This window comes from Draconibacterium sediminis, assembly GCF_000949475.1.
In the GTDB taxonomy this organism is placed as follows: Bacteria; Bacteroidota; Bacteroidia; order Bacteroidales; family Prolixibacteraceae; genus Draconibacterium; species Draconibacterium sediminis.
This window is the reverse complement of record NZ_JRHC01000003.1, coordinates 288,356-519,041: the sequence shown is the minus strand read 5'-3', so window position 1 is coordinate 519,041 and position 230,686 is coordinate 288,356. Positions and strand designations below refer to the sequence as shown.

Sequence of the window (230,686 nt, the reverse complement as noted above, 5' to 3'; positions counted from 1 at the left end):
CTGCTCCAAAGTTTCATGGCGTCATCGTCAAGCATCTTCCCTGTTACTGGGTCAATGTTAAAACCTTTATTGATACGATAGGCAACATTGCCATAATGAACCATAGCCATACTTACTGCTGCATCATCAATCGGGGCCTGTAATTTTTCTTTGCCACGAATTGTATTAAAGAAATTCTCAACATGAACGGTTGACATACCTCCGCCACCACCTAAACCAATACTACCTTCCTTGTATTTTGCTTCTACTGTTTTTACCAATTTTCCATCTCTATCATGAAGTTTGTACAATCCACGGTCTACGAACACGGTACCTTCGCTACCATAAATAATGGTTCCTCGCCCGCCACCATAGGTATTGTAACCATTTCTGCTCTTTCCATCCCATTTTATGGTTTTATTTCCATCAAACTTATATGTTGCATCCATGGCATCGTACATTTCCCAACCATCGTCAACAAAAGCTGTTTTGGCAGCATTAACCTGCACATGGTTTGGAAAATCGACCTGAAGTGCCCAACGTGCTACATCAAGTTCGTGTGTGCCATTATTTCCGAGCTCGGCAGTACCGTAATCCCAGCCATACCAATGCCAGTTGTAGTTCCATGTTTCTGATGTATAGTCGCGACGAACAGCGGGTCCCTGAAACAAGTCCCAATCCAAACCTTCAGGCACCAGAGCAGCTTGTTGGTGAGGCACTTCGCCACGTCTATTGGAAAAAAAAGCAACAGCCCGGTATGGAGTACCTATTATGCCGTTATGTATTTCCTTAATAATTTCGATGGTGTGTTCAGCAGAACGTTGCTGGTTCCCCATTTGCACAACCTTACCGTATTTTTTCTGTGCTGCCACAAGAAGTTCGTTCTCGGCCATGTTATGGCTGCATGGTTTTTCAACATACACATGTTTCCCTTCTTTCAAGGCCATTATCGATCCCGGTGCATGCCAATGATCCGGAGTTAGATTAAACAATGCATCCACTTTAGGATCCTCGATTACTTTACGAATATCGTTTTCCAGCTTAGGTTTGTAATCCATACGATCTGCCACGACTTTTCCGGCTTTAACCCTCTGACTTTCTTTTACGTCGCAAAGATACAGCAGTTCAACATTATTCCGCTGTAAAGCAATAGGCGTATATATTGCGTTTACCCGTCGTCCCAAACCAGCAATAGCAGCAAAAATACGGTCGTTTGCACCTACAATTTTACTATAACTTTTTGCCGATAAATGGCTACCCCCCATTAGAATTCCGGCTGTTCCTACAGTGGTATTTCTGATAAATTTACGTCTATTGGTTCCCATTATTTTAACTCCTTGATTTTAATATTTTTGAAAAACACTTTATTCCCGTGATCCTGTAGCAGGATATTTCCTGTTTTTGCTTCACCAAAATTTGGCCAGTCTTTGTATTTGCTTGAAGCCACCAAGTCTTTCCATTGTTGTCCGCTACGGTTATATTTTACTACTAAAATATTATTCAGATAATGCTCTACATCGGCTCCGTTTACTACTACGCGTGCACGATTCCAACCAGCCCAATTCACTCGTTTAGCAGTAAACTCATCCGGATTAAATGTAAGCGCATTTGCTGTAATTAAATCGTAAAGCGATGCAAGAGTGCGATTTCCATTGGTTCCCATTTTAGCATCAGGGTGATTTCTATCGTCAAGAATCTGAAATTCACAACCAATTGAAGAACCTTTGCCTTTGTTTAACTCGGTATCCACAAAATATTTAATTCCGCTGTTGGCACCTTCGGTAATTTTGAAGTCCACTTCCAATTCGAAATTTTCAAATTTTTTATTGGTAACAATATCACCACCGTTTTCCGATTCTTCTCCACCGGCATCGGCTACCACCAGTTCTCCGTCTTCAATCGACCATCCCTCTGACGGGAATTCGGTAAGTTTGGCACCTCTCCATCCTTCAGTGGTTTTGCCGTCCCAAAGCAATTTCCAACCTTCCGCAATTTCACGCTCTGTAAGTTGATTCTTGAGATAACTGTATTGAAGAATTGGTTCTTCAATCTTCATTTTGTTTTGCTCTAAATTAGTATTGCAAATTTTGATATTACGGAATTTCACCTGACGTCCGTTAAGTTCTTCTTTACAAGCATGCACCTGCAAACCAATAAAACCAGAGGCATCCATATTGTCTACGACGTCGGCAGTTTGAATACCATTTACCCACACTCTCAAATTGTTACCAATGGCTTCAATACGAAACTGATTCCATTGGTTTAACTTGAATGCATCTTTGGCTTCGGGGATGCGTTCCAGGTTATAGATCCATCCTCGACGGGCTTCATCATAGATTCCTCCGGTCCATTTTCTGGCTGATGGATCCATTTCCATTTGGTAACCGTGCACTCGCCCATCTTTATAATCCGGACGACTTTGTGCTCTAAACATTACTCCCGAGTTTGTTTCTTCTCCCAGGAATCCCTCGAATGTCAGGATAAAATCGGAGTAGTTTTCTTTAGTACACAGAAAGGTATTGGGAGTACCCGACATATAGGTTCCAACAATAACTCCATCCTCAACGGTAAAAGGAGCAGTACCGTTTTTAACTTCCCAGCCGTCAAGGTTTTTTCCGTTGAACAAGTCAACAAAATCGCTTTTTTCGCTGCACGAAACAGCCAAAAGGCTTATCAATAAGCCAATAAAAATTCTTCTCATTTCAATTATTTTAATTATTAATTTATGCTGAGTTTCTTTTTGACAACATCCATTGTCCCACAAAAACATTCACTACCACTCACGATATATTGTGTATCTAATACTCCTGAAAGTAGAATAATCATTTCTTAGTGTGTTTTCGTCATTATCAGTCTCATGCCAATGTTTTGTTTTTCTGATATTACAGGACATTATTTAGAACATTGTACTTTCTAATTCTGATCTATTAAAAAAATGTCTCGTTGATTTCAACCACATCAAATAGCTTAATCGACTGTTAAGTTACTTCCCCACCAATCAGCATTCGGTTGCCAGTCTTTTTTTAACATATTCCTACGCAGTGTTTCTTGCTGCTTAAGCATTTTTTCTTTCTTCTGCATTATAGCTGTTGCTTCTTTTTCTGCATCATACGTTGAATCTTGTTGAGGATATTGAGCATCAACTTCTTCTAACCATGCGAATAATTGATGTGCCATTTCAGTTGTAATGGAAGGTTGCTGTTTAGCAAGATTATGGTCCTCGTGAATATCGACCGATAGATTATAAAGTTCATTGCGACCGTCTTCCCAGAAATGGATCAATTTCCAGTCTCCACTTCGCATAATAGATACAGGTCTTCCTCCCTGGTTTCCATAATGAGGATAATGCCAATACAACGGACGTTCATCCATTGCCATACCCTTTAATAGTGGCAATAAACTTTTCCCATCGAGGTGATTTTCCGGTTGTAAAGGCAAACCTGCAAGATCTAGCAAGGTTGGATAAAAATCGCTACCTGCCACCGGTGTATTATTGCTTTGCCCGCCGTTTTTTAACCAGGGTACATGAATAATATAGGGCACACGAATACCGCCTTCCCATTGGTAACCTTTGCCCCCTTTCAAAGGAAGGCAATTAGTAGAATAGTTGTCACCGGAAGTAACTCCTCCATTATCAGAAGTGAATATTACGATGGTGTTTTTATCGAGTCCGTTTTCTTTAAGCGCATTTAGAACAATACCTACAGCATCATCCATTGTCTCAATAAGACCAGCATAGACAGGATTGTCTTGGTACATTCTCATGGGTAACAAATCCCCTTCTTCAAATCCGCTGTCTGCTATCCCTTGACTCTCAGCTTTATTTCGATACTTTGACCATTTTTCCTGCGAAGTTTGAATTGGACCATGAACTGCATAAAATGAAAGGTAGGCAAGGAAAGGTTTATCTTTTGAAGACTCGATAAACTTAACGGTTTCTTTTGCCAGACGCATGGATAGGTTTTCACCCGGCTCCTTATTGCTTAAATTGGGATTTTGCCAGGGGGAAAAGTAACCACCGTGAGGACTTCCACTATGGTAGCCACCCTTATTTATATCAAAACCGTAATTCTCAGGGTAAAACCCGGCATCGCCCAAATGCCATTTGCCAGCGAAGAAAGTTGTATAACCTCCTTCTTTTAGCGCCATTGGTAGTGTCACTACATTGGTATCCATGTGGTGTTTATATTCGGCAGGCAGTACTTTGGTAAAGCGCTGTCTTTTTTGCCACTCTTCACCTTCCGGTGCACCAATCCAATCGGTAATTCCATGTCGTGCCGTAAACTGTCCGGTCATAATGGTTGCACGTGAAGGACTGCACACCTGACATCCCGCATAACCATCGGTGAATACCATTCCGGCATCGGCAATGCAATCAATGTTGGGAGTCTCGTAATAGTCACTCCCCATACAACTTAAATCACTGTAACCCAAATCATCAGCAAGAATGAATAATATATTTGGTTTAGATTTATCCTCAACTTGTTTTGTTGTTTTCTGATTATTACAGCCCGCACTAAAAAGTACAAAAAACATGATTAAGGGTAGATATGGCGCTTTAACACTTTTCATATTATGGTTTTATTTTTGTTGATTTATGAACTTATTAATTTTTGTATTCGGGATTAAATTGCGTTGGAATAGGAGCATTCGTTTCCTTCCACCAGTTTTTTAGAAGATTTAGTAATTCCTCTTTTTTTTCAGGGTTTTCTATAGCAAGGTTGCTTCTTTCACCAATATCTTCAGATAAATTGTATAATTCTACACCATCATCCTCAAAATAGTAATGCAGTTTCCATTCTCCGTATCTCACCACTGATCCCGGGCGGGTTCGGAATAGCGGATCGCGGGTTTCGTTATCAGATTTATTATATGCCTGCAAGTATATGGGGAAATGCCAATAAAGTGGGCGCTCTAATTTATCGGTATTTCCTTCTAAAACTGAAGACAGATTGTTGCCATCCAGTTTTAAATCGGCACTATTGATGCCTGAATAATTTAAAATGGTTGGAAATATGTCCATATTAGTTATGGGAACATCGCTTTTTGTATTTGCTTTAATCCTGTTCTTGTAAACAAAGAAAAACGGCTCACGAATTCCACCTTCATAATAGCTACCTTTACCAGCCCGCAACGGTTTTTGTTTGGTTACACCGTATAATCCTCCATTGTCAGAAGTAAATACAATTAAAGTATTATCGAGCATTTGTTTTTCCTCCAATTTCGCAATCAGTAACCCAATATTTCTATCCAAATTGTCCACCATAGAGGCATATTCAGCATTTCCCTGCCCCTGCCACGAAGCCTTTTTCTCATATTTGGGTACAATGCTATCTACGGGCATAATGGGAACATGCACAGCGTAAGGCGAATAATACAGGAAAAAAGATTGCTGAACAGTATCCACAAACTCTATGGCTCTGTCCATAATTGCATCGGTTAAGTATTTATTGGAACTTCCTTCAAGATTTACATTTTTATAAGGCGGATAATAGCTACGCGGCATACCGGCATGACTACCACCAATATTTATGTCAAAGCCGTATTCTGTCGGGTTATGACTTAAATGCCATTTTCCAGCGTGGCAGGTGGTATATCCGTAGCTCTTTAAAACCTTAGGAATGATTTGATGTTCTTCGGCCAATATCTCAGTGTTTACTGTTGGTATCAGTTTTCTATCTTTTGACGCACCTCTTTCTGATGAATTAACTGTATAAATCCCATGTCGAGGTGTCCATTTTCCGGTCATAAGGCAGGCTCTGCTTGGTGCACAATTGGACGCTGCTGCATAGCCATTTGTAAAAACCATTCCATTTGCAGACAAGGCATCAATGTTAGGTGTTTCATAGTATTTACTCCCCATAAATCCGACATCTTTCCAGCCCATATCGTCGATATTGATAAGTACTATGTTGGGTTTTACCTTGTCTTTTGCTTTTGCGCCACAAGAACTGAGTGCCATTAGCAAACAAGCTGATATTATTGTTCGTATTTTCATATCCCTATTCTTTTTCATATTCAAAAGGAAACACTTCTGACGGAGTGCGTTCATTCTTCATAATATCATAAATCCTTTTAACTATTTCTGGATTTTCATCGGCCACATTGTTTTCTTCTCCCGGTTCTGTAGCCAAATTGTACAGTTTAATTAGCGCTTCGGGATTGTTGGTCATATCTAAACGGTGATCTGTCCAATCGCTCAATCGCTACAGGCCCTAACAGGCCTGAACTTTGCAGAGGTGAATCAGACTTAACATCATCAGTCTCCAACCATGTATATTTTTCGTTCTCTGGTCTGGATTTATCTCTTATTAATTGGTTTCGCCAAAGGTTAACTACTTCAATTTCCAGTCGATTTTCTCCGGTTTTGATGGCTTCTGTAATATTTAATCGGTAGGGTGACATCCATACACCTCCAACGTTTTGGCCATTCAGTTTTACCTTTGCCATTACAGATAGATTGCCCAGGTTGATATATAACTCTTGATTTTGAGGCACCTCTTCCATATTAAAGTTTTTGGTATATACCGCCGTGCCAGAAAAGTATTTGATTTGTTCATCATTTGATGTTGACCAATCTGACAGTTTATCAAAAACAACAGCTTCTATGGGGCCAATTTCTTTATTGAGAAAATTTACTGTGTATTTCCCTTCCAATGTCATCACTTTTCTAAAATCAGGGAAGTTAGCAGTTTGAGTCGCCTCCTTTTTATCCTCTTTGGAAAATACCACAAACCAACTTTGGGCTGCTTCTAAAACCAAAGGTACTTTAATCCCGGCAGCTGTAATTTCATACTCAGGTAAAGGGCGAATTTCGCCACTAACCGCATCCCACAGTTGTGGTGTAAGTTTTTTATTGGTTCGAAAGATGGGAGACAACTGAAGTTTATCGTCACTTTGGTTAGAGACGAAATAAATATCCATATCAGGAGCAGTGCGGTGTGTCCAAAGCACTGGGGCATCTTCTGGCACATCCACATCTTTAGCCAAAGCTAAATCGGCAAATACTTCTGACAACGCATAGCCATCCATAATTTTACCAGAACCATAGTCAACAGCCATTTTACCACCGGTATAATCGCCACTCCACATTTTATCGGCTAGTTCCTTAACCTGTTCATCGCAGGCCGGGTAGTTTTGTAAACTTGGAGACTTTTCAGGTTTAGGCCCTAAAACAACACCTCCTTGCTGAACCAATTGTTCAATTTTCTTCAACAACGCGGGGCGCATGGAATTAAACGGTGGTAAAACCATCACCTTATAAGACATGCCATCAGGCAACACAAAGCGGCCATCTTTTACAGATAATCTATCCATTATCACCTCAGCATTGATGTAATCGTATGAATAGCCTTGCGGGATTTCAGGTTGACGTACACCAGTCATCACAGGGGCATCCTCACCAATATAATAGCATACGTCGGCTACATATTTGCCTTGTTGCAACAGGTGCTGACAACGACGCAAATAATCGAAATACGTATCGGCCTGACTAAACCACGTATTATGACGATTAAACTCTGTGCCAAACCAAGCGTTCATACCCGGTTTGCGCTTGTCGTCGGGCTGCTGTATGTAAAGGTGCAATACAAAATGATTAATCCCTTCAGTTAAAGCCCAGTCGCCACGTTTTTTGAGCATAGCGGGGTGTCTGAGGTAGGTTCTGCGCGAAGAAGTAAAAGCCTCGGCAGATGTAATGGGCTTACCATAGGTGTGTGATGTAGATGAAGAGGCTTTACATTCAATGTTACCCAGCGTTCCTTCGTTCCAGAATTCGCCACCAATCAAATCGGACTGTCCGCCGTACATCATAAACTCACCCGGGAAACCCCAATGTCCGTAATTTTCGAGCCAGGTTTTAAGATTGTGCTTATTGCTAGCTTTACGTAAACCACCCACGTATTCGTAAGCAATATCGTCGGCAACTGCACGGCGCAAATCCCACATGAAACGCTCTGACAGTTCTACGCTACCCGCAATTCTACCCGAAAGAACGGGTAAGAATGGCACAGGGTCGTAGCCATATTTTTCTTTAAATTTAATGTCGTAGTCATCCGTCCAGTTTTGAGAACCTTGCTCATAACTATCGGCCACCACATATTTAAATGCCGACTTGCTTTCTTCGGGCACACGTTTCAGCAGTTCCCCTACAAAATTATCGAAGTGGTACTGTACCAATTCCGCATTCATTTTATCTATTTCGTAACCAACGCCCTGTGGCGCTGCTGGTGCATTTTTAGTACCCGTAGGCGTCATTCCCATACGCATAATGGTCCATTCGCCTGCGGGCGCATCCCAATTAAGTAGACCATTTTCAGCAAGTTTGTCGTCCAAATTAATTACCTCATCCGGGTTCACACAAAGGCTATTATCTGCAAGCGGTTCTTGTTGTCCAAAAATGTACGAATCCCATTGAATACCGGGGGTAGAGTTCATCTTGCCCAATTGCTTTTCAATGTACTTATCCAAAACAGGCGCTTCTGAAATATTAATTTCAGCGAAGCCATATCCTTCATTTTTAGTTCTGAAATCGGTGCATCTTAACTTAAATTGCTGTGCTGTAACATCCGGCAAATTGGTAGCAAAATCACCCGTCTCAATTGATGCCACATTTGGCGTGATGCGAAAACGATCAAAGTGAAATTCCTTTACGATGGTTTCTTTTCCATCTACCACAGCAATTAAAGTCATTTTACATTTAAAGGCCCTGCTTGGTATGATGGTAATAGAACGTGCCGTTATTGGTTCTGACAATTTAAAGTTAATTTCTAAAGTCTCTCCATTCTTTGGTTCAAAGCTGGTATCTGCTTCTTTGTCGCCGTCGGTCAAAACGCTTACATCAACATCGCTCCAATTGGCTTTTACTTTAGTCGGGATAAACTGCGTGCTCCGTTTTTCAATAGCCGACGTTTTAAATGCAAAAGTGTGGGTGTCTTGAAATTCATCTTTAGGTTTTTCGAGCTGCAGGTTTAGCATTTTCCCGCCTTCAACCTTCGTTTCGCTATAAGTAAGGTAGCGCATGGCTTTGGTATAATCAACCCAAGGACCTCCACTTTGGCTCCATCCCGGACAATTGAATACGCCAATATCCACTCCAATTCGCTTGCCTTCTACCACCGCGTGTACCATATGATTCCACCACTCTTCGCTAAGCATGGGCACTTTCCCATCCTTATGTGCCGGGTTAATATTCCCAATTAAAGCACCACCAATGCCCGCCTTTTTCATGGCTTCTAAATCTTTGGTAATCCCTTCTTTCGAGATATCATCATTTATCCAGTACCAATAACACCATATCGTGTTATCATCAGTTGGTTGAACGAAACCAGATTTAATGACTTCAAAGTTGTTTGTTCTATCGCACGCTGATAGAGCAAATAATAGAAGTGCAAATAGTAGTAGTTTTAGATTTGAAAAACTCATCGTATGTTTTAATAATTATTGATTTGCGATTATGGATACAGTCAAACTCCCATGAACTGATCCATTGTGCGGGTTTCATAAGTCTGATCTTAATTCTCCTCGTAATAACAAATCGGCATTAAGATCTTTGTCCCCTGAGTTCGTAAGCATCTATAAAGATTACAATTAATCAAATTGCAGGTTGCTTCTCATTAATTTACCGAAGCTTTCGGGTCCCCGTTTAGTCGACAAATAATTCATCAATGTACGGCCCGCTCTCTCCTGTCGTTTCCAGTTTTATTTCGTTTGCACCTGATCTGAAATTCACGATTGTATTGACAAATTTCCATTCCTTCTCCCAGCCCCCGGTTGGTTCAAATTCGAAGGTTCTAACGTACACGTCGTTCACATATAACTTCATGGGGTGTAACTGATCTGCGTTGTTGTGCATGTACCTGAAACGGATACTGAAATCGCCGGCTTCACCGTCGTTCTCTTTGAACCATTTTATGGTACCTTCTTTTCCATCAAACTTTACAAAACCAGAACCTTTATATCTGTATGCATCTTTGCTAACAGTAGCATCTCCTTCAAGAATGGCTTCCTCCGCCGCAATATTTACGCCACGCCCTTTCCATATATCGGCAGAGTGCTCGTCACCCCAAAACAGTCCTTCATTGGAACCAAAACGCTCAGTCATGGTAAGCAGAATATCATCATTGTGCATAACGGCTGCTTTAACAGTTGTGCCATCTTTCACTTTGAATGCTTTGCTGTATGGCTTGCCATTTTCAACAGGATCTGAACCATCTGTGGTGTATTTAATAGTAAGCTCCATTGCCATATTATTGCCAAATAATGAGATTTGATGTGCCTCAATCGTAATCAAATCTGAAATATAAAGTGCCTTATCGCCTAGAATAGAAGCAGTAATTAGTGATGCAGCAGAGGCCTTGTCCAGTACTTGCACAAACAAGCGGTTTTTACCAAAAAACATACTTCTGTAATCTGATTTTGTGCGACTTGTTGGATCTATTGGGTTTCCATTTTCCATGGATACTTTTTGGATATCACCCAGTAACCTGTAGTACACGCGATTCTCGCCATATGGGTAAAAATTTCCTTCATTATCCTTACTTTCCGAAGTAATTATGTAACTACCCGGGAAACCATCCTCAGCCGGCAAATGTGTAAGCTGTGTCTCCAGTTTTGAAGGCTGAGCGCTGGTACTAAAGCTTGTACGCTTTACTTCTTTACCATTTATGTAGGCAACAGCTTCAATAGTACCTCCTTCGTATGGCACCATCCAGTCACACTGCATTTCATCCCAAACAGTGCCGGGTTTATCAATACCCAATGATTTTCCGTTAAAAAAAAGTTCCACTTCATCGGCATTTGAATATACCCATACAGGTATCTCCGTTCCCTTTTCCATACGTGGATGCGTCCAATGCGGTAAAATATGTACCATTGGTGCTTCAGTCCATTGGCTTTGGTAAAAATAGAAGAGATCTTTTTTGAAACCGGCTACATCCAATGCACCTCCCATAAACAGGTTGAAAGGCAATCCACCATGCACCAAACCTGCTTCTCCGTAGTAATCAAATCCAGTCCAGCGAAAATGTCCGCTTAACCATGAATTGTCGCGCATTTGTTCCCAGTTTTTACGGGCAGAAATACGTACAGTGGCATTATCATACGATGAATTGAAACGTTGCTTTCTGTTCTTCCATTTTTTTGGATCCAAACCTTCATAGAAAAATATCTCCTTTTCGGTAAGATTTGGAAGCGGGTAAGTATTGGGTAGTTCGTTATCCCGCCACCAGGTTTGTGTGCGATAATACCCGCGTGTTTGCCATGTATGTGGTGCCTCTGTTGATATAAAAGGTTTATCAAAGCGCTTATTTTCAATGAAAGACTGGTTTTCAGATCCTCCGTTAACGCCAATTATGTCCATATCCTCACTATTAGCGGCGCCGGATGTGTATAAACGGGTAGAATCGATGCTTTTACCGAAGCGCACCAGTTCAGGTGCAATATCTCCGTGGGTTTCGTTACCTAAACTATAAACGAAAACACTAGGATGGTTACGATCTCTTGTGATCCATTCTTCAATATCGCGTTGCCACCACTCATCAAAGGCTTGTTTTCCATAGTCTTCCGCGGCTTTTTTGTGCCAGCCATCAAAAATTTCATCCATTACCAACAAGCCAATTTCATCACATATATCGTAAAACATAGGCGGTGCAGGGTTATGCGAAGGTCGGATGGCATTAATTCCCATGTCTTTAAGCGATTGCAGCTTCCACCGCAACAGGGGCTTAGTCCAGGCTCCACCAACGGGTCCACCTTCCCAGTGCTCGCAAACACCTTTAAGTTTCACATTCTCGCCATTTAGCCAGAAACCCGTTTCAGTTTCCCAGTCAATGGTTCGGAAGCCAAATATGGTTTTCACTTCATCCACCATCTTTGTCCCAACAAAAACCTGAGTTTGCAACGTGTAAAGGTTTGGTGTTTCAGGGCTCCAAAGCTTCGGATTTTCAATTTCCATTTTCAGGTTAAACGGCCCCGAAACACCGGAAAAGGTTTCTTCTGCTGTTGTAAGCGTTTTTCCATTGGCTGATAAAATGGTAGTTCTAAGGATTCCTTTCTTCCCCTCTTTTTCAACAGATGCCAAAGAAATTTCTGCATTGACCACGCCTTTATCTTTGCTAATCTCCGGTGTTGTCACAAAAATTCCATTCGGAGAGATATGTATCGGATCTACTTCGATCAAAGTGACAGGAGCATAAATTCCACAGGGATGATACCAACGTGCGGAAGGTTCAAGACTATTGTCAACCCGCACTGCTATGGTGTTTTCACCTTCATGCAGGTATTCTGAAATATCATAACGAAAACTAATGTAGCCGTAAGGTCGTTTCCCAAGGTAATTGCCATTTATCCAAACCTCGCTGTTCATATATACGCCATCAAAACTCAAATAGGTAATCTTCTGTAAACTTGGTTTATTTACATTAATGGTTTTACGATACCAGCCAATACCGCCATCATGATAGCCACCGCCTTGTCCCTGGTCTCCACCATCCCGCACCCCTTTCTGAAAGGCCCAATCGTGAGGGATATTGAGCACTGTCCAGTTGGTATCGTCTATTTCCTGACCAGAAAATGCTGAGTTATCTTCATCAAGAATAAACCTCCAATTGCTATTTAGAGTTGTTTCAGTACGTTGCGAAAAAGCACCAATAAAGCTTAGTAAAGCAATGACCAGTAGGGTTAGTAACTTTAGTCGATTTGTCATATTCTATTTTTTTAATCTTCAGATTTTTGAATGTTAATATTATTAAACGACCTCAATTGTAATCTTGATTTCGTTATTCATTTCAAAAGCAGCAACAACAGGTACCGCCTCAACTCCCGGCACCATATTAAAAGTCCGGCTGCGTGGCATTTCTTTTACTCTTAATGGTACATTGGCTAAAACTTTTACCACTCCTTCAGGCTTCTGAATAGTAATCTCGTTTGAGCTAACCTGATTTACTTGCTCGCCTGTTGGTGAAACAATGGGAAGAACAAAAGCTGTTTGCCCCTTAATTTCGTCGGTTGTTTTTGCCTGAATACGCATCATTTCTGCCGAAAAATCATATGCTATTTCAAACTTCGATGCGGTATTTTCAACCACTTCCCGGCTTTCGTTTTTCAACTTTGTTTTGGCCAGAAACGAGATATTTTCACCATCATCAGATGAGGAAAAAGTGGCTGCCAAATCGAATAAGTTGGTGAACCATACATCATTTTCATAGGTCTCAATACGAGGCGTAAGTGCAATGTCTTCGCCAGGTGCAGGTTGCTGATTATACACCTCACCCAGTTTATATATGGCCATACTTGCTGTACACACCAACCCTACCTTATTGTGGTATAACATAGCCAATGAACCACCTGTAGCTTGTCGTAAATCATTTTTATCGTAATATTCGGCATCGTAGGCACTGATGGTTCCCCGCCAATCGCCCCGTGCAAAAAGCGATAAATCCAGCTCTTCAAAATATTTTACACCATCCGCAGCTGCCCGCGGAAGTGGAATTGTTGTATTTATTTCAGGTAGCCTATCCCAATGCTCAAGTATGCTCACAAGCGGCTTTGCATGTTCAAAAGTGTGGTGAATACAGGGTTTTATACCGTGTGATACGTAATGAAGTCCTCCATGCAGTAATCCATCGGTAGTGCAACGTTTTAGCAATTCGGTATATTTTATGGCAGCGGTTCCACATGCCGGATTTTGGTTGGCTAACAACGCCAGACACTGTTGACTTCCATCGCTGGTGCGGCTACCCCAATAGGTCCATTTAAACATTCGTGTTCCCCAGCTGTTGTCCCAGCCACCATCGGGCAGCATAAATTCCAGGTGTGTATTCATTGATTTTGTTGCCAGTTCCAACAATTCTTCATCGTTTTCCTCAAGGGCATACATCACCAAACTATTCAGCGTTTCCTCTATGTTATAGCCTAAATCTATTCCGTGTAAGCCCTTGGCACTTAATTTATGTGCAGTGGGCTTAATTTCGCCATACAAAAAAGCATTTGGTTTAGTAAAATAAGCTTTTACCTCGGCTGCAAGCTCTTTACTTCGGGCAATATATTTAGGTTCATTCAATACGTGCCCCAGCAAGTTAAACACATATATGCACGAGGCACCATAATTCACATTAGTAGTATCAACCTTAGTAAACTTTTTGTAGGTAAACTCAGCTGCCCTTTCTAATCTATCCATCCAGCGCGCACGACTTTCATTATCCAATAAATCGCCATGATATTTAAGCGCTTCAGCAAGCGAAACTGCTCCGAAAGCAGTAATTCCATCCCACGATTTTGGTTTCAGTTCATTGGTCCAGGCACCATCGGGGCGGGTTACATTTTCGCTCCACTCAAAAACAGCAATACCTGCATCGAGATACTTTTTATCGCCCGTTTCTTTTGCCATATAAAGGAATGGATAAACCGCATCGAAACAGCGGGTATGAACTGTGTTGCATGCCGGACATTCCAACAAACCATGTGATTCGGGATTGCCAGGGTCAATCACCTGCATCTTAATCATACCATCACACCATTCTTTCAACAGGTCGAAAGTTAATTTTCTGAACTCTGCAGAATGTACTTGCCTTGTTGAACACCCGGTTAACAAGTTACCTGCGAAAATCGACAATCCTAAACCGGTTAAAGCTGATTGTTGTATGAAGTCCCGGCGTTTCATTTTTTTGTTATTTGTAGTTTTTAAATATGAAAAGTTAGTTCTACTAATGAGCAGCTCCAATTACCTGAACCGGTTTTCTGTCCTCTCCTGATGTTCTGGCTTTTTGCTCTACAAAATAGGGTTGAAACGTATACGATGAGAATTTGTCCCATTTTACATTGGTGGCCGGTAAATACTTTTTCATAAAATCAACTTCATCTTTGTAGGCAGGATCTTTTGCCTGGTTTGTAAACTCATTCGGGTCAGTTTTGTGATCGTACAATTCTTCACTACCATCTTCGTATTGAATGTAACGGAAATGATCGGCTTTAACGGCATGATTATTCATACCATAGGTTGTAAGGGCATATGCGTTGTTATCGGCCTTATTTTCAACCATAGTTTCCACCAGGCTCATTCCTTCATTTTTGTCGTATGCCGGTAATCCGCACAGTTCCAGCAATGTTGGATAAATCGACAACATTTCAGCCGGTGTATCAATCACTTTTCCTTTCGGAAGATTTGGAGCAGCAAACATCAAAGGTGCATTTGTTGCCGATTCCCACAAGGCATGTTTGGCAAAGGTTCCCTTTTCACCCAAACGATATCCGTGGTCCGACCACAAAACGATAACCGTGTTATCAGCATATTCACTGTTTTCAAGTGCATCAAGTACCCGGCCAACCTCATAATCCACAAAACTAACGCAAGCCAAATAGGCTTGAATAATCTTCTTCCATTCGCCACTTTCAATCGCCCATTCAGTAGAAGGCATCATGGGCAGGTCGTTTATTTTAAGCGCAACCGGAGACACATCGTCCAAATCATCAGATCTATACGGAGCCACTTCAATGCTTTCAAGCGGGTGCATATCAAACCATTTTTGCGGTACATAAAGTGGTACGTGTGGGCGTAAATATCCTACACCCAGGAAAAAAGGCTGATCATATTTTCTATTTAACCGTTCAATTGCCCAATCGCTTGACTGGTGGTCGGGCATTAAAGAATCGGCCTCAGGAAATGCCCCCCAGTCGGTACTTGTCCGCCCGAAGTGTTTTCTGTCCGAAGTTCCAAAGCCATCCCAAACAAAACGCTTCTCAGGGAGCGGGCCAAAGCCTTTAACGCGTCCGCCTGATTCATCAAAAGTACCTTCGGGCGCATGTTCATGAAACAATTTGCCAATACCCATGGTATGATATCCCTGATTTCGGAAATATTCGGGCAGAAAAACGATATCTTTCGTTGCCTCATTATCATTTCTACGAATTTTATCATCGTTAATCATGCCATAAACACCGGTTGTTGACGGGCGTAAACCCGACATAATAGAAGCTCGGGATGGGCCACACAAGGGAGCCTGACATTGCGCGTTGGTAAATAAAACACCCTTTGCAGCCAGCTTGTCCAAGTTGGGAGTTTGGGTGCCTGACCGCCCGTTTATACATCCCAGCCAGGTGTTTAAATCGTCGACAGCAATAAACAAAACGTTTGGTTGTTTTAGCACTGATTCTGTTGTTTGCTTGTTATTGTTGGTTCCACACGCCAACAGGAAAATAGTTCCAAATACAAGCATTATTTTGCTTAGTTCTTTCATTGTCATTTGATTAATGTTTTTCGTTGATTGAACTTATACCTTACTATTTCGTGATTTTTACCGAATCATTATTATCCCAATGGTAACCCCAAGCCTTCATGTACTCGGCACCATCTAAAAACTTGTCGCCACGTTCGTCCAGCATTTTCTGAAGTTTTGCCTCTAAATCCGTTTGAATTTCTCTATACTCCGGATTGTTTACCAGGTTATCTAACTGATATGGATCACTGGAATTATCGTAAAGAAGCCACGGGCCATTCAGGTCTTTTGCATAGGTGTATCGCTCTGTTCTAATTCCCCGAAATTCTTTACCGCCTTTTTTATAATTCCACTGGTGAAATGGAACAGGGCAGGTAATGAATGCTCCGTCAATATCCAAGTCTTCTGTGCCAAGTAATTGTCCTTTGTAATCTACTCCCTCAACTGTTTCTGGAATGGGAAGATTACACAAGCTTAGCAAGGTTGGCATAATATCGGGGTACGAGAACACTTTTGTTAACCGCTCACCTCCTTTAAATTTTGCAGGATATTTCAATATAAAAGGTACTAATATAGACTCTTCCCACGGCTTTTGCTTTTTAGTTTGCGCATGCGAATACAACATATCTCCGTGGTCGGAAGTAAACACAAAAATGGTATTTTCCTCCAGACCAAGGTTTTTAATCTCCGTTTGAAGTTCAGCAACGCAATAATCCAGCGCCGACATATGGGCATAGTAGCCTCTGATGGCTTCTTTTGCTGTTTCTTCCAGTTCTTCAGGAACATTCGGACGTAATTTAATGTCCATATCTTTATAAATTTCCTGGTATTTTGCAGGTGCAGTTTGGTAAGGTGCATGTGGCGGCCCATAAGACAAAAACAGTACAAAAGGATTTTCCTTGTTGACTTGCATATATTTTATGGCATCCTTGGTTTGAGCAATGGCATCGTAGCCCTCCCATTTGTGTTTCACATCGTTTTCATCGAAATATTCCGAATTATTGTAATTGTGCGTACATTCATGTACTTTCCAGTAGTCAAAACCTTGTCTTCTATCTGCAGTAACAGGCAAAAGACGTCCCTCGCTATTGCTCATGCCCGAAGGGTGCCCATTAATATGCCACTTGCCAATGTACCCCGTTTTATAACCGTTTTCTTTGTAAACTTCGGCTATGCAATATTCTTCCGATTTTAGTGGTTTATCATTGTAAAAGACACCATGACTCAGCGGGTATTTACCCGTCATTAAAGTGGCACGCGCCGGAGTACACACCGGAATATTCGATACTGCATTAGTAAAAACCACCGCCTCCTCTGCCAATTGGTCAATAGCAGGTGTTTGTACCTGTTCATTGCCCATAAAACCTAAATCCTGTGCTCTCCATTGGTCTGTTAATACAAAAACTACGTTTGGTTTTATCTCTACTTTTGTTTGTTTCGGTGTGCAGCTTGCCATTGTTGCAAATGCTAAGGCTAAACAAAACATTTTAGTTATTAGGCTCATTTTATTCTCTTTTACTTTAAGTCTGAATTATATAATACTAATTTTCACACTCACATGATTTTCCGAACTAACTTTTGCTAAAACAGGCACCGCTTCAACTCCAGGAACCAGATTGAATACCCTGCCCCTTTCTGTCGGCTTAATCGATAATGGGACATTTGATTCCAACACTACCGTTCCTTCAGGTTTTACTATTTCAATTCGATTTGCCGTTGTTTGAATCACTTTTTCGCTGTTTACAGATGCCACGGGTAATACCAAAGAAGCTTCTGTGTTATTATCTTTCAAAGCATTGGCAATTACCTCCACCGAATCATCGGTAAACTTGTATTTCAAACTGAAGTTGGAATTTACTCCCGAAAGTTTCTCGCGTTTTTCATTCTGAAGTTTTGTGGCTACTTCAAAACAAATTTCGTCAGCAGAAGTGCTTTCTTTTACTTCAGCTTCCAAATCGTATAAATTCGTAAACCAGCCGGTTTCATTTTTCACTTCAATCCGCGGAGTAAGTGCAAACTCTTCTCCATCGTAATGCTGCTGGTTATTGGTTTCAACAATAATGTACTTGGCCATGCTTGCAGCAAAAAGCAAACCTACCTTTTTATGATAAAGCACTGAAAGAGCGCCACCTGTTGCCTGTTGAACCGGCTTATCTTTAATGTAAAGCGCATCGTAACTGGTAACCGTACCGCGCCACGATTTATTGGAAATTAACCAGGTTGAAATTTCAGGAAATTCTTTAACTCCGTATGCGATTTCACACGGCAAAGCACTATTTATATCAATTTTTGGTAATTTCTTACCTGCATCCAATATACCAGCCAAAGGTTTGGCATGTGCAAAAGTATGGTGTATACATGGTTTTATACCATGCGAAATATAATGAGGTCCACCATGCAACAAACCATCGGCAGTGCAATCTTTAAGCAATTTTGTGCTTTGGTAGGCAACGCGTCCAAAGGCCGGATTTCGGTCGGCCATCATGCCAAAGCCCATTTGGCAGCCGTCTGTGGTTCGGCTTCCCCAGTAGCTCCATTTATTGTGGCGTGTGCCCCAGGTATTATCCCAGGCACCATCGGGTAACATAAATTCGGCATGGCTTGCCAAAGATTTCTCCAGTAATTCGAGCAATTCGGTGTCGTTCTCTTCAATGGCATATAACACGACACTGTTCAACGATTCTTCCACGTTGTAACCTAAATCCACACCTGGCAAACCTTTGGCACTTTTTTTATCAATGGGTTTGGCTTCGCCCCACAGCAAAGTATTGGGCTTGGTAAAAAAGTTTTTCACCTCTTTTGCCAGTTCCTTGCTTCGATCAGTATATTTGGGTTCGTGTAAAACTTTACCCATTAAATGCAGCCCATAAACCGCGGTGAAGCCATAATTTACATTGGTGAAATCAATCGAAAATGTTTTTAAAATATAATCAGCGACTTTTCTCAATCGTTCGGTCCAACTATTACGAATTGCTTCGCTTAAAACATGCCCGTGATAATGCAGTGCTTCACCCAAAGCAATTGCCCCGAAAACAGAAATTCCTTTCCACGATTTTGGATTTGGAATAACGGTCCAGCTACCATCGGCTTGCGATACATTATTTTCGGCCCATTGCATAACCAAAACTGCGGCATCCAGGTATTTCTTGTCACCGCTTTCGTCGGCCATGAATAAAAATGGGTAAACCGCGTCCATGCATCGCCCATGAATATGGTCGCATGACGGGCAGCCCAGGGCACCATGTCGTTCAGGATTTGCGGGCTCAACAATTTGGTTCCGAATCATTCCATCGCACCAGTCGGTTAACAAATCTTTCACCATTTGCTGGAATTCGCTTAATTCAATTTTAGTGTCGCCACACGCAGAAAGCAAACCAGACAGAGGTGTTGAAAATACCAAGCCGCCTAAACCTATATTCTTAACGAATTTTCGTCTTCTCATTTTCAATTACTGAAGGTAAAATCTTACAGATTGGTTATCAGCCGACGAGGTTCCAATCATTACATCGAAAGCTCCTTTTTCAGCTTTTTTCGTCATATCCAATCCGGTAAACGCAAGCATTTCCGGTGTAATTTCAAATGAAACGGTTTTCGTTTCGCCCGGTTTTAAACTAATTTTATCGAATGCTTTCATTTCCTTGTTTGGACGCGTAACAGAACCATATAAATCTTTAATGTATAGCTGCACCACTTCTTTGGCAGTTACCTCACCCGTATTTTTAATATCAACGCTAACGGTAATTTTTCCATCCATTGTTAATGTAGTATCCGATAACACCGGAGTTGAATAATTAAATGTTGCATAGCTTAAGCCAAAGCCAAAGGGATAAAGCGGTGTGAAATCGGAAAACAAATAACTCTTTTTGTAGTTGATTTCTTTTTGGCTGTAGTGGAAAGGAATTTGCCCGATGGAGCGTGGCACGGTAACAGGTAATTTTCCTGAAGGAACGGCATCGCCAAACAGGATTTTAGCTGCTGCTTTATCGCCAAACTCACTTAATTCCCAGCAATCGATTATGGCATCGGCATGTTCAGCAAAAGTATTGATGGATAAAGTACGACGATGTTTGTAAACCACAACAACCGGCTTACCCAATTTTTTAAGTTCCAATAACAATTCATCCTGATAGCTAACAGGGTCAATATTATCGCGGTCGCCCAAAGCCCCGTTAAAGAATGCCTCTTTCGATGTATATTCATCGCCACCGGCAAACAGCAAAACCAAATCACTGTTACCTGCAGATTGTATAATTTTTTCAATACCCGCTTTGCAGTCTGCTTCAGGTGTAAGCGATGGAATAGCCATCTTACCATCCGTTAAGTTGTAGCCTTTTTCAGCAACGAAAGAAAAACGGTCGCCGGCAACTTCGTTAAAATACTCTTCAGTTTCTTTACCCAACACCGGACCCACCAGGGCAATCCTCTTAACTTTACCTTGCTGAATCGGCAAAACTTTGTTCTCATTTTTCAAAAGAATTATTGACTGCAAATCAGCGTGGTGTGCAAATTCCTTTGCTTTCTCATTTCTTGTAATCGTTTTTGCATCTTCAGCCGTAGTGTAAGGGTTGTCGAACAATCCCAGGATAAACTTTGTGCGTAAAACGTGCTTTACAGAGCGGTCGATGTATTTCTCCAGTTCCGGGTCCTTTTCAACCATCTTTGGAAGAAGTGCATAGGCATCGTCGGCATATAAATCAACGTCCATACCCGCTTTTAAAGCCATTTCAACCTCAGCCTCAGGTGTTTCGGCCACTTTCATAAAATAGTGCAGACGGCCAATGTCATTGGCATCCGAAACGGTGTAACCTTCAAATCCCCACTGGTTGCGCAATACTTCGGTAAGCAACCACGGATTAGCGTGACTTGCAACACCATTAATATCGGCATGCGACGCCATTATTCCCAAAGTGTTCGCACGTTGCACCGCCGCTTTAAAAGGAGGAAAAATCTCATCGATTAAAGTACGGGGCGAGATTTCCATTGCAGCAAAATTTTTACCACCCAACACCTGTGCATAACCGGCAAAGTGTTTGGTAACCGCTCCAATGTGAGTACTTTTTAATCCATCAAAATCCCCTTGAATTCCGGTAACGGCGCTCACAATCATTTCAGTGGTTAGATGAGTATCTTCGCCAAAACCCTCTCCCATTCTCCCAAAACGTGGATCTCGGGCAATGTCAGCAACCGGCGAGTGCGTGAGGTGCAAGCCGCGCAAACGAGCTTCCCTTCCCATCACATCATATACCTTTTTTACTAAAGCTTTGTCCCAGCTCGCAGCAAGTGCAATAGGACGTTCAAAACGCGTACACCCCTCAGCATCGACACCATTATACGATTCGGTTACAAAAAATGTAGGAATGCCCAAACGGTTATTTTCAATAATGTATTTCTGAAGCTGGTTATTCAGTATTGCCGAACGCTCAGGCGAATAATGTTCTCCAGGATTTTTAATTCCGGCAATCCCATTTCGTAATCGTTTTTTTACATCATCAGATAATACCAGTTTATCGTTTTCATCCAACTCAATGCCTTTATTTGCATGAAACATTCGCATTTGAGCTACTTTCTCTTCCAAAGTCATTTTTGCCAGTAATTCATTCACCTCCTTTTCAAAGAGCTTTTCCTGTATTTTTGTTTGCTCCTTATCAGTAAACGAAACGATAAAAACTGCAAGCGCCATTAATACAACTAACTTCTTCATTATCTACTTATTTATGATTTCTATTTTTTCTGTAATTATCCGTACCGGCCCCAATAAACCCGACGGCATTAACTCATCATCAGCCTTATAAAATGATGCAGTGCAAAAGGTTGTGCGTTTTCCGGCCGGCATTGGTTCGTTGTTGGCATACCAATCCATCATAATTCCTTTTGGGAAATTGCCCTCTAGTTTGTAGCCGGTATAACTTGGAGGAAAACGTTCGTCGCCAATTAACTTATTCGACCATTGGTTGGTAATTCTAATTTCCAGTTGGTTTTCTCCTGTTTTTAAATACTCCGTGATGTCCAACTCAAATGGTGGCATCCAATCCACCCCAATGTTTGCACCGTTGAGTTTTACCTGTGCAACAATTTTCACATCACCCAAATCCAAAATGTAACGAGTATTTTCTTTGATGAAATCTTCATTAACCGAAAATGCTTTTCTATAAATAGCAGTGCCCGAATAATATTTGATGTTATCATCAGTATTTTCCTTCCAATCCGTTAGCTTATCGAAAATATGTGTTGCCTGGTAATCGTGTTCTTGTAAAAACTCCACCTCCCAGCTGCCGTCAATCTGTAATGGATTATCGGTTGACTCTGTTTCTAATTGTAGCTCATTGTTGGTGTTTAAAACAAAGTTGCCCGTTTCTAATTTTTTAACTTCAGAAACGGTAGGAACACCATCAGAAGATTCTCTGAATACCACAAAAACCGATTCTTCAGCTTCGAGGTTTATCCAAACTTTCGTATTGCCATTTTCATGGGTAAATTGTGCTGTTTTTTGTGTTTCTCCAGTCATCGGATTCCACAACTCAGGAATTTTCCCTTCAATACGGAAACTGCATTCAAAATGCTGAAATGTGGAGTCAGGATTGAAAAAGAAATAAATGTCTTCGCCGTTTAAACGGCGGTGGATAAAGGGGATATCAATTCTATCTGTAATTTCAAAATCAGAATCAATATTTTCAGACCGCATAATATTGCTCCAATTGTAATCGGTGTAAACCTTATTGTTTTCCCAAATTTTATGGCTTAGTTTTTCAAAAGCCAGTCGCTCGTCATTTGATTTTGAATGACCTGCCAGTTTTATTGGTTTTGTGCCAACGATTACCACGCCTGCTTGTGAAATTTCATAAATCCGCTGCAAAGTTTCCATCGTCAAAGTTTCGCAGTTTTGAAGCACCAATACTTTGTATTCGGTTCCCTCTGGCAAAACCATCTTATTGTTTTTTAACTGAATACGATTTTGCAGTACATCCGTGTTGGTACAATCGAAATTGATTCCTGCAGGAATTTCAGGTTCAAAATCCGTGCGTAAATAAACCGAGTTGGGCGAGCCGTCTCCAACAAAAACCAGAAAGTCGGAAACAGGTACTCCCTGACGTAAAAGATACTGACCACGTGCCATGTACTTAAACCAATCGGCACCTGCATTTTCCCACCAGGTTTGAGTTCGGTCAAAATGAAATCCCCAGCGGTTCATCGTCATTCCGGGTTTTACATGTGTATTTGCCTGGTGTGCAAAACGGTGGAACATAAACTCGTTAATTCCATGAGCCCAGGCTAAATCTCCAGAAACTTTTGCCATGGCAGGATTACCTTTCCAATTAATTTGCGGATCAGAGGTAAACGATTCGGCAGAAGTAACTGTTTTGCCATAAATGTGCGATGCTGAAACGGCAGATTGCACCATTGTTATGTCTCGGTTCATCCAGAATTCGCCCATATTAATATCGGCTTTACCGCCTACATCCAAATCGTTTACAGGCCCGAAACCGTAGGGTTCAATGTAACTTTTTATACCGTCATTATTGCATAGCTCTGCAAAGTAGCTAAAATAATTCTCTGTCATTAACTCACAATTCACATCGCGCAAATCCCATAAAACGGCATCAGAAACTTCAGCACTTTCAACAAAGCGCCCTGCAAAAAGAGGTAGAAATTCAACAATATCGTAGCCTTTCTTTTCTTTGAAAATAGTATTGTAATTCTGCGTCCAGTTTTGTCCGCCCATTTCGTAGCTATCTATTTCAATGTATTGCATGGCATTCGGTGCCACGGCTTTTGTGTTCTCAATTACCTTTTTTGCAAAGGCATTGTAATGAATTTTAAAGGCTTCGCGACTGAATTTATCACATTCCAAACCACGGCCCTCATCCGAAGCCGGATGATTAAAAGCATCGGTAGTGGTGTATCCAAAGCGCATAATGGTCCAGGAGCCTTCAGGAAGATTAGCTTGTAACTGCCCCCCGGAATCCATCTGCTCGGTAAGATTAATCAACTTGTTTTTCTCGATTATCATCTCCGATGCAGGCTTGCCGATTAGCGACATTGCAACATCCTCGGTGCGGGCCATACTTGTTCGCCCTAAAACATTATGCAAACACTGTGTTGAAAGTAATTTTGCCTCTTTAAAAGTGATCGTTTGATTTAATGACAGCCTGAAATACTTCGACTTTATTGCCTCGAAACTGTCGTTAATTGCCCACTCCCCTTTTCCCGTGCGCACTTTGTATAATTCACGAACTGAAGTAAAGTTTTTGCCGTCATCGGAAACCTGCAAAACCGCTTCTCCGTTTCGGTCATTAAAAACCAAAAATACTGAACGAATTTCGTGTGGTTTATCATATTCAAACTGAATCCATGGATTTTTATCGCCTTCTTTCTTGATCACTGAGGTTGCATCCAAACGATTATCGGTGGCAATTTTTATGTCAAAGTTTTTATCCGAAGTGGTGATTCTTGGTTGGTTTTCAAAATCAGTTATTTCTGATTGCAAAGACGGATACGCCAAAACAGCAATATCTTCGTAGTAATTTTTACGGGTTGTAGGCTGCGGTAGTTGTATATCAATTTCTCCACCGTTGGTAATGGTTTCGCTCCAAACCACCATTTTCATACTTTGTTCAGGTGTAATCCATGGTCCACCACTTGAAGACCAGCCATCGCAATTGTGTACACCAAAACTTAGGCCCAAGCGCTCACATTCGGCTGCTGCATGTTTTAACATATCGTGGTGCTCGGGCGAATTGTATTTTATAGGACCATTTGGGATTCCCTGCGTTACATTAAAAAGCAAAATGCCGCCAATACCAACTTTTTCTATAGCCTCCAGGTCTTTTGTCAGTCCGGCCTTGCTCATGTTACCACTCATGGCATGAAACCAGGTACGTGGTTTGTATTCATCCGAAGGATTTTTAAATTCTTCTTCCGATAAAAAAGCAGTTTTTTGCTGACTTTGACATGAAAAAAGTAAGCAAACAAAAATTAGCGATATCAAATGAATAAGTTTCATATTTCACAGTTTTTAGGTTTTTATCCTAAAGGTGCCTGTCATTATTCCCAGAATAAAGTTAGTTTAGAATTAAACTGGAGAGGCAATTTTAGCTTTCATTCATAAGTAATCCTATTTCAAATCCTTTGTTTCTTTTTATACCAGAACTTATGTTTTTGTCGTTTATTCGATCTTTACAGCAAATACTCCATCTTGTAGACCATCCGCACTACATCTTACTTTTAGTTCTCCTTTACCCGAAGGTTTTACGGTTAACAGTAACTGCCCTTCGTGAGCTTTCCGAACGTTTTGCTTAAACAATTCATGGCTAAACTGGTCTCCTGAATCCAAACCAATTAATTCGCCCCCTTCAACGGAAACTGTTATCTCGTTGGTTGCATAGGGTGTTCTTATTCCTTTTTTATCCTGTACTTCTGCTGTTAGAAATAAAAGTTCGTCTTCGTTGAATTTTGCATTTTCCCGTTGGTTTTTAATTCCCAGCTGAGCAGCTTCACCGGCAGTTTCAATTGTATGAGTGGCAACTACCTTTTTCCCATTGTAAGCTTTCGACTCCAGTTTTCCTTTTTTAAAGTCAACCACATAAATGCCTTTGTAAGTATCCGGATCTACTTTCTGGCGGCCAAGACTTTTCCCGTTTTGAAATAACTCCACTTCAGGCTGGTTACTGAATACAAAAACCGTATCCATATCTTTGTTTTCGAAATTCCAGTGCGAGCGCATATCGTATGGTCTCCATTTGTATGGCTCTACATCTTTTAGCAATACTGCAGTGTGCACCATTGGCTCTTCAGACCAAAAGGCCTGCCAGTAGTAATACATACTTTTTTCAAAAGTGGCCAGGTCAATTAATCCCCACTCCCAGCTGCGGCGAGGCCAGCGGTGCGATTCTCCAAGGTAATCGATACCCACCCATAAAAACATGCCCACAACATATTCGTTGTCGCGTAAAGCAAGCCAGTTTTTCAGTGTGATGTAGTTTTCGGTACCCAATAAAATGCGGTCGGGATATTGTTCGTGCTGCTCTTCGTATAAATTTGGATAATAACGATCGGGATAGTTGTAACCTGCAATGTCCATCGAATCCATAAAACCGGTTTGATTTCCCCATAGCGACCAGTCGCAGCCAACGGTTGTTGGTCGTGTGTCATCGGTTTCGTGTGCCCAGTCCCTCAGTTTAACAAGTGTTTCCGGTCCTTTTGTATAGCGCTGTTCCGGCACTTCGTTTCCTATCGAATAAATAAAAACCGCTGGATGATTCCTATCGCGTTTAATCATAGCTTTCAAATCGGTTTCTGCCCACTGGTTAAAGTATTTGTGATACGTGTATGGCAATTTTCCACTTGGACTTTCTGACAAACCAAACTCCCAGGTTTTTTCCCATTCATCAAACGCTTCCGACATCATATAAAAACCTAACTCATCACAAACTTCAATAAAAACCGGATCAACAGGTCCGTGGGTACGGATGGCATTGCAGCCCATACGTTTCAGCTTTTCTAACCGGAAACGCCAAACATCTTTAGGTACGGCGGTTCCAAACGAAGCCGCATCTTTATGCAAACAAACGCCTTTGGCAATAACCTTTTCGCCGTTTACTAACATACCCTGCGTATTGTTGAATTCGATAACCCGTATACCCACTTTATGATTTTCGGTATTAACCACTTTGCCTTCAACCAACAGCTGAAGTTTCAAATCGTATAGCGTTGGGGTTTTATCCGACCATAATTCCGGATTTTGAACGGTCATCTCAAAATTAAGATCTTTTTCTTCGTAGTCGCGTAGCCTAAATTCTGTGGATGTTTTGGCAACTATTTCTCCGGTGGCATTTTTTAAACTGACTTCCACCTTCGCATCTTTTTTAACATAAGTTGGCTCGGTGGGCAGAAGCTGGAATTTAATACGTTCGCTTTCGGGATAATTGTTGGAAACTACACGACAATCAACTTTAACTTTGGCCGTGTTTTCATCTAACGAAACGGTACGAAAAAAGGTCTCAAATGATTGGAAGTGCTGTTGCTCCGTAATGTATAAATGCACGTTGCGGTTAATTCCGGAACCTGTGTACCAACGGCAGTTGGGTTGCACTGAGTTATCTACTTCAACAGCAATAACATTCTCTTTCCCATCATAGTTGAGATATTGCGACAGATCATACTCAAAAGTAGTAAAACCGTAAGGATAATTCCCCAACATCATACCATTCAACCAAACGGTAGAATTCATATAAACGCCATCGAACCGGATTTTCACGCGCTTCCCTTTGGCCGTTTCATCTAACACAAATGTTTTGCGATAATGTCCCTTCCCCATGGGGTAAAAGCCGCCCCGAATTCCACTCGGATTATCTTCTTCACATTTCCCTTCTACCGACCAGTCGTGCGGAACAGAAAGAACCCGCCAGTCAGAATCGTCAAACTCAGGATTTTCGAAACCAATATTTTCGCCCAACTTAAATTTCCAGTTATGGTTAAAGTCCAGTTTGGTATCGACAATACGCTCTGCAGTTTCAAAACCGGCGTAAGTCATTTTCTTAATCTCGCGAAGAATATTTTCATCTTCGGTTTGGGCCCAAAGACTTACTGTTGTAAACAACGAAAGGGCGATTATCAGTTTTAAAATTCTAAAGTTCACAGTTTGTATTTTTAAATTATTATTGGTTGTCAAATAAGGTTTCGTCGAGATTATGATTGGGCAGGAATACAATTCCTGCCACAATCATTTACTAATTAACTAACTAAAACGAATCTCTCCTTATGGGTAGAGAGTTATAATAAAATCCAACTAAATCGATCGGCATTGTTGTTATTTGCCCCCAACAAGTTTATATACTTCTGAACCGGCACTTAAGAATGCACCTGTTCCGTATACTTCTGTTTTATCGGGCCATGCTTTTCCTGGCGCCGCTCCTACCGGCTGTACGTATCCCAACATTCCATCATCAGTAATATAACTCACCATGGCATTCCAGGCTTTCATCACCGGGTCTTTATAAGTCTCGGCATCTAAAATTCCGTTATTGATACCCCAGGCTAAACCAAAAGTAAAAAACGATGAACCGCTGGTTTCCGGCGTAGGATAAAATTCCTGCCCCAGCAAACTCATTGCCCAATGGCCCTGTGGTGTTTGTATTTCAATGAGGCGTTTGGCCATTTTTTTATAAATTTTCAGAAAATATTTGTATTCCTTAGTGCTTGGGTCTAACTCCTCCAAAATATTAGCAAGTCCGGCAAATACCCAGCCATTTCCACGTCCCCAAAATATTTTGGTTCCGTGGTCAAGTTCTCCTATGTAGCTTTCATCACGATAATACAGGCTTTCTTTTTTATCGAATAGAAAATCGGTGGTGGCTTTAAATTCGTCCATCATAAATTGGAGGTACTTTTTCTCGCTTGTAACCTTATACAGTTTTGCCCAAACTGGAGGCGACATAAACAAAGCATCGCACCAACTCCATCTATCCTGATTGTATGGAGTTTTCCAGTTCAGTTTGCTTTGGGCTGGATGATACATAATATAATCGAACTGTTTTATGGTTGGGGTTATCATTTCTTTATCACCATATTTCCGGTATAATTCGATATACATTTGTCCTACTGTATGATCGTCAGCATGGTATTTTCTTTCGTGTAATTGCCAATTGTATTTTTCACCTATATTTTTCATCCATTCCCAGTACGAATTGTCATCGGCCATCGCTGCCCATTTTACCATACCAACATATAAGGCTCCGTTGTGCCATGCCAATGGGTGATGCGGATTCTTAGGATTACTGTAACATTGGTCGAAATGTTCGATTTGCCAATCGGCAACTCTTTTCATTTCTTCTTTTATGTTTTTTGGAGTTGGAGTTTGCGCAAAAGCAACAATATTTAAACTAATCAATATTATTACTAAAAATAAATGTCTCATTGGTTTTAACGATTTTCTGATGATAAAATTATTTTTTTGAAAGTGTGGTTAATTTCAATAGCCGTTCCATTTATTGAACAATCCTACCAAATATGAACAGATATTGCACAATGGGTAATTTGTTCAATTTTCAGCTTAAAAAACATAGATAGGGCAGATAATCTACTGCCCTATCCTTTCATTCATCTAACCAAACTAATTCCCTGTGGGACTATTGCTAACTAATGAATTATTCTATATTAACCTGGAATGGAAATACTTGTTGGTCGTAGTCATAAGAATCGTAACCGTGGTTTGTAGCAATTACAGTTAGATCAAATGTTCCAGCTTCGGGGTACTTATATAAAGCAGCCCATCCAATCTGGTCATTTAAATTCGTTTTTAATCCTTTCGCACGCAACAAACCATAATCGCTGTAATAATTACTTTTCGCGAGAACAACATTTCCGTTAATATCTGTTGAATCGATATCGGTTCCGGATTTTTTCATTGTTACCCGTTCTCCTCCTGGCCAAATTACAACAAGATCAGCATTACTGTCAACACCAATGGTGTAGGTTACACCACTCTGCGGATTGGTTACTTCATTATATTTGTTGTTTTCATCAATGGTGTAAAACTTTACACTTTCAACAACCGGAGAAGCTATTTCTTCTTTTAGACACGATACAAGTGTTACCGATAAAAGCGACACTACCAGTGCTATATTTTTAAATTTCTTCATTGTACTAATTTTTAAAGTTGATATTAATAACCAGGATTTTGAGGTAGCGTCTGGTCCTTTTCAATTTCGCCTGTTGGAATTGGGAACAATAACTGGTATTCTTCAATTGGTTTGTCTTGCACCCCATAATCTTCGCCGGTAACCGTCATTAAAGCTTCCGAAATTATTTCGATGGCTTTTCCTGTACGTTTTATGTCCCAGAAACGATGACACTCGAATGCCAGCTCCATACGCCTTTCGTGTAATACCCAATATATATCTAAATTGAAATCGTCGGCCAGTGGCTCCATGTTCGACCTCTCGCGTACCATATTAATGTAGGTTATTGCATCGCCCGTTTTGCCATTGTTCATTAAACACTCGGCGTACATTAATAAAGCATCTGCATATCTATATACAATAAAATTATAATCAGAACCCACATCTTTAATTGCAGCTCTTTCAGCGCGCGACGGAGCCATCTTCTTAGGAAATGCCTGGAACTCCGGTGTTGCTCCTTCAACATAACCAGAATCAACTGAATGAAATAAACGATCCTCTTCTCCGTATTCCGTAAACTCCTGGAGCAAATCATGAGAAACCATAAAGATATTAGTGTATGTGGTTCCAACAATAAAAGAAATATCGTTACTCATATTTCTGAAATAGAACGAAGGCTGACCAGCTGCAACATTAAAGTTTACCTCAAAAATTGATTCTTTGTTGAATTTATTAGCATCGTCGAAAACATCGGTTAGATTTGGCATTAAGCCATATTCTCCCGACTCTTTATCGATAATTAACCTTTTCAACGTAGTCTCAGCTGAACCAAAATCCTGCATTTCCATTTGCGCTTTTGCCAGCCCCATTAAAGCACTTCCTTTATTCGCACGGGCTTCTTCGCCGTTTAACTGACTTGCTCCTTTGACATAACACATTGAGACTGCGTTCTGAAAATCGGGAATGATTACATCGTTATAAATTTCAGACACAGAAGAACGTCCTATGCCGAATGCTTCGGATGGTGAACCAAATTTTTCGGTTACTTTCGGTACGTCACCATAAGTGCGAACCAGATTCATATAGGCCAAACCACGTAAAAAGTAACATTCACCCATCATCGCATTTACCTCTTTGGTTTCTGCATCAGTGGCAGGTTCAAAAGTGGAAAGAACCCCTAAGAGAGTATTAACCCGGTAAATCATTAAGTAGTTATCCGTCCAAATTGCTGAAGCCGAATGCGAATTGGTTTTCTTAAAAATATGGTATGGGTCAGTCATCTGGCGGTCTTTACCATCATCTGAAACCATTTCAATATATTCATACATACCACCATCGTGGGTGTAAATATCTTGCAAGACCTTGTAACATCCTGCTAAGCCAGTTTTTAGCTCGTTAATATTATTATAGTAAACTGCTGGCGACAAAGTATCTTCCGGAGCTTTGTCCAAAAAGTCGTCGCACCCAAACAATGATACAAGTACCATTGCAAATAATATATTTAATTTATTCATCTTCATAATTTTTCAGTTTTAGAACTCAACGTTTACACCAATTGAAACTGTTCGTGGTAAAGGATAATCTCCGTTGCGGTCGACTCCCTGAGAAAGTGCAGAATCGCCTTGATAATTCCCCATTGGGTTGTAACCCGGGTAATTTGAGTATAACCAAACATTGTCGAGATTTACATAAACGCGTGCATTTGAAATTGCAGCTTTTTGGCATATCTTTTTAGGAATAGTGTAGCCTAGGGTAATGTTTTCGAGTAATACATAAGTAGCATCAAACAACAGGCCACCGGAAACATCACTGCTATCGTATTGTTTACGGTTTGGAGCCGGATATTTGGCATCCGGATTTTCTTCTGTCCAATAATTTTTAAAATAATCGTATGTAATATTTGCCCTTCCCTGTGCCCGGAACATGGTCAGTCCGTAACTTCCGGTCATTAGTTTTTGGCCACCCTGACGACCAGTAAATTTAATGGACATATCAAAACCTTTGTACGAAAAGGTGTTTGTTAATCCCCAAATAAAATCGGGTGTTGCTGTTCCTAAAATGGTTCTGTCCGAAGCATCCAAAATTCCATCGCCATTTACATCGGCTACTTTCGGCGATCCTGGTTGTGACCTGTTTCTCCAAGACGACTGATTGGCATTGAAGATCGGATTTGCTTTTACGTCTTCCCAATCGCGGAAGGCGCCTAACGAGTAGGTACCCCACAAACCTGCCAAAGGTCGCCCTTCGGTAGTATATCCCGAATTGTTTACGATTGGTCGTTTATCGGCACCAATATCGGTAACTATGTTTCGGTAATACGATAGGGTTGCTGTTGTATTCCATGTAAATTCGCCAACAAAATTTCGGGTATTTAACAGGTATTCAAATCCCTGGTTTGTCATCGATCCCAGGTTTAGTTTTACATTTCCAAATCCGGTAATCGATGGCAGAGGAAGGTTAAACAACATATCTTCTGTTTCGCGGTGGAAATAATCGGCAGAAAGAGAAATTCTTCCATCAACTAATGAAACATCGGCACCAATACTTAAATCCTTGGTAGTTTCCCAACCTAAAAAGTCGTTAGGAATTTTATTATCGTAATAAGCAGCCGTGGTTGTCGCACCACTTCCGAAAACATACGAACTGGTTCCAAGTGTGGCAAGCGCCAGGTAATTTGTAATCCCCGAGTTACCAATTTTACCCCAACCTGCACGCAATTTCATATCGCTGATGATTGATGAAAGCGGGCTAAAGAAACTCTCGTCGGAAATACGCCAGGCAGTAGAGAAAGATGGGAATGTTGCCCATTTATTTTCTGAACCAAACTTAGAAGAACCATCGCGACGGATAGAAGCTGTTAAGTAATATTTCCCTGCGTAATTATAACTTGCACGAGCAAAGGAGCCAATCATACTTTCGCTCGACCTGTTGGTACGTGCATCGTTTTGCTGGTCGACAACTGTGGCCCCCTGGTTAAGGGTATTAATAATGTCTTGTGGAAAATCGTATTTTCTCATGTAAGCCGATGTGTAGTTAATTTCTTCCATCGACGCACCAACCATTGCAGTAAGCGAGTGGTCACCAAAACTGCGCGCATAAGTTAAGAACGATTGTACATCCCAGTACTGACGAACACTATTGTCGTATTGCCCCCAGTTACGTTGAGTTTTTTGAGCACTTGTTGGAATATAACTTGGTAAATAAAAATTACGTTCACGCAAGCGGTAATCGTAGTGAAAAGCCGATTTCCAGACCAAACCTTTCATTGGTGTTATTTCGGTATAAAAATTCGAGTTTAATCGTGCTGTTTTACGCTCATCAGTAACGTCTTTAAAGGTTAATGGATTGGCTAAGAAAGCCACGTTCCAGTCCCATGGGCTATCCAGTTCCATTCCTGTTCGAAAATAAGTTCCATCTTCGTTATGGGTTGGAAAAATTGGCCCTAACTGAGCGGCAACCAAAAGAGGGTTATTACTACCATTGGTAGATGTTGAGTTATACAAGAAATCAGTTTTTTCAAGTGTAGGAGCTAAGTTTAAACCAACCTTTAACCAGTTGTTCACTTTTTTTTCTACATTCGAACGAAAACCAAAACGATCATATCCTGTAGCCTCAATCATTCCATCGTTTGAATACACGCTACCGGAAACGTAATAGGTTACATCATCGTTTCCTCCTGAAAAAGACAGCTGTACATCAGTTACATTTCCTGTTCCAAAAAGTTCGTCCTGCCAATCGGTTTCGTAACCATTTGCAGCCATTGCATAGGTAGTATCCGATACTGTAATCCAGCGGTAATGTTTACTGGTTGGGCTTTGCATTGCTGAAGCATGACGCGAATATTCACTCCAGTTAGCAATACGTGTTTCATTATCATCAGAGCGTGACCATAATTCTGCATTCGGATCATCAGTGCCAAGATTTGGGTCTTCAACCAAATAAGCATTGGCTCTTGAGTCTTCGTAATATTGTAAATAATCTTCGGTGTTCAACACATCATATTTACGCAATACATTTTGTACCCCATAACTCACTGATACGCTTACTTTTCCTTTACCTTTTTTACCGCTTTTTGTTGTAATCAAAATCACCCCGTTTGCTGCACGCGTACCATAAATAGCGCTCGAAGCCGCATCTTTCAATACCTCGATTGACTCAATATCGTCAGGATTGATAAAGTTAATAGGTGATTCATTTTTATTAAATCCATCGGGTAAAGGCTGCCCGTCAACAACATACAACGGTGCATTTGATGCGTTTACCGAACCAATACCTCTGATAACGATATTGCTACCTCCACCAGGTGCTCCATTAGTTTGCGAAATAGATACACCGGCAACCTGACCGCTAATACCTTGTGCAAAGTTAGCAACCGGGCGATCACGATAAGTTTCAGAATTTACCGAAGAAATTGCCGAGGAAACATCACGTTTTTTCTGTGTACCATAACCAATGGCAACTACCTCTTCAATACCAACTGCGTCAGTTTTTAGTCGGATGCTTAATTCAGTTTTTCCCTCAATGGCAATTTCTTGTGGAAGCATACCTACAAACGAAATAACAATGGTTTCATCGCCGTTGAGTCCGGTCAAACTGAAATTACCATCAATATCTGTAACGGTTCCGGCAGTAGTACCTTTTACTACAACTGTTGCCCCCGGAAGTGCAGCTCCAGTATCATCAGTAACCTTTCCTGTTACTTTATGGTCCTGATTTTGAACCATCTCTGAGTTAGTTCTTAAACTCAGCTCATTTTCGGCTGCCAAAGAAGCAAAACCTACCAAAGAACTAAGGCATGTAATACTTACAAAACGCAAAAGTTGAGAGAACCGGGAGTTCCATCTTCTCGCTTTCATCTGTTTTTTTTTCATAGATTAAATTTTAGTTTATCATTAATTTTGATTTTCGTAGAATTGCTTCCAGAAAATAGTAGTCGGCATAAATCAGTGGTACATCAATCTCCGAGTTATGGGCTTTTGAGCCAGTTGAATGCTTCAGAAGAAAGCCATGATTTTCGGTAGGATTGGCTAAAAATGCTTCGCTTAAAAGGGTATCGATAATTTTATCAGCTGCAATCAGATATGCATCTTTATTTAAAGAAAATGTACTTAGTTCGTATAAAGCCGAGGCAATAATTGCACCAGCCGATGCATCTAACGGTTCGTTTGGTATTCCTGGCGCATTAAAATCCCAGAACGGTATTAGGTTTTCGGGAAGATTAGGATGATTCAAAATATACGCGGCAATTTTCTCTGCCTGCTCCAAAAACTTTTTATTACCGGTCTCACGGTAAATCATCGTATAACCATACAGCCCCCAGGCTTGCCCCCTGCTCCATGCACTTTCATCGCTTAAGCCCTGGTGTGTGCATTTTGTTTGTACCTTACCGGTATTAGGGTTATAATCAACAACATGATACGATGAGTTATCTTCCCGAAAATGATTCTTCATCGTATTTTCAGCGTGCAAAACTGCAATTTGCTTAAAAAGCTCATTTCCGGTTTCTTTTGCTGCCCAGAAAAGTAATTCAAGGTTCATCAGATTATCTATAATAACCGGGTAATCCCATTTTTCGCTGTTAAAGTCCCACGAGCGAATACATCCAATGTTTGGTCTAAAGCGAATAGCCAAGGTTTGTGCCGATTGCAATAATATATCCTTATATTCTGAATTCTTTGTATTCTTCCAGGCTTTACCAAAACTGTAATACATTTTAAAGCCCATATCGTGAGTTCTGCCATTCCACTTTTCTTTTTCCAATGGCAAGGTGTATTCCAAAGCCATTTCTTTCCAATGCTCATCAGATGTCAATTCATACATCATCCACAGCTCTCCTGCAAAAAAACCACTTGTCCAGTCTTTTGCAGGAACCATTACAATTTTGTCATCTTCAACCGACCTTGGGGAAACCAATCTGTTGGTACGCATTTCTGAAAACATTTCAGCGGAAACACGAAGCTTATTTTCTAAAGTATTAAGGGTAGAGGATAATTCCTTGGGGGCATTGTAAGAATTGCATGACCACAATAGCAGCGATAAAAGAATAAGTTTCAGTTTACCCATTATTGGTTAAGATGTTTTAGTTCGTAGCCAAAAGTATATTTCAACCATGCTGCAACTCTTTCACTATGGTGTTATAATTTTCATTATTGTGTTACAATTTCAATATTGTTTCACCCCTGAAACAATAGTATTACTAGTATCTTAACAGGTATTATTATTTTTGGAGAATATTGAACTACAACGATGAAGAGCTTTCTAACTAATTTATGCTTACTAATATCTCTCGTATTTTTGGGGAAGTTACTCAGTGCCAATTCCGATAATATCCGGTTTCATCAAATTTCACCACCAGGTGGTTTCACCCTCGACAGAATCCAGGCAATGGCTCAAGATGACATTGGCTATATTTGGATGGGAACCAGCCAGGGCCTTATAAAATACAATTCGCAAGAAACAGAATGGTTTAAGCCCATCGCCAACGATACATTAAGTCTGCCCAGCAGAAAAGTAAACGATATTTTTTGCGATGAGACGAACCAAATTTGGATCTCTACAAATGAGGGATTATGCCTTTTTGAACAAAGCACCCAGCAGTTTAATCGTATCAAATACAGGTACGAAGATGGCTCAAAACCTGCCGATTTGGTAAATGCTGTTCTAAAAGTGAATGATGACAATCTACTTATTATTGACCAATTGTATTTTGGAATTCTCAATTTAAAATCCAATTTATTTTCACGCATTGAAAAGAATCAAATTCAAGCCCCCATGGTATTGCACCAGGATCACTCGAACCGAATTTGGATTGGGACCAGAGATGGGGATGTCTTTCGCTATAATCCCGGGAAAAATGCGGTTAAAAAAATGATATCGAACGAAGCGGCCATAAATTGTATTTATTCAGAAAACAAACAAGTATGGATTGGAACTGAAGGAGAAGGGGCCAAACTCTATGATTTGAATAACCGGCTTATAAAACAAATTTCATTTGGGAATGCAGCAGACATGGCTAACTCGGGGCATGTAAGGGTAATAAAAAAAGATACCTACGGAAGATTGTGGTTTGGCACTTACGAAGGCCTGTACATGGATGACGGAAACAAACTTTCCAGATTTAAACCTGAAGATTACCCCGGATTACCCCACAATTCTATTTACGAAATTTTTGAAGACCAGCAGGGTGGTTTGTGGTTTGGAACCTGGTCAGGGGGTGTTGCACTAATCCATCATTCCGATAATAATTTCCAAACCTACCGACAAAGCCAGTCGCCAAATTCTATTAGTAGTAACACGGCTACTGCTATTATTCGTTTAAACCGTGATGAAATGCTTGTTGGAACCGAATTAGGAGGTTTAAATAAATTCAATATAAAATCAGAGAAATTTGAAACCGTTCGCATATCTACTACTGAAAACATTAGAAACATAAAATCGCTGTGTAAAGATAAACAAGGCGGGATTTGGGTAGGTACCTTTAGAAAAGGGCTTTGGTACAAAGCTCCAGGAAGCGACAAATTCAAGTTATTTGAATATGGCCCAAATGATGGCAACCATATCTCATCCGAGAGTGTGTATTCGCTGTGTGCTGTTGATTCGGGTGTTTGGATAGGAACGTTTCATGCAGGAGTAAATTTTTACAGCTTTAAAAGCAAATCAATACGGCATTGTTTTCACGATAGAAATGATGCATTAAACTGGTCGGAAATAACTCCCCACTCCATTTTTGCCGACTCAAAATCGAACCTTTGGATTGGTACGCTTTATGGAGCCATTTATAAGCTTCACATTCCATCGGGGCAAATATCGGTTAAAGAAACACGGGAATTTAAAGAAAAAGACGAGAGCAATATAATTTACCATTTTTGGGAACATAACTCGGGCGAAATATGGATTGGAACAAACAACAATGGAATATTTATTTATAATCCCGAGTCAAACAGTTACAGGAGTTTCGATGTTGAAGGACTGTTAACCAGCAAAAGTGTTTATGCCATATCTGAGGATAAAAATAACGATATCTGGATTACATCGAATAATGGGCTTATTTTTTATAATCAGGAGAATAGTACGACACGACATTTCCTTTACTCGGACGGCATACAAAGCAACCTGTTCTATCCAAGATCCGTAGCTCACGATATAAATGGAAACATGTATTTTGGTGGCCCAAATGGAATCACCAGAATTCAGCCAGGAACGATTAAAATAAACACAAGAAAACCTTACACAATTATCAACAAAATTACCACTAATGATAATCAAAATACTTTTCCTGTGTATTCCCAAAGCCACCAGATAGAAAAAATTACGTTTCAACCCGGTGAAAATACCTTGCGCTTTAGTTTTGCCGCCGACAACTATTTTATGCCCGAAAAAAACCGCTACAAATACCGTTTAATAAACTATTACGACGATTGGATTGATATTGAAAATGAAGGAAGCGTTTTGTTTGCCAGTCTGAGCCCGGGAGAATATATTTTTGAAGTAAAAGCTTGCAACAACGATGGCATTTGGAACGAAACACCTACTCAATTTACTTTTGAAATAAAAAAATACTGGTACAATACCAACCTTGCCTACTTTGTTTATTTTCTTGTTTTAGGCTCTCTTTTCTATTTCATTATTCGTTTCTATTATAATCAGTTAGAACTTAGAAGAGCTGTTTTACTTGAAAAACAACAGCGAGAAAATGAAGAGCAGATGCACGAAATGAAATTGAAATTTTTTACCAATATATCACACGAATTCAGAACACCACTCACACTTATCTCGTGGCCAATAAAACGTTTGCTTAAGGCCAACAATCTTAACGATGAGCAACGTGAAGAACTGGAAGTTGCAAACCGAAATTCAAATCGCTTACTACAGCTTATCAACCAAATAATAGATTTACGAAAACTGGAAAAAGAAAAAAGTAAACTGAACATTTCCAGAATTGATGTTATTAGTTTTATAAAGGAAATGCAAAAAGATTTCTCTTTAGATGCTAAACAAAGAGAAATTAAATTTATTTTGGATTCTTCGTATACCAGTCTGGAGATTGAAGCAGATAAAGAAAAGCTGGACAGTATACTGTATAACCTACTTTCGAATGCATACAAATACGTTCCATTAAAAGGGCAAATAAAAATTACTATTGACGAAGAAATTAGCAATACTTCCAAATTGTATGCAAACCAGTTAAGCTATGGAGAAATACATGTAGATGATTTTATCGCCATTGCTATAGAAGATAATGGAACAGGTATCGACAATGAAGATTTATTAAAAATATTCACCCGCTTTGAACAAGGCAAACAAAGCAACAAAAAAGACATGAAAGAAACTTATGGTGGGGGGATTGGCCTTTCAATGTGCAAAGACTACACCCTGTTGCACCATGGGAAAATAATAGCACAAAGCACATCGGGCAATGGCTCATGTTTTACGATTATTTTGCCTACCAAACAAAAAGCCCAAAAAATCCTTTTTGAAAGCCACGAAGAGGTAAAAAACCTAAAAACTGATGAACCCAAGAACCTAAGCTCAGATGCTAAAGACAAAAGCAATAAAAGCAAACATATTCTGGTGGTAGAAGACAATAAAGACTTTAGCCAGTTTATAACGCGCTATTTAAGCGAGTTTTACCACGTAGAGTCCGCAATAAATGGAAAAGAGGGGCTTGAAGTTTTGAAAAAGCACAACATCGACCTGATTGTTTCGGATGTGATGATGCCCAAAATGGACGGCTATGAATTTTGCAGCATTGTAAAAACGCAAATAGAAACCAGCCATATTCCGGTAATTTTACTTACTGCTTTATCGTCGTCGGAGAATTTAATTGCAGGATTGGACAAAGGTGCGGATGCCTACCTGACAAAACCATTTGAGGAAGAAGCCCTATTAAAACAAATTCATAACATATTAGAGCAACGTAGAAGAATTCAGGAGAATTTTAGCAAACAGTTTGTGGGACAAAATACCGTTGATGCCGGAAGTTTAGATAGTTTTTTTCTTACTAAAGTTCGCCAGGTAATCGAACAAAACCTTTTGGATGAAAATTTCAACATGGAAAGTCTGGCCGATGAATTGATGATTAGCCGTAGTAAACTTCATCGTAAAATAAAGTCGCTTTCCGGGGTCACCACATCAGAATTTGTTAACCTTGTTCGTTTGAAAAAAGCCATTGAATTGATCAAAGAAAAAAACTACCGGTTTAACGAGGTAGCTTTTGAGGTTGGCTTCTCAAGCCACTCGTATTTTAACCGATGCTTTAAAAAGGTGTATGGGGTAACACCTAAAGAATATTTTATGAAAGACAAGGACTAATTATAATCATTTTGTAATACTACTACCCCATTTAAAACCGGGTAGTACCAAGCAAAGCTAATTTTTGTTTATCTCAAACTTATATTTACCTGAACCAAGCATAACGGTTAGATCATTTTCTGCACGTTCGAGAATTTCAAGCAACTCACATTCATTAATAGCCTCACCATCAAGCAGTACAGTATTATTCTCGTTAGCAGGAATGGTAACTGTAGCCTTCGTATTTACAGGTATTTTTACCTCAAATACCAATTTATCACCGTCTTTCTTCCACGATGAACCAATTTCGCCATTTATTGAATGATAGCTCGCATTTACAAAATCAATCCCGTCTTTGGCAATTTCCGGTCGAATAGTAAATGTGCGGTAACCCGGCTCACCAACTTTTATGCCAGCCATATTGCCAAACATCCACTCATTCACTGCGCCAAAAGCGTAGTGGTTAAAAGAGTTCATTCCGGCATTGTTGGTAAAGCCAACACCTTTAATATAACTGTTCCAGCGTTCCCAAATAGTGTTGGCACCATTCATTACTTCAAAACCCCATGAAGGATACTCATTGTTTAACAAAAGTTGATAAGCCACATCAGAATGCCCCGTTTCCGACAACGCTGGCAGTAAAGGTTTTAATCCTAAAAATCCGGTTGAAAGCTTCCCTCCATCCTCAGCAATTAAATCGGCAAGATGTTGCCCTGCAATGGCTTTGTTCTCGTCAGATAAAAGCCCCATGTAAATAGCATTGGCATAGGCCGTTTGTGAGTGTCCGCTGAATTTAGTTTGCCCTTCCAAAACATACCCTGCTCCATCGCCATAAGCTTCAGCATTGGTTCTTATACGTCCGTTTCCATCGGTATAATACGCCTCAAAAGCATTCTTCGATTTTTCAAAAAGGTCGGCAAAATACCCGGCATCATCAGTTTCGTTAATCGCCACAGCCATTTCCTTCATCAATTGGGCACAATATGCGAAATAAATCGATGCCAATAAATCAGGCGGTGTTTTGGCTCCAACAGAAAGCCAATCGCCATACCCCCCCTTAGGTGTCAGATCTTCAAAGCTTCGCTCTTTATAAATGTAATTTTCCGCTGTTTTTTCTTCCATAAACTTTAAATAGGCTAACATTTGAGGCCAAAATTCTTTAATCATTCGAGTATCGCCATAGGTTTTAAAAATGGTGTACGGACAAATCACACCGGCCTCCGACCATCCCGGAGAGTAGGTATCCGTAGCACGCACTTTTGGTGCCGGTGCATAAATTGGATAGGCGTCGTTTTCAAGAATCGCATCATTCAAATCAACCATCCACTTGGTGAAAAATGCTGAGATGTCGCTGTTGAATGTTGCCGATAAAATGTAAGCCTGCGCATCACCGGTCCAACCTAAACGCTCGTCGCGCTGCGGACAGTCGGTAGGCACATCAAAGTAATTGTTGCGCTGTGTCCAAACAATATTGTGATAGAGCTGATTTACCATTTCACTACTCGTTTCCAATGCACCAATCACCGGCGTAGTAGAAGTAAGCGCAAGTCCGGTAATGGCTACGGCTGTTGGTGTATATTTGAAACCTTCAACTTCAACATACTGAAAACCATGATAGGTGAAACGTGGTGTCCATGTTTCGCCCTCTGGATCGCCTTTTAAAATATAGGTATCGGTTACGCGTGCCATTCTCAGGTTTTCAGTCATTAGGCTTCCATCAGGGAACAATGCTTCACCAAATTTCAACGTAATTTTGTCTCCTTTTTGTCCTTTAACCTTTAAGCGTACAATTCCCGCAAAATTCTGCCCCAAATCAAAAATATACTTTCCACCTTCCCTGGCTTTTACTGAAACTGGTTTCAACTCTGAAAAGACCTGCACTGGATTACCCGGGTAACATTCTATTTCCCGGCCGGCCTTTTCGGGGTAAACCTGACTAGCCATCCAGTTGGTATCATCAAACCCTGCCTCACTCCAATTCCCGAATTCAAGATTGGCATCGTAGGTTTCACCGTTTAAAATATCTGCTTCCAAAATTGGCCCATGGTTGGTTTTCCAGGTTTCATCGGATACGATGATTTCCTTTTCCCCATTTTCATATTCTATCTCAATCTGTGCTTTTAAGAGCGGAACATCACCATAAAAATTTTTCACTATCGGATTTCTAACCAATAAAGCATATGCCAGATAACCGGCATACCAACCTTCGCCCAAAATAGCACCAAACGCATTCTCCCCTTCTTTTAAGTCTGAAGAAATATCATAAGTCTGGTAATAAACCCGTTTGTTGTAATCTGTCCAACCAGGGGTAAAATAATCTTCGCCAATCTTTTCCCCATTGATCTGAAATTCGTACAAACCAAGCGAAGAAACATATAAGCGGGCCTTTTTAACTTTTGATTTCAGCACAGCCTCTTTTCTGAAGAATGGTGCCGGTGGCAAATGATAAACTTTCCCTTTTCCCAGATGAGTCAGGTCGTTACCAATCCATTTGGCCTGCCACTCGTCTTTGCTCAGCAATCCCATTTCCCAGCTTGCTGTTTCACTCCATACGCCCGGATTTCCATTTTTGTCCCAACTGCGTACTTTCCAAAAACAGTGGATTTTAGAGTTCAATGACTTACCACGATACTCGATCTGATTACTTGCATTGCTTTCCACTTTTCCCGACTTCCATAAATCAGCCTTTTCCGCTGATAATAATTCAGGAGAAGAGGCAACCAAAATTTCATAAGCAGTTTGTACCTGCCCTCTTTCTTCTGACTCCAATTCCCAACTTAACCGGGGATTAAGTATATCCAAAACCGGATTTACTTTGTATTCAGTTCTTAAATTTAATGGAGTTATATCTGATGAATTTGTATTTACTTTTTCACACGCCTGGAAAACGATTAATGCAAGTATCAGTAAATAATAGTTCATTGGATTGATTGATTTCATAAAAGTTTGATCTCGTGTTATATTTCCTGAAATTTATTCTGTTAGAATAAGCAAATTGCTTAATAAATTGGCCAATCGCGAATTAAATAGCCGTCTTTTGTTACTAATTTTATATTTCGCAATGCAATTGAACCTCCAGCTGAAGCCGGTTTAATTTTTATTACACGCAAAGTATTGTCTAATTTCATTTCTGCCGAATATTTGTGCCATTCACCATCGTGAATCACTTTTATTGGTGCTGAATCCTCTTCCGAATATTCGTCTTTTGGTCCATATTTCCAGGCTACCGCTCCGTTACCGGATGCTAAAGATTTCATCTCAAATTCAATCTTAAAGTTATCTCCTGAAATATTCGGATTGTAGTAAGTTTCAATAAAAGGTTCGGTTCCGGTGGATTCTATTACTAACATATCTTGATTGGTTGAAATCCGGGTTTGGTCAGAACCAACCCAGGCATCGGCTACATTTCCTTCATAATTTTTGTTTTTGTGGGGTACAAGTATACCAGCCTCTTCAACATGAGCATCAAGCAATTTGGTCATTACCGCCACTTTTTCCGGCCTTTCTGCTGCTAAATTTTTTGTTTCGCTAATATCATCATCCAGGTTATATAATTCGTAACGATGCTCCTGATTAGGTCCATCGTAATAAAACTTATACAAACGCCAGGGCCCTTGTCGCATGGAAATATTTGCACGATTACCCGTTGCCACAACATTGTGGCAAAAAGTTGAATAGATTGGAGGACGCTCATAATTTTTTCCTTTCAATGCATTAACGTAACTAACACCATCGGTTACCAAATCTTTTGGAAATGGAACATCCAACAGTTCAAGCAGTGAAGCATAGTGGTCGACTGTAGAGGTAACTACTTTTGATTTTGAACCGGCTTTTGTAACTCCCGGAACTCGAACAATAAGTGGCACCCGAACTCCTCCTTCGTAATTATTTCCTTTACCGGCACGCAAGGGATAGTTATTGGTTGGATTTGTTCCGTCAGGGCCATCGTACATATTTCCGCCATTATCAGATGTAAATATGACAATGGTTTCGTCTTCCAGTCCCAGATCTTCAACCGATTGCAAAATCCTTCCCACACTGTTATCGAGGGTTTCAACCATGCCTCCCATGGTGGGACATCGTTGAATGTTTTCGGGTGATAATTTTTCTTCGTATTTCTTTTTAAGCGCTTCTTTTGCCTGAAAAGGAGCATGTACATCATAGTACCATAAGCACAGCAAAAACGGATCGTCTTTTTTATCGTTCATGTACTTGATGGCTTCATCGGTTAAGACATCTGAAATATGTGTGCCTTCAGGAACAACCGGTAATGTAGCACAATCCCAAGGCGCAAAAAAATGCCCGGGAGGTGGAGGTCCAGGATGTTCTCTTCCGCCAACCACAACATCAAATCCTTGATTTTCGGGCAGATAAGGCTCTCTACCCAGGTGCCATTTGCCCATAAATGCAGTAGCATAACCATTTTCCTTTAAAACTTCGGCAAAAGTTAGGTATTCATTCGGAAGACGTGTCCGTGTTTGGGGACATGCTGTTTTAAAATAAGCAGGTGCCTCAAAAGTTTCTTTCGGATCGAGAACAACATTAGGAACATGCCCTGTTGGGGTTGTGAAGCGTAAACGACCAGGCTCCTGCCCCGTTAAAATACTGGCACGTGTTGGCGAACAAAGCGGACTGGCCGTATAAGCATTCGAAAATGACACAGCCGATTCAGCAAAAGCATCAATATTGGGAGTTTCGTAGAAATCGGAACCATAACAGGCTAAGTCTTTCCAGCCTAAATCATCAGCCAGAATAAAGATTACATTTTGTTTCTTTTTTGTTTTTGTTGATTCTGTTGCCTGAACCGAAATGGCTAACAAAACAAGTAGACAGGAAATAATACGTTGATACATTTTTCTATGTTTTAATCTCTTTTCATTTCAATCAGATAACTTCCGGAACCGAATTCGCCTATGAAAGTGAAATCAAAGGAACAGTTTTCGCATTTAACCGGATTTCCATTTACCAATACATTAACTTCTTTCTTATAATTCGGAATAAAAAATTCTCCGAATGAATTTTCAGGAACTTTAATTTCCCATATAAATTTGCCATTTGCATTTTTCCACGAACTTTTAATCGTTCCATATACCGATTCATAACTAGCATTGGCATTGCTCAGTTTTTGGGTGAGGTAAGGCCTAAATACAATTTTTTTAAACCCTGGCTCATCATCTACAGGATTAATACCTGCTATTCCTGAATAGAACCATGCATCGTAACCCGACTGCATAGGATGATTGTGAGAACGAAAAGCCATTTCATCGCCAACCAAAGTGTATACTGGTAATATTTCCCATAAAGTTGTGGCATTGTAATGCTCCCACATATAAGCAAAACTATTTTCACCTTTTTTTGTCAATAATCTGTATACCTCATCCTCGAAACCATTTTCGGCTAAAACATTAAGGATGCGCGATATTCCAAAGATTCCGGTACTTATAAATCCATCATGCTTATCATGAATGTTCTCAACAAGAGATTCTGCTACTTTTTCTTTTAACGCTTCCGGTACAATTCCAATGTCAAGCGCCATAGCATCGGCAGTCTGGCTTCCATAGGTATAATTTACGGTATCTAGAAAGTGCTTGTTGAAGCTTTCTGTTGATTGAATTTTCAAATTACGGTAGTAATTGAAATCCGTTTCATTACCCAGAATATGCGCAGTTTGTGCCAATATTTTCAAATCGAGGATATGAAAAGCTGTTGAACTTAGAGAAACAGGACATTCAATATTTTCATTTCCTCCCGGCGGACACCAGTCTCCCAGTCCATGGAATATTATTCCATTTTTGTTTTTATTCTGAACGTAGTCTACCCAAACTTTCATATCGGGGTAAAAGTTTCTTAAAACCAACGTATCGCCATAGTACTTGTATAAATTCCATGGAACCTGAGCCACAGCAGTTCCCCAATCGGGTGATGCCGTACCACTGGTTCGTTTTCCGGGAACAATCATGGTTGGAATGCCTTTAGGCTTCTGAATTAGACTTCTGTCGTGAAAATTATTTCCAAAATACAGCTCCTGATTGGTGTTACGAGCCGAAGAACGCATGTCGAAAACATATTTACTCATGAATTGTTGTGCATCGTAATTATACATGAGCGCATCAATAAATGAGTGAGCATCGCCGGTCCATCCACATTTTTCGCGATGGGGGCAATCGGTTGGAATACTGTGTAAATTACTTTTAATTGTCCATTCTGCCAATTGATGCAATTTATTAATATTCTCTTCAGAACAGTTGAACTCTCCTGATTTTGGTAATGCAGAATGAACTACAACTCCGGTCAATAATTCAGGTGTTGGCTTTTCGGCTAATCCTTCTACTTCGACGTAACGAAAACCAAAATAGGTGAATTTTGGTTCCCAGGTTTCAGTGCCTTCTCCTTTACATATATACTTTTGGGTTTGAATAACTTTGGTGGCCCGCATTCCTGTTGTTCGCGGATCTATTTCACCGTTCTCGTCCAATTCTTCAACACAACGTAAAACAATCTCCTGCCCTTTTTCTCCTTTAATCTTTAGTTTTACCCAGCCGGCAAAGTTCTGTCCAAAATCAAATATATACCGGTCGCTATCATTTGTAATAATTTTTTGGGGTTGAATACTATCCATTTTCTGAATAGGCGGAGCAAATTGCTCTAACAAATTTGTTGGATGTTGATCTGCAAATAAAGCTTTCTTCCAAAATTTATCACTAGTTTCAGTATTAAACCAATCCTCAACTTCCAGGTTGGCGTCATAACTTTCGCCGGCATAAATGTTTGAAAAAGTAATAGGTCCATTTTTCCATATCCAGCTTTCATCGGTACCAATCACTTCTTTCGTTTCGTCTTTAAACGTAACCACTATTTGAGCCATAAAAACGGGTTGCCCGTAAATCATACCTTTTCCCCAAACTACATTTTGATTGTACCAACCATTTCCAAGCATAACACCCAACACATCCGAATGTCCTTTATCCGATAAATCCAAATTGTAAGCCGAATAGTAGGTATAATCTTCGTAATTAGTTTGGCCGGGGTCGAGTACATTTTCGCCAATTTTTTCTCCATTCAGATATGCTTCGTAAAAGCCAGGTGCAGCAATGTATAAACGGGCCCATTCAATTTCTTGTTTGTTCGGAATGGCAAGCACTTTTTTGAAAACCGGAAGTGCTACATCGGGTTTATAATCGTATGTAATCCATTCAGCTTTCCAGTGGTTTGGGTAGTTAATTGGCACAAAAAAAGAAACTGCTTCGCTCCAGTTGGCAGCCCTGTCCTTTTCGTCCCATACTTTCAATTTGGCCCAATACAACTCTCCATTTTTCAATTTATTGCCACCATATTTTAATTGATTGGATGTACCTGTTTTCACTTTATCCGAATCCCAAACATTTCCAACATTCTTGTTTATGTCGGTTTGATTATCGGCAATTATGAGCTGCACTGCGCTTTGTTGAAAACCAGGATTAAGACTGCCTGTTTTCCATGAAAAGATTGGATTGGTGTCGATGTTGGAAATAAATTCGGCTTTAAGTTCGTTGATTCCAAACGGAGCTTCCTTACACGCACAAAACAGAAGAAGCGTAATAAGAATACAACTTATACCAAATACTTTAGGTTTGTTATTCGAAATAAATCTTGTATGCATCTCAATTTAATTGGCTTTCGTAAATAAATCAATGGGGCTGACTAAGGAGTTTGATGGCTGCAAATCTTTACCGGCTTCAATAATCTCAGCCTCATCATAAAAATCATCACCAATTGCTTGCATCCAACTCCGGGTTTTTGCCCACAACACTTCTTTGGTTGAATCTAATTTTTCATCGTTAATTAGGTTATTTAATTGGTAAGGATCGGTGATTCTATCGAACAGGGTATTATGCAAATGGCTATGTTCTGTTTTCTGACGGGCAAACGTGTATTCTTTGGTAATTACTCCCCTGTAACCAATACTTTCATGCAACCAGATGGGAACAAAATCAACAGCATCTTCATTTCCGGTTAAAATAGCTTCCGACAAATTTTTCCCCTGACACTCTTTCGGCACTTCCTGCCCCATTAATCCAAGCATTGTTGGCATTATATCCAAGGCACTAAAAAGCAAACTGGTAGAATCGTGTTCTGTTATTACACCCGGATATTTAACAATAAACGGAATGTGCAAAGAATAGTCATGCGGATATTGCTTGGGATAAACAGCCTTATCAAATTCCAGCATATCACCATGGTCGGAGGTAAATACTACAATAGTATTTTCATCTTTTCCAATCTCTTTTAATTTATCCATAAGTTGACCAAAAGCAATATCAACACCAGTGGTCATGGCCATGTGTCCATGATACATTCTTTTTAAATCGGGCGTTGGTTCCAAACCCGGACGCACGTTAAGAGTGTCGCGGTTATAATAGGCCATTAATTCTTCGGGCGCATCATAGCGGAAGTGCATCTTTCCATCTTCTCCTTCAAATTTACCCCAATCGTGAGGCGGATGCCACGACACAAACAAGGCAAAAGGCTCTTCCCTGTTTTTTACACTTTCCAGAAAGTCTATGGCCTGGTTGGTTTGTCCGTATACTTCCCATTCATCAAAATACTCCTGTTCATCGTTCTCGTTCCAAAAGAAACATTTACCGGGCCTGAAATCGACATGACAATTGTTGGAGTAAAATATATCGTCGAATCCATAACGCATCGGGCCTGCAGGAATCGGACGTTTTCTGTCGCCGCCCAATAAATGCCATTTTCCAATGTAACCGGTATAATAACCATCGTCGCGCAACACTTCGGCAAATTTTTTCCCGTTGCCGGGAATTAAAGGGGTATCGTTCACGTAACAACCGTTGTACAGCGAATACTGTCCACTCATTAACATCCCTCGAAAAGGAGTACATATGGGGCTATTCGAAAAACAATTGTCGAAACGAAGGCCTGCAGAAGCCAGTTTGTCAATATTTGGAGTAATAATTTGCCTGTTCCCGTAACAACCAACCATATCGAAAGTTTGCTGGTCGGAAAATACAAAAAGAAGGTTTGGCTTTTTAATCTGCTCTTTCTGGTTACAAGAAACAGAAAGCAAAAACAAAAGAGACAATATTTTTACAGGAAATAGAAAGAATAATTTATTCATAACAGAACTTTTACACTAAATTTATTTATAACAATCAGACAAATTTGCTACCTATTACTTTTTATAATTTTTTATTCTGTCCCATTTTTTTATCTATTTGTGTTTTAAACTGGTTTTGTTCAGTTTATTTCAGGTTTTATAAAAAAATGAATTAGCAAAAAGATAGTATTTGTAATTAGTGCAGCATCTTTTTTACTCCACTTTTTAATTTAAGGCTTTTTCCATTCCCGACAAACGTACCTTCCAGGCCTTTCGGAAGCGTTATTGTTCCGGTTATTTTCTTATTCTTTTTTTGCTCAAGATTTATCTTAATCTCTCCCAGTCGGTGCGGAACAGTACCTTCCACCCACTCCAAATCTCCTAAATGCGGTTCAATACGTACTGTTTTAAATCCAGGTGTTGCGGGTTCGATTCCACAAACCAACGAAAAGAAATAATATGCCGGCGATGCACTCCATGCATGACAATCTGATCGGGTTGGATCCGCTTTTTCAGGGAAAGTTGTTAAACCGTTATCGATTAAATTGCTTAATGGGCTTAAAGTTTTTACGTACATATCTCCCAAACCAACTTTTTTCATTGCTTCTACCTTATAAAAGTCGAAATAGTAAGAGGTTTGCGATATTTCTTTATCACTTAAAATCCGCTTTATGAGTTCTTTTTGCTTTTCGGTATTGTATGAATTAGTTAACACGGCCAGTATATTGGCATGCTGACTAAATGTTTCCTTATCAGGGGTATCAGCCAACATTTGCTTTTCCTCATCCCAGCAATTATCCAGTATTGCTTTTTGTGTTATTTGTGCTTTTTGTGCCCACTGTTTTTTTACTCCCGGCATTCCATAGGCGTCAAATATTGCCAATGCTTTCTGAATTGTATATACATACTGCAGCCCAATTACTGAAGAGTACTGTTTTTCTTTTGTCAACGGAGGATATCCGGTTTGCCATTCGTCTACCCAATCAACAAAAAGCCAGCTTTCCAGTTTCCCCAACATGCCATTGCTTTCAACTCTTTCATCGTACCAATTAAGAATTTCAAGTATCGATGGAATCATTTTTTGAATAAACTCATCATCTTTACAATGCATCATGTAATCAGAAACCATTGTTATCCAGACCAAAGAAAACGTAGCGATAATCTGAGGCGAGCTACTTGGATAACGCGATTGAGTAAGTCCAAAAGGTAAACGTGAATCATAATAATCTAAAATAGCGTCTTTCCAAAGCAGAGTATCTCCTGAAGTATAAGCCGTAATGAGTCCCTGAATACGAGTATCGCCGGTATATTGAAGCTGTTCATAGTAAGGACAATCGAAGAAAGTTTCGCCAGCACACAAACGTTGGGTACGCCAGGCAACATCAAAAATCCGATTAAGTTGGGGATTATCGCACTTAAATTCAGATTTTAATGAAAGAGGATACGCGGTAAACTCACTTTTAAACTGTTCTAAAACCAGCGGCTCATCCTTTGTTGTTATTTCTAATTCCACGTAACGAAAACACCTCCACCAAAGCGGTTCAAAGTATCGATTGTCGCCGCCATCGGGCTCTATAACATCGGAATTCCCCCACATTACTTTCCCTTCCACCACATCGCGGTTGCCTTTATCAAAAGTAGGCTCGCCATCTTTTGGAATAAACAGGCTTTCAGCATAAGTAATTTTTATCGTACCATTAGCTCCCTTGCTGTAAATTAGTTGCGGATAAGCATTTGTTAAATGCCCTTGGTCGAGCAATATTTTAGCCGTTGTGTTAGCTGGTATTTTTACGACTTTATCTCCTATAATCAGTCCCTCGGCATTTTTAATACCCACTGTTCTTCTCACCGCTGCAAAAGTTTGCAGTTTGGCCTCCATCATTGGAATAGAACGGGGAAATAGCATCCTTTTGCCTAATCGACCTGTACCAGAAAGGCTTTTTAAGGTTGCTCCATTTGTTCCTTCTTGCGCATGTTCCCATGTACTGTACTCGTCTGACATCTCCCAATTCCAAGGATGCAGATTTCCTATGAACATCTCACCTGGTCCTGATGCGTAGTATCGTTTAAGGTGTGCTATTTTATAAAATGAATAAGCCTTATCGACTGTAACTCTCCAGCTTTTATCTGTATTGATGGCTTTTTCTTTTTCAGTATTTCCTTGTACAATTAATCCTGTTTCGTATGACATTTGAGCGGCAGGTTTTAACTGGCCCATATTCCATACTTTTGCGGCGATGTGGTTCTCACCTTGTTTTAAATAGGAAGCAATATTTATGGTTTCGAACAGCCACCGGTTTAAATCAGAGCGAGCTGGTCCCCTTGCAACGACTTTTCCATTAATGTATAAAATGTATCTGTTATCTGCCGATAAGTTGATGATATATTCTTGTGGGGCTACCTCAAATGTCAATACTTTTTTAAATAGAAATACCCCAGCTTCCTCACCGGCTATTTCTGGATGAGTAATCCATTTGGCTGTCCACTCTTCTGTTAACAAATCGGGATTAATTTCATTTCTCTTTTGGGCATTTAAGCTTAGAACAAAAAGCAAGCTTACGAATGTTAAAATACTATTTTTCATACTAAAAAGTTCATTATTAGTTGTTCTTATTCATTCTGTAAAACCTCCGACAAATTCATCCGGAAAGCATTGGCTGCAATAAGATGAATAACAAGAAATATTAGAGCAAAAAGCAGAATTACAGGAAGCGCAAACATCCAAAAATTTAAGTTGATTCGGTAAATATAAGATTCGAGGAACCAATACTGATAACCATACCAGGCCATTGGTATGGCAATTAGTACGGCTAAAATTACCTGCATCGAAACTTCTTTTACCAATAATTTGGAAACATCAACCATCTCGGAACCCAGAGCCTTACGAATCCCTATTTCTTTCATTCGCTGACTAATCGTAATCAATATTAGCCCCACTATGCCAATAACAGCAATAAGAATGGCAAGTATAGAAAACAATCCAAATACAAACGAAAATGTTTTGTCTGGTTTTAAATCAATCCTCATTTTTTCGTCTAGTAAGAAATAGTCGAACGGTTGGTCGGGAAAACTTTCGCGGTACATTGCTTCCAGTTTTGGCAATAACAAGGCAATGTTCCCCTGTGATCCAGCTACAAATTTTAGCGTTAAAAATTTCTTCTTCGAATCGTCAAGTGTAATTACAGTTGGAACCGCTTCGTTTTTAATCGATTTGTAATGAAAATCATCTACAACACCAATAATCCTAAGCTCTTTCCCACGGCTCACAACTATTTTATCAACCGCCTCTTCGGGCTCTGAATAACCGAGGCGCTCAATTGCCTGAACGTTCATTAATATATTTCCCTGTTCGTTTTTTTCACCTTCATAAAAAGTACGTCCGGCTAAAAGTTCCACATTGTAAAACTCAACAAATTGCTCATCCACAGCAATTTGAAAATAACCGTTATTGTCTGAATTATCGTATCCTTTTCTTTTGCATCCAAACCAGTTTTCAATCTCCTGACCCGGCACGTCAGACGAGAAGGTAAAATTCTCTACTTCTGGAAGTTGAATTAATTTATCTTTCAATAACAAAAGTTTACGGTGGAGATTTTCCTGCGCTTCGCCGGTTCGTGGTGCACTTATCACCAAACTCTGCCGGTAATCCACGCCCATTTCTTTTTCCATTAAATAATTGGCCTGGCGGGTGGCTACCATTGTTCCGCACAACAAAACAACCGAAATAATAAACTGAAGTGTTACCAGTCCTTTTCTGAAAAATATCGCTTCGCCTGTATTTTTAAATTTCCCTTTTAATACGGTTACAGGCTGATACGACTGAAGTATTAATGCCGGATAAACACAAGATGCAAAAATACCTACCCCAAAAACAATTAATCCGGTAGTTAAAAAAGTACTATGATGAAACAGGCTAAAATCGCCGATTTGCGTAACGGTTTTAAACAATGGATTTAAGATGAAAAACAGAATCAGGGTTATTACCAGGCAAAAAAGGTTAAACAAAAAAGCTTCGCTAAGAAACTGGAGCACCAGTTTTATTTTTGAAGCCCCGTTTATTTTTCGAATACCAATCTCACGCGCTCTTTCAATGGAACGGGCAGTCATTAAATTCACATAATTTATCCAGGCCACAATCAACAGAAAAATTGAAAAGCCCCAAAGGATAGTAATAATCTTTCCATTACCGGGTGGCTCGGTTTCATATTCAATATTCGATGTTAGATGAATATCGCGCAAAGGCTGCAGATAGAACACATCTCTTTTGTTTTGTGCATCGAGTCTGTCTTTATAGTTGGCAGCAATCATTGCAGGAAACGCCTTATTGTTAAATGCCAAATAATCTGTTCCCGGTTTTAATTGCAAGTAGGTTGTACCGTAGTCGTATCCCCAGTTAGAGCGATACCAGGGATTTTGCTGATACAAGGTTTCCATAGAAAACAGGAAATCGGTTTGAAGAATTGAGTTTTTAGGTATATTCTCGTATACTCCACTTACCGTATAATCTTCATTTCCATTCACCCGCAGTATTTTTCCAATCGGATCTGATTCTCCAAAATAACGTTTTGCAGCACTTTTTGAAATCGCTACTGTAAAAGGTTGTTGCAGACAAGTTTTTGTACCCTGAACCAAAGGAATGGTAAAAACCTCGAACATGGAAGAGGTGCCATAATAGGTCTTTACCTCCTTGTAAAAAACTTTGTTCCCTACCTCATCGGTATGAGATACAGTGATGTGGTATTTAGGGGTTATCCTTGCATGATTTTCCACCTCATTGTAATTGTCTTTCATCCATTTACCAGTAGGGAAAAAACAATTGGCAGTCTCCCACAACAATTCATCGCCGCGATAACGGTTATAAGCTACACGGTATATTTCATTCTCATTTTCGTGGTGGCTATCGTAACTGCGCTCGTAATACACATATTCGAGAATGAACAAGGAACTCAATATTCCGGTTACCAGTCCAATTACATTGATTATGGATATTAACTTGTCTCTTTTTAAGTTTCTGTAAAAAAGTTTTAGGTTGATAAAATTCATGGTTCTAGTCTATTTGTTTATTAAATTTTAGAAATCTTTCAAGCAAAATTGAAATATACAGACTGATATCTTTTGAATATTTGTTTCAATTTTTTGTCGATTTGTTTCTTCAAAAAAATAGTTATCAGAAATTGTAAAAACATTTTACACAAGCGTCAAATACTTTTACAACAAACTAATTATAAGCTACTTGACTTAACAAGTCTAATATCAGACTTTAATCCCATTTCTTCCGGTTCTGTCAATTCGATCCAACGTTTGGCCACACTATTTTCGGTTAACGAATTAGCATAATTTGCCAAAGTGGTAGTATACTTGATTTGTACTTTGTTTTCGCCTTCCGTTAAAACATTTTTAGGGATCGAATACAAATGCCTCCCCCACCAACACACGCCTAGTTCAACGTTATTGATTTTTACTTCGGTAATTTGTTTTTCAATACCAAGATCTAAAAACACCCAATTGGTTTCGTCCAATTCAATTGTAGTTTCATAATCAACTTGTCCTGCAAAAGTTGCTATCCGATTGTCAGCATGACCTCCAAACTCAAATAATTTATTGCTAGTCATCTCGAATAAATCGCCTTTAAATGGCTTAAATTTTATTTTCCACTCGTTCTCAATAATCAAGCTTGAATTCTCGTCCGGATAAAGTTGTTTATCAACTTCCCCGTCCTCGTATTTTTCCAGAACAACAACCATCGACTCAAGTGGCTGCAAGCGAACATTGACAGCTCCGGCTTGTTCTGTTGGTAAAATAAAACGCTCACCCGTTTGTGGCTCCCAACGCCATGCAGTTTTTGTGGTGCTATCAAATTTTGCATTAAACTCTTGCCCTTTTGCCTCATCCTGATTGGAGAAAAAGAATATTTCGCCACCATCACTTTGGTGCTTCAGTACATAAAGTTTTTCATCAATATTATCAATGGACACCCCTGCTTGTAAACCAAATGTGTTTTTAATATTAAGGGCCCAATTGGTTACCAACATCGCATTTTTAGGTGCATCTTCCACCAATACATTCGTAAATGCAAAAATTTTGTACATCAATTCCTGTACCTCCTTATCGCCTTTTTCTTTTTCAAAATACGATGGGGTTTCCGAGGGAAGTTGATCAACAAAAAGGAATTTAACCCCCTGTTTTGCTAACTTATAAATTGCACTTGCGGTTTCGGGCAAAATCGCCTCTGCACCTGATACAATTACCAGCTTGTAACTTGCTTCTTCGCTTTTTAATTCTTTGCCATCAACCGAAGCCCGGAGCAACACTCCCTCGTTAATGTAGTCGGCAGCAATGCCAATGCGGCTAAAGCCTTCCCATAAATCGTGGTTGTACCAAGGGTTTTTATAAAAAGGTGTACGCATAAGCCCCCACTCTTTCCAAATATCAGCTTCAGGCGTCAGAATCGCCACGTCGGTTACCGGTTTTGTATTTTGAAAAAGCGAAGATAACCTTGCATTATATTCCGACCACTTTTTAAAATAGGGCCACCAGGTATTTTGGTCGCTAAAGTAGGCACCGTAACGCACCCAGCCGGGAAAACCTGCCTCGGGTGGCGAATAGTTATACCCGTGCAGAATTGAATGATTGATACCCGAAACAAAGTTGAAGTCATCGTTCTTTTTAATAGTATCGAGTGTGGTCTGGAAAACGCCCCTTGTGTTTGTCATTGCTTCGCTGCTTACCACTTTTGCACCGGATAGGTGTGCGGCCGACGAGGTGTATTTGTTCCATATCCAGTATCCGTGCGACTTGGCATCGGGAGAATACAGCCAGTTGTTACTTTCAGGAATATCCACCATGCGATATCCATCGAGCATGCCCATCAACCATGGCATACCGTAAGCCTGGTAACGGCTTTTCATGCCGTGTTCGTTTGCCCATTTATGAAATGTATTTATAAAACGTTCGAGAAAAAGTTCAACCAGCGTTTTATTAAAATCGTAGCGAATTCGTTTTATGTCCTGAACAAATTCAGCTTCGTAATTTAAAGACTCGGTGTAGCCCTTGTAGGGATGATAATAAACCAGAGGAATAAAAGGTTTCAAATTGTAACCCCGGCGTTTTTGAAACTCTTCAAAAAAATCATCGGTTAAATTGGCGCCCGAAAGTTCAATACTATCGCAAAACAAAGAGCGGATGTGGTCGCCTAACTTGCCTCCCAGTTCCGGCTCCAGGGCATTTGCCAGTTTATCCATGTAGACCCGCACATCATCGGCATCGTAATGATTTACCACCGGTCCTTTTGACCCGGGGGCACCGTGCATTACAGTACGGTAAGCACTTTGTTTGGTTCCGATGTAAAGGTCGTGTTTACCTTTGGGGACTATAATCTCAATTGTACCGTTCGCATCAACTTCGGCCATTAAATCAACCAGCTCTGCTTCACTGTTTGCTCCGTGTGGTATTAATTGTAAAAAGAAAAGTTCGGCATCCGGTGCATCGGGATTTTTGTGAGCCCCGTCATTACCCGGCAATTGCCATTCGTTCTTAATCGTCAATGAAACCTTTTGAGTGCCATTATATTCGATTTTACGAATTCCAACCCCCTGTAAAAATTGGTCTTCCGTTAAAAACTCACCTCCAAAGGGCCAACCCGATCCCATTATCATATCCACAATAATATCGCGTTTTTTAGCCATTTCAATGGTTCCTTTTACGCGATTGTTCCATTCGGGACTGAGCCAGTCGTAACATTCACAGTCATTGGTTTCAGCATCATCGGGCATGGCAATCGGATTAATTTCAATACCACCAATTCCGGCTGCCTGCATTACATCCAACTCCCTTTCCAACTCTTCCAACTCAATACAATCGCCATTCCACCACCAACGAACAAATGGTTTGGCACTTGCCGGTGGATTGGCAAAAAGCTGAAATAAACTATCATTCGATATGGTTGCATTTTCAGCAAGCGCATTCTTTTGCAACCATTGGCAAGCGCCAAAGGGTAATAAGACACTGCTACCTCCTGCAATTAAGGAGTTTTGAATAAATTTTCTTCGGTTTATCATGGTTAATCGGTTTTAAATGGGCTATAATAATTCTCAAATTTCAATATGATCTCAATTAATAGAAGTTATTTCTAATGGCTTCAAGAACTTTCAATATCTGAAATGGCTCCATTCTTTGGGTATAATCAGGTTCCACATGCCTTGCAACAATTTTCCGGTTGGTATCTATAATAAATGTTGCAGGCACAGGTAATGTTTTTGAACCATCACCATTCAATAGCGTCAAATCACGTCGCTTATGATAATCCTCTCCCGGATCAAATTGAAGATTGTATGCCTTAATAACCTCCTGTGTTACATCGCTGAGTACTTCAAAACCCAGTTCGTTTTTTTCTGTAATTGTAAGGGCATCATCTGGTTTCTGCGGACTAATGGCCAAAACCTCAGATCCATATGATTTTATCTCAGGAAGGTGTTTCTGTATTTCCCGTAAATCGAGGTTGCATATCGGGCACCATTCTCCCCTGTAAAACTTCAAAATCACAATTCCTGATTTAAGCCTTTCGGAAAGTGTTATTTGCTCACCCAATGCGTTAGGCAGTATAAAATCAGGTGCTGTATCGCCAACAGCCAAACCTTTTATGTGCATCGCGCTATTTACAACCAGCTTTTGAAAATCCTTTAAATGTTCCATTTTATCATTTTTTTAACGACCAGCATTACCCTCTATTGATTGTTTAGTATTTGTACCGGCCCTATTAAGCCTGAAGGCAACAGTTTCGAGTTTTTGGTAAACTTTCGGATATTGGTTTGTGTGTATTTCAGAGAATCAGGCAGAAATTCATCACCAATCAACCGGTTAGGCCACAGGTTTACCACATCTATTTCCAGTTGGTTTTCCTTTTCTTTTAATGCTGAAGATATGTTCACGCGGAACGGTTTTGTCCAAACTACACCCAAATCTTTGCCGTTTAATCGTACTTGAGCAACTTCATGCACTTTCCCCAGGTCGATAAAATAAGCAGCACTATCTTTTTGCCAGTTTGCCGGTATATCAAACGTTTTATGGTAGGTCGCTTTTCCCGAGTAATATTTGATTCCGGTATTACTATTTTGTGACCATTCACTTAATTCCTGAAAAGTCACTGATTCGGGACCGCCCCAATTGGGATTGAATTGTACTTGCCAGTCGCCTTCAAGTTCCTGCACCGTTTTATAAGTTGGCCAGTCTGATTTTGTGTTTTGCAATGCAATTGGTTCCCTAAAAACAATAAAATACGAACCGCACGGATCAAATTCAATGGGGATTATTGTTCTTCCGTTTTCCACTTTAAAATTGCTAAGTTTCCGAATTTCGCCGGTTACGGGATTCCAGACTTCGGGCTGTTTGCCAGCTACCCGGAAGGTGCATTCAACCTTTTCCACCGGCTGCCACCGACTGCTTATAAAATAAATATTGGCATCATCCGTTTTACGATGAATAAAGTCAATTACGCCATGCTCGCTCACTCCCGAAACTTCGAAATCGGGCTGAATATTCATTTGCATCAACACCTCACGAATGGTTGCATTCCACACAAACCGACCTTTACCCAATCGGTACACACCATTACTTTGGTTGTTCCAGATACTTTTTACCAATTGGTTATAGGTTTTGGCATCATCGTTTAGTCCGATAAACGACCGTGAAGGCTCACCAATAATCGTAGCTCCCTGCTTGGCCAATTCAACCAACTTTTGTAATGCTTTTAACGAAAGTGGCGTGTCTTTGTCAATGGCTAATACTTTATAGTTCATACCATCGGGTAATAACAACAAACCATCTTTTACCGACAGACGGGTGAGCAGAACATCTTCGTTGCATTTATCGTAATCGTATCCATTTCCCAGCGATGCAGGCGGATTCTTCAAGCCATCAGCCCATTTGAAAGCATCGGCATCGGAGCGAATGCCATGACCTTTGTAAAAAAGTACATCGGCAGCAAAATTTCCTTGCTGTAGCATATAAGAGCAACGTGACAGATAATCAACAAAAGCCCCGGATTGATTCCACCAGGTAATGTTTCGGTCGAAATGAGTTCCGGCACTGTGGGTTAAACCCGGCACATCGGTAACCGATGGACGGTGGCTAAAGGTGTGAAAACAAATCCAGTTTAGTCCATCACAAAAAGCCTGGTCGGCAGCGGCCTTCATCATAAATGGAGAAACCTCCCAATTGGGACCCACCGAGGTGAACGATTCGGCAAACACTTGCTTGATACCATAAGTATGAGCTGACGTTGCTGCTTCGCGCACCAAAAACCGACCACTGGGTTGTTCACGATGAGGCGAAGGCATCCAGAACTCGCCCATAGCTACATCGCATTTGCTAACACATTTTTTTAAATCGGTTTGATACTGGTGCGGGCCTGCAGCCTCGGCATAGGAAAGCAACCCATTTTGGTGAGCCACATCGCGTTGATGTTCGTAGTGGTGCTCCGAAATTAAATCACTGATTGTTAGTTTAAAATCATTTTGAAAACGTTCACTTTCTTCTGCGGAATTAATTGTTTCCCCGACCAAAACTGGCAGGAAATTATTAATATCGTAACCCCTCCGATTTTTAAATTCATGGGCAAAATGTTTGGTCCAGTTCGGATCGCCTGCCTCCCAGCTGTCGCACTCCACATAGCTGAAAGCCAGGCGTTCCTCGGGGCTCATCTCGCTCAATAGTAAGCCGGCTGTATTTTTCCAGTGCATGTCGAATACTTCTTTGCTTAAATGATCGATGTAAAACACCCCATTAAGGTTTCTTCCGGTAGGGCGATAACCAAAGCGAAGGATGCGCCACTCACCTGCCGGAGCATTCCAGTGAAGTGTCCCGGTCTCATCCAACTGTTTCGTCAGATCGACCACCTCATTTTCGCGAATTATTGCTTTAGCCGGAATGGCTAAAAGGGCTATATCGGTGTAAAATGAATTCTGCGCTTTTTTCACTACTTCATTTTCGCCCTGCCTTTTAGTTTGCACCGGCTTGTGTGGTTTATCCAATCTTAAATTCAGAATTTTACTTCCTGAAATCAGGGTATCGCCCCAAAAAACTTCCTGTTGTCCAAATTCCGGCGTTACCCAGGGAGCTGCACAACCTGCAGGGCCAATAAATACGCCAAAATCGAGGCCAAGCCGCCCTGCCTCTTTCGATGCAAAACGCACCATATCACGCCATGGTTTCGACCACATCTCCATCGTTTCTTTGGGTTGATTCAAATGTCCTCCTTTGTATTCATCAGTAAATTCATACCTGATTTCAGTAGAATCAATGATGGTTTTCTTCTGCCATTTATTGGGACCGAACGGAGCAACTCCGCCATCCAACACCATACACCCCGAAAGTCCCTTAGCTTTCATTTCTTCCAAATCGAGCGTAATAGCTTCTTTTGTGGTTGGAGTTTGCAGCCACCACCACCAGGCTTGCGGGCGGGTTTCATGAGGTGGATTTTTAAATTGAGCTTCAAAATCTTTATCTGTTGATAGTGCACAATTTTCTGGAACCGATTTATTGCTGAACTTACATCCAGCTTCAAACACAAATAGAAAACAGATCGAAATAAAGTAGAGGTTCTTCATACTTTTTAAACTTGTAATAGGTTATAAATATCCTTCAAATAGCGTTAATAAATCCCAACTTCTTTCGAAATAATGATCCTCACTGGCCCGAGCAAACCCGAAGATAACAAGTCGGAATCTTTATTCCAGTGTTTAAACGCAGCAAAAGTTACCCGGGCGCCTGGGCGCTCAGTTCTTTGTAAAAGCCACTCCGGCCATTCTGCCACATTTGGCCCTTTGCGTTTATAGTTTAGAGGCAGTTGTTCATCGCCAATCAGCCGGTTCGGCCAAAGGTTGGTAATTCTTACTTCGAGCGTATTCGTACCTTCCTGTACAGCGTCATTAATATTAATGCGGAAGGGCGATTTCCAAAGGACACCCAGATTTTTGCCATTCAGAATAACTTCGGCAATTACTTTAACATCGCCCAAATCTAACTGCAAAGAATGATCGGTTTTAAGAAGACCAGCCGGAACAGTGAAGTGCTTATGATAGCTTGCCGTTCCTGAGAAATAGCGAATGTCATCATCTTGAAAAGTCGACCAAGAGATAAGTTGCTCAAAATTTTCCTTAGTGTCATTTGCCGTTTTCGATGAAAAGCTCACCTCCCAGGACCCAATCAGTTCAATAGGTTCAGGAACATATCTCACCTGAGTCGCTTCAGTTTTCCCTGATGAAGTGGTAGCTGTTAATTTGCCGGCGTAAGGTGTTACCCAATACACTTTTCCGTTTCCGGTAATAAGCTTTGATTTGGGAATGGCTTGTGCGAAACTTAGCGTACCGCCTTCATCAACTTTAACCGAGTGCGGTTCACCATTTGTGCTGTAAACCACGTGCAGTGATTTTTTGCCGCTTACAGACCTTTCATTCACCAAACGATCGTCAACCGGAATATCCAATTGTCCGGAAGAAACCTTTTCCCGAATATGTGCAGTCACATCATAAACCGGATTACCGGCAGGGATACCGGGCACTCCCCGTTCAAACTTCCCAAATACAGCTTTACGGATTTTCAACTCCTCTTCGCCTCCTGGCTCCACTACCATAAACTCGGTTTCCATTGCATTTTTCGCCAGAACAACATCGCCAAACTGGTATTCCAATCGCAACTCCTTTTTGTAACCCGGTGCCGGATCGCATGAACACAGCTCACGACTTGCACGTACCTGCAACCTGTTATTCTGAACACTGTTCGCTACAGCTTCAGTGACATCAACCAAACCATCGGGCAAAAATGTTCCGTATTCAGCTTTTACAATTTCAAGATCTGGAAGTATACGGGCTTCAAGCTTTTCAATTTTTATGTAGGCATTTACAATATGATCGGGAGAAATAACCGGTTGCGAAAACACAACAAAAACAGAACCTTCCGACTCCAATTGAAGAAGCACACTTGTGGTTCCATCGCCATTATCCTTCCATACCGGGGCTAAGGTTATTTCACCTGTTTCAGCATCCCATATTTCGGGCTGTTTGCCTGCCACCCGAAAACGACATTCATTAACCCAACTCTCTTTTTGTGCGTTTGCCACAAAATAGATATCCGCGTCTTCCGTTTTTCGGTGTATAAAACTGATTTTTTTACTGTTTCCGTTTACCACCGTAAAGTCTGGGTGTAATTCTTCATTTTTTAGGAATTCCAACACTAAACCTGTTCTAATCTTTCCTTTATCCCATAATTCGTAAGCCAGCTGCTGAACCTTCGCGTCGCATTCGGGAAAGTTATGAAGACTGGGTGATTTTTTTGGTTTTGAGCCAATTATGGTCGCTCCGTTACGTGCGAGGGTTGCCAGGCTTTTCAGAAAATCAACTGTCATCCACTCTGTTGCAGGAAGTATTAAAGCCTTATAAACATCACCAAACGGCGTATAAATCAGCCCATCCTTTACCGTTAACGAAGCCAGTTTATTGGCACCAATCAAATCGTAATCATATCCATGGGCTTTTAGCTCGGGCATCAGTAATGCATCGTTTGGCGACGATTCCCCGGTAAAGACCAGCAAATCGGCAACCGTTCTGCCCTGCTGTAGTAAATATTGTCCCCGCGCCAAATAATCGAGAAAAGCTTTGCCCTGCGTCCACCAGGTGTTCAGTCGGTTGAATTCAATTCCGAAAGGCCCCAATGTTAGTCCGGGCGCCACATCCCAGGGCTGATGAACAAAGCTATGAAAAACAAAGCGGTTAATACCTTGAGCCCAGGCCATATCGCCAATAGCCTTAAAATTGGCCGGATGCCGCAACCAGCCACCCATATCGGTAAAAGCTTCGGCTCCAACAATAGCGCTGCCATTCAATTTGGCAATAGAAGACACAAATTTTGGAGAATCGAAAAAAGCCAGTTCACCACTCCAAAATTCACACATCACAACATCGCCGGTGGCACCTACCTGCATATTATCGAAGGGCCCCCAATAGGGTTCTACAAAAAACTGCAGGTTGTTTGCATGGCATTTGTTTCGGAAATAGCCGTAGTAGTTTTCAGCAATCAAATCGCCAATGGTTCGCCTGAAATCCCAAAGGAAACGTTCGCTTATTTCTCCACTTTCTACATAATAACCAGCCAATGCTGGCAAGTAAAGCGAACAATCATATCCCCGGAGTCGTTTGAACTCCCGATCAAAACCATCCGTCCAATTGGTCATTCCTACCTCGTAACTATCAATCAGGCAATTTTTGAGCACCGTTCCAACCAGGGTATCCAGTTTTTCAAAAATAGGGCTGATGCCGCCTTTCCAAAACACATCAACAGCTTTTTTGCTCATTTTGTCGCATTCCAGTCCGTTACCACCTTCAGAACCAAATACATTTAACTTTCCAGTTGGCGTATGACCGATGCGCAGGAGTATCCAGTCACCATCGGGAGCATCCCATACCAGTTTCCCATCTGGTGAAACTTTCGAAGTTAAATCAACAATATCTGCTTTGTGTACCACTGCTGATTCCGGGATTATTTTTGCATCAGGCGCCAAATGATTACGTACCCTGCCCGACAGGTTTTTGACATCAATATCCTCAATAAGCTGATCATTTCCAGGCTTTGGAAATGCCAGTATGGCAATGTCTTTATAGTAATTTAACCGAGTCTCCGGTTGGGGTAAGAAATCATTAAACAACTGGCCACCGGCTAATGTAATTTCACTGAATACCAAAACCTGCATGGCGTATTCGGGTGTAATCCACGGACCTCCACTCGATGACCATCCGGGGCCATTGTGGAACGTTAACTCCATATTTAAACGTTGGGCTTCCAACGCCGCAAATTCAAATAAATCCAACCACTCATCACTTAAATAAGAAGCCGGTCCCTTTGGGTTTCCGAGATTCACATTAAATAGCTGCGCCTCCTGTATACCAACAGCTTTCATCGCCTCCAAGTCGGCAGTTATCCCTTCGCGCGAAACGTTACCATTTATCCAGTGCCACCAGGTACGGGCTTTTGCCTCGTTGGGTGGATTTTTAAAGCCTTGTTCAAGTGAGGTATTTTGTGCTAGCAGACCTGATAAGGACAGGAAAAACAGTAAAGCTAACGTGATAGTTTTAGTCGGCAATGGCATAAAATCATTTTTTTAGTTCATTTTCAAACTTATCCGAATGAATTCGGTTTTAATATAAGAGGCGATTCATGCTATTGAACAGCTTTGTCAATTGTGAACAATTAACTCAGATTGAAGAATCTGTTCAACTTTTTATAAACAATATCTTATCCATTTTTTCTATTTACAGTTTTGTTTCAAAAGCATAACTACCAGGTTGCACCTCCAACTCAAAACTATTTTCAGTCTTTTTCAAATGTTTTGCATCCGCATCATCAGCGAACACATTTCCATCCAAAATCAAACGCTCAGCAGTATTTCCCGGAATCACGATTTTCGCTGTTGTATTTGGAGGCACGGTAGCTGTTAGTTTAAATATTCCATCTTCTGTTTTCCATGACGAACTCACTATTCCATAAGGGCTTTTATAACTTGCGTTGGCTGAAGTCAGTTGTCCTCCCAACAAAGGAGCTATCTCTATTTCTTTGTACCCCGGTTTAATAGGTTTAATTCCTGCTATCCGTTCATACATCCATTGTCCAATGGCACCATAAGCATAGTGGTTAAACGAATTCATACCTCCTTTATTAAAACCATCTTTGTGGGTATAGCTGTTCCAACGTTCCCACATGGTAGTTGCACCCTGATTAATGGAATAAAACCACGAAGGGTATGTTTCCTTAAACAGCATTTCAAACATCAAATCGGGTCGTCCAATTTTTTCAAGAACCGGAGCTAAAAGCGGAGTACCCAAGAAACCCGTACGCAAATGATTATCGGCCTTTTTAATTTCGGCCAGTAAATGAGGGATGGCTTTTGCTTCCATTTCAGGAGTAAGCAAATCAAAACCAATGGCCATAAGATAAGCTGTTTGTGTAGATTTTCCCTTGCTCACACTTCCTTCCGCATTGAAAAACTGATTTTGGAATGCTGTCTTTATTTCGTCAAGCCATGTTTGCAACATTGCCACATCACCAGTTAATCCCAATACTTTGGCAGTTTGCAGGGTCAATTCAACCGATCGGGCATAATAAGCCGTATTAATCAATTTCTCGTCTGTTTCACCTTTACGCTCATCAGTGGGATGTTCAGAGAATGGTTGAAGCCAATCTCCATAGGTAAACATATCGACGATATGATTTTCAGACACCGACTTGTAATAATTTACCCAGCCCAACATCGTATTATAACTGTCTTCAAGGATCTTTTTATCACCTGTTCGCCAATAAGTTTCCCACGGAATTATGGTTGCCACATCTCCCCAACCGGATGAAACACGTCGTCCATCAATATCTGGCACTACTATTGGAATCGAGCCATTATCGCGTTGATCCTCACGCACACTTTGCATCCAACTTGCCCAAAAAGAATGTGCATCGGCAATAAATAATGAGGTCGGGATAAATACCTGCGCATCACCGGTCCATCCGGCACGTTCATCTCGTTGCGGGCAGTCGGTAGGAATATCCAGAAAATTACTTCGCAATCCCCATTCAATATTACTTTGTAATTGATTTAGTTTTTGATACGACGAGGAAAACGTCCCATTTTTTTCAAAATCAGAGTATTGAACCAATCCTGAAACCCAGGTTTCATCGGGCTTTTTATTTTCATCAAAACCACTTAACTCAACATACCTAAACCCGTGAAACGTAAATTTAGGTTTCCATTCAATTACGCCATCTTTTGCCGGTAAATAAAAATCAGTAGAAACTGCACTTCTATAATTCTTAGTGTATATCTCACCATTGGGCTGAAGCATTTCTGCAAATCGTATTTTTACTTTTCGCCCTTTTTTAACAGGTATATTTACTTGAGCCACACCTGCCATATTTTGTCCTAAATCAAAAACAAAACTTCCTTTCTTTGGCTCAGTGATTTTCTTTGTTGGTAAAACTATTTTTGTTTTAACAATACTGTGGCGTTTTGGTGTCAGTTGTACGCTATCAGAAATTGACTCTTCTGTTACATCAGACCAGGTTTCATCATCAAAATCGGAAGTACTCCACCCAAGCATTTCCAAATTGGCATCATAACTTTCGCCATCGTATAAACTGGAATATTTTATCGGACCATTTGCATTTCCTGTCCATGAATTATCTGTTACAAATATTTCTTCCTCTCCATTTTTATATTTCACTTCGAGCTGGGCAAGAACCTTAGGGCTAGTTTTTGCATAACCGCGAAAAATAAAACGTCCGGCATACCAACCTTCGGCAAGTTCTATCCCTAATGTGTTTTCGCCTTTCTCAAGTACCGGGCTTACATCGTAGGTTATGGTCTCAATACGTTTTGAATAGGAAGTCCATCCTGGAGTAAGCACATCATCACCGATTTGTTGTCCATTAATATGTGCCTGAAATAAACCTAAGGCAGTTATGTAAAGACGGGCACTTTCAATGTCATCCTGTATTTTTATGCTTTTGCGCAAATACTGAACCTTATGTACTTTTTTCCCAATCTCAGGTACTTCTACAGCCGTATCGTTGGGCAGGCTAATCCATTTTGCTTGCCAATCATTGTTATTTAGTAATCCTACTTCAAAAAACGCAATCTCGCTCCATTTTGATTCATTCTCATTATCGTCCCAAAATTTAACTTGCCAATAAACCTTGTCGCGCGATGAGAGTTTTTTACCTTTATAGTTCACAAATAAACACTGATCTGTTTCCACTTTCCCACTTTTCCATAAATCGGCTTTATCAGGCAGCAGTTCTGGCGAACTTGCAACTACAATATAATATGCACTTTGTGATTGAACTCCGGTTGGTAATTTCCATGAAAAGGTTGGATTATTGGTGTAAAATCCAATTGGATTTGTAAAACCTTCAGCTATTTCCAAATCATAAGGTATCTGATCCTTATGATCCTTTTGGCATGAAAAAAGAAAAGTAAGCAAAATTCCAATGCTTAAAAATCTTACAAAATAGAGTTTATTGGCCATGGTTTATTGATTTACTATTGTTGTAGTTCCTTAAAGTTAATCGACTTCTTATAAATTTGAAATCTAATTTTATAATCAGGTAGATATATAAAATAAAGGAAAATCAGCGGTTACCTAAGAATTTCTCAGGATAACCGCTGACTGGAAACTAAAACTAAACTATTAACTTAAACAATTTATGATTAAAAATTCGGACTTAAATCTGCTTCAGATGCAGGTAAACCATAAGTTAAACGAATTTCCTGGAAGCCATGAGGATAGGGATCTTCTCCTTCGGGGAAATAATATTCTCCAGGATTCGTCTTCACTCGCTGACCATAAGCAGTAATAACGTCTACTGCTCTTCCTGTTCTTACCAGATCGAACCAGCGTTTGTTTTCAAATGCCAATTCTACGCGGCGCTCTTTAAATATTGCATCACTTAAATCTCCTGCTGGCTCATTCATCAATCCTGCACGCTCTCGTACTTGCATTAAATAGTCCATAGCTCCAGGTTTCCCTTGTTCATCCAAAACTTCAGCTAATGCCAAAAGAACTTCTGAATAGCGGTAAACCGGCCAGCTCATTCCGTGATTTCCATGTAAAGCATGTGTTTTTGCGTACTTTTTAATGTACGGATAGGTACCATCTTTCCATAATACATTACTTAGTGTTATATAAGCTATGCTTGCATCTTTTCGCAAATCACCCTCTTCGTAGGCTGCAATAATATCAGGCGTTGGAATGTTATTCGCCTCATTTGTTATATTTAAGGGGTTAGAAGTTCCTGTTATTGAGCCAACTTCTTCTGCGGTAATTGGTCTTGGTATCATAGCGTAAAACCAGCTACCATGCAACCCTTCTGAACCTTCTTTATACTGAATTTCGAATAACGATTCCATATTATTTTTATTCGCAGAACTTTCAGAAAATGCCTCGGCATAGCTAGGCATTAGGACATATTCATCACTGTTTACAATTGCCATTAGTTGCGTTTCTGCATCGCTCCATTTTTGCTGTGTCATATAGGCATCGGCCAAAAGCATTCTGGCAGCACCTGAAGTTGCCCTACCCGCCTCCTGTGCAGATTTTACGGGCAGTAGTTGTATCGCTTCTTTGGCATCCAATTCAATTTGTGTGTAAAGAGCTGCCGCATCTGATAATTCCAATGCCGCTTCCTGACGATTAGTTACCGGAACCAGATGCAAAGGAGCTTTTCCAAATAAACGAACCAATTGGAAGTATGAGAAAGCCCTTAAAAAGTGTGCCTGTCCTTTGATATTATCTTTTGCATTTGCGTCAAAATCTGCTTCATCAATCGTATACAATACTTGGTTGCTACGAGCAATAATCTGGAATAAATCGACATAGGCATGTTTTACATATAAATTCGCTGTTACCCCATCGGCAGTAGGAACTGCATGTTGCGCTACATCATGCCATCTTTCGCGGGCTCCGAATTGCGCCAGCCGTTGAAATATTGTGTTATCAGAGTGCATCTCAGTCAGAACCCACATTCCACCCCCTTCATGGTTATTAAGTAAACGCAAGGGAGCATAGGCCCCGTTAATGGCTTGTGTAAAATCGGCCTCCGTTTTATAAAAGGTGGGTACACTTAATGATGTTTCTGGATAGATTGTCAGGAACTCATCACAGCTCGTTGTAAGAAGCCCAATCAACCCGAGCAATATGAATATCTTTTTCATTTTCATTGTTTTTAAATTTAATTTGATTCTATACATAATGAAGGCCATGATTAGAAATTAACATTTACTCCAAAGTTGTAGATACGAGGTACAGGATAGCCTGACCAATCAACTCCCTGGCTTAAATTTCCACCATCGTTTGAGCCACTTCTTCCAACACTAATCTCAGGATTTGGCCCCCCCCAATAATCGGTAAAAATGTAAACGTTTTGTATGGAAGCATAAAAACGTGCTGATTTGAAGATCTTACTTTTGCTATTGTAGGTATAGCCTAATGTAATATTTCGAATATTCAGGTATGATGCATCGGCAATTTCACGATCGTTGTTCCAATCGCGCTCAACACCTGTTACACGGCCGCCACCAACAGTAGTTCCATAAAATCCTTTACCCGGATTCTCTTCCGATCTCCAACGATACTTAACATCATCCACCAAATTAAAAACACCATCGAGATTGGCAGTAGTCACCAAATGACGAACCATAACTTCTGCTCCTTGCGAACCTGTCATTAAAACAGAAAAGTCCCAATTGCCGTAATTTAAGGTATTGGTCATACCATACTCAAAATCAGGAAAAGGATTTCCAATTATAGTACGGTCATCGTTGTCACCACCTTTTGTAATAACCCCATCGTTATTCACATCTACCAATTTGATGCTACCAACTGTAGAACGGCCAGGAACAACAGGCGAATTATCAAGGTCTGCCTGATTCATATAAAGGCCATCGGACTTAAATCCATAGAATTGTCCAAATGGCTCTCCAACTTTGGTAATATGAAAATCGCCATAAACCCTGTCAATTCCTTCAGCCAACGATTTTACTTCATTTCGGTTAAACGAAATATTTGCACTGGTAGTCCATTTTAATTTGCCTGTAGTGTTTATAGACTTTATACCCAATTCGTGTCCCCAAAACGCAATTTCACCAATATTATCGCTAAAATTACTGAAACCAGACTCCCATGGCACCTGCACATTATACAATAAGTTTGTAGTCTTCTTTTTATAATAGTCGTAAACCACTGAAACACGATTGTTATACAAACTTAAATCGAAACCAATGTCAAATTGTTTTGTTGTTTCCCAACCCAAATTTGAATTCGCCATTGAACTTACCGCCGAACCGGCAGCAAAATTATCGTTGAATGCCGCACTAGTCGTATTGTTAATTAAGGCATATTGCGTATAGTTACCAATGTTATTATTACCCGTTACACCATAACTTGCCCTGAGTTTCAACATGGAAACTGCCTCTGCATCAGCCATGAAACTTTCATCCGACGCAATCCACCCCACTGAAACAGAAGGGAAAGTACCCCAGGCATTTTCTGATCCAAAACGCGAAGAACCATCTGAACGAATGGCCGCGGTTAATAAATATTTTCCTTTATAGTTGTAGGTTAACCTTGAGAGGAATGACACCAAACTCCATTCATTAACAATATCCTGTGTTCCAGTGCGGTTAATATTTGTTGCTGTTTGAACAAATGGCAAACGGTCATCCGAGAAATTATCCATATTTAATTGAAAACGGTCTTGTCGGAATTTTTGAATGGTTGCACCACCTAGTAAAGAGAAATTATGATCTCCAACGCTTTTTGTATAAGTTGCTGTATTTTCGTTCAACCACGAAAAATTAGTAAACTCATCTCGTGTTGATCGGGATGTGGTTGGAATCCCCTGATTAATGCGATAAGTGGCAGTTGAAGGATTAAAGAATTTAAATTTAGAGTTTGTAATCTGAGCATTTATGCTCGATTTTAAAGTTAAACCTGCAATAGGCTTGTACTCCAAATATCCTGTGGAAAGTAAATCAAGATCTTTTGTTTCATTTACTAGCTCCTGTGCCGAACGAACCCAGTTAGGGTAGGAAAAAATATTACCAACATCTGCAGGCAATTTGTTATACAGTGTTAATTCTCCGTTGTCGTCATAAATAGGCATCATTGGCCATGTATGTAAGGCGTTAAACAAAATACCTTCATTACGTCCTCCATCTGTACGTGGTGTATCATCCTTAATATATGATGGTGCGAGATTAAAACCAATTGTAACCTTATCCGACACATCGTAGTCCATGTTTAAACGAAGTGAATAGCGTTCATAATCAGAATTAATTACAACACCATCTTGCTTATAAAAACCGGCTACAGCTGCAGTCCTCAATTTATCAGTATTTGATGTAACCGTTAGGTTGTAACTCTGCACAGGAGCTGTTTGTAATAAGGCATCATACCAATCATTGTTTTTTCCTTCGTATATTGATGGGTTCTGGAACATTTCCGGAACATCTTTCCCTGCGTCTTCATAGAATTCCTTTTTAAACTGAGCGAATTCAACTGCGTCCATCATATCAATTCGTCCACGCTCTGGTACTTCCTGAATACCATACGATACATTTAAACTAACGTTGGTTTGACCAGGTTTCCCTTTTTTAGTTGTAATTAAAATTACGCCGTTTGCAGCTCTCGAACCATATAATGATGTTGATGCAGCATCTTTTAATACAGTAATATCCTCAATTTCATCAGGATTTATTTTGTTAATTCCTCCGGTAATCGGGAATCCATCAACCACATATAACGGTTCGCTACCTGCCGCAATTGAGAACTGACCACGGATACGAACATTCATTCCCTCGCCGGGCTTACCAGTGGTTTGTTTAATTTGAACCCCGGCCATTTGGCCTTGGATTTTTTGTGTAACCTGAGAAACCGGCAGATCTTTTAATGTTTCGGCATCAACAGTTTGAACTGAACCACTAACTTCACGTTTTACTTGTGTTCCGTAACCTACTGCCACTACTTCTTCAATACCAATCGCATCGGCTAACATTGTAACCTTAAAATTACGTTGATCACCAACCTCGACTTCTTGTTTAATCATTCCCACAAAAGAGAATACAAGAACGTCTTCTGCTTTAACATTTGTTAAGTTGAACGCTCCATCAAAATCAGTAATTGTACCTTGAGTAGTTCCCCTTAAAACTACTGTAACTCCTGGTAAAGGTTCTCCGGAACTATCCGTTACCTTCCCCGAAATTGCATTTTGCTGTGCAAAAGTTATTATACTACAAAACAATAGTACCATAACGATGCAAAATTTCAAATTGTCTTTTCTTTTCATACGTTTTACTTTCATTAATAATTAAGTTTAATTCAGATTTTATTAGTATCCCTAAAAGATTGAGTTGGTTATAAATGATTTCGTTGGAAAATGATTGTATAAGAACTACACAACCACATCAAGCAAAGCTTGCTGATTATTCTACACATTTTTAAGTTTAATTCTAAATTAGTTTGAGCACGAATCTAATGTGAGTGCTTATTGATTTTTATTAAAAATGTTCATTTCTTTATTCTATTTGCAACATGATTGAACTATTGTGTCACCAATGATACAATAGTTCAACTTCAGCAAAAACACACTAATTTAAAGCACTTTAAAGCACTCTCACTGTCTTCTTTTTGCTATTTTTGATTCAGAAGCATCCTTATTTTTGAACCAGACTTTTTCTTTTATGAAAACTATCTATACCGTCGTATTTGTATTCATATTTTTTCTTGGATATTGCCAGGAATATGCAAATATGACAGATCCCAGATTTCAAAACTTAAATTTTGAAGATGGAATCTCAAATCTATCTGTTCAATCATTTGAACAAGATGAGCAAGGTTATATTTGGATGGCTACTGCACGTGGTTTAAACCGTTATAATGGAGTTTCCTTTGAGCATTTTTTGATCACAAATACTGATAGTTTGCTGTATCACAACAGAACATACAAGCTCTATAAAAACTCGAATGGACAAATATTTTGTGCCACTGCCTATGGAGTAAATATGTTTGATACAAACGTTGATAAGATGTATAACATTAAATCAAATAACGAATGGTTCTCCGACTTTATTGATTTTAATGGTAACACTTACGGAACCAGCGCTTCCGGCGGTCTGTTTATTTACTCGAAAGAAGAGTTTGCATTTACCCCGGTAACACAATTCGATACATCTCTTGAAATTAATAGCCTGATTGCTGATGAAAAAACGGGTTTATGGGGAAAAACAAGAGATAGTAATAACCTTATAAATTTCAATCCTGTTACAGGAGTGTTGCTGCAGTATACTATTGCGGGAGAATATGAACAATACAATTATGGAGATATCTTAAAAACTGATGATATACTTTTAATTGCGAAGAAAAGAATTAGCTCTTTTAGTCTTTCTTCCAGAACTTTCATAAACCTCCCTGATAAATACAAGAAGCTGGAAGAACTTGAAAATTGTGACTTTACTTTTATTGAAAAGATCGACAAAAATGTACTTTGGATTGGTACTCAAAATAATGGATTATTCATTTTTAACACTCAATTAAATCAAATTTCAAACTACAACAAAGCAAACTCCAATCTCCGCTCAAATCATTTAACAACAATTTTTAAAGACAGGGATAATAACATTTGGTTAGGGACATTTGAGCAAGGAGCCGATGTATCCTTTAACCAGCTAAACAATATTAATTATGAAACACAATTAGAAAACCTGACTAAAAATTCGTTCGTCACCAGTATTGCTATCGATAGTGAATCAAACCACTTTATTGGAACTCGTTCTGAAGGTTTATACGTCTATAATAAAAGCTCTAAGCAAAAGAAGAGGCATCTTCATAAAAATAATAGCTTTTTACGAGACAATAATATTCGGACCTTATTTATTGATTCAAGAAATCAACTTTGGATTAGTTCATCTAAATGTCTGCTTAAAACTGATTTGCAGTTTAAGCAAGTAAAAGAAATTGAATTACCCAAACCCAACATGGGAATAGTATCGTTTTGTGAACAAGCTGGAAAAATTATTGCAGGTTCAAGTTTGCAGGGAATTTTCATACTTGACTATGACGGAAAAATATTGGTACAGAATAAGAAGTATAAAAGCGGCATTGTAAAGATTATTCCATTTGGAGACGAAGAGGTTCTACTGTCGTCAATTATAGAAGGAGTTTTTTTATATAATATTAATTCGAATACTTTTAAAAACCTGAACGAGGTTATTTCCACGAACTCAAATACCCTTAATGAGGTGGTTACCATGTTGCTCGATGATGACAGTACCCTCTGGTTAGGAAATTACGACAAGGGGCTTTATAAATATAATTTCATAGATAAAAGCTTTAGCATTTTTAAAGAAATTGATGGACTTCCTAATAATGACATTGTTAGTATTGAAGAAGATAAGGACGGAAATTTATGGTTAGGAACATCTTACGGTCTGTCGCGATTTAATAAAAAGGAAGAATTTGTTAATTTCTTTCAAAATGAGGGACTACAGAACCTGCAGTTTCATCGTAATTCATCTGTAAGAGACAGCAACGGGATCTTGTTTTTTGGTGGCAATAATGGCCTAACATTTTTTGATCCTCAGCTGGTTAACAAATTTGATTACAATAAGGCTCCAAAAATTACCTTAAAGTCGATATCTGTAAAGAACAAAGAAATTAAACCAAACGATGAAACGAAACTTTTAACGCAAGTATTAAACAAAACCGAAAGCATAACCCTAACCCACAAACAAAATATATTTACAATAGCCTACCATGCCTTTGATTATGTTGCCGCAGATAAGATTAAGTATGCCTATTTTCTGGAAGGGTTAGATAAGAACTGGAATTATGTAGGAGTGCGTTCACATGCTAATTTTTCGAACTTGAGTCCGGGCACATATACTTTTAAGGTAAAAGCACAAAACAATACCGGACTTTGGTCGGAAATTAAGACATTAAAAATTATTGTAAAACCCTCTCCCTTTAAAACCCCTCTCGCCTACATCATCTATTTGTTTGTATTAGCCAATATTATTTATTTCAGTTTCAAAATAACCTTAAGGGCTAAAATATACAGAACTAAACTTGAAATTGAGCACAAGGAACGAGTAAGAGAAAATGAAATTGCTCAAATGAAAATGCGTTTTTTTACCAATATTTCACATGAAATCAGAACGCCACTTACCCTTATTAAAGGAAATTTTGATGTGTTATCTAAAAGTTTGAATTCAAGTCAAACAAAATCCGATTCCTTTAAAGGGCTTCAATACAGCACAAACCGTTTACTTACGCTCGTAAATCAGTTACTCTCATTCAAGAGTCTTGAGAACGATGCACTTGAATTAAAAGTCAGAAACGAAGATATCATTTCATTGACGAAAAACTTAATTCAATCGTTTCAGTATGTAGCCTCTATTAGGAATATAAAAATACAGGTAGAATCTGTATTGGATCAACTAATAATACCAGTTGATAAAGACAAATACGAAAAGATATTGAGCAACCTTATAACTAACGCATTGAAACATATAACAGAAAATGGAAAAGTTAGTGTTTGTATTGAGATGCTCGACAGGGAAGAATACTCAACTTATCAAAACTTCAACAAAAGCTTACCAAAAACTCATTTTGTCAAGATTACCACAGTCGACAATGGAACTGGTATAAACCCAACCGATCTACCGTATGTATTTAAGCGCTATAAACAATCAGAGAGCGACAAAAACAAACCTGACTATTCGGGAACAGGAATCGGATTAGATTTTGTAAAAAGATTGGTTGAACTGCACAAAGGGGCAATAATAGCACAAAGTATACCTAATGTAGAAACAAGGTTTTCGTTTATTCTTTCGATTGATGAGAAAGTATATGAAAACGTTTTTTATAAAATGGATGAACCTTATAAGAAAGAAGAGGATTCCTGTGTTTCAACGAAATCTGAAATGAAAGTAATATCAAATACGAACTCGGAGATGATTCTTGTAGTTGAAGATGATCCGGAACTGAATCGTTTTATTTGTTCTTCTTTACACGGCGATTTCAAGGTAATTTCGTGTTATAATGGTAGCGAAGGTTATTCGCTGGCCAAACAGCATTTACCCAGTGTTATTATTTCAGATATTATGATGCCGGAAACAGATGGTTTCGAAATGTGTAAAATGATACGGGACGATGAGAATATCTCGCACATTCCGATAATATTACTTACAGCAAAAACGGACTCGGACAGTACCATTACAGGATACAAATATGGTGCAGACGATTATGTTTCGAAACCCTTTGATTTAGAAGTTCTGAAGGCCCGGATAGTAAATCTTATTGCTCTTCGCAAAAAGCTTCAAAATAGATACAAACAAGGAATTTTTACTGAACCAAGTATTGAAATGTCCAATCCTAACGAATTAAATTTTGTAAAAAAAATAAAGGCGATTGTATCTTCAGAATATCACTCCCCAAAACTAAATGTAAATTTTATGGCAGAACAAATGAATATGAGCCGAACAAACTTTTATCGAAAGTTCATAAACATAATGGATATCTCGCCCAAGGAGTTTATTACCAAATATAGGATTAACAAGGCAATTGAATTAATAAAAGAAGGTAACGAAAATTTTGGTGAGATAAGCTTTATTTGTGGATTTGGCAGTCAAAGCAACTTTTCGGTTCAGTTTAAAAAAGAAAAAGGTGTTAGCCCATTGCAGTTTAAAAAATCACTAATCAGTATAACATCAGAATTGTAATAAAACTGTGTACTAATCAAAGGCCAGTCCCGATTGCCGGCGTATATAAAAATGATCGATGGTTCCTTTTCCTTTTCGTGTAACCAGAAACTCCACCAGCTCGGCTATTTCTTCGGGCTTTATGAGTTCGTCGGTATTAATATCCGGTCGCATTTCGCTCACCATCTCGGTATTTACCCCACCCGGAGAAATCAAATGTACTTTAATGCCATCATTTTGTACTTCTTTAGCTAAAACCTTGGTAAAACCGGCCAGCGCATGTTTCGATGATGCGTATGCAGATTGATTGATATAGCCTTTAAAATCCACTACAGATCCAATATTTATGATTACCGGATTATGGCTTGCTTTTAAAAATGGAACAGCTTCTTTACAAATAAAATAAGGCGCCCTTGCATTAACCTTAAAAAGTAAATCCCACAATTCGACAGAAGTTTCTGAAACGGGCATTGAACCCGCAAGCCCGGCGTTGTTAATCAGTACGTCGAGTTTTCCCAACATACGTATTGTTTCATTTACGACATATGCAGGTGCATTTGATTCGGATAAGTCAGCAGAAGTAATTGCACAGGATACATTTCGTCTTTCAATCTCATCTTTTACCAGGGTTAATTGATCTTTATTCCTACCAACAATCATTATATTGAAACCTAACTCAGCGAGTTTAATAGCAATTACTTTTCCAATGCCTTTTGAAGCGCCAGTTACCAGTGCTACTCTTTTCATTTTTGTTACAAATAAAAAAACCTTGTAAACACCAAACTTCTAAGGGATTTACAAGGTTCTGAAAGTTATTAATTTCTATTTTAACCTAAAAATTTCTTTCTCAAGTCTTCCACCTGCTCATCGTTAATTGGAATTAGCTTTCCAAGCGATGCGCCCATGGTTAATGATTTGGCACTAAATTCGGCTACTTCAAGTTTATCGAAAGTTCCCAGTAATTTATCGCCGGTTACCAATACAGAGTCGTTGTTAATAATTACCGCCGGAGTATTCTCAGATAGAGTGTTCAGAATGACTTCTTCACCTGCAAAATGCGCACCGAATGGCATGTTCGGAATATCTTGTAAGAAAATCCAACTTTCAGGAATGGTGCGCACATCAATTTTTTCGCCGGTAACACTGTAGGCCATTAAATAAGGCGTTTGTGTAAGAATTATTGAATTTACATGTGGAAAACGCTTGTAAATTTCCTGGTGTAACCAGGTTGATCTACTCGGAATTTTTCCCGGTTCGCGTTTACCATCTTTAATTTGCACGATGTCTTCCAATTGAATGTCCCAACGAGCAACATTTGTTGGAGTAATAAGGAAATCATTGTCTTTCCATCGCACCGAAACAGTTCCGTATGAGCTTATCATTAATCCCTGATCGCAGGCACGCAATACAATATTCTTGATTTGCTCACGAATAGCTCTTTCTTCCGAACAGTATTTCACTTCCGTCATTTCAGGAAGCAATCTTGGAATTTGATCCTCAAACTCATCAATTTGTGCATCGGTAAGATAGTTTGGTTTTCCGATGGTGTTGCCATTAATAAGTGTGCGTGCACAAAACTCCATCGTCTCAAATCGTTGATAAGCATCATTTAAGTCTGAACCACCAACTACGGTACCGTGGTTTTCCATAATTACCGCGTTTACTCCTTTCTTAAATTCGTCGGCAATTACTTCACCCAGTTCATCACTACCAGGAATCGCATAAGGTGCGTAACCAATAGGACCACAAACATTTTTTGCCTGTGGAAGTACATTCGTATTTGGTATTTGGCGCACAATACTGAATGAAACCAGTGCAGGTGGATGTGCATGAATTACAGCCTTAATTTCAGGGCGACTTTTATAAATGGCAATGTGAAACGGGTATTCAGAAGAAGGTTTGTGGCGTCCTTCAATCGTTCCGTCCTTGCGAACACAAATCATATCTGTTGGTCGCAAAGTACCTTTATCGATCGCTGATGGAGTTACCCAAACATCACCGTTATCGTCGATAATTGAAATGTTACCACCTGATGTAGTTGTTAATCCACTACGATATATCTTATCAATAATCATTGTAATCTGATCGCGTGGATGCATTAATTTGGTATCTAACTTTTTCATATTATAAAAATTGATTTTTTACTTCCATATTGTGCGTCTGTCTTTGTGCAGACCAGTATATCGCGTTACATTAACTTACTTTAAAGCGAAGTACCTTCTTCTTTCAAATATTCTTCCAAAAGCTAATCAGCAGAATTTGCAATCTGTCTGTAAATTGTTATACTGTTTGATAAAGCAACGGTTTTTCAATTACTCATGGTAAATGATCAAAAAAACGTCCCTATATGTATTCACTCTTTCGCCTTATTCTATTAACCCCAAGTCCAGCTTCGAAACATCGGCATCTGAAAATACATCGGCTATTACCATTGCCGCGCCTAAAGCACTTGAGTTATCAATTTCTGAGATCAATACTTTTTTATCAGGAAAATTTACTTTCAACAAGTGAATAAAAATTGGGTTACGCGCAAATCCTCCTGAGATGTATAGTATTTCTGTTTCATCGTTAACCGGAATTACAAGCTTTATGGCCTGTACACACAGATCTGATAAATCTATCATCAGCTTGGTGTATGCCTCTTCATAATTGGCAAAAATGTTCAAATCAGCTTTTTCCAATCCTTCTTCGAAGCTTTCTTTTCCAGCAGGGAAATAAACCGAAGCAGAATATTTTTCTGTTAAACTACTCAGCAACGCATCGTTCAATTTGACGGTCTTAAACGAATCGCCGGCAACATTAAAATGTTTTGCCAGTTTTTCGGCCCACACTTCATGGAAATGGCCCATAAACAAGCGTGATGATTTAACCTGTTGTTTATTGGGCGTTAAAAAACATAAACAATCTTGCTCCAACTGAGCCGCAGTTAATGGCTCAGTGTTATAAGGATTCATGTTAATACACCATGTTCCTGTTGATACAAGAATAAATTTATCAGCACTGGCTTTTAAATAAGGCGCCAAAGATGCAGAACTATCATGAATACCCACTCCAACACTTAACTCTCTATCGGCAACTGTTACCGGAAAAACCTGATCGTTTGTAATCGGTTCAGGCAAGGCAGTTCCTTTATCACCTAACCACTGATGGTATTTCATTTGGTCGAAATCCCACATAAAGGTATGGCAACCAATTGAAGTGGGTTCCGATGTTATTTTATGGGTTAATGAATAAGATAAGTACTGTGGAAAATGTAGAATTGATTTGGCTTTGCTAAATGTTTCTGCCTTTTCTTGTTTCAGCCATAAAATCTGGATACCTGAGTTCAACAACAATCCAAGAGCCGGACTGGCAGTTTTTCTGCAGAATTCATCTTTGCCACCATATTCAGCAAACAACGTCTCCGAAATTTCAGCAGGAATTTCCTTCAGGTAATTGTACACCGGTGTTAACTGTTTTCCCTGGTCGTCTAAAAACATGAGCGACGCACCATAGGTTGAAAAGTTAACGCCAACAAGATCATACTTTTCGTTAGTAGCTATTTCAGCAAGAGTTTCAGAAATCCAAGTGGTTATCAAATCAATATCATCGCATTCAAATCCATCCTCATCTTCCACCACAGGAAACTTTTCCTCGTGCTGATAAACTACCTTGAAGTTATTATCGAACAACAATATTTTTTTGTTGGTTTTACCAATATCGAAAACTGCTATTACTTCGGTCATTTTATACTCCTTCTAAAAAACAAACCTCCCTTGCCAGGTATCAGATTTTGAATAATCCAGACAAGGGAGGCAATGTTATAATTAACAAATTAAAATATGCCTAACCTCTTTTAGAAAGAACATCTTTTTCGTATTGCTGAATTTCAGCAATGTAATCCATACCTGTTGCAACGCCTTCCTGCAAACAATAGTAATCCCAAACTGCAGCAAACGGCATTGTTTTCAGCTCTTCCAACATGGCTAGACGTTCAAAGTTTTTACCTGCTTCTTCCAATTTTACCAAATCAGAAGTTGGTTCCAGAGCAGCAATAAGGAAAGCTTTCATTGCAGCACGTGTACCTGTTACGTATGCTCCAATACGGTTGATAGAAGCATCGAAGAAGTCTAATCCAATCTTAACTCGGTCAAGGAAATCATTACGGATAATTTCTGAAGCAATCAGCTGTACATCTTCGTTAAGCGTTACAACGTGATCAGAGTCCCAACGAATAGGACGGGTTACGTGTAACAACACTTCGTCGATGAACTGAAGACAAGAAGAAATTTTATCGCCGACCTGCTCGGTTGGGTGGAAGTGACCGTTATCCAAACAAATTAATTTGTTACGGCTAATTGCATAACCAAGGTAGAAATCGTGTGATCCAACAGTCATTGATTCTGCACCAATTCCAAATAATTTACTTTCAACTGCATCTTTCATACACTCTTTTGGATAGTCAATTTCCATTGCTTCATCCAACGATTTTTTCAAAATCGCACGCAACCCGTTACGGTCAATTGGTGTATCTTTTGATCCGTCAGGAATCCAGGTATTGTGTACGCAAGGAGTTCCAAGTTGTTTTCCTATTTCGGCAGAAATTGCACGACAACGTTTTACATGCTCCACCCAGAATTTACGGTTTTCTTCGTTTTTGCTCGACAAGGTAAAACCGTCAGCAGCTTTATCATGAGAGAAACATGATGCATTAAAATCCATGCCAATGCCTTGTGCCTTACACCAGTCAATCCAGCTCTGAAAATGCTTTGGCTCTATCTGATCGCGATCTACTTTTTCACCCTGAAAATCACCGTAAATCGCGTGCAGGTTCAAACGTTGAGTACCTGGCAAAAGCGAAAGTACTTTCTCTAAGTCGGCACGCATTTCAGCAATTGAAGTTGCTTTACCAGGATAGTTGCCTGTTGTTTGAATACCTCCACCGGATAATTCTGCATCGGGTGTCTCAAACCCACCTACATCGTCGGTTTGCCAACAGTGCAACGAAATGTTAACATTTTTCATTTTAGCGATTGCTGCATCTGTATCAACGCCAATTGCAGCATATTGCTCTTTGGCAATTTCGTATGCCTTTTTAATTAACTCACTCATTATAATATTTTTTACTGATTAATTTTTATTGACTGGTTACTCCATGTAGAACACCTCTTCAAGCTGAACAGAAACTGGTGAATTATCCGGATTGGTTTTCATAACATCTTTCATAAAAGCCCACCATTTTTGCACAATTTCGGTTTGCCCTAAATCTTGCGAACCTCCTTTGCCACTGACTTTCTGAAAAGCAAAAAGGATATTGGTTTCTTCATCCAGAAAAATAGAATATTCGCTAACACCGGCATCTTTTAAAAGCTGTTTTAGCTCCGGCCAAATTTCGTTGTGACGCTTTTTGTATTCTGCTTTTTGCCCTTCATTGAGGTACATTTTAAATGCCAATCGTTGCATGGATAAAGAAGTTTAGTTAACAAAATCGGTTTTAGCAATACCCATAATTATTACGGATAACAGAATCAATCCAATTCCCCAATAAATTGTTGCTTTGGTTTTTCCGGAAACTCCAGCCCACTCTTTACGCCAGAAACCCCAAAAGTTAGCTGTGAGAATAATGGTTGACATATGTAAAATCCAGGAACTGGCACCATTACCTATTTTTGTTTCTCCCATTCCATAAAAAAAGAATTGCAAAAACCAGGTAGTTCCGGCCAATGCGCAAAACAGGTAATTCTTTACTAATGGAGTTTTGGTATCGATAAAATCGCGACCTGTTCTATTTTTAAGAATTAATGCAACTGACCATATTATATTGGTTGTTAAACCTCCCCAAAGAATGACCAAAAAGATGATATTGTTTTCGAATAAATATTTGCCATCGCTTACGAAGGCAAAGTTGTTTGAAACGGCAATTTCACGAACGGCTTCGCCCATTTCTTTTCCTGCATCGATTCCGAAACTAAAGAAAGCGCTTAAAATACCAGAGATAACAGCAATAATTAAGCCTGTAGTCAGTTTAAACTCACTGTTTACTCCCTCTTTAACGTTGGCAAGTTCCTTATCTTTCATCAGGCCTGCTTTACCACACAAAACAATTCCAACCATAAGTACCAGTATTCCGAATATAATTATTCGACCACTGGTAGTTGAAAGCATATCGGAAAACGAATCTCCGGCAGGAAGAATTTCGCCAAGATTACCAATGTTACGAAGAATTGGCAAGCCCAAAGAACCAACCAAAGATGTAATTCCGAGTAATACCGAATTACCTAAGGACATACCCAAGTAACGAATTCCCAATCCATAAGTTAGTCCACCAATGCCCCACAATACACCAAGTATATAGGTAAGGCGTATGGTTGATGCGTCGGTTTTTGATAAAATATCTTGCCACCCAGGTGAGGTTAATACCGTTGCGATGTAAGGCATAATCATCCAGGAAAAAAGTCCCCCGACTATCCAGTAAATTTCCCAACGCCATTTTCTGACCAGGTTATACGGCATGTACCAACTACCTGATGAAGCGCCACCTAAAGAGTGAAAAAGAATTCCGAGAATTGCGTTCATATTTCAGAGTTTTAAGTTTTATTGATATTAATTAGGTTTCAAAAATATTGGTAAAAAAAATGGTATACAATAGTTATTTTGGCAGTTTTTTTATATATTTTGACACTCTTTTATGAAAGATTACTTTAAATACCTGACAACCGCTGATGAGGATATTAACTGGGGATTATATCTGAATGTTGCCGGAACCTCGACCATATCAGCCAAAACCCTATACCCACCAACAGAACATCCCTCAGAATATTTCTTCAATTGGGAATCAGGGCGTATTTTACAAGAATATCAGCTGAATTACATTACCGAAGGCACTGGTATATTTGAGAACAAACATGGCAAATTTCAAGTAAAACCGGGTAGTATATTACTAATACTGCCTAACGAGTGGCACCGTTATCGGCCAATACGTACAACAGGATGGACGGAAAATTATATTGGGTTTAATGGCAAAATCGCCAACGAATTGCTGAAAAACAATATCTTTTCACCAGCACAACCTGTAATTAATTGTGGTATAAAAGAAGAAATAATTGACACTTATTTAAAGATTTATGATTTGGTTGAAAAAGAACGCCCGGGATTTCAACAAATTGCATCGGGCATGATAGTAAAACTGCTGGGATACATTGTTTCGTTTGAAAAGCGAAAAGAATTCTCGGGTAAATATATAGCTGAAGTTATTGAAAAGGTGCGCTTCCAAATGCGGCAGAATATTGAAATGGAGTATAATATGGAAACACTGGCACAAGAGTACAACGTTGGCTATTCCTATTTTCGTAAAATGTTTAAAAAATATACTGGTGTTGCACCTGCACAATATCATCTTCAATTGCGAATTATCAGGGCTAAAGAGTTATTGGTATCTACGAATAAATCAATTACAGAAATTTCCTTTCAACTTGGGTTCCAAAATATTTATCACTTTAGTTTGTTATTTAAAAAGAAAACAGGCATGAGTCCTTCTGACTTCAGAAAAGGGCTTAATTGATTTTTTATACCATTTAGGCGACGAACCTTATACTACAGAACAAACAGAAACCTTATCAATGCGCTTGTGATGTCGACCTCACTTGAATTCTATTTCAAAAAAAGTTAGCAAGAATTCTATTCCTTCTTCACGAATTAAAAAGCGCCCGAGAATACATAAAACATTGGTATTGTCGTGTTCTCTTGCTAATTTTGCAATCAATGAAATCCTACACAGCGCTCCAACGAATTCTCTGGTGTTTATTTGCAGTAAACGATACAGTCTACCCGCTGCCAAAAAGCAAAATACCAAATTCTAATTCGCCTCTCTCAATTACATTAGCGAGTGAATGTAAATAATCCGGGAAATCTACTTATTCTAAGGAGTCGGTACCAAAATTTTAATCTCGTAGTTTCGTTTCTCCAGCCAATCTAAAGAGGCAATTCCATTTCATAACCATCGTGGTCATTTGCAATTGCTATCTTCGCAATGTATTGTATATTTATTATTTCGAATAAAACATTCCAAACTTATCACTCAACAACTTCTATTCCAGCTGGTACAGTTAAATCAGATATAATCTTTCCATTTGCCTGTTTTTCGTGTCTAACCTTAATAAGTCCTTGAGGAGTTGGATAGGTACCCTCAACCCATTGCAAATTACCCAAATTGGGTTCAATTGCAATCTTTTTACAACCCGGCTCAAGTACTTTTATACCCAACACATGTTCCGACAACCATGCTGTTGGCCCCGATGCCCAACCATGGCAAAAACTATGGCGTAAACCCTGATAGCAATAATCGCCATAAGTTGCATGTACATCCACCGATCCTTCTTTTGGCATTTCGTCTATCCTGCCAGCATTCTCCATCCATTCAATATTAAAATCTTCCCAAAAGGTCGTGGCCCCCAATTGAAGCATTCCTCCCCAATACGCTTTAATAATCTCTAATGCTCCCGAATAATTATCAGCTTTCGCCATGGCCAACAACATGTAATACCCGTAAAAGGTAGAAAAACGTTGTGCTCCGTCTTTTTCAATTACAGCATTTGCCTCCTTTTCTGAAATAGAATTGGCTAAAGCCAACAGAGCTGCTGCTTGTTTAGAATCAACATGGTCGGGTACCACTTTTTCCATAAGAGCTGCCTTATTTTGGCAAAGCTTCGCCGTTTCATCTTCTTCCAGCTCGAAACTAAGTAACACCCCTGCTTCCAAAGTCATTTTTAGCAGTGCATGGTAGCCCGCATCAATGGCTTCAGGGTATGGACTACTAGGCCAATCCAAAAACCGACGACCTGTTAGCTGCTCTTTTCCATCTTCGCCAACCATAGAAGCGAACTTTTCTAATAAGGCCAATAAATATTCTCTCTGTTGCTTCAGGTATTCTAAATCGCCATTATTCAAATACCAGTCTTTATGAATTATTACCCACCACATGGAATAAGAGGTTATTCCATTCATCCACTCTTCAACCGGCGTAATATCGCGAATTAAATCAAGGCTTTTGGGTACTACTTCGTTGTATCCAAAAACCGAATTTATTGTTTTTATTTCAGGATGTAAATCACCCACCCAAACCAATCGGTCGCGTTTAATTCCATCCCACAAATACTCTTGCATGTTTAAATGAACGGTATAGGCTCCTGTTTGCCATATCCGGTTCAATAGGCTATCGTTGCATGTAAAACTCCCCAGGTAAGGTATATCACGATAAATAAATATGCCATTGAACTCTTTCAGATTTAGCTGAGCATTGTTACTCAACAAATCGATTCGTACAAACCGAAATCCTGTATTTCCAATATCGAGTTTACCCAACCACGGCAGGGTAATTTCAAAATCTCTCATGGCATGTTCATTAGTTGCAGCTCCCGCTTCGGGTATAACTTCCGAAATGGTTTCAGATAGTGACTCTCCAAAACGGAGGTGTACTTTTTCTCCCAGTTTATTGGGAAACATATCGGTTACAATTTGCAGTCCGCCATGTATCTCTTTCCCAAAATCGAAAATTATTGAAGCATGATGCTCTTTTGAATTTTTAAGAATACAGAGATTTGTCTTGGATAAATCGGCTTGTCCATTTCCACTATTCAGCAGGTTTTCTGCGTTTTTGATGTACTCACCGGTAGTATCCGATTTCCAAACAATCGCTGCCGGGGTTATGTAATCTCGTACTCTTGAATCTCTGTAAACAAGTTTTGAGTTAACATTGCTCTGTGCCTTCAATTCAACGAAAGCAAAACAAACCAAATAAATAAATACAATCAATCTTATCATTTACTAATCTTTTTTTTGCAGAAATAAATAACTACTTATTATAAAAACACTCGTTCAACTTCTTACAGTTTTCAAAAATCGTTATTTCCCTAATAAGGTTTTATCTAAAATGTCCCAATCTTTTATAATATCGTTCAATTTCTGGCTATCTCTATAGAAAATCAGGTAGTACTTACTCTCAAACGCAATATCAAAAATAAGAGGATCACTTAACTTATTTAAGGCACAAAACTAGTTTTTCGGGGGGGGATGCTCGTGTTTTTTGCATGAGCTAAATACCACCGTTAGTATCAGCAACGTGCGCAAGTATTTCGCTGTTATCTTCATTTTATTAAACTATTTGTTTTCGAGCATTTTGTAGTTAATGCAGTAATAGATACTATTTTATTTCAAAAGTTTTATACGGGCTAACAACTGTTTTAACATCGTTTACGCTGGCAATGTGATAATCTTCACGAAATTCTTTTCTACCAAAATACCCAAACTTTTCAAGGTAATATTCGCGCGGATGAATTTCCTCCTCACCTATTCGTTTCAATTCTTCAATCAATTGTTTTTCAAGCTTTTGTTGAACTTCCTTATACTCCGGTTGATTTACCAGATTATTCATTTGATAGAAATCGTTTTTATCGTCGAAAAGCATGGAAGGACCATCAGGTGTTTGTACATAGGTGTACTGGTTGGTACGTACAGCACGGTATTCGTCTGTTGGAAATGCGATACCAAACGGGCTTAAATTCATGTATAAAGCGGCTCTTTCTTTGTCTTGTTCCGGAGACTTAAATATCGACGACAAGTCATAGCCTTCAATGGTCTCAGGGATATCGATATTACACAAAGCAAGCAAAGAAGGTAGGATATCGGGTGTGGTAATGGCTGCTTCAGCAACTTTCCCTGCATTGTTTCCCATATTGGGGTACGCCACTAAGAATGGCACGTTGGCTGATTCGGAAAAAGGCTGGTGTTTCATGTATGGTCGGAAATCGTGTCCCCCCATCATTTCGCCATGATCGGATGTAAAAACAATTATCGAATTGTCATAAATTCCCAGTTCTTTAACTTTATTAATGATATCGCCTATAGCTTTGTCGGTTGCTGTACAATGCGCGTAATACCCCTGTAGTTCTTTTAGTGCTTCCTCTTTCCAATTTTCAGGAACGTTAGGTGGCAGGCTAAGTTTTTCCGGCGGATACAAAGCTTTCAATTCTTCAGGAGCAGTTTGATGCGGGAAATGGGGTGTTCCGAGCGAAACAAATAAACAAAACGGATTGTCATTTTTCACCACATTCTCCATGTAATTATTCGCCTCATCGGCTATGGCATAGGTAGAATAGCCTTCCCAATGTTTTTTATCGGGGTTATCGTTATCAAAATAATGCTCATTCACATAATTATGGTCACATTCCGATCCTTTCCAAAATGTCCATCCCTGACGACGTTCCGGGGCAACATTACTTCCTCTTCCATGGCCGTCAAGATGCCACTTTCCCAGGTAAGCAGTGTTGTAACCTGCGGCGTTAAAAATTTCGGCAAAACACAATTCTTCCGAAGGCAAGTAGAGGTCGTTTATGAACATCCCGGTAGAGGAAGGATAACGCCCGGTCATTAACGATGCCCGGTAAGGAGTACAAACCGGAGTTACCGAAACCGTATTTTTAAAGTTTACGGCGGCCTTTGTAAATTCGTCTAAATGCGGCGTTTGCACCATATCATCGCCGGCATAACCCAACGATGATGCCCGCCATTGGTCGGTTAGGATAAATACGACATAGGGTTTGGGTGTTTGTTCATTTTTATTGCATGAACTGAATGCTATAAGCCCAATTATTAGGGCAAGTAAATAATTCGTTGTCATAGTTTTAAGGTTCAATTTTTGTTAGATACATGAAAATCATAAAGTTTTAATCGTTGTCTGGAGCATATATAAGCACATCGTAAGGCTTAAATTTGTCATAGCCATTGAGTCCATCCGGGAGAATTTTTTCCTCAAGCATCAATTCGCTTTTACTAACCATTGGCAAAGCCAGATTTACCAATTGTTTTTTGGCTCCTCCTCCGGTTATTTGTTTCCATTTCCAGTTAGCTTCTCCTTTAAAATAAGGAATTACAAAATCAAAGGCCTTTTTTATACTAGCTCCATTCTCACTTTGATAGTCCCATAAATCTACACGGGTAAAACGACGCCCCAAGTCTGCAATTCTTGCTAAAGCCCACAAGTTATTGACTGTATAGTTAACCGATTTTGTCCGAGCCAGCTCGTGGGGTTGACCCCCATCCTGATCGATCTGCGTAGCAATACGCGTAAGTTTGACTTCTTCAAGCTTAGCCTCAGCTTCTTCAAGTTTTCCCAAATAAATCATAAGTCCAATCAGCTGATAGTCGTAGTTAGTGGCATGGTTGTTACTTCTGGTACTCTCAAGAATTCCGAATTCACTTTCGGTTAACCATTTGTAATAGTCATTCAACCATTTCTCCATTACAATACTATCATTAGCACTCCACAAATTGCTCTTCTCCAATAATTGAATGGTTGTTATAACCTTGCCAAGATCGGTCCAATCGATGATGGCAAAATTGGTTCCGGAAACTTTTCCGGGAATAGCTTTTCCGTAATCAACATTGGGATTTACTTTTGTATTTTCATCGATAAACCAAACGCGAACAATCTTTCTGGCCTTTAAAATGTATTTTTCATCTCCCGAAAAATAGTAGGCCAAATTCAGCGTATTTAATGATGAGAATAATTCCTTCAATCGCGTCCAATCGGTTTCTGGTCCTTGGTTTATTGGATTGAACTCTCCGTCTTTATAAATCCATGGCAAACCATCCTCTTTACTGGAATCAGGCCAATAGTATGATCCCAGCGTATAATAGTCGTGTATATCGCCACTGGCTGGCAACACAGTTTTGTTGGTAACCGGATCGATCTTCTTTTTTAGTTCGTTATTGGCAAGAACGATTATACTCTCATATGCTTTTGTATATAAAGAATCTCCCACCCCGATCTTCTGCCTGGCTAATTCCAAGCGCTCCACATTTAAATAAATCAATTTTTGACATGTCATTCGAACAGCTTCTGAAGCCATCATTCGGGAACTACCATGTTCCGGGCTTACATCATCACTTACAAAGGTCCAGCTAAAACATGGTTCTGCAGTAGTGATTCCTGCCGGCATAATATTCAGCTCACACTTCAGGTCCTTAACATCAACAGCCTGGGCAACTGTGCACCAACACACTAAACAAATAAGTATAATCTTCTTCATTCTTCTATTTATCACGGGTTAATTCAAAATGCTGTTCCAGATTCATTTCCGGAACCATACAAGCCATGGTAGCCAATTTTGCCATCATAATGTCCGTCATCTCAGCCTTTATCATTTCGATGGTTTTATCTTCGTACAAATTGCTCCATTCTTTGGGATCGTTTCGTAGGTCGTAAAATTCGCCACCAATAATATCAGCTTTTGTATATGTTGAAGCATTCTCCTTTCGGGTGAAACACAATATCAACTTATGGTTTTCAGTGCGCACCATAAACGATGCTTCATCCTCTCGTTCGTGCAAGGCGCAAAACGAAGCTTCGCGTGTTTGTTCTTTATTTAAAAGATTTATTCCAACTGCTTTTTCAGGAACTTGTATACCAGCAGCTTTTAATAAGGTAGGATAAACATCAACCAGTTCTGCCGGACGAGTATCCTCTTTTCCTTTCCATTCAATAGGCAGGGCAGAACCCGAGATGATTATGGGCACACGAACACTGGCATCATACAAGCAATACTTATTAAAACGATAATACCTCTCGCCCAGCATCTCGCCATGGTCGGAAACATAAATGATAATTGAGTTTTCAAGCAAACCTTTTTCTTCCAAGGCTTTCAGCGTTCTGCCAAACATATCATCAATCCAGGTGCAGTTGGCATAATAACGCATGGTCATTTCTTTCCATTGCTCCTCGCTGGCATCTTTCCAAAAGCCTTCGTACATTTCGCGGCGGTTTACCCCTTCGGCATGTGGCGAATTATCTTTTTCCCATGGTGGTTGCTCTGCATACTTTGTTTCATCAAGATTATAACTGTCTTCAAATCCTTCCGGGACATTATGACCGGCATGTGGTTTTAAAAACGACAGATATAAAAACAGGGGGCGTTCATCTTCCCTTCCTTTTATATATTCCAGGCATTTTTCTGTTACCCATCCATCGCGGTGGTCTTGTTCTGGAAGTTTACTGGTTTCGCCTATATAACCCGAGGGATCTTCTTCTCCAGGACCATAGCCAATTGTTTCATCTAAATACCGTTGCTTGGCTTCAGGATTAAGATCTTTCATCATTATGGCACCTTCCTCAAAAACTTCGGCTGCGTATCGTGTTTCAAAACCACGTGTATTACAAGTAACTCCCCAATGCGTTTTGCCAAATCCTGCAGTTTCGTAACCTGCATTAGCAAATACTTGTGCCAGTGGTGGTATCGGAAGTTTATCATCGGGAATTCCTCGTCCATTTCGTAATACTCCGGTTTGGTTGGCATACAATCCAAACATCATGGAGTTTCGGCTGGCAATGCACATGGGTGCCTGGCAAACCGCTTCCGTAAAACGCACACCATTTTTTGCCAGTTCATCTAAATTAGGTGTTACTACCACACTTTTTTCAACTCCCAGGGCATCCCAGCGGTGCTGGTCGTCCATTAGGAAAATTATATTTGGGCGTTCCTTTGTTTTTGTCTCAACTTTTGAGGAACATGCACTAAGAAGTAATAAAATTCCAAGCAACAGAAAAGTTAGGATTCTATAAGCTTTTGTAATCATATTATTATTGCGTTAGATTTGTTTTTAGTTCGTTTCAAAAATAGTGTAAGGGCAGATACATTTTTTTCGACAATGTGTTAATTCTTTCAATATTGTGCCATAGTTTCATTTTAAAAATGATTTTTCCAACATAACATCTGTAAGCACCAAAGGCTGGCTGCTCCCTTTTATTGAATTACCTCCTCTAACTCTAAACCAAATACAGATAGAAGCTCACTTGCCTGGTCGGGAACTATTACCGATACAGATTTTTGTTGCTGTGACGCCTTATGTGAGGTTGCCCCTATTTTCGAAATATTTGATGAAGCTATTGCTAGAATATACATATACGTGACATGGATGAATAATACTTTTGTTGACTCCATTGATTTCCTCCGTAAAATTCATTGATTTCATGAATAAAAGTTTTTCATTTATTGCATAAAATTGAGGTTTGACATTTAAGTTTGAATTTATTTTTGGGAGGAGGCCGGACAATTCCCACATAGAAAGTTTATACCATAGGCTTTAATTGTTTTTGTTGTTCTTATAATCAGCATTAAAACTATGGTTTTATCTTTCCTTTTCAGTTTAATAAATGTGCTATTTATAGTAATATTGAATCAGTTCTGAACTCATGTCCCATCAAGACGTAATAGTTCAATAAAGATTATTCTGGAGGATTGATTTTAACATTCCATTTTATCCAATTTTAGGAATCTACTGCCTGTGAATCACGTATCGAATTTATTCAGTATTTTATGTTTATTTACCTTTAAAAATTGCACCATTTTATCAGTATCATTTGTGTATGAATGTATTTGTGCGTTTCATCCGTTAATCTGTAAATAACTTATTTCTTAGCAGGCAATTTTTACAACTTTTATCTGCATTAAATGTCCCAATTTCTCAATCTTATCGGAAATATGCCCAACGCCAATGGCACAATGGTGTGCAGGACCTTGTTTCGACCATTCATTCATAAACTCTTTAGCTCCAATGGAGAAGCGGTAACGGCTGTTGGTATTTCCGATTTGCAGGATTGGTCCTTCAACCGATTCTCCTTCTGCCACCAACAAAAACACTTCGTCTTTTCCTTCAACAACTGAAAGAATAGTTACCGGTCCGTGTTTTACCGTCATTTGTATGGATAAACCTTTACCTGGCTTGCCATGATAAATGGGCAGTGGCACCAACTGAACATTCCCTTCGGCAATGGCAAAATGGGCAGGTCCATCATGACCCAACATTACAATATCATCGTTAAAATCCATAGCATAGAATTCAGAGAATGAACCACCTACACCAAAGGAATCCATGATTTTCATAGCCTGTGCATTTTTTACTTCGCACTCGCCTGCAACCGGAATATTTTTACCCGTAAGTAAAGTATTTCCTGCAATTACCGATGTTACAATATTTTCGTATTCACTGCCTGCTTCCCCTTCGTAATAGTACGCCATAGAACCCAGCCTGTGCGCTTCCACTAATTTATCTAATGCAACAGAAGTGCGGGCTGCACGCACAATTTCCTCTTGCTCGCAGGTATCCAACACTTCAAAGGTGTTATGAAACTCTTTAATTTTATCATCAATTTCGACCTCTGTAGCTTCATCGCGGTATTTTTTCACCTCGCACATTTCAACCAGTTCTATATGGGTGCCAAAAGTAGAGGCTTGTTTGGTAAGGTCAGTATATACATCCAGCATTCCACAGTAGTAATGCCCTAAAACTCCAAGTCGGTTATTGCGCATTGTGGCGGCTACACTAGCGGCTTCAATCCAGCCTTTCATATCGTCCCAAACTGCTTGTTCGCCTATATATCCAGTTATTATTTCGTAGCTAATTCCGGCACGGTTCAAAACATTGGTAATTTCGGGTACCGAACAGGCCTGGCAATGCGCCAACCACTCGCCAGTCATTTTTCCCCGATCGCCTAATTTGTTAAAGTTTTCGTAATCGATAGCCGCCACAGGCTGAATATTCAGAATAACGATGGGGCACTTTAACTTTTGGGCCACGGGCAAAACCGTCGATGAAAGCGCATAGGTAGAAACATAAAGAAACACTATTTCCACATCGCTGGTTTTTAAATAATCGCCTGCTTCACGTGCTTTTTCTGGTGAATCTACCAAACCAGCATCCACGACCTCAACGCCAAAACTTTGTATTTTTTCTGCAATTTGTTTTTGGTAACCCACCAGCCTGTCCAACAAGCCGTCAAACTGATCCCAATACGTGTCCAGTCCTATTCCAAATAGTCCTACTTTTGTCATGTTTTTATTTTATTTAAGTGTATTGTCTTACATTTCTAATATTCTTACAGGCCCCAGCAATCCAGAAGAAAGTGGTTCAGCAAACCGAAAAGCCTCCATCGATTGTTTTGTCGTGAATGTGTACCTGCCCGTTTTGTATTCTTTGCCGCCCATCAGTCCGTTCTCAAATTTTACCGTCCGCACATTGGCATCTGGTTCTTGTTGGTCTCCCAGCAGGCGGTTCACCCAGCGGTTGGCCACTTCTATTTCCAATTCATTGACACCTTGTTTTAAGGCTGCGGAGATGTTAATTCGCCACGGAGCGCACCAGATTACGCCAAGATCTTCACCGTTCAGTATTACACGGGCAATGTCGTTTACCTCGCCCAGATCGATATAATATTGTTTCTCAGATAAAGTTTCCAGCTCAAATATTTTTCTGTAGGTGGCAATTCCTGAATAGTATTTAATCTCGCGCATTTCGTGTGTTGTCCAATCCAGCAATTCATCAAATCGAATATTTTCAGGGCCACCAAATTTTGGATTGAACGCAACATCCCAGGCTCCTTCGATGGTTTTAACTTCAGCAAAAGATGGAAAATTGGAAGTATTGTTATTTTCGTCTGCCTTGTTTTCTCCTCCTGAAAATGTAACAAAGAAACTTTCGTACGGGAAGAATTCCAAAGGAATTGTTGTCACACCATTCTCGACTGTGTAGTTTGGAATTTTCCGGGTTTTGCCGGTGGTACCAATCCACAATTCGGGCTCGCCTACCGCACGGAATGTACAGGCTGTTTTTTGGAACTCGTTGGTTCTGTTTGCCACAAAATAGATATCCTGCTCATTGGTTTTACGGTGTCCAAAACGAATGCTGTTGTTATCCGATTTAAAATCTTCATCAATATTTAGTTGAGCTAAAAGTTCTGCGGTTACTTTATAGGATGGATACAATTCATCGGTTTTAAGTTTTCCTCCCCAATACATTGCTCCCTTTCCCATTTCTTTTTTACTGAGTTCATCAGGAATCTCATACGTCCCCCAAAGTTTTTTGGCAAGTTTCTGCACCTCTTCATCACAGGCCGGATAGTTAACCAAACTCGGTGATTTTTGAGGCGGTATGCCAACAACATTAGCACCCTGCTCTACTAAAGAAATAACTTTCTCCAGTAATTCGGGAGTCATTGTTTCAAAGTTTGGCAATACCAGCAATTCGTACGATGTGGCATTTTCAAAAGCAATTTTGCCGTTTTCAACACGCGTTCTTTCCATTAAAATTTTGGGTGAACAAGCATCAAAGCTGTATCCTTTTTTATCCGGTATCGTTCCATTTTCAGTAATGGCATCGGCTGGAGGCGTAAAAACCATTGGTGCTCCTTCGGGAGTCAAATAAAGGATATCGGAAATTACCTGGCCTTGCTGCATCATATGCGAACAGCGACTGATATACTCATGATAAGCACCTACCATTGGCCACCAGGTTTGACCGCGATCCCAATGCACACCGTAGCGCCCCATAGTCATTCCCGGGCGATGTTCGTCGCCCAGTGGTTTATGTGCAAAAGTGTGGTAAACAAAACGGTTTATTCCATGTGCCAGCGCCCAGTCGCTTTGGTTTTTCATATTGCCGGGTAAAAGCTGCCATGCCTGTGTTGGTTGCGAAGTAAATACCTCGGCTCCAACAACCGGGTCTCCTTTAATGTGTGCAATTGATGTTGCCTGCAATACAGCATAAGAAGCATCAAAACCAAAGCCATCACTCCAAAACTCAGCCATAATTACATCAGCTATTGCACCTAAATCAATGTCACCGGCCGGATTCATATCATAAGGTTCAATCGTTAATTCCAATCCATTTTCATGGGCATAAGCTTTGGCAAATTCCACATGATTTTCCAGTACCAACTCTTTACAGGTTTGGCGCAAATCCCATAGGAAGCGTTCGGTAATCTCTACACTCCCCATAGCCCTTCCAGTGTAAGCAAGCAAATAAGGTTCGGGATCGTAACCGCGTCGTTGTTTAAATTCTTCAATTATGCCGTCGGTACAGTTTTGGGCACCACTTTCCCAGCTGTCGATATGAAAACCGGTCCACCCCACTCCCTCTTTTCGCGGGGCGGTTTTAGCCAATAAAATATCGGTAAAATTTCGAAGATGATTACGGAAGGCCGCAGTATCCATCTTGTTGCTTTCAAGTCCTATTACCGGTTCCGGTGATGGACGTGTGCTTGCACCGGTACCCCTTTTTCCCATTCGGATGATTGTCCAGTTTCCTAATGGTGCATCCCAAACCAGTTTTCCATCAGCTTGCAAGAATTTTGTCACATCAACAATTTCCGATTGCGCTAATACCCGATCTTCGTCGAGTTCTTCGTAATTTGCAAGCGAAGGAAGGTAAGGTTTTACATTGGGTTTCGAAGTGTACGGGTCGCGTTCATACAGCGCTTTTTCATTGATATCTTCAATAACAGGAACGGCACTGGCAGGCACGGCATAAACAGCCACGTCTTCATAATAGGGGTCCTTCATGGTATGCCAAACTGTACTTCGTTGTTTAGGAATAGGCAAGAGCACATCAACTGTTTTTCCCCCTTTAATTTCTAGCTCACTGTATACAAGATGCTTCATCGATTCCTCGGGTTTTACCCAGGGCCCACCACTGCCGCACCAACCCGGACCGGCTCCTAATAATATTTTAATACCCAGTCGCTCAGCCTCTCGAACCGCATGAACATACAATTCCTGCCATTCTTCGCTCATAAAATCGACCGAGCCTCGTGGAACTCCAATTCCAACTTCCAGAAAAATAAGGTTAGTAATACCTGCTTCTTTCATAGATTCCAGATCCTTCGTCATTTCTATGCGTGACAAATTTCCATCCATAAAATACCAGTAAACACCTGGTCTTGCAGAATCGGGAGGGTTTTGAAAGACTTGTTTTAAACCAGCAGTTGATTCTTCTTTAGCGCAAGAAAAAAGCCATCCGATTGATAAAAGTACGACAAAAAAGTATAATATAGTCCTGACACTACCTTCTCGTATTGTTTTCATAAGTTTCAGTAATTAGATATTGGTCTATTAAAAAAAAAAGCATATTTTGACTGAAAATAGCGAAGTATATATTCACAAATAATTCCATACAGAATGTTTGCTACTTACTACTTCTATTCAGACATATGCTATCATATTTATTTTATATGAGACAATTACAATTTTAATCATTAACTTCACCAGTGTAAATATCATTTATATTCAAGCGATTTACAATTGACAATTTGATATTTTTATTGCACAAATTGATATGACTTCAGAAAGTATATACCGAAAATACCTGATGACATTTGACCACGACGAGAAGTGGGGGTTTTATGTAAACAGCCTGGGAAGCACTAAAATAAAATCCGGAGATTCGTACCCATCAAAAGGTCATCCGGGGAGTTATAATTTTTCATGGGAACAGGGACGCATTTTAAATGAATTTCAGTTTGTTTTAATAACTAACGGTGAAGGTTTCCTGGAAACAAAAGAAACCGGAAAGAAAAAAATATCGGACGGCGATGGGTTTATGCTTTTCCCGGGTTTATGGCACCGTTACCGACCCAAGAAAAAAACAGGATGGACAGAGCGCTGGGTAGGATTTTCAGGCACAATTGCTAAAATGTTTTTATCCAATGGCTTTTTCAATTCAAACCGGCCTGTTATCCAAAAATGCAAGCGCACAAATATCTTGGGCTATTTCGATTCTTTGTTTCATCTGTTCAACAACGAACCGTTTGGCTATCAACGTTTGGCATCCGGAATTTGCCTGCAACTGATGGCTGAACTATACAATATTCAACAGATTAGTGATAATGAAGACTCCTTAAACACAATGGTTTCAAGAGCTAAACAAATAATGTATAAACAGATCAACGATTCAATAAATCCAGAAGAAATTGCATCGGAATTTGGAATAAGCTACTCGAAATTTAGAGCTGATTTTAAGAAACAAACCGGATCTTCGCCTTTACAATACTTTCTGCTTTTAAAGATTGAAAAATCCAAAGATCTGTTACTTCGCACAAAAAAAACACAAAAGGAAATTGCGTATTCGCTGGGATTTGAATCGGATTACTATTTTAATCGTTTGTTCAAGCAAAAAGCGGGAATGACTCCACGAGTGTTTCGAAACAATATTAAGAATTAATCTCCAGCATGGAAACATACTTCAATTATAATAAATTAAGGAAATCTTATTGGCTCACAAGATATTGAGCTCTTTGTATATGTATAGTGTAGCCATACTGGGCATATCCCAATCGTCAGGTTAACTTTTCCACCAATATCTTTAAAGTAAATACTTCTTTCAACAAAACACTGTGCTACAAATCACATTAATAGTGGTTGAATTAAACGAGACTAAATTGAGAACAAGTTGATTATCTTTTCAAAATTTCCTATTTTGAGCTCAAATAATAAAAGTTCTTTAAATGTGAACTAAACGGTGACCCGTAAAAATACGACCTTAGTAAATCACTGATATAAAGGCATTAATGGGATCAGGTTCGAATCCTGGTATCCCGACGAAACAAAAGCCTGTAAATTCAATAATTTACAGGCTTTTTTGTTCTTCCATCTCTAAATACATCCTGTTAAGGGCTCACACGTATAATCCGCTTAATATAACCGATTAGGTGCACGTTAAAAAGGCCTTATATTCAAACATACAGCCTCACTTTTAAATTTGATTTTTTTATAGAAATCTATTTGCGTTGAAATTTCTCAAAATATGAGGTAGGTGTATAACCGGTATTCTTTTTAAAGGCACGGTTAAAATTCGATAAATTATTAAATCCACTGTCAAAACAAATCTGCGACACTGTCATTTTTCCCTCTAAAAGCAATCTACAAGCGTATCCAATTCGTATTTCGTTGACAAATTCGGAGAGCGATTTTCCTGAACTCTCCTTAAAATACCGACAAAACGCCGATGGGTGCATATTGGCAACGGACGCTACATCTTTTAATTCAACTTTCTTCAGGTAGTTCGTATTCAGGTAGTGCATAACTTTAGTTAAGCGGTTACTGGTAAAATCGTGCTTCTCCAACTGATAATACTCCCCGGCCAATAAACGATACTCATTTGACTTTGCCATTAACTGTAACAACTGAAGCATGTATGATAAGCGGTCAAAACCATCAGAACGAGCGACCTTCATTACTTTCTTCCTGACTTTATCCGCAAACTCTTTTGTGAAACACACTCCCCTGCCCGACTTTTTTAAGAGCTCTTTAATCATATAAAACTCAGGATAGTTATCTAATGCTTCTCTGAAAAACTCATTCGGTAATTGCAATACAATATACCGGACTTGTTTTTTGTTATTTCCTTCATAATACGATACATCAGATTTCCAAAAGTGCGGTAAATTACAAGCAAGCATCACAAAATCACCCGCCTGAAATTCTTCAATACTATCAGCAACGAAACGTGTCCCAAACCCTTCCAACACATACATAATTTCGTACTCCGAATGAAAATGCCAGGGATACGTAAAACTCTCTCTTTCCTGAACTTTTACTTTAACAACTGATTTCCCCGGGAAATCAATTTGTTCGTGCATCAATTTCATAGTCTGACCGTTAGATTGACGCTAAAAATACAAAATTGCAAAACAAATACAAACACTTGCAAATGTAGTACTATATCCAAATCATGAAAAAATGTAGATTTACTGCTAGAACTTAGAACCTAACTTATGACTAATAAACGATGTTACTCTTTGCCATCAATTGGCAATATAAATACCTCACAAATATATTTAAGCAGCTTTATTTGCCCTCACAATGCAAAGTTTTCTTCGTTAAACAGAACTTAAATTTGCATTTATGACGATCTATTTAAAAGTTAGGCCCGAAGAGTTAATTTCGTAAGAAGCTCAATACAACGGGCTTAATAGTTTATTCAATTTTTTATTTACTAACAAAACCAACTGCGATGAAAACGGTATTACTTAGTACACTCCTTCTGCTGTCTCAAACATTATTTGCCCAACCGATTACAGAATTCAGCATCGAATTTTCGGAAGACTGTTTAAACACTCCGGTATCTTTTTCTTTAATCGGTATAAATTACAACACCGATAATAATTCACTCGTACTGTATGAAGTAATTGATGGAAAAGAAAATCCTATTCCCTGCCAGATTGAAACAGGACATTCGGCGCGTCTTTGGTTTTTGCTAAACGGAGAAACTAAAAAAGGAACTGTTCGGGAGTTTCTGTTAAAAGCAGAAGAGAAGCCGGCAAACACAAATACCAGTATAACATTAAAACGTGATCACAAAGATCTCAGTTTGCAAAAAGGCGAAAATCTCATTCTGAAATACAGACATGCCGTTACTTTCCCTCCTGAAGGTATTGATCCGCTCTATAAACGCTCAGGCTACATCCATCCATTAAGCTCACCCGGAGGAAAAGTCCTTACGCGTATTCAGGCGCCCGATCATTACCACCATTACGGCATATGGGGGCCATGGACCAAAACGCACATAGATGACAGATCTGTTGATTTTTGGAACCTGAAAGAAGGACAGGGAACGGTTAAGTTTGCCGGTTTTCTGTCAGAATCAGAAGGAGCAATATATAGCGGTTTCAAAGCTTTACAACAACATATTGATTTTGGAGCTCGTGGCGAAGACCAAATTGCCATGAATGAGATTCTGGATGTACGCGCCTGGAATATTGGCGAAGATGTTTGGATGGTTGACTACACCACCTCGCTAAACAGTCCGCTAAAAAACGGAATTATGCTTGATGCTTATCGCTATGGCGGAGGAATTGGTTTCCGCGCAACAGAAAGCTGGCACAAAGACAATTGTACTGTTCTCACATCTGATGGAAAAACAAGAGTTGATGCAGATGGTTCATATGCCCGCTGGTGTTTGGTAGAAGGTCAGTCTGATGTTGATGAAGGCCGTTCCGGGATACTTTTTATGAGCCATCCTTCGAATAGAATGCATCCGGAGCCAATGCGTGTTTGGCCACTTGATGCTAATGGCGGACGCGGTGATATGTATTTCGAGTTCGTCCCGATACGCCATGATGATTGGCAACTGAAGCCAAAGCAAACGTATACCTTAAAATACCGTATGCTAATTTTTGACGGTGAGCTTGATGCCGAAACAGCAGAAAAATACTGGAATAGTTTTGCAAGTATTCCAAAAACCAACTTAAATTAGTCACATTACTATAACCAATAAAACTTAAATATGAAACGAAGAGTATTCTTAAGAAATGCAGCAACTACAACAGCCGGTGCGATGGTAATACCAACAATTGTACCTTCTTCTGTTTTTGGCGCATCAGCCCCCAGTAACAAAATCAATATAGGTCAGATTGGCTGCGGACGTATTGCAGTAACCCACGATATGCCGGGCACCATGCAACACGATGTTGCCCGTATGGTTGCTGTTTCAGACTTAGACAGCATCCGTATGGAAAAAGGGAAAAAACTGGTGGAAGACTACTACAAGAAAAAAGGGACCAGTGTTGAAGTTAAAATGTATGCCGATTACAAAGACATGCTGGCTGATAAAGATATTGACGCGGTTGTAATTAGTACTCCAGACCACTGGCACTCGCAACCTGCCATTGAAGCAGCATTAGCCGGTAAAGATATTTACCTACAGAAACCAACATCGTTAACCGTGTCAGAAGGCCGTTTATTGAGCGACATCGTTAACCGCCAGGGAACTGTTCTCCAGGTAGGTACCCAGCAACGTTCTTCTTCACAATTCCTTCGTGCAGCCGAACTGGTACGTAACGGTCGAATTGGAAAAATTCACACCGTAAAAATTGGTCTTCCCGGTGATCCCGGCGGCCCGGTTTTCGAAACAAGCCCGGTTCCTTCAACATTCAATTTCGATATGTGGTTGGGCTCAACTCCTGAAGTGGAATACAAAGAAAAAATGGTTCATCCGCAACACGATTACAGCCGTCCGGGATGGTTGCGTAACCGAAGTTATGGTGCCGGAATGATTACCGGTTGGGGCCAACACCACTATGATATTGCAGCATGGGGTATGGATACCGAATATACCGGACCTATTTCGGTAGAAGCTGTTGCACAATTCCCAAAATCGGGCGACTGGAATGTTCATGGTGATTTTATGGTTAAACAGGAATACGCAAACGGAGCAACCGTATTTACCAGCGGTGGTTATCCAAATGGTATTCGTTTTGAAGGCGAAGATGGATGGGTTTTTGTAACCCGTGGTGCTTACCGCGCAACACCATCAGATCCGATTCCGGCAGGTTCTACAAAAGCCCTGGATGCCAGTAGCGACGATATTTTAAAATCTGTAATTGGCGACGACGAAACCAAACTTTATGTTAGTCATGAACAACACGGAAACTGGTTAGACTGTATCCAATCGCGTAAAGCTCCAATTTCTCCTGCAGAAATTAGTCACCGCACATGTACCATCTGTTTGATAAGCGATATCGCGATGCAAATTCCGGGAGTACTTGAATGGGATCCAGCTGTAGAACGTTTTAAAAACAACGATCTGGCTAATTCAATGTTAAGTCGTCCACAACGTTATCCGTACGGAACCGATTATATCAAACGATAATTAGCAGAAACTATAAAAGGGAAAAGTTCTCTATTGACCGAAATAACTTCCCCCGGTATTAATACCGGGGGAAGACATATAATTTTAATGTAGGCGTAGTCCATAAATTTCAGAAACAAAATGACCAGAATATTATTAACAGTTGTGTTACTGATTTCCGTTATTTCAGTAAAAGCACAAATCGAACAGTTTAAATGTACTCCCGAATGGGTGCAGAAAATCGAAAAAATTGCTCCGGCTAAAGCCGAAGTACAACCTCAAAAAACAAGGAAGGTATTGATATTCGACCGGTTTACCGGTTTCGACCACTGGGTTATTCCACATACCAGCCAGGTAATTAAAGTTCTGGGACAAAAAACCGGTGCTTACGAAGTAAGAATAACCAAAGATGTGTTTTGTTTTGAGAAAAATAACCTGCAAAACTACGACGCGGTTGTTTTAAACAGCGCCTGTTCAATTGGTCCGCGACGCGATCTTATCCTGGATTGTCTGGATATAGATACAAGTATGGACGATGAAGAAAAGAAAGTAAAGGCAGCAGAATTGGAAGCCAACCTGATCAACTTTGTAAAAAAAGGTGGAGGTTTAATGGTAACCCATGGTGCCATTGTTATGCAAAACAACTCAATGCCATTTAGCGAGATGGTTGGAGGTAGCTTTGATTACCACCCCCGACAACAAGAAATCAGTTTAGAATTGTGCGATCCAAATCATCCGCTGGCAAAAGCCTTTGAAGGAAAACCATTTGTACATGTTGATGAGCCGTACTTATTCAATAAAGCATACGATCAAAAGAACTTCAAACCTCTTCTGTATATGGATACCGACAAACTTGAAGGGAAAAGAAAACCTATAGAAGATAACATCCGCTATGTTTCGTGGATAAAAAAACATGGGAAAGGCCGTGTGTTTTATGTATCACCATCGCATAATGCACAAAGCTTCGAGGATGAACGTTTACTTAAATTCTACTTGGACGGAGCACAGTATGTTTTGGGCGATTTGAAATGTGACGACTCACCAATTGATTTGTAGTAACATTTTGAAAAAACAAAAACGGTCTGTTTACATTAAAAAGAAGCTACAAACCTTTATTAATGGTTTACAAACTTACATTAATAAATTATCTGGAGAAGGTATCGGAACAATCGTATTTTTTGCAAATTAAGCATCGATATTTGCTAATTCTCTATTAGGAATGTAGTTACATTTGGTCTATATTGACCCAAATTGCAATCGATTGTAATTTATAACTAAAACTAACAATATTCTCTAATTGTACTAAACAAATAACTAAACTAATTAATTATGAAAAATCAAACGATCTTTTCTTTACTCGAATCGCTAGTCAGCGAATTGAATTCAGACAAGACTAAGACTTAAATAAATCTAAAGAAAGAAACTATTTCCCATACTAATTTTTTTAACTAAAACTTAAATCTTATGCAAAAAACACTATTGTTTTTAGCCGTACTTTTCATTACGGCTGGTAGTGCCATGGCACAAAAAACTATTACAGGTACTGTAACTGGTCCCGATGATGTTCCAATACCGGGAGTGACCATTATAGTAAAAGGAACTACTACCGGAACAATTTCCGTTGCTGATGGAACCTATTCACTCGAGGTACCGGAACAGGAAAATACTCTGCTGTTTTCGTTTGTTGGAATGAAACCTCAGGAAGTTGAAATTGGTAACCGTACACTGATTGATGTAAAAATGGAGGCCGATGTTATCGGGCTCGAAGAGGTGGTTGCCATTGGTTACGGTACTGTGAAGAAAAAAGACCTTACCGGAGCTGTTGCTCAAGTAAATGCCGAGAAGCTTGAAAAAGAATCAAGTTCGAACATGACCGATGTACTTCGCGGTGCAGTGCCCGGCTTAAATGTAAGCTTTAGCAGTAGTGCTAAAGGAGTAAGCAGCGCAAGCGACATGCTTATTCGTGGTGAAACCTCAGTACGTTCAGATGCAGGTGATCAACGAAGCGCTAATGCCCCGTTAATTGTTGTTGACGGAATGATTTATAACGGTGACCTTGCCGATATCAATCCGAACGACATTCAGGCTTTCGACATTTTAAAGGATGCATCATCGGCTGCGATTTACGGATCAAGAGCTTCGAATGGTGTAATCATTATTACAACCAAAAAAGGTAAAGTTGGTAAACCAATGATTACTGCAAGTGCCAGCGTGGGTGTTGCTGTAATTGCCCACACTGCACTCGACTGGATGACCGGTGACCAATTTCTTGATTGGCGTATTGCAGGTTTCGAAAACAAAGAAAGACACCAAATTGAAAAACCAGGTTACTACAGACATCCGGATGATGCCGGTGTTGACTTACAAACCTGGAAAGAATATGATGGCTCAGGTGCCGTTGCTGATATTGACCAGATTTGGTTGAACCGCTTAGGCTTATATCCGCTGGAAATTGCCAACTACAAAAGTGGTTATCAGGAAAACTGGAAAGACATTTTGTATCAAACCGGATTGCGCCAGGATTATAATATAAGTTTAAGTGGTGCAACCAGTAATGTGAATTATTATTGGTCAATGGGATACACCAATAATGAAGGTATACGTTACAACGAAGAATTTGAAACTTATCGTTCGCGCATGAACCTTGAGGCAAAAGTAAACGATTGGTTAAAAGTAGGTACCAATACACAATTCTCGGTTAGAGACCAAAGTGATGTGGTTGCAAGCGACAACTGGGGACAAGTTACTCCGTATTCGCAAATGTACGAAAGAGATGCTGAAGGCAATTTTACCGATGTATTGGAATATGCACCAACAGGAAACATATCGGCATCGCGTAATCCGTGGTTGGATCTTGAACACATGGATAATGTTGAGACATTTACAAACCTGTACAGTAAGCTTTATGCTCAGTTAACACTGCCTTACGGATTTAGCTTCACATCTGAGTTTATTCCTCGTTTCTCCTGGGAAGAATATTACAGACACCAGTCATCTGAGCACCCAGACTGGGGAAAACAAGGAGGTATTGCTCGCAGAAGACATACCAAACGTTACCAGTGGCAATTAAATAACATTTTGAAATGGAACAAAACGTATGGAGATCACTCTTTCGATTTCACCTTCCTTCAGAATGCTGAAAAAAATCAATATTGGCGCAGTTATATGGTGCGTCGTCAGTTCCAGCCTAGTGATGTATTAGGTTATCACCGTATGCAGGCAGCTACCGAAGACGTAGAAATTTCGAGTAACGACACCTACAGTACAGCTGATGCGCTTATGGCACGTATGAATTATATTTATAAAGGGCGTTACCTTTTTACAGGGGCGTGGCGTCGAGATGGTTACTCGGCATTTGGACAAGCTAATCCTCGTGCTAACTTTGGTTCGGCTGCATTTGCCTGGACCGTTAGCGAAGAAGACTTCTTTAATGTTGATTGGTTGGACATGTTTAAACTACGGCTTTCGTACGGAGACAATGGTAACCGCGGAGTTGGTACTTACGATGCCATGTCGTCACTGGCAACCGGCAAGTATGTATTACAAACCGATGGAACTGCAGGTTATGTATCGCAATTGTATGCAAACCGTATGGCCAATGCCGACCTAAAATGGGAAAGAACAACTGCTTACAACTTAGGTATTGATTTTTCAACTTTTAACGGTCGTTTAAGAGGTAATATTGAAACATACCTGATGGAAACAACTGATCTTCTTATTCCACGTAAATTACCTTCCATTACAGGATATAGCAGTGTATTTTCAAATTTAGGACAAATTAACAACCGCGGATTCGAACTCTCGTTGACATCAATTAACATGCAGAAAAACGACTTCAACTGGAACACAAATTTTGCGGTATCTTTTAACCGGAATGAAATTGTTAGCCTGTATGGCGACTACGACGAAGATGGCAATGAATTGGACGATCCGACCAACGGATGGTTTATTGGCCATGCCATAGATGAAATCTGGAATTACAAAACCGATGGAATCTGGCAATTGGATGAAGCGGAAGAGGCCGCCAAATACTCACGTAAACCTGGTGATTATAAGATTATTGATCAATTAACCGAAGATACTGACGGCGACGGAGTTCCGGATGCACCTGACGGCTATTATACCAATGATGATAAGGTATTCCAGGGACATTCAAGACCACCATGGCGTTGGAACTTAAGAAATGATTTCAGTTGGAGAAACTGGGAAGCTTCGATTAAGATGTATGCTTATACCGGATACAAAACAGCCAATAACCATTTACGTAATAACGACGTATTTTATGACAGAGGTTCTTCTTTTAATGTTCCTTACTGGACACCTGAAAACCCAAATAATAAATGGGCAAGTGTTGAAAGTTATGAATCAGGATTTACAGTTTACGAAAACAATTCGTTCCTGCGTATCGACAATGTATCGTTATCGTATAATGTGCCTGAGAACCTGTTAGAACGCATTCAGGTTGATCGCTGCATGATATCGTTTATAGCATCCAATCCGTATGTATTTACTTCCTGGTCGTGGATGGATCCGGAAAGAAACTCAACATGGGGTTTTACTCCATCGACTTATACACTAAAACTGAACCTTACACTTTAAAAGATGAAGACAATGAAAAAGATTAATATAATTTCAATTGTAACCCTGATAATGGTTTTAATGTGGACCAGTTGTTCGGAAGATTTTCTGGAACCTAAACCACTATCATTTTATGCTCCTGAAAATACCTTTGTCAACGAAGACGGTTTAAATGCGGCATTGGTGGCATGTTTACGTAATGCCCGTCATGAGTTTTACGGTGATGGTAACCCAATGATCACCGAAAATATCTTTTCGGATGTGGCCGTAGAGGGAACCACTGACAAATCGGGACCGGCTATGGATTTACCGGCTCAAATTCTTCCGGATGCCAACCTGAATAGTACTAACTATAACCGAATCGGATGGTATTGGCAGGAAGGATTCTACCGGATTAAATATGCTAATACGGTGATCTCGCGCATCGATGTTGCAGAATGGGATAGTGAAGCTGATCGAAACAATATCTTGGGAAAAGCTTATTTCCACAGGGCGCGGGTATATTACCGTTTAACCCAACAATTTGGCGACGTGCCTTTATTACTGGAAGAAGTAACTGCTCCTAAGCTGGATTTTTATACCTGTACCCGCGAAAGTATCTTAAAAAAGATGAAAAAGGATATGGAATTTGCTGCACAGTGGGTAAAAACAGAGGCTGATGGAGTACCTATTGGAGACATTAACAAAGCAGCCTGTAATCATCTGTTGACTAAAATAAACCTGGCTTTGCACGAATACGACGATGCGATTGCTTCTGCCAGTGCTGTTATCGACGATGGCTATCATCATTTGATGACTGAGCGTTTCGGAATTGATAAAGATGACCCGGAAAAAAACGTTACCTGGGATTTACACCAGGTACCTAACAAGTCGATAGCCGAAAACCGCGAAAGAATTTATCTGTTAACATCACGCGAAGAATTAACCGAAGATGGAGCCAGTGAGCGCATAAGTATGATGCGCCAAAATGTTCCCTTTTGGCCTAAAAACATTAAAACGCCTAATGGAAACAACGGAATGTCTGATAAACCACTGGGCAGTAAAGTTAGTGGCAAGGAGGTTGAAATTGATATGGTAACAACCTATGGACGTGGAATTGGCCGTTGTCGCCAAACGCCTTATAGCCATACCGGAAACTGGGACGATCCGAATGATTATCGTCATGCACCTGGCAACTGGATGAACATGGAAGACATGGTATACAACAATCCTGACTTAAAAAACAAGAACGACGACTACTATGGAAAAAACCTCCAGTTGTATAACGACGCTGGTGGAATCCTTTGTACTGACACCATTCGTTCGTGGTTTGGATGGCCACACTACAAATTGTATGTTGCTGATCCAACCGACAATACTCCTGACGGAGGTAATGGCGACTGGTACTGCTATCGATTGGCAGAAACCTATTTATTACGTGCCGAAGCTTATTTCTGGAACGGAGAATCACAAAAGGCTGCAGATGATTTAAATGCGGTCCGTACACGTGCCAATGCTGCACCTTATTCTGCTGATCAAATAAATTTAGGAACCATCCTTGATGAGCGTGCACGTGAATTGTACTACGAAGAACCACGTAAAACTGAAATTACCCGCATGGCTTTCATGCTTGCAGAAAGTGGCAAACCATGTTACAATGGTAAAACCTACAGTATGAGTAATTTCTCAGAAAATAATTTCTGGTATGACCGGGTAATGGAGAAAAACAGTTTTTATCGCGAGAATGTAGTTGCGCCTCACTATACCTATCGCGCTGCTCCATGGATTGCACTTTGGCCGATACCTGCCTCAGCTATTAATTCAAACACTATGGGTGTAATTAATCAAAACAAAGGTTATCCGGGTGAAGAAAATTACCGCGAGCCTGTATACTGGCAAGATGGTGAAGGAGAAGGAATCATTGTTGATCCAAATGCAACTGAATAGAAAAAATAGATTTTGCATTCATTGAATGTGAAAGTTTAGTTAGATTTAATTTCAATGCGCTGTTCGTCACCCGACGTACAGCGCTTACCCCAAAAAGCTGTCCAATATATTCGCATCGTTCACTTATACACGCATTAGTGGAATAATTAACTTATTGTAATTAGGTTAATCAAAACCATTTACAATATGCTCTGTTGAGCTATTATCGCCACATATGCAAAACTCTAATTTGTATTCAAGGAAATGAATATATAACCAAGAGGATAAAAAAATTAAAACTCATAAAAGTTAAAATCACTCTCGATGACTAACGCCTTTAAAGTAGAAAATCCAAATTTTACACAAAGTCCACATACAGGAATGACCAGAGAGCATTACATCGAGTTAGCCAAATATATGCTAACCCGTGCTTTCAAATATGTTGATTCGATAGAAACACCGCTAACTTTTCCGATAATCCCCGGTAAGACATACCCCCAACCCAATGCGCCGAACTGGCGGTATCGTTCGGCCGAATTTGAAGCACTGGAAAGAACTTTCACATTAGCAGGACCATTGATCCATGTGGATCCTGAAGTAGAAATCAATAATATAAAACTGCGCGATTATTATAAGCTGCATTTTTACCGCACTTTTACTCCCGGAAATTCAAACTCTCTGCCACTTCCCGAGAATTTACCCGATTCAAATTATCAGTTTACCTGCGAATTTGGCGGTTTATTTAAAACCCTTTTGCTTTTACCCGATACGGTTTGGTCGCTATACAGCGAATCGGAAAAAAACGATATGCTTGAATGCATTACGAAATGGGCTCACCACAGAACCACGCAAAACAACTGGCGAATCTTTAATATTGTAACACTCTCTTTCTTAAAAAAACATGGCTACCCTATTGATGATGATCTGCTAAAAAGCCATTTGCTTTGGGTAGCTTCTTATCACTCAGGCGACGGTTGGTACCTCGAACAAACCTATAATTACTATTCCATTAGCCTGTTCATTGTGTATACAACTATTTGGAACAGAACTTTTGGCGATGATTATTACCCTGAAATTGGTTCTATAATAGAAGAATCGGCTAAAAAACTAATGAAATGTATTACCAGTTTCTTTGGGCGTAACGGATATATAAATATGTGGTCGAGAAGCATTTGTTATCGAACCTGGGTTTCTGGTGCTTTCCCTGTTGCATTTATGCTAAAAGAACAAACTGAACTTGATGCCGGATGGGCCAGACGACTATGTTCCGGTTCGTTATTACAGTTTGTTAGCCGCGAAGAATTCTTTTGCAACGATGTTCCAAGTTTAGGCTTTTATGGTCAGAAGGAGTACATGGTTCAAAACTACAGCTGCTCTGGCAGTCCGTTTCTTATGTTCTTACCGTTCATTTGTTTGGCGCTGCCTGAAGATTCGCCATTTTGGACAGCAACCGAAAACGAAGGAATGTGGGAGACATTGGGCGAAGACTCAAACAAAGTGGTTCTTAAGCACCCCGGCCTGATGCTGGTAAATCATGGAAAAACAGGAACTTCGGAGATTATTCCTGGAAAAGTTTATTACGATGATCCCAATTATTCAAAACTAACTTACAATACACATTTCCCCTGGGAGGATCAAAATCCGCTGGGCGGAACATCAATGGAATATAGTTTCCGCAGTCAGGATCCCAGAGACCTCAGAGGCGATGATGTAAACTTTTATTTGACCGGTTTAACGGTTGATAATGACTCAGAAGAAAACCAACGATACACCACCTCGCAGAATATGCTCTTTAATGGTGTGGAAAACGATATTCTATACCGTCAGGCCATTATGCGTCGTCCTCCTAACAATGGAGTTGGGTATATTATCGACCTGGCCGATATAACCATACCAGGTGGCGTTATCCGGGTTGACAGATCACGTTTGGCTTTCGAATACGAACTAACTTTGGGCCATTTTGGACTTCCTCACCTTGCCGGTAAAAAAGCGGAGATAAAATCATTTGAATTGAATGGTAACCAAATTATTACTGCAAAAATAGAGGGGCGGCAGGTGGCTCTTATCAGTTACTATGGCTGGGATAAACTGGACTGCATGACGCATAATAACCGAAACGCCGAAGCTGATGAAAGTTCTGTAATTTTTGCTTATAAAAAACGTATGCAGAAAAACCCGCCAATGGAGCTAATGATAACCGCACTTCTTCATAAAACTGATGATACCGAATGGACAACAGAAGAACTATCGCCAATTAAAAACTTCCAAATCAATGAAATATCGGCAACGATGTCGCCATTGGGAGCAACAATTGAGCTTAATAACGAAAAGAAATACGAGGTCGACTTCAAGGATATTGATGGGAAAAAAACATGTTAATATATCGCCTTTTATTGCAGCGTAATAGCTTTTACAAACTTTAACTAATTGCCTAAATAGCAAGATATACAAAGCAAGAAATTCAAAAACCTCGAAAGCGATCTGGAATATGTTATATGGAATAAAAAAACTTCAGCCCCAGTACTTTTCCCGATTTTTTCCTTCATGTTAACAATCAAAATCTCTCTAATAAACTTAGGAAGATTTTAATTGTCACATCCCAGGCAGTTGTTTATTCAGCATCATATTCCAGAATAAAGCCGTATTTATACGCTTGATTTCCATCAATGGTGTATTTATCCATTGTTCGTGCACCCCATGCATCGTTACCTCCTACTCCATGAATGTTCAGATCGATATTAAGATTGATAAAATCGCGATGAGGCAATTCATAGGGATGTTGTGCCTTTTCCAAATCCTCTTCGGTGTAAGGCCAAGCCCGGAAACAAAGCGCTTGCAAACCGGTAACTTTTAAGCTTCCTTTCTCCAAATTTGAAAGGGCAAACCAGCGCACATCCGAACGGTTGGCATTATCCTGTGGCGCTATATAATCAATTATAACATTTTGAGTTTCAATCTATGCTGACTACATTATAGCATCCATTTAGAACTGAACCAATATCTTCATTATTTTTCCGGGTGCTTCCGACCATTCTTTCATAGCCACGGGCGCTTCTTCAGGGCTTACCGTTTTTGAGATCAAAATGTTTTCATCAACCTGACTGCTTTTCAGGTACTTTATTACAGCTTCAAAATCGGATGGATTTGCATTGCGTGATCCCATTATTTCCAGTTCTTTTTGTACCCAGAGCTTGGTGGTGAATGCTACCTCGGTGCCGGCATAACCAATACAAACCACCCGCCCTGCAAAAGCAACTTCGTCAATTGCTGCCCGGTATGTAACCGGGTTTCCTGCTGCTTCAATCACTACATTTGGTCCATCTCCGTTTGTAATTTCCAGCAGCTCCTGGTGTAAATCCTTCTCTTTCGAATTAATGATGAAATCGGCACCCAATTGTTGTGCTATTTTTAGTTTCACATCGTCAATATCTACAGCAATTACGGTTGCACCGCGCAATTTTGCACGCACAATTGCTCCACTTCCAATCATCCCGCAACCAAATACAACCACGGTATCAATGTCGGTTACTTTTCCATTGTCGATGGCATGAAATCCAACGGTTAGCGGCTCTACCAAAGCCAGCTGCACATCCGACAAGGCCTCATCTTTTAGCACTTTTTGCCACGGGACAGCAATATATTCGGCCATTGCACCATCGCGCTGAACTCCCAGTGTTTCGTTGTAACGACAGGCATTAAAACGTTTTTGCTTACAAGAGGTACATTGTCCGCAATTGGTGTAAGGAACAACCGTTACATTTTGTCCTTTCTGAAATCCTTCAGGCACTTCATTTCCGGTTTTTTCGATGACTGCCGATATCTCGTGCCCCGGAATACGCGGATACTGTACCATCGGGTTTTTTCCGAGATATGTACTTAAATCGGAGCCGCAAAATCCAACATATTTTATCTTAAGAAGAACATCTCCTTTGCCCATCTGCGGCATTTCCCGTTCTACAATCCTTACATCTCCGGGAGTTGTTATTTCTATTGCTCTCATCTTTATTTGCTGAAATTAAATGTTGTAAATACTTTGTGCATTTTTACAGAGGATCATTTCCTGTTCCTCTTCCGTAAACTTCGAAATTGTTTTTTTAACTAAATCCAGCCAGTTGGAATAGCTTGTTGCCACCAGACATACCGGCCAGTCGGAACCATATAGCAAACGTGAAGGACCAAAAGCCTCAAGCACTGTTTCGAAATATGGTTTGAGTTGTTCCTCTGTCCATAATTTGTAGTCGGCCTCAGTAACCATCCCGCTTATTTTACACGAAACATTCTCGCGCTTCGCCAGCTCTTGTATATTTTTTGCCCAGGGAGCCAGTTCATTTATTTTGATTTTTGGTTTGGCAATATGATCGACCACAAACTGCTGTTCAGGGTGCTGATCAACAAAACGTATGGTATTGGGTAGTTGGTGTTCAAAAATCAGGATATCGTAAACCAGGTCATAGTTTTTTAACAACGAAATTCCCTTATTAAATTCTTTCCCTAAAATGAATTCGGGATCAGGCTCTCCCTGAACAACGTGCCGGACACCTTTTAGCCACGGGTTACTTTTATACCCTTCTAAAACCTGTTGAATATTTGCATCAGCCAACGGCACCCAGCCAACAACCCCTTTCATAAAGTCGTTTTCGGAAGCCAGCTTTAAAAGCCAGTCGGTTTCTTCAAGCGATTGACGTGCCTGCACGGTTACAACGCCTTCAACTTCGGTGTTAGCCAGCGTAGCTTGCAAATCGGCAGGTAAAAAAGACCTTCTGATGGTCACCATTTCATCATCAATCCAATCAAATTCAACCGGATTGTAATTCCACAAATGATGATGTGTATCGATAATCATAACCTTCGGTTTTATAAATAAGGATATTCCGTTTCTATAATTTGTTCACTTTTAAGCTCAGCCCAAAATGCTTCAGGAAATTCCTGGTTCAGAAGTGTTTTATTGTGTGCCATGCGGTGCGGTTTACTCGGATTTAACGCAACGGCAGCTATCTGAGGCGCCGAGAGCGCAAACTTTAAACAGGCATCACCGGGAGCAATATTGTGCTTCAGGCAAATGGTAAAAAACTTTTCGCGCCATGCAAACAGATGCTCGTCTGCAGAATCTTTCGGGTCAACAAGGCGGTAATCAAAATAGTCGCCACCGGTTAAAAAACCTGCATTAAATATTGCCGAGTTTATAATCCCTACCCCATCCTTTTCCAGTTGAATCATAAAATCAACGATTGCTTTTGGATGATGATAAACGGTAAATTTATTGGCAAACATTACCCAGTCGAATTTCACCTCTTCATACAACTCTTGTATTACCAGCCAATCTTTTGAGCCAATTCCAACCGCTTTTACTTCGCCTTTCTCTTTGAGTTCGAATAAAGCTTTGTAAGCCCCCAAAATATCTTCCTTGCGTTTTTGCCGGTCTTCAGGGTCGGTTGCAGTCATTAAATATTCGTCGGGATCGTGCACAGAAACAATCTCAGGCTTGAATTTTCCGCCCAGCAACTCACATCCCTGTTGCCAGCATTCCAAAATTCCGTTGTAACTGATCCTCTGGACGGCATCATATTCCAGGTTTGCCCAGGCTCCCGGCTCGAATGTTGGCTCAGCATTTGTTAGCGGCACACGATACCAACCCAGTTTATTGCTGATTGTAATATGCGAGGGCTCGACACCGAGTTTTTCCAGTCCTTGTCCGATAACTTCCAAAGCAAGTCCGGCACCATATTTCCCGGCACTGTCGATCATTACCTTACCATCTGCCACGTTAAACCATTCTTGCATAAGGTTTCGCTTTTCATCTTCTGACAATTCACGGTAAAGATTTCCCAGATAACTGGTTCCATAAATAATTTGAGGGCATGTTATTCCCGTTTTTCCTAATAATCGTGTTGTACTCATTTAATCAATTTCTTTAACCTGCCCGTCAATGGCCTCATATTCATTCTTTTGGTCCAGTTCATAAATCCGCTCCATCAATTGCCACTTATCATTAGCCGTTGCTTTTTCACTACTCACCTGAAAACGTGATACAAAAGCTTCCCACTCAGCCTGCCGGGGTTTTCCGGCCAACTCTGTCATAGCTCTGTCGTGGTCAAAATCAGGAGTGGTATCCATAATCATAAATAAGCGGTTATTGAACAGGTATATCTCCATATCGATGATTCCAACCTCCTTCATACCCTGAGAAATTTCAGGCCAGGTATTTCCTTTGGCGTGCACCTTTTTGTATTCTTCAATTAGCTGCGGATCATCCTTCAGCATCATTGTTTTACAATATCTTTTGTACTTCATAAGTCGTTTGATTTAGTGTAAATTTCGAATAAATTATCGTATAGTAAAAACACAATATACCTGCATTTTAATGCAAAGCTTTCCGCAAAGCTTTGCATTAATGATAAAATGTTCTAAAACATAACAACGAAGTTTTTAATTTTGACAAAGAGAGAGAGTTTTTATCATTTTACTAAGCAATAATGGGAAGCCGACATATATCGTTAAAGGATCTTGCAAGGGAACTGAATATTTCAATTTCAACTGTTTCAAGGGCCTTAAAAGATCATCCTGACATTAGCCGGGAGATGAAAGAAAAAGTCAAGAAACTGGCGATAGAAAGAAACTACACCCCTAACCCACTGGCAATGGGTTTATTAAAACAGGAAACACGGATGATCGGCATTGTTGTTCCTGATTTGGTTACTCATTTTTATGCTTCCATCATTTCAGGAATTGAAAGTGTTGCAAAAGAAAATGGATACTTTGCTGTTATTGCCAGTTCGAATGAGAACATTATTAAGGAAAAGGAATCGATTGAAAACCTGTTGAAAGCCAGAGTTGAAGGATTGATTGTTTGCATGAGCCGGGAAACCAATACCACCGATCATTTTGAAAAGCTGGTTAGCAGAGATATTCCGCTGGTAATGTTCGACCGGGTTTGCCTTGGCGACAAAATTCCGGCAGTAATAGCTGATAATGCTGATGCATCGCAGAAGATTGTAGAGCATTTCTATGCAAAAGGTTACCGGAGAATCGCCTATGTTTCAGGACCGGAGAACCTGAGTATTTCAAAAGAAAGAATGAAAGGCTATTGGGCAGGAATAAAGGCCTGTGGTATAACGCCGGATGAAAACCTGGTTGAAAACTGTGATCTGACTTTTGAATCGGCAAAAACAGCAATGAACAGGCTTCTTCAGTTGCCCAATCCCCCTGATGCCGTTTATGGAATAAACGACACCGTTGCTTTTGGCTTAATGAAAGCCATTAAGGAAGCAGGACTAAAAATTCCTGACGATATTGGAGTTGTTGGCTTTACCGATGAATTCCACTCGGTTGTGGTAACCCCGGCATTAACTTCGGTAACCCATCCTACTTTTGAGATGGGGCAACAGATTGCTCAACTTTTTTTCAAAAGTTTGACTCCCGGATTTCAGGCAGAAACACTGATTGTAAAAACGCAGCTTGTGGAACGGGAATCATCGAACAAATCCCAAAGCTAAGCTAGCTCAACTTATTCTTACAAGCATGAAAACGGTAACCATTAAATGGAATTACCTTTTTAGCCCTGATTAAATAAGAGCGTTATTATTCAAATCAACAGAACTGTTATTTACGATGATGTAAGGAAATCGAGTATACTACCGGCAGTACTTCCTCTTCCGGCTTTGTACAATTCGGTGTAACCACATCGTTTGCACGAAATAGCTATAAACTTTCGGTTTTGAATATCAAAAAATCGAGTAAAACCGCCGCCGGTGGTTCTGATTGTATCTTCTTCGTACTCCCAACTACTGCATTTGGGACAACTGAAATGTTTTTTCATGGTTTTCTGTTTTTGTATTGTTTTCAGCTAATCAGTATTTGCTTTTCAAATAAATTACTAACTGAATCGAAAAAAGTATAATTGCGATTGCGAGTACCATTATAAATCTTATTTGAGTTGAGGTTAATTTGGTCCTACGCTTTTTTTTATCGCCCTTTTTCAGATAATCATATTTACCCATTTTCTTTGTTTTAAACCTTTTTCCTAAGTGCTATTTCTTTAACTGTGTCACTACCTGAAGAATGAATCCACTAATAACCAATGCAATAACGATTACGGTTATTATTTCCCGTACCATTTTAAGTTTACTCTTCTTTATTTCTTTTTTTGCTTTTAAATGATCATACCGTCCCATCGTCTGAACCTTTTTTTAGTCGTCGTGCATCTTTTAAAGCCTTATGTATTATCCATTCAATTTGCCCGTTCATACTCCGAAAATCATCTGCAGCCCATTTTTCAACGGCCTCCAGCATTTCCGGGCTAACGCGCAATACAAACGATTTTTTCTTCGCCATTCTAATCCTCCTTTTCCATCAATTTTTGCATGGCATGTTCCAGGGCTTGTTGCTTTTGTGTTCCAATCAGGAATCGTTTTCCATTCTTCATATACAGTTGCAATCCGATTCGTCCCGCAACGGTCCAGGCACTCCCCTTCCGCAATCGGCGTTTAATGCCGCGGCCACCATATTCTCTTTTGGGATGGTATTGTCGTAACTCATACTTCTCAATCTCCGACGGATCGATATCTTTCCATTTTCGCACCAGTGGTGGAAAACAAACGGAAAGTTTATCGGCAGTAACTTTCGTTTTTAGTTTTGCACGAAACAGCAGGATAAAAATCACCACCATTACCACAACCGTTACACCAGTCACAACCAATCCTCCTGTAGTCATCGGAGTATCGCCGGGCGGATTTTCAGCCGTCAGAAAATAGATTCCCCGAATGAACGGAATGGCAGCGGCCGACACAGCAACCAGCATCAACAGCCACAGCCATCTTTTATCAAACTCCTGCTCTTCTTTAAAAAGAAGCTTTTTCATTCTTTTTATTGATATAGTGATCCGGTATTTACCACAGGTGTTGCATCTTTATCGCCACACAATACAACCATTAAATTGCTAACCATTGTTGCCTTTTTATCTTCATCCAGCTCAACAATACTTTTTTCACTAAGCTCGTCAAGTGCCATTTCTACCATGCTTACAGCTCCTTCAACAATTTTGTAACGGGCTGCAACAATTGCAGTAGCCTGCTGGCGTTTCAACATAGCCTGGGCAATTTCCTGCGCGTAGGCAATGTGGTTAATCCGCGCCTCTATAACATGAATCCCTGCAATTTCGAGGCGTTCAATAATTTCTTTCTCAAGCTGATCATTTACTTCTTCTGTTCCATCACGAAGCGTAACTTTTGCATTCTCATCCTCGATGTTATCATACGGATACATACCTGCCAGCTTTCTCAGAGCCGCCTCGCTTTGTACCACTACAAAATGTTCAAACTCATCTACACCAAAAGCTGCCCGATAAGTTTCTTCCACTTTCCAAACCAGTACCAACCCAATCATAATCGGGTTTCCCAGTTTGTCGTTCACCTTAATAGGCTCGCTGTCGAAATTTCGTGCACGAAGCGAGATTTTCTTACGTACATAAAAAGGATTCACCCAATAAAATCCATTGGTTTTAATAGTGCCTTTGTAAGCTCCAAACAAAACCATTACACAACTTTGATTTGGATCGACCACGGTAAAACCAATGGCAACAAGAATAAATACCGGAATTAGCAGAATTGCCGGAACGATCATTCCCCCAATAAAACCAAAAATGATAACTCCCATTAATACAAGCTCCAAAAACAGGAACACGTAACCTGATAAAGCTGAATGTTGTTTTTCCATGACATTAATTATTTAGTATTTTGATATTATTTTGATATCACTAAAGTATTGTATTTATTTCTAAAAAACAACAGGACTAATTGTGTTTTAAATCATATTATTAAAAAGTTTAATGTTGCTGATTATATTCCCTGATTCCATCAGTTATAAAAGCGTGAATTCAATTGCAATTACCCCGAATATTTCATAAATTATTCTTGTTTCCGACTGCCACCAATTATTCAGATATGGTATAATTAAAAACTTAGTTTGTATTATCCCGAACCTTATTCAGGTTGTTAATAATTTGTGAACGGTTCGAGCTGAAACAGAGAGAAACATGACTTTTTCATATTTTGCGACCGTGTGAAAATTTTATATTCAAAATTTCAGAATAGGCATTAAACAAACAAATGGGTTTTACGTTCCACTAAAAAATTATAAGAATGAATTTTATAAAAGATCCTATTAACCGTTTTATAAGGCTTGAGACTTCAAGTAGCATAGTTTTATTTTCGGCATCCATTGCAGCTTTAATTCTTGCAAACTCAGGTTTAAGCGAAGCATTTTTGGGCTTCTGGAAAAATTATATAACAATTAGCCTGCCCGGATTCGAACTTTCAAAACCAGTATTAAAATGGATTAACGATGGTTTAATGGCCATTTTCTTTTTTGTTATTGGACTTGAAATAAAACGAGAGGTTTTAATAGGAGAATTAAGCGATCTAAAAAAAGCTTCATTACCCATTGTTGCAGCCATTGGCGGAATGGTTTTCCCTGCTCTGCTTTTTGTTACCTTAAATCAAGGAAAGGCAGGAATGGAAGGATGGGGAATTCCCATGGCAACTGATATCGCATTTTCACTGGGTATTTTAACCTTGCTGGGCAAGCGCGTACCGGTTGGTTTAAAAATTTTCTTAATGGCTTTTGCCATTATTGACGACCTGGGCGCTGTATTAGTAATTGCATTCTTTTACAGCTCGAAATTAATTTGGGCCAACATCATTATTGGATTAGCTATCGTTGCCCTTCTTGCTATTCTCTCGCGCTTTAAACTGTATTCTAAATATTTCTTCTTTATTGCCGGTGTTGTTGTTTGGGTTCTGTTCCTGAAATCGGGTATTCACGCAACAATTGCCGGAGTATTACTGGCACTTACCATTCCAATTCAGCGACACATTAAAACCACTACCTTTTACGATAAAGGCAAGGAAATACTTGACGGATTTCTTGATGAATGCAAAAAGGAAGGCAGAGACAAAACAATTCTTAGCCACAAACAATTAGATGCAGTTGACGAGATGGAAGAGCTTATAGAAAAAACAGCTTCTCCACTTCAATACCTTGAGCACAGTTTGCACGGGTGGGTGGCTTTTATAATTCTACCATTATTTGCTTTTGCAAATGCCGGAGTAGTTTTTAGTTTTTCGGGCGATACCAACACAGTTCTGGCAAGTAACATTGGGCTTAGCCTGATAATTGGAAAATTTGTGGGAATATTCCTGGTTTCGTTCCTGGCAATAAAATTCAAACTCTCAGAACTACCAAAAAATGTAAATTTCATGAGTTTGGCCGGCGTATCTTTTCTTGGTGGATTAGGCTTTACAATGTCATTATTTATTAATAACCTTGCATTTACGGATGAGGTTCTTATTGATTCGGCTAAAATTGGAATTTTACTCGGGTCGTTTGTGGCAGGATTATTAGGCTATATATTGCTGCGATTTTCAGCAGGCAAAAAAAATCCTTCGGCTAATTAGCCGAAGGATTTTTTTTACAACCGAATACTTTTTCGTGTTCTAATTTAAAATCATTTCTACATATCCTGTTTCCTCTGTTTCTACTGTTTCGTAGCAACGTGCGAAATCAAGGATATTCTGTACCGACCGTTCTGATGGTTCATAATCCATCTCTGCTGATTGTTTTTCAACTTCACGTTGAATGTTGTTTACACAATAAAATAAGGTAGAATAATTCATCATAGGCATTTCAATTATTTACTCTTAAAACGCCCTTAGCTACCTAATATTGTGTTAACAATAGTTAAAAAGCAGTGAGGTTCAATTTCTTTTCATCCACCAGTTTTCGCAGGTTAATTAATGCATAACGCATACGGCCCAAAGCAGTGTTAATGCTTACCTCGGTTTGCTCGGCTATTTCCTTAAAACTGAGGCCCATGTAATGCCGCATATAAATTACCTGCTGCTGATCTTCGGGCAACTCTTTTACAAGGTGCTTTACTTCTTTCAAAATTTGCGAATAAACCATTTGGTCTTCAATGGTCTGTTCCGAAAATTTTTGTGAATTGAAGATGTCAACATCGGAGCTGTCGTTTGAAATCGTCCCCTGCAGTTTTTCCTTCCTGAAGTGGTCGATAATCAGATTATGCGCAATCCGAAGTACCCAGGAAACAAATTTACCATTCTCAACATACTTACCTCGTTTTAACGAGCGTATGACTTTGATAAACGTATCCTGAAAGATATCTTCTGCAAGATCCTGGTTCTTGACAATCAACAAAATATACGAGTATACTCTGCTTTTATGTCTAACTATTAAAATCTCAAGTGATTCCTGATCGCCTTGAATAAATCGTTGAACGAGTTCATTATCGTTCAGTTTGTCGAGTCTGAACATTACCTTCTATTTATGTGTAAACAAAAAGTAAAGTTTATCTATAGGCGTTCAATTTTTAGTGTAGTAAAACTATTATTCTAATTTTGTATGATTCAAAAATGAAACATTTTACCGACAATAGCAAGTTTTTCTAACATTTTATCGAATTTTATAAAAATAATATGTCAAATAGCAAAAACGCTAAATACATTGAGATTCAGAACGCGAGGGTTCACAATCTAAAAAATATAAGCTTAAAGATACCCCGAAACAAGTTTATTGTGGTTACCGGAGTTTCCGGTTCCGGTAAGTCTTCGCTGGCTTTCGATACACTTTTTGCCGAAGGTCAACGCCGTTATGTAGAAAGTCTGTCGTCTTACGCCCGTCAGTTTTTGGGCCGAATAAATAAACCTGAAGTTGACTTTATTAACGGAATTCCGCCTGCCATTGCAATCGAACAAAAGGTAAACACGCGAAATCCGCGCTCAACAGTGGGTACATCAACCGAAATTTACGATTACCTGAAACTGCTTTACGCACGCATCGGGAAAACCATTTCGCCGGTGTCGGGGCAGGAAGTATCTCGTAACAGCGTTACCGATGTAGTGGACTACATTAACAGTTTTGAGGAAGGAACGCGCCTGATTATTGTTGCGCCTTTAACAGCTAAAAACGGACGGACCATGCTGCAGGAAGTGGAACTGCTGATGCAACAAGGTTTTTCGCGCATTGAAACCAACGACGAAATAAAACGCATCGACGAGCTGGTAAAAGCAGAAAGTGATGAATTTTGCAACGGAAGCTGCAATCTTGTTATCGACCGTGCGGCCGTTAAACACGATGAAGATACGCAAAGCCGACTGGCCGACTCGGTTCAAACGGCTTTTTTCGAAGGACACGGCGAATGTTTGGTAAAAATTTATAAAAAGGACGGTACGGAATCAAAAACCTTCTCGAACCGTTTTGAAGCCGATGGAATTGAGTTTGAAGAGCCAACGGTTCACATGTTCAGCTTCAATAATCCGGTTGGCGCCTGCCCTACCTGCGAAGGCTACGGAAAAGTAATTGGGATTGACGAAGATCTTGTAATTCCGAATAAGTCGCTATCAATTTACCAGGATGCCATTGCCTGCTGGAAAGGTGAAAAAATGAGCCAATGGAAAAATGAGTTGATCTATTCAGCCGAGAAATTCAATTTTCCCATACACAAACCATTTTACGAGCTTAGTGAGGAGCAAAAATTCCTGATTTGGACCGGAAATCAATATTTCGATGGTTTGAACCAGTTTTTCAAACATCTTGAAGAGGGCAGCTACAAAATACAATATCGGGTAATGTTATCGCGTTACCGCGGAAAAACGGTTTGCCCCGAGTGTAAAGGAAGTCGGCTTAAAAAGGAAGCCGGCTATGTAAAAGTTGCCGGTAAATCGCTTCAGGAACTGGTTTTAATGCCCGTTTCTGAACTGAAGGAGTTCTTCCTGAATATGAAACTGAGCGATCATGATAAAACAGTTGCTAAACGTATTCTTATCGAAATTAACAACCGCCTGGAATTTCTGGATGATGTTGGCTTGGGTTATCTTACACTCAACCGCTTATCGTCAACTTTATCTGGCGGTGAATCGCAGCGCATAAACCTTGCCACCTCGCTTGGAAGCAGTTTGGTGGGATCGCTGTACATTTTGGATGAGCCTAGTATCGGGCTGCATTCGCGCGACACTGAGAAACTGATTAAAGTATTACGACGACTCCAAAAAATTGGAAATACGGTATTAGTTGTTGAACACGACGAAGAAATTATTCGAGCTGCCGACGAGGTAATCGATATTGGTCCGATGGCCGGACAACACGGTGGAGAAGTTGTTTTTCAGGGAACACACGACGACCTGGTTAAAAATCCGCAAAGTCTTACCACAAAATACCTCACCGGCATTGAAGATATTCCGGTTCCAACACGACGCCGGAAATGGACCAACTCCATTAAAGTTGTTGGTGCACGCGAGAACAACCTTAAAAATGTAACGGTTAAATTTCCGCTTAACACTTTAACGGTAATTACTGGGGTCAGCGGATCGGGAAAGTCATCGCTTATTTCGAAGATCCTCACTCCTGCCCTGACTAAAATTCTGGGTGGATATGGTGAAAAAACAGGTCATCACGATGCGATTTTAGGAGATTATAAGATGATCGATGCCATTGAGTTCATCGATCAAAATCCTATCGGAAAATCATCGCGATCGAACCCGGTTACCTACCTGAAAGCTTACGACGAAATACGGAAATTACTGTCGGAACAGCAGGCATCAAAAATACAGGGATTAAAACCATCTCACTTCTCGTTTAACGTTGATGGTGGACGTTGCGACGAATGCCAGGGTGAAGGTACGATTAAAGTAGAGATGCAGTTTTTGGCCGATGTTTACCTGCTGTGCGAAAGCTGTGGAGGAAAACGTTTTAAAGAAGATATTCTGGATGTAAAATACCAGGATTTGAATGTGGACGACATTCTGAATCTGACCGTAAATGCTGCTATCGAACTCTTTAAACAAGGTAAAAGTTCAACAGAAAAGAAAATTACCAAACGACTGCAGCCCCTGCAGGATGTTGGTTTGGGCTACATAAAACTGGGACAGGCTTCGAGTACACTCTCAGGTGGTGAAAGCCAGCGTGTAAAACTGGCGTCGTTCCTGGCAAAGGAAAAAGATTCACCTACCCTCTTCATTTTCGATGAGCCAACAACAGGTTTGCATTTCCACGATATCCGAAAGCTGCTTGATTCGTTCAATGCACTAATTTCGCGTGGTCACTCCATACTGATCATCGAGCACAATATGGATGTAATTAAATCGGCCGACTGGATTATCGATCTTGGTCCGGAAGGTGGAGATAAAGGAGGAAATCTTGTTTTTGAGGGTACTCCTGAAGATCTGATCAAGAAGAAAAATTCGTATACCGGAGAAGCTTTAAAAGAAAAATTAGTATAAAAGAGCCATCTGTTGAGGTGGCTCTCTACCTCAATTTACTTCTCAGACTTGCCAAAGCGATTTAGCAGTATTAAAAACAAAGGAAAGAGAAGAATAACCAATGTATAGCCAATCCACAGTTTGAAGGCAATGGGTTTGTTTTGAAATGCAAAAGCAAGGTTTCCTGAAATGAAATAAGACACGGGCAACCAACATAATGCAAGACCTAAATGAAGAAATCTTAGCTGCTTACCTACTTTTGATAATGTAGATTTTAATGGACGTTTTATAAACAGATGCAGAAGAAGTGTATAGGCAACAATACCACTCCATGAAATTAAACTCCCCAAAGGAAAATTCAGCTTTTTTGAAAGGCTGATCCCCAATAGTTCAGGATGAACAAAAAGGCAGTAAAAAGTAAACGCCAAAACGCTTAATAACAGAATCTGTTTAATGCTTTTCTTCATCGCTGTTTTCTATTATTAACGGTAAACGTTTCCACTCGCGGTAAAGCAGAAATCCCACCACCATTGCCGACATGGTATCAGCAAGTGGATAACTGATCCAGATTCCATCAATATCAAAGAAACCCGGGAGTATAAAGATGAGCGGAATCAACATGATTACCTGGCGAAAAACAGTGGCAAACATGGAAAGGCCCGCTTTACCAATTGCCTGAAAAAAATTGGACGCCACTACCTGAAATCCAACAATGGGCAGTGCCAGAATAACCAGGCGTAATCCACGGGTTGCAATATTGTACAACACTTCGCTATCGTTATTAAAAACCAGAATAATAAAACCTGGAAAAGCCTCAATTAAGGCAAAGGAAACAATGGCAATAATTGTGGCAGAAATGAGGGTAATTTTCAACGTATCTTTTATACGCTGAACCGATTTGGCGCCGTAATTAAAACCGATGATAGGCTGCGAGGCCATATTCAGTGCAACAATAGCCATAATTACCAGCGTTAGTACCGAATTGATAATTCCCATAGCACCAACAGCCAGGTCGCCACCAAAATCAATTAGTTTTTTATTGAGCAATCCTTGCACAAAACTTCCGGCAATTTGCATCGAAAATGGCGCCATACCAATGGCCAGAATTTCCAGCGTAATTCCCCAGTCAATTTTCAAATTCTTTACACGAAGCCTTATAACTGCTCGCTTACTTTTAATAAAATGATACAGCACCCACAACATTAAAACAAACATTGAAATTACAGTAGCGTAAGCTGCCCCTTTTACGCCCATGTCGAGGCCAAAAATAAAAATGGGATCGAGAATAATATTGGTTGCCGAACTTATAAGCATGGAAACCATGGCAACACGCGCGTTTCCTTCCGATCGGATAACGTTGTTTAACGAAAATCCGATAACCATAAAAGCCACACCGCCAAGAACAATATCGAGGTAATCGTTGGCATATTGAAAAGTTTCATCGGTTGAACCAAACGAACGAAGAATAGGCACTTTAAGCGAATAGGTAACAACCATAATCAACACCGAAGCCGCTATCATCAGAAGAAAACTGGTTCCCAACGTTTGTTCAGCTCTTTCCATATCCTTTTTCCCAAGATTTATGGAAACATAAACGCTGGCACCAATACCAATGAGCATACCAAAGCCCATCATAATAAGCATTACCGGAAAAATAACCGAAATACCCGACAATGCTTCGGCTCCAACTCCCTGTCCAATAAAGATTCTGTCGACAATATTGTACAACGCATTTACGAAAACTCCAATAAATGCAGGAATGAAATATTTGAGCATAAGACGCCCTACATGGGCCTCCCGTAATTCGTCAACTTTCTTCATGAGGAGCACAAAGGTAACGAATATGCGAAAACATTTACACTACACCTTTGTTTTGGCGTATTTTAAACATTAAATTTGCTTGCTCGGAAAGATGAACAATGAATATGACAAAAATTAACCAAACAATAAAAACCCAGCTTTTTTCGGCTGACAAGGATCAGGTACTGGCTGCACTTAACAAACTTAAAGAAAGTGGCAATAAAGATTATCTGCCCATTTTATTTGAATTAATGGTAGCCGGCTGCGAAGCGGAAGTAGAAAAGCAGATACAGAAATTATTGGGAACCGTTAAGGATAAAGAAACGATTCCGGTGTTTATAAGTGCCCTGCAAGAAGAGCATTTTAAGCCAATTCGTAAAAATATTGCTACGGTTTGCTGGCAAAACGGTCTTGATTTCTCGAATGACATTGAAGTTTTTGTCGATTTAGTGATCAACGAAAACTGGGAAACTGCTTTTGAAGCTTTCACGGTTATCGATAATTTCGAGCATTTTCCGTCGGCGGAGGTAATGAAACCAATAAAATTAAAAATTGCCCGGGCCTTGAAAGTCTCTGATGAAAAGCGGGCCTACATGTTGGAAGAGTTATTAAAATTATCCACCTGACACTAAACAACCTTGCGCATTTCACCCAAAATATTAGTTTGTTTTATCCTGTTATGTTCAGGATTAAACAGTCGTGCGCAAAACGAAACCTACCTTCTTCCTTTTGACAACCGGATTGAAATAAATCCTGGGCTGGCCGGATTAAACAAAAACAGTTCGTATCGCACCGGAAATCAGTATTCGTATCTAAACAGCGAAGAAACGTATAATCTCTTTTATGCAACGTGGGATGCATATTCCAACAAGTTAAAGGGAGGTGTGGCCCTGAATTTCAGACAGGGGATGCTGAGTAAACAAAACATTACCACCACATCGCTTGGCTTTTACTATTCGGGGTTTCCAATAAAAATTAGCGACAGTAAAATACTTTTCACTGCCGGAACGGATGTACTGGCTGCAACCAAACACTGGGCAGTTGCATTTCTTAACAATGTAATCCCTCATGACAATGATGCACTTATTCAGCAGGGTGAGTCTTTTTTTCGTTATTACATATTCAAACCCAAGTTTGGCTTTTTATGGACGAACAACTCCTTACAGATTGGGGTAACATCAATGGTTCTGCACACCAGAAATGTTGCCTATAGTTTGATCGAACCTACCACATCGTTGGGTTATACGCTGTATGTTTCGAAAAAGATGGACAACAGAGTCCGCGACCTTTACTCCAAGCCTTTTGAAATGTCGCCGGAACTAATTATTTTCTACCGCGAAGAAGTCACTATTGCCCGACTGCGCCTACTTGCGGAATATACAGATAAAACATGGGGGGCTTTCATTCAAAACGACTTTACGAACCAAATTACTACCCTTGGAGGAACAATTGGATACCGACATAATTTTATGCGCTTTAACCTGAATGCAGGAATGGGTATACCGGGCGCTTCCGATTATAATGCTTTTATATGCGAGCTTTCGTTTAATATTATTGTTCCGCCTTTTAGGCATTCAAAATACAATCCGTGGGCCCCTCCAAAAAGATAAATCACAACAACACTAACTCTTTCACATAAAATATTTTAAAATCGATCTGATATTAATTTGATTTTGTATTTTCACGACTCATTTTAATCGGGAAAAACTTAATGTACTTCAAAAAACTATTACTTGCATTGCTTGTATTGCCGTGTGCAGTTTTTGCTCAGGATCCCGGTTATTCACAGTTTTTTGCCAATCCGCTTCACTTAAATCCGGCATTTGCAGGAACCACAGAACTCCCCCGAATGGTAATCAATTACCGGAACCAGTGGCCGCAAAAAGGTAACTCGTTTACCACTTATTCCTTTTCTTACGATTTCCTTTTGAAAAAAAGTAATGCAGGAATTGGATTTCAGGCTTATCACGATCGTGAACCGAATAATATAATCACAACAAGTGCTGCAACCGCAACCTATTCTTACCACCTTCAATTGGGTTTGGAAAGTTTTATGACACTGGGCTTAAATGCAGGCCTGGTACGAAAACAATTCGATACAAATGGCTTAATATTCCCGTCAGAGATCGATCAGCTAACAGGAGTTGTTTCAGGTTCAGGTGGAGCCAATCTTTACGAAGGAAACAAAACCTACCCCGATTTTGCCATTGGAGCAGTTGGCCAGCACCGCCAGGTATTTTGGGGAGCCAGTTTGCATCATTTGACTACTCCTGATGAGTCGATTCACGAAGGAGATAACAAAGGGAAAGTTCCGATGAAAATTACCGTACATGCCGGTACACGGCTGCATAAATTTCACCACGATTTATTGTCGCGGCGATTTACGCTTTCGCCAAATATTCTTTACCAACAACAAGGTTCGTTTAAGCAGCTTAATCTTGGAATTTATATGATTGAAAAATCATTTTTGTTTGGTGGTTGGTTCAGGAATAACATCGACACACGACCTGACGCTATAATTGCCTTAATCGGTTTTGCGCGAGAGAAATTCCAGTTTGGGTACAGTTTCGACTATACCCTGTCCGAACTTTCCAACTACAGTTATGGATCGCATGAATTGTCACTAACATTTTTTGTTGGAGCCAAAGGAGAAAAAGAAATCAGAAACAAACTGCTTATTCCCATGCTTTAGCTTTTGCACTGAACTTTTCTTCATCGTGGTTTAGTTCCCATGGCACAACAAAATGTTCTTCAGTGTGAAAATTGTGTTGTTTTTTCATCGGCGGATATTCCTTGTACACACGATATTCTTTTTCGTATTGGGAACTAAATCTAAATTTACGCATCATCATTTTCTTGTATTTTTCACGTTAACTCACCCTGTTAAATCGTACTTCACTGTATAAAAAATTAATTTTGGAACAACAGTTTTTTATACGATTTGATGAATGTAAAAGATACTAAGAAAGCAGATGAAAGGCAATAAAATTAACAAATTTTAGTGCAATCGATTGTATCAGAACAACAGGATTACATTGCCTATTTGTTTGTGCGAACCGCCCATAAAATCGTTATATTCCAGCACCCAGGTGTACACGCCTGAAGGAGCATAGTTCCCATTGCTCATTGTCCCATCCCAGCCCTGCTCCTGCGTATCTGTTTCGAACACTAGTTCGCCCCAGCGGTTAAAAATCAACAGCTTGTACCCATCGTTTAAAACGCCTTCGGCATTCAATCTAAACTCCTGATCATCTTGCAAGGTAGCATTGGGTGAAAAAGCAGTAGGCGGGTTTATTTTATCAAACACAACACTTACCTGTTTTACGATGGTATCGGCACATCCAAAATTGTTACCTACCTCAAGCGTCATATTGTAAGCGCCCATCTCCTTGTAACTGTGCACAGGATCAGTTCCATAGGAAAAAGTGCTGTCGCCAAAATCCCATAAATACAATGAAGCGGCATGAGAGGTATTGGTAAATTCCACTTTAGGCGCGGTAATCAACACTTCCTGCGGAGAAAAATCAAATCCGGCAATTGGAACCGGATACACTTTTACAAGGGTATCATAAACAGCCGTATTCTCACATCCATTAATATCAAGCACAGTAAGGCTGATATCGAAAGTTTTCCGCTCATCTTCCAGATTAAGAAACTTGTGCGTTGGATTTTGATCTGTAGAATTACTCTCATCATTAAAATCCCACAGATACGACTCGGCGGGTTTACTGGTGTTTGCAGAGAACTCAACAATTAGTGGAGAACACCCTTCCTCGTTTTCAACCGATACGATAATATTCGGTTTCACTTTTACTTCCAACGCCAACGAAGAGTCGATACATCCCTGTTCATTCACTTTTAAGGCCACCGAACGGTCAATATTTTCAAATCCCAGAGGGATGGTAACACTATCTACTCCGATTCCCGATTCAAATTCCGCATCGTTATAGTACCAAATAAATTCTGCTTCTTCGAAGTTTTCACCGGAGTATGACAACTGAAGGTTGTAACCGTAACACTCGTTTTCATCGAGATCGAAAATTGCCTGAGGTTGGTTATGAAACTCAAACATTACCGTATCAATGTACGGACAGCTGGCCTCATCGATCGTATTCAACTGAAAATAATATTGACCATAATCTTTAACCGTGATTTTTGGCTTTGTGGTTAAAGGATTTTGTACCGTAACACCTGAATCCAAAGGAATGAGTTCTACCAGCGGATCAGAATTCTGAAAAAACAAATCAACAGTAGCCGACATTGTTCCGCAAAACAGCGTTTTCACTTTGGTGTAATCCAGTTCCGGACGTTTGCTTTCGCGCACTTCGATATATGCGGTAGCCGACAATTGTAATTTAAGATTTTCCATACCGCCAAACTCCACCACATATCCCTGAGGGTAATAGTAACCTTCAGGATTATTTTTATCTCCCTCGTCAGAAAGATCATTCCACGATCTTGCTTTCCCTCCCGGATTAACAACCATGTGTGCATAATCTTCATCGTCACCCCACGATTTTTGCACATTATTGGGTTCTCCGTTATTCCAGTAGGCAAACCCAAATGCGGTACCATTGGAAGTGCCCCTCCAGAAAAGCGTTCCTGCCTCGGGTCCCGTTTTCCAGTACCAATCCCCTTCTTTATCGGCATCGCTTCCACCTATCCAGCCAACGCCATCAATTTTCGAATAAATAAAATCATTTTCTACACTGGAAGTAATTGTAGCCAAATAGCCCTGAAGTCCATAATAAGTCATTTTTTCGGCTTCTGCTTTGGCCGTTGTCCATCTAATTCCACGTTGGGCAATATATTGGTAAAAATGTTCGGTAGCCGGTAAATAATCGGCATCAAGCAAGCCAATTGCAAATTCCCGGGTGCCAACACTTCTTGTTCCACTCTGATTATAATAAAACACTTTTGATATGGCTTCCCGGTATTGTTCATCGGTACCCACACCACTTATTTCCAGGGTTCCCTTCGAGTCATTCCAATTGTACTTCAAAGGAGAGACAACCTCGTACCCCAGCTTGTCCTCTCCTCTTTCGTAGTTTACAATCGATACCTGCATACCTTTGTCGTCGGCATCAATCTGAATATTTTGCACGAAAATACCCTGGGCTACATAAACCGAGTCGGAGCAATAAACAATGGGATCAGTATCGGTATTTTTAATTACCGGCACTTCGGTTTGCCCCAAAACAAAACCGGTACTTCCCAGAAACCATAAAAGCAAACAAAGAAATACCGGTTTTAATTTTATCATCTTACAAAAGATTATTTTCTGTTCGAGAAATATTTCATGAATTGTGAACGCTCGTAAACCATCGGATCGGGGATGTTTTTATACGAAAGACGCCCTCTGAAATCTTCGATCTTTTTAAAGTTCCACTTCTTCATAAATGCAGTTAAATCATCGAGCATTCCACTAACTACACTTGCGCCGTTTACATACAATGTTGAACAAAGTTGTGCCACCTGCGCTCCGGCCAGTAATTGTTTAATTACTGCATCGCCATCGTGAATTCCGGTTGATGCGGCAATATCCAAATGCCTGACCGACGATGAAACAATACCTACCCAGCGTAACGAACGACGCAAATCGGAAGGAGAACTAAACACTTCTGAGGCTACCAACTCCAGTTTATCCAGGTTGATATCTGGCTCGTAAAAACGGTTAAACATTACCACTCCGGCGGCACCATTGGCTTTTAGCTTGTCAGCCATACCAATAATATTGCTGTGATTTAAACCAAACTTCACCGACACCGGAATAGTCACTTCGCTTTTTACCTTCTCCAAAACATCAAGGTAAAGCTGTTCTATCATTCCGGGTTTTTCATGACGATCAGTCGGCAAATAGAAAATATTCAGTTCGATGGCATCGGCACCGGCTTCTTCAAAATCTTTGGCAAAAGTGGTCCACTCTTTCGACGACACACAATTTATACTTGCAATAATCGGTACATCAACGGCTTCCTTTGCTTTTTTTACCAGCTCCAGATGTTTGGTTACCGTATTGTCGCGCATGTAATTTTTTATGTAATCTTCGGCCTCGGGGTATCCAACATTCTGCTGGTCTTTAGTCAGCATATTGGTCACCTCGTTGTTTATCTGCTCCTCGAAAATCGATTTCAGCACAATAGCGCCAATACCGGCATCGGCAAGTTCTTTAATTTTTTCAACCGAACTGGTTAGTCCCGAACTGGCGGCAACCAAAGGATTTTTCAGCTTTAGTCCGAGGTATGTAGTCTCTAAATTTGCCATAATAAAAGTTTATAGTTTGCAGTACAGCGCTTAAGGTTGCAACTAATTTTGTGCCTTTACCCGCTGCTTTATTTCAATAAATCTGTCTGTTTCAATAGTTTCGTTCTCCAAAAATTTTACTTCCCACACGTATCATCGTGCTTCCTTCCTCAACGGCAACGGGATAATCGCCTGACATACCCATTGAAATTTCGGTAAAAAATTTGGAATCGGAAAAGTATTTATTTTTCAGCGAATTAAAAATACTTTTTAACACGCGAAATTCATTTCGTATCTGATTATTATCATCGGTGTAAGTAGCCATTCCCATCACGCCAACAATCCTCACGTTCGTTAACTGTTTAAATGCCTCGGACGACAGTAAAACATCGGCCTCATCAGGCGACAGACCAAACTTGGTAAGCTCTTTGGCAATATGAAACTGAAGCAACACATCGATTGTCCGATTGTTTTTAATGGCCTCTTTATTGATGATTCTTAAGAGTTTAATGGAATCGACACCGTGAATAAGCGAAATAAACGGAGCAATATATTTTACCTTATTTGTTTGCGGATGCCCGATAAAATGCCATTCGATATCTTTGGGCAATTCTTCGTGTTTTTTGGTTAAATCCTGTACTTTGTTTTCGCCAAAAATCCGATGTCCGGCGTTGTAGGCTTCCAAAATATCGACGTTGGGCTTTGTTTTTGAAACCGCTACCAAACGTACATTTTCAGGCAAACTTTCTGTAATTTCTTTTAAATTTTTCCCAATATCCATCCCTCGCTTGAATTTGACGTAAAAATAGAAATAAAGTTGGAAACCCTTCAATGATCGGGGTTCAAAGTTGGAACAGAAAGTATCGTGCTTTTTAATATTTTTGCAGCGCAGGATGAAAGAGAACGGAAAGATTATAGCGGAAATGAATAAACGGGGCCGAAGAAACGAGCCTTTTGTTTTTGTGATCGATTTTAACACCACAACAGCAAAGCTCTTCAGGCCCGAAGAAACGGATAAAATATGGTGGCAGGCCAATGAGCAATCGAATTTTGCCCGGCCGGCAACCGAAAAAAAAGAAATACAATGGGAAACTGAGCCGGTTTCATTCAGCCATTATAAAAAGGGATTTGATCTTGTTCAGCAGCACATTCACAACGGCGATACGTATTTGCTGAACTATACGCAGTCAACTAGGGTAAAAACCAACCTCTCGCCGGAGGAAATCTTTCACCACAGCGAAGCACGTTATAAGGTGCTGCTTAAAGACGAGTTTGTGTGTTTTTCGCCCGAAAGATTTGTACAGATCGATGCCGGGAAAATCTCGTCGTACCCGATGAAAGGGACAATGGACGCCTCGTTGCCGAATGCCAAAGAACGAATTTTGAACGACTCGAAAGAGCTGGCCGAGCACAATACCATTGTAGATTTGATACGAAACGACCTGAGTTTGGTGGCGGAAAATGTAACCGTTGAAAAATTCCGTTACCTCGAACGGCTAAAAACCAACCAGCGCGATTTATGGCAGGTAAGCTCGAAAATAAGTGGCCATCTGCCCGAAAACTATACGGAACAGATTGGCGATATTCTATTTAAAATGTTGCCGGCCGGATCGATTTGTGGTGCGCCAAAAAAGAAAACCGTAGAGATTATTAAAGCTGCCGAAAACTACGATCGTGGTTTTTACACCGGTATTTTTGGTTATTTCGATGGGCATAATCTCGACAGCTGTGTGCTGATTCGCTACATAGAAATACAGGGTGACGAGCTGATATACAAAAGCGGCGGCGGAATAACTTTTTTAAGCAATGCCGAAAGCGAATATGAAGAGCTGGTGAAGAAGGTTTATATTCCGGTTTTTAGGAAGGATTGAGGGAGATTGAAAAGAGATTGATACAGATTGAGAAACTCGTGGCTCGTGGCTAGCGGCTCGAAGCTTTTTAAACTATGCAACTACTTGAAACCATAAAATGTAAAGACGGGAAACTCTATAACCTGGAATATCACCAGGCACGGTTTGATGTGGCGCGAATGAAATTTTTTCCTGATGCGCCAAAGCTGAAGTTGGAAGAGCTGATTGAAATACCGGAATCCTGTACAGTAGGACTATTCCGCTGCCGGGTGGTTTATGCCGAACAGGTGGAAAAGATCGAATTCCTGCCTCATCAATATCGTTCCTTTAACAGCATCCGTCTGATTGAAGATAACAGCATTGAATACAGATGTAAATACACCGACCGCCAGCAACTGCAAGATTTGTACGAGCAGCGCGGCAATTACGACGATATCCTGATCGTACAAAACAATTGTATTACCGACAGCTTTACGGCCAATCCCATTTTTTTCGATGGCCAGAAATGGTGGACACCCGACACACCCCTGCTTCCCGGAACGCAACGTGCACGACTGCTGGCCGAAAACAAAATTTCAGTTTGCCGCATTACCGTTAACGACCTAAACAACTACCAAAAAATGGGTTTGATAAACGCCCTGCAGGATATGGACGATATGCCGGTGTTGCCGGTTGAAAGGATTAGAATTAATCCTATAACCAACCCAAATGGCTAAAACTAAAACCGTATTTTATCCTTATTTTTTACGAAATGAAAGGATATCAAGATTGTTTCACGCAAAGAAAAGAAGAAGCGCAAAGTTCGCAAAAGTATAGAATCTGTTTTGCGTGCTTTGCGAAAACTTTGTGATCTCAGCATGAACTTTATTTCAGAAAAAAAGCCCGAAAATTTAATTCCGGGCCTTTCATATATTTAGAATTGAACTTCAAACTATCTGGGGAAACCACCACCTAAAAATTCCGGGCTATCAGTCATTGCACTGATATCATCAGTTTCGTTAGCATCAAACACCATAAATTCGGGTGTTTCTTTTGTATATGGAGTCCACTCGCCGCCATCTTTACCATTCGGGTCGCCGTATTTGGCAAAGTTTGTCCAGCAATCCACCATGTGCAAACCTAATGCTTCATCGCCGGTTGTAAATGGTCGCCAGCTGTGTTCAAACGAATGGAACACATACCACAAATCAGATGAGTGGAAAGCACCACTTTCATCGCCGGGAAGCTGACGTGAGAAAAGATATGCATAAGCTGGCTTATCACTTTGCTCTTCGCGCAATAAACAGAAATCGGCTACTGCTTTGGTCATGTCGTTCATATCGTTTGCTGTAAAACCAAACATATACGGAATATCAGGAATTTTATTGGCCTGAGCCATTTCTGAAAACGAGCCATTTAAGAAATAGTTATCTACTACAGGACTAAAAAATGTACGTTTACCAGTTTCTGCACCGTATTTGTTAACCAGTGCAGTTAACGAGTCAAACGAAAGAAAACGCATTTCTTCAAGCGTTGTGATATCAAAATAATCCAACATTTTTTTGTTGTTATTCTGAACGGTATCAAAAGGCAAGGCAGGCCTTCTCCCTGCACCTAATCCACCGGCACTCATACTAATTGCCTTTGCAACATAATTTTTTGACTTTGGTGATGCCAATAAGGTTTGAACACTACCACCTCCGGCACTCTGACCAAAAATCATAATGTTATTGGGATCGCCACCAAACTGTTCAATATTATCATGAATCCATTTTAATGCTGCAGCCTGGTCCATTACACCGTAATTTCCTGAAACACCGTTTGCACTTTCTTCGGATAACCGCGGGTGAGATAAGAACCCAAGTACTCCGAGACGATAAGTTACCTGAACCAGAATAACACCCCGAGAAGCATAGTCAACGCCACCATCCATTTCCGGCTCATAAGCAAAACCTTCGCGATAACCACCACCATGTATCCACATGGCAACCGGTAATTTTTTATCCACCTGTCCTGCTGCGGGAGTCCAGATATTCAGGTAAAGACAATCTTCGGTAAACGGAGCTGTGCCACTGGCTTGCCATTCACGTCCGTAAAAACTTTCCGGATCCCAAGTGGTTTGTGATGCAGCGTCGCCGTATGTATCCGCAATTTTCACTCCTTCCCACGGAACAACCGGTTGTGGTTCTCGCCAACGTAGTTCACCAACCGGTGGAGCTGCAAAAGGAACACCTTTGTAGGCAACAATTCCTTCTACTTCGGTTTCAACACCCTGTATCTGTCCACCTTCAATTGTTAGTACAGGATTGGGATCATTTTCAGTGCAGGATACAAGAGCAAAGGCAATGAAAATCACAGCTAATAGAGTTTGACTTTTCATAATAATTCTAAGATTTTTAAAAGTTTGGTTTTAGTTATTTCGAAATTGATTTTACCAAATTTAAAAAGAAACCGATAAAACCAGGTGCTTTGTCTGCAATAAAACACTAACTATCAAAATAATAGCTAAATTTAAAACTGAAATATCTATTTTTAAATATTTCCGGGACAAAAGCCATAATTTCCTAACCATTTTACTCCGCTTTAAAAACATAGCTATCGGCACTTAAACATTAAACCCGGTAATGAAAACATTTAAGATGGGGACGAATGCAAAGAACACCCGGTCAGCTTATTACGAAGTTTTCAGATAAAAAAGCAAATGATACGCTAAAACTGACATTTAGCATTGAATGGAGCTAATTTTTCAGAATTATGTTTATATTTAAAGCACTAAAAACTTAAACCGTTGAATACGCGCCCACAAATAAAGCTTGAATATGCGAAACACGCCCAGCAAGAAGTTCTCCTGATCCGGTTTCCCTATAACTTTTCTTTAAAGGAAAAATTAAAGCAAACATTTCCGGTACTGTGGAGCACGCAATTACGAAGCTGGTATGTTTTGAAACAGGATTTAGACTACAATCGGTTTATTCAGGAAATTAAGGTTTTTGCAGATATCGACGATTCATCATTAAAATTGAATACCCAGGCTGTTTATACGGCTCCTCTGAAACGAAATTACCGCTACCGTAATAACATAAAGCTTCCGAATGGGTACATAGAATTACTTCAACAAAAACGTTACAGCGAAAATACGATAAAGACTTACTCGGGCTATTTCAAGGACTTCATGCACTATTTTGAAGGCAGGGATCTATCGCAGATTAAATTGCAGGAAATAAATGATTATATCCTGGCTTTAATCCAGTCGGCTAATATTTCAGGGAGTGAACAAAATCAGCGTATCAATTCGATTAAATTTTACTATGAAAAGGTTCTGGGAAGAGAGAAACAATTGATAAATATTGAACGACCACGCAAAGAAAAAGCTTTACCCGACACGTTGAGTAAAAACGAAATTCGGCTTATTTTGGATAATACCGCAAATATTAAACACAAATGTATGCTTGAATTGATATACTCGGCAGGATTACGCAGGAACGAGGTTTTGCAAATGAAGTTAAAGGACATTGATTCGGAAAGGATGTTGGTTAAAATATGCGGAGGTAAAGGTCGTAAGGACAGATATTCGCTTTTATCTAAAAGTGTATTAACCCATTTGAAGCAGTATTTTATAGCGTATAAACCAAAATACTGGTTGTTTGAAGGCCTGAACGGAAGCCAGTACTCAAGTTCAAGTATTACACGGGTTTTAAAAAGATCGGCAATGAAAGCAGGAATTAAAAAAAGGGTTCATTTACATATGCTTCGCCACTCGTTTGCCACCCACTTACTGGAACAGGGGACTAACCTGAGGGTTATTCAAAACTTGCTGGGGCATGAGAGCATTCAAACCACCGAGATTTACACCCATGTATCGAATTTAGAGTTAACGAAGGTTGTAAATCCGATTGATGAGATAATAGACAACACATGAAAAATACCATTTACAAGCGTATATTATTAGAAATGACACATTTTGTTACAGATATGAAAAATATAATGTGCATAAATGATTTGTTATAGATACGTTAGCACCAATTTTAAAAGAATGAATTACTCTATATTTATAAATCAAATAATTGCTCCTGTCAAATTCGCTAATGAATTAATTGAATTTCTGTTGACAAGACATGGCGAATTTGAGATATCTATTTATGGTAAAATTGATGCTTCCGACAGAAAATTTCTGAAAGGAATAATTAAAAATCCATTCTTAGGAACACTAATCTTTAAAAGGTATGACCTACTCATTGACTCTAAAAAATATGAAACAATAAAAAGTAGAATAGAAAAATATTTTGAAAACGATTGGGGGCTAAAAATTGACGAAAATCACAAAGGTCTTTTTTCTACAAAAAACAAAGTTCTAGGTATTGACTGTATTGATGAAAAAGATAAACACGAAAAAGCAAAACTCTTTAATAAACTAATTAATAAAGATGTTATTGATAAATTTGAAATTATCGAAGATGACTATGTTGACCCATATTTTGAAAATGAAGAAAATCTTAATGTAGCGATGAAAAATTTGACAATAAATGAGTTTGTTAGTAACTACAATAAGAAAGATGGACTAAAAAAAGGCGGTTCATTATGTTTTTATGGACATTGGTTTGGCAGACCTTATGATAATTTCCACCAAATCGAGTCTTTATCCTTTGACAGTTCTACAAATAAATTGTCTTTGACTTTCGACGAAAAAGAAACGTTGATAATTGTTAATCCAAAGGAAATATCTGAATCGGAGAAGATATTGACAATAAAATCAGCTGACAAAATAATTTGGAATTGGTTTTCATATGGAAAATCTCAAACCAGCGAAAATTTATATTTCATTGAAATCAACAAAGATAGAGATGAATTAATTGGGAAATCAAATGTAGACTGGTATAAACCAGACTTTAATGATTTGTCAATTGAAGAACCTGCATTAGCATGGATATAAAATTAAAAATAAAAAACTGGTGCTAACAAAAGCTATATGTAATGCGGGGTCCAGCGGGTAATTCAACCGCAGTTCTTCGTAGCTGGCAACGCCAATTCGTCTTTGACGATTTGGCTATAAAAACAAAAATATGAATAAACGAATTGGCTCAGTGGCAGCCTGACAATGAATTGTTTCAAAGTCCCGCACTCCACATAGCCAAACCGTTACCTGCAAGGTTGAAAAAGAGAAAAAAAGTACCAAGAATTGACTAAAACCAAACCAAATAAAAATTGAATGACAGCTTCGATGAAGATTTTGTTTTGCCTACGCGCTTTTGCCCTAAGGGGCAATTGGGAAGCCCATGCACATTGCACACATTTGCAAATCGCACAGGCTAACGCACAAACCAAAATTTGCAAAAGAGTGCAATTTTTGCCAACGCTCAAAGACGCATTAAAATACATCATTACAATAATATTGTTAGTCCTTTCTATAAATGCTTTTACGCAAGACTACTATATCACTACTTCTGATTTAAACCTTCGTAGCGGAGCAGGAAAAGACTACAAATCACTATTAGTCTTATCAAAAGGAGACACAGTTCAATTGGTTGATGGAACAAGTAATTATTGGGTAAAAATTCAATATAAGGATAAAATTGGATATTCCTCTAAACAGTTTCTTCAAAAAATAGAAGTTCAAGAAGAAGCACAAAAGGAAGAAATTAGCGTTGAAAATGAAGGTAGTTCATATACTTTTCTTATAGTAATTATTGTCTTGATTTCAGTTTCAATAATTCTAACACAATTAGGAAAAAAGTACCGGAATTTGTCTTTAGCCAAATTTCTATCATTCTTTTTTGGAACGTTTGGATTTCAGAAATACTACCTCGGACAAACAAATAAAGGAACACTCTCAATCATGTTTTGCTGGACATTTATTCCAACAATAATTGGACTAATTGATTTTGCAAGGTTAGCATCAATGGATGAGGATAGCTTTAATATTAAATACAATGGAGGTTTTATAAAGTATAAGAACAGAAAGGAAAGAACACCAAAAGAATCTAAAAAAAAGGCTTCTGATAGAGGAACAAACATAAAGGAAAAGCAACAAGATGCAATTGAATATGCTACCTCGCTTTATAAAAAGGGATTATACATTGATGAAATATTGAACCAACTAATTGATGAAGGTTATAAAATGCCAAATGGTGACGACATTATAAATATTAATCAAGTAAAAATTCTTATTCGCAAGAGAATTCCAAATTCAAACTTTGAAGTTAAACCTAAGTTGAAGTCCAAAGAAAAACAAGGAAATATTGAAAATCCTGACTTAGGACATAACATAAGTGATGATGGTATCGAAATCGAAAAAGTTGAAACAAAAAAAGATAAGCCGGTTAATATTGACCAAGAAATTAAAGAAATAGCAGAAAGAGAATATCCCAATGACTTGATTATGCAAGAGCATACTTATACTCAACAAAAAGAATCAAAGTCTTTTATGTCAAAAACCACTGATATTGAAATTAAAAAGTATGCTATTAAGGAATACCCGAATGACTATTTCATGCAGGAGCATACATATAAACAACAAATTGAATCGCGGTATTTTATGCTCAAAACTACTGATAATGAAATACGAAAGTATGCAGAAAGCGAGTATTCGAACGATTATTTCATGCAAGAACATACTTATAAGCAACAATCAGAATCAAAATCATACATGGCAAAAACTACTAACAAAGAAGTTAGAGATTATGCCGAACAGGAATATCCAAAGGATTATTTTATGCAAGTGCATACCTATAAAGAACAAATTGCATTAGCCCCGCATAAAAGACAAAGAATAAATGACTACTATGATGAATCAATAATTGACATAAATTCCGAAAAATTTGACCTGACAGTTGAGCAGGCTACTCCTCAAAAAGAAAATCAATTAGAACCACCATATTGGAGCCATTCTTATGTGTATTCTTATGATGAAATAAACTATGCATCAAAATCACAAAAAAAATTCTATTTTCTATTTAGAGAAAAATTCCTTAACGGTGAATTTGTAGATATTCAAGGAAATACCAATTACGCTTTTATTCTATATTTCGACTTATTGAACGAATATGAGAACCACAAGGACATAAAATTGCTTGAAGAACAATTCAAGCTTTTGGGACAGATTTGCCCTAAAACAAAAAGCTACTCATTAATGTCCTTGCAAGATTTGCTTCGAAAAAGAACAGATTCTTATTCGGTAGATAAATTGCAGAATTTGCAAGAACCAAGCTACCAGTTTGAACATGGATATTCCGATTATGACCCCGATGCCTACAAATTAGGAAAACAATATAAAGACAAGCTCGGACTGAATAAACAAGAAGTTGCATGGTTAAATAAGTTTTGGAATCCCGACAACGTTTTTATCTCAATTGAAGGCTGTTGCATTACCACAATTAAACAATATCTTGTTGTATTAAAGAGCTTAAACAAAAAATTAAAATCCGATAATACTTCGGTTGCCAAAGAGGTTGATTTTTTCAAAGAGAAAATATTTGAATATAAAGAGATTGCCGATTCATATTGGGGCTATTACGATAAATCATATTTAAAACAACGAGTTGAATCAGAAATTTATCTGACCATTTTTAAAAGAGTAGAAAATTCAGTCAGAGAGTTTTATGGACATAAACGGAAAGTTGGAAGTACCCCTTTTTACGATTTTAAAGGTGAGTTTGAAACCCGAATTGGAAATTATGTCAATGAATTGGTAATTGAGCATCAGGACAAAATTGTTCTTCCAGACATTGAAACTCAGATTGAACTAAACGCACAAAACGTTAATCGTTGGAAAAATGACTTTACCGACCTTAAAACTTCGTTTCAAAAGGAAGAAAAAGACAAGTTTATTGAGGGAATTATTAATCTTGAAGAAACGAATCAAAAGAACCCAAACATTGAAAATATCTTTTTTGAAGCATCGAAATTTATTGCAAAATACGATAATGTACAATCATTAAAGTACTATGCGAAATACATCTATTATGATTTAAAATCAAAAAAGTTTGATAATAAAGAACTCACAAAAACGGTTCAAAAATCACTGTTCAAAACAGAAGAACAAATCAATGACTTTAGAAAGATTATTTCCGAACTGATTGAAACATCCGATATAAAAAAGGCGTTGGATGAAATTGCCAAAATCTATATTCCAAAGAGAAAGAAAATAAAACTTGACAAATCAGCCATTAAAGAAGTTGAACAAAAGCATGATGGAACAGTCGAACTTTTAAGCGAATATCTTGAAACCGAACAGGAAGAACCAAAAGTATCAGAAATTACAAATGATGAAAATGAGATTTCCGTTGTTCCAACCAATACAAATAACTCTATCTTTATTTCAGGTATTAGTATTGGGAAAATTCAGGAAGAATTGATTAAAAAGATTGTGACAAATTCGTTTGAGATTAACCAGGAAGCAGTTGACAAATTTGCGACCGAAAATGGTATGTTTAAAAATCAATTAATTGATAGCATAAATGAAGCTTGTGAGGAACATTTAGATGGAGAAGCACTGATTGAGGAAGACGATGAGAACTATATAATTGAAGAATCTTATTATAACGAAATAGCAGTTTAAAATATGGCATTAAAAATAAAAGCAAAAGAAGCAACCGCAATTATAAATTCACTTTCGGGTGGAGTTGTTCCCCGCATAGGGGTTCAACACATTACTGTTGGCAGAAAATTAGAAATTGAAGCATTTACTACAGCTCTTGACGATGTTAAAAATGGGCATAGCATGGTCAAATTCTGGATTGGGGATTTTGGTTCTGGAAAATCATTTATGTTGCATTTATTAAATACAGTTGCAACAAAACAAAAGTTTGTTGTTGCCAATGCCGATTTCACTCCTGATAACAGACTTTATTCAAACGACGGAAAAGCAGTTGCATTGTATAGTGCAATTATGGATAATGTTGCTATTCAAACAAAACCCGAAGGTGGAGCTTTGCCGACTTTGCTTGACAAATGGATTGAACAGGTTGTTGCAAAAACTGCACAGCTAAATAATATTCCGGTAACAGAAATCCGCAGCGAAAAATATTTCAACCTTATTCAGGGAAATATTATGCAAACTGTAAATGAAGTAACAGAAACCGGAGGCTTTGATTTTGGCGTGGTCGTGATTAAGTATTACGAGGGCTACATAAAAAATGATGAATATTTAAGGCGGAGTGCTTTAAAATGGTTAAAAGGTGAATACCGAACAAAAACCGAAGCAAGACAGGATTTAGGAGTTCGTGAAATTATAAATGATTTGAATTATTACGACATGCTCAAAAACTTTGGTCGTTTGTTTGTGAGCATGGGTTATAGCGGTTTTATGATTAATCTTGATGAAGCAATTAATCTTTATAAGATTTCAACCGCAAACATGAGAGCCAAAAACTATGAGAAAATCCTGACCATTTTCAATGATTGTTTCCAGGGAAAAGTTTCAAACTTGTTTATAAATTTTGCAGGCACAAAGGATTTTTTGGAGAATGAAAGACGTGGGCTTTTCAGTTACGATGCTCTTAAAACACGCTTAGAAACCAATAAGTTTGAAACCGCAGAACACCGTGATTTAGCTCAACCTGTAATAAAACTCGTTCCACTTAACCATAACGAAATATTTGTTCTCTTAAAGAAATTGAAAGAAATTTTTGATACAAACTACAGCATAAACATCAATATATCAGAAGGAGACATTCATCTTTTTATGGAAGAAATGTTTAACAAACCCGGAGCAGATGAGTTTCTAACTCCCAGAGAGGTTATCAGGGATTTCTTAAATATCCTGAGTATTTTAAGACAGAATCCACAAGCAGATAAAGCTTCTTTGATTTCGGATATTGAAATATCAGACGAAAGACCGGAGGAAAGTATTCTTGATTCAATAGAAGAATTATAATGTCTTATAAACTTTTATCAGAGCCAATTAGAAAATACATTCGTGATAAACGGTGGGAATCGTTGCGCCCGATTCAGGCTGCGGCAATTTCAAAAATAATAACAACTGATAATAACTACATCCTTGCTTCCAGAACAGCATCAGGAAAAACAGAAGCAGCTTTTTTGCCCATTCTCTCAAAAGCAGATTTTAATCGAATCGGAGTTCAGGTTTTATATATTTCACCACTGATAGCTTTGATTAATGACCAGTTTTTCAGGATAGAAGATTTATGCAAAGACCTTGAAATTAAAGTAACCAAATGGCACGCTGAAGCGAAAAAGTCGTTAAAAACAAATCTCATTAAAAATCCCAATGGTATTGTCTTAATTACACCGGAATCATTGGAGGCAATGTTTGTAAATGCTCCTTATAATATTTCTACTCTATTTGGCAACCTCAATTATATTGTGATTGATGAAATTCATTCATTTCTGGGAGTTGATAGAGGATTGCAATTGATGTCGTTGTTGTCAAGGATACAGCAGGTCAACAAATCACAAATAATTACAATTGGACTATCTGCAACAATTGGCGACGAAAATTATATTGAAGCAAAACGGTTAACCGGTAACATTTCAGAGACTAAAGTTTTACTTGACAGGACTAAGAAGGAAACAGAGGCGAAATTCAAATACTTTAAAAATAGCACAGCGGAATTGTCTTTAGATTTGCTAAAAGACTTGTACAAAGAAACGAGTTCAAATAAAGTACTTGTTTTCCCCAACAGCCGGGGTAGAACGGAGGAAGTTGCAGTAAACCTTCGGAAGATTTCAGACAAAGTAAATGGACACAAATATTATTATTCCCACCATTCATCGGTAGATAAAGAGATTAGGGAAAGTATTGAACGTTTCGCCAAAAGCAATGAACGATTTAATTTTTGTATTTCATGTACTTCTACTCTGGAACTTGGTATTGATATCGGTACTGTAGATAAAATTGTTCAAATTGATTCAACACATTCCGTTTCATCACTCGTGCAGAGAATTGGTAGAAGCGGTCGCAGGGATGGAGAAAAAAGTATTGTAAATATCTACGCAACTGATAAATGGAGTTTACTACAATCTTTAGCTTGCTGGCAGTTATACAAAGATGGGTTTCTTGAACCTATCAAAACCGCAGAGAAACATTATGACATCCTATTACATCAACTTTTGTCAATTGTCAAACAGCTTTCAGGCTGTTCCAAAACAGATTTAATAAAACGGCTGAAAAACAATTTTGCTTTTATCGCAATTGAAGAACAAAAAATAAATGCAATTATTGAAGAAGCCATTAAGTCAGATTATTTGGAAATTATACAGCGTGAAATAATACTTGGCATCGAAGGAGAGAACATTGTTAATTCGCGAGAATTTTACAGCGTATTTAAAACTGAACCAAGTTTTAAGGTTATTTTTTCTGGGAAGAAGATTGGTGATATTCCTTTCTCTACGCAGGTAAAGATTGATGAAAATATTTTGCTGGCAGCCAAAATTTGGAAGATAAAAGACATTGATTTAAAAGGGAGAAAAATCATCGTAATTCCTGCACGAGATGGAAAGAAACCAATGTTTTTTGGAGGTGGTGGCAATATTCATTCTAGAATAAGGGAAGAAATGCTGCAAATATTGAAAAGCAATGAAGAATATTCTGAACTTGATGAAAGCAGTAATTCCATTTTGGAAAAATTAAGATATGATTTCAAAGAATTTCAGATAAGCAATTTTAAATACGACAAGCCTGTTATTCAGAAAGAAGGCAAATTGGTTATTTATACTTTCACAGGAACAAAGATTAATAAAAGCTTACATTTCCTTCTCAGTTTAGCCGGACATGAGATTTCATTGAATGACCATGACAGCACGTTGGAGTTGTACATTGGAATTTCTGATTTTACAGATTTAGTTGCTGAAGTAAACAAAGCGTATCGCGCAATTGATGAACATTTGCAATTAGCTCTTGAAGAAAACGAATCATTACTTGGCTTCTCCAAGTGGGGGGAATTCTTGCCAATCAAGTATAAAATTGAAATTGTAAAAGAAAGATATTTCGATTTTGAAACAGCCATTGAGTTACTCAACAATATTGAATTAATTGAAAGCTAAATGAGATTTGAACAACAAAGTGAGATATATTTGTAAATATGCAAGAACAACAAAACATAGAATGGAAAGAAAGCTGGCGCGATGAATACCTGAAATGGATTTGTGGATTTGCCAATGCCCAGGGAGGCAAAATATATATCGGCAAAAACGATAAAGGTGAGGTTGTTGGCATTGATAACGCTAAAAAACTCCTTGAAGATATTCCAAATAAAGTTAGAGATGTTCTTGGTATTTTGGTAGATGTTAACCTGCATGAATCGTATAAAGGAGACTTTCTTGAAATCATCATTGAATCACAACCTTTTCCTGTTAATTTCAAAGGGCAATATCATTACAGAAGCGGAAGTACCAAACAAGAATTGAGGGGTGCTGCATTAGACAAATTCATGCTTGAAAAGAAAGGGAAGAAATGGGATGGCGTTCCTGTTCCGAATGTTTCTGTTGGTGATTTAAAGAATGAAACATTTGAATTTTTCAAGAAAAGAGCAATCGTCAGTAAAAGAATTGACGAAAGTATTTTAACCGAAGAAAACATCAGCATTCTTGAGAACCTTAAATTAACTGAAAAACCATATTTAAAACGAGCATCTGTACTCCTCTTTCATCCCGACCCTGAGAGATATTTTACAGGAGCATTTGTAAAAATAGGTTATTTCCAGACAGATACTGAGTTAATATTTCAAGATGAAGTAAAAGGAAATCTATTTGAACAAGTTGAAAAGACAATCGAAATTCTTTTCACCAAATACATTAAGGCAATTATTTCGTATGAAGGTATTCACAGAGTTGAAACTTATGAATATCCTAAAGATGCAGTCCGTGAAGCAATTTTAAATGCTTTAGCTCATAAAGATTATTCAATGGGTGTTCCAATTCAGATAAGTGTTTATGAGGATAAAATTATGATTTGGAATTATGGGCAGTTACCAGAAGATTGGACAGTTGAAAATTTAATGCAAAAACATTCTTCGATTCCATACAACCCTGATATTGCAAATGCCTTTTTTAGAGCAGGTCATGTTGAGTCGTGGGGACGTGGGACAATTAAAATTTTAGAACAATGTGAAGAACATGGACTGCCAAAACCTGAATTTGAGAATAATGGAAAAGACTTTTGGGTGATTTTCAGAAAAGATATTTATACTGAAACTTATTTGAAGAAACTTGGAATAAATGAGCGTCAGATTAAAGCTATCTTATATACCAAAGAAAACGCCAGAATTTCAAATAAAGAATACCAAAGTATTAATAATGTGTCGAAAAGGACGGCAACTAATGATTTAACGAAATTAGTAGAAGAATTTAAGATACTTAATAAAATTGGAACTTCTGGTGCAGGAATTTATTATAAACTAATGGGGCATTAATGGGGCAACGAGAGCTTAACAAGAAAAATTAAATAGTAGATTATCAATAACTTATGTAAGAATAAAATGGGCATTAATGGGGCAATAATAAAATTGCACAATGAGAACAGAGCCAGCCCACACAGCCAGGCACAATTGCAATTCGCACCAGCCATCACACAAACCAAAAATTGCAATAGAGCCTGTCTGTTTTCCATCGCTTTTTTTGCCAACCTGAAAAACAAAATCGAGACAGTGCTAATTTGAAAATTAAGAAGTTCTATGAAAGTTAAGACAAAACCCAGCAGGTAACACGTGTTAAATTTAATTGCCGGTGTGGTGGCATATTCCAACGTTTGTAGCTCGTATAAAATTCGTAGCGGTTTGAAAATGAAATCTCACGTAATCGGCAACTAAACTTAGCACCACCGTTAACGTAAATATTAAAAATGCAGTAGCACAAAACACACGTGAGTTTTATAGAAGACATAAAAACCAAAATTGGAGCTAATTCATTTTCAGAATTAGATAAGCTTTCAAATGCTGCATTTTCATTTAAAAATGGATTTCATTCAAATCCTCCATTGGGGACAATCTCATCAATAGAAGAATTACTTCCAAGACTAAATAAGATATCCGAACAATTTGAAGATGAAAAGATTGAGATAAGCCCAATTGATGTAATTAACATCCTATACAAATGCAAATTGGTCAAAGCCTATAAAACCTATGAAAAATATAACAAAAAAATAAGTGGGTATAATTTAGTTGATGAATTCAATTTTTTCATTCCATTAGAAAAGGGAGTAGAAAGTTTTGAAAATTTGGTTGATGAATATTCAGAAAGGCTAAAATCTCAAATGACTGAAAACACATTGATTATAGAAATAAATTCATTTCGAGGCAACAATTACGAAATTCAATCATTCTTTGACCATATATTTAAAGAATTAAATTATCCTTTTTCTGCGTTTATAGATGATAGGGAAATTCTCCAGTCCTATAAAGAAAATGTAGCTCTTGACGAATATAAACTTAAAAGAGCCAAAGACTATTTTTGTTCACCTTCAATTGGTTACACAGTTTATGGGTCTCAAAAATATTGTCGATGGAAATCAACAACTTGGTTGAAGACATTTATTTCCTTATTAAAAATTGGAGGATTTATATATCCAGGACAGATAGAATTTGGGGGGAACATTGCGACACTTCAAGCACCAACCTATCCAGTATTTCTGGGAAAAGCATCTAAAGGAGTCTTCATGTGGGATGAAGACAAAAAGGAACCACAAATTAAAATTCCGGACGGTTGTTTATGTCGTTCTTTTGGAAACAGAAGCATAACAAATATGTGGTTGGACGTTCGAAATTTTAAATTAATTAGAGAATTTATCCTGTCAAACAGAACCATATTCGAATCTCTAAATAACCCATGGAAGCAACATGTTCTTAGTGAAATAATACCCACCTTGGATATTTTAAGTTCGGCTGTTCATTCAACTGAAATCGGCGCAAAAATTTTACTGATTTATTGTTGTTTAGAACATCTGTTTGTTCCTACTGATGTCAGGAATAATAACAGAAATTTTATTGTAGATGGAATTAATCAATTAGACACAGAGTTAATTGACTGGTTTGAAAAATTATATAATTACAGGTGTGACTATTCCCACAAAGGTTATATCAAGGCAGACGAAATGGTAATTGATTTTATTAAAATATCAATGGCGAACACATTGAAATTATTGAGTTTAAAACTAAAAAATGGAGAAAATTAAAATACTTACGTTAACAAATTGTATATGGCAGGCGGGGGTTTTAGCGGTCTGACAAGTCAGACCTCGTGCCCACTTTCCTGCGGGTCTGACAGGATTTCTCTTCGAAATCCCGCCCGACCACATACAAGTGACCGTTGGCAGCAATGCTAAGAGACATAACTACAAACATTTAAGATATGGGATTAGATATTAATGTTTTTTCAAAAGGTATTTCATCAGAAGTAGTTCCGATTATAAAAAAACGGTTCCTTGACTATAATATGGAAATTGAGTTTCATCCTGATTTTAAATTTGAAGAAAAATCTGATAGTGGATTTTTACCAATTAAAATTGCTGGAAATAAAGGATTTTCTAAATTATATGAAAGTATAGACTTTGAGATTATAACAGGATTCGAATTACTATTTGGTGATTATGATTATGAAACAGCATTAAACGAGTCAAATGAATGGACTGAAACATCAAAAAAATCAATTATATCAAGACTTTTTAAATCAGAACAGAAATCGAAAAAGCAGAATTTTATTGTAAATGAATATATTGATAGTTTTCTCAAAAATTGCAAAAAGGATTATTTGATTAGTTGGCAGACCCATAATAAAAGTGAATTAAGGATTAGTTTGTTTTTTGCCGCATTTTTGGCGGAACTTTCAGACGGTGTGATTTATGACCCCCAGAATAATCGTTATTTAACGGGTGAAGAAGCATTAAAAACCTTTCCTACTGAAATTCTTGAATATGAAGAATCATTTACTCAAGAAAATTTTAAAGTTGAAAAATTTGATGAATGGAGATAAAAAGCACATGCTGCCAACAATGTATATACAAAATAGGCGTGATAGTAGTAATTTCAACGGTTGTAGCCCGCTTAAAAACTGTAACGGTTTGATAAGTTTGAAGCCCGCAATCGCCTACTTTGCATATACTCAACGTTAACGGTAATCTTAAACCAAATGAGAAAAGCTCAAATATTTAAAATATTACTAATAGTTTTTTTAATTGGGGATTTAACATATTCATTCCTGCAATTTTATCACACACCTCTCTATGGAGACATGGAAGGAGGTATTGTACCAGCAAATGACGTTCAGGAAATATTTAACGACCCGACAGGTATAAAAGCAATAATTACAAATGAAAAACATGTAAATCCAAATCGTTTCTTCTCGCATTACTTTTTTATGGAATATTTTAGAAATGTACCAATTCTTCTTCAACGTTTCTTTGAGCCAATAACGTCTGTTTATTTTTCATGTGCATTGGCGAAAATACTTGTTCAAGTTCTTTTAATTTACCTCTTAACGACAACGATTAGTAACGTAAAAAATATTTTAAATTATCAATTTCTAATAGTAGCTGCTTTGGTTACACCATTATTTCAAACCCATGGATATTGGAGTCGAATGGGAATAATAGATGTATCAACTGCTTATACTTTTTTCTATGCAGTTCCACTTGTGTTATTGGTAATATTTATAAAATCCTTCAATAACAGATTATACAACCTTGACAACAAACCTTTTGGTAAAAGATTATTCTATTTAATTCCTTTAGTTTTTATTTTACCGTTAAGCGGTCCGCTTATTCCTGGTGTAATTTTAATATTTTCTACCCTTCTCTTCTTTCATTACATCATTGATTTTAAAAGACATAGTTCTAACTCGATTCTTTCGTTTATTAAACAAATCCCGAAAGATGTATTATTTCTAATTTTACCAATTAGTTTTTTAAGCTTGTACTCATTATTCCTTGGATTTTATGATTCAAATTACGGCTCAGAATCAATTCCATTAATCGAAAGATATTTGAAATTGCCCGCTGGTATTTTTTCTCAAATTACACATTCATTTGGATTTCCATTAATGCTTACAATAATTGGAATTAATCTATTCATAATTCATAAAAAAAATAAAAACAAAGAAGCAGAAAAAATAATTCGGACTGTAAAATGGATAGGAGTATTTTCGGCAATCTATATTTTATTACTGCCTTTAGGTGGTTACAGACCTTACAGACCAATTATTATACGATATGATACATTTATGCCCGTAACCATTAGTTTGTTTTTTGTTTTGGGAGCAACGACATATTTTTTATATGGAAAAATGAAATCTAAAAAATATTGGATTTTTATTATTGCATCAATGCTCGTTTACACTTTTGCAGACATTTCAAAATTGGACGAAAATAAATGTGAAATACAAGCATTAAACAATATTTCTAATTCACCTGAGAAGGTGGTTGAATTATCTAACGATTGCAATATTATGTCGTGGGGTCAAATGACAGATTATAAAAACTCAGAATTAAAATCAGAATTATTGCTTCTTTGGAATATAACGAATGAAAAAAAATTATTTTATCAAAAAGACTACCGTTAACACAGTACATATTGCAGGGCGGGGTTTGGTGGTACGCCAACTGCGGATTCTCGCATCGCAGTTCCGTGTCCTTCGGACAGGAACGCTCTTCGAAATCCGCCCCGACAACATGTACCAACCGTTATCTTTCATTTAAACACACACGTAATAAACTAATTATCAAAACACAAATATGGATTTAATAAAACAAAACATTGGACTAACAATTTCAATCCTTGCAACAATTATTACAACTTTTTTAAGTATATATTATGGATTCAAAAGTGCAAGAGTTGCGAAGAAATTTGAAACTTTACAAATCATGACCAAAAGAATAAGCTGGGAAGAAGTTGAAATTGGGATAACCAAACTATTTGATGAGGTTGAAAAGAAATTCCATCCCGAAGCTGTTCTATGCATGTCGGAAAGAGGGGCAGCAATTATTACAATGGTTTATTCTAAATCAAAAAGAAATTTACCAGTTTTTATATCATTTTGGCAAAGTCAACACAAAAAACCAATCAATATGGAAGATACAGGATTTATAGAACTTGAAAGTAGAAATAGAAAGTTTTATTTACCGGAAAGCATATTGAAATTTAAAGGAAAGAAAATATTAATCATGGATGATTGGTCTTACTCAGGAGACGCTATGTGTCAAGTTTATTCATTTTTATCAAAGTCTGGAATTCCCGATTCCGATATGAGGTTTATGACTTTAGTTGCGTCCAATGTTGCGAAGAAAAAAGGCAAACCAACTCCTAATCAATTCTATTCTTATTATACGCGCAACGATAATGATTTTTATTTCCCTTGGGGCAAGGCAACTTAATTATCTGTTATTATTTTTGAAAAAAAACGTTATATGATAGCTGCATTAATTTTTGACATGGATGGTGTGATATTCAACTCTGAAGATATTATCGCAAAAGCTGGTGTCGAATTCTTCAAAAAACGAAATATAGTTGTTGATAAGAAAGAGTTTACCCCTTTCATAGGAACTGGAGAGTTTAATTATTTAAACGGAGTTGCTGAAAACTACAATTTTAAAATAGCAACTAAAGACAAGCTTGAACTTTATAAGATTTATAAAAAAATTGCTAAAGAAGAACTATCAATTTATAAAGGAATAATTGAGATAATAAATAAAAGCAAGAAGCAGAATGTTAAAATTGCACTTGCAACTAGTGCAGATATGAGTAAAGTTGAGATTAATTTTGGAATAGTAAATTATGACTATAAGATTTTTGATATTATCACAACCGGTACTGAAATAAAAAATAAAAAACCTCATCCTGAGATTTTTCAAATTACATGCTCCAATCTTAATATTAAACCTGAGAATTCTATAGTAATAGAGGATTCTCCTATGGGAATTTGCGCTGCAAAAAAAGCGGGTTGTAAATGTTTTGCCATAACAAATACTTTTGACACACATTATCTTACAGATGCAGATGCTATTTATTCGAACTATGACTTATTGATGAAGGAGATTTTCAAACAGACAAAAAACGAAAGATAACACCTTGTAAATTGCATTGCGGTTTTCGGGCTGACAACAAGGTTCTCGTCTCGCAACAACAACAAGGTTAAGTCCGAGAATTGTGTAAAGGATGTGACTTTAACTTTGTAAACTATGTGCCTTAACGAACATATAAAAAACTCCGAAATACTAATGGAAAATAAGAAAATATACAACTTAAAACAGATTCAATTTGCATGTGTTATTGGTTCGCCATTTGTTGCTGGGATTCTAATATCACACAATTATTCAAAATTTGGAGAAAGTAAAAAAGGCGTATTGTGGATTTTGATATGCACAGTTTGGACTCTTGCGCTATTTGGTCTAGCAATGCTAATCCCAGAAAATATTACTAGTCCAGGATTGGTTATTCCTCTAATAAATGGAGCAATTATTCATCTATTTGTCAAAAGATTTCAAGGTGAAAGAATAAGCGAACATTTTGAAAATAAAGGAGAAAAAAGTTCGAATTGGTTGCCTGTAGGCCTGACAGTACTGGTTGTAGCGTTAATATTTATTCCTGTAATACTTCTTGACAGAATCTCTAATGTAAATGATTATTTAAGAGCTGATTTTAATGGTAATGGTGTCTTTTACAATCACGAAATGACTATTGAAGAAGTTAATAAACTTGGGAATATCCTAATTAGAACTGATTATTTTAATTCCGAAAATCTGACCGAAGTAGTATTTGAAGATTGTGATTCAGTCATTGATCTAAAACTGGTAACTGATAAAGACTATTTTAATAATACTGAGTATTTAAATGAGATGCAATCCGTATTTAAACATATCAGCTGCTATGATTTTTCAAAACCTGTTCGTTTCAACTTTATGGATGAGTATCTCAAAACTGAAAAAAGAATTATTTTAAACCAAAGTGATAGCATTCAATATTTAATGGAGTCAGTACCTTTTGTCCAAAACAAAAATTTTAGACTTTTTTACGACATTATGATTCCAGAGAATGAAAGGTTAAAACTTCAAGATTTAATTTTAAGATTAAAAAACCTTTTCCCACATCAGTATCAAATTAATTTCATGTACGAAATTGTGGATGATTCATATATGCTTAGCCTATATGTTCCTAAAGTTGATTGGAACAAACCTCAGATTATGACTGATTCAAGGTTGCTTAAAAGTAGATTAAATCAAGCAGACTTTAATAAACCATTTCGACTCAGACTTTATGAGCATACTGAAACAAACTATGAAGAATATGAAATTAAATAAATTACGCCCTATAACAATGTGCCATATTGCATAGCGGGGTTTGGTGGTGTACCAACTGCGGCTCTCGCATCATCGTTCCGTCCTGCCGGACAGGAAAGAAGCTCCGAAATCCGCACCGCGAGATGCACCAACCGTTATGTTGTATTTTAAAAACTAAGAAATGAGCAAAATAATTCTATTCATAATTTCATTCACACTGCTTTTATCGTGTTCTGGAAAATTGACACCAAGACATTATAAAAGTCCTGAGAAATTCACTGGGGGATTCAATGACTTTAAATTGAATTTGGAGCAAAATGGACAATTAGAATTATTGATTGAGACTTCGATTGAAGAAAGTCAAAATGAAGCTGGCGCAACTTGGAGTACAAGACAAAAACGAGTAACTGGTAACTGGACATTGAAAAACCAAACAATAAAATGTAATTTCAATGAGCCCAAAGATTCCATCGATATGATTTTTAAAGGTTCTCCAATTGAAACATTTGTAGAAAGTGAATTAATCCGTTTTAATGACAAGCTGGACACTGTTTATATTTACGGGATACCATGTATTGAGGCAGACAAAGGTGAGAATTGATTAAAAAAATAAGAGAATAAAAATAATCGGCTATTACACGCTTAGTGCCGTAATGTTGATTTCTTATTGGCTTTTGGACAATTCTGAAAGACTAACGGAATTTTTAGAAAAAACCGATAGAGTCATGACAAATTGGGCTATGGGATTTTATGCGATGATTGGATTTGTAAAACTAGGACTTATAACAGCAGGACTTGCAATCCCGATTGTTTTAACGATAATGATAATAATAAAAAAAACACCACATAACACAGTACATATTGCAGGGCGGGGTTCGGTGGTTCGCCAACTGCGGATTCTCGTTTCGCAGTTCCGTGTCCTTCGGACAGGAACGCTCTCCGAAATCCGCCCCGACAACATGTACCAACCGTTAGCGGTAATCTTGAAATCGAATGAAAAAAGCTCAAATATTTAAAATAATTCTAATCATTTTTTTAATTGGGGATATAACATATTCATTCCTGCAATTTTATCACACACCTCTTTATGGAGACATGGAAGGAGGTATTGTACCAGCAAAAGACGTTCAGGAAATATTTAACGACCCGACAGGTATAAAAGCAGTAATTACAAATGAAAAACATGTAAATCCAAATCGTTTTTTCTCGCATTATTTCTTTATGGAATATTTTAGAAATGTGCCAATTCTTCTTCAACGTTTCTTTGAGCCAATAACGTCTGTTTATTTTTCATGTGCATTGGCGAAAATGCTTGTTCAACTTTTTTTAATTTATCTCTTAACGACAACTATTAGTAACGTAAAAAATATTTTAAATCATCAATTTCTATTAGTAGCTGCTTTGGTTACACCATTATTTCAAACCCATGGATATTGGAGTCGAATGGGAATAATAGATGTATCAACTGCTTATACTTTTTTCTATGCAGTCCCACTTGTATTATTGGTAATATTTATAAAATCGTTCTATAATAGATTATACAACCTTGACAACAAACCTTTTGGTAAAAAATTATTCTATTTAATTCCTTTAGTTTTTATTTTACCGTTAAGTGGTCCGCTTATTCCTGGTGTAATTTTAATATTTTCTACCCTGCTCTTTTCTCATTACATCATTGATTTAAAAAAACATAGTTCTAACTCGATACTTTCGTTTATTATACAAATCCCGAAAGATGTATTATATCTAATTTTACCAATTAGTTTTTTTAGCTTGTACTCATTATTCCTTGGATTTTATGATTCAAATTACGGCTCAGAATCAATTCCCTTAATCGAACGATATTTGAAATTGCCTGTTGGTATTTTTTCTCAAATTACACATTCATTTGGATTCCCATTAATGCTTACAATAATTGGAATTAATCTATTCATAATTCATAAAAAAATTAAAAACGAAGAAGCAGAAAAAATAATTCGAAGTGTAAAATGGATAGGAATATTTTCGGCAATCTATATTTTATTGCTGCCATTTGGTGGCTACAGGCCTTACAGACCAAATATTATACGATATGATACATTTATGCCTGTAACCATTAGTTTGTTTTTTGTTTTGGGAGTCACGACATATTTTTTATATGGAAAAATGAAATCTAAAAAATATTGGATTTTTATTATTGCATCAATGCTCGTTTACACTTTCGCAGACATTTCAAAATTGGACGAAAATAAATGTGAAATACAAGCATTGAACAATATTTCTAATTCACCTGATAAAGTGGTTGAATTATCTAACGATTGCAATATTATGTCGTGGGGTAAAATGACAGATTATAAAAACTCAGAATTAAAATCAGAATTATTGCTTCTTTGGAATATAACGAGTGAAAAAAAATTATTTTATCAAAAAGACTACCGCTAACACGGAACATATTGCACAGCGGGGTTCGGTGGTACGCCAGCTGGCGAACAGGCACTACAACCGAAAATCACTTTTCCACAAAGCAAACCTCTCCGGTTCAAATAAGGATTCAACTTCAGCAAGAAAGGTGGTAAAATTGGGCAATCCGCGTTGAACTTGTTTTGTGGTATCCGGCCCAACTCCTACAAACATTTGCTTTAACTCATTGGCCCGCACCATGGCAGCATCAACAAACTGATTTTTCTTTAAAGCCTTCATATATTGATAAATCAACCCGGGGACAGGAACAGCATACAAATAGCCGGGCTGTACATTTGTGCGGTAGATGTTTTTAAATGCCTCTTCTAACTTTTCCAATTTGCCGGCAAAAACCAAAGCCATTGCCAGACTGTACCAATCGTGCCGGTAGTTTCCTATTAGGCAAGCCTTTTCAAGATACTCCATGCTTTCATCGTATTTCTTACGTTTGTAAAGTGCTAATCCACACAAGCGGTTTGCCCGGAAAGCAATCTCCTTTTTCCTTGAATTTACCAATACCTGCCCTAGCTTTATCGCCTCCTGGTATCTTCCACAATTTAAAGCATGCTCTGCCTTATTTAATCGTTGGTTTTTAAACAGAACTAAATGCATCTTCAATCCTTATTCCTCAAAACTTTACCATTCAAGCGTAAGCGATTCTCCTTGGGCCAGCTCTATTTCTTTTTCTTTCCCCTGGCAAACCAATTTTGTGCTTCCTCCGGCTTTTGCTATAACAGTAACGCTATTTAACTTCCCTTCGCTCCAGTCCATTGCTATTTCGTAACCACCACGAGCACAAATTCCGCTAACTGATCCGGCAGGCCATACATCGGGTAAAGCAGGCAATAAATCGATTTGGTTTTGGTGCGATTGCATCAACATTTCGATAACTCCGGCGCTTCCTCCAAAGTTGCCGTCAATCTGAAATGGCGGATGCGCATCGAACAAATTCGGGTAAGTTCCCCCACCCTTGCTGTATTGAGTTTCGTTACCCGACGGATCGACATAACTCAGCAGTTCGCGGTACATTTTGTAGGCATGATTACCATCGAGCAAACGCGCCCAAAGGTTAATGCGCCAGCCTTTCGACCAGCCTGTGGTTTCATCGCCTTTAATTTCGAGCGTGGTTTTGCAGGCTTTGGCCAACTCCGGTGTTTCGTCAGGAGTTATATGATTGCCCGGATGCAAACCAAACAAATGCGACTGGTGACGGTGTTTCGGCTCAGCATCTTCCCAATCGTAGTACCACTCCTGCAGGTTACCTTTTTTACCAACCTGGTAGGGATACATTTTTGCCAAAGCCTGTTCCATCTCTGCTCTGAATTCATCATCCACATTCAGAACTTTTGAAGCCTGAATGGTTTGTAAAAAACATTCCCTGATCATGGCCAAATCAGACGTTGCACCATACAATGTGGCTCCCCGGTAACCTTTATCGGTTATATATTTGTTCTCGGGCGAAGTAGACGGCGAAGTGATCAAATTGCCATTTTTATCTTCGACCATCCAGTTTAAACAAAATTCAGCTGCGCCTTTCATCAGCGGATAACCTTCGTTTTTGAGGAAATCGATATCCTGTGTAAACTGGTAGTGTTCCCACAAATGTGTCGATAGCCACGGGCCGCTCATATTCCAGCATGCCCACACCGGATCGCCCTCTCCGAAACCACCAACAGGATTGCTCATGGCCCAGATGTCGGAATTATGACATGATGCCCATCCCTTATCAACACCATAAAATGTTTTTGCCGTTACGGCTCCCGTTTTGGCCACATTGCCGATAAACGACAATAACGGACGGTGCATTTCGCTCAGATTGCCGGTTTCAACCATCCAGTAATTTTCCTCCACGTTAATATTCATGGTGTAATTACTGCTCCATGGCGGCTGCAGGTGCGGATTCCAAAGCCCCTGTAAGTTAGCCGGCACACCCTCGGTTCGTGAGCTGGCAATCAGCAAATAGCGTCCGTACTGAAAATACAGCACTTCCAGGTTTTTATCCTCGGCTCCACTAAAATATCTTTTTAATCGCTCGTCGGTAGGTAATTCCGGCGCTGTGGTTTCTCCCAAATCGAGTTGAACGCGATTCATTAACATGTTGTAATCGGCAATATGCGCTTCTTCTATTTTGTCAACTCCTTTTTTATCCGCGTCATTCAACTGTTGCTGCGCAATGGCTTGATTATTCAAACCTTCTTTTGCCGGATCTTTATCAAAGCCGTTAAAACTGGTTGCTATCGATACGTAAAGTACGGCTTCACTTGCTCCTGAAACCGTTAACACACTATCTGTATACATGGAGTTTCCACCGTCGCTTTCCACTTTCATATAAGTTGAAAAGCGGGTGCCTCGGTTTTCATCAAATTTAATCGGCTCCTCATCTCCGGCATGGTAATTTGGCAACGCCTGATACGGCGCATATCCTTCCACCTTCAATAAATCGTTGTCTGCGGAGGTATTAAAACGCAACTGGCTGTCGAATTTAACCGCAAAGTTTAGTGCATCTTTTTTATCGGCACTTAGTTTCACCACCATAATCTGATCGGGATACGAAACAAAATATTCGCGTTTATAAGTAACACCATCCACCTGGTACGATGTTGTTGAAACCGCCTTGTCGATATCCAACTCGCGATGGTAATTTTCCACATTGCCATTGTGCTGAAAATTCAAAAACAAGGTACCCAGCGGCGCATACGATTGAGAATATTTCCCCATCAGGTTGTGATTGAGTTTATCTGCCAACTCATAATTTTCGTTAGCCAACGCCTCACGTATTTCAGGTATAAATTTGTAGGCCTCGGGGTTCATATACGGATCAACCGGCTCGCCCGACCAAAGTGTTATATCGTTCAGGTAAATTTTATCCGATTCCACACCTCCAAAAACAGAAGCTCCCATTTTGCCGTTTCCAAGCACCAGGCTTTCTTCGAAATAAGTAGCAGGTTTATCGTACCACAAAACATGCGTTGAAGTAGCTTTTTCTCCAGCCGATTCGGTACTGCACGACTGGCTTAAAACCAGCAAACCAAGTAGTACGAAGTTTAAAAGATGGTTGAGTCGATTCATAGGTTTATAAATTTTTCAGAATAGTTAATTTACATTTTGTAGTTAGTCACGATAAACAAAATAATTGACATCGCTAAAATAATAAAAAAAGGCCCTGCAAAATTGCAGAGCCAATTAACCTATCCTTGTTTTTTGAAAAATTGAATTCAAGAAAAAACAGGGAGTCGGTTGGTTTAGTCCCGACTCCCCTGTGGTATTAGGTATTAATTGGTTTGGGTGTTATTTTCCAAATCTTACAATTAATAACCTGTATTTTGTGTCAAACTTGGGTTACGTTGCAATTCGCTTAACGAAATCGGGAATACCAAATCAGTTTCTTTAAATGTAGCACCTGCGGCATTCTGTGCACCAATCAAATCTACATAAGTAACACTTCCCTTTTCTGTTTCTGAAATAACAGGAAATTTCATTGTTCGTACGCAATCATCCCAAATTTTGAATTCCAGAGCAAATTCACGTAATCTTTCTGTCCAACAGGTTTCAATAAACTCTTGTTTTGAAAGACTTAATAATTCTGTCTTTATCTCAGCTTCAGTTTTACCTTCAGTATTGGCACGTGCCTGAATTTTTGCCAGGTAAGTAGCTGCTTCATCGTTTACACCTTCTGTTTGTGCAATCGATTCTGCATAATCCAAATAAGCTTCGGCCAGACGATAGAAGTTCCAGTCTTTTGTTCCGATACCTGTATTTAACAACGCATCTTCATCAAAATAATACCAGCAACCTGCTTGTCCTTCAGGAGCCGTCCAGGTTTTACCATTATTTGGATTGGTATATTCCCAGTGGAAGAACTGGTTAGGCTGAATACGAAGATCGTTTTCGTCGTAAACATTCAGGAAACGGTCGATCGGGCCGTAAGTTCTTTCAAAAATTGAATAAGTTCCGAACACAGCTGTTGCCGACGAAGTAAATGCATATGTAGGTCTCCACGAACTGCTTGAAATACCGGCATCGTATTCTAAACTGTAAATTACCTCACCCAGATCATCAGTTGTACGTAACTTATTGAAAGCACTGTTTTCAGCCAGGTCGCTATTATCAGCTAAGGAATGAGGAGAATCGATAACCATTTTTGCATATGTTTTAGCATTGGCATAATCACCCTGGTAAAAATATACATCAGTCAATGCCATGGCAGCTACATATTTTGAAACACGGTGTCCGTTTGAAGCAAATGTTGCTGCTGGTAAATCCTCAACAGCGTCGATCAAATCATTTTCAATTTGCTCGTAAATGGCTGCTGCAGCCGTTCTTTGAGGATACAGATTCTCTAAAGTTGCAGGTTCCAGCAATAAAGGAACATCACCAAAGGTTTTCACCAGATAGAAATAGTTGAATGCTCTGAAAAATTTAGCTTCTGCAATTAAAGTTTTGGCAGAGCTTTCGCTCATTTCAATACCCGGGATGCTGGCAATAGCATTGTTAGCCACATTAATAGTACGGTAACAGTTGTCCCAAATATCATCAGAAGTCCCTGAGATTTCATTGGTATGTCCCTGACGGGTAAGCAAACGTGAATATTTACATACCACTTCCTGCCCTTCGTAACTATTGCTAAAATAGCCGGTGAGCATTCCTAGTATTGAAGATTTAGAGCCAATATAGGCACTTGATGCATGTGCAATACGGATTGTTGCACCGTTGCGGTACAAATAGTTTACGTTCTCGGTTGCCTGAGATTCGGTTTTGTAATAATCCACATCTGTAAGAGATGATTTTGGACTTTCTTCCAAAAACTCGTCGCATGAGGTCAACGCAAAGACCCCTACTAGTAAGAATAATATTATCTTTTTCATGATCGTTCTAAATTAATTCATTAAAAAGTTACGTTTACACCCAAAGTCCATGTTCTGGCTCTTGGATAGGAGAAGAATGTCATGTTTTGTCCAAACTGGTCACCACCTCTTGAAGTAGATTCAGGATCGTAACCATTAAAATCGTCGGAACATAACAAGAATGCATTGTTCACATTCGCATAAACTCTCACGGCAGCAATGCCCATCGACTGACAATAGCTTGCAGGAACGGTGTAGCCAAACTGAATTAGGTTAGCTCTGAGGTAAGAACCATCTGCAATCCAACTTGAGTCTACAGTTGTATTTTGTCCGGCATGGCCTGAGTTTGTCAAGTAGATGGCTTGTTGCATAGTATTTGGATTTGTGCCATCGTAAGCATCGTAAAGAATATTTGACAAGCCGTTAGTTATACCAAAGCGGTCGTAAGTTGAGTGGTAAAACTGTTGCATAGTTTCAACTCCCCACACAAACTGTAAATCAACAGTTAAGTCGAAGTTTTTGTACGAGAAAGTATTGATGAAACTACCTGTCCAGTCCGGCATACCTTTACCAATGATTTCTTTTTCGTTGGTACGTTTTGCACGGCCAATCTGACTACGCTCAATCTCACCGGCTTCAAAATCTTCTTCAGTATAAACTCCAAGTCGTTTATAACCAAAGAAACTACTCAGGTTCTCGCCAACACGCAAGATACTTTCTGAGCCACCAACCCAGTAGTTCATTTCAATATCTTCGTCGTTGTCGCCAAGACTAAGAATTTCGTTTTTGTTGTAGTTCAGATTCAATGTTGAATTCCATGTAAAATCGGCTGTTCTAACAGGTGTAGCATCAACCATGATATCCAGTCCCTGGTTTTTCACAGATCCAATATTTTTGAAGATAGAGCTAAAACCAGAAGAGGTTGGCAGCGGTGTATTCAGCAATAGGTCAGTTGTTTTCTTGTAATAGTAAGAAACATCAAATGTAAGCTGATTATCTAATACGCCTAAGTTTACACCAAAGTCCCATTGTGCTGTTTTTTCCCATTTCAAATCAGGGTTGGCAAAAGAGTTGATATATGAATATGGCGAACGTGAACCGTTCATCAGTATTGTACCAGAGCTAACTGAAGCCAATGAATTGTAAGGTCCAATCTCCGAGTTACCGGTTATACCATAACTAGTGTGCAGTTTCAACATATCGATAAGGCCACTGTCTTTCAGGAAGTCTTCCTGCGACATATTCCAGGCCAAACCTGCTGATGGGAAGAAAGCATATTTGTTATTGTCACCAAATTTAGAAGAACCATCGTAACGGCCTGTAACAGTTGCCGAGTATTTATCTTTAAGCGTGTAAGCAACCCTTAAAAAGTAAGAGTTCATTGCCCAATCGTTGTAGCTTGATGATGGAGATGAAGGATTTGTTCCTGCACCCATATTATACCATTCGTAAAAATCGTCACTGAATCCTTCAGTACGTGAACGATCCCAGTTATACGTACGTTTCTGCCACGACAGACCAGCCATTGCATTTAAACGGTGGTCGCCAACTACTTTTTTATAGGTCAGGTAAGTTTCTTCCTGCCAGTAGAAAGTATTGGTGTGTTGAATATCGGCCCATCCGTTTGGCATTGAAATGTTGTTCAATAGAATAGATGAATAAGCTTTGTAAGTTCGGTTATGATTGTCGATACCAAACTGAGTTTTCAAATCCAATCCTTCCATCAGGTGGAATGTTAATGCAGCATTTCCAAAGATTTGAGTATTGTAATTCATTCGTTTCTGCAAATCCAAAATCATAGCTGGATTTGACATACCTTCGAATCCGAATGTATCAGACAACGACGAAGTTGAAGATGTAGTGTAATTACCATCAGCATCTCTAAGCGGCAACCATGGCAACATCTCGATCATTGTACGACGGGCATCCTGTCCGCCACCGGTTTCCGGCGTGTAACGTCCCCACGAGTGGTTAACCATTAAATTGATTCCTGTCGACAACCACTTTGCAGGTTCGCCGTCGTAAGTAAGTTTAGCATTTACCCTTTTGCTGTATGTGTTATTCACTACTCCCTGCTGATCTGTATAGTTCAGGAAAGCACCTGTTGATGAATTTTTACCAGCCTGCTGAATATTGAATTGATGATTGTGCGAGATAGCTGTTCGTGTAGCTTCTTCCTGCCAATTGGTATCGTATAACGGATTACCCTGTGCATCAAAATAGTTTCTGTCGGTGAACCAATCAGTACGATCGAGCGACCAATCATATCCCATATACTTATTTTCGTTCTCCAAACCGATCATAAACGCATCAGTCCACTCCTGTGCATTCAGAACATCCATATAGCGGGCAACTGTGCTAACGCCAACAGATCCCTGGTAGCTTACTACAGATCCTTCGCTACCTGTTTTTCCGCGTTTGGTAGTTACCAAAATAACACCGTTTGCTCCACGCGCACCATAAATAGCTGTTGCAGAAGCATCTTTTAATACTTCAATACTTTCAATGTCGTTCGGGTTCATTAAACCAAAATTCTCCATAACAACACCGTCAACAACATATAATGGGTCGGTTGAAGAATTAATAGTAGACATACCACGAATTACAACACGGCTCTGATAAGCACCCGGCTGCGATGAATTGGAGTAAATATTTACACCTGAAGCTTTACCTCTTAGGTTATCAAGCGGACTAAAACTCTGCGCTTTGATCAGCTCCTCGCCTTCGGTTTTCGAGATAGAACCGGTTACATCCTGCTTCCGCAAAGTACCGTAACCAATGGCCACTACCTCTTCAATACCAATGGTTTCTTCTTCCATTGTAATATTGATAACGGCTTTTCCGGCAATGCTAATTTCCTGGGTTTTCATACCCACAAAAGAAAACTGTAACACCTCGGTATCAGCAACACCACTAATTGAGTATTCACCATTGTTATTGGTAACTGTACCGTTTGATGTTCCTTTAACAAGCACAGTTACTCCCGGCAAAGGTTGTCCTCCACCGTCGGACACAATACCCGAAACACTTTGTTGCTCGCTCAGCACATTAATGTTTCTGGCGCTTTCGCTCTCCATTTCTGCGGGGAAAAGCATAATGTGCCTATCGTGCGTTACATAGTTAACATCGGTTCCGCTAAATACTACATCCAGAATTTCGTCAATTTTCTGATTGTTCAATTCCACCGATACTTTTCGATCAACATCGATCAGTTCGGGACTGTAGGCGAAACGAAACTCTGATTGATTTTCAATCTCATCAAGCACTTCCACAACTTTTTTGTTGTGCATAGCTAATGTTAATTTGGTTGATTGACTATATACACTTGCAGAAACCTGCATTAAGCCAACCATTAAAAACAAAAATGTTAGTTTCATAAGCTTTAAGCTTTTACTCCAACAGGAAGGCATACCTCTTCCCAGGATTAGGATTTTTTTCATAGTTTTACATCGATTTAAATTATAAATTAATTTACTGTTTGCCGATGGTAAATTTGGACCGGAAGTGTTGCCGCACTTTCGGTTTTTTTATCTCGACAATTCTCTTGCTTTTTCTTCGTCCAGTTCAAATACAATTACATCATTTTCCTGTTTAGTTTTTATTGGTGCTATTTTTTCCAGAATCTGTATAATCTCGTCAAGCGGCTCGTTTTTAATAGTAAATGTGAAAGGAAAATCCTTTAACTCTTCAGCATATTCAAACTCCTGGTTGTATCTTTTCTCCAGTCGTTTTACCACCTCAACAAGAGGCTGATTATAAATATTCAGAATACCGTCTTTCCACGAGGTATATTTACTTGTATTTACCTCGCTTATATTTAGTTGATGGTTTGATTTTACAAACGATGCTTTTTCTCCGGGGCTAAGAAAATACTGAAACGAAGACACATCAGGACTTAAAAGCTGAACTTTTCCCGATTCCAATACCACATCGATATTCTCCGATCCGGGGTAAGCCTCTACATTAAATTTTGTTCCGTGAACTTTAACCTGAATATCGCCGCTATTTACCACAAACGAAAGATCCTCATTTGTTTGCACTTCAAAATAAGCCTCACCTTCCAGTTTTACATCGCGGTTATTCTCGGCAAACAGGTTGTTGTAGCTAATTTTCGATCCGGAGTTCAACCAAACCATCGACCCATCCGGAAGTTTTACTTTTGAAATCTGTCCGTTTTCTGCTTCAATCTCTGAATACCAGGTTTCAGTAGGTTTAGTTGTTGAAACAATGTGAGCTCCACCGCCAAGACTTAACACAAAAAAGAAGATGGCGGCAATCCGAACCATCAGGTTCACCTTATCTGAATACTGCCATCTTTTGAAACTTTTTTGTAACATCTGATCTTGAATATTCAGCCAGCTTTTTTCACTTCCTTCAGGAAGTGGTTTATTTCGCTGACTCTTATTCCAACCTAACCTAGAACTATTAAAAACTATGCGATTTTCTTTTTTTCGAATCCATTTCAATAATTGCATCTGCTCGCTTGCCGATGCACTCCCTTCAAAATATTTCTCTATTAACTCTTTCATGTTGTAATCTGACAGTAGTACACAAAAAGTGAAAAAACCCTACCTGCTTTTTAAAAATTTATTTTAACGATTTTTCACCAATCAACAGAACTGCTGATTTTCAATAACCTTAGAATATATCAGTACCCTATTTTTCGAGTAACAAGGTTATTATAATGATGAGTGCCGGGTATTGATCAACCAATTTTTTCCTGATTTGTTCTTTGGCTTTGGCAATGTGCTTTTCCACCATTTTTATGCTTATTCCCATTTCCTCAGCTACTTCTTTTTGTTTTTTGCCTTCAATTTTACACAGCGTGAATACCTGTCTCATTTTATCAGGCAGCTCATCAACGGCTACCTGGAATGATTCAACAAGTTGCTCCTCCAAACTTTTTTCTTCTTTGCCCAGAAAGTCGATCTGGTATAAATACTGCAGCTCACTTACTTCTTCAATATTAACCGAAGAGCTTGTTTGTTCCAGCTTTTCATTGCGTAAAAAATTCAGGCAGTTGTTGCGCAGAATTACAAAGAGGTAACTTTCAATTGAACGGTCAGGTTTTATGGAATTGCGTTTCTCCCAAAGCGTAATAAAAGTTTCCTGTATAAGGTCTTCAACTTTATTATCGTCGGGAATAAACAATTTGCAATATCCTTTAAGGCGAGGATATAGTAAACGGAATACGTCTTTAAAAGCAGACGGGTCCCCTTTTTTTAGGTTAATGTTGGTTTGAATATCGAACATCGATTTTCGTTAATGGTCACAAATTAAAGAAATTTAAATGACACTTAAAATCATGGTTGTCAGTTTTTATAACAAAAAAGGCCCTGCAAAATTGCAGAGCCTTCTATTATTTTGCTTCAAATGTTAGATACATTTTTTACTTGATCCGTTCGGATTTCCGGTTACTTCCCAGGTGTTCCCTGAGTTTAATAACTCATCAACACAACTTACTTTACGCGTTTGCTGTATTTCTTTAATTTGTGCTTCCATTTCCACATCGTAAACAGGAGCAGGTACTGCACGAATTACACCAAGTGCAACCGGGAAATCGGGCAATGCCATATTGATTAACGCCAAATGCAACGTTGGATCAACTTCCATTGCATCGTGTACAAGAATATCATCCTCGGTTACCCCGTTTTCGCCAATCTTAACGACTTTAAGTTTGCCATTTTCAAATACCAAACCTTTTTCATTTTCAGCTCCAAACAGCATTGGTTTTCCATGTTCAAGCACCAGTTGTCGGTCGGCACGGTGATTAGGATCGGTAATCGCATTGTGAATACCGTTGTTAAAAATCACACAGTTTTGAAGTACCTCAACAACAGATGTTCCTTTATGCTCAGCAGCTTTTTCAAGAACCGACTGGCTCAGTTTCAGGTTTCCGTCGATTGAACGGGCATAGAATGAACCACGCGCTCCTATCACCAATTGTCCGGGAACAAACGGATCTTCAACAGTTCCGAATGGCGATGTTTTACTCACAAAACCACGGTCGGAAGTTGGCGAATATTGTCCTTTGGTCAAACCATAAATACGGTTGTTGAACAGCACCACATTTAAATCAATATTCCTTCTAATCAGGTGAATAAAGTGGTTACCACCAATGGCCATCGAGTCGCCGTCGCCGGTCATTACCCAAACACTTAGTTCAGGGTTGGCAGCTTTCACACCCGATGCAACGGCAGTAGCCCGTCCGTGAATGGTGTGGAAACCAAAGGTACTCATATAATAGGGGAAACGCGATGAACAACCAATACCCGAAATTACGGCAAATTTCTCTTTCGGAATGCCCATTCCGGCCATGGTACGCTGTACGGCATTAATAATGGCAAAGTCGCCACACCCCGCACACCAACGTACTTCGTTCTCGCTTTTAAAATCTTTTATTGTATATTTTACATCAGTCATTGCTTAGTCCTCCAAAAGTTTAGTAATACTTTCTTTTAATTCGCTAACGGTAAAAGGCAGTCCTTTTAGTTTGTTGGCCTGGTAATAGCTGAACTCAGGCAACTCGTTACGCAAATAGGCTGCAAACTGTCCAAGGTTAAGCTCGCAAACAATAATCTTTTTGAATTTGCTGAATACCTCTTTTGTATTTTTTGGAAGCGGTTTAATGTAGTTGAAATGAGCCAAACTAACACTCTTACCTGCCAATCGCAGTTCGCGAACTGTGCTAGCTGTGTGGCCAAAGGTTCCTCCCCAGCTTACAACAAGCACATCGCCTCCGTCTTCGTCGCCACAAATCTCCAGATCAGGGATCATGTCAACAACGCGCTGCACTTTTTCTTCCCTGATCTCGCTGTTCACCTGGTGGTTTTCCGGGTCGTGACTAACTGTACCTGTAATATTCTTTTCTAATCCACCAATTCGGTGTTCAAAACCTGCCATTCCGGGGAATGCCCACTCACGTGCCAGCGTTGCAGCATCGCGTTTATAAGCCAGGAATTCTTCGCTGTCGTTAGCAACTCGTGGAGTTATTGAAGGAAGATCGGCCATTGCAGGAATTTTCCATGGCTCGCTACCGTTTCCTAAGAAACCATCGGTAAGCAAAATAACCGGAACCATTCTTTCCAAAGCAATTTTTGCCGACATGTAAGCATAATGGAAACAATCAGACGGTGTGCTGGCTGCCAAAACCACAACCGGGCTTTCACCGTTACGTCCGTATAGCGCCTGCATTAAATCCGACTGCTCGGTTTTTGTTGGTAGTCCGGTTGACGGGCCACCACGCTGAACGTTTACAATTACCAGCGGCAATTCGGCCATAACAGCCAAACCAATTGCCTCACCTTTTAATGCCAATCCCGGACCGGAAGTGGTGGTAACAGCAAGGTCGCCGGCAAACGAAGCACCGATAGCTGAACAGATACCTGCAATCTCATCTTCGGCCTGGAATGTTTTTACTCCCAGGTCTTTTCGTTCTGATAACGCGGTTAAAATATCGGTTGCAGGTGTAATGGGGTACGATCCCAAAAACAGCTCCAGTCCCGATTTTTCAGCGGCAGCTAAAAGTCCCCACGCCGTAGCATGGTTACCATTTATATTTCGGTAAGTACCGTTTTCAATTTCTGCCGGATGTACCAGGTAACTTGGTGTCATGTGTTGCATGGTTAAACCGTAGTTATAACCATCGTGCAAAACTTTTATGTTTGAATCAACAACAACCGGTTTTTTCCTGAATTTATTCTTTACAAATTCCTCAACGTAATCCAGCGGGCGATTAAACATCCAGCATACCAATCCCAAAGCAAACATGTTTTTGCTTCTCATCACACTTTTGTTATCCAGGCCAAAATCCTTTAGCCCCTCTTGTGTAAGACTTGAAATTGGTACAGGAATCTTAAAGAAATCCTCGAGATTACATTCTGCAAAAGGATCGTCAGTTTCAAAGTTTGCCTTCCTCAGGTTCTTTTCTGTAAACGAATCAGAATCGTATATAATCGTACCTCCGGGCTCTAAAAAGCGTGCATTTGCTTTTATAGCCGCCGGGTTCATGGCAACCAATACATTGGCATTGTCTCCCGGGGTATTTACTTGCTTTTTCCCAAATTGTACCTGAAAACCCGATACACCCCCCACTGTTCCCTGTGGTGCGCGAATTTCGGACGGATAGTCGGGAAAGGTAGAAATATCATTTCCCAGAAGTGCTGTAGTGTCGGAAAACAAGGTTCCGGTAAGCTGCATTCCATCGCCGGAATCGCCAGAAAACCTAATGGCAACTTCTTCCAGTTCGATAACTTTAGTTTCTTTCATCTCTAAAAAATATTTGATTTCAATATCGAAAAAAAAGATTGATTATTTATCAACCCCAATTTTCAAATTTTAGTTATTTTCTCTTAAGTCTGTTATAATTCATAAAAAAAACGACTCCAAAACTACTAAATCATAATTTTAGAACCGGTTTTCATCAAGGTCGATCGAAGAATCTTGTAACAAATGTAACCATTATTTAACAAGATTTCGATGACTTCTGTGATAGTTTTTGGGTTTTCTTATTTTTGTAATCAATTTAAAACCAATTCAGATAATGGCGATTATAAAACAACTAAAAGATAAGACTCCTAAAATTGGAAAAGACTGTTTTTTGGCAGAAACAGCAACACTTATAGGCGATGTTGAAATAGGTGACAACTGCAGTATTTGGTACAGCGCTGTAATTCGCGGCGATGTACATTACATTAAAATTGGTAATAACACCAATGTGCAGGACAACGCGACGATACACGCTACCTACCAAAAAAGCCCAACCAATATTGGCAACAACGTAACTATTGCGCACGGTGCCATCGTTCATGGTTGCACCATTAAAGACAATGTAATGATTGGGATGAACGCGGTTGTTCTTGACAATGCGATTGTTGAAAGCAATTCGATTATTGCTGCCGGCTCGGTGGTTACCAAAAATACCCGTGTTGAATCGGGAAGTGTTTACGCAGGTGTTCCGGCCAAAAAAGTAAAAGATATCAGCCCCGAACTGTTACATGGCGAGGTGGAGCGAATTGCAAATGCTTACCACATGTATTCAAGCTGGTACAAATAAAGATGGAAGACAGGAGAGAAGTTAGAAGAGGAAAAATAAAAACCAAAAATTAGAAATATGAAACCAACCTTACTCATACTGGCTGCAGGAATGGGAAGTCGTTTTGGAGGCCTTAAACAAGTTGAACCTGTTGGCCCGAACGGAGAAGCAATTATCGATTACACCATTTTCGACGCTATTCGTGCCGGTTTTGGCAAAGTAGTTTTTGTTATTCGCGAAAGTTTTGCCGATGCGTTTAAAGAAAAGTTTGAAGCAAAATTAAGTGGCAAAATTGATGTAGAATATGTTTTTCAGGAGTTAGACAACTTACCTGAAGGATTTACATTACCTGAAGGACGCGAAAAACCATGGGGAACTGCCCATGCAATTCTGGTTGCCAAAGATGTAATAAACGAGCCTTTTTGCGCCATAAATGCCGACGACTTTTACGGAGAGGGAGCTTACCGTATTATGGCCGACTTCCTGAACAACGCGGTGCAGGAACAAACTTTTTCGATGATCGGCTACCAACTTAAAAATACACTGTCGGACCACGGATCGGTTTCGCGGGGGATGTGCACCGTGAATGAAAACGACAACCTCGTAAAGATTGTTGAAACACACAACATTTTCAAAAAAGAAGATGCTGCCGTTACCATTGCGGAAGATGGCTCGGAAACTCCTTTAACCGGAAACGAGAGAGTGTCGATGAACTTCTGGGGTTTTCATCCCTCAATTTTCAAGGCGCTGGAAAGCAAATTTGTAAAGTTCCTCGAAACAGAGATTGACAAACCAAAATCGGAGATGTACATTCCTTCGGTGGTTTTCGAAATGATTGAAGACAACGAGGTGAAAGTAAAAGTACTGGAAGCCAACTCGCCATGGTTTGGCGTTACCTACAAGGAGGACAAACCAATTGTGGTGAATAAAATTAACGCCTTAATTGAAGAAGGTGTATATCCGAACAAACTCTGGTAATAAGTATATAATATAAAAACGAAGTCGGGAACGAGAATTTTCCGACTTCGTTTTCTAACATAGCTAAACCAACATGACGAATTTAACGAACATTGCACAACACTTTCAACTCGAGGGCGAAATTGAAAACGTAGAACCACTGGGCGAAGGTTTTATAAACGACACCTTTATTATTACTACCAAAAACGGCGGTCCCCGATATATTTTACAGCGCAAAAACAAGAATATCTTCTCTCCCATCCCCGCGATGATGGAGAATATTCAAAAAGTTTGCACGCACATTAAAAAGAAAGTTGTTGCTGCCGGTGGCGATCCTTTGCGCGAGGCAATGACCGTAATTCCTGCCAACGATGGCAAGTTGTATTTTTTGGATGATGAAGAAGAATTTTGGGCAGTTTGTCTTTTTATAGAAGATACCATTGCCTACGAAGCGGCAGAAACTCCGGAACTGGCGTATGCAGGTGGTAAAGGAATTGGCAAATTCCAGTCGCTGGTGGCCGATTTAAAAGAGCCGCTTGTAAATATTCTTCCGGGCTTTCACGATATCCGCTACCGCTTTAAACAGTGGGATGAAGTGCTGGCAAAAGATCCGGTTGGCAGAAAAGCTGAAGTAAGCAAAGAAATTTCGTGGATTGAAAGCAGAAAAGAAGAAATGCTGGCGTTTTGGGAATTGGTGGAAAACGGTGAAATCCCAACGCGCATCAGCCATAACGACACTAAAATAAACAACATTCTTTTCGATAAAAACGGCGAAGTGCTTTGTGTGATCGATTTGGACACGGTACTCAGTAGCACCGTTTTAAACGACTTTGGCGATGCCATGCGTTTTTACACCAACACCGGTTTGGAAGACGACAAGAACCTGGATAATGTTTCGATGGATTTGGAAATCTTTAAAGCTTTTGCCAAGGGATATCTGGAAGAAACGGCCTCTTTTTTAAGCCCTAAAGAAATTGATTACCTCGCATTTTCGGCGCGTTATATTACCTACGAACAGGTTCTACGATTTCTGATTGATTATATAGACGGAGATAATTATTACAAAACAAAATCGCCCGATCATAACCTGGTTCGTGCTCGCGCACAATACAAGTTATTGCAAAGCATGGAAGATCAATTTGCTGAAATGGACAGCTTTGTAATGACTTATTTTTCTGAACTACAGAATTAGGAAATACTCATTTTAGAGGTGAACCGTTTTGGCGTTCACCTCGCTACCCATAAATAAAGCCGCTTTACTTTCGAAGGTGGCAGCTGATTCGGTGGTCTGGTATTCCAAACTTCCTACTTTGCTTAATCGCTGTTCCATTTCAGGATGACGTTGTAAGTAATCAACCAGCTTTTCGGCAACAATGGCACCCTGGGTTAAAATATTTATATTTTCGGGCACATACTTTTTAATCACATCGATAAGTAACGGATAGTGCGTACACCCAAGGATAAGCGTATCTAACGAATTATCTTTCTGAAATACGGAGTCGATATTTTTCTTTACAAAATAATCGGCACCCGGATTATCCATTTCATTATTCTCGACCAATGGCACCCACATGGGGCAAGCTTCCTGGACGGTTGATTTTACACGACCATCCGACCATTTTTCCAGTTCTATCGGGTACGATTCCGACACCACTGTTCCAACCGTTCCCAAAACGCCAACATGCCCGTTCCGGGTAATTTCAGCGACCTTTTCAACGCTGGGACGGATTACGCCCAACACACGATTTTCGGGAGCCATGTGCGGTAAATCCAACATTTGAATGTTACGCAAAGCCTTTGCCGAAGCTGTATTACAGGCAATTATTACCAACGGACATCCTTGCGAAAAAAGATATTTTACAGCCTGCAGTGTGTAGTCGTAAACCACATCGAACGACCGCGTACCGTAAGGTGTTCGGGCATTGTCGCCAAGGTATAAAAAGTCGTATTCGGGCATCGACTTTATCAGCTCTTTCAAAACGGTTAGCCCGCCATACCCGGAATCAAAAACTCCAATTGGAGAAAGTCTCATATCATCCAAATCTGTTGTTTTTAGCGCTCAGAAACCAGTTTGTAAGCTTCATCATAAAATTTCCCCAGGTTCGACCAGTCGAAATGCATGGCCGCTTCTTCGCAACGATAACGTAATGCAATCCGGTCGCGGCGCGATAAGTTTACAAACTCAAACAACATGTTTGCCAACTCTTCGGCTGCGCGGTTAAAATTACCGTCTGTCCGGTCGATAATAAACATTCCTTTGTTATCGTGATCGGTAACATTGTTTACCACATAATCGCCAAATCCGGCCAGATTACTGGTTATTGATGGTAAACCACTGGCCAGGCACTCAAGTGGTGTATAACCCCATGGTTCGTACATACTCGGGAAAATTCCCAAATGACATCCGCGAACAAACTGTGTGTAATCCATTTTGAAAAGCGGATTCGTTGTGGCAATAAAATCCGGGTGATATACAATTTTAACTTTATCGTGCCGGTTATTCACCAGGTTCGAGGTACGCAGGAAATTGAGTATCTCATCTTTGGCATCGTCAACCAACTGATGCGTAACTACTTTTGGTAGATTTTGAGTTTTCCAGCTTTGTACATTACGTCGCAATTTCAATCGCAGGTAATCGTCAACCAAAGCTCTTAAGTCAGGGAACTCATATTGACCGGAAATCATTGTAATTTCCTTATACAGCCTATCGCCTACCTGGCGTTGAATCTCCTCAACAACACGACCAACATCTTCAATCTGAGCCTTTGATTGTAACACCTCAGGGTTAAATGAATAGAACGGGCGTTTTGTAATAAAGAACGAAACCACCGTCATATCCGTTCCGGCCTGCTGCATTTTCCAGTTCAGGCGTGCCAGTGCCTCAAGCGTTAAATCGTAACCCTTATTTTGGTACTCGTAGCGCCCCGAAGTAAAGAAATAAAGGGTTTTATCCAGATCGAAAGAATAACTCTGGAAAAAGTGCCCCATTACAAACTCATGGATCTTTTTCTTTACCTGAACGTGTTGGTTTTGTACTTCGTGAGTTGCCTCGAACCTTTCAATGTTCAGTCCATTTGGAAGAATCAAATCAGGTGTGCGGCCCAGCAAATGTGTACACTCGCGAGCCGTAACTTCACTTACAGTGGTAAATACGTGCGCACCATGTGCCGATGCCCGCTCAATGTTTGCAATAGGCGCCACATTAAATTTATTAGCTTCTTCTTCCCAATTGTAAAATGGTAAATGACTGTAAAATTCCTGATCATTCATGGCCAGGTAACGACCCAGCAATGTTGCGTGAGTGGTAAATACCGTTTTTATATTCAGGTTCGATTTTCGTATTCCGGGGATTGGTAAACCTGCCATCCACTCGTGGAAGTGGGCGATAATATTATCGTTACAGAAATCGCTTCCACACAAATAATGGAAAAACTCTTTTACCTGAAATCCAAATGCTGCTACTTTATCCAGCAACTCATCACCATCGGGAATGGCAATATTGTAATCCTGAAACAAGTAGTATTTTATTTCACCCAGTTTGTCGTAGATCGAATACGGGTTAAAAAGAATCACATTCGGGCGTCCCGAGACAATCCACTGGCCGTAATACACTTCGAAGCCGCGCGACTGCATTTCCAAAACAGCTTTACCAATTGGTGTGGAGAAATCGGTGGCCGGATCGAAATGTGCTGCTGCCTGTTCGGCAAAATAAGGCCCGATAAGAAAATAGTTCTCATTGCCCCATTTCTTGATCACCGATGGTACTTTGGAGCGAATTACGGTGTAAATCCCCCCCACCTGGTTACATACCTCCCAGGCCACTTCAAAAAGTTTAGTATTTTCTATCCGCTCACTTTTATTTTTCTCGTTATTTATCTTCGCTGCCTTCATATGTTTATTTTAGTTAGATGTCTGGTTTTTATCATCTTCCATTTTTTCTTTACCAACCAGCTGTAAGTTCCTTTTGAGATCAATAAATATAGTTTTTATCTCCTATCATTCCAATATGTTTAAAAGAAAAGCGCATAAAAAAACCGCTTATCTTTCGACAAGCGGTTTTTAATATTGTAGTAAATCAATTTCTTACTGAATACCCAATTTAGCTTTTACCAGAGGTAAAACATCTACACTTTGGTTCGACTTGTAAAGAATAGTTCTGTTTCCTGCTCCTGAATCGAAAACATAAATCAAACCTTGTTCTTTAGCAACGTCTTCAATTGCTTTTTCGGCTTTGTCAAATACTGGTCCTAAAAGCTCGGCTTGTTTTTGTTGCACCTGTTGTTGTGCTGTCATCTGGTAATTCTGGATACGTTGTTGTACATCCTGAATTTCGGCAATCTTTGCATTTCTTTTAATATCAGATACCTCTTCTCCCATCGCTTCAAATTCGCCTAATTTTGCCTGATAGTCTTTTTGCATTTCACCAAGAATCTCTTCCAATTCACCCTGGAAAGTATTAAACTCAGCTTCAGCAGCAGTTCTTTCCGGCATAACCTGAACCAACGCTTGCAGGTCGATGTGGCCAAATTTTAAAGATTGCGCATTGGCAGCAGTATATGATGCTACAGTGAACATAAGCACTGCCATTAATTTCATTAAATTTCTCATAGTCAATGTGGTCTTAATTTTTGCTTGCAAATATAGTATTTAATACCAATTATTAGTTAAAATGAACAATTGATTTGGATTGAATCGTTCGATTTATAGAACTAAACTACTTATCTATTTATACCCCAGTTTTCTAAGTACTTCGTCACTTAAATCGTAACGAGGGTTGGTATAGAATAAAGTAGCATCGCCGGCCTTATCGAAAATCACGGCATAACTACCATCGGTAGCTATTTCCTGAACAGCGTTAAAGATATCGTCCTGAATAGGTTTAATCAATCCCTGACGCTTTTTGAAAAGGTCGCCACTTGGTCCGAAATACTTTCGTTGCAATGTTTTATAATCTTTCTCTTTTGTAATAATCACATCTTCACGTTTGCGTTTCATGTCTTCTGACAGCAGTACGCTTTCAGCCTGAAAATCCTGGTACATCTGTTCAATCTCAGCATGCATCGATTCCAGTTCTTTTTGGTATTGCGACGACAACTGATTCAGTTGTTCCTGTGCGGCGTTAAACGATGGAATATTCTCCATAATGTATTCCGAATCGATAAACGCATATTTCTGAGCGTTTGCAAATAATGTTACTGAGAATATTACTGCAATTGATAAAATAAATTTCTTCATGGCAAATTCTTTTTTAGTTAAACTGGTTTTTGTCTATCATATTTTATGCCAAAGCTATTTTTCTTTTAGAACTGCTGACCAATTACGAAGTGGAACTGGCTACCTGCAGCATCTGCAACACCCGGTACTTCATCAAATCCATATCCCCAGTCGATACCCATTAGTCCGAACATTGGCAGGAAGATACGTACACCTACACCGGCTGAACGGTGCAATTTAAACGGCACGTAGTTCTGGAAACTGATTCCGGCGTTACCTGCCTCCATGAAAGCCAGTGCATAAATTGTAGCACTCGGTTTTAAGGTAATCGGGAAACGAAGTTCAGTAGTGAACTTTGAGTACATGTTCGATCCGTTTCTCGGACTCAAACTGTAGTCTTTGTAACCACGCAGTGCAATATAATCGGTACCGTAAATGTTGTATCCCGACATACCCGATCCACCAACAATAAAACCTTCGAAAGGTGATTTACGTCCTGAATCGAAATACCCAAGGAATCCCATTTCAAGCGCAGTTCTTAACACCAGTGTATGATCTCCGCTCGGGTTTGTTAATGGGGTGTACCAATCACCCTTTAACAACCACTTATGGTATTCAATCCATTTGTAACGTTCTTCATTAGTTATGCTTTCGTCCGAATAATCTTTACCATTAAACAACGAATAAGGTGGTGTCATTTTTAAAGCCAGCGATAGATTTGAACCTCTTCGCGAGTATAGTGGATTATCCACCGAACTACGTCCGAAAACGGTTTTAAAACTCAGGTTGTTAAATGTTCCGTTAACCTGGCCATTTTCGTCGGCCATAAAATAGAACATACTTCCCATGTTTCGCAGGTTATAATGCTCCAGCGACAATTCGTGATAAACAGTAAAGTAGTCATCAGGCCACGACAAACGGTATCCGTAACCTAAAGCCAGTGCTGTTGTTTCCCAAATCTGATCGTCATCTTCGTTGTCGTTTTCCGATTCGTAGTTATATTGATATTGCGGATAAGAATTATAACCACCATAACCATAAGGAGAATAGCCGCCGCCATATGGCGAATAACCGCCGTAACCACCATAACCACCGTAACCGTATGGCGAATAACCATAGCTGCTGCCATAACCATAAGGGTTATAACGCTGCGTATAACGGTTGGCACTGTAGTTAATACGCGAGTGCGATAAAGATACCGAGAATGAATTAGGTTTTTTACCACCTAACCAAGGCTCAATAAACGACAAACTAACGGTGCGGTAATATTTTCCACTTGTTTGATAACGCAAACTCAGTGTCTGTCCATCGCCGGTCGGCAGTGGACGCCAGGCTTCTTTATTAAAGATGTTACGAACCGAGAAGTTGGCAAATTTTAAACCTACCGATCCAACAAACATACCGGCTCCCCAACCTCCGGAAAGCTCAATCTGGTCGTTTGCTTTTTCCTGTAGTTGATATTCAATATCCACTGTTCCATCTTCGGGGTGAGGCTGAACATCGGGGTTAATGGCTTCCGGATCGAAGTGTCCGAGCTGCGCCAATTCCCTGTACGAACGCATCAGCAATGTTTTACTGAAAAGATCTCCCGGATAAGTACGAAGCTCGCGACGGGCAACATGTTCGTGTGTTTTTGTGTTACCCACAATACGCACTTCGTTAATTGTTGCCTGTTCACCTTCGATAATACGCATTTCGTAATTGATGGTATCGCCGTTAACATTCACCTCTACAGGATCAAGATCAAAAAACAGGTAACCTCTGTCGAGATAAAGATTGTTCAAACCTTCTTCGTTATCAAACAGGCGTTTATCCAGTATCTTTTGGTTAAATACATCTCCTTTTTTAATCCCCAGAACCAAATCGAGATAATCGGAAGGATAAACGGTGTTACCCACCCAACGAATATCGCCGAAGTAGTATTTATCGCCTTCTTCTACGTCAATATCGATATTAACCCGTGGTTTGTTTTTTCGCCCCACTTCTACCTGGTATATCGAATCTTCAACAATAATAGCATCGCGGTAACCTTTTTCGTTGTACTTATCGATTAGGTTTGCCTGGTCTTTATCGTATTCTTCCTGAAGGAATTTTTTGGTTTTAAAGAAATTTCGCAACGACTTTTCGTTTGTCTTTTTCATGGCGCGTTCCAATGTAACATCCGAAATTGCCTCGTTGCCTTCAATATCAATATTATTAACCTTTACCTTTTCTTTTTTGTCAACGTAAATATCCAGTATTACGCTGTTGTTTTGGGTGGTATCGTCGCGCTGAACAATGTTAACTTCGGTGTTAAGGAATCCCTTTCCGTGGAAGATATTCATAATGGTTCGTTCGGCACTGTTTACCTGGTGATCGGTGATCTGACTTCCCCGCAAGAGTAAAACCTTTTCCGTAATGTCGTCCTTTTCAGACTTTGAAACACCATAAAAATTTACATCCCCCAAACGAGGCCTTTCCTGCAAATAAATATCTATCCAAATCTGATTTCCGATAATTTTCGTTGCCTGTATTTTTACATCGGAGAACAGGCCCTGTTGCCAGAGTTTCTTTATTGCAAGTGTTATTGCATCTCCCGGTACCATTATTTCATCGCCTACTTTTAAACCCGACAGCTGGATAAGCACATCTTTATCCAGATAGCGGATTCCTGAAACCTGCACATCGGCAATTGTATACTTGCGTGCGCTTGAATAGTAAATTGAAAAGTTTGTACTGTCGGCTTCTTGTGCAAAAAGTTGTGGCACAAACGCTACAAAAAGGAATAAAAAGGCGACTAATGGTCTTTTGATTCTAGTCATAAAATTAGCTCGTTAACTGTTCACTTGTTTTTCCAAATCTTCTCTCTCTGTTCTGATAATCAATAATGGCTTCAAATAAATCTTCTTTTCTAAAATCGGGCCACAATTTATTCGTAAAATACAATTCAGAGTAAGCTATCTGCCACAACAAAAAGTTACTAATCCGAAATTCGCCGCTGGTTCTTATCATCAGCTCCGGATCGGGCAACTCTGCGGTTGACAAATAATTCTGGAACAGTTCGTTATTTATTTTTTCTTGTGTAATCTTGTTATTGGCCAAATCGCCGGCCAGTTTTTTTACGGCATTAAGCACATCCCATCGTCCGCTGTAACTTAAAGCCAGCACCAGGTTTAACCCGGTATTATTTTGTAATGCATCAACACAACCCTGAAGTTTTGCCTGCACATTTTCAGGCATCACATCCACACATCCGATAACGCTCAGCCTAACATTGTTTTTGTTCAGCTCCTGTGTTTCGGCTTCAATGGCGTGCACCAACAGCGCCATAAGTGCTTCAACTTCTGCTTTTGGGCGGTCCCAGTTTTCGGTAGAAAATGCATAAAGAGTAAGGTGTTTTACGCCAATTTCGCCGGCTCCCTCCACTACGGCACGAACAGACTCAACGCCATTCTCGTGTCCCATAACGCGGGGTTTGCCATGTTTTGCGGCCCACCTTCCGTTGCCATCCATAATAATGGCAATATGCTTTGGAATATTATTTCTATCTAATCTGTCAACTGTTTTCATCACCAATTTTTAGCATCGTAGGCCGGACAAGCCTTTTTGCCTATAAAAATCATATATGTGAGATGTACCCCCAAATATCCAGCCCAGTCGTTATTATGCGAACCATCGTTGTAAGTGATGGTTTCGCCAAAACCATTTACATGTGCCAGCGGATCATCCAAATCGTCCAATTGATCGCTCATATATTTGCGCATCTGGTACTCAACTCCTAATCCCAAACGTTCGCCAATGGTATATTTAAATCCTATTCCAAACGGAATGGTAGGCGTTGCTACCGACTCTTCGTATTCAACATCTATCGGTTCACCTGCCGCATCAAACCTCAGTTCCGGATGGTCAGGATTAAATCCTAATATTCCTGCCGGCCCTAACGGATCAGTCGCCAATCTCCCCGACGTAAACGTGTAGGGAAAAAATGCTACACCAATTCCGAATGTAACATACGGACTAAACCTCAGTTTTTGCTTACCCAAAATATACCTCAGGTAATTAATTTCTGCCTGCAGGCTTAAATCATGTACCGATTTATCAAACTCCCATGGCGCGCTTTCTACTGTTCCTTCGCCGGAAAAAGAACCGGTAAGAAACATGGCGCGCACGGCTACGCGGGCATTAAAATTATACCTGAAATAAGCTCCAAAATTTAAATTGAACGATTGAAACGGGGCATCTTCATCCATGTCGCCATGTACCGATGTTAATGTACCTCCCCAGATTCCGATGTCAGCTGTTTTTTGTGCATGTACTGAAACAGTCAGCAAAACTGTAACAAACACCAATAATAATTTTCTCATCTTGGTATTCAATTTCGTTTATTTAACAATGGTTTCAGACATGTTATTTTTATCACTTTCTCCAATTTGAAATGAAAAGATTGCTGTTGATTTCAACCGTGGTTTTTCTATCCTGAAAAAGTTACAAAAACACACCATTGAACGAACAAAAATCAAACTCATAACAAACTGAATATCAATGAACTTAAACGTATAAAAACGTTTTATCTTTTGCTTTCAAAAGCTACAAAAGTAATATAATTCTAAAAATAACATGCTCCTTTGTTATTATAAAACCGAAACAAAGATTAAAAATTGTTAAGTAGCCCTATGAATTGTAGTTTCTGCGGTCCATTCCCCACATTAGCTTATTGCGCAGGGTATTAAAAAAGGGCTGTTCGGGCAGTTGAAGTGTTTTGAGTTTGAACCCGGCTTTTTTCACTTTTATTTTGGTAGAAAACTCAACAGCGAACGAACGCGAATCGAGTGAAGTAAGGTAGTTCGTTCCCCGGCCTTCAACGGTAAGTTCTATTTCACTTGTGTCGGGTACTACAATCGGACGTATCGTTAAATTATGAGGTGCCAGCGGAGTAATTACAAAGTTGGCCGAATTGGGTGTTAAAATGGGGCCACCAACACTTAAGGAATAAGCCGTTGACCCGGTTGGCGTGGCAATTATTAAACCATCGGCCCAGTAATTATTCAGAAACTCGCTATTAACCCGTGCGGTAACATTTAACATCGATGAGTTATCGGTTTTCAGCACCGTCATTTCATTCAATGCATAGTTAAAGTCTAGGTTTTCCTGGTTCGAGAATTCAATCTCCAGCATCGAACGCTCAACGATTTTATAGTTCTTGCTAAAAATACTTTCGAGAGCATTATGCACCTGGTCTTCCGAAATATCAGCCAGGAATCCTAAACGGCCGCCGTTCAGTCCAATTACGGGGATATCGAAATTACGAATATTCAACACCGACTGCAGAAATGTTCCATCGCCCCCAACACTAAATATAAAATCATTGTCGGGATCAAAATCGGAATACGAATGAAAAAACGAGGTGTAATAGGTTGAACTATTCAACTCTTCAACCACGTGAGAATAAAAAGGTTTGTATAATTGTACTTCGATATTTTTTGTGCGCAAAAAGGCAAAAAACTCCTGCAAAACAGGAACAAAATCATCGGAAACCAGCGTACCAAATACTGCAACTTTCACTATTCGATTGGATTTAAATATTCATAAATTTCATAAACTGATCGAAACGATCCTGGTACAGGTCATTCAACATCGACCGATCCTGGTAAATGGCTTTTACATTATAATCGTAACGCATAAGCGCCTGAACAACTCCCGACAATTCTTCTGAGTCAAGTTTAATGATAACATCCAGAACATTCGCCCCGGGTTTACGATCGATAAAGAAGCTGAGTATTTTAACATCGTTACTTTCCACAATCTGGCTGATCTGCGCTACGGAATAATCGCTCACATTCATCTCGATAACCAACACACCGCCCACTTCCTGCAACGAAAACAGGCTGGCAAAACGCCGGGCCAAATCGTACAGCGTAATGGCTCCCAGGTAATAATGATCTTCATCAAGCACCGGCAACACACTAATTTTCAGCTTATACATTACAATTGCCAGCTCGAAAATGTGCTGATCTTTATGGGCATGTGTTGTGTTTAGCTTATCTAATGCTGTTGAAAGCTGCGCCTCTACAAGGTTCAGATCGTATATTAATTTATCAGAAACAAGTCCCAGGTATTTCGACTCGTCAACCACAGGAATATGCGACACACGGTAAACATCCATATGACTCAGCGCTTTACGCCCCGTTTCGGAACTGCTTACCGATGGAATTACATCTGATATTAGTTTTTCTGCCAACAAAACTTTACTGTTTAATGTTAATCGTTCAGCCTGAAAATAGTAACTTGCGTCTTTAAATTTTTAGTTATGACCAGACTTAGTGTAAATATAAATAAAATTGCAACACTGCGAAACTCTCGCGGTGGCAAAATGCCCAGCGTTAAGGATGCCGCTGTCAATTGTCAAAAATTTGGTGCTCAAGGAATTACCATCCATCCACGCCCCGATGAGCGGCACATTACACGTAAAGATGTTTACGAGATAAAACCACTGATAACCACTGAATTTAACATTGAAGGTTACCCCAGTGAAGATTTCCTGAAAATGGTTATTGAAGTGCAGGCCGACCAGGTTACCCTGGTACCGGATACCGATGCTCAATTAACCAGCGATCATGGCTGGGATACGTGGAAACATCTCGGGTTTCTGAAAGATGTGATTGCGCGTTTGCAGGAAGCCGGTATTCGTACGTCAATTTTTGTCGATCCGGATGAAAAAGCGGTTGAAGGTGCTGCGGAGATAAAAACCGACCGGATTGAATTGTACACCGAACCTTATGCAACGTTATACCCTATTGATCATGTTAAAGCGATTGAGCCATTTGTTAGGGCGGCCAAAATGGCAGAGAACCTGGGTATTGATGTAAATGCCGGTCACGATTTAAGTTTGGAGAACCTGAATTACATGTACCATAAAATTCCGAACCTAAAAGAAGTTTCAATTGGGCATGCGCTTATTGCCGATGCGCTTTATTTAGGTTTGGAAACTACCATACAGAAATACCTCGACTGCCTCAAATAGAACAAAACGGCAGCAGCAGCAGTTAACACACTATGGATTTATATTACCGAAAAAAAGGCAGTGGATCGCCATTGGTGATTATACACGGACTTTACGGATCGTCGGATAACTGGATGAACATCTCGAAACGACTGGCCGAAAAGCATACGATTTATATGATCGATCAGCGAAACCACGGACGTTCAGGATTTACAGAAACGCACACTTACAACGACATGCGCGATGACCTGGCGGAGTTTTTCGAAAAGCACAACATCGAAAAAGCCACCATACTTGGGCACAGCATGGGTGGGAAAACAGCCATGTGGTTTGCTGCCGATTACCCTGAAAAGGTAGAAAAACTTGTGATTGCCGACATTGCCCCAAAAGACTACCTGCAACTCAAACAAGAGGGACAGTTTTACCTGCATCAAAATATTCTGCTGGCCATGCAGGACATTGATTTTTCGATGGTGAAATCGCGTAACGATGTGGATGATTTTCTGGCAGAAAAAATCGATGACGAACGCATCAGAATGTTTCTTCTGAAGAATGTAGAGAAAAACAAAAAAACCAAACAGTATCAATGGCGCCTGAATGCCGAAGTGCTTTACGATTACCTGGAAGAAATTGTGAGTGGGGTAAATATTCACTGGCTCGACGATCGAATTCCGATAACAACCTACCCGGTAATTTTTATCCGTGGTTTACTTTCGAAGTACATTCAGGACGAGGATATAGAACTGATAAAAGAAATTTATCCGGAAGCACGAATTGTTGATATTCCCGATGCCGGACACTGGCTGCACGCCGAACAACCACAAAAGTTTGCTGAAGCAGTGTTTTTGTGTTGCTGATCGTTACGATTGCTACAATTGCAATGTTTAAATGCTGCAATGCTTTAATGCCTAAATGCTTTAATTAGAAGATACTTTGTGAAGCTCTGTGCCTGCTTTGTTTAACTCTGTAGTTAAATCATAAATACCAATTCCCAGATTGCAGAACTGCAAAATTGTAATAGTTCACCAATGTCGCACCAGATGCGGCACACAGATACTGGGCCACATATCATAAATTACTAACTAGCTGATTTTAAAGCTCCCACAGGTGACAGAAGTTGATTTCAAACGCGTTTTTTTGCGTCCCCAGCTAACAGAAGTTGGTTTCAAACGCATTTTTTTGCATGCCCAGGTGCTGAGGGAGCTTTCAAACACGTTTTTTATCGCCCCCAGGTAACTGATATTGGTTTCAAATCTATTTTTTTGCGCCCTCCGATGACAGAAGTTGGTCTCAAACGCATTTTGCAGGGGCATTGATCACGTAACCTTTACATCCAAAGCTTTTTGAGTGGACACCAATCCTATAACTAAAACACGGTAGAATTGCAAAACTGAAAATTGCGACTGAATACTGAAAACTTTGTTTTTTCCATTTCGCCCCGATGGGGCTTTTTGCCTATTGCGAATTGCCTACCGCCTACTCATTCCCTCAATCACCCAATTACTCATTCGCTATGACTCCTGAGGCTACCACCGCGATTTCACTATGCTCAACTTTTGCTCCCGGCGCTCACGCACCGGGCTATTACATTTCGCCCCGATGGAGCTTTTTGCCTATTGCTAATTGCCTACCGCCTACTCACTTCCTCAATCACCCATTCACTCAATCACTCATTCACATTTTCTCCTGAGGCTACCGATTATACTTTTCCGTAGTTTCCTTCAAAAATTTCTTCTGCCCCACTTTCAACTGCTTCCACTGAAAACGCCAATCCCAGTTTCCTGTTGCTGTTCCGGGCGTGTTCATTCGCGATTTTTCATCCAGCTCCAACACATCCTGCATGGGTAAAATAGCCGTGTCAGCTACCGATGCCAAAGCCATTTCCATAATTTGTTTCGCAGCATGCTCCTCTGAAACATACTTAGCCACCAGTTCCTTTTCGTCCCCTTCAACCGCATTCAGCCAACCTAAAGTGGTATTGTTATCGTGCGTACCCGAATAAACCACATAGTTTCGTTCGTAATTGTGTGGCAGATCCCGATTTGTCGCATCAGTGGCGAAGGCAAACTGCAACACTTTCATTCCCGGCAAGTTAAAACGTTCGCGCAAATGGTCAACTTCGGTGGTAATTATTCCCAGATCCTCCGCGATAAATGGCAAAACTCCGATCTGGCTTTTTATCAAACTCAGCATTTCGTAACCGTGAGCCGGCACCCATTTGCCGTTAATAGCAGTTTCCTCCTCTGCCGAAACCGACCAAAACGATTCCAGGCCGCGGAAATGATCGATACGCACCAGGTTAAACATGTTCAGGTTAAAATGCAGGCGTGCCATCCACCAGTCGTAATCACGCTCTTTCAGGCGCTGCCAGTCAAAAACCGGGTTGCCCCACAACTGGCCGGTTTCCGAGAAATAATCAGGAGGCACACCTCCCACTTCTATAGGATTCAGCTCATCGTCTAAAAGAAAAATATCGGTATTGGTCCAAACATCCGAGCTATCGCCCGAAACGTAAAGCGGCACATCGCCAACGATCTGAATGCCTTTTTCGTTGGCATAACGTTTTAAGCGGTGCCACTGCCTGAAAAACATAAACTGAACAAATTTCTCATAAGCGATCTGCGGCTCTAGTTTTTCCGACAGATCGTATACGGCTTCCGGCTCTCTGAATTTTATACCACGGTCCCACTCGTTCCAGTGCAATCCACCAAAATGGTTGCGAACAGAAATAAACAAAGCATAGTCGTTCAACCACCAGCCATGCTCATTCAAAAAGTGGTAATACTCATCGCGGAAATGATCAAACTTTTTCTCCTGAAAATGCTGAAAAGCCTTTTTCAACAGCGAGCTTTTCCAGGCTGAAACTTTATCGAACTCCACTTTTGATTTTTTGAACGCCGGTATTGTTTCCAGGTCATCAGCACTCAACAGGTCCTCATCCAAAAGCAGCTCCAAATCGATCAACACCGGATTTCCGGCAAAAGCAGAATAACACTGGTAGGGCGAATTTCCCGCACCAACCGGCCCAAGCGGCAGTATCTGCCAGAGTTTCTGACCACTCTCCTCCAGAAAATCGACAAAGGCATAGGCCTCTTTCCCCAATGTTCCAACACCTTCCTGCCCCGGCAGCGAAGTTATATGCAGCAGAATTCCGCTTTTTCTAGTTGTCATTCTTAAAGTTTTCTCTGAATTGTTTTAAATGATCGGCAGTTTCGCGAACGATGCGTTGCACGGCCAAACCGTGTTTCAGGTCAGCAATGACAGCTTCCGCGTCATCGCCCGTAAAAAACTGGTAATGCGCGTGCACCATCGAGCGCAACCATCCCGGCGGAACGTGCCCCGAAGGAAAACTCGTAACCGGTTTGTAGTTACTGCCTACCACTTGTTTTATCCATTGATCCGAACCTTCGGTATAATATTCAAAATATTCCGGATTTTGTGATGAGTAACGGAAGGCACCATTTTCAGCATAAATCTCCAGCGACACCAAATCGCCGGAACCTGAACTTATTCTACTGGCCGACATATTACCAACAGCACCGGTTTTAGGTTCGTACAACGACAGCGAACTAAACAAATCAGATCCGGCAGGCACACCCTCGAAATCACCTGCCTGCAAGCCACTGGTTATTTTCAGTTCCTCTCCCATAAAAGCCATCAACAGGCTAATTCCGTGCGATCCCAGATCGGCCATTGCGCCGCCATCAGGAGCAGGAGTTAAACGTGTCACACGTTTGTTACGGTAACTTTCCTGCAGGTAATCGCCGTGGTAATATTTCAAATCAAAATGAATGGGCTTTCCTATTTTTCCCGAGCGCCAGAATTTCAATCCCTCGCGAACCGATGAAGTCTGCAAATATTGAAATCCCACCTGAATGCGAACATCCTGACCCGCCGTTTCCAGCAGCTCTTTCATTTGTTCTTCCTCTTCCAACGAAGAACAAACCGGTTTCTCCAGGTAAATATATTTTACGTTGGGCATTTGCAGTGCCAGTTTAAAATGCTCGAAATGCACTTTGTTCGGCCCCAAAATAAATACCGCTTCAATTTTATCATTCTTTGCCAAGTCCTCTACAGACTCTGCTTTTTTAAATCCCATCTGCTGCGCAAACGCTTCGCGACTTTCCTTCCGTGCCGAAGCCACCGACTCCAAAACAATTTCCGGAACTTCGTTATAATAAAACTTCAGGGCCTGAATCGCATAAACGTGAGCACGGGCAATCCCGCCTGCACCAATAAAACCTACGTGTATTTTTTGCATGGTCTGTTTCAAATGTTTCGTCAAAAATAATGTTTTGATCAATATAATCCCGGCCTTGGCCAACTCTTTAATTTTTGTTTAGATTTAAGGCAAAATACTTCTGAGATGAAAAAAACTGCGCTGTATATTTTGGTGGGAATGTTATGTGCCTGCACTCCAAAAACCGATTCTGTGTTAAAAACGGGAAACTGGCTGTTCGCTTTCCAAATCGATGAACAAAATCCGGATCAACAAATTCCTTTCAATGTTGAAGTACTCAATGAAAATCATCTTGTGGTTTCAAATGCCGATGAACAGATTGACGTTCAGGAAATAGCTTATAGACGAGATTCTGTGTTTATAAAAATGCCTGTTTTTGGTTCGGAATTCAAAGGCAGAATTAGTGGCGAGAAAATTAGTGGCGAATACTTCAACTACAACAAAAGTAAAGTACATCCTATTCCGTTTGAAGCCGAATATGGCACTCAAGAACGGTTCGAAATAACAGATGAAAATGCCGCTGATTTCTCCGGAAAATGGGAAGTAAACTTTGGCGAAGAAGAGAACGACAGTCCGGCAATCGGGATTTTTGAGCAAGATGGCAACCTCATTACGGGAACATTTCAGACAGAAACAGGTGATTACCGCTACCTGGAAGGTGCGGTGAATGGCAACACCATGCAACTCTCGTGTTTTGATGGTGCGCACGTGTTTTTGTTTACTGCCGAACTCAATGATTCCACGCTAAACGGTTGGTTTTACTCCGGCAATACCTATAAAGAAAAATGGAGTGCAGTAAAAGCCGATGGCGCTGAACTCGCCGATATGAAAACGCTTACTTTCCTGAAATCTGGCTACGATAAATTGAGTTTTGCTTTTCCGAATGAAGAGGGCGATACTATTTCATTAGCTGATGAAAAATATAAAGGCAAAGCTGTAATCGTTCAGATATTTGGCACCTGGTGCCCGAACTGTATGGACGAAACGCGCTATCTGGTTGAGATGTATGAAAAATACAACGCCGCCGGACTGGAAATTATCGGACTTGATTTTGAAGTAAAACCCGACTTTGACTATTTCCAACAACGCATTGAACGTTACCGAAATGATCTGAATGTTTCGTGGGAGCTGGTTCTGGCAGGAACATCAAACAAGCAAAAAGCAGCGGAAGCACTGCCGATGCTGAATAAAATAATTTCGTATCCTACTGCCATTTTTATCGACAGAAAAGGCGAGATACGTGAAATACATACCGGTTTTTCAGGCCCCGGAACAGGCGAAGCTTACGAGCATTACAAAACAGAAACGGAAGCTTTAATTGAAACACTATTGAACGAAACAATCTAATCCTGAATAGTTATGAGACAACACCTGATATTCGCTCTTTTAATCCTTTTCTTTCTAAGCTCGTGCCAACCAAAAGACAGCAAATGGCAAGGTCAGGAGCCCATTCAAAAAGTGAGCACCCTCACCCGCCCCATTCAATACCAACTAAAAAAGACATTTGACGTGGGCAACGGCATTTTTGTATCCAACGAATTTGATGGAGCCCGACTAAACGGAGTAGCGCTTACCGGCGAAAATGAAGTTACCGTTTTGATCACTCCTGAAAATACACCAATAAATGAAAGTCCGTGGTACGCGTTTAAAATCTGGTCGGACACAGAAAAAGAAATTCTGCTAAAAATCACTTACAACGAAGGATTTGGGCACCGGTATTATCCGAAGATCAGCACTGACAGAAAAAACTGGACACCAATTGATTCTACCGTTTACTTAGCCGACACCGCATCGGTAGCAAGAGGTGAGTCTCCTAAATTTTGTGAATTTACTTTAGTGATAAACAACGATACTACGTGGATTGCCGCACAGGAACTCATTGTGTCAAAAGACATTTATGAGTGGGCAGGCGAACTTGCTAAAAAATCATTTGTAAGTATTGAGCAATTAGGAAAAAGTAAAGAAGGCCGCACGATCAACTATTTACAAATTGGCAATCCGGAAAGTAAAAAGATGCTGTTGGTTCTTTCGCGCCAGCATCCGCCCGAAGTTACCGGCTGGCTGGCTATGAAAGCTTTTACCGAGGAATTATGTGCCTCCGACGAATTATCCAACAAGTTCAGAGATGAATATTGTATTTACGTGGTGCCGTGTGTAAATCCCGACGGAGTGGACAATGGACACTGGCGCCATGGTGTTGGCGGAATTGACCTAAACCGCGACTGGGAAGCTTTCAACCAGCCGGAGACGCAAGCCGTCCGAAAATTTATGCAAGACAAAGTTGCGGAGCAGCGCAAATTCTATTTTATCATCGATTTTCATTCTACCTACGAAGATATTTACTACACCATCGCTCCGGAGCTAAAAGGAAATATGCCGGGAATCGTTCCTAAAATTATACAAGCCATGGCAGAGGATATTCCCGGTTACGATCCGAATATCCGCCCGAATGCTGCCGATGTTGAGCGGATCAATTCTACGGTTTCAATTTTTCATGAATTTGGTGCCGAGGCAGTAACCTACGAAGTTGGCGACGACACTCCGCGCGAGCTGATCAGGAAAAAAGGCGAATTAACCGCCGTCAATCTCATGGAAATTATGCTTGAAAATTAAGCCATAAAAAATGCCATCCGTCAGCTGACGGAAGGCATTTTCTTTTTTAGGCTCTGGATATTACTTCAACCACTTATCCAACCAGTTGAAAAATACACGCTGCCACAAAATCCCGTTTTGAGGTTGCAGCACCCAGTGATTTTCTTCCGGCAAATACAACATTTGTGCAGGCACTCCTCGCAATACCGCTGCATTAAATGCTGCCATTCCCTGCTCCGGTGGAACGCGGTAGTCTTTTTCACCCTGCACGATCAAAATTGGCGTATCCCAGTTTTGCACATATTTATGCGGTGAGAATGAGTAGGAACGTTGCGCTGCTGCATTGTCCTTTTCCCAGTAGGCACCACCATAGTCGAAATTCACAAACCACATTTCCTCGGTTGTGGTGTACATGTGCTCGAAGTTAAAAATACCGTCGTGAGCAATAAAAGCTTTGAATCGTTTTTCATGGTTTCCGGCCAAGTACATCACCGAATAACCGCCGTAGCTCGCACCCACTGCACCCAATTTTGTCTCGTCAACAAAAGGCTCTTTGGCCATTTCATCAATGGCAGTCAGCAGGTCTTTAATATTCTGTCCACCATAATCTTTTGAAATCTGCTCGTTCCATTCCTGGCCAAAGCCGGGTAATCCACGGCGGTTTGGAGCCACAATAATATAATCGTTGGCTGCCATCATCTGGAAATTCCAGCGGTACGACCAAAACTGGCTAACCGTTCCCTGCGGTCCACCCTGATTGTATAGCAGAGCCGGATATTTTTTGTTCGGATCAAAGTGTGGCGGATAGATCACCCAAACAGCCATTTGTTTTCCGTCCGTGGTCTCCATCCAGCGTTTTTCCACTTTTCCCATGGTAAGCTGATCCAGAATTCCCTTGTTTACGGTGGTTAAAGCTTTATCTTTTCCGGTAGTTGGATCAACCAAATACAACTCAGCCGGCTGCGACATCGAAACTTTTTGCGCCAGCAATTGGTTTCCAACCGGAACTGCACTTTGATAATTGTGAACACCATCCGTCAAACGAGTAATTGAATTATCGGCTAAAACCAATTGGTAAATTTCATCGGTTGCATGAATGTCGCTGATAAAATAGATCGATTTTGAATCGGCACTCCAGCTCAATGCAGCCGCATTCTGGTCAAAACCGGCACTGTAATCTTTCTTTTCACCTGTTTCCAGATCGGCTACAAACAAACGGTTTTTATCCGATTCGTAACCGTCGCGTTCCATACTTTCCCAAGCCAGGTATTTTCCGTCGGGCGAATAAACCGGATTCTGGTCGTAGCCCATCATCCCTTCAGTAAAATTGCTTGTTTTGCCACTTGCCACATCGTACATGTAAATATCCGAATTGGTAGAAATCGCATATTCTTTTCCTACCTTTTTCTTACACACATAAGCCAGCGTTTTTGAATCGGGGCTCCATACAATTTGCTCGGTTCCGCCAAATGGTTTCATTGGCGAATCAAAACGTTCACCGCTCATAATGTCGGTTCCGGCTCCTACTTTGCCATCCGAATAATCGGCAATAAAAATGTGGTTATAAGTGTAATCGTGCCAGGTATCCCAGTGGCGGTACATAATATCTGTTTCCAGGCGTGCATTGGCTTTTGGCAAATCCGGGAAAAGATCGTGAATATCATTGTCGAGCTTAACCGTTTGCAGGTAACATATTTTCGACATATCCGGTGCGTATTGAAACCCGAAAATTCCACCTTCAATTTCCGAAACCTTCTGCCTATCACTACCGTCAGGATTCATTTCCCACAACTGAACACTGCCGGATGCTGATGACAAATAACCGATCTTTTTACCGTCGGGGCGCCAAACAACATTGTATTCGTTACTGGCGGTATTGGTAAGATTTTTTGCTTCTCCCCCCGCAACCGGTATCGTGTAAATATCGCGGTACGATTTGTTCTCCTCGATATTGTAATAGGATACTGTGTATAAAACCTGGGTACCATCGGGCGAAACCGTCGCTCCTCCCAGGCGGCCAAACGACCACAAAACCTCAGGAGTCATCACATCTGAACTTAATTTCGGTGTCTCAGGCACATAGTTTTTGGCCACCTGCCCCGGCTCTTTTTGCGTACAGCTAATTATTGTCATGGCAATAAAGATAAAAAGTGCAATTTTCTTCATTTTACTTTTTTGAAAAATTAGTGAATTCAAAATAAACATATTTAAAGTGCTCGGGCAATGATTTTTATACAAAAACCGTAAATATCGAATGAAAAAAATCTGTGGGGAATTGGTTTGATGTCGGGTTTCCCATAAAAGAAAAAGGCTACCCTATGATAGCCTTTTATAAACCTAAACCAAACCTAAGAAAATATGTACCTATAAGTAATAGGTACGAGTAGTATATTTTTAATCTCTTTTTACACTTCCCAACCCTTCAATATCGCGGGTAACTTTTGGATTTCCGGTGTAGCGAACTTTACCGACACCTTCAATTTTGGCGTACAATGTTTCAACAGCATGCACCGATCCGGTTCCAACTCCTTCAATTTTAAAACTAGCGTCATTCACCCGAAGATCTTCTGCATCAACATGTCCGGCTCCCGAGAGTTTTACATCCAACTCATCAGCCACTCCATCCAGGCGAACCAGCACGCCTCCTTCACCTACCAGCTCAATATTCTCAGCTTTTACTTCCAAATCAATCTTTGCACCTCCTTCAACATGCACATACAGGTCATTCAAATCAAGATATCCATCGGTGCTTAAATTTAAACCGCCCTGCACTTTAATCTTATCCAGATTTTTAAAAGTGATATACAAGTGAATGCGTTCGTAATTAATAAAATCACGATCAACAACCACTCGCAATTCATCGCCCCAGTTTTCAACGTCCAGCTCATGCAAAACATCATCATCGGGAGTTTTTACCGTTAAGGCACCCTCGTTACCCTGCGATAAAAACACTTTATAACTGCCTTCAAGGTAAATGGCTGAAAAATTGTCGATATCGTAACGGCGCGAATCCCAGTCGTCGTCGTTTTGTGCCGAAAGGTTAACTGCAAATAAAATTGATAAGGTAAACAGCAATATTGTTTTCATAGTCTTTCTTTTTATAACGCTTCAAAAGTAAGGTTTCGTCTTTTGTATTTTGTACTTATTTCGATGAATACGTGCTTTTTCCAGATAAATGGAGAATTGAGAACAGCTTCGGTTTTACTCCCGGGCATTTTTCAGCATAAAAAGCAACCCATAAAAAATTAAACCGGCGAGAATTAAAACCACGAAAAAATCCATAAAAACAGTGGTCTGCAACGAAATGAGGCGATAAAAAATATACATGGCCCCAAGTATAGTTCCCGCCAATAAACACCTTATAAAAAGCACATGAAATACTTTGATGAGTTGTGCCGAACAAAACAACCATAGTAACCCAAAAAGCAGAATCCCTGCTCCTTCCCAACTTTTCCCGGTTTTCATTTCAACTAAACCGTACACTACCGGAAGCACGGAACATATTACCAAACTGCGCGCAATACTCTTTCTGATTTTTATTCGGTTTCGGTCTTTTTTAATTTTTGGGAACAGCGAAAACTGTATTTCTTCGCACCTGTATTCTTCAGAAAAAAGATCCTGCTCAGAGTTAATGATTCCACGATTCAGGGCTTCCTTGATAGCCAGCTGCGCAGCTTCCGGCTGATAATGGTCGCGCAATTTCAGCACCTCTTTTAGCTGTTCGTCGGAATAGTTCGGAATGTCTTCCCGGAAATCAAGCTCTCGATTTGAATATCTTTTCTGCCACATTTTATATCTTTGAACAACGAACAGGCACGCCTGTTTCAGATGACAGTTGAAATAACCAAAAATAAATTTCATGTACAATTTTGAATTCAGAAATCCGGTTAAAATTCTTTTTGGAAAAGAATCGATTTCGAAACTATCCGGTGAAATTCCTACAGATGCAAACATTTTAATGATTTACGGTGGCGGAAGCATAAAACGCACCGGAGTATACGACCAGGTAATGGCCGCTTTAAAAGGTTGCACGGTTGAAGAATTTAGCGGAATTGAGGCCAATCCGCATTACGAAACCTGTATGAAAGCGGTGGATGTTGTAAAAGAAAAAAATATTGATTTTCTGCTGGCAGTAGGTGGAGGTTCGGTACTTGATGCCACTAAATTTATTGCCGCTGCTGCCTTGTACGAAAACGGCGATCCGTGGGATATTCTTGCCGCGGGCGTAGCTGTTGAAAAGGCTTTGCCGCTGGGAGCTGTGTTAACCCTGCCGGCAACAGGATCGGAAATGAACGGTAATTCAGTAATTACACGCGCCGAAAGGCAGGAGAAAAAAGCTTTTGGTTCGCCACTGGTAATGCCGCAGTTTTCGGTGCTCGATCCGGAATGTGTTTTTACCCTGCCCGACCGCCAGGTAGCCAACGGCATTGTTGATGCCTTTGTTCACGTGATGGAGCAATACCTGACTTTTAAAGTGAATTCGCCACTTCAAGACAGGCTGGCAGAAAGTATCCTGACCACGCTTATTGAGGAAGGTCCGAAGGTTTTGGCCGATCGCAAAAACTACGAAGCTGCCGCCAACTTTATGTGGTGTGCAACAATGGCACTGAACGGCATGATTGCAGTTGGAGTTCCGCAAGACTGGTCGACACACGTTATTGGTCACGAATTGACTGCTTTCCACGGAATAGACCACGGACGAACACTTGCCATTGTTTTGCCGGGAGTGATGCACGTTAAGCGCGACAACAAAAAAGATAAGATCTTACAATATGGCGAACGAATTTGGGGCATTACAGCTGGCAACGAGGACGAACGAATCGACGCCGTTATTGCACGAACTGTTGAATTCTTTGAATCGTTAGGTGTACCATGCCGCTTGCCGGAATATGATGTTCCTGAATCGACCATAACTAAAATTGTTGACCGCTTTAAACAAAGCGAGGCAAAAATTGGCGAGAAACAGGATATGGATTACCTTGAAATTGAGAAGATTTTGAGAAACCGATTGTAATGATGAATTTCGATTAACGATTTTCGATTGACAAGAACGAAATTACAGATTCTGTTGTGATTCACTTCTTCATTCATTATTCGTTAATCATCGTTCGAAATTCAAAAGCTATTGAGGGATCCGATCCTTTTTATAATTAACTGGATCGGATTCTTCTGTTTATATCTTCCTGAATGACTTTATCATACTCATTCATCAAACTTCGTAATACTTTATTATCCACATCAAACAAATGCCCGTCAACTTCTTTTATTGGGAGTATTTTGGGTGAAGTACCTGTTATAAATGCAGCATCCAAACCGGTCAATCTATCCAGTGGTATTTCAGCTTCACGTATTTTCAGGTTAAGCCGATTGGCACAGGTAATTGTTTTCTGACGTGTGATCCCCAACAGAACATGTTTACCCGGAGGCGTGATTATTTCATCGCCTTTTATAAAAAACACGTTGCTTCGGCTTCCTTCGGTAATTCGCTGTTCATGATCGACCAACAACACTTCGTAAAAACCTAAGGTTTCCATCAGCTGGTTGGCTTGTTTGCGTACTTCGGTTTGAAAAACTTTGGCATTCGGATTCATGCGCTCGGCGTGTAAAAGTCCGCACCGAATTCCCGACTTGTACTGTTCAGCGGAAGGATAATTATGGGCTATAAAAAAAGCTTTCAGGTTGGTTTTACACGAAATAAGAATATTTCCCTCATCCACCTCGTTTCGAATGATTAGCTGATTTAAGAACGCCTCCAACTGCGTGCAGCTGTATCGAATCTCTTTTCCGGCCAGTTCAGCCGAATGTTGAAAACGTTGTAAGTGTTCATCTAAAAATAGTGGGATGCCATTTACAACACGTAAAACTTCGTAGATTCCACCTTCGTTTTCGGCCGGCACAAAAGTAGAAACCGGCACAAGCCTACCGTTAAAAACAAAATATTTATGGATTGGAAAAAGTGCCATCTGTTTCTTTTGTGGTAAATTTATTGAAATGTTTCAAAAGCAATTCAAATGCCGCCTGAAATTCCGTTACCGATCCAATATAATCCTTACAAACATCATTTCCGTTTCCTGCTCAGCGAAATTAAAGAATGGCGAACCAGCGACTGGAACGTTACCGAAAAAGCGATGCTTTCGATCGGTAGTAACCTCTTCGATTTCTACCTCGGAGAATTAACGCCCGGGCAGGTTTGCAATGCAAGCCTCAACTACTTTGTAACAAAAAATATTATCACCCAAACCGACTTCAACAACTGGTTGCGAAATGCAGAGTGGAAAAAGATAACCTTACCCGACGAATCAAAATGGCTGATAAAAAGAGGCGACCAGCCCGACCGTTATGTCCACATTCATCCGGCAAAGTTTTCGACACACACCATCAGGGTACGCGCCACCACACTAAAAACGGTACTGACTTTATGCGTGCATAAAATTCCGTTTAGTGATGACGCGGAACAAAATCTTCAGTCCGTAAACAAACAACGAATTTCGTACTTGCAACTTTCGCCAATAAAATCGTTGGAAGAAGAAGATTCGGGAATCTTAAAACTATGGCAACTATTTGTAAATGCAGGAGCTATTTTTTAACCCTGAAGCTGCAAAACCTCGAGCACCGCATTTTTATAACTTCGCCCAATGGGTAATTCTTTTCCCGGAACCTCGATACTGGTCGATGTAAATGCTTCGATTTTTGACAGCGACACTATAAACGATTTATGAATACGCATAAAACCACTGTCGGGCAGTTTTTCCGACATGTGCGTCATACTGGTTTTTGTGATAATCTTTTTCTCGGTGGTATAAATCTGCACGTACTCGCTCAAACCCTCAACATAAAGAATTTCGTTTAAATGAACCTTTAAGACCTTTTTGTTTTCTTTCACATAAATAAAGGCTTCATCGGTATTTCCGTTTGTTGAAGGAATAGGTTGCGCAGCCGGCGCATCGTCCTGCACCGATTGGTAATATTTATTTACCGATTTTAAGAATCGCTCGAAAGTTATCGGTTTCAGCAGAAAATCGACCACATCCAGCTCAAACCCTTCAAGAGCATACTCGCGGTAGGCAGTGGTAATAATAACTTTGGGCGGATTTTTTAATGTTCTCAGGAATTCGATTCCTGTTATCTGGGGCATCTGAATGTCCATAAACATCAGATCGATCTTGTGATTGTGAAGTTCCTGCAGGGCTTTCATGGCATCGCCACATTCTGCACAAATTTCAAAATTATCTAGTTTTTCAATGTGCGAGCGCATCAAGTCACGTGCAAGAGGCTCATCATCGATAATGAGGCACTTTGTTTTCATGGTAATACGAAATTAGCTTTTGTTTTCTGTTAAATCCGAAGCACCTGCTTCAGTCTGTTTTCAATCTGTTACTAAAATAGTACGAGAAATAGGAATAGTGTTACACTTTTACGGGTAAATTTCTATACTAAATTCTCTAAAATTGTCATCAATGTTCTCTACCAACCGGTGTTTACCCGGAAAATTATAGTGCAAACGCCGGTAGGTAATTTTATTGTCTTCATCGTCGGCTATCTTAAAACTGTTTTCGCTCCAAAAGGTAAACGAAAACAGCAAATACTTTCGCTCTGCTTTAATAATGACTGTACTTTCATACGTTTCGTTACAATCGTAGGCTATTTTTATTGCAGAATTTATGAACGGAAGCAGCAAAAGTGGCGGAACTACATACGACTTGAGGTTGCCGCTAACAATAAAATTACTGCATAGCCGCTCGCTCAACGCATGGTTATGAATGGTCATAAACTCCTCAAGCAAATTTACTTCCAGTTCCAACGGTATCAATTCTTCTTTTCCTTCGTAAAGAAACCGGTTGAGGAAATTCGAAATATTAATGATCATTTCCGGTGCCGTTTCCGCCTTTTTTAACGACAGAACTTCCAACTCTTCTATCAGTTCCAGAACAATCCGGGGTTGCAACTGATAGCGGTAAATCTCCAGTTCGGTTTCAAGTTTCGAACGCAGCAACTCCTCTTTCTGATATTCGGCCCGATACCACGAGCTACCGGCTTTTATAGCCAAAAAAACCAGAATGATATAATGATTCCCCACTCCGCTGATTACAATATTTTTAAGATTCAGAAATCCGGGAGCAAACATTCTGCTTCTATCAAAAAGATAAAAAACCAGGTAGTTGCTCCATAGTAACTCGATTACTGAAAATACGATAAGAAATACGGATATACCTAACGCAAACAGCAAATAACGCCCCAGGAAGAATGTTTTAGGCAATAGCCAGTAGGCAATTAAATAGGTGTGTGATACAAATACAGGCAAAGTAATGAGATAATACATTAGCCAGACATGCAACGAAGTAATTCCTTCATTCAAAGTTTGAATAAAGGTGAACGATATTACCCATGCCAACCAAAAGAGGCCATGTAAAATATAATTCCTTTTAGCGATATGTAATATGCCTGTCTTCATGTGTATTTTTTAACTCGAGGCGCACTCTAAACCTGTCGCCCATATCTTTCACTTTTAAATTGTATCCTTGTCCGTCGTATATAATATTCAGTCGTCTTTTTAATCCGCTGTAGCCACTTCCCCGTTCAATTTCTTTTGTTTTTTTCTGTAATCCTTCAGGCTTACTGTTTTCAGTTTCAATCATTATTTTTTCATCGGTAGCCTGCACAAAAATAGTTATCCATGGCGTGCCGGCGTCCAGGCTACTGCCGTGTTTAAAACTGTTTTCAACCAACAGAAACAATACCATTGGCGGAATTTGTGCGGCGCTTAGATCGCCCTCGGTATTGTAACTTACCTTCAAACGTTTCCCGTAACGCAATTTCTCCAGCTGAAGGTAATTTTCAACCAGTTCCACTTCATCTTTTAGCGTCACAAATTCTTTCAGGCTTTCGTTAATAATGTAGGTAAGCACAATTTTCATGCGGCTGATCACCTCATTGGTTTTGCCGGGATTTAGCAACGACAGCGCATACAAATTATTAATGGTATTGAACATGAAATGCGGATCGAACTGTGATTGCAAAAGTGTTGTTTGTGCTTTCCGGTGTTGCCGCTCCAGTTTTTTCCTGAGATTTTCGGTAAGAATGTAATCTTTTACATACTTGGCAATACAAAACAAGGCCACAATAAAGGTCATGTCTTTTGTATTCATCACAATTAAACGAAGATTAAAAGCTCCGTTACCCGATATATTCTCGGGGGCAATTGAGGCATAAAATATATAATCGGAGAATAATAATTTTAATGCCGACAAGCCAATTCCAACCAGCAGAAATACTACAATAAACCAAAAGGGTTTGGCTTTTAACAACAACTCGGGGATAAGCAAAAAAATAGTGATGTAAGCATAGCCAAAAAAGAAAAAGGCGTTGCCAAGTGTGATACTAAAAACCCGGACAAGACTGCCGTTTTCGGTCTGAACAAATAAAATACCTGTAAACAATACCACGGTAACTACAAAGAATAAAAGATGCCTTGTTCCCCGGTAAAGCACATTGTTATTGTACATCAATTTGTTCATACCATTAACTCCCCTATCATAAAGGTAAAAACATTTATAAAAGCACTTTGGAGTTTAACATCAGACTGGCGGCGAAAACCTGTCGTTGACTGACGAGAATTGCCATTTTGCAGCCAAAAAACTTCCATTCATTGAAAAGCCCTGCGCTGAAACAACGCAGGGCTTTCGAGTAAAGTACTCACTAATTTTATATTACCCTTTCATATTTTACTCGCTCTATCTTTTCAATGGTTTCTGTTTTTTGTTCTGTTCTGTTAAGAGAAAAAACCCCCGCCCCTCTGGCGGGGATCATCTTTTCATACTTCTATGAAAAAAATTGCGCTGTACTGTAATTCGTTTTAAAAGCTGGCCTGATATTCGTCTTTCACCAAATCAGGGAAATAACATGCAATCAAACCCAGCAAATCGTCCTGCGATTTTTTGTTCTGGCAAATTACCCGTTGTGAGTAGTAGGCAACTCTATCCAGTTTCAAATCCATTTCTTCTTTTGGTAGTTCCTGGAAACGAGGTTCCATTTTCTTCACTCCAAAAACATGGTTTCTGCAGGCATATTCAATTTCAAACTCATCGGTGCGTACAATAAAGGTTGTACATTTTTTATCATCTTCGCACAAAACTCCAATTCGTATAGGATTGGTAATATTTTCGTACGTTAATTCGTAAGTTTCCAATACCTGATCGTTGTAAACCATCGGTGAGCTTGAATTTACTATAGTATACTTACCAAATTCGGTAAGTGAGTTTCCGGTCATCGCCTTTCCGTCTTTTATTTTTGCGGTGGCGCCCATGCTTAAAATTGCAAGGCAAATGCTTAATAGAACTAGTTTTGTTTTCATCTTATTATTGTTTTAATTGTTCTTACACTTCAAATTTATGTAACTAACTGATGCGATGCTTTTTAATTCAGCATTCAGTAATTAACCGCCAATAAACGTCAGGTTTTATTCTGCAAAATTCGTTAACCGTTATTCACCCGCATTCTGCTACAGTTGCCCTTAAAATTGTGCTGTTGGCTGTTCTACGAAATCAATCATTGCTCACCTTCGTTAAAAGTTTTAGCCTGTGATTGGCTGAAAAAGAAAGTTTTATTTTAACCTGAAAAATTCTTGAATTTTTCACACGAAGTGTTGACGATTGAAAATCTGCATATTACGTGCTTCAGCAATGAATATCCTACGATTTTCAATGTCAAGGTTAACCCTGACAGATAATTGTAATTCAATTATCTCGTCAGCCATTCGGGTAATTAATTCATTTTTATGAAATGAGCATGAGAGTAATTCACATACAAAAGGATGATTAGAATGCTTGCGAGTTCCAAACTATACCTTTGAAAACAAATAATTTTAATAGTATGAATTAATTAGGTTACTTTGCATGCTATGGAAATTGCTTCGCTGAGCAACATAAAAAAGGAATTAAAGAACCTGCCGCCCGAGGTTTTACATGATGTAATTACGCGGCTGGCCAAGTATAAAAAAGACAATAAAGAGCTGCTTAGTTATCTATTGTTTGAAGCTCATAACGAAGATGAATACATCAGGCAGGTGAAAGAAGAAATCGACCTGGAATTTATGAGCCTGAACCGCAGCAGCTTTTACTTAGCAAAAAAAACAATTCGGAAAGTTTTAAAAACTACCAATAAGCATATTCGTTTTTCGGGCAAAAAAGAAACGGAAATTGAACTGTTGCTATATTTCTGCAAGAAGCTAAAAGGCTCGCGCCTGGATTATAAACGCAGCCGGGTTGTATTCAACATGTACCTGAACCAGGTAAAACGGATTCAAAAAGTTATTTCCATGCTTCACGAAGATTTACAATACGATTACCGCGAAGAACTGGAAGCGCTATAAAACAACAATTCTCCTTCATTCTGAAAATCCGTCCGAACATCCTATTATTAAATACGTTACTGTGTTAAGGTTTGTAAACGATATTGTTTAAACCATAAACGCCATGCGAATTCTTTTAACCGGAGCTACCGGATACATAGGAAAAAGACTGCTGCCCGTATTGGTACACAAAGGGCACCATGTAACATGTGTTGTAAGAGACAAAAAACGTGCTGCATTTGGCGCTACCATTGAAAAATCGATTGACATTATTGAAGCCGACTTATTGGATAAAGAAAGCCTGCAAAAAATACCGCAAGACATAGACATTGCCTATTACCTGGTGCATAGTATGTCCGACTCGCGCGATTACGCAGAACAGGAAAAGGTATCGGCCATAAACTTCAGGGAGCAAATAAATAAAACAACCACCAAACAGGTTATTTATTTAAGTGGTATTGTTAACGACCAGTCGCTTTCCAAACACCTGAAATCGCGGTTAAACGTTGAACAGGAACTGGCAAAAGGCGATTATGCGCTAACCACTTTACGGGCAGGAATTATTATTGGATCTGGAAGTGCTTCCTTCGAAATTATTCGCGACCTGGTGGAAAAACTCCCCGTTATGGTAGCACCAAGATGGTTAAAAACAGGCTGCCAGCCCATTGCTATTTCCGATGTTATTCGTTTTCTGGAACTCTCAATAAACAACCCGGCCGTTTTCAATCAAAGTTTTGACATCGGAGGCAACGAAATTCTTACCTACAAACAAATGTTGTTGCGCTTTGCAAAAGTGCGGGGCTTAAAACGCCGGATTATTTCCGTGCCGGTAATGACTCCGCGTTTATCGTCGTACTGGTTGTATTTTGTTACCTCAACTTCGTATAAACTTGCCACTTCGCTGGTCGACAGCATGCGCGTTGAAGTAATTGCACGCAACGATGAGCTTACCCAACTTTTTAAGCTGCAATTATTAAGCTACGAAGAGAGTTTGCAACAGGCATTTAAAAAGATTGAGCAGAATGAAATTATTTCGAGTTGGAAAGATTCGTTTGTAAGCGGGCAATTGCACGGACAGCTCTCGGATTTTATAAACGTTCCGAAGTTTGGTTGTTTCAAAGATGTACGTATTGCGGAAACACCCTCGGCGGAAAATACCATCGAGAAAATATGGCAAATAGGTGGAGAGAACGGTTGGTATTACGGTAACCGGCTTTGGAGATTTCGTGGATTTATGGATAAAGTGGCAGGTGGCGTTGGACTTCGCAGGGGCCGAACCAATATACATACGATAAGAGCCGGTGATGCCATCGATTTTTGGCGGGTAATTTATGCCAACAAAAAGGAAGGGCGTTTATTGCTTTATGCCGAGATGAAACTTCCGGGTGAGGTATGGCTCGAATTTAAAATTCGCAACAAACAGCTTATTCAAGCAGTCACTTTCAGACCAAAAGGACTTTGGGGACGAATTTACTGGTACCTGTTCAAACCGTTTCGTTCGTTTGTTTTTAAACGAATGATAGCGAATATTGTTAAATGCTGAAAACTTACATTTGCAGAAAGAAAATGAATATGATTAACATCGTTTGGTTACGACGCGATTTACGACTGACTGATAATACCGCATTGCAGCAAGCCCTGAAACGTGCAGACAAAACAGCGGTGCTTTTTATATTCGACACCAATATTCTGGATGAACTGGATAAGAACGATGCCCGGGTAACTTTTATTCATCAGCAACTTACAAAACTGGATAAAGAACTGCGTGAAATGAATTCAGGATTGCTGGTAAAAACCGGAGAGCCTCTGCAAATCTGGCAGGAACTGGTAAACGAATTTGAAATCGGCGAAGTGCATTTTAACCGCGATTATGAACCTTATGCAACTGAGCGCGATGACAAGGTTAAACGACTTCTGCAGAAAAACAACATTTCAGTTTTTTCACACAAAGACCAGGTAATTTTCGAGCCCCACGAAGTACTAAAAGCAGATGGAACGCCTTACACAGTTTTTACGCCATATAAAAACAAATGGCTCGAACATTTTGAAGCACAACAACTAAAAGTTGAGGAAAAGCTAAAAACAGACGCTTTCGCTGCCATTGATTCTTCGCTACCCACGTTGGAAGAAATCGGTTTTCAGAAATCAGCTATTGCTGTAAAAGACTACGACCTGTCGGTTGTGGCAAATTACAGCAAAACACGCAACTTCCCGGCTGTTCATGGAACCAGCAACCTAAGTGTTCATTTGCGTTTTGGAACGGTTAGCATCCGCAAAATTGTGCAGCAGGTGTATAATCAATCGCCCGATTTTTTGAGCGAACTGGTGTGGCGCGAGTTTTTTATGCAGATCCTTTTCCATTTTCCACGTGTGGTGAACGAGAACTTCAGAGCTAAATACAACGGCATTGAGTGGCGTAATAACCAAAAAGAATTCGAGCGCTGGTGCAACGGCCAAACCGGCTACCCGATTGTTGACGCCGGCATGCGCGAGCTAAACAAAACAGGCTACATGCACAACCGTGTACGTATGATCACAGCCAGCTTTTTGTGCAAACACCTGCTAATCGACTGGCGATGGGGCGAAGCATATTTTGCAAAAAAACTGCTCGATTTCGAGCTTTCATCAAACAATGGAAACTGGCAATGGGCGGCAGGAACCGGTTGCGATGCTGCGCCTTATTTCCGAGTTTTTAATCCAACTGAACAGGTAAAAAAGTTCGATAAAGAAATGCTGTACATCAAAAAATGGGTTCCCGAATTTCAGGATCTTACCTACCCTGCCCCGATGGTTGATCATAAAATGGCCCGTAACCGGGCACTTGAAACCTACAAAAGAGGCATTGCCGATTAATTCCTCTCACAGTTCTTAGATAACATAAAAACTTCAAACAAATTATTACCTTTAGCATCCGGCTAAATTAATCTGCTATGAACATAAAACGATATCTACTCCTCTTCCTGTTGTTTCCCTACATGTCGTTTGCACAACAAATGGATAATGTTCGTTCAACACTCGAAATCTATAACATCGATACCGGTGAACGTGATACAGTGCGCAGTGAAGAAGCTCATTTTGAGGCACCCAACTGGAGCCGCGACGGAAATTTTCTGATTATCAATCAGCAAGGAAAATTGTATAAAGTAGATCTGGAGTCAAACAAAAAAACGCTTATAAACACTGGCTTTGCTGATCGGTGTAACAACGATCACGGAATTTCTTTCGACGGAAAATGGCTGGCAATTAGTCATCAGGCAGCATCAGAACCTGTTGCCGGACAACCGACAAAACAAGGCTCGCGAATTTATATATTGCCCCTTGAAGGCGGAACACCAAAAGCTGTAACGCCAAACGTTCCGTCGTATTGGCACGGCTGGTCGCCCGATGGGCAACGAGTGGCGTATTGTGCCGAGCGCGATGGCGAATACGATGTGTATACCATTTCTGTGGATGGCGGAGAAGAAACCCGCTTAACCACGACACCCGGTTTAGACGACGGCCCGGAATATTCGCCCGACGGAAAAACCATTTATTACAACTCAATGGCCTCCGGAAAAATGGAGATCTGGCAAATGAATGTCGACGGATCCAATAAAAAACAACTGACCAACGATAAATACTCCAACTGGTTTGCACATCCGTCACCCGATGGAAAAAGCCTTGTTTACATCAGTTATCACGAGGATCAGGGAAGTGCACATCCGGGTATGAAAGCTGTTTCGTTGCGTTTGCTGACCCTGGCAAGCGGATCGGTAAAAACATTGTGCTCGTTTACCGGCGGACAGGGAACCATTAACGTACCTTCGTGGTCGCCCGATGGCAAACGTTTTGCTTTTGTCACCTATGCGTACATCAACAAATAGACGCTGTTAATAATTAATAAAACATGAAGCACCCAAACTAAAACAATCTAAACTGCGGCTGGCAAGCTGGCATTTACTCCATAATATTTACGAGAATCAAATTTTTCAAATTATAAAAAATGAATACAGACAACACCTTTAACGAAGAAACACTACCTACAGAGAACCAGGCGGAAGCAAAACCAGAAACACTGGAGCTTACCGAAGAAATTAACCACAACCTGCACAGCGCCGGAAAATGGAGCCAGTTTTTGTCCATCCTGGGGTTTATAGGAACCGGATTTATGGTATTGGGAGGAATCAGCGTGAGCATAATGACAGCATTTATTCCTGACACAAAACCAAACATTTTCCCGTTTCCGATGGCTTTATTCGGAGTAATATACATTGTTTTTGCAGGTGTATATTTGCTGCCCATTTTGTATTTGTTCAGGTTTTCAAACAGTATTAAACAAGCCGTTGCACTAAAAAAACAGGATCAACTGTCCATTGCTTTCAACAATCTGCGCGCGCATTACAAAACATTTGGCATTATCATGATTGTAATTATGTGTCTCTACCCCATCATGATAATTGGAATGGTGCTATTTGGAATATTCTCAGGATTGGGAGCCGCAGGTGGTGGAATTCCGATGTAATAAGGATTGAGGGATTGATGGACTGAAGGACATGCTATATTTAAGTCATTGGTCATCAGTCATTGGTCATTGATCATTGGATATTGGTCATTGGATATTGATTATTGTAAACCTGAAACTTTTACCTTTTTCACTTTTTACTTTTGCCTTTCTCTCCATGTAACTCTGAGCCTCCTTTGTGAAACTTTGTGGTACAGGTTGAAGAAGATTGTGAAGACAAAATTCTGACTACATGAGAATAATTAGGGATTATAAAAACTCGTAGCCGGTAACTCCGGCTGGTAGCTTCTCTCTAAACTATTTCTTATTTTTGCGGCAGAATAAAAACAAACAAAATGAGCGACGACAAGAAAATAATTTTTTCGATGTATAAGGTGAGTAAAACCTACCCACCAAGTAAAACAGTTATTAAGGATATTTCGCTTTCGTTTTTTCTCGGAGCCAAAATCGGTATCATCGGTTTAAACGGATCGGGAAAATCGACCCTGTTAAGAATTATTGCCGGGCAGGATGAAGCCTTTAACGGCGAACTGGTTTTTGCACCGGGTTATTCGGTTGGTTTGCTTGAACAGGAGCCACAGCTCGACGAGAGTAAAACCGTTATCGATGTGGTAAAAGAAGGTACGCAGGAAACTGTTGACGTATTGAACCGCTACGAAGAGATCAACCAGTTGTTTGGCTTGCCCGAGGTTTATGAGAACCCGGATAAGATGGACGAGCTGATGAAGGAGCAGGCCGAGTTGCAGGAAAAAATGGATGCACTGGATGCCTGGAACCTCGACAGCAAACTGGAGCGTGCGATGGATGCTTTGCAGTGTCCGCCAAACGATCAACCCATAAGCGAACTTTCAGGAGGTGAGCGCCGCCGCGTTGCCCTGTGTCGACTGTTGTTACAGGAACCCGATGTGCTGTTGCTTGATGAGCCTACCAACCACCTCGATGCCGAGAGTATTTTGTGGCTGGAAGCGCACCTCGATCAGTATAAAGGAACGGTTATCTGTATTACGCACGACCGCTATTTCCTTGATAATGTTGCTGGCTGGATTCTGGAACTCGACCGTGGCCAGGGTATTCCCTGGAAAGGCAACTACACCTCGTGGCTGGAGCAAAAATCAAAACGTTTGGAACAGGAAGAAAAAGGCAGTCAGAAACGCAAAAAAACACTGGAACGCGAGCTGGAATGGGTACGCATGGCACCAAAAGCACGTCAGGCTAAAAGCAAAGCCCGTTTAAGTGCTTACGATAAGATGTTGAACGAAGACGCCAAACAGAAAGAAGAAAAACTGGAGATCTTTATTCCAAACGGTCCGCGCCTGGGTGATAAAGTAGTTGAAATGGAAGGTGTAAAGAAAGGTTTTGGCGATAAACTGTTGTTTGAAGACCTGAGTTTTAAACTTCCGCCTGCCGGTATTATCGGCGTAATCGGGCCAAACGGAGCCGGAAAAACCACGCTGTTTAAACTGATTATGAAACAACTGGAAGCCGACGCCGGAAGCATTGACATTGGCGACACCGTAAAAGTAAGTTACGTGGATCAAACCCATGCAGCTATCGATCCGGAGAAAACAGTTTACCAGGTTATTTCAGGCGGAACGGAAACCATAATGTTGGGCAACAAACAAGCAAATGCCCGCGCTTATGTTGGGCGTTTTAATTTTAACGGTGCCGACCAGGAAAAGAAATGTGGCGTACTTTCGGGTGGTGAGCGTAACCGTCTTCACCTCGCGCTGGCATTAAAATCGGAGGGTAACCTGTTGCTGCTCGATGAGCCTACCAACGATATCGATGTTAATACACTGCGAGCGTTGGAAGAAGGTTTGGATAACTTTGCCGGCTGTGCCGTTGTTATTTCGCACGACCGCTGGTTCCTCGACCGTATTGCCACACATATTCTGGCGTTTGAAGGCGATGGACACGTGCATTTCTTTGAAGGTTCATTCTCGGAATACGAAGAGAACCGCAAAAAACGTATGGGCAACGAAACACCAAAACGTTTTAAATATAAAAAGCTGATGGCGTAGGAAGCTTAGTGATTCTCCATTTTTGTGAGTATAGCGAAACAAAAATGCGAAGTATCACTAGTCCCGACCAAGGCGTCGGGAACCGAAGTCGGGAGTCCGAAGTTAAGACCCGTTCTGTATGATTTAACGATTACAGAACGGGTCTTTTTATTTTCATCCTCGATAAAAACACCAATTCGTATTTTTATTTTGTTTTCTTATTGATTTGCGGTAACTTACTTAAGTAACTAAAAATTAATAAGATGAAAAGAATTGGCTTAGGATTGATCGTAATCCTTTTGGTTTGTACCATCCACACCACACAAGCACAGGAAAATGGTAAACAACTCTGGTATTGCTGGGAAGAAGAAGTGCATCCCGAGCATATAAACGAGTACTGGGAATTTAGTAAAGAACTGGCCCAGTTGTGTAAAGACGAAAATTACAAATACGAATTTTATGCCTGGACAACGGGTGATTTTAAGTACCAGTATTGGCACCCTATCAATTCATTAGCTGATATTGATGAACTGGAGAAAGATTGGGGTAGAATTATGGAAAAGTTTGGTGAAGAAAAAACAGGGAAATGGGTAAAAACCATGAAATCAAATTATTCGAAAACAATTACCGAATATGCTGAACTGAGTATAATCCCTGAGGTTAACCGCATCCCAATGGACAGTGTAAACTACATGGAATTCCAGGAATTTTATATCATTCCGGGCAAACAAAAGGAATTCAGAAGAATTATGAAAAAAGCGGTTGATCATATGAAAGCAGAAGGACATAACGATACATGGCGGGTTGCATCAGGAGAACTGGGCTACAACGGACCGGTTTTTATCGGATGGTCGTTCGGGAAAAACCAGATGGAATATTTAGAATACGATAAAGAGTTTTCAGAAAAATACAAGGACTTCTTTGAGGAATTGAATAAAGACTTTCTTAAAATCCTGAGAACGGTAAAAAGACATGATTCCTGGTACTTAAGGGATTTGAGCTATAGCAAAAACTAAAATTTCAGGACGAAACGCTGAACTTAAAAAGGCTTCATAATTTTCTTATGGAGCCTTTTTATGTAGAGCCTTCTAACACTTATACATCCGGAGAAAATTGAAGTTCCTTTTAATAAATATCCTATGAAATTCCTACCGACGACAAACTGGTTCTTATACAATCATAACTCAATGATATTGAACGAATAGCATTTTTTATTAAGTTTAACTTCTCAACTGAAAAGAATATCATTGACTTCAACTTAAAAACCGATTAAAAACTCAAAAATCTAACAATGAATTTTAAACTAAACCTTCTCATCGCTTCTGCGCTGACCACAACCGCTGTATTTGGGCAAAATTCCCCAAATTCCAATTCCCCATCTTCGGAGACTGAAAATGTTATGTACAAACATTCGATTGGAGCATCCCTGTTTATGCTCTATAATTTTTTTCCTGATGCAGCCGACTACTATTTATTGACTTATGGCTACCAGATTGATCAGAAGAATAGAATTTTTGTGGAGTTTAACACCTGGAAATACGAAGAACCGCTTGGCACTTACGGAGATTCAGACGAATTATATCCCGGATTTGTACGCGCCTATGGTATTGGTGCCGGTTACCAGCGATTTTTGTGGAAGGGTGTATTTACCACCATCCAGGCTACCCCTTTTATGAAACAGTATTACGATGTTAACGATGAAAAAATCCAGAAAGGATTTCAGTTGTATCTGCAGCTTATTGCTGGTTACCGTTTTGAAATTGCTAAAAAGCGGATTTATATTGAACCTGCTTACGCACTCAAATACTGGCCTATTGACACCAATTTCCCCGATGATTTTGCACAAGTTGAAAAAGGAGCACCCAAATATATTTTTGAACCAAGCCTGAATTTTGGTTATAAGTTTTAGAACGATTAAATCCAAACTAGCAGTATAACATATTCCACGTTGGGAATCAAAGACGATAGTTAAAGCCCTGTTCTGTACTAATTCTTTACATACAGAACGGGGCTTTTTCATTTATCACCACCTTACCGCATTAAACGCGGTCCACATCCCGACGAAGAGTCGGGACAGGCTCTCTTGACCTACCCTTTATACACATCTTTTTCTTATTTAAATTTCGTCCGGGAGTACCAATTAGCTTCGATCATTTTCTTTCACCGGACGATTCAAATCATATCATCACGACCCAGGGCGACGTAATTCGTTGAATTACTTTGCCCTGGGCTCAAATATTACGCACTTTCAGCGCTTATTCTTTTAATCAAATAAAATATTGGGCTGAAAGTCCGTATTAATTCAGCCCCGGGCAAACTCCCGATTCATCGGGAAAGTGGCGCCCGGGGTTAATGAGACGTATTAACAAAGGCGCAAATAGAAAAGTCAATTGAAAATGAAACCTAGCATGCGCCTCATTTAGAATTCCTCTTACAGAAATTATTAGTAAAATATTTGTTTATAAAGGGTAGTCTCTTGACAGGGGGAATAAACTCATCGCCTTTACGGACTATGCTGTTACATATCGGGATTTTGTTCCTCTATTTGGAACTGAAAGTCCGGAACTTTAAAACGTAGTCCGTAAGGACGATGATGAAATAAATCCTGAACACCAAGCGTAAAAAACTTGTAACTTGAAGCTAGAGGCTTGCAGCTTTTCTGCTAATACTTCTGCAACAACTCCAACAACTTGCGGTCAAGTTTATGGCCGTGCCAGTCTTCGTATTCAATGTCCTTTCGTCCGGAATCAAGCAATCCAAAATCGCCTCTGAAATTCCATAAGGCAAAACCTATATTGTTTTCAGCCAGCACGCTGAGCACATCTCCGAACCAACTCAGAAAAACATCGTGTGGTGTTTCGCGCCAGCATCCGCATTCGCCACAATGTACGCCTACCCCGTTTTTCACCGCATCGATCCACGGTTTATAAAACTCCTCAATGGTTTCGCGGCTAAAGTTTTTTCCGTCAATCTGACCCGGCCACACCGGCATTGGCGCATCATCAGGGTTTTCCCATACCCACGGAGCACGGTAATGCGATACATAATGCGGATAATATCCCCGGCAACTCTGACCGATTTCCAAATCAAAAATCTCAGGAATTACATCGGCCCCCACATTGTTTCCGTCGGCAACCACCAAATGGTTTGGATTATGGCTACGAATGGTTTCAAGCGCTGTTTTGGCCACTTTACGGTACAATGCCCCGGGAATTGGTCCACGGCGCGAAAACTGGTCGTTCATATCTTCACGGGTACATGGTTCGTTCACCAAATCGAAACTGATCTGCTTGTTGGAATACGAAGCAAAACGTTTAGCCCACATTCCCCAGTGCGCATAAAAAGCTTCCTGCGCCTTTTCGTCCTGCCACAAGTTGTAGGGCTCGTTAAAGCCGGCATTCACGCAAAATCCCGGCGCGCGGTGCAGATTCAAACTCACGTGCAGTCCTTGTTTATTGGCTTTATCAACCAATTGCTGAATGTTGTCCACTTCTTTCTCATCAAAATTCAATACATCATCTGGTGTAATATCTTTTGAAGAATCAAATTTGATGTAGCGCGGATACGCCATCGGGATGCGGACAAAGTTAAATCCCCAGTCGGCCATCCACTTAAAGTCCTCTTCGGTTGAGCCGTTGGAATTACTGCCACGGGCGGGTGAAAAATAATCCAGCAGGTTAAATCCCCGCCAATGTGGTAAAGCATTTGTAATTTGTTGTTGGTGAGCAGACAAAGTGCCCGCCATACTAACTCCGGCAGTTACCAGCCCGGTAGTTTTTATAAAATTTCGTCGTTGCATAGTAGGTTTAAATTGGTTTTTCTCTCAAAGATATCAGATTCTGTTAAATTCATTGTTTTTCGGTATTGTTAAATGCGTTCACCACATTAACGCTGTATTCGCGGTCCCCTTCCCGATGAAGAGTCAGGACAGGCTCTCCTGACAGGAGAAGAACAATTGTACTAAAAATCAAGGTAATTGAAACAACTCAATTTTAATATTTTTATAGAACTAAAATTTGCTAATTTGGTATCAAAAATTTCTAATTCGGTTATTGAAGTACACAGTTCTATTATCTAATCCGTTTAATCTAGATTAACCGATGCAGACATTATTTCGACTAAAAACATCATCCTGAAAAATCATGGTAAAGACTATCATCATTATCGCCTTATCGCTTTTTACACTTGTTACTAATTTAAATGCACAGAGATTAATGGTTAGCCAAAATGGCCGGTATTTGGTAACCGAAAAAGGAGATCCTTTCTTTTGGTTAGGTGATACTGCCTGGGAGCTATTGCACAGATGTGACAGCAATGAGATAAATTTGTACCTGGAAAAAAGAGCATCTCAGGGCTTTAATGTTGTGCAAACTGTTGTTTTGGCTGAATTGGATGGACTCAACACCCCAAACCCTTATGGAAACACTCCTCTAAAAGACAATGACCCCCGTTATCCAAATGATGACTATTTTCAACATGTCGACTATGCCATCGCCAAAGCTTCTGAATTGGGGATGTATATTGCATTACTGCCGACATGGGGTGATAAACTGAATAAGAATAGTTGGGGAGAAGGGCCAGAGGTGTTTAACTTAGCTAATACCAGATCATTTGGTGAATATATTGGAGCCAGGTATGCGGATTGCGACAATGTAATCTGGATTATCGGTGGTGACAGAAATCCCCGGGAAGATTCACAGGATGTGGCAATATGGAATGCAATGGCTGAAGGAATCGCATCAATGGCAGGTGGATATGAAAATACCTTAATGAGCTACCATCCTCAACCAAAAGAAGGCGGAGGTTCTTCTACCTGGTTCCACAATGAGCAATGGCTCGACTTCAACATGCATCAAACAGGACACTGTGCCAATCAGGGTACTTACCTGCATATTAAACACGACTACAATCTTCGTCCAATAAAACCGGTATTGGATGGCGAACCGCTTTACGAAGATCATCCCAATTGTTTTAATGCAAAAGAATTAGGTTACAGTATACCTGACGACATAAGGCGAATAATGTATTGGAATGTATTTGCAGGTGCGTTTGGTCAAACATACGGATGTCATGATGTATGGCAAATGTATAAACCAGATAAAACTCCGGTAAACCACCCCTTACGTCCCTGGCCCGAAGCGCTTGATTTGCCAATGGCCAATCAAATGAAACATTTAAAAAACTTAATGCTGTCACGGCCTGTCTTAACCCGCATACCTGATCAATCCATGGTTTTGGATTCACAGCCTGAGGATAACAATTATGTTATTGCTACGCGAGATGGTAATGGTACTTATGCTATGATTTATTTTCCGACGGGAAAAACAACAGCCCTTGATTTCTCGGAGCTTAGAGGGCCAACTTTTAACAGTTGGTGGTTCGATCCCCGTACCGGAAATTCCTTCGAAGGGCCATCAATTGATAAATCAACTAAAACAAAAATAAAACCACCAACGTTCGGTAAAGGACATGATTGGGTGCTTGTTGTGGATTCTGCACAGGAGTTTTATAACAGACCCGGAAAGATGGTTTACCACAAAAAATAGTCTCCTCATCTAAGCGTTTAACGTGTCATAAATTTTATGTAATAATCCCCAAAAAAACATAACTTAGAAACCTAAATAAAACTAAACTAACTACTTATGAGAACTTCGATCTTAGTCCTTTTATGCTGCTTTTTTGCTTTTACCACCCATGCACAGCATTCAAAAATAAATGTGGTTGTTATTGGCGCCCATCCCGACGATGCCGACGTTGATGTTGGTGGCACCGCTTACCAGTTTGCGCAAATGGGGCACAATGTATTGTTTGTTTCGCTGACCAACGGCGATGCCGGACATTTCAGCAAGGGCGGTGGCGCACTGGCCAAAATAAGGATGAAAGAAGCTGAAGAAGCAGGGAAAAGAATTGGGGTGACGTATAAAGTTCTCGACAACCACGACGCGGAGTTGATGCCAACACTTAAGTTACGCCACGATATCATCCGTATCATCCGAAACTGGAATGCCGATGTGGTCATTACACACCGCCCGTACGATTACCACCCCGACCACAGAAATACAGCCATCGCCGTTCAGGATGCAGCTTTCCTGGTAACCGTACCCAATGTGGCTCCTGATGTTGCGGCACTAAAAGTGAACCCGGTATTTTTGTATTCGCACGATAATTTCCAAAAGCCCAATCCTTTTCAACCTGATATTGCTGTTGATATTTCAGCCGTGTACGATAAGAAAGTTTATGGAATGGCAGCACACGAGTCGCAGTTCTTTGAGTGGCTTCCATGGTTGAATGGCGTGCTGGAAGATGTTCCGGATAGTGAGCAAGACCGACTGGAATGGCTGGGAAAAATGCGTTTAATAACCGTCACTCCTGCCATGCGTAAATCGTTGGAGAAATGGTACAACACCGAAACAGCTGAAAAAGCATCAGCAGTGGAAGCTTTTGAAATATGCGAATTCGGCCGGCATCCTTCCGATGAAGAGATACGCACCTTATTTCCAATGTTAGGGAAGTAAAACTATTTTAGTTAGCTCAACTAAGGGCTAACGTAGTTGGGATCTACCGCACTTCGATAGTAGTCGCGAAATCCGGTTACAACCTCGCTAAGTCCGGGAACGCCAAGCATTACATCGCCCTCGGTATAATAATCGCGCGAGTAATAGGTTTGTGTGGTACCCTCAACAAATTTTACAATTGACATACCCGGAGCATTAAATGCAGCTCCGTTAAATTCGCCCGACATGGTCCAGGTTGCCATATAAATATCGTCACCAATAGTCTCCTCGTCTATAACGGTGTACAACTCTGACGATCCGGCAAACAAACGCCCAAGAAACATCGCCATAGTGTCGGGACCATAAATATCAACTATCGGATCGTGATATTCGTAGTCAGTCTCGAGAAAAGGAAGCACATTTACCCAGTTTCCGGCATGAATTTCTACCAATTGACGCCCCACAACAAGTTGGTCACTGCTAATTTGATCCTGCGAACTCATTTGGCTTTTTACCATGCTTACTTCATCAGGCGGTGGCAACGGACATTCGAAAGTTGGATCAACAGCACAGCGATAGAAAGTTCTGAACCCCATAATTGCCTCATCTAAACCGGGAGTGGTAGCCATTATATCGCCTTCGGTATAGTAGTCGCGCTGATAATAAACCTGCGAAGAGTTGGGCATAAACTTGAAAATGGAAATGCCTTTGGCCTGGTACGGAACACCGTTGAAAGTACCAGACATGATCCAGGTGGCAGTATAAGTATTATCCATGAGGGTTTCATCCTCAACAATTGTTGACAGATTGGGAGAGGCGCCAAGAATCAGCTGATTCAGGAATGCAGTCATATCCTGAATTCCGTTAATGTCAACAATCGGATCGTGATATTCTACATCATCGGTATAGTACGGAATTAATTCTGCTACGTCAGATGCCTGCATTTCGAGTAAAGCACGCCCTACCTCCAGTCGTTCCTGCTCAAGCTCACCATCTTTTTTATCCACGTCTGAACAGGCCTGGGGAATTAAAAATGCAATGATGCCAGCAAAAATTGCCAATAGTTTAATAGACTTTTTCATGTGTAACCTCCTTTGTTTTGGTTAATTATAAATCGGCTGCAAGCTACCTTTTCAGGCTCGTATAATACTGACTAACAACATGCTGCAGCTCCAATAATTACATAAGTTATGAAAAATACTAATCATTTGAAATACCAGTTTCAGAATAGCTAAGATGAGATCACAAAAAAACTCCCATTCCGACGTATTTAAGCAAGCTGGTCCACTCCCCTTATCCATGTTCTCAGATCATTCGTTAAGCAGGTGCATCAGGCATCTCAGGCATCTCACTGTTTGTCAGTTTTTGTGATCCTTCAAAGCTTACTTTTTTTACAAAAAAAAAGGATTTCGGCAAAGCCAAAATCCTTTTAATTCGTATAGTTGTTTTACTATTAAACAAGCTCAACATTCACGGCATTCTCGCCTTTTTTGCCCATTTCTTTGTTATACTTTACCTTGTCGTCCTGGGCAATTTCATCAATCAAACCTGTGTGGTGAACAAAAATATCTTCACCTGTTTCGTTTGCTGTGATAAAACCATAACCTTTGTCGTTGTTAAAAAACTTTACTGTTCCTTCAATCATAATCGTAATCTTAAAAATTGTATTTATATATATGTGCTTGTTCGTTTATTAATTAACGAACGTATAAGCCATTCCTTTTTTTCCGGCGCGGCCGGTTCTTCCGATGCGGTGGATATAACTATCCATTGTTTGCGGAAGTTGATAATTGATAACATGGGTCACTCCATCCACATCTATACCACGGGCTGCCACATCGGTAGCTACCAAAACCCGCGTTTTACCCATCTTAAACATGCGTATAGCTTTTGTGCGGTAGTTTTGTGATTTATTCCCGTGTATTACATCCGAATTGATGCCCACTTTGCGGAGCTGCTGACTTATTTTGTCGACATTCCGTTTTGTCTCGGCAAATAAAATTACCCTTTCAAAACCTTCGCTGTTCAATAAATTATAAAGCACTTCAAATTTATTCTCGTTTGCCCCAACCCTGATAATATCCTGTTCCACCGTATCGGCGGCATTATTTAAACTGCTTATGTTTATCCGTACAGGGTTTTGAACGAATTGTTTAATGAGATTTTGCTGCGCTTTTTCGTAGGTAGCCGAAAATAACATCGTCTGCTTACGGTTTTTCATCAGTGCAATAATCTTCTTAATATCGTTAATGAATCCCATATCCAGCATGCGGTCGAATTCGTCGAGCACCAATATCGGTGTGTTTCCAAGGCGCAATGTCCCTCTCGATGTTAAATCGTTCAGACGGCCCGGAGTACCCACGATCAGGTTTTGTTTTCTCCGTGCTTTGCCCATGTCGGTGTTAACACTGGTTCCGCCAATAAAACATGCCGAAAACAGTTTGTGCCCCCTGGTTAACGATTTAAATTCATCTTCAACCTGCTGGGCGAGTTCGCGGGTTGGAACAACCACCAAACACGTGGTAGTATCATCGGCCAGCATTTTTTCGATTACCGGAATTAAAAAAGCACCGGTTTTACCCGTTCCTGTGGCTGCAATACCAATCATGTTACGGCCCGCAATCAAATCGTTTATCGATTTTTGTTGTATTTCGGTTGGTTCCGTGTAGCCCTTCAGGCGGATATTATTTTTTAAACTGTCGCTAAGCGGCATTTCGCTAAAGCTTTGTTCGGCTACAAAAGGAGCCGTTTCAACGCTTACAGCCTGTTTTACCAGTAAATTTGGGTTAATAGTAGAAACGGCTTTCTTTCGTGGAGCGCGATTTCTGCTAATGTTTTTATATCTGTTGTTATTCATGTTCTTTAATTTATTATCCGGCCTATCCGGACAATCGTTTTTGTATTCATTATTATTTTTGGAATATGCTTCAGAAGGAAGTATTAACGCCTTAGCAGTTGGTGCTGCCCGGCTTAAACAATGGCTGCGGTGTTTTAATTTCCGCACATTGTACTGTCAATAAGGTGTTTTCTGAAACATTGTGGCCCAATAAACTTTTAAGAATATATAAAGGCCGGAGATTCAACATATTGCCATATTTATACGTACGACAATTGTTTTTTATGCTGTATAATTTGTTAACCTGCTTTAATGCTTTGTAATAAAGGGAAACCAGTGATGGTAAGTGTGATAAATTTTTAATAATTCAACTAATTAATTTCTACAATTTCAATTTCAAAGAAATAAGTAAAATTGAAACGTCTTCAGAAAATTATTGTGAACAATTAAACCTGGAACGGATACTGTTGTGCCTTTTTAGTGGCAGAATATTTTACTAAACTATGAACTGCTGAATAAAAATCAGCGCTGCAAAGCTACTCAAATAATCCCAACCACCAAATTAAAAAGCATTTAGCCCGATAATAGCCACCAAAACGTATCATTCTTGTCGTTTAATTGATAAAGCAACCACCAATGTTAACTATTTCTGTCTCACCGCTTATTGGGTTTACCATATTATGTTTACATTTATTGCGCTATAACATTCAACGGTTGAATACGCACTTAAATAGAGAATTTATACAGAAGGTTGGGTTACACGCACTAATGGGCATTATAACCCAACCCTACAATATGAAAATAACGTGACTTGTTGGATTACACATACCCCGCTCGCGCCGATTTGCAATCGGTATGCAATTCGATAGAATTGAAAAAAAAATAATCAGCCTGTGGCTGATGTACGGATTAAAATCCGCACCAGCGAAAGGACAGGCTGGCAATCAAAGTGTTTTACCCAGCCAACTTTTGCTTTTATTAGATTATATTTACATTTAAAGCGACAAAACTTAAAACCATCAGATACCCACCCTATAAGAATATGTACACAAAAGCGGGGATTTGAACACGTTAGGCAACATAAACAACAAAAAATGAAACTAAAACTTACACTAATTCTGCTATTTTGCGTCACCATTTCCTTTGCCCAAAAAGGAGTAATAGCAGAAGCGAATAAGCTTATTGAATCAAAAAAATATGAATCGGCATATAAGCTGTTGGACAATGCCGATCCGAATAATGAAAAACCGGAAATTGCAATTGCCAAAACCAATCTGGTGTTAAACTACTACGTTACAACTAAAATGCACCAGATTTTTGCATTAAAAGACTTAACTCCGGGCGAGAAACTGGCAGCAATTCGCGGAAGTGAAGGTAATTTTTCCAACTACAAATTTTCGCCAAATACGGTATTGCCCGACCTGATTGAGAAATATCCTGATAATTATGAGTTACAAAAAGAATTAGGGAATTTCTATCATGAGATTCATTTAAAATACGACGATAACTGGTTATTGCCGGATTCGGTTTTGGTCGACAAATTTAAAAGCTATTACCTGACTGCCTATAAAAAAGGAGTGTTTGATTCCTGGTCGGCTTATGGTATCGGTTATGCCTGTCTTATCAACCTCGACTACGAAGCATCTATTCCATTTTTTAAAAAATCGATCGAACTAAACAGCAAGGATCCCTACAGTAATTATAATCTTGCCTATGCCTATTTATACACTGATCAAACTGAAAAAGGCATCGAAAGTGCAAAAAAAGCATTGGACCTGTATAACGATGCTGAAAATAAGTCGAATGTGGCCAGAATGATTGCCGTAATGTACCTGGAGCTTGAGGATACGGTAAATGCCATGGAATATTACAAAAAATCGGATGCCATTCAACCCGGTAATTATTCCACTGTAAAAGCACTGCTTGAGTTGGAAATGGCGCTGAATACGGAAGCCTACAGGGAGCGCACAAAGCAGTTGTTCTTAATAGCTCCGGAAGCTCCAATAATTTATCAGGACCTGATGACATTTTACTGGAGTAATAATAAACCCGACGAGTTGCTTCAGTTCTTTTCAGAACAAATCAGCGACTATTCAACCGACTATACAGTAAGCGGAAATTTAAAATTCTATACCGCTTTAGTTCAGCACGACAAAAAAGATTTCAGGAATGCCAAGTTGAATTTCCGCTTAGCAAAAGAAGCCTATGAAAAAGTATTTGCCGCTGATCATCAGGTGTTCAAAGTAATTGAATCGTATAACAATAAATTGGCAAATTACGGTTCCTAAGCGTTTTATTTTTGTTGCGGAATTTGTGCAGATTGTTGTCTTTTCCTGTATTTGAAGGTAAAGAACGCCATTCCATTCCGAATTGCGGTTCGGTAAAATATTTCTATCTTATCGTGGCCTAAAACCTACAATTATGAAACATTTTGCACTTGTTATTTTCTGCCTTGTTTTATCCACCTTACTTTTTGCCCAGTCGCCAAAATTAAAAACCAGTTTAAATGCCTACTCGTTTAATCACCTTCTTTCGGAAGGGCAAATGAACCTTGACGAGCTGCTGGAATTTTGTGCTGAAACCGGATTCGATGCGGTGGATTTAACCGCCTACTATTTCCCCGGCTACCCTGCCGTTCCCTCCGACGAGGTGCTTTACAAGGTTAAACGCAAAGCCCATGAACTGGGTCTGGAGATAAGTGGTACCGGAGTTCGTAACGATTTTACCAGTGGCGATCCAAAGTCGTTGGAAGAAAACATTCAACTGGTGAAAAACTGGATAATTGCTGCCGAAAAAATGGGCGCACCGGTTCTGCGCATTTTCGCCGGACAGTCGAATCCGGGACAGTTCGAAAACCAGGAAATTTTTAATTCGATGATTGCTGCCATCCGCGAATGTGTTGCGTTTGGTGCCGAGCATGGAGTAATCGTTGCCATCCAAAACCATTGGCAGTTTATTAAAACTTCAGATCATGTCCTACAACTATTTGAAGAGATTCATTCCGAATGGTTTGGGCTGGTTCTGGATGTGGGAAGTTATCGTTTGGGCGACCCCTACCAACAAATTGAAGCAAGCATACCCTACGCCGTAAACTGGCAGTTAAAAGAACAGGTGTATGTTAACGGGGAACCGGTAAAAACCGACCTTGAGCGGATTATGTATCTCATTAAAGCATCGTCATATCGCGGATACGTTCCTATCGAAACACTGGGAGAAGGAGATTACAGGCAGAAAGTAAAAACCTTTTACCAGGAAGTTACCAACCAATTACACCTTGTAAACGGCCAATAAGAAACAAAACCTCCCCCATTTAATTCTCCCGGGCCTCCGCTACCGCGCGAATCCCTTCGCGTGGAGTAATGTTACTTCTGTTTTCGCATTTTCACCCGTCCCTGCACACAATATTGCCCTGCGAGTATATAAATATAGCCTGCGAGCTACTAATATTGCTATGCGAGTGACTAATATCGTTATGCGAGCTATTAATATTCAGTTGCGAGTATAGCTCGCAGCCATTTATATATAGCTCGCTTGTATATATTTTTAGCTCGCACGTATTTATTTCTTACTCGCACCACTATTTATATAGCTCGCACCTAAATATTAGTAGCTCGCTCATGAATATTTTGCACAGGGAAAGGGATTTAGTTGTCGGGGATGCTTCTACGCCCGTTCTTTTTCTTCCAGAATTGGCTAACATAACCCACATAGCGGTCTTTTCGGTGGCGGAAGATGTACTGGCCGGCCGCGCGGAGTTCCGAAACTTGTTGATGTAAGGTCCAGAACGCCTTATTACGCGCAACTACCGTTTCATTTAAACGGGCATTTTCGTTTTTAGTCTGTGCCCACAAACCGGCCAACTCTTTCGATTTTGCCGTTGCTGTGTCGAGCAAGTCCATATCAAATCCAATAACAGTAAGTAGTTGCGTGTATTTTCGCCCCAGTAATGCCAGATCATTCAGGTCCTGAATAAGATTTGCGTAGCTGTTACCTTTTGTAATATATTTTAGCCTGGCTAATAAATCGGGATTATTCCGAAAGGCAAAACGCAAGGCACGAATCAATTCGGCCTCTAATTTACTGGCCTCCGGCTGCTGTAATTTCCATTGCACCTGTACTTCGCCCGGAGTTTTTAGTTTCTTTTTCCATAGCGTTTGGGCATCACGACAGGCTTTAATATTTTCCGGCAATGTGTTAATCATTTCCTCATCAACACCGGCTTTTACCAACTCAGGTATATCATCAATACACCATACATAAAGGTTTTCGGCCTCCTGCAAAAAGGAAGCAACAGGTTGGTTGGGGCGCGACGATTTTATTTCGTTAGGTTGGGTTTTTTGTTTGATTGTTGGCATTTTTTTCGATTTGGGTGAATCAATATCTTTTTGTTAAGCACAAGATAGTTTAGATTTGATAAAAAGGCAAATTGCTTTATCAGCTGATATATTTTAAAATCACGCCCTCGTAGTCAACTCTTTTAAATAGTGTTAAAACGCCACTATTTTCAGGCTTAACCCGAACATTTTCTCCCGCTTTTTGTGTTAGGTACTGAACCGGCTCAAACAACGGGCCACAGCAATTTAAAAGAAACAATGCAAATCAAGGTTTGAAAATAGTACAGTAAAATGCTGATTTTCTCCCTTTTTCACCTCGATAATGAAGGAAGAAAGCGGGAAAATCCTTGTTCATAGGTGTCCATATTCCAGATCAAACTCTGATTCGCATAAACAATAAAATCATAACTATGAATAACAATTCAATACTTCGTGTAGAACCTTTGGGAGCTCCGTGGAAAGCACAAGATCCATTTTTGTTTTGTGCCTATCATCGCGATAAATTCCCCGCGGGAAATGAAAAAATGGGCCTTGATGCCGATCAGTTAAAGGGTAGAAATATTGGTCAGGATTTTACGGGTAAAGACGGCTTCAGCATGTATCATGGAAAAGTGGTGCCGGGCTTTCCTTACCATCCGCACAGGGGTTTTGAAACGGTTACCGTTGTAAAGGAAGGGGTAGTTGACCATTGTGATTCCTTCGGTGGTGCCGGACGCTATAAGGAGGGAGATGCGCAATGGCTAACTGCAGGAAATGGTGTTCAACATTCTGAAATGTTTCCGCTTGTTAATGCAGACAAAGACAATCCGCTCGAACTTTTTCAAATATGGCTCAACCTGCCCCGAAAAAGTAAGTTGGTTGAACCGCATTACAAAATGCTTTGGAAAGAAACGATTCCTGTTATTCAATCAAAAAATGAAAACGGGAAAGTAACGGAAATCAATATTATTGCGGGTACATTGAATGGGGCTAAAGCTCCAAACCCTAATCCTAATTCGTGGGCAGCTGATCCTGAAAATGAAGTTGCCATTTACACGATAAAAATGGAAGCAGGAGCAACTTACACGCTCCCTGATAAAGCAGAAGAGGTGAATATAAACCTCTATTTTTACCAAGGAGATGCTATCACAATAGAAGGCGAAAGCATAGCGGTGAATAACAGAATTACATTAAATCCAATAGCAGAAAAGACGATTGTGAATGGCGGTAAAGATGCATTTCTGCTATTACTGCAGGGAAAACCAATTCAGGAACCGGTAGCACAATATGGCCCGTTTGTGATGAATACCGAACAGGAAATAAGAGAAACGATACATGAGTACCAGAAAACACAGTTCGGCGGATGGCCCTGGCCAATGAAAGAACAGGTATTTGAACGATCGAAAGGCCGCTTTGCCCATTATGCTGACGGAACAGAAGAACAAAAATAATAACAGCAAAAAAGTAACAATTTAGGATGCTGTTTTGCACCGTGGCTTTAGGGCGGTGATATTTATGATAATATAAAAGGCTTTAGCGTTTAATCGGTAAGATTAATGGCTAAAGCCTTTTATATATCCTTAATTCTGATCACCGGGCTAAAGCCGCGGTGCAAAAAAAAAATCAACTTATTCCTATTCTGCCATCGGATAACTAAAGGTATAAGTCCCCGACCCCACTGAAACAGTTACGTCGGTTCCGGTTTGTTTGGCGCTTGATTTTAGATCGCCGTCCATATTTATTTCGGCTACTTTCGCTTTTGGCAGCACCACCTCGGCAGAAGTGTTAGCAGGAACTTCAACCTGGTAGATCATCTGTCCGTCGCTGATCTTCCAGTCCGATTTAATCGGGCCATACACCGAATTAAACGTTGCATCAACCTGGGTTAAACCACCGCCCGGATTTGGTGCCAGGAAGAATTTCTTGTAACCCGGATTGTTCTCATCCACTTTTATTCCGGCCACATGGTTGTACAACCACTCGCCAATAGCGCCGTAAGCATAGTGGTTAAAACTGTTCATTCCCACATCCTGGAACGATCCGTCGGGTTTCTGTCCGTCCCAACGCTCCCAGATGGTTGTTGCTCCCTGTGTTACCGGGTATAACCACGACGGATAATCCTTGCGGTTCAGCAACATAAAGGCCAGATCGTCGCGGCCAATTGCCGATAAAGTCGGGCATAAAATCGGAGTTCCCAAAAAGCCGGTGGTCAGGTGTCTGAATTTCTCTACATCCTTTGCCAGGTAATCAGCTGCATCATCAACCATACTGTCGGGCAAAATGCCAAAGGTAAGTGCAATAACATACGCCGTTTGTGTGTGCGAAACCAGACGTCCGTTAGGCGTTACAAACTCATCGTTGAACGCTTCCTTAATGTTTGCTGCCAGTTGTTTGTACTTTTGAGTATCTTGTGGTTTACCGATTAGCTGAGCGATTTTGGCTGTCAAAGTAGTTGTGTAGTAAAAGTAAGCCGTTGCCAGCAGATCTTTTTCGGTAGTAGCACCCGGGTAATCCGAGCGGGTTGTGGCATAAGCCAGCCAGTCGCCGTAATGAGTATCGCCTGTCCACAGGTAATCGTCGCCTGCCCTTTCGTTCATATAACCTACCCACTTGGTAATGGCCGGGTAATTTTCTTCCAGAATGCGTGTATCGCCATAAATTTTATACACCGACCAGGGAATAACAGCCACTGCATCGGCCCATCCGGTAGCACCTCCCTGCCCGTTCAAAACATCAGGAATAACATGCGGAACAACGCCGTTATCCAATTGATCGGCTGCCACATCTTTCATCCATTTGGTGTAGAAAGCAGCCACGTTAAAATTGTATCCGGCAGTCATACTAAACACCTGCGCATCGCCAGTCCAGCCTAAACGTTCGTCGCGTTGCGGACAATCGGTTGGTACATCAAGGAAGTTGCCTTTTTGTCCCCACTGAATATTATGCTGCAGCTGGTTTATCATTTCGTCGTTACAAACGAATGTGCCTGTTGGTTCCATATCCGAATAAATAACCACACCGGTAATATCTTCTTTCGCCGGAATCTCATCAAAACCAATCAACTGTAAATAGCGAAATCCGTGAAAGGTGAATTTTGGTTCGTAAACCACCTCGCCGTCTTTCCCAAAAATATAGGTATCGGTACATTCGGCACCCCGCAAGTTAGCGGTATAGAAATTACCCTCTTTATCGAGCACTTCGGCAAATTTCAGTTGCACTTTCTGCCCTTCTTTACCTTTCATTTTTATGCGTATCCAGCCCACCATATTCTGGCCCATATCGTACACCTTTTCGCCATTTGGTGTGGTAATAAATTCAATAGGCTTGATTTCTTCAACAGCTTTAACAGGGACGCCCTGCGGTGCAATTAAAAGATCCTTTGGTTGATCTACTTCTTCAACACTTTTCCAACCGTCTGCAGTATACCCGGTGTTGGCCCAGCCGGTAAGTTCCATACGTGCATCGTAAGTTTCTCCATTGTAGATATCCGATTTGCGAATCGGGCCATTATTTACCTTCCAGTTTTTATCGCTAACTATCCACTCACTACTTCCGTCGGTATAATCGATTTTTAGCTGGAATAACAGCGCCAGATCATTTCCATAGTATCCGTTGGCACTCACCCATCCAATATTTCCGCGGTACCAGCCATCGCCCAAAACAACGCCAACAGCGTTCTCTTTTTGCAGCATTTCAGTAACATCGTAAGTCTGGTATTGCAAACGTTTATTGTAACTCGTCCAACCCGGAGTAAACAACTGGTCGCTCACTTTTTCGCCATTTAAAAACAGCTGATATAACCCGTGCGACGTTACATAGGCACGTGCCGATTTAATACTTTTTGAGGTTGAAAATTCATTCCTATAGTATTGCGCCGGTTTTGAATCTTCCGATTCCGGTTCGTTGGGCAAGGTAATCCACGAGGCTTTCCATAACTCAGGTTCCAGAATTCCCATTTCCCAATAGGCTGGTTCGCTCCAGGAACTCGCTTTTCCGGTGTTATCCCACACACGTACCTGCCAGTAAACACGTTGCATCGACTCAGGTTGCGGGCCGCCATAAACCACATTTACCGACTTATCGGATTCAACCTTTCCTGAATTCCACAACTGTTTGCTTTTTGATGCCAGGTCTTTCACCGAGCCTGCCGCCCTGATTTCGTAAGCCGATTGAACAACATTCTGTTGATCGGAATAAAGTTGCCAGCTTAACCTTGGCTGTTCAACATCAATGCCCACAGGATTTTCGTGATACTCGCAAACGAGTTTCTTCACACTTGTTTTTGCACAAAGCACCGATGAAAACACACTTAGAAATACAACTAATAGAAGTGATTTGATTAAAGCTTTTGAATGCTTCATTTTGTTTGATTTATTTGGTTTAGTAAAATTATGGACATAAAATTAAACCTCTTTAACAGCAATTACAATACATAAACTGATTATTTATTTATACTTTTTGACACAATCAAATACATTTCAGAATAAAATAAAAAGTAAAATCGTCACCAAAACCAGAAACAATATCAAATTTATGTCAGCAAATTCCACTTTTTTAATAAAAAAATGTAATTTTCATGCCGAAGTTTGAACATATTTCTTTCACCATTAGTATCAACAGTGCCTAATCGACGAATCAAAATTTTAATAAATCATTTAAAGAAAAACACATTTATTATGGTCAAAAAACTGCTTTATTTGTGCTTTTCCGGGATGCTTATATTTATAAGCTCCGGCCTAAAAGCGCAGTCTGACACCGGATTTGAAAAATACCACACCAACCGGGAGGTTCAGCAATTGTTAAAAGAATTCTCTTCGGGGAATGCCAAACTGCACACCATTGCCGAAAGTCCGGGTGGCGAACCGATTACCGTATTGGAAATTGGTGCAAACCTCAGCGATGTTCCGGCAATTTTTGTGGGTGCCAATTTCGAGGGGAATGTACCGCTGGCCACTGAAGGCGCATTGTACCTGGCGAAACTTTTGATGGATTCAACGGCTTATACCAAAGATGTAAAATGGTACATTATGCCACAACCCAACCCTGATGCTGCTGCGGTTTATTTTTCGGCTTTAAAAACCGGGCAGGCCACCAATCTTTTCAAAATAAACAACGATGGCGACGAGGCTACCGATGAAGATGGTCCGGATGATTTAAACGGCGACGGGCTGATCACTCAAATGCGTATTAAAAGTATTGAAGGCAGTTATATCGTTTCGAAAGAAGACGCACGGCTAATGAAAAAAGCCGACAAAAAGGAAGGCGAACGTGGCGTATACAAATTGCTGACAGAAGGAATTGACAATGACAAAGACGGGAAATACAACGAAGACGGCGTTGGCGGGATTAACGTGGGTATTTCTTTTCCGCATCTTTTCCCATACGAGAACAAGGAGGCAGGTTTATACGCCGGGCAAACTCCCGAGGTGTATGGAATATTGCGTTTTATTTTCGACCGCCCCGAGATTTCGATGGTGTACACTTTAGGTACATCAAACTTTTGCCTGGTTCCGCCCAAAGGAGGCCGTAAAGGCGATGCCAACCTCGACAAATTAAAAATACCGCGCCGTTATGCCACTATGCTTAACGCCGATGCCAATAAAACCTACACCATGGACGAAGCAATCGAGTTGTTTAAAGCGGTTGTGTCGCCGGGAACTGAAGTTACTTCATCATTGGTGGCCAGTTACCTGAGTTTGGGACCGGCGACTAATCCGTTGGAAGACGACCTGGTTTTTTATAAAAAATATGCCGAAGCGTATAAAAAGTACCTGAAAGCAAAAGATTTTAGTATCGAAACGCTCGATCCAACTCCGGCAAAAGATGGTTCGTTTGAATTGTGGGCCTATTATCACCTCGGCGTGCCTTCGTTTAGCATGCAACTATTTTCAATTCCGAAAGTAAAAGAAGAAGCGAAAAAAGAGGAGGAAAAAGAGGCCTCGGATGACAAGAAAAAGAAGGAGGAAAAGCCGGAGAAAAAAGATGAGTTGAGTGAAAAAGACAAAGCGTTGCTGGCTTATTCTGATGCAGAACTGGACGGAGCAGGATTTGTTGCCTGGACAAAAGTAGATCATCCCGATTTTGATGAAGTAGAAGTGGGGGGTTATGCACCTTACCTGGAAACAACGCCGAAAGCAGACAAAATTGAGTCGTTACTGGCAACACAATTGCCCTGGTTGCTCAAGTTGTCTACCGAACTTCCGGAGTTTGCCATTGCCGACAAAAAAGTGACGGATATGGGTGGCGGTATTTACAAACTGGAATTGTATGTAGCCAACAATGGCGCACTTCCCTACCCGATTTCGATGGGACAGCGCAATGGCCAGCCAGCTCCTGTAGTGCTTACGCTCGATGGCGAAGTGGAATTACTGGAAGGTAAACTACGCACTCCACTTGGAGCACTTGGTGCCAACCAGGTAAAAAAATACACCTGGCTGCTGAAAGCAAATAAAAACAAAAGTATTACTGCCACAATTGAGTCGACAGTTTTTACCGATGTAGTTGAACAAATTAAAATTGGAGGTTAATCATGATACGCAAAATATTTTCATTAGCAGCACTATTCTCGTTGGCAGTTGCGGTATTTGCCGCCAACGAACCAAAGATTGAAGTACCGCTACGTTTCGACCGTTATTACGATTACGACGAAGTTGTTGAAGCACTTGAGGTACTTCATGAGGCTTATCCTGATCTGACAAAACTGGAATCGATTGGAGAAAGCGAAGAAGGATTAAAAATTTATGCACTTACCATTAACAACAATAAAACCGGTGCCGAACACGACAAACCAGGTGTTTGGGTCGACGGAAACATTCATGGCAACGAGGTTCAGGCCGGAGAAGTGTGTCTGTATTACGCCAACATGTTGTTAACCAAATATGGAAAAAACGAGCAGGTTACCAAAGCTGTCGACAGCAACGTGCACTACATTATTCCCGTGGTAAATGTTGATGGCCGCAACCACTTTTTTAAGGACGCACATACACCAAGTTCAAGCCGCAGTATTCGCGTGCCTAAAGATGACGATGGCGATGGTTTATTTGATGAAGATGCCCCGGATGATCTGGATGGCGACGGCAGCATTTGCCAGATGCGCATAAAAGATCCGAACGGTGATTATAAACCCGATCCGGAAGATCCGCGTATTATGGTTCGTGTAAAACCCGGTGAAAAAGGGGAATACACCATTTTAGGCTCCGAAGGTATTGACAACGATGGCGACGGAAGATTTAATGAAGATGCTGAAGGTTACCTCGATCCGAACCGTAACTTTGGTTATCATTGGCAGCCACCATACGTTCAGCGTGGTGCCGGAAACTTTCCGTTTTCGGGCGTTGGCATAAAAGCGGTTGATGCATTTGCGGCAAAGCACCCCAATATCATCGTAAACTTTTCATTTCACAACTCGGGCGGTATGTGGCTTCGTGTTCCGGCTGATAATACAACGGTACTTCCGCCTTCGGATATTGCCGCCTACGATGTTATCGGGAAAGAAGCCATTAAAATAACTCCTGGTTATGTTTATATGTCATCATTTGATCTGTACCCTACCTTTGGCGACTCCGACGGGCAGATGTTCTTTGTACACGGTTCGTATACTTTTGTTGGCGAACTGTTTATGCGCGAAGATGAAACCTACAAAGCGAAAAGTGATAAACCTGCCGCCGGATCTGATAGCGACCGTAACGAGCGTAGTCGCGAACAACTGAAATTTAACGATAACGTTGTGCAGGGCGAATTGTACAAAGAATGGAAACCGTTTAATCACCCGGTTTACGGCGAAATTGAAATTGGAGGCTGGGTGAAAATGAGCTCTCGTTTACCACATCCATTCATGCTGCCCGATTTGGTGCACCGCAACGCTTCAGTGGTATTGCTGGCAGCCAACGAAACACCAAAAGTGGAAATGAATGTATTTGAGGTAAAAGAGCTGGACAATAACCTGAAACGAATTCGGGTTCGCCTGACAAACAAAAATGGTTTGTCGACCATGACGGCCCAGGCTGTTCATGATAAATTGTATACTGTCGACCACCTGAAAGTTTCGGGTGCCAAAGTTATTGCCGGCGGTAAAATTAACGATTACCGCCTCAATCAGGTTAGCTATAAAGAACATAAACCTGAGGTTCAGTTCTTTGCCATTCCGGGACACAGTAGTACTGAGTATGAATTTATTGTTCAGGGAAAAGGAGAAGTAACACTGGAATACATCTCGCAAAAAGCTGGTAACACCAGTACTTCGGTAACTTTGTAAAAAATAAGAGATCTCAAGATATGAAAGAGTGCTCGCGTCCGTCAGCACTCTTTCTTTACAGAATTTAATTTTACCGAATAGCCACCAGTTCAAATCCAGTGCATTAATTCCCAAATTCTTATTGCTATGCTATCGGTATTTACCATTGTAATTTCATCGTTTTGCTTAATATTCACGCTGAAAACAATTGGCATACTTGAACTAAAAAAAAATCCCGGCGTCCACTCCGGGATTTTTCAATCCAGTCTTTTTAAACAACTAAATGAATTTTTAAATTCTCCTCCTCTATTTCTAGCGGGGTTTGTATAATTCAAAAGTAATTATGTTACAATTTAAAGCACTACGTGAGCTACTGAATTCAACTAGCCAAAATGCTGAAATTACTACTGCCGAAATGCTGACGAAGAAGTTCGTAGTTATGGAGAGAGTTGCTGCAGAGACAATTTTCGAAGGGATTTTCAAAACCTTTCGCATATTGGATCGACACCTGGCTTATTTATTCGGCATAAAAAATCCCGGGCGTCCAATCCGGGATATTTATTTTATCACAATATAACGCGTTTCTAAAACCTTTAACTAAACTATCTACAGGGTTTGTATGCAACAAATATACCTGCTGTAGATGAACCAGCACGATATTATTTACTGAAAATCACACAAGATTAAACTGATATTTAACGGTTTAAAATGCTGATCGCAAGCTATTCGAATACCTACAAGCCTATTTCAAATACTGAAATACCTGCCCTTTCCGAAGTCCGTCGTTAACAAAAACTGTTTCAACTCCCAGTTTCCCAACTTCGAGAATATTACGGTGTTCATCGTCGAAGAAAACCATGTCGGAATAATCAATTCCAAAATACTTTTTGATTTTTGAGAAGTGTTGAATT

At 39.9% G+C, this 230,686-nt stretch carries 155 protein-coding genes (2 of these 155 cut by a window edge); 57 read left to right on the top strand and 98 right to left on the bottom strand.

What is annotated here, in order from left to right; genetic code table 11:
• The 19 genes from LH29_RS14405 to LH29_RS14320 all read right to left on the bottom strand — a co-directional run.
• Window positions 1–1,304: the 5' portion of a Gfo/Idh/MocA family protein gene (locus LH29_RS14405; RefSeq protein WP_045030948.1), read on the bottom strand. Its footprint begins 34 nt before the window's first position; 1,304 of the gene's 1,338 nt are visible here — the first part of the coding sequence; it begins with the start codon at window positions 1,302–1,304; the stop codon falls past the left edge of the window.
• On the bottom strand, window positions 1,304–2,680 hold the full coding sequence (locus tag LH29_RS14400; protein ID WP_045031119.1) for a 3-keto-disaccharide hydrolase: 1,377 nt from the start codon (window positions 2,678–2,680) through the stop codon (window positions 1,304–1,306). The genes LH29_RS14405 and LH29_RS14400 overlap by 1 nt, the downstream gene beginning before the upstream one ends.
• Before the next feature lie 266 nt (window positions 2,681–2,946).
• Window positions 2,947–4,551, bottom strand: a complete 1,605-nt coding sequence (locus LH29_RS14395) for a sulfatase (protein ID WP_045030946.1) — start codon at window positions 4,549–4,551, stop codon at window positions 2,947–2,949.
• A gap of 34 nt (window positions 4,552–4,585) precedes the next feature.
• The gene (locus LH29_RS14390; RefSeq protein ID WP_045031117.1) at window positions 4,586–5,977 is read right to left on the bottom strand and encodes a sulfatase; all 1,392 of its coding nucleotides are present in this window, start codon (window positions 5,975–5,977) and stop codon (window positions 4,586–4,588) included.
• Window positions 5,978–5,981: 4 nt separating this feature from the next.
• Entirely contained in the window at window positions 5,982–6,113 is a 132-nt protein-coding gene (locus LH29_RS25030; protein ID WP_262485563.1) for a hypothetical protein, read from the bottom strand.
• A 10-nt stretch (window positions 6,114–6,123) separates the two neighbouring features.
• Window positions 6,124–9,402 (bottom strand): glycosyl hydrolase, encoded by a 3,279-nt coding sequence (locus LH29_RS14385; protein ID WP_045030944.1) that lies wholly within the window; start codon window positions 9,400–9,402, stop codon window positions 6,124–6,126.
• Window positions 9,403–9,622: 220 nt separating this feature from the next.
• Window positions 9,623–12,682 carry a sugar-binding domain-containing protein gene (locus LH29_RS14380; RefSeq protein ID WP_045030942.1) on the bottom strand — a complete coding sequence of 1,020 codons (3,060 nt, stop codon included), beginning with the start codon at window positions 12,680–12,682 and terminating at the stop codon, window positions 9,623–9,625.
• Window positions 12,683–12,724: 42 nt separating this feature from the next.
• Complete coding sequence (locus LH29_RS14375; protein ID WP_045030940.1) at window positions 12,725–14,638, bottom strand: glycoside hydrolase family protein; 1,914 nt, start codon at window positions 14,636–14,638, stop codon at window positions 12,725–12,727.
• A gap of 43 nt (window positions 14,639–14,681) precedes the next feature.
• Window positions 14,682–16,211: a sulfatase gene (locus LH29_RS14370; RefSeq protein WP_045031116.1), complete on the bottom strand. Its 1,530-nt coding sequence runs from the start codon at window positions 16,209–16,211 to the stop codon at window positions 14,682–14,684.
• Between the two features lie 43 nt (window positions 16,212–16,254).
• Window positions 16,255–17,694: a sulfatase family protein gene (locus LH29_RS14365; protein ID WP_198152458.1), complete on the bottom strand. Its 1,440-nt coding sequence runs from the start codon at window positions 17,692–17,694 to the stop codon at window positions 16,255–16,257.
• A 27-nt stretch (window positions 17,695–17,721) separates the two neighbouring features.
• A complete protein-coding gene (locus LH29_RS14360; protein WP_045030936.1) occupies window positions 17,722–19,632 on the bottom strand; it encodes a hypothetical protein in 1,911 nt (636 codons plus the stop codon).
• 6 nt (window positions 19,633–19,638) lie between these two features.
• A complete protein-coding gene (locus LH29_RS14355; RefSeq protein ID WP_045030934.1) occupies window positions 19,639–21,891 on the bottom strand; it encodes a glycoside hydrolase family 3 N-terminal domain-containing protein in 2,253 nt (750 codons plus the stop codon).
• 3 nt (window positions 21,892–21,894) lie between these two features.
• Entirely contained in the window at window positions 21,895–25,191 is a 3,297-nt protein-coding gene (locus tag LH29_RS14350) for a glycosyl hydrolase (protein WP_045030931.1), read from the bottom strand.
• A gap of 162 nt (window positions 25,192–25,353) precedes the next feature.
• On the bottom strand, window positions 25,354–27,825 hold the full coding sequence (locus LH29_RS14345) for a glycoside hydrolase family 2 protein (protein WP_157493705.1): 2,472 nt from the start codon (window positions 27,823–27,825) through the stop codon (window positions 25,354–25,356).
• Window positions 27,826–27,996: 171 nt separating this feature from the next.
• Window positions 27,997–29,103, bottom strand: a complete 1,107-nt coding sequence (locus tag LH29_RS14340) for a glycoside hydrolase family 88/105 protein (protein ID WP_045030926.1) — start codon at window positions 29,101–29,103, stop codon at window positions 27,997–27,999.
• A 229-nt stretch (window positions 29,104–29,332) separates the two neighbouring features.
• Window positions 29,333–29,827 carry a hypothetical protein gene (locus tag LH29_RS14335; protein WP_045030924.1) on the bottom strand — a complete coding sequence of 165 codons (495 nt, stop codon included), beginning with the start codon at window positions 29,825–29,827 and terminating at the stop codon, window positions 29,333–29,335.
• Window positions 29,828–29,850: 23 nt separating this feature from the next.
• Window positions 29,851–31,326, bottom strand: a complete 1,476-nt coding sequence (locus LH29_RS14330) for a RagB/SusD family nutrient uptake outer membrane protein (RefSeq protein ID WP_082063718.1) — start codon at window positions 31,324–31,326, stop codon at window positions 29,851–29,853.
• A 12-nt stretch (window positions 31,327–31,338) separates the two neighbouring features.
• Window positions 31,339–34,677 (bottom strand): SusC/RagA family TonB-linked outer membrane protein, encoded by a 3,339-nt coding sequence (locus LH29_RS14325; RefSeq protein ID WP_082063716.1) that lies wholly within the window; start codon window positions 34,675–34,677, stop codon window positions 31,339–31,341.
• 10 nt (window positions 34,678–34,687) lie between these two features.
• Complete coding sequence (locus LH29_RS14320; RefSeq protein ID WP_232302846.1) at window positions 34,688–35,734, bottom strand: glycoside hydrolase family 88 protein; 1,047 nt, start codon at window positions 35,732–35,734, stop codon at window positions 34,688–34,690.
• A 366-nt stretch (window positions 35,735–36,100) separates the two neighbouring features.
• Between LH29_RS14320 and LH29_RS14315 the strand changes: the two genes are divergently transcribed.
• On the top strand, window positions 36,101–40,117 hold the full coding sequence (locus LH29_RS14315) for a hybrid sensor histidine kinase/response regulator transcription factor (protein WP_198152457.1): 4,017 nt from the start codon (window positions 36,101–36,103) through the stop codon (window positions 40,115–40,117).
• Window positions 40,118–40,174: 57 nt separating this feature from the next.
• Here LH29_RS14315 and LH29_RS14310 read toward each other — a convergent pair whose 3' ends face one another.
• The 13 genes from LH29_RS14310 to LH29_RS14250 form a co-directional block, all read right to left on the bottom strand.
• Window positions 40,175–43,018, bottom strand: coding sequence for an alpha-L-rhamnosidase (locus LH29_RS14310; protein ID WP_157493704.1), 2,844 nt, complete (start codon window positions 43,016–43,018; stop codon window positions 40,175–40,177).
• 77 nt (window positions 43,019–43,095) lie between these two features.
• Window positions 43,096–44,949, bottom strand: coding sequence for a sulfatase (locus tag LH29_RS14305; RefSeq protein ID WP_052670963.1), 1,854 nt, complete (start codon window positions 44,947–44,949; stop codon window positions 43,096–43,098).
• Window positions 44,950–44,960: 11 nt separating this feature from the next.
• Window positions 44,961–47,735 carry an alpha-L-rhamnosidase gene (locus LH29_RS14300; RefSeq protein WP_052670961.1) on the bottom strand — a complete coding sequence of 925 codons (2,775 nt, stop codon included), beginning with the start codon at window positions 47,733–47,735 and terminating at the stop codon, window positions 44,961–44,963.
• A gap of 6 nt (window positions 47,736–47,741) precedes the next feature.
• Window positions 47,742–49,214, bottom strand: coding sequence for a sulfatase family protein (locus tag LH29_RS14295; protein WP_052670959.1), 1,473 nt, complete (start codon window positions 49,212–49,214; stop codon window positions 47,742–47,744).
• 175 nt (window positions 49,215–49,389) lie between these two features.
• Window positions 49,390–51,777: an alpha-L-rhamnosidase-related protein gene (locus tag LH29_RS14290; RefSeq protein ID WP_045030913.1), complete on the bottom strand. Its 2,388-nt coding sequence runs from the start codon at window positions 51,775–51,777 to the stop codon at window positions 49,390–49,392.
• Between the two features lie 26 nt (window positions 51,778–51,803).
• Window positions 51,804–54,236 carry an ABC transporter permease gene (locus LH29_RS14285; protein WP_045030911.1) on the bottom strand — a complete coding sequence of 811 codons (2,433 nt, stop codon included), beginning with the start codon at window positions 54,234–54,236 and terminating at the stop codon, window positions 51,804–51,806.
• A gap of 179 nt (window positions 54,237–54,415) precedes the next feature.
• A complete protein-coding gene (locus LH29_RS14280; RefSeq protein WP_045030909.1) occupies window positions 54,416–57,250 on the bottom strand; it encodes a glycosyl hydrolase in 2,835 nt (944 codons plus the stop codon).
• A gap of 55 nt (window positions 57,251–57,305) precedes the next feature.
• A complete protein-coding gene (locus LH29_RS14275; RefSeq protein WP_045030907.1) occupies window positions 57,306–57,884 on the bottom strand; it encodes a peroxiredoxin-like family protein in 579 nt (192 codons plus the stop codon).
• A 32-nt stretch (window positions 57,885–57,916) separates the two neighbouring features.
• Window positions 57,917–60,796: a glycosyl hydrolase gene (locus LH29_RS14270; protein WP_045030905.1), complete on the bottom strand. Its 2,880-nt coding sequence runs from the start codon at window positions 60,794–60,796 to the stop codon at window positions 57,917–57,919.
• A gap of 44 nt (window positions 60,797–60,840) precedes the next feature.
• Window positions 60,841–64,329 carry a glycosyl hydrolase gene (locus tag LH29_RS14265; protein ID WP_045030903.1) on the bottom strand — a complete coding sequence of 1,163 codons (3,489 nt, stop codon included), beginning with the start codon at window positions 64,327–64,329 and terminating at the stop codon, window positions 60,841–60,843.
• 163 nt (window positions 64,330–64,492) lie between these two features.
• On the bottom strand, window positions 64,493–67,252 hold the full coding sequence (locus LH29_RS14260; RefSeq protein WP_045030900.1) for a glycoside hydrolase family 78 protein: 2,760 nt from the start codon (window positions 67,250–67,252) through the stop codon (window positions 64,493–64,495).
• Between the two features lie 182 nt (window positions 67,253–67,434).
• Window positions 67,435–68,937 (bottom strand): RagB/SusD family nutrient uptake outer membrane protein, encoded by a 1,503-nt coding sequence (locus LH29_RS14255; RefSeq protein WP_198152456.1) that lies wholly within the window; start codon window positions 68,935–68,937, stop codon window positions 67,435–67,437.
• A gap of 50 nt (window positions 68,938–68,987) precedes the next feature.
• A complete protein-coding gene (locus LH29_RS14250; RefSeq protein WP_045030898.1) occupies window positions 68,988–72,083 on the bottom strand; it encodes a SusC/RagA family TonB-linked outer membrane protein in 3,096 nt (1,031 codons plus the stop codon).
• Between the two features lie 379 nt (window positions 72,084–72,462).
• Here LH29_RS14250 and LH29_RS14245 point away from each other — a divergent pair, with 379 nt between their 5' ends.
• The gene (locus LH29_RS14245) at window positions 72,463–76,500 is read left to right on the top strand and encodes a hybrid sensor histidine kinase/response regulator transcription factor (protein ID WP_082063714.1); all 4,038 of its coding nucleotides are present in this window, start codon (window positions 72,463–72,465) and stop codon (window positions 76,498–76,500) included.
• A gap of 12 nt (window positions 76,501–76,512) precedes the next feature.
• On the opposite strand, the gene LH29_RS14240 is transcribed toward LH29_RS14245, so the two are convergent.
• The 6 genes from LH29_RS14240 to LH29_RS14215 all read right to left on the bottom strand — a co-directional run bounded on the left by LH29_RS14240 (window position 76,513) and on the right by LH29_RS14215 (window position 83,034).
• Complete coding sequence (locus tag LH29_RS14240; protein WP_045030896.1) at window positions 76,513–77,226, bottom strand: SDR family NAD(P)-dependent oxidoreductase; 714 nt, start codon at window positions 77,224–77,226, stop codon at window positions 76,513–76,515.
• Between the two features lie 80 nt (window positions 77,227–77,306).
• A complete protein-coding gene (locus LH29_RS14235; protein ID WP_045030894.1) occupies window positions 77,307–78,602 on the bottom strand; it encodes a class II aldolase/adducin family protein in 1,296 nt (431 codons plus the stop codon).
• 243 nt (window positions 78,603–78,845) lie between these two features.
• Entirely contained in the window at window positions 78,846–80,204 is a 1,359-nt protein-coding gene (locus LH29_RS14230) for an FGGY-family carbohydrate kinase (protein WP_045030893.1), read from the bottom strand.
• A 100-nt stretch (window positions 80,205–80,304) separates the two neighbouring features.
• A complete protein-coding gene (locus LH29_RS14225) occupies window positions 80,305–81,570 on the bottom strand; it encodes an L-rhamnose isomerase (protein ID WP_198152455.1) in 1,266 nt (421 codons plus the stop codon).
• A 36-nt stretch (window positions 81,571–81,606) separates the two neighbouring features.
• Window positions 81,607–81,921: an L-rhamnose mutarotase gene (gene rhaM, locus LH29_RS14220; RefSeq protein WP_045030889.1), complete on the bottom strand. Its 315-nt coding sequence runs from the start codon at window positions 81,919–81,921 to the stop codon at window positions 81,607–81,609.
• Between the two features lie 12 nt (window positions 81,922–81,933).
• Entirely contained in the window at window positions 81,934–83,034 is a 1,101-nt protein-coding gene (locus LH29_RS14215) for an L-rhamnose/proton symporter RhaT (protein ID WP_045030888.1), read from the bottom strand.
• Between the two features lie 112 nt (window positions 83,035–83,146).
• Here LH29_RS14215 and LH29_RS14210 point away from each other — a divergent pair, with 112 nt between their 5' ends.
• Window positions 83,147–84,019, top strand: a complete 873-nt coding sequence (locus tag LH29_RS14210; RefSeq protein WP_045030887.1) for an AraC family transcriptional regulator — start codon at window positions 83,147–83,149, stop codon at window positions 84,017–84,019.
• A gap of 78 nt (window positions 84,020–84,097) precedes the next feature.
• Here the strand turns inward: LH29_RS14210 and LH29_RS25130 are convergent, their stop codons facing one another.
• The 7 genes from LH29_RS25130 to LH29_RS14175 form a co-directional block, all read right to left on the bottom strand.
• Window positions 84,098–84,295, bottom strand: a complete 198-nt coding sequence (locus LH29_RS25130) for an RpiB/LacA/LacB family sugar-phosphate isomerase (RefSeq protein WP_198152454.1) — start codon at window positions 84,293–84,295, stop codon at window positions 84,098–84,100.
• A 236-nt stretch (window positions 84,296–84,531) separates the two neighbouring features.
• On the bottom strand, window positions 84,532–86,277 hold the full coding sequence (locus tag LH29_RS14205) for an alpha-L-rhamnosidase-related protein (protein ID WP_045030886.1): 1,746 nt from the start codon (window positions 86,275–86,277) through the stop codon (window positions 84,532–84,534).
• Between the two features lie 379 nt (window positions 86,278–86,656).
• Window positions 86,657–88,132, bottom strand: coding sequence for a sulfatase family protein (locus LH29_RS14200; protein ID WP_052670956.1), 1,476 nt, complete (start codon window positions 88,130–88,132; stop codon window positions 86,657–86,659).
• 46 nt (window positions 88,133–88,178) lie between these two features.
• Window positions 88,179–89,543 carry an alginate lyase family protein gene (locus LH29_RS14195; protein WP_052670954.1) on the bottom strand — a complete coding sequence of 455 codons (1,365 nt, stop codon included), beginning with the start codon at window positions 89,541–89,543 and terminating at the stop codon, window positions 88,179–88,181.
• A 4-nt stretch (window positions 89,544–89,547) separates the two neighbouring features.
• Window positions 89,548–91,086, bottom strand: a complete 1,539-nt coding sequence (locus tag LH29_RS14190) for a sulfatase family protein (protein ID WP_052670952.1) — start codon at window positions 91,084–91,086, stop codon at window positions 89,548–89,550.
• Window positions 91,087–91,925: 839 nt separating this feature from the next.
• Window positions 91,926–93,341, bottom strand: a complete 1,416-nt coding sequence (locus tag LH29_RS14180) for an L-fucose/L-arabinose isomerase family protein (protein ID WP_045030883.1) — start codon at window positions 93,339–93,341, stop codon at window positions 91,926–91,928.
• 27 nt (window positions 93,342–93,368) lie between these two features.
• On the bottom strand, window positions 93,369–96,368 hold the full coding sequence (locus LH29_RS14175) for a glycosyl hydrolase (protein ID WP_052670949.1): 3,000 nt from the start codon (window positions 96,366–96,368) through the stop codon (window positions 93,369–93,371).
• 250 nt (window positions 96,369–96,618) lie between these two features.
• On the opposite strand from LH29_RS14175, the gene LH29_RS14170 reads away from it, so the two are divergent.
• Window positions 96,619–97,503: an AraC family transcriptional regulator gene (locus LH29_RS14170; protein ID WP_045030880.1), complete on the top strand. Its 885-nt coding sequence runs from the start codon at window positions 96,619–96,621 to the stop codon at window positions 97,501–97,503.
• 556 nt (window positions 97,504–98,059) lie between these two features.
• Here LH29_RS14170 and LH29_RS14165 read toward each other — a convergent pair.
• Complete coding sequence (locus LH29_RS14165) at window positions 98,060–98,929, bottom strand: AraC family transcriptional regulator (protein ID WP_045030878.1); 870 nt, start codon at window positions 98,927–98,929, stop codon at window positions 98,060–98,062.
• A gap of 365 nt (window positions 98,930–99,294) precedes the next feature.
• Here LH29_RS14165 and LH29_RS14160 point away from each other — a divergent pair, with 365 nt between their 5' ends.
• From LH29_RS14160 to LH29_RS14135, 6 genes are all read left to right on the top strand, one after another.
• On the top strand, window positions 99,295–100,536 hold the full coding sequence (locus LH29_RS14160; protein ID WP_082063713.1) for a DUF6807 domain-containing protein: 1,242 nt from the start codon (window positions 99,295–99,297) through the stop codon (window positions 100,534–100,536).
• 30 nt (window positions 100,537–100,566) lie between these two features.
• The gene (locus LH29_RS14155; protein WP_045030876.1) at window positions 100,567–101,931 is read left to right on the top strand and encodes a Gfo/Idh/MocA family protein; all 1,365 of its coding nucleotides are present in this window, start codon (window positions 100,567–100,569) and stop codon (window positions 101,929–101,931) included.
• 120 nt (window positions 101,932–102,051) lie between these two features.
• Window positions 102,052–102,966, top strand: coding sequence for a ThuA domain-containing protein (locus LH29_RS14150; protein WP_045030874.1), 915 nt, complete (start codon window positions 102,052–102,054; stop codon window positions 102,964–102,966).
• Window positions 102,967–103,374: 408 nt separating this feature from the next.
• Window positions 103,375–106,509, top strand: coding sequence for a SusC/RagA family TonB-linked outer membrane protein (locus LH29_RS14145; RefSeq protein WP_045030872.1), 3,135 nt, complete (start codon window positions 103,375–103,377; stop codon window positions 106,507–106,509).
• Window positions 106,510–106,521: 12 nt separating this feature from the next.
• Window positions 106,522–108,414: a RagB/SusD family nutrient uptake outer membrane protein gene (locus LH29_RS14140; RefSeq protein ID WP_198152453.1), complete on the top strand. Its 1,893-nt coding sequence runs from the start codon at window positions 106,522–106,524 to the stop codon at window positions 108,412–108,414.
• Window positions 108,415–108,717: 303 nt separating this feature from the next.
• Window positions 108,718–110,772 (top strand): DUF2264 domain-containing protein, encoded by a 2,055-nt coding sequence (locus LH29_RS14135; RefSeq protein ID WP_082063712.1) that lies wholly within the window; start codon window positions 108,718–108,720, stop codon window positions 110,770–110,772.
• Between the two features lie 232 nt (window positions 110,773–111,004).
• Here the strand turns inward: LH29_RS14135 and LH29_RS14130 are convergent, their stop codons facing one another.
• The 5 genes from LH29_RS14130 to LH29_RS14110 are packed head-to-tail and all read right to left on the bottom strand — an operon-like array spanning window position 111,005 to window position 114,684.
• Window positions 111,005–111,319 carry a beta-galactosidase small subunit-related protein gene (locus LH29_RS14130; RefSeq protein ID WP_262485564.1) on the bottom strand — a complete coding sequence of 105 codons (315 nt, stop codon included), beginning with the start codon at window positions 111,317–111,319 and terminating at the stop codon, window positions 111,005–111,007.
• A 57-nt stretch (window positions 111,320–111,376) separates the two neighbouring features.
• On the bottom strand, window positions 111,377–112,393 hold the full coding sequence (locus LH29_RS14125) for a zinc-binding alcohol dehydrogenase family protein (protein ID WP_045030865.1): 1,017 nt from the start codon (window positions 112,391–112,393) through the stop codon (window positions 111,377–111,379).
• A 15-nt stretch (window positions 112,394–112,408) separates the two neighbouring features.
• A complete protein-coding gene (locus tag LH29_RS14120; protein WP_045030864.1) occupies window positions 112,409–113,236 on the bottom strand; it encodes an amidohydrolase family protein in 828 nt (275 codons plus the stop codon).
• 11 nt (window positions 113,237–113,247) lie between these two features.
• A complete protein-coding gene (locus LH29_RS14115) occupies window positions 113,248–114,291 on the bottom strand; it encodes an aldo/keto reductase (protein ID WP_045030862.1) in 1,044 nt (347 codons plus the stop codon).
• Entirely contained in the window at window positions 114,292–114,684 is a 393-nt protein-coding gene (locus LH29_RS14110) for an L-rhamnose mutarotase (RefSeq protein ID WP_045030859.1), read from the bottom strand. It lies immediately after the preceding gene.
• Window positions 114,685–114,866: 182 nt separating this feature from the next.
• On the opposite strand from LH29_RS14110, the gene LH29_RS14105 reads away from it, so the two are divergent.
• Complete coding sequence (locus LH29_RS14105; protein ID WP_045030857.1) at window positions 114,867–115,886, top strand: LacI family DNA-binding transcriptional regulator; 1,020 nt, start codon at window positions 114,867–114,869, stop codon at window positions 115,884–115,886.
• A gap of 110 nt (window positions 115,887–115,996) precedes the next feature.
• Here LH29_RS14105 and LH29_RS14100 read toward each other — a convergent pair whose 3' ends face one another.
• From LH29_RS14100 to LH29_RS14090, 4 genes are all read right to left on the bottom strand, one after another.
• Window positions 115,997–116,209 carry a zinc ribbon domain-containing protein gene (locus tag LH29_RS14100; protein ID WP_045030855.1) on the bottom strand — a complete coding sequence of 71 codons (213 nt, stop codon included), beginning with the start codon at window positions 116,207–116,209 and terminating at the stop codon, window positions 115,997–115,999.
• Between the two features lie 341 nt (window positions 116,210–116,550).
• A complete protein-coding gene (locus LH29_RS24315) occupies window positions 116,551–116,724 on the bottom strand; it encodes an Arc family DNA-binding protein (protein ID WP_082063710.1) in 174 nt (57 codons plus the stop codon).
• Between the two features lies 1 nt (window position 116,725).
• Window positions 116,726–117,250 (bottom strand): hypothetical protein, encoded by a 525-nt coding sequence (locus tag LH29_RS14095; RefSeq protein WP_045030852.1) that lies wholly within the window; start codon window positions 117,248–117,250, stop codon window positions 116,726–116,728.
• Between the two features lie 5 nt (window positions 117,251–117,255).
• Window positions 117,256–118,104, bottom strand: a complete 849-nt coding sequence (locus LH29_RS14090; RefSeq protein WP_045030850.1) for an SPFH domain-containing protein — start codon at window positions 118,102–118,104, stop codon at window positions 117,256–117,258.
• A 425-nt stretch (window positions 118,105–118,529) separates the two neighbouring features.
• Here LH29_RS14090 and nhaA point away from each other — a divergent pair, with 425 nt between their 5' ends.
• Window positions 118,530–119,843: a Na+/H+ antiporter NhaA gene (nhaA, locus tag LH29_RS14085; RefSeq protein ID WP_045030848.1), complete on the top strand. Its 1,314-nt coding sequence runs from the start codon at window positions 118,530–118,532 to the stop codon at window positions 119,841–119,843.
• Between the two features lie 39 nt (window positions 119,844–119,882).
• Here the strand turns inward: nhaA and LH29_RS14080 are convergent, their stop codons facing one another.
• Window positions 119,883–120,065 carry a hypothetical protein gene (locus tag LH29_RS14080; protein WP_157493702.1) on the bottom strand — a complete coding sequence of 61 codons (183 nt, stop codon included), beginning with the start codon at window positions 120,063–120,065 and terminating at the stop codon, window positions 119,883–119,885.
• A gap of 61 nt (window positions 120,066–120,126) precedes the next feature.
• Window positions 120,127–120,720: an RNA polymerase sigma factor gene (locus LH29_RS14075; RefSeq protein ID WP_045030843.1), complete on the bottom strand. Its 594-nt coding sequence runs from the start codon at window positions 120,718–120,720 to the stop codon at window positions 120,127–120,129.
• 161 nt (window positions 120,721–120,881) lie between these two features.
• Here LH29_RS14075 and uvrA point away from each other — a divergent pair, with 161 nt between their 5' ends.
• Complete coding sequence (gene uvrA / locus LH29_RS14070) at window positions 120,882–123,683, top strand: excinuclease ABC subunit UvrA (protein ID WP_045030841.1); 2,802 nt, start codon at window positions 120,882–120,884, stop codon at window positions 123,681–123,683.
• A gap of 35 nt (window positions 123,684–123,718) precedes the next feature.
• Here uvrA and LH29_RS14065 read toward each other — a convergent pair whose 3' ends face one another.
• Window positions 123,719–124,129 (bottom strand): hypothetical protein, encoded by a 411-nt coding sequence (locus tag LH29_RS14065; RefSeq protein WP_045030839.1) that lies wholly within the window; start codon window positions 124,127–124,129, stop codon window positions 123,719–123,721.
• Entirely contained in the window at window positions 124,113–125,483 is a 1,371-nt protein-coding gene (locus LH29_RS14060; RefSeq protein WP_045030836.1) for an MATE family efflux transporter, read from the bottom strand. The genes LH29_RS14065 and LH29_RS14060 overlap by 17 nt, the downstream gene beginning before the upstream one ends.
• Before the next feature lie 98 nt (window positions 125,484–125,581).
• On the opposite strand from LH29_RS14060, the gene LH29_RS14055 reads away from it, so the two are divergent.
• The 3 genes from LH29_RS14055 (at window position 125,582) to LH29_RS14045 (ending at window position 128,154) form a co-directional block, all read left to right on the top strand.
• The gene (locus LH29_RS14055) at window positions 125,582–126,088 is read left to right on the top strand and encodes a hypothetical protein (RefSeq protein WP_045030834.1); all 507 of its coding nucleotides are present in this window, start codon (window positions 125,582–125,584) and stop codon (window positions 126,086–126,088) included.
• A 12-nt stretch (window positions 126,089–126,100) separates the two neighbouring features.
• Complete coding sequence (locus tag LH29_RS14050; protein ID WP_045030832.1) at window positions 126,101–127,072, top strand: type IX secretion system membrane protein PorP/SprF; 972 nt, start codon at window positions 126,101–126,103, stop codon at window positions 127,070–127,072.
• Between the two features lie 101 nt (window positions 127,073–127,173).
• Window positions 127,174–128,154 carry a PorP/SprF family type IX secretion system membrane protein gene (locus LH29_RS14045; RefSeq protein ID WP_045030830.1) on the top strand — a complete coding sequence of 327 codons (981 nt, stop codon included), beginning with the start codon at window positions 127,174–127,176 and terminating at the stop codon, window positions 128,152–128,154.
• Here the strand turns inward: LH29_RS14045 and LH29_RS24635 are convergent.
• The 4 genes from LH29_RS24635 to LH29_RS14030 all read right to left on the bottom strand — a co-directional run bounded on the left by LH29_RS24635 (window position 128,138) and on the right by LH29_RS14030 (window position 132,486).
• Entirely contained in the window at window positions 128,138–128,314 is a 177-nt protein-coding gene (locus LH29_RS24635) for a hypothetical protein (protein WP_157493701.1), read from the bottom strand. The two genes, LH29_RS14045 and LH29_RS24635, sit on opposite strands and share 17 nt — an antisense overlap.
• 164 nt (window positions 128,315–128,478) lie before the next feature.
• Complete coding sequence (locus LH29_RS23880) at window positions 128,479–130,725, bottom strand: PKD domain-containing protein (protein ID WP_052670947.1); 2,247 nt, start codon at window positions 130,723–130,725, stop codon at window positions 128,479–128,481.
• 11 nt (window positions 130,726–130,736) lie between these two features.
• A complete protein-coding gene (locus LH29_RS14035; RefSeq protein WP_045030829.1) occupies window positions 130,737–131,726 on the bottom strand; it encodes a dihydroorotate dehydrogenase-like protein in 990 nt (329 codons plus the stop codon).
• 91 nt (window positions 131,727–131,817) lie between these two features.
• Window positions 131,818–132,486, bottom strand: coding sequence for a YggS family pyridoxal phosphate-dependent enzyme (locus LH29_RS14030; protein ID WP_045030828.1), 669 nt, complete (start codon window positions 132,484–132,486; stop codon window positions 131,818–131,820).
• Between the two features lie 112 nt (window positions 132,487–132,598).
• Here LH29_RS14030 and LH29_RS14025 point away from each other — a divergent pair, with 112 nt between their 5' ends.
• Window positions 132,599–133,576, top strand: coding sequence for an aminodeoxychorismate synthase component I (locus tag LH29_RS14025; RefSeq protein ID WP_262485562.1), 978 nt, complete (start codon window positions 132,599–132,601; stop codon window positions 133,574–133,576).
• A gap of 74 nt (window positions 133,577–133,650) precedes the next feature.
• The gene (locus LH29_RS14020) at window positions 133,651–134,271 is read left to right on the top strand and encodes an aminotransferase class IV (protein ID WP_045030823.1); all 621 of its coding nucleotides are present in this window, start codon (window positions 133,651–133,653) and stop codon (window positions 134,269–134,271) included.
• Between the two features lie 215 nt (window positions 134,272–134,486).
• Here LH29_RS14020 and LH29_RS14015 read toward each other — a convergent pair whose 3' ends face one another.
• The gene (locus LH29_RS14015; RefSeq protein ID WP_045030820.1) at window positions 134,487–135,914 is read right to left on the bottom strand and encodes a carboxylesterase/lipase family protein; all 1,428 of its coding nucleotides are present in this window, start codon (window positions 135,912–135,914) and stop codon (window positions 134,487–134,489) included.
• A 561-nt stretch (window positions 135,915–136,475) separates the two neighbouring features.
• Between LH29_RS14015 and xerA the strand changes: the two genes are divergently transcribed.
• The 15 genes from xerA to LH29_RS13930 all read left to right on the top strand — a co-directional run bounded on the left by xerA (window position 136,476) and on the right by LH29_RS13930 (window position 156,173).
• Window positions 136,476–137,453: a site-specific tyrosine recombinase/integron integrase gene (gene xerA, locus LH29_RS14010; protein WP_198152452.1), complete on the top strand. Its 978-nt coding sequence runs from the start codon at window positions 136,476–136,478 to the stop codon at window positions 137,451–137,453.
• 114 nt (window positions 137,454–137,567) lie between these two features.
• Entirely contained in the window at window positions 137,568–138,464 is an 897-nt protein-coding gene (locus LH29_RS14005) for a hypothetical protein (RefSeq protein WP_045030818.1), read from the top strand.
• A gap of 276 nt (window positions 138,465–138,740) precedes the next feature.
• On the top strand, window positions 138,741–142,088 hold the full coding sequence (locus tag LH29_RS23875) for a tellurite resistance TerB C-terminal domain-containing protein (protein ID WP_082063708.1): 3,348 nt from the start codon (window positions 138,741–138,743) through the stop codon (window positions 142,086–142,088).
• A 3-nt stretch (window positions 142,089–142,091) separates the two neighbouring features.
• On the top strand, window positions 142,092–143,405 hold the full coding sequence (locus tag LH29_RS13990) for an ATP-binding protein (RefSeq protein ID WP_045030816.1): 1,314 nt from the start codon (window positions 142,092–142,094) through the stop codon (window positions 143,403–143,405).
• Window positions 143,405–145,534 carry a DEAD/DEAH box helicase gene (locus LH29_RS13985; RefSeq protein ID WP_045030815.1) on the top strand — a complete coding sequence of 710 codons (2,130 nt, stop codon included), beginning with the start codon at window positions 143,405–143,407 and terminating at the stop codon, window positions 145,532–145,534. The genes LH29_RS13990 and LH29_RS13985 overlap by 1 nt, the downstream gene beginning before the upstream one ends.
• Before the next feature lie 38 nt (window positions 145,535–145,572).
• The gene (locus tag LH29_RS13980; protein ID WP_045030814.1) at window positions 145,573–146,901 is read left to right on the top strand and encodes an ATP-binding protein; all 1,329 of its coding nucleotides are present in this window, start codon (window positions 145,573–145,575) and stop codon (window positions 146,899–146,901) included.
• A 449-nt stretch (window positions 146,902–147,350) separates the two neighbouring features.
• Window positions 147,351–148,658: a hypothetical protein gene (locus tag LH29_RS13970; protein ID WP_045030812.1), complete on the top strand. Its 1,308-nt coding sequence runs from the start codon at window positions 147,351–147,353 to the stop codon at window positions 148,656–148,658.
• A 176-nt stretch (window positions 148,659–148,834) separates the two neighbouring features.
• A complete protein-coding gene (locus LH29_RS13965; protein WP_045030811.1) occupies window positions 148,835–149,455 on the top strand; it encodes a hypothetical protein in 621 nt (206 codons plus the stop codon).
• A 156-nt stretch (window positions 149,456–149,611) separates the two neighbouring features.
• Entirely contained in the window at window positions 149,612–151,039 is a 1,428-nt protein-coding gene (locus tag LH29_RS13960; RefSeq protein WP_157493700.1) for a hypothetical protein, read from the top strand.
• Window positions 151,040–151,211: 172 nt separating this feature from the next.
• The gene (locus LH29_RS13955) at window positions 151,212–151,850 is read left to right on the top strand and encodes a hypothetical protein (RefSeq protein ID WP_045030804.1); all 639 of its coding nucleotides are present in this window, start codon (window positions 151,212–151,214) and stop codon (window positions 151,848–151,850) included.
• Between the two features lie 33 nt (window positions 151,851–151,883).
• Complete coding sequence (locus LH29_RS13950) at window positions 151,884–152,540, top strand: HAD family hydrolase (RefSeq protein WP_045030803.1); 657 nt, start codon at window positions 151,884–151,886, stop codon at window positions 152,538–152,540.
• A gap of 153 nt (window positions 152,541–152,693) precedes the next feature.
• Window positions 152,694–153,773, top strand: coding sequence for a hypothetical protein (locus LH29_RS13945; protein WP_157493699.1), 1,080 nt, complete (start codon window positions 152,694–152,696; stop codon window positions 153,771–153,773).
• 160 nt (window positions 153,774–153,933) lie between these two features.
• Window positions 153,934–154,353, top strand: a complete 420-nt coding sequence (locus LH29_RS13940; protein ID WP_045030797.1) for a hypothetical protein — start codon at window positions 153,934–153,936, stop codon at window positions 154,351–154,353.
• 124 nt (window positions 154,354–154,477) lie between these two features.
• Window positions 154,478–154,768 carry a hypothetical protein gene (locus LH29_RS13935; RefSeq protein ID WP_045030795.1) on the top strand — a complete coding sequence of 97 codons (291 nt, stop codon included), beginning with the start codon at window positions 154,478–154,480 and terminating at the stop codon, window positions 154,766–154,768.
• Window positions 154,746–156,173 carry a hypothetical protein gene (locus LH29_RS13930; RefSeq protein WP_045030793.1) on the top strand — a complete coding sequence of 476 codons (1,428 nt, stop codon included), beginning with the start codon at window positions 154,746–154,748 and terminating at the stop codon, window positions 156,171–156,173. The genes LH29_RS13935 and LH29_RS13930 overlap by 23 nt, the downstream gene beginning before the upstream one ends.
• Window positions 156,174–156,227: 54 nt before the next feature.
• On the opposite strand, the gene LH29_RS13925 is transcribed toward LH29_RS13930, so the two are convergent.
• The 8 genes from LH29_RS13925 to LH29_RS13890 all read right to left on the bottom strand — a co-directional run bounded on the left by LH29_RS13925 (window position 156,228) and on the right by LH29_RS13890 (window position 169,303).
• Window positions 156,228–156,803: a tetratricopeptide repeat protein gene (locus LH29_RS13925; protein WP_045030791.1), complete on the bottom strand. Its 576-nt coding sequence runs from the start codon at window positions 156,801–156,803 to the stop codon at window positions 156,228–156,230.
• Window positions 156,804–156,827: 24 nt separating this feature from the next.
• The gene (locus tag LH29_RS13920) at window positions 156,828–159,260 is read right to left on the bottom strand and encodes a glycoside hydrolase family 95 protein (RefSeq protein WP_082063707.1); all 2,433 of its coding nucleotides are present in this window, start codon (window positions 159,258–159,260) and stop codon (window positions 156,828–156,830) included.
• 239 nt (window positions 159,261–159,499) lie between these two features.
• The gene (locus tag LH29_RS13915; RefSeq protein WP_045030789.1) at window positions 159,500–161,056 is read right to left on the bottom strand and encodes a RagB/SusD family nutrient uptake outer membrane protein; all 1,557 of its coding nucleotides are present in this window, start codon (window positions 161,054–161,056) and stop codon (window positions 159,500–159,502) included.
• A gap of 20 nt (window positions 161,057–161,076) precedes the next feature.
• Window positions 161,077–164,412, bottom strand: coding sequence for a TonB-dependent receptor (locus LH29_RS13910; protein ID WP_198152451.1), 3,336 nt, complete (start codon window positions 164,410–164,412; stop codon window positions 161,077–161,079).
• Between the two features lie 150 nt (window positions 164,413–164,562).
• Window positions 164,563–165,564 carry a FecR family protein gene (locus tag LH29_RS13905; protein WP_052670944.1) on the bottom strand — a complete coding sequence of 334 codons (1,002 nt, stop codon included), beginning with the start codon at window positions 165,562–165,564 and terminating at the stop codon, window positions 164,563–164,565.
• A 127-nt stretch (window positions 165,565–165,691) separates the two neighbouring features.
• Complete coding sequence (locus tag LH29_RS23870) at window positions 165,692–166,288, bottom strand: RNA polymerase sigma factor (RefSeq protein WP_052670942.1); 597 nt, start codon at window positions 166,286–166,288, stop codon at window positions 165,692–165,694.
• Between the two features lie 123 nt (window positions 166,289–166,411).
• A complete protein-coding gene (locus LH29_RS13895; RefSeq protein WP_045030787.1) occupies window positions 166,412–167,458 on the bottom strand; it encodes a 2-oxoacid:ferredoxin oxidoreductase subunit beta in 1,047 nt (348 codons plus the stop codon).
• Window positions 167,459–167,461: 3 nt separating this feature from the next.
• Window positions 167,462–169,303, bottom strand: a complete 1,842-nt coding sequence (locus LH29_RS13890; RefSeq protein ID WP_045030783.1) for a 2-oxoacid:acceptor oxidoreductase subunit alpha — start codon at window positions 169,301–169,303, stop codon at window positions 167,462–167,464.
• A 274-nt stretch (window positions 169,304–169,577) separates the two neighbouring features.
• Here LH29_RS13890 and LH29_RS13885 point away from each other — a divergent pair, with 274 nt between their 5' ends.
• The 3 genes from LH29_RS13885 (at window position 169,578) to LH29_RS13875 (ending at window position 172,218) form a co-directional block, all read left to right on the top strand.
• Window positions 169,578–170,090, top strand: a complete 513-nt coding sequence (locus LH29_RS13885) for a gamma carbonic anhydrase family protein (RefSeq protein WP_045031078.1) — start codon at window positions 169,578–169,580, stop codon at window positions 170,088–170,090.
• A 57-nt stretch (window positions 170,091–170,147) separates the two neighbouring features.
• A complete protein-coding gene (locus LH29_RS13880; RefSeq protein ID WP_045030775.1) occupies window positions 170,148–171,047 on the top strand; it encodes a nucleotidyltransferase family protein in 900 nt (299 codons plus the stop codon).
• Between the two features lie 73 nt (window positions 171,048–171,120).
• Complete coding sequence (locus LH29_RS13875) at window positions 171,121–172,218, top strand: phosphotransferase enzyme family protein (RefSeq protein WP_045030773.1); 1,098 nt, start codon at window positions 171,121–171,123, stop codon at window positions 172,216–172,218.
• 12 nt (window positions 172,219–172,230) lie between these two features.
• On the opposite strand, the gene murI is transcribed toward LH29_RS13875, so the two are convergent.
• The 9 genes from murI to LH29_RS13830 all read right to left on the bottom strand — a co-directional run bounded on the left by murI (window position 172,231) and on the right by LH29_RS13830 (window position 182,457).
• Window positions 172,231–173,058, bottom strand: coding sequence for a glutamate racemase (gene murI / locus LH29_RS13870; protein WP_045030771.1), 828 nt, complete (start codon window positions 173,056–173,058; stop codon window positions 172,231–172,233).
• A gap of 20 nt (window positions 173,059–173,078) precedes the next feature.
• Window positions 173,079–174,917 carry a glycosyltransferase gene (locus tag LH29_RS13865; RefSeq protein ID WP_045030769.1) on the bottom strand — a complete coding sequence of 613 codons (1,839 nt, stop codon included), beginning with the start codon at window positions 174,915–174,917 and terminating at the stop codon, window positions 173,079–173,081.
• A gap of 192 nt (window positions 174,918–175,109) precedes the next feature.
• Entirely contained in the window at window positions 175,110–175,634 is a 525-nt protein-coding gene (locus LH29_RS13860) for an OmpH family outer membrane protein (RefSeq protein ID WP_045030767.1), read from the bottom strand.
• Window positions 175,635–175,748: 114 nt separating this feature from the next.
• Window positions 175,749–176,261 (bottom strand): OmpH family outer membrane protein, encoded by a 513-nt coding sequence (locus LH29_RS13855; RefSeq protein ID WP_045030765.1) that lies wholly within the window; start codon window positions 176,259–176,261, stop codon window positions 175,749–175,751.
• Between the two features lie 65 nt (window positions 176,262–176,326).
• Entirely contained in the window at window positions 176,327–179,041 is a 2,715-nt protein-coding gene (gene bamA, locus LH29_RS13850) for an outer membrane protein assembly factor BamA (RefSeq protein ID WP_045030762.1), read from the bottom strand.
• Between the two features lie 4 nt (window positions 179,042–179,045).
• Window positions 179,046–179,789 (bottom strand): isoprenyl transferase, encoded by a 744-nt coding sequence (locus LH29_RS13845; protein WP_045030760.1) that lies wholly within the window; start codon window positions 179,787–179,789, stop codon window positions 179,046–179,048.
• Window positions 179,789–180,583: a DUF6089 family protein gene (locus tag LH29_RS13840; protein ID WP_045030758.1), complete on the bottom strand. Its 795-nt coding sequence runs from the start codon at window positions 180,581–180,583 to the stop codon at window positions 179,789–179,791. The genes LH29_RS13845 and LH29_RS13840 overlap by 1 nt, the downstream gene beginning before the upstream one ends.
• 307 nt (window positions 180,584–180,890) lie before the next feature.
• Entirely contained in the window at window positions 180,891–181,781 is an 891-nt protein-coding gene (locus LH29_RS13835) for an NAD kinase (RefSeq protein WP_045030755.1), read from the bottom strand.
• A 13-nt stretch (window positions 181,782–181,794) separates the two neighbouring features.
• Complete coding sequence (locus LH29_RS13830; RefSeq protein WP_045030753.1) at window positions 181,795–182,457, bottom strand: CBS domain-containing protein; 663 nt, start codon at window positions 182,455–182,457, stop codon at window positions 181,795–181,797.
• A 69-nt stretch (window positions 182,458–182,526) separates the two neighbouring features.
• Here LH29_RS13830 and LH29_RS13825 point away from each other — a divergent pair, with 69 nt between their 5' ends.
• On the top strand, window positions 182,527–183,240 hold the full coding sequence (locus tag LH29_RS13825) for a pyridoxine 5'-phosphate synthase (protein ID WP_045030752.1): 714 nt from the start codon (window positions 182,527–182,529) through the stop codon (window positions 183,238–183,240).
• A gap of 32 nt (window positions 183,241–183,272) precedes the next feature.
• Entirely contained in the window at window positions 183,273–184,076 is an 804-nt protein-coding gene (locus tag LH29_RS13820) for an alpha/beta fold hydrolase (protein WP_045030750.1), read from the top strand.
• Between the two features lie 835 nt (window positions 184,077–184,911).
• Here LH29_RS13820 and malQ read toward each other — a convergent pair.
• Together malQ and LH29_RS13810 are read right to left on the bottom strand one after the other, a co-directional pair.
• Window positions 184,912–186,390 carry a 4-alpha-glucanotransferase gene (gene malQ / locus LH29_RS13815; protein ID WP_045030748.1) on the bottom strand — a complete coding sequence of 493 codons (1,479 nt, stop codon included), beginning with the start codon at window positions 186,388–186,390 and terminating at the stop codon, window positions 184,912–184,914.
• Window positions 186,380–187,480, bottom strand: a complete 1,101-nt coding sequence (locus LH29_RS13810) for a Gfo/Idh/MocA family protein (RefSeq protein ID WP_045030746.1) — start codon at window positions 187,478–187,480, stop codon at window positions 186,380–186,382. Before LH29_RS13810 ends, malQ begins: the two co-directional genes overlap by 11 nt.
• Window positions 187,481–187,585: 105 nt before the next feature.
• Between LH29_RS13810 and LH29_RS13805 the strand changes: the two genes are divergently transcribed.
• Both LH29_RS13805 and LH29_RS13800 read left to right on the top strand, forming a co-directional pair.
• Window positions 187,586–188,806 (top strand): TlpA family protein disulfide reductase, encoded by a 1,221-nt coding sequence (locus tag LH29_RS13805; protein WP_045030744.1) that lies wholly within the window; start codon window positions 187,586–187,588, stop codon window positions 188,804–188,806.
• Between the two features lie 12 nt (window positions 188,807–188,818).
• A complete protein-coding gene (locus LH29_RS13800) occupies window positions 188,819–190,072 on the top strand; it encodes a M14 family metallopeptidase (protein WP_045030743.1) in 1,254 nt (417 codons plus the stop codon).
• Window positions 190,073–190,132: 60 nt separating this feature from the next.
• On the opposite strand, the gene LH29_RS13795 is transcribed toward LH29_RS13800, so the two are convergent.
• The 3 genes from LH29_RS13795 to LH29_RS13785 all read right to left on the bottom strand — a co-directional run bounded on the left by LH29_RS13795 (window position 190,133) and on the right by LH29_RS13785 (window position 193,840).
• Window positions 190,133–192,217 (bottom strand): S9 family peptidase, encoded by a 2,085-nt coding sequence (locus LH29_RS13795; RefSeq protein WP_045031076.1) that lies wholly within the window; start codon window positions 192,215–192,217, stop codon window positions 190,133–190,135.
• 228 nt (window positions 192,218–192,445) lie between these two features.
• Window positions 192,446–193,138, bottom strand: coding sequence for a head GIN domain-containing protein (locus LH29_RS13790; RefSeq protein WP_045030741.1), 693 nt, complete (start codon window positions 193,136–193,138; stop codon window positions 192,446–192,448).
• A gap of 114 nt (window positions 193,139–193,252) precedes the next feature.
• Window positions 193,253–193,840, bottom strand: coding sequence for a hypothetical protein (locus LH29_RS13785; RefSeq protein ID WP_157493698.1), 588 nt, complete (start codon window positions 193,838–193,840; stop codon window positions 193,253–193,255).
• Between the two features lie 70 nt (window positions 193,841–193,910).
• Between LH29_RS13785 and LH29_RS13780 the strand changes: the two genes are divergently transcribed.
• Window positions 193,911–195,065, top strand: a complete 1,155-nt coding sequence (locus LH29_RS13780; RefSeq protein WP_045030738.1) for an iron-containing alcohol dehydrogenase — start codon at window positions 193,911–193,913, stop codon at window positions 195,063–195,065.
• Between the two features lie 136 nt (window positions 195,066–195,201).
• Here LH29_RS13780 and LH29_RS13775 read toward each other — a convergent pair whose 3' ends face one another.
• Window positions 195,202–196,014, bottom strand: coding sequence for an aminotransferase class IV (locus tag LH29_RS13775; RefSeq protein WP_052670940.1), 813 nt, complete (start codon window positions 196,012–196,014; stop codon window positions 195,202–195,204).
• Between the two features lie 48 nt (window positions 196,015–196,062).
• Here LH29_RS13775 and LH29_RS13770 point away from each other — a divergent pair, with 48 nt between their 5' ends.
• Window positions 196,063–196,638, top strand: a complete 576-nt coding sequence (locus LH29_RS13770; protein WP_045030736.1) for a hypothetical protein — start codon at window positions 196,063–196,065, stop codon at window positions 196,636–196,638.
• Here the strand turns inward: LH29_RS13770 and LH29_RS13765 are convergent.
• The 4 genes from LH29_RS13765 to LH29_RS13750 form a co-directional block, all read right to left on the bottom strand.
• Window positions 196,635–197,357: a LytR/AlgR family response regulator transcription factor gene (locus LH29_RS13765; RefSeq protein ID WP_045030735.1), complete on the bottom strand. Its 723-nt coding sequence runs from the start codon at window positions 197,355–197,357 to the stop codon at window positions 196,635–196,637. The genes LH29_RS13770 and LH29_RS13765 overlap by 4 nt on opposite strands.
• Before the next feature lie 108 nt (window positions 197,358–197,465).
• Entirely contained in the window at window positions 197,466–198,503 is a 1,038-nt protein-coding gene (locus LH29_RS13760; RefSeq protein WP_157493697.1) for a histidine kinase, read from the bottom strand.
• The gene (locus LH29_RS13755; RefSeq protein WP_045030733.1) at window positions 198,475–199,566 is read right to left on the bottom strand and encodes a sensor histidine kinase; all 1,092 of its coding nucleotides are present in this window, start codon (window positions 199,564–199,566) and stop codon (window positions 198,475–198,477) included. The genes LH29_RS13760 and LH29_RS13755 overlap by 29 nt, the downstream gene beginning before the upstream one ends.
• A 338-nt stretch (window positions 199,567–199,904) precedes the next feature.
• A complete protein-coding gene (locus tag LH29_RS13750; protein ID WP_157493696.1) occupies window positions 199,905–200,402 on the bottom strand; it encodes a hypothetical protein in 498 nt (165 codons plus the stop codon).
• A 546-nt stretch (window positions 200,403–200,948) separates the two neighbouring features.
• Here LH29_RS13750 and LH29_RS13745 point away from each other — a divergent pair.
• The 8 genes from LH29_RS13745 (at window position 200,949) to LH29_RS13710 (ending at window position 209,808) form a co-directional block, all read left to right on the top strand.
• Window positions 200,949–201,419: a hypothetical protein gene (locus LH29_RS13745; RefSeq protein WP_045030731.1), complete on the top strand. Its 471-nt coding sequence runs from the start codon at window positions 200,949–200,951 to the stop codon at window positions 201,417–201,419.
• A 103-nt stretch (window positions 201,420–201,522) separates the two neighbouring features.
• Window positions 201,523–202,941: an SDR family oxidoreductase gene (locus LH29_RS13740; RefSeq protein ID WP_045030730.1), complete on the top strand. Its 1,419-nt coding sequence runs from the start codon at window positions 201,523–201,525 to the stop codon at window positions 202,939–202,941.
• A gap of 29 nt (window positions 202,942–202,970) precedes the next feature.
• Window positions 202,971–204,251: a cryptochrome/photolyase family protein gene (locus LH29_RS13735; RefSeq protein WP_232302845.1), complete on the top strand. Its 1,281-nt coding sequence runs from the start codon at window positions 202,971–202,973 to the stop codon at window positions 204,249–204,251.
• Window positions 204,252–204,328: 77 nt separating this feature from the next.
• Window positions 204,329–205,261, top strand: a complete 933-nt coding sequence (locus LH29_RS13730) for a TolB family protein (RefSeq protein WP_045030729.1) — start codon at window positions 204,329–204,331, stop codon at window positions 205,259–205,261.
• 119 nt (window positions 205,262–205,380) lie between these two features.
• On the top strand, window positions 205,381–205,899 hold the full coding sequence (locus LH29_RS13725; RefSeq protein ID WP_045030728.1) for a DUF5362 family protein: 519 nt from the start codon (window positions 205,381–205,383) through the stop codon (window positions 205,897–205,899).
• A 335-nt stretch (window positions 205,900–206,234) separates the two neighbouring features.
• The gene (gene ettA / locus LH29_RS13720; RefSeq protein WP_045030727.1) at window positions 206,235–207,920 is read left to right on the top strand and encodes an energy-dependent translational throttle protein EttA; all 1,686 of its coding nucleotides are present in this window, start codon (window positions 206,235–206,237) and stop codon (window positions 207,918–207,920) included.
• Window positions 207,921–208,162: 242 nt separating this feature from the next.
• Window positions 208,163–208,915: a hypothetical protein gene (locus tag LH29_RS13715; RefSeq protein ID WP_045030725.1), complete on the top strand. Its 753-nt coding sequence runs from the start codon at window positions 208,163–208,165 to the stop codon at window positions 208,913–208,915.
• A gap of 275 nt (window positions 208,916–209,190) precedes the next feature.
• On the top strand, window positions 209,191–209,808 hold the full coding sequence (locus tag LH29_RS13710; protein ID WP_157493695.1) for a hypothetical protein: 618 nt from the start codon (window positions 209,191–209,193) through the stop codon (window positions 209,806–209,808).
• A 753-nt stretch (window positions 209,809–210,561) separates the two neighbouring features.
• On the opposite strand, the gene LH29_RS13705 is transcribed toward LH29_RS13710, so the two are convergent.
• On the bottom strand, window positions 210,562–211,698 hold the full coding sequence (locus tag LH29_RS13705; protein WP_045030723.1) for a cellulase family glycosylhydrolase: 1,137 nt from the start codon (window positions 211,696–211,698) through the stop codon (window positions 210,562–210,564).
• 343 nt (window positions 211,699–212,041) lie between these two features.
• Here LH29_RS13705 and LH29_RS13700 point away from each other — a divergent pair, with 343 nt between their 5' ends.
• Both LH29_RS13700 and LH29_RS13695 read left to right on the top strand, forming a co-directional pair.
• On the top strand, window positions 212,042–213,445 hold the full coding sequence (locus LH29_RS13700) for a glycoside hydrolase family 140 protein (RefSeq protein ID WP_052670937.1): 1,404 nt from the start codon (window positions 212,042–212,044) through the stop codon (window positions 213,443–213,445).
• 96 nt (window positions 213,446–213,541) lie between these two features.
• On the top strand, window positions 213,542–214,414 hold the full coding sequence (locus LH29_RS13695; protein ID WP_052670935.1) for a PIG-L deacetylase family protein: 873 nt from the start codon (window positions 213,542–213,544) through the stop codon (window positions 214,412–214,414).
• A 20-nt stretch (window positions 214,415–214,434) separates the two neighbouring features.
• On the opposite strand, the gene LH29_RS13690 is transcribed toward LH29_RS13695, so the two are convergent.
• The 3 genes from LH29_RS13690 to LH29_RS13680 all read right to left on the bottom strand — a co-directional run bounded on the left by LH29_RS13690 (window position 214,435) and on the right by LH29_RS13680 (window position 217,250).
• Complete coding sequence (locus tag LH29_RS13690) at window positions 214,435–215,475, bottom strand: nuclear transport factor 2 family protein (protein WP_045030721.1); 1,041 nt, start codon at window positions 215,473–215,475, stop codon at window positions 214,435–214,437.
• Window positions 215,476–215,846: 371 nt separating this feature from the next.
• Complete coding sequence (locus LH29_RS13685) at window positions 215,847–216,038, bottom strand: cold-shock protein (protein WP_045030719.1); 192 nt, start codon at window positions 216,036–216,038, stop codon at window positions 215,847–215,849.
• A gap of 48 nt (window positions 216,039–216,086) precedes the next feature.
• On the bottom strand, window positions 216,087–217,250 hold the full coding sequence (locus tag LH29_RS13680; RefSeq protein WP_052670980.1) for a DEAD/DEAH box helicase: 1,164 nt from the start codon (window positions 217,248–217,250) through the stop codon (window positions 216,087–216,089).
• 1,073 nt (window positions 217,251–218,323) lie between these two features.
• On the opposite strand from LH29_RS13680, the gene LH29_RS13675 reads away from it, so the two are divergent.
• Both LH29_RS13675 and LH29_RS13670 read left to right on the top strand, forming a co-directional pair.
• Window positions 218,324–219,517 carry a tetratricopeptide repeat protein gene (locus tag LH29_RS13675; RefSeq protein WP_045030717.1) on the top strand — a complete coding sequence of 398 codons (1,194 nt, stop codon included), beginning with the start codon at window positions 218,324–218,326 and terminating at the stop codon, window positions 219,515–219,517.
• Window positions 219,518–219,650: 133 nt separating this feature from the next.
• Window positions 219,651–220,520 (top strand): sugar phosphate isomerase/epimerase family protein, encoded by an 870-nt coding sequence (locus tag LH29_RS13670; protein WP_045030716.1) that lies wholly within the window; start codon window positions 219,651–219,653, stop codon window positions 220,518–220,520.
• A 353-nt stretch (window positions 220,521–220,873) separates the two neighbouring features.
• Here LH29_RS13670 and LH29_RS13665 read toward each other — a convergent pair whose 3' ends face one another.
• Window positions 220,874–221,584 carry a hypothetical protein gene (locus LH29_RS13665; protein ID WP_045030713.1) on the bottom strand — a complete coding sequence of 237 codons (711 nt, stop codon included), beginning with the start codon at window positions 221,582–221,584 and terminating at the stop codon, window positions 220,874–220,876.
• Window positions 221,585–221,973: 389 nt separating this feature from the next.
• Here LH29_RS13665 and LH29_RS13660 point away from each other — a divergent pair, with 389 nt between their 5' ends.
• Complete coding sequence (locus LH29_RS13660) at window positions 221,974–222,993, top strand: pirin family protein (protein WP_045030711.1); 1,020 nt, start codon at window positions 221,974–221,976, stop codon at window positions 222,991–222,993.
• Between the two features lie 183 nt (window positions 222,994–223,176).
• Here LH29_RS13660 and LH29_RS13655 read toward each other — a convergent pair whose 3' ends face one another.
• Window positions 223,177–225,903 carry a glycoside hydrolase family 78 protein gene (locus tag LH29_RS13655; RefSeq protein WP_082063702.1) on the bottom strand — a complete coding sequence of 909 codons (2,727 nt, stop codon included), beginning with the start codon at window positions 225,901–225,903 and terminating at the stop codon, window positions 223,177–223,179.
• 315 nt (window positions 225,904–226,218) lie between these two features.
• Between LH29_RS13655 and LH29_RS13650 the strand changes: the two genes are divergently transcribed.
• Both LH29_RS13650 and LH29_RS13645 read left to right on the top strand, forming a co-directional pair.
• A complete protein-coding gene (locus LH29_RS13650; RefSeq protein ID WP_052670933.1) occupies window positions 226,219–228,069 on the top strand; it encodes a M14 family metallopeptidase in 1,851 nt (616 codons plus the stop codon).
• A gap of 2 nt (window positions 228,070–228,071) precedes the next feature.
• A complete protein-coding gene (locus tag LH29_RS13645) occupies window positions 228,072–229,796 on the top strand; it encodes a M14 family metallopeptidase (protein WP_157493694.1) in 1,725 nt (574 codons plus the stop codon).
• A 721-nt stretch (window positions 229,797–230,517) separates the two neighbouring features.
• Here LH29_RS13645 and LH29_RS13635 read toward each other — a convergent pair.
• A protein-coding gene (locus LH29_RS13635; protein WP_082063700.1) for a magnesium-dependent phosphatase-1 crosses the window boundary here: on the bottom strand, window positions 230,518–230,686 show its end. 290 nt of this gene lie beyond the right edge of the window; only the last 169 of its 459 coding nucleotides appear in the window; its start codon lies beyond the right edge, outside the window; its stop codon occupies window positions 230,518–230,520.

Excerpts from the sequence above, each read along its gene's own strand:
- LH29_RS14395 (WP_045030946.1), bottom strand. The coding sequence starts at position 4,551 with ATGAAAAGTGTTAAAGCGCCATATCTACCCTTAATCATGTTTTTTGTA.
- LH29_RS13745 (WP_045030731.1), top strand. The coding sequence starts at position 200,949 with ATGGAAATTGCTTCGCTGAGCAACATAAAAAAGGAATTAAAGAACCTG.
- LH29_RS13780 (WP_045030738.1), top strand. The coding sequence starts at position 193,911 with ATGTACAATTTTGAATTCAGAAATCCGGTTAAAATTCTTTTTGGAAAA.
- LH29_RS14140 (WP_198152453.1), top strand. The coding sequence starts at position 106,522 with ATGAAAAAGATTAATATAATTTCAATTGTAACCCTGATAATGGTTTTA.
- LH29_RS14305 (WP_052670963.1), bottom strand. The coding sequence starts at position 44,949 with ATGTATCAACGTATTATTTCCTGTCTACTTGTTTTGTTAGCCATTTCG.
- LH29_RS14280 (WP_045030909.1), bottom strand. The coding sequence starts at position 57,250 with ATGATAAACCGAAGAAAATTTATTCAAAACTCCTTAATTGCAGGAGGT.
- LH29_RS13860 (WP_045030767.1), bottom strand. The coding sequence starts at position 175,634 with ATGAGAAATTTAATGAAATTAATGGCAGTGCTTATGTTCACTGTAGCA.
- LH29_RS13895 (WP_045030787.1), bottom strand. The coding sequence starts at position 167,458 with ATGACTGATGTAAAATATACAATAAAAGATTTTAAAAGCGAGAACGAA.
- LH29_RS14055 (WP_045030834.1), top strand. The coding sequence starts at position 125,582 with ATGAATATGACAAAAATTAACCAAACAATAAAAACCCAGCTTTTTTCG.
- LH29_RS23880 (WP_052670947.1), bottom strand. The coding sequence starts at position 130,725 with ATGATAAAATTAAAACCGGTATTTCTTTGTTTGCTTTTATGGTTTCTG.
- LH29_RS13930 (WP_045030793.1), top strand. The coding sequence starts at position 154,746 with ATGAAAAAAGCTCAAATATTTAAAATAATTCTAATCATTTTTTTAATT.
- LH29_RS14200 (WP_052670956.1), bottom strand. The coding sequence starts at position 88,132 with ATGACAACGAATTATTTACTTGCCCTAATAATTGGGCTTATAGCATTC.
- LH29_RS13665 (WP_045030713.1), bottom strand. The coding sequence starts at position 221,584 with ATGCCAACAATCAAACAAAAAACCCAACCTAACGAAATAAAATCGTCG.
- LH29_RS13845 (WP_045030760.1), bottom strand. The coding sequence starts at position 179,789 with ATGAAAACAGTTGACAGATTAGATAGAAATAATATTCCAAAGCATATT.
- nhaA (WP_045030848.1), top strand. The coding sequence starts at position 118,530 with ATGAATTTTATAAAAGATCCTATTAACCGTTTTATAAGGCTTGAGACT.
- LH29_RS13655 (WP_082063702.1), bottom strand. The coding sequence starts at position 225,903 with ATGAAGCATTCAAAAGCTTTAATCAAATCACTTCTATTAGTTGTATTT.
- LH29_RS13690 (WP_045030721.1), bottom strand. The coding sequence starts at position 215,475 with ATGAAAAAGTCTATTAAACTATTGGCAATTTTTGCTGGCATCATTGCA.
- LH29_RS13810 (WP_045030746.1), bottom strand. The coding sequence starts at position 187,480 with ATGCAAAAAATACACGTAGGTTTTATTGGTGCAGGCGGGATTGCCCGT.
- LH29_RS14340 (WP_045030926.1), bottom strand. The coding sequence starts at position 29,103 with ATGAGACATTTATTTTTAGTAATAATATTGATTAGTTTAAATATTGTT.
- LH29_RS13925 (WP_045030791.1), bottom strand. The coding sequence starts at position 156,803 with ATGCATTTAGTTCTGTTTAAAAACCAACGATTAAATAAGGCAGAGCAT.
- LH29_RS14385 (WP_045030944.1), bottom strand. The coding sequence starts at position 9,402 with ATGAGTTTTTCAAATCTAAAACTACTACTATTTGCACTTCTATTATTT.
- LH29_RS14255 (WP_198152456.1), bottom strand. The coding sequence starts at position 68,937 with ATGAAAAAGATATTCATATTGCTCGGGTTGATTGGGCTTCTTACAACG.
- LH29_RS13910 (WP_198152451.1), bottom strand. The coding sequence starts at position 164,412 with ATGAAACTAACATTTTTGTTTTTAATGGTTGGCTTAATGCAGGTTTCT.
- LH29_RS13855 (WP_045030765.1), bottom strand. The coding sequence starts at position 176,261 with ATGAAGAAATTTATTTTATCAATTGCAGTAATATTCTCAGTAACATTA.
- LH29_RS14360 (WP_045030936.1), bottom strand. The coding sequence starts at position 19,632 with ATGAGAAGACGAAAATTCGTTAAGAATATAGGTTTAGGCGGCTTGGTA.
- LH29_RS14325 (WP_082063716.1), bottom strand. The coding sequence starts at position 34,677 with ATGAAAAAAAAACAGATGAAAGCGAGAAGATGGAACTCCCGGTTCTCT.
- LH29_RS14120 (WP_045030864.1), bottom strand. The coding sequence starts at position 113,236 with ATGATTATCGATACACATCATCATTTGTGGAATTACAATCCGGTTGAA.
- LH29_RS14260 (WP_045030900.1), bottom strand. The coding sequence starts at position 67,252 with ATGGCCAATAAACTCTATTTTGTAAGATTTTTAAGCATTGGAATTTTG.
- LH29_RS14375 (WP_045030940.1), bottom strand. The coding sequence starts at position 14,638 with ATGAAACGCCGGGACTTCATACAACAATCAGCTTTAACCGGTTTAGGA.
- LH29_RS13680 (WP_052670980.1), bottom strand. The coding sequence starts at position 217,250 with ATGAATAACAACAGATATAAAAACATTAGCAGAAATCGCGCTCCACGA.
- LH29_RS13700 (WP_052670937.1), top strand. The coding sequence starts at position 212,042 with ATGGTAAAGACTATCATCATTATCGCCTTATCGCTTTTTACACTTGTT.
- LH29_RS13670 (WP_045030716.1), top strand. The coding sequence starts at position 219,651 with ATGAAACATTTTGCACTTGTTATTTTCTGCCTTGTTTTATCCACCTTA.
- LH29_RS13955 (WP_045030804.1), top strand. The coding sequence starts at position 151,212 with ATGGATTTAATAAAACAAAACATTGGACTAACAATTTCAATCCTTGCA.
- LH29_RS14115 (WP_045030862.1), bottom strand. The coding sequence starts at position 114,291 with ATGAGTACAACACGATTATTAGGAAAAACGGGAATAACATGCCCTCAA.
- LH29_RS13710 (WP_157493695.1), top strand. The coding sequence starts at position 209,191 with ATGAATTTTAAACTAAACCTTCTCATCGCTTCTGCGCTGACCACAACC.
- LH29_RS14110 (WP_045030859.1), bottom strand. The coding sequence starts at position 114,684 with ATGAAGTACAAAAGATATTGTAAAACAATGATGCTGAAGGATGATCCG.
- LH29_RS24315 (WP_082063710.1), bottom strand. The coding sequence starts at position 116,724 with ATGGCGAAGAAAAAATCGTTTGTATTGCGCGTTAGCCCGGAAATGCTG.
- LH29_RS13805 (WP_045030744.1), top strand. The coding sequence starts at position 187,586 with ATGAAAAAAACTGCGCTGTATATTTTGGTGGGAATGTTATGTGCCTGC.
- LH29_RS13775 (WP_052670940.1), bottom strand. The coding sequence starts at position 196,014 with ATGGCACTTTTTCCAATCCATAAATATTTTGTTTTTAACGGTAGGCTT.
- LH29_RS13725 (WP_045030728.1), top strand. The coding sequence starts at position 205,381 with ATGAATACAGACAACACCTTTAACGAAGAAACACTACCTACAGAGAAC.
- LH29_RS14170 (WP_045030880.1), top strand. The coding sequence starts at position 96,619 with ATGACTTCAGAAAGTATATACCGAAAATACCTGATGACATTTGACCAC.
- LH29_RS13705 (WP_045030723.1), bottom strand. The coding sequence starts at position 211,698 with ATGCAACGACGAAATTTTATAAAAACTACCGGGCTGGTAACTGCCGGA.
- LH29_RS13885 (WP_045031078.1), top strand. The coding sequence starts at position 169,578 with ATGGCGATTATAAAACAACTAAAAGATAAGACTCCTAAAATTGGAAAA.
- LH29_RS14235 (WP_045030894.1), bottom strand. The coding sequence starts at position 78,602 with ATGAAAAAGTTAGATACCAAATTAATGCATCCACGCGATCAGATTACA.
- LH29_RS14355 (WP_045030934.1), bottom strand. The coding sequence starts at position 21,891 with ATGAAGAAGTTAGTTGTATTAATGGCGCTTGCAGTTTTTATCGTTTCG.
- LH29_RS13840 (WP_045030758.1), bottom strand. The coding sequence starts at position 180,583 with ATGAGAAAATTATTATTGGTGTTTGTTACAGTTTTGCTGACTGTTTCA.
- LH29_RS13790 (WP_045030741.1), bottom strand. The coding sequence starts at position 193,138 with ATGAAAACAATATTGCTGTTTACCTTATCAATTTTATTTGCAGTTAAC.
- LH29_RS14020 (WP_045030823.1), top strand. The coding sequence starts at position 133,651 with ATGCAACTACTTGAAACCATAAAATGTAAAGACGGGAAACTCTATAAC.
- LH29_RS14125 (WP_045030865.1), bottom strand. The coding sequence starts at position 112,393 with ATGAGAGCAATAGAAATAACAACTCCCGGAGATGTAAGGATTGTAGAA.
- LH29_RS13915 (WP_045030789.1), bottom strand. The coding sequence starts at position 161,056 with ATGAAAAAGATAATATTATTCTTACTAGTAGGGGTCTTTGCGTTGACC.
- LH29_RS14295 (WP_052670959.1), bottom strand. The coding sequence starts at position 49,214 with ATGAATAAATTATTCTTTCTATTTCCTGTAAAAATATTGTCTCTTTTG.
- LH29_RS23870 (WP_052670942.1), bottom strand. The coding sequence starts at position 166,288 with ATGTTCGATATTCAAACCAACATTAACCTAAAAAAAGGGGACCCGTCT.
- LH29_RS14180 (WP_045030883.1), bottom strand. The coding sequence starts at position 93,341 with ATGACAAAAGTAGGACTATTTGGAATAGGACTGGACACGTATTGGGAT.
- LH29_RS14150 (WP_045030874.1), top strand. The coding sequence starts at position 102,052 with ATGACCAGAATATTATTAACAGTTGTGTTACTGATTTCCGTTATTTCA.
- bamA (WP_045030762.1), bottom strand. The coding sequence starts at position 179,041 with ATGACTAGAATCAAAAGACCATTAGTCGCCTTTTTATTCCTTTTTGTA.
- LH29_RS14265 (WP_045030903.1), bottom strand. The coding sequence starts at position 64,329 with ATGCCATTGCCGACTAAAACTATCACGTTAGCTTTACTGTTTTTCCTG.
- LH29_RS13675 (WP_045030717.1), top strand. The coding sequence starts at position 218,324 with ATGAAACTAAAACTTACACTAATTCTGCTATTTTGCGTCACCATTTCC.
- LH29_RS14380 (WP_045030942.1), bottom strand. The coding sequence starts at position 12,682 with ATGACAAATCGACTAAAGTTACTAACCCTACTGGTCATTGCTTTACTA.
- LH29_RS13990 (WP_045030816.1), top strand. The coding sequence starts at position 142,092 with ATGGCATTAAAAATAAAAGCAAAAGAAGCAACCGCAATTATAAATTCA.
- LH29_RS13865 (WP_045030769.1), bottom strand. The coding sequence starts at position 174,917 with ATGAAGGCAGCGAAGATAAATAACGAGAAAAATAAAAGTGAGCGGATA.
- LH29_RS23875 (WP_082063708.1), top strand. The coding sequence starts at position 138,741 with ATGACAGCTTCGATGAAGATTTTGTTTTGCCTACGCGCTTTTGCCCTA.
- LH29_RS14350 (WP_045030931.1), bottom strand. The coding sequence starts at position 25,191 with ATGAAACTTATTCATTTGATATCGCTAATTTTTGTTTGCTTACTTTTT.
- LH29_RS14275 (WP_045030907.1), bottom strand. The coding sequence starts at position 57,884 with ATGGAACATTTAAAGGATTTTCAAAAGCTGGTTGTAAATAGCGCGATG.
- LH29_RS14370 (WP_045031116.1), bottom strand. The coding sequence starts at position 16,211 with ATGAAAGAACTAAGCAAAATAATGCTTGTATTTGGAACTATTTTCCTG.
- LH29_RS14015 (WP_045030820.1), bottom strand. The coding sequence starts at position 135,914 with ATGAAAAGTCAAACTCTATTAGCTGTGATTTTCATTGCCTTTGCTCTT.
- LH29_RS13740 (WP_045030730.1), top strand. The coding sequence starts at position 201,523 with ATGCGAATTCTTTTAACCGGAGCTACCGGATACATAGGAAAAAGACTG.
- LH29_RS14175 (WP_052670949.1), bottom strand. The coding sequence starts at position 96,368 with ATGAAAACAATACGAGAAGGTAGTGTCAGGACTATATTATACTTTTTT.
- LH29_RS13965 (WP_045030811.1), top strand. The coding sequence starts at position 148,835 with ATGGGATTAGATATTAATGTTTTTTCAAAAGGTATTTCATCAGAAGTA.
- LH29_RS14230 (WP_045030893.1), bottom strand. The coding sequence starts at position 80,204 with ATGACCGAAGTAATAGCAGTTTTCGATATTGGTAAAACCAACAAAAAA.
- LH29_RS14205 (WP_045030886.1), bottom strand. The coding sequence starts at position 86,277 with ATGATAAGATTGATTGTATTTATTTATTTGGTTTGTTTTGCTTTCGTT.
- LH29_RS13920 (WP_082063707.1), bottom strand. The coding sequence starts at position 159,260 with ATGAATCGACTCAACCATCTTTTAAACTTCGTACTACTTGGTTTGCTG.
- LH29_RS13800 (WP_045030743.1), top strand. The coding sequence starts at position 188,819 with ATGAGACAACACCTGATATTCGCTCTTTTAATCCTTTTCTTTCTAAGC.
- LH29_RS13750 (WP_157493696.1), bottom strand. The coding sequence starts at position 200,402 with ATGAAAACAAAACTAGTTCTATTAAGCATTTGCCTTGCAATTTTAAGC.
- LH29_RS14045 (WP_045030830.1), top strand. The coding sequence starts at position 127,174 with ATGTACTTCAAAAAACTATTACTTGCATTGCTTGTATTGCCGTGTGCA.
- LH29_RS14300 (WP_052670961.1), bottom strand. The coding sequence starts at position 47,735 with ATGCATACAAGATTTATTTCGAATAACAAACCTAAAGTATTTGGTATA.
- LH29_RS14090 (WP_045030850.1), bottom strand. The coding sequence starts at position 118,104 with ATGGAAAAACAACATTCAGCTTTATCAGGTTACGTGTTCCTGTTTTTG.
- LH29_RS14060 (WP_045030836.1), bottom strand. The coding sequence starts at position 125,483 with ATGAAGAAAGTTGACGAATTACGGGAGGCCCATGTAGGGCGTCTTATG.
- LH29_RS14075 (WP_045030843.1), bottom strand. The coding sequence starts at position 120,720 with ATGTTCAGACTCGACAAACTGAACGATAATGAACTCGTTCAACGATTT.
- LH29_RS13950 (WP_045030803.1), top strand. The coding sequence starts at position 151,884 with ATGATAGCTGCATTAATTTTTGACATGGATGGTGTGATATTCAACTCT.
- LH29_RS13820 (WP_045030750.1), top strand. The coding sequence starts at position 183,273 with ATGGATTTATATTACCGAAAAAAAGGCAGTGGATCGCCATTGGTGATT.
- LH29_RS14290 (WP_045030913.1), bottom strand. The coding sequence starts at position 51,777 with ATGAAAAATAGTATTTTAACATTCGTAAGCTTGCTTTTTGTTCTAAGC.
- LH29_RS14025 (WP_262485562.1), top strand. The coding sequence starts at position 132,599 with ATGAAAGAGAACGGAAAGATTATAGCGGAAATGAATAAACGGGGCCGA.
- LH29_RS14100 (WP_045030855.1), bottom strand. The coding sequence starts at position 116,209 with ATGAAAAAACATTTCAGTTGTCCCAAATGCAGTAGTTGGGAGTACGAA.
- LH29_RS13905 (WP_052670944.1), bottom strand. The coding sequence starts at position 165,564 with ATGAAAGAGTTAATAGAGAAATATTTTGAAGGGAGTGCATCGGCAAGC.
- LH29_RS14330 (WP_082063718.1), bottom strand. The coding sequence starts at position 31,326 with ATGAAGATGAATAAATTAAATATATTATTTGCAATGGTACTTGTATCA.
- LH29_RS14320 (WP_232302846.1), bottom strand. The coding sequence starts at position 35,734 with ATGCGTACCAACAGATTGGTTTCCCCAAGGTCGGTTGAAGATGACAAA.
- LH29_RS14245 (WP_082063714.1), top strand. The coding sequence starts at position 72,463 with ATGAAAACTATCTATACCGTCGTATTTGTATTCATATTTTTTCTTGGA.
- ettA (WP_045030727.1), top strand. The coding sequence starts at position 206,235 with ATGAGCGACGACAAGAAAATAATTTTTTCGATGTATAAGGTGAGTAAA.
- LH29_RS24635 (WP_157493701.1), bottom strand. The coding sequence starts at position 128,314 with ATGATGATGCGTAAATTTAGATTTAGTTCCCAATACGAAAAAGAATAT.
- LH29_RS13825 (WP_045030752.1), top strand. The coding sequence starts at position 182,527 with ATGACCAGACTTAGTGTAAATATAAATAAAATTGCAACACTGCGAAAC.
- LH29_RS13760 (WP_157493697.1), bottom strand. The coding sequence starts at position 198,503 with ATGAAGACAGGCATATTACATATCGCTAAAAGGAATTATATTTTACAT.
- LH29_RS13735 (WP_232302845.1), top strand. The coding sequence starts at position 202,971 with ATGATTAACATCGTTTGGTTACGACGCGATTTACGACTGACTGATAAT.
- rhaM (WP_045030889.1), bottom strand. The coding sequence starts at position 81,921 with ATGCAACGATTGGCATTTAAAATGTACCTCAATGAAGGGCAAAAAGCA.
- LH29_RS14390 (WP_045031117.1), bottom strand. The coding sequence starts at position 5,977 with ATGAAAATACGAACAATAATATCAGCTTGTTTGCTAATGGCACTCAGT.
- LH29_RS14095 (WP_045030852.1), bottom strand. The coding sequence starts at position 117,250 with ATGAAAAAGCTTCTTTTTAAAGAAGAGCAGGAGTTTGATAAAAGATGG.
- LH29_RS14310 (WP_157493704.1), bottom strand. The coding sequence starts at position 43,018 with ATGAACTATTATTTACTGATACTTGCATTAATCGTTTTCCAGGCGTGT.
- LH29_RS13945 (WP_157493699.1), top strand. The coding sequence starts at position 152,694 with ATGGAAAATAAGAAAATATACAACTTAAAACAGATTCAATTTGCATGT.
- LH29_RS14215 (WP_045030888.1), bottom strand. The coding sequence starts at position 83,034 with ATGAACGCAATTCTCGGAATTCTTTTTCACTCTTTAGGTGGCGCTTCA.
- LH29_RS13875 (WP_045030773.1), top strand. The coding sequence starts at position 171,121 with ATGACGAATTTAACGAACATTGCACAACACTTTCAACTCGAGGGCGAA.
- LH29_RS13980 (WP_045030814.1), top strand. The coding sequence starts at position 145,573 with ATGCAAGAACAACAAAACATAGAATGGAAAGAAAGCTGGCGCGATGAA.
- LH29_RS14065 (WP_045030839.1), bottom strand. The coding sequence starts at position 124,129 with ATGAAGAAAAGCATTAAACAGATTCTGTTATTAAGCGTTTTGGCGTTT.
- LH29_RS14285 (WP_045030911.1), bottom strand. The coding sequence starts at position 54,236 with ATGAATTTTATCAACCTAAAACTTTTTTACAGAAACTTAAAAAGAGAC.
- LH29_RS13645 (WP_157493694.1), top strand. The coding sequence starts at position 228,072 with ATGATACGCAAAATATTTTCATTAGCAGCACTATTCTCGTTGGCAGTT.
- LH29_RS14160 (WP_082063713.1), top strand. The coding sequence starts at position 99,295 with ATGAAAACGGTATTACTTAGTACACTCCTTCTGCTGTCTCAAACATTA.
- LH29_RS13960 (WP_157493700.1), top strand. The coding sequence starts at position 149,612 with ATGAGAAAAGCTCAAATATTTAAAATATTACTAATAGTTTTTTTAATT.
- LH29_RS14155 (WP_045030876.1), top strand. The coding sequence starts at position 100,567 with ATGAAACGAAGAGTATTCTTAAGAAATGCAGCAACTACAACAGCCGGT.
- LH29_RS14145 (WP_045030872.1), top strand. The coding sequence starts at position 103,375 with ATGCAAAAAACACTATTGTTTTTAGCCGTACTTTTCATTACGGCTGGT.
- LH29_RS14210 (WP_045030887.1), top strand. The coding sequence starts at position 83,147 with ATGAAAGATTACTTTAAATACCTGACAACCGCTGATGAGGATATTAAC.
- LH29_RS13660 (WP_045030711.1), top strand. The coding sequence starts at position 221,974 with ATGAATAACAATTCAATACTTCGTGTAGAACCTTTGGGAGCTCCGTGG.
- LH29_RS13650 (WP_052670933.1), top strand. The coding sequence starts at position 226,219 with ATGGTCAAAAAACTGCTTTATTTGTGCTTTTCCGGGATGCTTATATTT.
- LH29_RS13685 (WP_045030719.1), bottom strand. The coding sequence starts at position 216,038 with ATGATTGAAGGAACAGTAAAGTTTTTTAACAACGACAAAGGTTATGGT.
- LH29_RS13795 (WP_045031076.1), bottom strand. The coding sequence starts at position 192,217 with ATGAAGAAAATTGCACTTTTTATCTTTATTGCCATGACAATAATTAGC.
- LH29_RS13940 (WP_045030797.1), top strand. The coding sequence starts at position 153,934 with ATGAGCAAAATAATTCTATTCATAATTTCATTCACACTGCTTTTATCG.
- LH29_RS14165 (WP_045030878.1), bottom strand. The coding sequence starts at position 98,929 with ATGAAATTGATGCACGAACAAATTGATTTCCCGGGGAAATCAGTTGTT.
- murI (WP_045030771.1), bottom strand. The coding sequence starts at position 173,058 with ATGAGACTTTCTCCAATTGGAGTTTTTGATTCCGGGTATGGCGGGCTA.
- LH29_RS14030 (WP_045030828.1), bottom strand. The coding sequence starts at position 132,486 with ATGGATATTGGGAAAAATTTAAAAGAAATTACAGAAAGTTTGCCTGAA.
- malQ (WP_045030748.1), bottom strand. The coding sequence starts at position 186,390 with ATGACAACTAGAAAAAGCGGAATTCTGCTGCATATAACTTCGCTGCCG.
- LH29_RS13785 (WP_157493698.1), bottom strand. The coding sequence starts at position 193,840 with ATGTGGCAGAAAAGATATTCAAATCGAGAGCTTGATTTCCGGGAAGAC.
- LH29_RS13765 (WP_045030735.1), bottom strand. The coding sequence starts at position 197,357 with ATGAAAACAAAGTGCCTCATTATCGATGATGAGCCTCTTGCACGTGAC.
- uvrA (WP_045030841.1), top strand. The coding sequence starts at position 120,882 with ATGTCAAATAGCAAAAACGCTAAATACATTGAGATTCAGAACGCGAGG.
- LH29_RS13880 (WP_045030775.1), top strand. The coding sequence starts at position 170,148 with ATGAAACCAACCTTACTCATACTGGCTGCAGGAATGGGAAGTCGTTTT.
- LH29_RS14195 (WP_052670954.1), bottom strand. The coding sequence starts at position 89,543 with ATGAAGAAGATTATACTTATTTGTTTAGTGTGTTGGTGCACAGTTGCC.
- LH29_RS14135 (WP_082063712.1), top strand. The coding sequence starts at position 108,718 with ATGACTAACGCCTTTAAAGTAGAAAATCCAAATTTTACACAAAGTCCA.
- LH29_RS14365 (WP_198152458.1), bottom strand. The coding sequence starts at position 17,694 with ATGAGCCTAATAACTAAAATGTTTTGTTTAGCCTTAGCATTTGCAACA.
- LH29_RS14190 (WP_052670952.1), bottom strand. The coding sequence starts at position 91,086 with ATGATTACAAAAGCTTATAGAATCCTAACTTTTCTGTTGCTTGGAATT.
- LH29_RS13770 (WP_045030736.1), top strand. The coding sequence starts at position 196,063 with ATGCCGCCTGAAATTCCGTTACCGATCCAATATAATCCTTACAAACAT.
- LH29_RS13715 (WP_045030725.1), top strand. The coding sequence starts at position 208,163 with ATGAAAAGAATTGGCTTAGGATTGATCGTAATCCTTTTGGTTTGTACC.
- LH29_RS14105 (WP_045030857.1), top strand. The coding sequence starts at position 114,867 with ATGGGAAGCCGACATATATCGTTAAAGGATCTTGCAAGGGAACTGAAT.
- LH29_RS13755 (WP_045030733.1), bottom strand. The coding sequence starts at position 199,566 with ATGAACAAATTGATGTACAATAACAATGTGCTTTACCGGGGAACAAGG.
- LH29_RS14225 (WP_198152455.1), bottom strand. The coding sequence starts at position 81,570 with ATGAGTGAGTTAATTAAAAAGGCATACGAAATTGCCAAAGAGCAATAT.
- LH29_RS13730 (WP_045030729.1), top strand. The coding sequence starts at position 204,329 with ATGAACATAAAACGATATCTACTCCTCTTCCTGTTGTTTCCCTACATG.
- LH29_RS13985 (WP_045030815.1), top strand. The coding sequence starts at position 143,405 with ATGTCTTATAAACTTTTATCAGAGCCAATTAGAAAATACATTCGTGAT.
- LH29_RS14035 (WP_045030829.1), bottom strand. The coding sequence starts at position 131,726 with ATGGCAAATTTAGAGACTACATACCTCGGACTAAAGCTGAAAAATCCT.
- LH29_RS14335 (WP_045030924.1), bottom strand. The coding sequence starts at position 29,827 with ATGAAGAAATTTAAAAATATAGCACTGGTAGTGTCGCTTTTATCGGTA.
- LH29_RS13935 (WP_045030795.1), top strand. The coding sequence starts at position 154,478 with ATGACAAATTGGGCTATGGGATTTTATGCGATGATTGGATTTGTAAAA.
- LH29_RS14250 (WP_045030898.1), bottom strand. The coding sequence starts at position 72,083 with ATGAAAGTAAAACGTATGAAAAGAAAAGACAATTTGAAATTTTGCATC.
- LH29_RS14005 (WP_045030818.1), top strand. The coding sequence starts at position 137,568 with ATGAATTACTCTATATTTATAAATCAAATAATTGCTCCTGTCAAATTC.
- LH29_RS14400 (WP_045031119.1), bottom strand. The coding sequence starts at position 2,680 with ATGAGAAGAATTTTTATTGGCTTATTGATAAGCCTTTTGGCTGTTTCG.
- LH29_RS14240 (WP_045030896.1), bottom strand. The coding sequence starts at position 77,226 with ATGAAAAGAGTAGCACTGGTAACTGGCGCTTCAAAAGGCATTGGAAAA.
- LH29_RS14270 (WP_045030905.1), bottom strand. The coding sequence starts at position 60,796 with ATGAAGAACCTCTACTTTATTTCGATCTGTTTTCTATTTGTGTTTGAA.
- LH29_RS13695 (WP_052670935.1), top strand. The coding sequence starts at position 213,542 with ATGAGAACTTCGATCTTAGTCCTTTTATGCTGCTTTTTTGCTTTTACC.
- LH29_RS14080 (WP_157493702.1), bottom strand. The coding sequence starts at position 120,065 with ATGATGAATTATTCTACCTTATTTTATTGTGTAAACAACATTCAACGT.
- LH29_RS13890 (WP_045030783.1), bottom strand. The coding sequence starts at position 169,303 with ATGAAAGAAACTAAAGTTATCGAACTGGAAGAAGTTGCCATTAGGTTT.